A 230,686-nucleotide genomic window follows, 5' to 3' on the forward strand; every position below is an offset into this window, starting at 1 on the left:
TTACGTGTATCGTTAATCTTAACTGTTCCACCAAATTCAGCAATTATTGCCAATCCTTTTGGCTTTCTAGCTTCAAAAAGTTCCTCTACACGAGGAAGACCTTGTGTAATATCGTCTCCAGCAATACCACCTGTATGGAAAGTACGCATTGTAAGCTGTGTACCTGGCTCACCGATTGATTGTGCAGCTATGATACCAACGGACTCCCCTACTTGAACAGGTAATCCAGTTGCCATATTGGCTCCATAACATTTAGCACATACTCCAATTTCTGATCTACAAGTAAGAACTGTTCTTATATGAACTTTATCTATACCTGCATCCACAACCGCTTTTGCTTTTATTGGTGTAATAAGTGTATCCGCTTCAACTATTACTTCACCTGTCTCTGGATTTTTTATTTCCTCAACAGACCATCTTCCAGTAATTCTTTCTTGTAGACTTTCAATTACTTCGTTACCATCTTTGAAAGCTTTTATCCACATTCCAGGAGCGTGATCTTTATCACAACAATCATGTTCTCTAATAATCAAATCTTGAGATACATCAACAAGTCTTCTTGTTAAATATCCTGAATCGGCTGTACGTAAAGCTGTATCAGCAAGACCTTTTCTAGCTCCATGGGCTGAGATAAAATACTCAAGAACGTCTAGACCTTCACGGAAGTTAGATTTGATAGGCAATTCAATTGTTTTACCTGATGTATCCGCCATAAGTCCACGCATACCACCTAACTGCTTAATCTGCTTATCGGAACCTCTGGCTCCAGAGTCAGCCATCATGAAGATATTATTATATTTTCCAAGTCCACCTAATAAGGCATCTGTAATATTATCATCTGCTTTTTTCCATGTTTCAATAACTTTTAGACGTCTTTCTTCGTTAGTCATGAATCCACGTTTGAATTGTTTAGTTATTTTTTCTACAGTCTGCTCTGCTTCCTTTAATATATCCTTTTTAACAGCAGGTACTTCCATATCTGATACAGATACAGTTAATGCACCTCTTGTTGAATATTTGTAACCGAGTTTCTTAATTCCATCAAGTACTTCTGATGTTTTAGTAGAACCATGAGTATTGATACATCTGTATAATATATCTTTTAACTGCTTTTTACCAACTAAGAAATCAATTTCATATTTGAAAATGTCCTCTGGTTTAACTCTAGTAGCAAAACCAAGATCTTGAGGTATAGCTTCGTTAAAAATAATTCTACCAACTGATGTTTTGACAAATTGCTTTTTCAATTCATCATTGACCATCATAACTCTTTGAACATATATCTTAGCATGTAAAGTTATCTGTTTATTCTCATAAGCCAACATTGCTTCATTTTCATCTTTAAAGTAACAACCTTCACCTTTTTCATTCTCTTTTTCAAGAGTTAGATAGTAAGTACCAAGTACCATATCCTGAGAAGGAACTGATACAGGAGCACCATCTGAAGGTTTTAATAAGTTATTTGGTGATAGAAGTAAAAATCTACATTCAGCTTGTGCTTCTACTGATAAAGGTACATGGACAGCCATTTGGTCACCATCAAAGTCAGCATTATATGCTGTACATACTAATGGGTGAAGTTTAATGGCTTTACCTTCTACTAGTACTGGTTCAAAAGCCTGAATACCTAGACGGTGAAGTGTAGGGGCACGGTTAAGCATAACAGGATGCTCTTTAATAACTTCTTCTAATACGTCCCATACATCTGATTCTAATCTCTCTACCATCTTTTTAGCTGATTTTATATTATGAGCTAAACCATCACTAACTAACTTTTTCATTACGAATGGTTTAAATAATTCTATTGCCATCTCTTTTGGTAAACCACATTGGAATATTTTAAGTTCTGGGCCTACTACGATAACCGAACGTCCTGAGTAGTCAACACGTTTACCCAATAAGTTCTGTCTAAAACGGCCTTGTTTACCTTTTAACATATCAGATAATGACTTCAATGGTCTATTACCTGGTCCTGTTACTGGTCTTCCTCTTCTACCGTTATCTATAAGTGCATCAACAGCTTCTTGCAACATTCTCTTTTCATTTCTTACGATAATGTCTGGTGCACCGAGGTCAAGTAATCTCTTAAGTCTGTTATTTCTATTGATAACTCTTCTGTACAGATCATTTAAGTCAGATGTAGCAAATCTTCCACCATCTAATTGAACCATTGGTCTAAGATCAGGTGGTATAACTGGAACAACCTCCAGTATCATCCATTCTGGCTTATTTTGTGATTTGAAGAAGGCATCTACTACTTCTAATCTTTTTATTATTCTAGCTCGTTTCTGTCCTGAAGATTCTTTTAAAGCTTTTCTAAGTTCTATTGATTCTTTTTCCAACTGAATATTAGCTAATACTTCTTTTATTGATTCAGCACCCATACCAGCTCTAAATTTATTGCCGTATTTTTCATAAGCATCCCTGTATTCTTTTTCTGTTAGAATCTGTTTATATTGTAGACCTGTTTCACCAGGATCAATAACAATATAAGATGCAAAATATAATACTTTTTCAAGGGTTCTTGGAGATAAATCAAGAATTAAACCCATTCTACTTGGTATTCCTTTAAAATACCATATATGAGAAACAGGGGCTGCTAATTCAATGTGTCCCATTCTCTCTCTACGAACTTTTGACTTAGTTACCTCAACACCGCAGCGATCACATACTACACCTTTATATCTTATTTTCTTGTATTTACCGCAATGACATTCCCAGTCTTTACTAGGTCCAAATATCTTTTCACAGAATAGACCGTCTCTTTCAGGTTTTAAAGTTCTGTAGTTGATTGTTTCAGGTTTCTTTACTTCTCCCCTTGACCATTCTCTAATTCTTTCAGGAGATGCTAAGCCAATCTTAATAGCATCAAAGCTCACTGATTGCTCTATATTTTCGTTTGGCACTCTTGGACACTCCCTTCTTACTTCTTATCATCAAATAATGTTTTTTCATCTGATATTATAAATTTATCTGCATCAAATTCTTCATAACTATCATCTTCTATATCATCAAAAAGCTCATTTGCTTCTGTAGTTTCTTTCTTACCAGGTGCATTATTAGCCATCTCAGGATTATATTCATCCTCTTTTCCTTCTAAGTTAATTGATAAGTCATCTACATCGTCCATATTTTCTTTGATTTCGATTTCTGTATCATCACTTCTAAGGATTTTTACATCAAGTGCTAATGATTGTAATTCTTTTAATAATACCTTAAATGATTCAGGTATTCCTGGTTCTGGTATGTTTTCTCCTTTGATTATTGCTTCGTAAGTTTTTACACGTCCAACTACATCATCAGATTTTACTGTTAATATTTCTTGAAGTGTATAAGCAGCACCATATGCTTCTAATGCCCATACCTCCATCTCACCAAATCTTTGTCCACCAAACTGTGCTTTACCACCTAATGGCTGTTGTGTTACTAATGAATAAGGTCCAGTTGATCTAGCATGAATTTTATCATCAACCAAATGGTGAAGTTTAAGGTAATGCATATAACCTACAGTAACAGGGTTATCAAAGAATTCACCTGTTCTACCATCTTTCAATAAAATCTTACCATCTCTAGAAATTGGTACACCAGCCCATTCTTCACGATGAGCTTTATGTTCATCCAAATACTGTAATACTTCTGGTTTTAATGATGCTGCATGCATTTCACAGAATGTATCCCAATCATTGTTAACGTAATCATTTGCAAGATCAAGTGTATCCATGATATCTTCTTCGTTTGCACCATCAAAAACAGGTGTTGCAATCTTAAATCCAAGTGCTTTGGCAGCTAGGCCAAGATGGACTTCAAGTACCTGTCCTATGTTCATACGGGATGGTACCCCTAATGGATTAAGAACGATATCTAATGGTCTACCATTTGGTAAAAATGGCATATCTTCTACTGGTAAAATTCTGGAGATAACACCTTTGTTTCCATGTCTACCAGCCATTTTATCTCCAACTGAAATCTTTCTTTTCTGAGCTATATAAGCTCTTACTGATTGATTAACTCCAGGTGGCAATTCGTCACCGTTTTCTCTTGTAAATACTTTTACATCTACGATTATACCAGTTTCTCCGTGAGGCACTCTAAGGGAAGTATCCCTAACTTCTCTAGCTTTTTCTCCAAAGATTGCTCTAAGAAGCCTTTCTTCTGCTGTAAGTTCAGTTTCACCTTTTGGTGTAACTTTTCCTACTAGAATATCATTAGCTCGCACTTCTGCACCTATTCTAATAATACCTCTTTCATCTAAGTCTTTTAGTGCATCTTCACCAACACCTGGTACATCTCTTGTAATTTCTTCTGGTCCAAGCTTAGTATCTCTTGCTTCTGCTTCGTATTCTTCTATATGAACAGATGTATATACATCTTCTTTTACTAGATTTTCACTTAACAAAATCGCATCCTCGAAGTTATAACCTTCCCAAGTCATAAAACCGATTAGTGGATTTTTACCTAATGCGATTTCACCATGATCTGTTGATGGTCCATCAGCAATAACTTCACCAACTTCAACTCTCTGACCTTTAGTGACAATAGGTCTTTGGTTTATACACGTACCTTGGTTACTTCGTGAAAACTTCTGTAATTTATAGATATCACGTTGGCCATCATCTGTTTTAATAACTACTTTTTTGGATGCAACTCTTTCTACAATACCTTTTCTTTTAGCTATTATTACTACACCTGAGTCAATAGCTGCTTTGTATTCCATACCAGTACCTACAATTGAAGAATCTGTCATAAGTAATGGTACAGCTTGTCGTTGCATGTTAGATCCCATTAATGCACGGTTAGCATCATCATTCTCTAAGAATGGAATCATTGATGTTGCCACTGAGAACAATTGTTTTGGTGATACGTCCATTAAATCAATTGCATTGGCATCCATCTCCAATATATCTTCTCTATGTCTTCCTGTAACGTACTTGTGCAAGAAATGTCCTTCTTCATCAAGTGGTTCGTTAGCTTGAGCTACTCTATAGTTTTCTTCTTCATCAGCAGTTACATATATAACTTCATCTGTAACTATAGGCTCTCCAGAAGATTTATCTAATTTTCTATAAGGTGCTTCAATAAATCCATATTCGTTAATTCTAGCATAGCATGCTAATGAGTTAATAAGTCCGATGTTAGGTCCCTCAGGTGTTTCGATAGGACACATTCTACCATAATGGGAATGATGGACGTCACGAACTTCAAAACCTGCACGCTCTCTTGATAGACCACCTGGTCCAAGAGCTGACAAACGTCTTTTATGAGTCAATTCTGCTAGAGGATTATTTTGGTCCATAAATTGTGACAGCTGTGAACTACCAAAGAATTCTTTAATAGCTGCTGTAACAGGTCTTATATTTATTAATGTTTGTGGTGATATACCATCACTATCTTGTATTGTCATTCTTTCTCTAACAACACGTTCTAGTCTTGATAAACCTATTCTAAATTGGTTTTGTAGTAATTCACCTACTGCACGAATTCTTCTATTTCCTAAATGGTCGATATCATCTTTGTTACCAATACCGTATTCCAATGCTATATTATAGTTGATTGAAGCTAGAATATCTTCTTTAGTGATGTGTTTTGGAACTAATTCATGTATGTTTCTTTTTATTGCTTGTTTTATGTCTTCTATGTCATCGTACTCTTCTAATATTTCTTGTAAAGCTTTATAATAAACTTTTTCATATATATCAAATTCTTTTGGATTAATATCTACATATTTAGTAATATCTACTGCTAAGTTAGATAATACTTTTACTTTTCGGTCTTCCACTGTAACCCAAACATATGGTATAGCTGCATCCTGAATTTCATCTGCCATTTCTTCAGTAATTACAGTTCCAGCTTCAGCTATGACTTCACCGGTTGAAGTATCAACAACTGATTCTGATAAAGGAAATCCTTTTACTCTATTTTTTAGAGCCAATTTCTTATTAAATTTATATCGTCCTACTTTAGCCAAGTCATATCTTCTAGGATCAAAAAACATTGTATTAATTAATGACTCAGCACTTTCAACTGTTGGTGGTTCTCCCGGTCTGATACGTTTATATATCTCAATTAAGCCTTCTTCATATGATGTTGTTCCATCTTTTTCAATACTTGCAAGTATTTTAGGCTCTTCCCCGAATAAATCCACAATAGCTGCATCTGTGCCGATACCTAATGTACGTATTAGTACTGTTATTGGTACTTTTCTTGTTCTATCAACACGCACGTAAAAAATATCGTTAGAATCAGTTTCATATTCTAACCAAGCCCCTCTATTAGGGATAACAGTTGCTGAAAATAATTTTTTACCAATCTTGTCAAAATTGATATTATAATATATACCAGGCGAACGAACTAATTGACTAACAATAACTCTCTCAGCACCATTAATAATAAAAGTACCTGTTTCAGTCATTACAGGTAAATCACCCATAAAGATTTCATGTTCATTGATTTCATCTTTTTCTTTATTGATAAGTCTAACTTTTACCTTTAACGGAGCCGCATAAGTGGCATCTCTTTCTTTGCATTCTTCAATTGTGTACTTTAATTCTTTATTAAGTGAGAAGTCTATAAGTTCTAGTACCAAATTCCCACTATAATCAGTAATAGGGGATATATCACGAAATACTTCCTTAAGTCCTTCTTTCAAAAACCATTGATAAGAGTTTTTTTGAACTTCTATTAGATTAGGCATGTCTAGGACTTCTTTTTTACGGGAGTAACTCATTCTAACGCCTCTCCCGATTTTCATAGGTCGAATTCTGTTTTTTTCCATGTACGTTTCACCCCTTGGCTAAATTTAAATTTATCTAAAAATACTATGATTTTTGGCAAAAAATAATATATTGCCAGTATCATCATGTATCATTAATCATCTTTTATATCATTGACATCTATTAAATTATTATTCATTTAGAATACTAAATGGTCTTATATCAGTAAAAATCAACTCTTTGGAGTTATTTTTCTTTATCTATTATTACCTAAGTTTTTTGTATACACGACTAATGAGCATACAACTCCACAATAATGCATTATCAAATGTTACCACACATTACAACTCGTGTCAATAATTTTTTGGAATTTTTTTAAGAATATTATTTTGTTTGATTTAAAATATATTTTTTGAACGATTTACCAAGTATTATTAGAAATTAATAAAAGCGACCATGAGCCGCATTCAATGAGATTAAGTTGTAGGATAATCTTTTTTATATGATATCCTATACTCTATCGAAATATTTACTTTTTATAAATTCAGCCTCTAGCACCTGCTAGAGGCTTATTGATAATATTATTTTAATGTTACAGATGCGCCAACTTCTTCTAATTTAGCTTTCATTTCTTCAGCTTGATCTTTAGCTACGCCTTCTTTAACATTTGTTGGAGCACCTTCAACTAATGATTTTGCTTCTTTTAATCCTAAACCAGTAATCTCTCTTACTGCTTTGATTACTTTGATTTTTTGTGATCCTGCTGCTGTTAATTCAACATCAAAATCAGTTTTTTCTTCTGCTGCTGCGCCTGCTGCTCCAGGAGCTGCCATTACGACACCTGCTGCTGCAGATACACCAAATTCTTCTTCACACGCTGTTACTAAATCGTTTAATTCTAAAACTGATAATTCTTTAATAGCATCAATTATTTCTGCTGTAGTTAATTTTGCCATTATTATACACCTCCGAAATTTTTATATTATTCTTCTGTTTTTTCTTGTACTTCTTCTTCTACTTTTGCACCTACTAATGAAGCAGCTGTTTCAGCTCCAGTTTCTTCTACCTTATCAGCGATAGCTTTAACTGTACGAGCAAATGTTGAAATAGGAGATTGGAAGCTTCCAAGTAATTTAGCAAGTAATTCATCTCTTGCAGGTATAGAAGCTACTTTCTTAATACCATCAACATCATAATAAACTCCTTCAACAACACCAGCTTTAAAAGCAAGCTTATCAAAGTCTTTTGCTACATTTTTAAGTATTCTTGGTCCAGCAGTAGGATCATCATAACTAATTGCAATAGCACTAGGACCTGCTAAGTGGTTTTTCAATTCTTCAAACTCAGTACCTTTGAAAGCAAAATTCATCATTGTGTTTTTATAAACTTTATAGATAACATTTCCTTCTCTAAGGTCTTTACGAAGTTTTGTATCTTGTTCAACAGATAAACCACGATAATCAACAAGCACTACAGATGATGCGCCATCAAGTCTTGATTTGATTTCATCTACTACTGTTTGCTTTAATTCTACATTTGGCATCCTGCACACCTCCTTAGATTCAAGTTGCCGACAGAAAACATACTCTGTATATTTTCTTAGTACGATTAAACATCGTATTATATAAGTAAAAACATAAAGTTTATTACTTAAGAACAAAGAGGCTACGCCTCATAAAAGATTTCAATGTAAATAGAAAGTAAACTTTCATATTTAATAAAATAAAACCTCTTTGCCAATAGACAAAGAGGTATATAAATCAATATAATCATAAATCAGATTGAATCTGTAATTAATATTGTTATTCCTCGGTAGGTGGTTTCCCTTTATACTAAATCAGTACCTACTGTCTACGGCATTATGGTAATTGAATCAATTACCTTTTATTTAATTTTCCAACGTATTATATCATCTATATAATAACTTGTCAACTACTTTTCAATAGCAGTTAATTTGTCTCCGTTGATTTTGATTCCAGGTCCCATTGTTGAAGTGATTGCAACACTTCTTAAATATTGACCTTTGGCAGCCGATGGCCTAGCCTTTATAATTGCGCTCATTAAAGTGTGGAAGTTGTCCGTAATCTTTTCTGTTCCAAATGATACTTTTCCGATTGGAACATGAATAATATTAGTTTTATCTAATCTATACTCAATTTTACCTGCTTTTATTTCCTTAATAGCTTTTGCAACATCCATTGTTACTGTTCCAGCTTTTGGATTTGGCATTAATCCTTTTGGACCAAGTATACGTCCAAGTCTACCTACAACTGCCATCATATCAGGTGTTGCTACTACAACATCAAAGTCTAACCAACCTTCGTTTTGAATCTTTGGAAGTAATTCATTTCCTCCAACGAAATCTGCTCCTGCTTCTTCTGCTTCTTTTACTTTATCGCCTTTTGCAAATACTAATACTCTAACTGTTTTACCTGTTCCGTGTGGAAGCACTACAGCTCCACGCACTTGTTGGTCAGCATGACGACTGTCTACACCTAATTTAATATGACATTCTATAGTTTCGTCAAATTTAGCACTAGCTGTTTTTACAACAATATCTGCTGCTTCTTTTGGATCATAAAGTGTTGTTCTATCGACTAATTTAGCCGCCTCTTTATATCTTTTTCCTCTTTTCATTTCATTAACCTCCTTGTGGTAATATCGGGAGCAACCCTCCCACAGTGTGAATTTTGTAGTCAATCTCTATTCTTCTACAACAATTCCCATGCTTCTTGCAGTTCCTGCAATCATACTCATTGCAGATTCAATAGAACTTGCATTCAAGTCTTTCATTTTAAGTTCTGCAATTTTCTTAACTTCATCTTTAGAAATTGTAGCTACTTTTGTTTTATTTGGAACTCCTGAACCAGAGTCAATTTTACAAGCTTTTTTAAGTAATATAGCTGCTGGTGGAGTCTTAGTGATAAAACTAAAACTTCTATCTTGATATACAGTAATTACTACTGGAATAATCATTCCTGCTTGATCAGCTGTTTTAGCATTGAATTCTTTTGTAAATTGCATTATGTTGACACCATGTTGTCCTAGTGCTGGACCTACTGGTGGTGCTGGTGTAGCTTTACCAGCTGGAATTTGTAATTTTATCATTCCTGTAACTTTCTTAGCCATTAAGGGCACCTCCTGAATTTTGTGGTATTTAACGGGATTTCCCTCCCACTAGCATGAACAATTAATATTCATACTATAAAACCAATAATAAATTAAATTTTTTCCATTTTCGTAAAGTCTAATTCTACTGGTGTTTCTCTACCAAATATTGAAAGATTAACTATTACGGTACGTTTATGCTCATGAATTTCCTTAACAACTCCGACAGACCCTTCAAATGGTCCTTCAGTAACTTTAACGGAATCGCCTACAGCTACCTCAATGTTAACGACCTCAATATCAATACCCATATTCTTAATTTCTTCTTCAGATAAAGGTACAGGTTTTGACCCAGGTCCTACGAATCCAGTAACACCTCTTGTATTTCTTACAACGTACCAAGTATCGTCATTCATAACCATTTTAATGATAACGTATCCTGGAAATGTTTTTTTCTCAACTTCTTTTTTATTTCCATTTTTCTCTTCTACAACTTTGTATAGTGGTACTATTACCTCTAATATTTGGTCATGTAATTTTCTGTTATCTACTAATTTTTCAATATTAGCCTTAACTTTGTTCTCATACCCTGAATAAGTATGAACAACAAACCATTTAGCTTCTTCTGCCATAGAACCATCCTTCTTTACTTATTTCACTTAGATTAAAAACCATAATGGTTGCATAATCTTACCTACTTGAAGAGTATACCTGTTTTTCTAATAAATATACCCTACTCCTGCTTGAAACAATAGGTCTATTACAGTAATCATAGCTCCAACCAATAAGGAAACAAATATTACAGTAACTGTTTGTTTTGCTAATGTTGTTCTGTCAGGCCAAACTATTTTTCTGAATTCACCTTTTAACCCTTTGAAAAAACTCTTCTTTTTAACAACTTTTGCGTCACCCATGTTTTCACTTCCTTTGTGCAGACTATAGAAATTTATTTAGTCTCTTTATGAAGAGTATGCTTTCTACAGAATCTACAGTATTTTTTTGTTTCTTGTCTTTCTGGATGTAATCTTTTCTCTTTTGTTGTGTTGTAATTTCTTTGCTTGCATTCAGTACATTCTAAAGTTATTTTGACACGCACAACTTCCACCTCCACTTGTCTATAAGTTTAGAGAAATACATATTATTTTACGGCATAAAAAAAAGAGCCCTACAAATATGCTTATATAATATATCATATTGTAGGTTCTGCTGTCAAGGTTTTTGACATATTTTTATTAATTAATGCTATTTATTGACTTCTTATAAAAAATAGCTATTTTTTCTTATCTAAAAAATATGATTGTTCCTTAAAAGAGTTATTCATATTCTTATAATAATTAGTTGCCGTCTTTTTGCTTTTCTTGAAAGTCTTTATTTTTCTTTTCTTATTATTAAAATGATCTTCTATCATGATTTTATTTTTTTCTTCGAGAACTTGTATTTCAATACCTATTTCTGAAACACTGGTTATTTTATCCTTTAGTAATTTTATTTTATCTTTATATAGATTAGTATTTTGCTTAAGTTCTTCTGATATTCTTTCAAATGTTGATTGAAATCCAGAATCAAGTATTTCTAGAGCATCAATATATTGTTGTTTCTCTGTTATAAATACGTTAAAATCTTCTAATTCAATTTTTTCTTGGTTAACATATTCATTTTGTTTCTTAGTCACTTCATAAATCTTTTTAAGAACGTCAGACTTTTCATCCAACGAATCTATAAGGATATTAAGATAGGTGTTAATACTAGACATACAAATACCTCTTTTCTATTAATATAGGCAAATATTATGTTATAGTTTAATATCTATATTAGCTCCTATATTTGGATTAACTGACGATTCCATTAGTTTAGTTAAAGCTTGTCCCTGTTCTTTTGCTAGATCCATTCCCATTTTTGATAATGATATGTTAACCTGAGACATTATTTTACCTTGTGACAAAGATGTTGATAGTGCTGCTATATCCATAGTATCACTTCACTCCTTTATTCTGTTATGTTATTTGTGCTCTTATTCTTAGGAATCTTTGCAAGTTTCATAGCTTCTTTCCATGTATCACGTAATTCTCTTAGGAGTCCTAGCACTTCTTCGAGTACTTCCTTATCTTTGTTTACATTTGCTTCTATGAGTCTTTCGTTGATATAATTATACATTGTTTTAAAGTTTTTGGAAACTGGATATTTGTCATCTAGTGTGATTATGAATTCTTGTATGATATCTTCTACTCTAGTTATATAATTATGAGTTTTTTCCATTTCTTTATCATCTATAGCCTCTATAGCTTGGTTACAAAATTTAATCGCTCCATTATAAAGCATCAGTGTAAGTTCTTGTGGAGAAGCTGTTAGTATAGCATTGTTTTGGTATTTGTTATATCCATTATTAGCTATCATTGTGACCCTCCTCCTAACATTGATACTAATGATGCACTTTGGCTATTCATAGCTTGAATTGCTTTTTCCATTGCCGTAAACTGTTGGTAATATCTTTGCTCTATTACAGTTAATTTATCTTCTAGTTCTTCAATACGATCAGCATACTCATCAATTCTATTATCCATTTCTTTGTCATTATAAAATGTTAGTGCACTACTTACCCCAGAACCCTTCATTTTATCTTGCATTACAGAATGAAGCTCTCTTCCAACTGCATTTAATAGTTCTGCAACTTTTTCTGGGTCTTCTTCTATAGCTTCTTTTAATGTATTAGTTTTAGCAGCGTATAATGGGTCATCTTCATCTCCATTGATATGTAAAAGTCCTCTTTCACTATAATCACCCGTTACAATACCTAAATCAGATAAAAAGTCATATTTAAAATCACTGGTATCTACTCCAGAACTAGTACCTAAAATATTTCTCATAGAATCTTTTAATCCAGATAGAATATCGTCTCGTCTTAATAATGAATTCTTAATTTTATCTTCCCAAAGCTTAATATCATCATCTGACATAGCTTTTTTTTCTTCTTGTGTTAAAGGTTCATATCCTTTTGCTCTATCTGCATTAACTTTGATATTCATTTCTAAAAGTATTTCATTATACTCATTCACAAAATCTTTAACTTTATTGTATATAGCGTCTGTATCCTGGTTAACTGTTATATTGGCAGATACCCCTTCATCTTTTAACGCTAATGTGAGACCATTTATATTAACCTCATTGCTATTTGAAGTTAAAGTTGTACCATTATATACAAATTCTGCATCCTGCCCATTAGTCCCTATTCTTGTCGAAGGTTTTCCACCTTCTGCATCCTGTAATCCTAGTGCAGACAATAATTCATCATCACCACTTACTATAATTTGTTGCTCTTGTCCCTGATCTTTTGTTGACATCATTAACCTATTAAAATTATTGTCAAATGATATATTAATATTATCTTGTTCCTTCTTTATCTTGTCTGTTATTTCAGAAATTGTATTATTAGCTGATATTTCTATATCCTTCGTTGTCTTACCATTATCAAGACTAATTGTTATTACTTTTGTGGTATCAGTTCCGAAATCAATTAGATCTCCGGCTTTCGTTGAAGATGTAATATCCTCACTATTTTTATCTGTTGTTATCTCATTACCTGTTAGAAAAGACCCTCTAGCTAGACGATTAATCTTTATTGTATGGGTTCCTTCTACTGCTGAAATACCAGCTTTTGCTGATATAATACCTTCATTAGATGATAACGCATTCTTTTTACAAAAAGTTCCTTTAGATTTTAAGTCAAAAACAGATTTAGTATAGAAAGAATACACCTTAGCATTCATATCTTTCCATATATCTTTTTTCCATTCAAGTTTTGTTTTATCTTTTTTAACCCTATCGACTTTTAATCTTTCAGCTTTCATAAGCTCTTTTATAATATTATCTGTATCTAGCCCAGAAGCTAATCCTGAAAATTGTATTCCCATGAAATCACCCCTTATCTTTTTTCATCAACGAATATGCCTGACATTTCCCATAATTTCGCAACCATATCTAATATTTTCTCAGATGGAATTTCTCTTATTACACTATCGTCTTCTGTATCAATCACTTTAACCAAAATTTGTTTAGTCTTTTCATGAATAGAGAATTCTAATCTCCTATTATAAGTCTTAAATTTTTTATTTGCTTTTTCAATAGCTTCTATTACTTCATGATCTTTATTTTGATTATTAATTTCTACATCAATGTTTTTTTCTACTATTGTTTTATTAGAATTTGTAGTCTTGTTTAAGTTTTGGACTACTTCTTTTTTGTTTACCTCAACTTGAGGATTTGAACTATATAATTCCATACCGTTTGATTTAATCATCATTGCTAACACCTCCAAACAATAATTTTATCATTTGTATATTATATCGTAACTATTAGAGATTATATTAACAAGTAAAAGTAAAATTTTTATTTATTCTATTAAAAAAAAGCCAGAGGAATAATCCTCTGACCCTCTGTAATATTTAAATTATCTTAATAATTGCAATACTCCTTGAGGAGCTTGATTTGCTTGTGCAAGCATTGATTGCGCAGCTTGTTGAAGAATATTGTTCTTAGTGAATGTCATCATTTCTTTAGCCATATCTACGTCTCTAACTCTTGCTTCAGATGCTTGAAGATTTTCTGCAGATGTATCTAAGTTTTTGATTGTATGTTCTAATCTATTCTGCATAGCACCAAGTTTTGATCTTTCACCAGAAACTTTTTCTATAGCTGACTGAAGAGTAGTAATTGAACTTGAAGCTGCTGGTTGACTTGAAACATTAATTCCTTTATCCTTACTTCCTTCTACATCTTCATTTAAAGCTAATACTGTATTTCCAGGAGCAGTAGTTATATTAGAGGTACCTAAAGCAGCACTGTCTTTAACTGCAACAGTAATTCCAGCTTCATCTGCAACAGCATCTAAAGCTGCTTTAATTTTTGCTTCAGTAGTACCTGTTACACTTCCTGCAGTAGTTCCATCACCTGCTTCTTGCTCCATTGTAATAGTAATTGTACTACCATCATCACTTAATTTTGCTTCTGTACTTGTTACAGCAGCATTATTAACATCACTTGATGAAACAAATTCAATAGTTAAAGCATTTCCTGTATTACTTGTAACTTCTATATTTGTAGCACCTACTACTTCCTGTGCCTCATAAGCTTTTCCTTGTACTCCTAATGCTTCTGCACCCATTTCATTAATAGATAAACTAACATTTTGTCCTTCGTTAGCTCCGATATGGAACTTACCTTGGAAATCTCCATCTAAAAGTTTTTGAGTGTTAAATTCTGTAGTATCTGAAATTCTTGTAAGTTCTTGAGATAATTGGTCTACCTCTTTTTGAATTTCTGAACGGTCTACAGATACATTAGTATCATTTGAAGATTGTACTGCTAATTCTCTCATTCTTTGAAGAATAGATTGAGATTCTTGAAGTGCACCTTCTGCTGTTTGAATAAGTGAAATACCATCTTGTGCATTTCTAGAAGCTTGATTCAATCCTCTAACTTGTGCTCTCATTTTTTCAGAAATAGCAAGTCCTGCTGCATCATCACCAGCTCTGTTAATTCTCATACCTGATGATAACTTTTCTATAGATTTTTGTCCATTTGCACTGTTAATTCCTAATTGACGATGTGTATTCATTGCCATCATATTGTGATTTATAATCATAATTTATTCCTCCTTGAATTTTCCTAATGACCATCCATTGTCATTATTATCATATTTACAAAGAACCAATTGGGCCCATATAATTGGCTCTTTATATCTTCATAATATATATCGGAATCTTTTTATATAACTTTACACTTTTATGAAATATTTTGTTAAATTAACCCATATTTTTTCTTTACTTTTTACCGAACATATTTTTCAACATCTCAGCTGTCTCTTCATTAGTATCCACAGCCATCTTATTCTCTTCCTGAATCTGCAAATATATCTCTTTTCTATGTATAGGAACATTTTTAGGAGCATTTATCCCCAATTTGACACCATCTTTTGATATGTCAATAACAATTAACTCAATATCATCTCCAATAATAATACCTTCGCCCTTTTTCCTAGATAATGCTAGCATATTATTCACCCACCTTTTGTTTTGATTCTTTTAGGTGTTCATAGAGATTATGCTTGATATTATATTCATCGCTATCTAGTATTACTTGAATTCCTTTATTACTTTTGCTATTGATGATAATAGGTGCTTTCAGATTGGTAGTCATCTTTTCAACATCCTCTGGTACTACGATTATATTGTATAAAACCAAATCCTCCTGATTAAGCTTACCAATACGTAAAATCAATTCATCATCTACATCAGGACTATAATCTGGAAAAACCAATGGTGTGACTATCATTGGCAACACAATATCCTTATCCTCCACAGATTGTAGCCAGCATAAAATATCATTAGCAAATAAAATAGTATACTCATGATATTGATTAAATCCAAAGATTCCATCTTCAAAAGTAATAATTTGTTCCTTATCTATCTCAATCTTTCCAAAATACTTAGTTTCAACTAACACTCAATCACCCCTTTTTTAATTATAGTATAGTTACATATAGTTAAATAAATCTTTGCACATACAAAATATCAGATAAACCTATTATATCATCCATTATTTAACATATAAAGCTATACTACATAAATATTTGTATTTATTTACTAACGTATAATATTATAGACGCATTTTTTATCAATGCGTCTATATTCACATATTTTATAGTTATATATTATCTAATGAAATCGAGTAAAGTACTTTGTATAATTTTAGTTGATGACATAAGTGCTGCATTATAAACCATCTCTTGTGATTTATAATTAACTATAACCTCTGCTATATTGATATCTTCATTTTTTGACATTAAATCAGTAAAATTCATGTTATCATTATCAAGTCTATTAATAGTCAAATCAAGTCTGTTTATTCTAGTACCTAGATCAGCTTCTTGTTTCAACAATCCATCTTTATGTCCATCAATTTTCCCAATCAACTCATTGAACCTGTCTCCCAGACTATCTTTCAGCAAATCATAATATTTAGAATCGCTGTCTGGGATTTTACCTACTTCGTTTATCATCTCTTCTAAATCTCTGAATAGATCCTTAGTTATCAAATCCGAACCTAAGGAATTAATGGCAACACTTTGATTATAACTGACTTGATAATGGATGTTATCTCTATCATTGTCATAAACTACATTCGTATCATTATCTGTACAATTAAAGTAATGTATTGGGTTAAGATCATTTTTGTTGAACTCATCTTTTATATATTTAAATTCTAATGGGTCTGGTATCTTACCTGCCGCTTTATCTTCGGAATTGAAAATCAACTCTCCTGTGTCCTGTAGAAAATTAACAGTACCAGATTGTGGTTCATATGCACTTTTATCATTGGAGTTTATTGTATTAACATTCAAAGTCCCTATTTTATCTATTTTCGGATTACTATTTTCTATATTAGAATACCCGAGCCTTATTCTATCAACATTCACAATTCTAGGACTTGCAGGCGGGTCTTCGTCAATAATTTTCTCTATGGACTCAATATCGTCCTTAGTGAATTCTTCGGTTATTGTGTAGCTTTTATCCGTTACAGCTTTTGTGAATGTTAATGGCTGATCTGTTTTGTAACCAGTAAAAACATAACGTCCAGCATAATCTACGTTTCCTTCATTAGCTAGTTGGTCTTTTAATTGTTTTAATGAAGTGATTATACTCTCTCTTTCACCAACACCTAGAGTATCATTTGTAGCTTGTACACATAGAGTTCTAGCTTTTTTGACTATTTCTATTATATTGGAAACGGAGTTCTCAGTAACAGTCATCCATGATATTGCGTCTTCGGCATTTGATTTATATTGTTGTACTTCTCTTATGTTAGTTCTGAATTTCAATGCTCTTACCGCAACAATAGGATCATCAGAGGGCTTCTGAATCTTTTTGCCTGTAGCTAATTGTCCTTCATAGATGCTAAGAGCATATTTACTTCTGCTTAAACTTAGAAGTATATTATTAGATATCATATTATTCGTTATCCGCATGTGATTACACCTTCCTTATATCATATTTACACGTATATATCAACCGCTTACTAATTGGCTCCCATTCTATTAATCGTTACATCATATATCTCATCAAAAACCCTTATCATCTGAGCAGAAACCATATATGCTTGTTGAAACTTAATGATATTCATTGTTTCTTCATTGATATCTACACCAGAATAAGATATTCTCTGATTATCAATCATCACGTTCAGATTAATCTGTCCTGTCTCAAAACTATCGGCTTGACTTTTATCTATTCCAAGTTCACCTACTAATGCCTGAATGTAGTTACCTGGTTCACCTGTCTCGAACATACTATTATCATGTTTAAGACTAAGAATTTCTTTTATGAGGTCACCATCACTCTCACCTGTATTTTTGTCAAAACGTGTCAGTAACTTATCTATATCATCTTGGATTTCTTGTGAGAATTGAAAATTATCAATGGTCATCTTGTTATAATCTACATCATCTCCAGGCTTATAACCTTCATAAGTGAACAGCGGAACACCACTTCCATTATTACCTTTTGCATGTATTTCATTGAAATGTTGTGCAACGGTTCTAACGAATCTATTTAATTTTTCAACATAATAAGTGATTCCTTTATACTTTAAGTCTTGTCCCATACTTACATTATTTGCTCCTGTTGGAGCTTCTTCTTCCAAAGTAAAAGTACACGTATCAGGATCATAATCAGTATATTTATAAGCTTTATCATCTATAATGATTTCCCCTTGTTTCGGGATATCACTTCTATTAGCACCTTTTACTACGATGGTTTTAGTTGGTAGAGTAGTATTAGTATGATCTATGACCGCTCGAAAATTATCACCGTTATTTCCGTCTCTCATATCAATATAACCTTTTAGCTCACCTTTTAGACTACTATCTGTCATATTGAATTTGATTCCAGTTTGCCAGTATATATCAAATAATCCTGGTTCGTCCTCAGGATTGTATACATTTTCCCTTGACCTTGTTTCTAATAAATTAGCATTAGATCCTTCTACTAATTTCTTACCGTTAGCAAATACTGAAAATGTTTTTTTACCATTGATACCTGTTCTTTCATCCACTTTTATATTGATTATCTGAGATAATTCATCAACAATCAATGCTCTCTTATCTCTAAGGTCATTAGCCTCAACTCCAGAAAATTCAACATTCTCTATTTGTTTATTTACTGTAGCCAATTGATTGGAGAGATTATTAATCTGGTCTACTTTAGTTTTTATAGAAAAATTAGCATCTCTTTGAAAAGATCTCATTTTATCTCCGATATCATTAAAAAATTGAGAGAAACTATTAGCCATATCAATAAAATTGATTTTATAGGAACTATTTGATGGATCAGTAGATAATTTTGATAATGCCTCAAACATATCTTCAAATTCCGTAGTAATTCCTGTATTGTTTACTTCATTTAATATCGTCTCTATATTACTGGTCTGTGAATTTTTTACTGAATATTCTCCTAGATGACCTGAATTATTCCAGAACTTCATATCCAAATATTCATTTCTAAATTGACTTATTTTAGTTATTTCTGAACCAGTACCCACCATTCCAATACCATTATTAGGTAGAGGTCTACTTGCTGACTGAACTCCATATTGTCGGCTGTAACCTGGGGTTTGTGCATTAGTGACGTTATGATTGGTGATATCCAACCACGTTCTAGCTGTAAATAAACCTTGTGTTGCTACATTTAATCCAAAAAAAGATGAATTCAATTGTACTTCCCCCCTATCTTCCTACAATACCTAATCTATTAATTACTTGATCTAACATCTGATCTACTACTGTTACCACTCTTGCAGATGCATTATAAGCATGTTGATATTTCATCATATTACCTAATTCTTCATCAGATGATACACCCATGAAGGTACTTCTCTGATTATCTATCTGTGCAACCAGTATCTGTTGATTATCCATTTGAGTTCTAGCAGATTTTCCTAGATTTCCTATCTCTCCAACAAAACTGATATAATATTTATTTATATTGAGTTTTGCTTCACATCCAGGATATTCAGTTATATTTGGCTCTTGCCATTTCTTAATGATATCTTCAACGATATTATTATCTTGTACTTTAGTTAGATCTTCTGTTATACATATCTTGTCATAATCATTTAATATTTCAGGATTAATCTCAAGATTACCTGCTGAATATAATGAACTATAATTTGTTTTATCTTCACCATTATATGTAGAACCATTATATCTATCCATATTTATTCTCTTGAAAACTTCTATATTCTGCGAACCATCCAAACCATAAGGTGAATCAGTACCTTTACCTCTTGGCGCTACAATATCATTGATTGTTGTTACTACAGAATGAACAAATAAATCAAATTTCGCCTGAGCTGTCATAAGAATAGATGGTTTGACATTTTTATTATATTCATCAGCCTTTTTCGTATCCATCCAATTGGCTTGTCTAGTACCCCTTGCCATTAATAATCCTTTTAATGAACCTTTGTCATTTTCTCTTTCTGCTGAAATTTCTGTATCAAGATTAAATACTCTTTTACCTGTATCTTCCCATATAGGTGATACTAGTGGACTATTAGGTACAGATTGTTCAAGCTCTATTTTATAGACATGGTCTACAGATACTAAGTTATGTCCTTCTGCCTTAACATTAACATTACCAGTCTTGTCCTCACTATAAGTTATATCGACAATATGAGATAATTTGTCTAGAGCCAGATTTCTGGCATCTCTATAATCATTTGCATTATCACCATTCAGTTCGTATTTGACTATTTCTTTATTAAGCCTATCAATCTCTTCACCTAATCTATTGATTTCATCTACATTATCAATAACTTGTTTATTAAGATTTAATTGATATTCATTCAACTGCTCCATTACTAGATTAGCTTTATTCACAAAAAGGACTGCACTCTGAACAAAAGTACCTCTTGCTTCTCTACCATCTGGGTGTTTTGATAATTCATTCAGGGATTTATAGAATTTGTTAAGTACGGTTTCCATACTTTCTCCTTCTATCTCACCTAGAACTGTTTCTATTTCTTGTACTGTTTCTGCGCCAGACCTGTAATAACCATATCTGCTAGCTTCATTCCTGAATGCTCCATCTAGAAACATATCTCTAACTTGACGTAAACATTCAACATCTGTACCCATACCAACCATCAGATTACTATTGCCGCTAGTCCCTATTTTTAGATAATTGGATTCTTTCATTAAAATCTGCTGTCTAACATATCCAGGTGTGTTTACGTTAGCCAGATTATGAGCTGTAGACTGTAATGCTTGTTGGTTTGCTCTCAGCCCTGAGACTGCTCTAGATAAACTACTTATTGAAGACACATTATCACCTCTGTTATTATGTATATTTATTAAATTTATCGTATCAATCATTTCTATATTCCGTACAATCATGTCTAGTCAAAAATTGTGGAATCCGCAACTGCTCAACTTATTTAAATTTGCATTTTTCTGAAATTGGACTACCTATATTTATTTTTAAAAGTTAAGTATTAAGAGTTATAAGCTATCTTCATATAATCTATACTTATACCTCTTAATACTCAACCAAAAAACATTCCATCAATTATTGTTTTGCATCAAAGAATCTCTTGCCATCATGGTCATTGCATATATAACCCTGCGATTCATAGTTGCTATTAGTGATAGAACTATTACTTTGTATAGCATTCATAGTAAAATCTATATAATCTAATGATTCTTTCAATAATATCTTATTCCTATCATTGATTCTCTGTAATTTCTCTACTATTTCCTTAATCTCATCTTTTAGATTATTTAGTTTGATATGTTCTTGTTCTTGCTTGACTAATAAATCTGCTAAATTACTTATAGTTAGTTCCTCAGCGTTTTTATTGGTTACTATAGCTATATCATCAATTATTTCTTCTCTTTTTCTATCTGTTTTAATAACAGAACCTGCAATTTCTTGTTCTCTGTTGGTAAGTTCATTAAGAGTAGTTATATCACCCTGTATTATTGTTTCTGTTTTTTCTTCACCTATAGAGAGTAAATCTTCATAACAATTTTTTTCTTTTTCTAAAGTTGTTATTAAATCTTCTATTAAGCTAGCCAATGTGCTCAATCCTTTCAAAAAAATTATCTTATGTCACTTATAGTTAGATTAATAATAATAACAAACCTATCTTCTTTTATCAAAATATCTGTCTATTATCTTATCTGCAACTTCTTTAGCAGTAACATCATATGATCCGGACTGCATACGTTTTTTGATGTCATTCACTTTATCATATCTTATGTCAGGAGTATTCTTAACTGCTTTTTTTGCGATTTGGAGTTCTTTAGCTACATCTGATATTGCTAATGAATCTTTTTCCTTTTTAATTTTTGATACTTTGGATATTCTATCTGTGGCATTAACTTTATAAGCATTGTTAATATTTTTTATACCATTGATTCTCATGATAGAACACGTCCTTCCATTTTTTTCTCTAACATATTTTAATTATATGTTGTTTTCAATTATTTTATCGGCAATCCTAGCAATATTATTTAGGATTATATTTAAAAAAGTGATTACTACCATTCTTAATACTTGAAAGTAGTATTTTTCTATATTTATAGATAAATTTTGATTACTATTATATGCGTTAATTATAACTGATTGCAATAAAACAGACTGACTATAAGCCAGCCTACTTATTGTTCAATAAATAATCTTAAATCCATATATCTTTTGATGAATTTAACGCAAACTATCTTTATTCAGATAACGCATCTTGTTTTTAACTTTATCTGCCTTTAGTTTTTCGATTTTTTCCTTATCATATGCTCCATTCAAATTATGTTGAATATCATGTTTACATTGATCACAGTATCTACCAGTCCTAATGGTTTTCCCACATAATTCACACTCGATACCTATTGCAGATCCTTCTGCAAAAATCAATCGTTCTTCACGAACCCATTGATGAATCAATTTCATTGAGACATCACAATCATCTGCTACCTGTGATATATTAGCACTTGGGTTATCTCTTATGTATTTCTTGGTCACTTGGAACTGGTCCTCTAGGTTACTTTTACATGCAGGACATATTGGTACTCCTGTTATATAATTAAATATTTTCCCACATTTTACACAATTCCTTACGTTCATATGCAAAACACCTCCGTATTAAAATCCTTTGCCTATTGCTAAAGTAATAAAAAATACTTCTTTTGCTCCATTTCTCAATAATTCCTTTGATAAACTATCAATAGTATTCCCTGTAGTATATATATCGTCACAAATCAAAACTCTCTTATCTTTTATTTGATTTGGTTTTACTACCTTGAACACTTTTTTCATGTTATTGGATCTTTCTTTATCAGAGAGATTTTTCTGAGCTTTCGTATTTATCGTTCTTATGACACAATTAGAACTATAGGGTATATTTAGAAATTTCCCTATATTCTTACCGATAATATCAGCTTGGTTATAACCTCTTTTTCTCTCTTTATTAATATGTAGCGGTACAGGAATTATTAAGTCAATAAAAGCTTCTGATATTTCTCTTTTATATAATGTTACTACTTCCTTAGAGAATATTTTACCATAATTCTTGTTATTATTGTATTTAAATCTTCGTAAAGCTTTTTTTATTTCACCAGAATATAACCATAAAGCCCACCCTCTAGTATAGCTGTGTTCATTTTTGGTGCAATCATAACAGTAATCCTCCATTTCATTATCTAAAGGTTTACTACATTTTTTACAACGAGGTTCTGTTACATATGGGAGTTCTTCAACGCATGAATCACAAATCCTTTCTTCTTCATTTATAGGTATTATGTTCATGCATATGGGACAACGTTTCGGATAAATTATATTTAACAATTCATTACCTAATTTATCTATTTTCATATTGTTCACTACCTATACTTTATATAGTAGAAATATCTAACATCCTAAGTTAGTCTTTTGGAACGTAATAATGACGAACTAAAACCCTGAGTAAATTATCAAATAATAGCTTCACTCATTGTATCATATACCTCTTTTAATCTTAATTGTAGTGTAGAATAACGTTCTATCTCTTTGTCGTTATCTATCATTTGATAGATAGTAGTATCCAACCCAACTATTACCACATATTTCTTAGCACGAGTAACAGCAGTATATAACAAATTCCTTATAAGAAGCATAGATGGTCCTGTAAGTAAAGGAATTACCACAACTGGATATTCACTTCCCTGTGATTTATGAATGGTTACAGCATAAGCCAACTCTAACTCCTCAAGATTAGCGTATTCATATTCAGCTACCTTATCATCTTCAAATTTCACTTTTAACTTGTTAGTATATTGATTTATTTCACTAATGATTCCTATATCGCCATTAAATACTCCTATACCTTCATCAATAGTGAAATTATAATCATTTTTGACTTGCCATGCCAGATTATAATTATTCTTAATCTGCATGACTTTATCTCCTTCTCTAAAAAGAATATCACGAAATATTTTTTCATTCTTATCTTTATTTGGTGGATTCAATGTTTCTTGTAATACCTTATTGAGATTAATTGTTCCAAGGAGTCCTTTTCTCATAGGTGAAAGGATCTGTATTCCATCAAAAGTTGAACATTTAGCAAACTTTGGTAATCTGGTTTTAGTCAAAGTTTTGATTTGTTCTAGTATCGCTGCTGCGGTCGACCTTTTGATATAGAAGAAATCACTTTTTTTATTGGAAAGATCAATGTGTTCTCCAGAATTTATCTTATGCGCATTCATTATAATTGCACTTTCCCTTGCTTGTCTGAATATTTTTTCTAACTTGACAACTTTCACTCTCTTACTTTCTATAATATCTTTTAATACATTTCCTGGTCCAACAGATGGTAATTGGTCTTTATCTCCAACAATTATAAGTCTTGTCCCTGGAATCAATGCTTTCAATAAACTATTCATAAGAACGATATCAACCATAGATGCTTCATCAACTATTAATGCATCACATTCCAAAGGATTATCTTCATGTTTTTCAAATCTATTATTATTATCATCACTATTCATGAAAGATATTTCTAGTAATCTGTGTATAGTCTGTGCTTGTCTTCCCGTAGCTTCTGTCATTCTTTTGGCTGCTCTGCCTGTAGGTGCTGCTAACAATACATCCAACCCTTGTCTTTCCAGTAGTTCAATAATTGAATTAATCGTTGTGGTTTTACCAGTACCTGGGCCACCAGTTATTACTATAACACCATTGCTGATACCCTCTTTTATAGCTTCTTTTTGATAATCATCAAAACTTATGTTAGAAGTTTCCTCTATATCGTCAATCTCCTTATCTACACCACTAGGTAATTCATAATCAAATTGTGCAAGATCATATATTTTTCTAGCCACATTTAATTCAAGATGATAGAACATCATATTATAGGTTATGCTATTATCATCAACCTCTTTTGTTATTACTTGTTTATTGATCTGCAATTCTATCAAAGCATTTTCAATCAATTCATAAGGAACCAATAACATCTCTTCAGCTTTATCAATGAGATCATTTCTAGGCAAATAGGTATGACCATTAATGGAAGCTCTATTCAATAGGTACATAACACCAGCCTTGACTCTATTAATAGAATCACGATGTATTCCCATTTTCATAGCTATTTCATCAGCTGTCTTGAATCCTATTCCTATAATGTCTTCAGCAAGTTTGTAAGGATTGTTGCCGACTATATCCATAGTCCGTTCTTTATATTTATTATATATTTTTATAGAATATGTTAAGGAGATTCCGTATTCTTGTAAAAATATAACCGTTTTTCTCATTTCTCGTTGTTCATAGAAAACTTCTGCTACGTCTCTAGCTTTATTTTCACTTATCCCTTTAACAGTAGCTAAGGTATGTGGCTCTTCTTCAATTATTCTGAATGAATCATCACCGAATTTCTTAACTATTCTCTTAGCTAAAGCAGGTCCTATTCCTTTAATAGCTCCTGATGATAGGTATCTCAATACTGAATGCCTGTCTTTTGGTATGAAACTCTGATAAGTCTCTATTTGAAATTGTCTTCCATAAGTATGATGCGAAACGTATTCTCCTACTGCTCTTATCTGTTCCCCTTCAGAAACTGAAAGCATAGTACCTACACAAGTTATATCCTCTTCTTCGGTACTTACTTCACATACACAATATCCGTTGTTTTCATTCTTATAGATTATCTCTTCAATTATTCCTTCAATAACCTGCTGATTTTCCATTAAATCACCTTTAATATTATTTATATCATTATTAAATTATTTTATCATATATGAATATTAAAGACAATTATTGTATTTATCGAATATGTAGTAGGACTTTCGTATAAGACCAAAAAGGCATAGGTATCTCTTCCACTTTTCATTGTGCAAAACAAACCTATTACCCTTTATTTCCTGATTAGCAGCATTCAAAACCTGTAGCTATCAAATATCTTGTCCTTAAAAATATATTTTTTCCATGGAATTATATTATCATCTGATATTATGACTATACTATTTAATAGTATTAACTATTAACTGTATATCCTCTAAATAAGAAAAGGACTAGTATCTCTACCAGTCCTTTTCAAGAGGGTCTTGAATTAGATGCATCAATTTTTGCATAGCTTTATTTTCATCAATTCCATCAATGATGATTTTTATTCTATCATCCTTAACTAATTCCGATGTCAGTACACTAATAATACTTTTTGCATTAACAGACTTGTCTTCAGCAATTATTGTTATACTGGATTGAAATTTTGATGCTTGATTTACGAAATATGCACATGGTCTTGCATGAAAATCATATTTCAATACAACCTCTTTAATAAGCATATTAATCACTACTTTAATTTTATTTTCATTATAACCTCATCTTCAACTAATTTATTCATATTACTTGGAGAAATGCTTTTGACTCTTTCCATATTGGTAATTATTATAGGTGTAATTATATCTTTACCTTTTTCTTTAATCAATTCCAGGTCCATTCTCATTAACGAGTCACCTTTTTTTACTTCCTGTTGTTCCTTGATTAACCTTTCAAAACCTTCACCTTTTAGTTCTACGGTATCTACTCCCATATGTATCATAATCTCTAATCCTTCTCTTGTAACTAAACCTAAAGCATGATTAGTGGGAAATATCTGAACTATCTTACCGTCACATGGTGCTTTAATAATACCATTATGTGGTAGAAATGCAATACCATCTCCAATCATCCTAGAAGCAAAAACTTCATCTGGTACTTTATCAAGTTCTAAAACTTTGCCTCTAGCTGGAATATATATTAGGATATCTTTTTGTTTTTTCAATATATTAAACATTTTTTCCTCCTAGGATTATTGCTATTATTGATAGTTAAACGATTTTTTTCATTTCATCAACTACAAGCTCTGCTTTTGGTCCTACAACAACTTGCATATTCTTCTTATTAGGTCTTAAGACTCCGGAAGCTCCTAATTTCTTCAATTCATCATCGTCAACTATTGATGAATCATTCAATGTTAGACGTAATCTAGTAATACATGCATCTATTGACTTAATATTCCTGCTGCCACCCAATGCAGCAACAAATTCTGCAGCTATACCTGCAAGACCTAATTCTGATATCAAAGCATCAATATTAGCACCGGCTTCATCTAATCTACCTGGTGTAGGTAAATTAAGCTTTTTGATGACAAATACGAAAACAAAGTAGTATATCGCACCAAAACCCAAGCCTATAAGTATTAATATTAATGGATTAGTAGCTAGTTTGAAATAGAGAACATAATCTATGAAACCTGCCGAGAAAGTGAATCCATGCAGGATACCTATTATATTACAGAGAATCAATGATATACCTGTAAACAAAGCGTGTAAAACGTATAATACTGGTGCTAAGAATATAAAACTATATTCTAATGGTTCTGTAACACCTGTTAAAAATGATGTTAATGCAAGAGAAATTATCATCGATCCCACTAGCGCTTTATTTGATTTCTTAGCGCAATTATACATAGCAAGACCTGCCGCTGGAAGGGCAAACATCATTATTGGATAGAATCCTGCCATATATATACCAGCAGATGGGTCACCTGCTAGATACCTAGCATAATCTCCTCTTACTATTTCTCCTGCTGCGTTAGTGAATTCCCCGAAGTTCATCCAGAATATGTTGTTAAGGATATGATGCAATCCTGTAGGTATCAACAGTCTATTGAAAAATCCGTAAATTCCTGCTCCTACTGCTCCTGAATTGATAACAAACTTACCGAACATATCTAACCCTTTTGCAATAAAAGGCCATACTAAAGAAAAAATTAATGATAAAGGTACCGCAGCTACAGATGTTGCTAATGGTACAATAGGTTTTCCTAACTTATTATTTCTTAATTTATTATATATATAGGCTGTAACAGCACCTGTTATTATTCCTCCTAGAACTCCAATATCTGTTCCTGGAGCCATAGCATTAATTCCTCCCACAACCATAAAATATGCTAATGCACCAGAAAAAGCAGCAGTACTGCTCTTGTTTACTGATAAACCTAGAGCTACACCAATAGCAAACAATAATGCTAGATTCGCAAAAACTACATCCCCTGCATTACTTATAAATGGAACATTAAGCACGTCTGGCTGACCTAAACGTAATAATATACCAGCTGCAGGTAAAACTGCTATTGGAAGCATCAAAGCTGTACCTAATCTTTGTAATTTACTAAATACTTGCATTCTAAATCCTCCTCAATCTTTTTTATAGTAATTTAGATTTCTAGAATAATCTTTCTAGTGGTATCCATGCATAACCAAAAATGAGTGCTAATATTATACATGTAAAAGCTGTAACTATTGGTACAAATCTTTTTCCCCCGAAAAATGCTAGCCACGTAGGTAATTGCACATTTTTGTATTTGTTATACAAAAAGCCTGCTGCAAGACCTGCAAGAATACCAGCAACTATTCCCATGTTATTGGCTTCATTGATAGTAGTAACACCCTTATCCAGAACAAAATAACCTAACGCAGCAGATAATACAACCGCACCATGATCTTCTGTAGATATTGCTATGGCTACTATTATAGCTACAATAATAGGAAGATTAGCAAATACTTCTTTTCCCAATCCTTCAAAGAAAGGAATGTTCAGAACAAATGGCTGTCCTAACAGCAATAAAATCCCCGCTACCAGTAAAGCACCTACCGGTAGCAGTAAAGCACTTTTACGTTTCTTTGTAACTTCAACATTGTTACTCATAAAAACTCCTCCTTGTATCTTTATAATTTAATATAAAAAAGACATAAACTCATAACAAAAAGAATGACATGGTCATCTTTCATATATAAGCTTATGCCTGCATTACCAGTAACACGCTTCTATAATACCCTAATCTAATTTCTTAATCTTTCAATATGTAATGCCAAAAAACCCTTCTCATCTTTAGATACTACTATACCTTTTTCGGCTTCAATTATTTTCGCTACCTTTTCAGCTATATGGTAAGCTTTATCAAGCTTAGCAATTATATCATCCAGTAGAGGATTAACTATTTCTTTGTTATTTTCAGATCTTGTTATACTTTGTTTTAAATGTATTATGAGTCTCTTGTACATTGTAAGATTTTTGTCTATATTATAGCCTATTTCTTTTTCTATTAGCTGTAATACAGTATTTAATAACCTGGTATCTTTAATTGTATGCTTTATATCTTTACGTTGTCTGCTTGAGTATAGATGCAAAGCTATATACCCTACTTCATCGTCAGGTATGGTAACACCCAAACGTTTAAATAATAAAGATTTTCCCTTTAATGCAATATCATATTCATCTTTGTACATGGTTTTAATTTCATATAAGAACGGATTAGAGAACACCATTCCTTGTTTTAATCGCTCTAGAGCAAAACCTACATGATCGACCAATGCAATATGTATATGCTCATCTAAATGTCCTAATTCCTTTTCCGCCAATAATATTATTTCTTCTACTACCCCTATAACTTTCCTATCAATTGCATTTACTAATTGTATGTATTCTTCTTTTAGTACACCTTGTGAGTTACTATAAACTTTTTGAATCCTGCTGTCGTTTATATAAGCAATTTTATCCGTTTTCTTACCAAAACCAATTCCTTTACCAATAAGAATCATTTCCTGATTATTGGTATTTCTAGCAAGAATCACATTATTATTTAGTGCTTTAATGATATGATAAGCATTTTCTTGACTCACAACTGCATCCTCCAATCAGATTCTACTTAAATTATAGACGCTATGCCTCACAAAAGATTAAGTTAACCCTAAAATACAGCTTTTCTATTTTATAGACAAAAGAATCTTTTACCTTTAACTAAGAAACTTTATTATTTCATCTTTATTTTTTAATTCTATAGCTTTATTGATTAGGGTTTTATCTCTGCTTATTTGTCTTATGTATTTCCTTATACTCAAGACATCTTTGGAAACGACACTTAACTCATCTATTCCTAAACTAATCCACAAAGGTAATAATGTTTCATCAGATGCAGCTTCACCGCAGATGGAAACTTCTATACCTTCTCTATGAGCATTATCTACTACCATCTTTATACTTTTTATAATGGCAGGATTATATGGTGTATATAGATAGCTTATTTTTGTATTCATTCTATCTACTGCACAGGTATATTGAATTAAGTCATTACTTCCAATACTAAAGAAATCAACTTCTTTCGCTAAATGATTAGAATTAAATACAGCTGCTGGTGTTTCTATCATGATACCTATTTTAATTCCTTTATTATATCTTATGTTTCTGGTTTCTAATTCTTTCTTAGCTTTTTCCAAAAAACTCATAGCCTGTATGAGTTCGTTATAAGAAGTAATCATAGGAAACATAACTTTTATATTAGTATCTGCTGATGCCCTAAGTATGGCCTTTAATTGAGTCAACAGAAGTTTTTGTTCTTGTAAACAATATCTGATTGCCCTATTACCTAGAAAAGGATTCAATTCTTTTTCGATGTTAATATAACTGATTTCCTTGTCTCCACCAACATCTAGAGTACGAATAATCACTTCTTTACCTTCTAGCATATTCCCGATTTTATTATAAACTTTGTATTGCTCATCTTCTGAAGGCGGCTTAATTCTATTCATATATAGAAACTCAGTCCTGAATAGACCTATACCTTCACCATCATTTGTCAGAACTTCTTGAATATCATCAACAGAAGCAATGTTACAATATAATTTTATTTTATAGCCATCTTCTGTTTGGGTACTACATCCAATTAGAGATTTTTCTTGTACAAGTTCTGCTTTACGTTCATCTATTAATTTATTATACTCTTCTATTTGTTGTTTCTTAGGCTCTAGGATTATTTTCCCTATAGTTCCATCAATTATTATCTCTTGATTATCATCAATAATATCAGTAATTTTTTCTATACCTGTAACTGCTGGTATCCCAAGAGTTCTTGCAATTATTGCTGTATGAGACGTTTTACCTCCTGTTTCTGTAACAATTCCCATGACTTTATTTTTATCCATTGTCAAAGTATCCGATGGTGTAAGTTCTCTGGCAACAAGAATTATATTATCATTAATTTCTGTCAATGAATTTTCAGTATTGCCCATTAGATTATCAAGAATTCTTTTTCCTATATCCTGTAAATCCAAAGCTCTTTCTTTAAAATATTCATTATCCATGTTTTTAAATATATCTATGTACTCTTTTACAGTCTCATCTACTGCCCACTCAGCATTATTTCCTAATTCTATTTTATTGATTATACTTTCTTTCAAATCTGGATCTTCTATCATTGATATATGTGCTGTTATTATATCAGCTTTATCTTCGATGTTATCTATATGCTTTAATTTCAAATTTTGCAATTGCTCAATACTATTCTTTATTGCTTTTTCTATCTTTAATTTTTCATAACTAGTATCAACATTATTTCTCTGATCTATATTGTATTCATTAGGCTTATAACAATAAACAGGTCCTATACCATAGCCAGATGACGCATTTATTCCAAATAACTCTTTCATTTTCTACTCCTATTCTTTGAAATCATTAACTATTAATTTTTCTAGAGCGTACATGGCTTCTTTTTCATCATTACCATCTATTTCAATAAATATTGAATCATTTTCCAATACTCCCAATGATAACACTTGTAAAAATTTCTTACCATCAGCTATTTTCGTATCTTTTATTACTTTGATATCTGAATCAAAGCTTTTAGATTTATTTATGAATATTGTAACAGGTCTTGCGTGTAAACCTGTTTCTGACTTAATAATAAAACTCCTTTTAATCATTTAATCACCTCATGACTATTAATTTAGTAATTTTAGCAACAAAAAAGGCATAAACCAATAGAACAAAGGTTCATGCCTGCTATACAGTAACACACCAATAACTTCAAAGTTATTATTTGTTATATTTTATCACCTATATGAGCCATTGTCAATAGCCATATTTATATATTTTAATTATTAGATTAATACTAATTCAATTGCTGATTACATTACCTAATTAATGGAGATTATATTTACAAAAATTTACTTAATATAACATTTCGCATAATAGAAAGACCTAAATCCATTTTAATCGAGATTTAAGTCTAATAATAATTCTTATATAATTATTACTGTGTAAACAAGCCAACGATACTTTTAAAGAAATTATTGACAAAAGGTATATTATAGATTATTGGTATAAAAAGAGCGGGTATAAGATTAATAGTCTTTATTTTCTTTATTTCTAGAATATTAATGCCTGTACTAAAAATCAGTATTCCACCAATAATAGATATTTGACCAAGTATTTCTGGTGTAGCATATGCTCCTATGAACTGAGCCAATAGAAATATTGAACCTTGCCATATGAATAGAATGATTCCTGATATCATGATACCAATGCCAAAAGTTGTAGCTAGTATCATGGATGTTATTCCATCTAACATTGCATTGGTAAAGAGCAGTGTATTATCACCTTTTAATGCGCTTTCTATAGGACCTAATATTGATAGTGTTCCTACACAAAAAAGAAGTACCGCAGTTGTTAATCCTTCGATCAACTTCTTATCATTGTTATCATTTACTTTGTTTCCAGTAAATTTCTTCTCTAATCTGTTAACCTTCTCTTCAATATCTATACTTTCTCCTATCAATCCACCTATTACCATACTTGCAATAAATAAAAGTGGCTCACTGCTATTAGAAAGATTTTTGACTATCCACGTAATTCCAAGGGAAATAGCTACAAGCCCTATGGCCTGCAATAGTATTACTTTCTTTTTCTCTTTAATACCTTTTTTGAAAATAGTACCAATTAAACTTCCTATAATTATTGCACTCGCGTTGACAATTGTACCTAACATAATTACCTCCTGATGAAGAATTTCTACCAACCACTTAGAAAAAGTATCAAAAAAAGTGACTGAGTTTTATATTCATATTACAAACACCTCATTTTTAGAAACATGAGGTGTCGATTTTATATGTTTATTATCTTATTAATGATTCAACTTTCCCATTTTAATATTATTATTCAGGTAAGCTAATTCAAAGCTTTCTTCAACTCTTCTACCTTATCAGTTTTTTCCCATGGAAGATCTAAATCTGGTCTGCCAAAATGTCCATATGCAGCTGTTTGCCTGTAGATTGGTCTTCTAAGATTAAGATCTCTTATGATTGCTGCTGGTCTAAGGTCAAAATGTTCGTTGATTATATCTGTTATCTCATCATCAGATATTTTACCTGTTCCATATGTATTAACTAAAACAGATACTGGTTTTGCAACACCTATTGCATATGCTAGAACAACTTCACATTTATCAGCAAAACCTGCTGCAACTATATTTTTAGCAACATATCTTGCTGCATAAGCCGCTGAACGGTCAACTTTTGTTGGATCTTTTCCTGAGAAAGCTCCTCCGCCATGACTTGCATATCCACCATAAGTATCAACAATAATCTTTCTTCCTGTAAGTCCTGAATCTCCTTGAGGACCTCCAATAACAAATCTTCCTGTTGGGTTAATGAAGAATTTAGTATTTTCATCCAATAAGTCTTCTGATATAACTGGTTTAATAACATGTTCCATTATATCTTTTTTTATTGTTTCTAATTCCACATCACAATCATGTTGAGTTGATATGACTACTGCATCTACTCTAACAGGTTTATCATCTACATATTCTACTGTAACCTGAGATTTACCATCTGGTCTTAGATATTTTAATGTACCGTTTTTCCTAACTTCAGTCAATCTTTTTGATAATTGATGAGCTAGTGAAATAGGCATAGGCATTAACTCTTCTGTTTCATTGCAGGCATAACCAAACATCATTCCTTGGTCACCTGCACCAGTAGCATCTAACTCTTCTTCTGTCATGCTACCTTCTTTTGATTCAAGAGCTTCATCAACACCCATTGCTATATCTGTTGATTGTTCATCTAATGATGTAAGGACTGAACAAGTATCACAGTCAAAACCATACTTAGCTCTATCATATCCTATATCTCTTATTGTTTCTCTGACCAATTTAGGAATATCCACGTAACAATTAGTTGTTATCTCTCCCATAACTAATACTAGACCTGTAGTAACTGCTGTCTCACATGCAACTCTTGCATTAGGGTCTTTTGCTAATATTGAATCCAAAACAGTATCAGATATCTGGTCGCACATCTTATCTGGATGCCCTTCTGTTACTGATTCCGAAGTAAATAATTTTCTTGCCATAATTTTTCTCCTTTCGTTCTTTCAAATACAACTAAACATAAAGTATTTCTGTAATATTGATCAGTCTAAAAACAGTCTAGTTTATGATACTAGAATTTTTATACCATATGAAATGATAATCATAAATATCCCAGCTACTGCTGCACCTAATATAACTGATATTAACGACTTTTTAAAATCTAGTCCCAGCAATGATGCAATTGTTGATCCTGTCCAAACACCTGTACCAGGTAAAGGTATTGCGACAAATAGAAAAATACTCACATATTTAAGATTATCTTTTACTTTCTTACTTTTCTCTAGTGCTCTATTTTCATACCAATAAGCTAACTTACTCAGGAATTTCACTTTTTTCAATAGCTCCAATACATGAGGTATTAAAAGTAGTATGAATGGAGCTGGGATAATTGCTCCTAATAAAGTCCAAAAATATGCTTCACCTACACCATATCCACTTGCTGCTGCAAAAGGGACTGCCCCTCTTTGTTCTATAAGGGGAGTTGCTGAAATAATCATCAATTCTAGAATTGACATAGGTATTTTAAATGGTACCATATATAACCTCCTATTATTGTCTATTCTTAACACAAAATCTTAAAAACCACATTAATCAAGCATAATTAACTCTAAAGCCAAAAAAGGCCAAATATGATACTTAGATACTTATTAAGTGTATTAAAACTTATATAATTATATTATTACCAATTTTTGTTATTAATACCTTTATCACTAAATATGCATCTATTTAACTGATTAAATGATTAATAGCATTTATCTTGTAAAAGATCATGATATATCTCTTATAACAAAATAAAACCTTCTTAACATCAAGAAGGTTTATAACTATATTAAGCCTCATCGACGTTAGCAGAACCACCTTACTGATAAGCAGGCTGGCGTAGGGTCACCGAGCTAACTCTCTACCCTAACTCTTGATAAGTATCAATTATTTTATTAAGTTTTAGTATAAAAATTCTACATCTATCTTAGCATATAAAATATTTAATTGCAATATCATTTTACGAAATTGATTCCTGGAAATTAAATAAATCATTTAATAGATTATCTATGAATTCTCCTATTTTATCTATCATAAACATAAAGTCGTTCTTTTCATAATCAATTAAAATACTATGAGCCACTTTTCGTTCAGTATTCATGGAAGGACTATTAACTACCTCTTTGTTATACACCATAGTACTTGATGCTCCGCCATCTAAATATACAGCATTAATGCAACCTTCTTCTAACATAATGTCTGCACAAGTCTTACCAGTAATACCATAGCTATAATTGGGCTGTCTTCCATCAATGACTTTAATAATTATTTTATTATCTTCCGTAACTCCTAATGCTGTTCTAGGATTAAGAATATTAGTATTTCCCATCAACGGCTCATAATCTTTAGCAACATTAATAGAATCTTTTACTAACCAACCACCAGATTGGAAGCCTTCTTTAATCTTACCCATATCAGGATTATAGATGATCTCAATTTCAACCTCTTCATTAACTGTCAGTAAATCATATTTCTCAGGGTCTTCTGTAACTCTACTAAGTATATAACTACCTCTTGTAATATCTATAGGGTTATCTGTAATTATTTTATCGATTACTCTATTATTTTCAATAACGTAATTAATGCTATTTCTTGTAATACGTGTTGTTCTACCATATATATCAGAGTATAGAACCCATGATTCTTCAAAAGCTGCGTCATTCATGGTATCTACAGTTATAGTATTTGTTTTACCTTCGACCTTTACTTCAGTTTTAATATCTCCTATATATACTTTTCCTGATTCTAAAAATGCAACTATCGGTGAATAATCCTTAGCCATGGTTTCTAATTTTCCATCTTTTATCAATAAACCTAGATGATGTCCATACATGGTATAAAATGTACCATTAACACCTGCTATAGCTTCGTTATCATTAACCATTACACTAGTCTCTTCAAATCCATATGCTTTCCCGAAAGATAATGCATTTTTTATTGTAACGTAAGGATCATTTATGTCAACTTCTAAAGTATGAATTTGCTGAACCATTCTATCTAGAGTTACATTCTCATTAGTATAGATTACTGGTTCATTATAACTGAATAAACTTAAACATAGATTTATTAGAGCAATGAGTTTTATAAACATTTTATCACCTTTTAGTATAATTATTTTCAAATAGCATTAACTAGTGTGTATATTAATACCATTATAATAATTAGCAGGACATATGTAAATAATTATATTTCAAATGCATAAGATAAGATTTTCTTATGACAATACAAAAAGTCCTGTACAACAGGACTTAGTTTTTCCAATTATTTACTTTATTACTCATGCTATCATATGTTTTTTGATAATTGTTTATATAACATCTGAGATATTCCTATACCCTCACCTTTAGAAATTTCAGTGGAGTATTCCTCATATAACATATCTTCAAAAATCTTTTCCCCTTGTGATTTAGGTATAAGTCCATCACTATGAACTGTATTTCTCATTTCTTTGAATAATTGATTAACGAAATATTGTTCAAATTCCCTACAGGATTCTTGTAGCTGTTTATCGTCTTGTTTTTCTTGGGCTTGATTTAATGCAGCCTCAAAAGATTCTGTTTCGATTTTTTCTTTTTGATTCATAGTTATATTGTTATACATATTAGGATTAATACTTGATATATTCATGTATCTTCTATCCTTTCATTCTATCTCTTAAGATTATTGGCTTGAGATAACATTTCATCAGATGCTTGTATAGCCTTTGAGCTTACTTCATATGCTCTCTGAGCTACTATCAGATTGACCATTTCTTCGACAACTTGTACATTAGATCCTTCTAATGAACCTTGTACTATCTGACTCTTTACTACATCTTCGTCGTCTTCTTCTAAGATAGCTTCTCCAGATGAAGAGGTAGCTCTTAATAGGTTATTTCCAAGAGCTTCTAATCCGTTAACATTTCTGAATTGGACCATTTTCATTTTAGAATCCATAGGAACTACTTCATTATCATTAGTTACATAACTAAAATTACCTTCAGAACTGATGCTTATCTTTTTGATGTCAATATTAGAATCAAAATAAATAGGCTCGTCATTAATATCAAGTACCTGATAACCATCTGATGTAATTAACATCTGTCTATCATCTACTAATGCAATCTTGAAACTACCGTCTTTCGTATATACTTGTGAACCGGATTGATCTTTTACTGTAAAAAAACCATCTCCTGTAATAGCTAAATCCAATGGATTATCTGTTTTCTGGATTGTACCGATAGTATAACTTCTAACTGTACCTACAGGTTTTACACCATGTCCAACTTGTAGATTAACTGGTTTACCATTACCTTGTTGGTCTGTACCAGCTTTTGCCAAAGTTTCATATAATAACGATTTGAATTCCAATCTTTCTTTTTTAAATCCTGTGGTATTAACGTTAGCAAGATTATTAGAGATAGTATCAACATTCATCTGTTGAGTCTTCATACCTGATGCCGCTGTGTATAATGATCGCATCATAATACATTCATTCCTTTCATACTGCTAAGATATCTGAAATTTCAGTTCTATAATCTACCTACATCATTTACTGCTTTTTTTAGAGTTTCATCTTGAGTTTGAATAACTTTTTGATTAGCTTCATATGTTCTCATTACACTAATCATATCGACCATTTCTCTTACAGTATTAACATTAGAACTTTCTAAATATCCTTGCATCAATTTACCACCAAAAGGATTAGTCTTAGTATCTTCTGTTTGACTATATAGGTTATCCCCTATTTTTCTAAGGGATTCAGGGTTTTCAAAATCCGTTAATAATAATTTATCTATCTGGGTATCATTGTCAAATATAGTACCATTTTCTGAGATTCTGATATTATTACTACCGCTAGGTATGACTATCTTACCATTTTGTCCAAGAATATAATTTCCTTCTTTTGTCATAAGCGTTCCATCTGTTGATAAAGTGAAAGACCCATCTCTAGTATATCTGATTTGTTGATTTCCTTCTTTATCTTCTATACCAATATTAAACATACCATTACCAAGTATGGCAACATTATAAGGATCATCTGTCATTGTTGCTCCGCCTTGTGTATTATCGGTATAAACTTGTCCAACTCTGCATCCAAGAGTCATTTTACCGATAGTCTGATTCATAGGCATACTTCTATCGTTGATTTTCGTTGTCAATACACTATTGAAGGATTCAATGATTACACCATCTTTCTTGAATCCTGTAGTATTAACATTCGCTAGGTTATTGGAGATAATATCTAATTTTTCTTGTTGCGCTACCATTCCATTTGAAGCAGTATATAAACCTCTTACCATGTTTTCACCTGACCTTTAACTTCTTTGACCTGCCTGAAATTCTACATATTTACCTGTTCCTATAGCAACACAAGTAATCGCATCATCTGCTGTAATTACATTAATACCTGTTTTGTTTTCTATTAATTGGTCAAGCCCTTGTAATAAGCTACCACCACCAGTTAGAACTATACCTCTGTCAGCAATATCTGCTGATAATTCAGGTGGTGTCCTTTCAAGTACACTATGAACCGCTTCCACTATGTTAGAAGTAGATTCTCTAAGTGCTTCTTCTGTTTCTACAGATGAAACAGTTATGGTTTTTGGAAGTCCTGTAATTAAATTTCTTCCTCTAACATCCATAGTCAATACTTCTGGTCTTTTGTAAGCTGTTCCAATCTTAACTTTGATTTCTTCAGCTGTTCTTTCACCAATCAATAAGTTATGTTTTTTCCTCATATATCTTACTAATGCTTCATCAAAATTATCACCAGCGACTTTAATAGAAGTACTAACAACAGTACCACCTAAGGAAATTACTGCTATATCTGATGTTCCTCCTCCTATATCAACAACCATACTACCGCAAGCTTTACTAATATCTATTCCTGCTCCTATAGCTGCTGCTATTGGTTCTTCTATTATTTCTACTTTTCTTGCTCCAGCTTGATAAGTAGCATCTTCAACAGCTCTTTTTTCAACTTCAGTTACACCACTAGGTACACAAACTGTTATTCTTGGTTTTCTTATTCTCTTACCTAAAGATTTGGATATAAAATATTTTATCATTTTCTCAGTTACTGTATAGTCTGAAATAACACCCTGTCTAAGTGGTCTTATTGCAACAATATTACCTGGTGTTCTACCAAGCATTCTTCTTGCTTCACTACCTACTGCTAATATTCTTTTAGTATCTCTATCTCTTGCAACAACTGATGGTTCTCTTAATACGACACCTTTACCTTTAATATATACGAGTACATTTGCTGTCCCTAAATCGATTCCAATATCTGTTCCAAACATTTGTCAATCCCCTTCCGTAGTTTAATATTTATATTTTTTGAGATTTTTATACTTAAATTTATATTCAAGAATTATTTTACTATATTTATGTCATTTATTAAGTATTAATATTTTGCCATTATAAACTATTATTACCATATATAATATTATATACAAATACTACAAAATTTCAAAGGGGAAATTTATTAAATTTTTATTAATATCGTCATTATTTGTACTTCTGATTAGCTTTTGGTAACAAATATTAAAAAAAAAATGGTTTTTGTTAAAAATTATAATAAAAAATACCTTCAGTAACTAGAAAACAGCTACATAAAGGTACATTTTTCATATAAAAATAGAGACTTGATATAAAAATTATTCATACAGTTAATTTTTAACAAAAAAACCGAGCTATCTCGGTTTTAATAAATTGTTGGCCTTGTATTTGTATGAGACATATTGACATATTTGGCCCTGGTAGCTAATCCACCTCTAATATGTCTTTCCGATTTATTAATGTCAAGGACCTTTCTAGCTTCTAAAGCTAAACCTGGATTTATCTTACTTAGTCTTTCTGTAACATCCTTATGTACTGTTGATTTACTTATACCAAATTTCTTGGCAGTTTGTCTTACAGTAGCATTTGAAGTAATAATATAATTCGCAACTTCTATAGCCCTTTCCTCTATATATTGCTTCAAAACGAAATCCCCCTCGAATCATTGCTTAGTTAAATATATGGGATTTGAATTAAAAATATACATATTTTTTACTATTAACCTTATATCAAATTAAATTATTCCATAAAAAATAGAACTATTAGTTTTGAAGTACTAATCAGTCCTATAATTTGTTGTTTTCCCTTATAGTTAATTAGAAAACTTTTTAACTTTGAAATCATAATCTGTAAGATTAAATATCTTTTCTGTTCCATCAGTCAGATAAATATCTTTTTCATCAGTTACAAATATCGCATCTACATTTTCAAGATTCTCGACAAATTTATAACCTTCTTCCAGTCCCATGGAAAAAACCACTGTAGATAGGCCATCTCCATCTACAGAATAATCAGATATGATGGTGACACCAGCTAAATCATTTTCTATAGGATATCCTGTGAATGGATTCAATATATGATGATATCTCTTGCCATCTTCTTCAAAATACCTCTCGTATATACCGGAAGTAACTATTGATTTTTCACCTATGGTTGCAACACCTAATTCTTTTCCTCTTGCATTAAAAGGATTCTGAACACCTATCTTCCATGATTCTCCATTAGGTTTATGACCTACAGTCAATATATTTCCGCCTAGATTAATCAATGCATGGTCTATATGTTTTTGCTTTATGTATTCAGCTACTTTATCTGCAACATATCCTTTTGCTATACCACCTAAGTCTATCTGAACATCATTTTTGATATGCATATTCATCTTATCATCTTCTAAATATATGTTTTTATAGTCTATCTTATTAACAGCTTCTTTGATTTCTTGTTCTTCCGGTACTCTAGCATCTTCAGTTCCAATTCCCCACAAGCTCACTAATGGTGCTATAGTAATATCAAATCTTCCTTCGGATAGATTGGAATAATATAATCCTTTTTTGATTATATTGAATGTATCATCAGATAGTTTGATTTCTTGTATTTCATTACTGTTTATTTTGCTTATCTCACTTGTAGAAATGTTTCTACTTACTTTGTTTTCTATATCAGAAATTATATTGAATATATCCTTAAAATTATCTTCATCCGCGTTTTTCCCATATAAAGTAACTTTCACAATAGTACCTAACAGGAATGTTTCATCGGATATTTTTTCATTGTGTTGGTTAATATTATTACTGCACCCTGTAAAAATGATTGATAATGAAATTACTAGTAAAAAGATTCGTCTGTTCATAGAATTTCCTTTCTAATTGGTAAATACAATAAATTTAAGATATGACAATTATAACAATAGTCTTGGAAATTAACAATAAAATTTATGCTATTGTCATATTATATTATTACTATCCTTCTATTTAGATTCTTGTCATTGGTTAACCCAATATACTATTGGCACCAAAAACTTATACACTATAAATTGCTCCAATACTGGTAATAACGAAAAAATTCCCCACCACAATTATGGTCGGGAACAAATTAACATACATTCATTGTTAAGACTAATTTACTTTAGTTATGCAGTTGAGAACAATTTTAAAAATTAGCTTTTTCATTAATTATACCATCCTTAAATGATATATATATTGTATCTGGTTGATCTTCTCCGTCTTTTCTATTAAACACCCAATACAAACAATCCTTAATATCATTAGGTTCATCATATGGATATTTAAAAATAAGCAATATAGAATCTACATCTATATTAGCATCTTCTGCAATACGGATTGCTTGTAATTTATTTATTCCTTCATCTTCATATACAGTGTATTCTCCAAAATCAAATAAATGGATTACATGTATTTTTTTATTAGTATTATTTTCTATACCAGAAAAAATATAACTCTTACCATGCTTATATGACGTTTTCAATTCCATATTATAAGTTTTTTCCACATACTTTTTAGAAGTTTTATTATAAAACAAATTGTTAATTTGACTAACTATAATAAATACAAAAATTAATCCAACTACAACAATAACAACTCTAAATTTTCTCTCCATAAGCTCCCCTTAACTATCATTGTGGTTTTGGGACATGCTCCCCCACTAAACCTATAAAACGATTTTGAGGGGGCTTCTTGGGACGTAGTAACCTAATGGTTACTATTATTACCAAGCTCTACCCTGTAATATTTTAATATTGCACCAGCAATTTACCTTGATTTTTAATGTTTATACTTGCATTTAGGATTTTTCCTCTTCCTTATGTTATAATTATATCGCATTTCAATTTAGTTGTAAAGGAGTTTTTTAGATGAATAATATTGAATCCAAAAGCAATAGGCATTCAATATACAATCTAAAATATCATTTGGTTGTAATAACTAAATATAGACACAAATGTATTAACAAAGAACTTACTATTTGAAACACCTCCCCAAGTGGAATTAGCAAAATTAGTTAATACTTTAAAGACTGTTTCTTCAAGACTTATTAGGAAAAACATAGTGAATATTTAAAAGAATATTACTGGAAACCCATATTTTGGAGTATAAGTTATTGCATTTTAACAACTGGAGGAGCAACAATAGAAATGATTGAGAAATATATTAGCTCTCAAGCAGGAGTTAAAGATTAAAAACAGTTCCGATTCATCTTCCTCCTAGTTAGAGGAGGGGGTTCTCTCGAAACATCTAGATAAAAAAAGCATTCAAAAAATCAAGGAACTGTTAATTATAATATAACTTAATATTACAACACAGTTCCTTAATTTCCTTTTCAGGAGGCTAGATTAATTTATTTTATTAATTCGATAGGATTGATTGGTTTTTCATTTTTAGTCACTTTAAAATATAAATGTGAATCTAGTAATATATGATATTTCGAAGGTGTTTCGACTTGTCCCAGTATCTGACCTTTTTTGACCAAGTCCCCTTCTTTTACATTCAATTGCTTGTTAAGCTGTCCATATATTGTCTTATATCCATTTCCGTGGTAAACAGTTACAGTTACTCCGGATTCAGGTTCTACTCGTATAGTTTCAACTACTCCTTCAGCAGCTACTTCAACATCTTTTCCTACACTTGCGGCAATATATAATGCAGGATTGATTTTATACTGATCTAGAGTTTTAAAATAAACTGGTGTATCCATACTAAAAGGTATTAATACATTACCTTCTACTGGCCATATCATTTTTTCTTTCTCAGCATTATAACTTATATTAGGTTTAACAACTGGAGCTATTTCTACTACTACTGGGTCTTTTTTTTGTGGTGTTGTAAGTTCTGGTGCAAGTTGTTCTTCATATATTTCTGGTTCTCCATAATCACCTTCACCAACAACTTCTTCTGAGTTAATTGTAATAGGGCTTATAGCTTTTACAGTTTCTTCCTCTTCACATACATCTTCTACATGACTATCCTCTGCATCTACTATCTCGTCATCATAATTCTCAACAAGATTAGCAGTCAAATCACCACTTGATTCCTCATTTGAATCTTCATTGCTAACTACCTCACCATTAAGATTAGCAATTTCTTGTTCCTTCTCATCTGGTCTAATCCATAATAGAATTGCAATTAAAAAGACTGTTATACAACATGTAAACAACGCAAAATAAAATTGCTTTCTTTTTATGTATGCAATTATATTCTTTAGTTTCATCCAAAATCACCTCATATTCCTATTTAAAAATGTAATAATACTTAAAAAATTACTTATATTACATTTGTTACAACTATATTATTACCAATGATTGGATATTATATTCAGATTTTTAAATAAAATAGATATATAAGCATTTTACATATTTACTACAATTTATTACTAAAATGAAATTAATACCATATGAGATATAAAAAAACACATAACAAGAAAAGAGAATTGCCTCTATCTATAGTAATGACAATTCTCTAATCCTATTAAAACTATTCAATATATAATATGATCTATCTATTCACATAACCCGATTTCTGTATTCGAATAATAATGTTTGAGTATATCCTTATATGAATATCCATTCTTAGCCAGATCGTTAGCTCCATATTGGCTCATACCAACACCATGACCATACCCCTTACATGATACTTCAATATTTCCATCCACACTATCAACATTGAAATTACTGGATTCCAGTCCTAGGTAGCTTCTGACTTCTTCTCCTTCTAGAATTTTATTACCTATCTGTATTTGCGAAATATATCCTTCTGATGTTCTACTGATGATTTGAATCTCGTTGAATACATCATTAGTATACGTCTGAAAATCTTCTATATGTTCATTAAGCAAGGAAACAAACTCTTGCTGAGTAAAAGTTTGAGTATGTGAATATTCAGGTGAATTAACATCATCTGAACTGCTGACACTAATTAAATACGGTATCTCTTCTCCCCACACATCTTTTGCTGATTGAGTCATTCCTGCACTTGTGGAATGGAAAACCGCTTCAATCAAATCTTCTTGGTAAACTACAACTTCATTATTTGTGTCAACAACAGCACTTCTTATTTTATTATAATTTTTAGGGAAATTATCAGAACCCCAACTTTCTTCCATCTTTTCTTTGGTGATATAAGCCTGTTCATTATTGTTGAATATATGTTTTGAATCTTTTTCTAATTTTTTTAATGCAAATGTTCTAGCTGCTACTGCTTGAGCTTTTAGAGCTTCATCATAAAAACTAACTGGCATTTCTGCAGCGACTACACCGATCAGATAATCATTAAGATTCATGGAAATCTCTTTTCCATCCACCATAACTTTTATGTCTTTTTTATTTTCTATCTCTGTGTTTTGTTTCTCTTCTTTTGGAATTCCTTTAATTATTGTGGTTATGAATATTGGTATAAAACAAACTATAATCACTATTAATGATATTGAAATAATTTTTTCCTTCATCTTAATCAATTCCTTCCAAAATCTATTTTCTCTTGTCCAAAATTCTTATTATCACTATCATTTATATGCTAATGATTTTATTATTATGAGGATGATTAACAACTTGTTCCCTATTAATAATTTCATATAAAACATCAAAAAGAATTTTGTCCTATCTGGTAAGATAATTGGATAAGTTTAGTTTTAAAAAAAGAGAGGCTTAACCAGCCTCCCTGCATATAATTGCTATCTATTGAAATTTATTTTTCCATAATCACTTCAGTTTTTTTCAATTTCCATATTTCATTAGCATATTGTAAAATAGTCCTGTCTGAAGAGAATTTTCCGCTGTTTGCAGTATTAAGCATTGCCATCTTAGCCCATTTCCTTTGATTAGCATATGTTGCATCAATCTTTTTATGTGCTTCTTTATAGCTATCAAAATCTTTTAATATGAAGTATGGGTCTGGTCTTCCTCCATATCCATCCAGAAGGGAATCATATATCTCTCTAAATAAATCAGGGTCATCAGGTGCATAGAACCCATTAATCAACTGGGTCACTACTTTTCTTATGTCTTCATTATTATTATATATATCCCATGGATTATATGAATTCTCATGCTGTAGATTTATTACTTCTTCAGAAGTCATTCCAAATATGAAACAGTTTTCTTCCCCGACTTCTTCAACTATTTCAATGTTGGCACCATCCATTGTGCCTATTGTTATTGCTCCATTCAACATAAGTTTCATATTACCTGTTCCAGAAGCTTCCTTACTGGCTGTAGATATCTGTTCACTTACATCAGCAGCAGCTATGATAATCTCTGCATTGGAAACATTATAATTCTCTATAAAAACGACTTTTATCTTATTTTTGATATTGGTGTCGTTGTTGATTCTGTCTGCAACATTATTAATTAATTTTATGATAAGTTTTGCTCTTGTATATCCAGGTGCTGCTTTTGCACCAAATATAAAAGTTCTAGGAATCATATCCAGATCAGGATTTTCCAATAATTTATTGTATAGATACATTACATGCAATATATTCATCAACTGTCTTTTATATTCATGTAACCTTTTTATCTGCACATCAAATATGGATCTTGGATCAACTTCAATATTATTATGTTTTTTTATATACTTTCCTAACCTGACTTTATTATCATATTTAATTTTCATAAATTCCTTTTGTTCTTGTTCATCATCAACATATTGATCGAGTTTCTTAATATGAGTTAGAGATGTTATCCATTCATCACCTATAAGGTCAGTAATAAAATCTGCTAGTTTTGGATTTGCCTCCAATAGAAATCTTCTCTGTGTGATTCCATTAGTTTTGTTATTAAATTTACCAGGGTATATATTGTAGAACTCTTTCAATTCTTCTTTTTTAAGTATTTCTGTGTGGAGAACAGCAACTCCATTAACACAATGGCTACCAACAATACACATGAAAGCCATTTTTATTTGTCCATTCATGATTATTGACATTTTATCTATTTGCTCTTTATCCAAGTGAAATTCATTAACTAAGCTAAGGCAGAATCTCCTGTTGATTTCTTCAATAATCATATATATTCTAGGCAACAATCTACTCAACAATTCAATGGGCCATTTTTCAAGAGCTTCACTCATAATTGTATGATTGGTGTACGCACAAGTTTTTGTTGTAATATCCCAAGCTTCTTCCCATTCCAGTTCTTCTTCATCTAATAATATACGCATAAGTTCTGGTATCGTAAGAGAAGGATGGGTATCATTTATATGAAATGCTACTTTATCAGGTAATTCATGAATATCAGCATGTTTTTGTTTGAATTTATTGATTACTTGCTGTACCGTAGCAGAAACGAAGAAATACTGCTGCTTAAGCCTTAACTCTTTTCCTCTATAATGGTTATCATTAGGATACAAAACTTCTACAATAGATTTTGCTAGATTCTCCTGTTCTACTGCCTTATGATATTCTCCCCTATCAAAGGATTCAAGATCGAATTTCACTAATGCTTCTGCATCCCATAATCTCAATGTATTGACAGTGTTATTGTCATATCCTACGATAGGTATGTCATAAGGAACAGCTTTTACCGATTGGTAATTTTCTTGAATAAATTTATCTCTTCCATTTGGTGTTTTCAACACTCTTACATCACCAAAAAATCTCACTTCTACCCCATATTCATCTCTTCTGACTTCAAATGGATTACCGTTTTTTAACCATTCATCTGGTCTTTCCACTTGGTATCCATCAATAATTTTTTGCTCGAATATCCCATAACGATAACGTATACCACAACCATATGCAGGAAATTCAAGAGTAGATAATGAATCCAAGAAACAAGCTGCTAATCTGCCAAGTCCTCCATTACCAAGTCCAGGGTCTGGTTCCATATCCTCAATTGCATTAAGATCTATACTCAACTCTTCACATACTTCTTTAACAACTTTATCAACTTTCATGTTGATGATACTGTTTCCTAAAGCTCTTCCCATTAGAAACTCCATAGATAGATAATATACAGTCTTAGGGTCAACTTCATCATATGTTTTATGGGTTTCAATCCATTGATCTATAATAATATCTCTTACTGCAAAAGCAAGAGCCTGAAAAATCTGCTCTTTCGAAGCTTGATCAATAGTCTTCCTAAATTGGTTTTTTATATTTTCGAGTATTGCTTCTTTCAAATCTTCTACTGTAACATCTAGTCTATCCATCATTATCATCAATCCTTTCAGTAAACGGCATATCTCCTTCTACATATTATGCCTAAGATGATGTTTTTTTACTTATATTTTATTAAAAAATTAAATATCTTGGATTACTGACAATCTATTCAAATCATAGATTAATAACAACATTCCCATAGTATTGAATATCTATAAACAAAAGTTATAATGATAAAAAGGGTTAAATATAAGTATATTTGGATTATATATATACTTAAAATGAATATATATATTGATAATATCATAATTATAGTGGGTGAATTATAATAATGGAAAAAGCTTTAGCTTTTCTATACAAAATTACTTTAGATTTTTTACAACTGAATATTGGGATAGAACAATATGAAAAAAGTTGAGAATAGATTACAAATGTAAATAGTAAACTATTATTTAGTAGTTACTCAGGAAATATTTTATGCCATATTGTGAACCATGTTATAATCCTACTAAGATTGTAGACATCATGTGACTGATATTAAAATGGAGACCAAGAAAACATACTGACATTAACGAAACTGGCAAAATTTTTTAATAAAACTTAATAAAAAAGCGAAGAGCTGTTAACCAACAACTCTCCGCTTTATTATTAAATATTTTTTTATTTTATTTTCTCAACAGCTAAATATATTTTTTCGCCGTTTATTTTCCATTCTTTCTCGTAAACATCACTGTTCTTACCTACATTAAGAACATCAGCTAATGTTTCAGATAATAATTCTTCTTTGTTTCTATTAACGATATCCACTAGTTTTTCATTATCATCAACATATATCTTGATATGGTCTGTAACTTCAAAATCAGCTTCTTTTCTCATAGTCTGGATTTTGCTTATGATTTCTCTGACAAAACCTTCTTCTATAAGTTCTTCTGATAGATTAGTATCAATTACAACAGTTACATCCTTATCAGTATTAGTTTCAAATCCTGGTTTCTTAGTAGATTCAATTAACAAATCTTCTTCAGCAAGTTCTACAGGATTACCATCAATGTCAAACTTAAGAACTCCGTTTGCCTTTAATTCATCCATCATCTTATTACCATCACCATCTTGTAGTAATGTTCTAATCTGATTTAATAATCTACCATATTTTGGACCTACTGTCTTAAGTTGTGGCTTGAAATTGTAAGTTGTAAATTCTCTAACATCATCTGTAAATAAAACTTCTTTTATGTTAAGCTCTTCTGATACAATATCTTTGTATAGTTCAGGTAGATTGAAAGAAGATTTTATATACATCTTACCGATAGGTTGTCTGTTTTTGATATTAGCACTGTTTCTACAAGCTCTACCACAGATAACAATCTTAAGAACTAAATCCATGTTTTTCTCTAGTTCTTCATCAATATATTTATCATCAGCAACAGGGAAGTCACATAAATGTACACTTTCTGGTGCTTTCTTATTAAAGTTAAACTCAAGATTTCTATATATCTGCTCTGCCATAAATGGTATGAATGGAGCTGATATTTTAGCCATAGTTGTAAGAGCAGTATATAATGTCATATAAGCATTGATTTTATCCTGTGGCATATCTTTCTGCCAGAATCTCTCTCTACTTCTTCTTACATACCAATTACTAAGGTCATCAACGAATTCCATCATTGCTCTTGATGATTCAGTAATTAAATAATTATCAAGATTAGTGTCTACTATCTTAATCAATGTATTTAATTTTGATAATAGCCATTTATCCATTAATGATAATTTATCATACTCAAGTTGGTACTTAGTAGGATTAAATTCATCAATATTAGCATAGAGCACATAGAATGCATACGTATTCCAGAATGTTCCCATAAACTTACGTTGACCTTCGATTACTGCATTGTCATAAAACTTATTTGGAAGCCAAGGAGCACTATTGTTATAGAAATACCATCTTACTGCATCAGCACCATGTTTGTTTAATGCTTCAAATGGATCTACAGCATTTCCTTTGGATTTGGACATCTTTTGTCCATTTTCATCTTGAACAAGTCCAAGTACTATAACATTCTTGAATGCTGGCTTATCAAATAGTAATGTTGATATTGCAAGTAATGAATAGAACCATCCTCTTGTTTGGTCAACAGCTTCACTAATAAAGTTCGCTGGGAAGTTATCTTCAAATATCTCTTTATTTTCAAATGGGTAATGCCATTGAGCATAAGGCATTGAACCTGAGTCAAACCAACAGTCAATTACTGGTGTAACTCTCTTCATTTTTTTATTACATTTTGGACAATTTATAAGTACATCATCAATGTATGGTCTGTGAAGTTCAATATCATCAGGACAGTTATCACTCATGCTCTTAAGTTCTTCTATACTTCCTATAGCATGACGGTGTCCACATTCACATTCCCAGATATTAAGAGGTGTTCCCCAATATCTGTCACGGCTTAATCCCCAGTCCATAACATTTTCTAACCAGTTACCGAATCTCTTGGTTCCGATAGATTCTGGAAGCCAATTAATCTGATCATTATTTTTAATTAGATTATCTCTCACTTCTGTCATCTTAATAAACCATGTATCTCTAGCATAATATATAAGTGGAGTATCACATCTCCAACAGTAAGGATATGAGTGTTCAAAATCAAGGGCAGCAAATAATAATCCCTTTTCTTCTAAATAATCTATGATTAATGGGTCTGCTTTCTTCACAAACATACCTTTCCATGGTGTAACAGCTTCAACAAATTCACCACGATCATCAACTAACTGTACAAATGGTAAATCATAATTTCTTCCTACAACTGCATCATCTTCACCAAAAGCTGGAGCAGTATGAACAACTCCTGTACCATCAGTTAATGTAACATAATCTGCACAAGCTACATAGTATGCCTTTTTGCTAGGTGATGCAAAATTAAATAATGGTACATACTCTGTATATTCAAGATCTTTACCTTTGTAATTTTCGACTACTTCATAATCTTCGCCTAAAACTTTAGTAGCTAAAGCTTCTGCTAAAATATAAAACTCATCTTCTACTTTTACTTTTACATAATCTTCTACAGGGTTAACTGATAAAGCTACGTTAGAAGGTAATGTCCAAGGAGTAGTTGTCCAAGCTAATATATACACATTATCTTCGCCTTTAACTTTAAATTTAGCGATGACAGACTTTTCTTTTACATCTTTATAACCTTGAGCTACCTCATGGCTTGAAAGTGGAGTTCCACAACGTGGGCAATAAGGAACTATTTTATGTCCTTTGTATAATAAATCTTTTTCCCAGATTTGTTTTAGGATCCACCAAACTGATTCAATATAATTATTATGATAAGTTACATATGGGTCATCCATATCTGCCCAGAATCCAACAGTTCCACTGAAATCTTCCCACATTCCTTTATATTTCCATACACTTTCTTTACACTTTTCAATAAAAGGTTCTAGACCATATTCTTCAATCTGTTCTTTTCCATCAAGACCCAATAATTTCTCTACCTCTAATTCAACAGGTAATCCATGTGTATCCCATCCAGCTTTTCTAAGAACTTTATAACCTTTCATTGTTCTATATCTAGGTATTAAGTCTTTTATAACTCTAGTAAGGACATGTCCAATATGAGGTTTACCATTAGCTGTTGGTGGTCCATCATAAAAAGTATACGTAGGTCCGTCCTTTCTTAAATCTATACTCTTCTTAAATATATCATTTTCATTCCAAAAACTCAGAACTTCCTTTTCACGATCCCTAAAATTAAGATCAGTGGATACTTTCTTGTACACCTTTATACCTCCTAAGTAATCATATGTTTTTTCACTTTCATCTTATATAAAATATAAACATAAACGGTATATTATATACAAGCCCTTACATCAGTTTCGATGAAGGGCTTTTTTACGTCTACCACTACATATTACATTATTATAACCCTAAAATTAAACTTTGTAAAGAAATAATATTATCCTATTCCCCCATAAAAAATCCCCAAAATATAAACGATTATAGTAAGACCGCAGAACAAATATTTTGCCATTGGTTCAAACCATGGTCCTATAGGTTTAACTCTTCCCATCTGAGCCTGCTGTCTTGCGAATTTCGTACCGCATACCCAGAAGAACATTATTCCAGCTAACAATGCACCAAGTGGAATAATATAGATAGATACTATATCCATCCAAATACCCAGATTGTCTCCATTTTCGACTAGAAGACCAACTGAACCACTTATTATTGCTATTATTAAAATGGAAACACCTCTTGAAAGTTTGAATCTATTTTGCAATGTCTCAACTGGAGCTTCAAAGAGATTCATCAATGATGAAATTCCAGCAAATAAAACTGCTATGAAGAAAATTATAGCAAACAGTTGACCTGCTGGCATTAACTTGAAAACCTTTGGCATAGTTATAAACATAAGTGGAGGTCCTGAAGCTTTATCTAAACCAAATGCAAAAACTGAAGGTATAATAACCATTGCCGCAAGCATTGCAGCTATTGTATCAAAGAGTGCTACAAATTTGGCTGAAGCCACAACATCTTCATTTTTTTTAAGATAACTTCCGTAAACCAATGTCCCTGATCCTGCTAATGACAAAGAGAAAAAGGCTTGCCCCAAAGCATAGACCCATGTCTTCGGCTCTGCTAAAAGATTCCAATCTGGCAAGAAAAGATATTTATAACCATCTAGTGCACCATCTATGGTAATGACTTTTATGGCAAGAATTATAAATAGGACAAAAAATGCTGGCATCATTACCTTATTAACTTTTTCTATCCCTTTTGAAATACCAAAATACATTATGAGAAATGTTATCAGTAATCCTGCAAAGTGCCATCCCACACTACCTAGAGGACCTGCTATTTCACCAAAATAAGCCCCACTTTCTTCTGCATTTGTTAGAGCTCCTGTTATGGCTCCAACTGTAAATCTTAGTATCCAACCGATTACGACTGCATATCCTATTGCAATTCCTAAAGAGCCTATTATTGGAATTAGTCCAATTATATCACCATGCTTTTTGCCCCTTCTTTCAAGAGCTTTTTTAAATGCTCCTAATGGTCCGGTTCTCATTGCACGACCAAAAGACATCTCCCCTATTACTCCTGTAATCCCTATTATTATTACAAATAAGAAATATGGAATTAAAAAGGCTGCTCCACCGAACTGACCCACTCTATAAGGGAACATCCATAAATTTCCCATTCCTACTGCTGAGCCAATACATGCTAAGATAAAACCTGTTTTAGAATTAAATATATCTCGTTTCTCTGGCATATCTCCTTTCATTTTTATATTATTCAACCTTCTTTTACCCATATTTTCACCTCGATTTAATATTTTACTGAACAAAAGAGGCTATGCCTCGTTCCACAGAGCGGATTTGTCGTTAGGAAAGTTTCCTTAGCGCATATGAAAACTTTTCCTATTAAGGCAAAAAAGTTTAGCACATTAATATAATAATATAACATAGTTAAACTTTTTTAAATACCTTTTTTAATTTTTGCTTTACTTTATTTTACCTTCCCTCTAATTAATACTTCTTTAATTGATTATTTTCTTGTTAATAATCTATACAATTAATTTTCAATTTTATTTTGAACTTTCTCATCAATATCAACTATAACATTGGATAATAACATATCTATTTTCTTTAATTTACCATATATTCTTGCCCCTGTATATATTTGATTTGTTGCTACATTGTTCACTCTAGAATGTGACCAGTATTGTTTATATATGTTAATATATATGAGAAAGGACAGTGATTCAAAAAAATAATATATAATATACCTTTTTAATAGAATATTTAATAGTAACCAGAGTAAAGGAGAAAATTACATGAAAAAGAAATTGATACCTATTATTTTAATTGTAGTAGCTATTGTCATTATATCAATTGTAGTATTTAGTTCTAAAAGAACTGATACTACAACAGCAGACAATACTAACAAGACAGCTTTAGAAAACACTAAAACCAATGAACAAAAAAACGACTTAGAAAACACCAAAATCAATAATCAAAATTCTGACTCAGAAAGCACTAAAATTGATAACCAAGATACAAACTCACAAGATAATCCAGTTGATGTCATTGAAAATAAAGAAGATGATACAACTAACGAGCAACCAGAAACAAACATTAAAGAAGAAGTTATAGATTATATCCTTAATGGTCAAGAAAATAAATCCGACGCAGATAAACTTAATTGGAGTAAATCATTTCTTGAACAAGTTGATATAGCCAAATTATATGATGAATATCTAACTGATGGAGGTAAAGCTGACGATATAGAGGAAGTGGCTAAATACATAACCTTGAATGCCCCAATCTCTGATAATTGGAAAGAGCTTTTCGAGAATGATTTAAGTGAAACCTATGGAGAAAAAGTTTCTAAATTAGAACCTTTAGAAGATGATTTATATCAAGCATATATAACTAGTGATGGAAAAGATGTACCCTTTGTTGTCGTATCATCAAGAACTGGTTATTATCATGGATAGATTATATATACTTAAAAAGTATTTCTAAGACTGATTAACAATTCATGTCTATCTATGTTACTAAAATTATAATTACGAACTCTAAAATACAGCCTGAATAATTCAGACTGTATTTTCTTATGCTAAACTTCTTTAAACACCTTTTAACTCTTTATGAAAATAACTTTCAAATCATTTATTTGAGAGGTTCAAGACTTGCTTGGAAATGTCTAAGGATAGGTGGTTCCCAAGTGATTCTATATCCTTTGACATCATTTGCTCTTTCTTTGATAGCTATTAATGCATCTGCCATAATATCAATATGTGATTGAGTATAAACACGACGAGGAATAGCGAATCTAGTGAATTCAAATGAAGCTTCCAATTGTTTTCCTGTATCAGGATTATTACCTAACATGTATGAACCTATATCACATGTACGGATTCCAGCTTCTTTATATAGCTCTATGGCTAATGCTTGACCTGGGAACTCATAATATGGAATATGAGGGAACATCTGTTTAGCATCAACAAATACTCCATGACCTCCTACTGGAGATTGATAAGCTATACCAGCATCATCTAATCTAGATGCAAGATATTCCATTTGTCCATTACGGTATTCTAAGTAGTTTTCATCTATACCTTCGTATAAACCAAGTGCTAGACATTCTAGGTCACGACCTGATAATCCACCATATGTAATAAATCCTTCAAATGAAATTGTACGTCCTTTAATATCTTGGAATAATTCTTCATCGTCTTTAACTCCGATTAATCCACCCATGTTTACAATAGTATCTTTTTTAGCACTCATTGTAAACATATCTGCATATGAGAACATTTCTCTAACTATTTCTTTGATGGATTTGTCTGCATATCCTTCTTCTCTTTTCTTAATGAAATATGCATTTTCTGCATAACGAGCAGCATCAATATTCATTCTTATACCGTATTTCTTACATACAGCTGCTGTTTCTTTAATATTTTGTATTGATACAGGCTGACCTCCTGCTGAATTGTTAGTAACTGTCATAACAACTAATGCAATCTTTTCTGGACCATATTCATTAATTAGTTTTTCTAATTTCTCTACATCCATATTACCTTTGAATGGTGCTCTAACCTCTGGTTTTTTAGCTTCTGGTACAACACAGTCGATTGCTCTTGCTCCTGTTAATTCAACATGAGCTCTAGTTGTATCAAAGAACATATTGGATATAGCATATTTTCCTTCTCCCATTAATAAGCCAAATAAAACTTTCTCACCAGCACGACCTTGGTGAACTGGTTGGAAATATTTATAATCAAATATATCTTTTGCATTGTTTAAAAGTTTGTAATAACTTTTTCCTCCAGCATAAGCTTCATCACCAACCATAACACCTGCCCATTGTTCTTGACTCATCGCATTAGTTCCGCTATCAGTCAATAAGTCAATGTAAACGTCTTCTCCTTTTAGATTAAATAAATTATACTTAGCTTCTTTGATTTTTTCTTCTCTTTCTTCACGTGTAAGCATTTTGATAGTTTCTACCATCTTAATTCTAAATGGTTCTGCTACATATTTCTTAGCCATATTAAAAAACCTCCATAATCATTATATATTCTTATTCAACTTTCATATCTAACTTATAGCTATAAACAAAAGTTGAATCATCCCTTAACCCTTGATATATTATTTATCTAAAGCAATCGCTTGTATTTCAACTAAAGCATCTTTTGGTAATCTAGCAACTTGAATTGCTGCTCTTGCAGGATAGTTACTGTCACCAAAAAAATCTTTATATACTTCATTCATATCTGCAAAATCATTCATGTCTTTTAGAAAGACTGTTGTTTTCATTACATTCTGTAATGTAACCCCACGTTCCATCAATATTTGTTTTAGATTCTCTATAGATTGTTTTGTCTGTTCTTTTATTCCACCTTCTGGGAATTCACCAGTAGCCACATCTATTGGAAGTTGACCTGAAACAAAGATTAGTCCTCCTCCTGCTGTAGCTTGTGAATATGGACCTATTGCTGCTGGAGCATTTTTTGTCGCAATGATTTCTTTCATTTTTTTACCCCCTAAAATAAATTTTATACCATAATTTACTATTACGATAATATTATTTTATCACCGTTATAAATAATAGTCAACACTTTCAATAATTTTTTATTACTTTATTATTTTATTTTGGTAATTTAGTCATAAAAACTTGTTTTTACGCAGATTACGTCATGCAAATACAAATAATTATTTATCACCTTAATAATGATTAGCTCAACAAAGATATTTTTTTATATCATTGCATTTTTTTTATTATTATGATAACCTATTTTATGTATTTAACAATACTCTAAGCTCTTCAAATATTTAAAGTAGGTGAAATTATGGATAAGAATACATTAAAACAATACACTAGTCTCGTAAAATTTTTAGGTCAAACTCTAGGTCCAGATTATGAAGTTGCATTACACGATATACAACCGAATTCAAAGTCTATAGTTGCCATAGCAAATGGACATATTAGCGGAAGAGATGTAGGCGCACCAATGACTAATTTAGGGTTAGAAATAATTGCTAACAAAGAGTATAAGTACAAAGATCATAAGTTAAATTATAATGGTGTTTCTAAAGATCAACGTGTACTCCGTTCATCCACATTTTTCATTAAAGATGACGAAGAAGAACTTATTGGTATGTTATGTATTAATTTTGATGATAAAAGATATACTGAGCTTAGCGAGAAATTATTGCAACTATGTCATCCAGATAAATTAATCGAACAAAATCATAAGTACGATTCTGTTGATTCCATGGTACAAAACAGTACTGAAACATTTTCAGAATCCATTGAAGAAGTAACTGATACCGTATTGAATAAAGTTCTACAAGACAGTAATATTCCTGTTGATCGATTAACACAAGAGGAAAGACTTAACATTGTAGATATTTTAGATAAGAAAGGTGTTTTCATGCTAAAAGGAGCAGTTAGCACTGTAGCTAATAAATTGTCTTGTTCGGAACCTAGTATATATAGATATTTAGCTAAGATTAATAAAAAAAATAATTAGCCATAATTAATAAGAACTAGACATAAAAAAGTAAAGTATCATAAGGACAAATTTAAAAACACAAACTAAATATGAGAAAACAACCTTGAAGTCTACATATTGACTTCAAGGTTGTTTAGTTTTAGTGCACTATTGCGAACATTACACTAGGTTCCCAATGCATGGATTTAAGTTTAAAGTTCTCAGCATCTTTTAAATATACTACTATAGCTTAGTTTTTTATAGCTAAATATTTTAAGTTTACAATACTCAAGTGGTGATATGTTGACTTTTTTACATCAACTTAGATAGAAATCTAAGGGCTAAAGATGTATAATTATATTTCAGAAGATTTTCAAATGTTAGGAGGAGGCAGTTATGGACGGTAATGATATCAATAAAAAGGACATAAAAAGTTTATTTGAATCAGCAATGAAATTGTACCAGTTACCAGAAAAAGACGGAGCAAATAAACTATTACGACAAATAGCAGAAATGTCGATTAATACTGATAGTGTTGATGAATTATATTATAAAGGAATGAGTCATACCTATTTGGGGTGGGAAACAACTAAATCGATTCAGTGCTTTAAAAAAATATTGCAAATAGGAACTACTAATTGCAATATTATTTATAATATCGGTGATATATTGTACAAAAAGAATGATACATACAATGCAAATAAATTTTTTGAGAATATATTAGAAACTGAAACTAGAGATATTACTATTTTATTTGAAACAGGCAAGTATCTATTAAAAATACAAAACTCTTTAAGAGCATTGGATTGCTTCGACAAAGTATTATACCTAACAGAAAATATAATTAAATTACATACTATGGCATCGCAATTAGAAAAGATAAATGAAAATAATATTCGATATGAATATTATAATAAAATTTTAGACTTACAAGACAACAATGTTGAAGATAAATATTGCAAAGGTAATGCGGCTTATTGTTTGTATAGAGACTCATTAGCCGTAAAGTATTTTAAAGAAGTAGCAGAAATAGAAAATCAAAATATACTAATTTTATTGGATACAGCAAATAAGCTTTGTATTCTAAAAAAATTCGATGTAGCCTATAAATGCCTACAAAAAATACCGAACTTAAGTAATCTCAATATGAAAAATTTATGTAGCGTTACAAAATTATTTTATATTTTAAACAAACCTAATCAAACTGTAAAATGCATTGAAAAAATACTTGTATTACAGACAAATGATTTAATAAGCCTATATGATTTAGCTGAGTTTTTAAGCAGAAATAGGATTTTATATGCAACAAAATTGTGTACTAAAATATTATCTATAAAAAAATCTAAATATAGTACTACAGAAAAATATATGAAAGTTCTATGCGCCATAAACTTAAATGATCCCAAAACTGAAAATTACTTTAATGATGTTATTAATGATGATATAAAAGATATCTATAACTTTTTTTTACTAAATAATATCGCTCATTCATTTTTATCACTTAATAAACATGATTATGCTTTAATTTGTTTTGAGAAAATAACAAGTTTTAACGATACTAACAATAATCAAAATGCAGAATTTCTAATAAAAAAAGCTATCTCATTAAAAGTTTTGGGAGAAAAACAGAACGCAATTGATTACTTTAATAAAATTTTAAAACTAAATTTAAATGTAGGTGAAATTAATCTTTTATATGATGCTGGGTTACAATTAAGTGGCTTAGATAATAAGACTGCTGAGAAATTTTTTAAAAAAATATCCCAACTTTATATTAATAACCTCAATATAGATCAATTATATTTTAAAGGTATGAGCGAATATTTTTTGCATAAGAAAGATGAAGCAAAAAAATATATACAAAAAATAGATGTGCAAAGTTTGAAAGATATAAAAACATTATTAGATATAGGAATTGTTATGTTCAATTTAGGTAGTTCTAATTTTGCAAAAAACTGTTTTAATAAATTAATTCAAAGTAAACCCTCATCCAAATTAGATTACATCAATATAGGTACAGCGTATAAGTATTTGATGGACTTTAAAAATTTTGAAAAAAAGGAGTTAGAAAATAATTTTTCAAAAAATTATTGGGAAGCTGTAGTAGATAATAAAGAGTTTACCTTTCAATTCAATATCATTTCACCTTTTTTATATGATTTTTTTAATAAAAATAATAACGATAATAAGAAAAAAACTAATGAAAATACGAATAAAATATATCATTATACTGGGATAACAGCCTTAAAAGGAATTTTAGACAATGAAGAGTTCTGGGTCACGAAAAGTGATTTTTTAAATGATCCTAGTGAAACATCGTATATTTCTAAGGTATTGGAAAATCTCGATATAAAAAGATATATAAAAAATAAAAAAGATTTCATAAATGATTTTGAAAAAGAAGTTAAGGAAGAAAAAAAAGACGTTTACATTCTTTCTATGTCTACTGATAAAGATTCTCTTCCCATGTGGAAAAATTATTCTAATGATGATGGTTATAATATTAAAGTAGATAAAAATAAGTTTAAAAATAGTTTTGTTAATCCGAACACATACATATTAGGTAAAGTAATTTATATCGACAATGAAGAAAATAATAAAAATAATAAACAATATAAATTAATAAAGCACTTGATTACTTCAATTTATAAAAGTGGTAAAACTTATCAAAAAGAAAATGATAACCTAACAAATCCACTTATTAAAAAAGCTGTGTTTTCTCATATTAGGCTAATTTCGTTATTTGTAAAACATTCTGGATATGAATATGAGCATGAATACAGATATGTGTTTATTCCTCAATTTTGGTTAAATAATAAACTCTGTGAAAACAATGATAGAAATAACGTTCAAAGAACTTATAATTATAATGCCCTCGTAAATTATTATTGCAATTTTAAAACGAATGGCAAAGGATTGATTCCATACATTACAGTTCCAATCTTTAATTTGGCTAATTCCGATGAACCAGTTATAGAGGAAATACGTTTTAGTCCTACTTTAGATAAAGATGTTGCTATACCGGGGCTTGAAAACTATTTTAAATTAAAAGGTCTTACAAATATAAATGTAGAACCATCTAGTATCCCATTTAGGAATATATAGTTTTGACAAAATACAAGATAAAGTAGTAAAAGAAAACCATAAATAACTAAAGGGTGTTCACCCGAACACCCTTATATATATGAAGATATAAAATAATAATTCTATTCAACTAAACTTCCATAACCTCTATCCTCTTATTTATTTTATCAATAAGCTCATGAGGATAATTAATGAAATCCAATATCTTAATGGCATTACGTGTAGATGTAATACCTTCATGTACTTTATAATCAAAGTCCAATGAATCCTTAGTTACGTTTTCTGTAAAGAAATAATAATCATAATCATGTAATTCAGGCAAAATCTGCAAGTCATGTGTTGCAACAAATGTCTTGGTATTAGAAGCAGCCAACAAATTAAGTATTTCCATTGATGCAGCAAGACGTTCTATCGGATTGGTTCCTTTGAATATCTCATCTATCAATATCAACAACGGACTTTCATCATTACAAGCATTGACCATTCTCTTAATGGCTTCAGCCTCCATTAAGAAATAACTTTTACCCTGTAAGATATCATCATTAAGACTTATAGAAGTAATCAAACGATAAAACTTAGATTCATGTTCCTTGGTCAAACTTGTACAAATACCTTGCCCCAGTAATGCATTAAGTCCTACAGTCCTTAAGAAAGTGGATTTACCACTCATATTAGAACCTGTTATTGCAATTGAAGAATTAATATCAATTGTATTGGATATAGGTTTTTCTAATAACGGATGATACATATCAACCATTCTAATATCCTCAAACTCATCACTTAGATTCGGTTCACAATAATATTTCAGCTCCCTGCGATATGTGTCAATACTAAGTGCCGCATCTAAATCACCTATGTTATTATATAATTTCACCAATGCTTTTTTGTGCTTATTTATCAAATTTGATACAGTCAAAAAATTGATTTCTTTAATCAAAAACAAAATATTAATATAATCACCAATTACATCCAAACCTTCTACTTTAAAGATAGCAGCACCTTTTTTAGTAATTTTATTCAATTTGGAATTCAATTCCTTTAATCTACCCGCTAAATCAGGAGAAAGTTTTTCTATTGTTTTGTAGTGTTTCTTACTGAACGATAATATCTTAATGATATAACCAATAACCTGCAATTGAGCATTATATTTCATAGAAAATTTGAAATGCAGTACAATACTAGTTCCCATAGTTAATATGAACAAAGGAAAAAGCATAAAATTCATTGTTATTATTGAAAAAACAAGAATACCCACATTTAAAATAACTAATAAAATCATAGAAACCAATAATAGATTATTCGTCATGAAACCTTTGTTGACAGTATCTCTAAAATCAAAATCACAATACTTGATTCTCGATAGAGCAAGTCTTAGGTTATGACCTACCATTCTATCTTTTTTAAAATCATTAATATAGTTCTTTCTGTTATTATAGTCATCTTTATTATCTGCTGGATTTCTTAACCATGTATATAGTTTTTCCTCTCCAGGAGTAGTTACAGTATGATTAATCTTAGCAAATACATTATCCATATCAAGATCTTGCCAAGTAACTTCATCGATATGCATTTTACTTTTTTTATAATAATCATTAACTGATGACAATAATTTAAAATCAATATCTTTAAATTTCTTTTTCCTTATAAAATCTTTATTACCAAATAACATTTTTTATCATCCCTACTTTTTAGCATCATATCAGCATATAGTCAAAATTAATACTAACAGATTATAAAATAGATTTCAACATAATAGTAGTAAAAAATTGTCTTAATACCACGAATATTTATAGAAATCATATTTTATCAATCCAAATAATAAATTTTCCCTTAGCAAACAAAAGGCTATTCTACCATTTATTAGTCTCGGTAAAATAACTGGAAAATATAACATATAACAGTAAATGTCAAATCCAATATTTTTATCAGTTAACCTCATAATATCTTGATTGTTATGTTATAATAGTATAAACTATAAAAAAATGCAATTCAAATAATTGTTTATTTTATATTCTAATAATTACGAAAGAAGGAATTAGAAATGCATGGTGCTGATTTAACATTGCTGACAGATTTCTATCAATTGACAATGATGCAGGGTTATTACCACCTTAACTCAAGAGACCAAATTGTAGTATTTGACTTATTCTATAGAGTTAACCCTCATGGAAGCAGTTTTTCAATTGCTGCAGGTCTTGAACAGGCAATAAGTTATATTGAAAACATTAACTTCAAAGAGGATGATATTGAATATTTAAAACAACAAAAAATATTTAGCGATAATTTTTTAGATTATCTAAGAACTTTTAAATTTACTGGTAACATATATTCTGTACCAGAAGGTACCGTTGTCTTCCCTAACGAACCTATCCTCAAAGTTGTAGCGCCTTTATGTGAAGCACAGCTTATTGAAACTGCACTTCTTAATATAATTAACCACCAGAGTCTTATAGCAACAAAAGCCGCTCGTGTGAAATGGGCTGCTGGAAATGACACTGTACTTGAATTCGGTTTAAGAAGAGCTCAAGGACCAGATGCAGGTAATTTAGGTGCTAGAGCTGCTGTAATAGGTGGTTGTAGTGCAACATCTAATGTATTAGCCGCTAAATGGTTTGATATACCAGCAAAAGGTACACATGCTCACAGTTGGGTTATGAGTTTCTCTGATGAATTAACTTCATTCAGGAAATATGCTGAATTATATCCAATGAATTGTTTATTGCTTGTCGATACATACGATACATTAAAATCAGGTGTTCCAAATGCTATAAAAGTTTTTCAAGAATTAAAAGACAAAGGAATAAAACCTGCTTTTTATGGAATAAGATTGGATAGTGGCGACTTATCATACTTATCTAAAAAAGCAAGGATAATGCTAGACGAAGCTGGTTTTGAAGATGCTGTAATAAGTGCCTCAAGTGATCTAGATGAATACCTAATCCGTGACCTGAAACTACAAGGAGCTAAAATTACTCTCTGGGGTGTAGGAACCAACCTTATAACATCAAAAGGTAATCCATCATTTGGTGGTGTATATAAATTATCAGCTAAATATGACGGAGAAAAATTCATACCTAAAATGAAAATATCTGAAAACCCTGAGAAAATAACTAATCCTGGTAATAAAAAAATTATTAGAGTATATAATAAACGTTCAGGTAAAATAAAAGCCGATCTAATAGCTCTTAACCATGAAGAAATTGATGAATCTAAACCATTAGTATTATTTGATCCAAAAGCTACATGGAAACATATGAAACTACAACCTGGAACATATTATACCAGAGAATTATTAGTTCCAATATTTATTGATGGAAAATGTGTATATGATACTCCAAGCACATTTAGTATAAAAGAATATTGTGAGAAAGAACTATCTACTTTGTGGTCTGAATCAAGAAGACTCATGAATCCACAAAATGTATATGTTGATTTGTCTCATGAATTATTCACTTTGAAAGAATCTATGATAAAACAATATAGAAACGAACAATAACAATATATATCCTAGAACTTATTTATAAGATAAGAGGAACTCATTTAATTATGAGTTCCTTATTTATATTCTTGTAAGGTCAAATCCTTTTATAATATCTATCTGATATACTATAAATCTTTCCAATAATTTATAATGATTAAAGAAGTTACAGTTAGTAAATACTATCTGTATACTATTTTTATATAATAACTTAATATCATTACATTTAATCTTAATTCATGAAATTATAATTATAAGAATCATCACTTACATACCATATATTTTATTGATTGAATAGAATTATCAAAAACAAACATTTTATTGTAATAAATAACATAATATATTTATCTAGGAGGGATTTTATTTGATTAATATCAAAAGCGAAGTAAAAAACAATAGACTATCCGGTATATTATTGCACCCTACTTCTCTCCCAAGCAAATATGGTATTGGTGATTTAGGGAAAAGTGCATATAATTTTATTGATTTTCTAGCAAAGACCAAACAAAAGATATGGCAGGTACTGCCTTTGGGTCATACTGGTTTTGGAGATTCACCATATCAATCTTTCTCATCATTTGCAGGTCAGCCACTAATCATAAGTCCTGATAAACTGATTGAAATGCGATTACTTAGAAAAGAAGAATGTTATACCGATCATAAATTCAGTCAACATAAGATTGATTATTCCTTTGTAATCAAATATAAATTTTCTATTTTGAAAAAGGCATATAATAATTTTCTAAAAACCAATGATAACAAATTATATAATAAATGGCTTTCATTTTGCGGAAAAGAAAAATCGTGGCTTGAGGATTATGCTCTATTCATGGCATGCAAAGATTACTTCAATGGAAGCATATGGAATGAATGGGATGATGATATATCCACCCCAACTAAAGAGACTAAACTGAAATGGATAAATAAGTTATCATATGATATAGACTTTTATAAATTCATACAATTCATTTTTTATGAACAATGGTTTAATCTTAAAGCTTATGCCAATGAACACGAAATTTATATAATAGGAGATTTACCTATATTTACTTCATATGACAGTAGTGACGTTTGGGCTAATAAAGAATTATTCTCATTGGATTCTCATGGGTGTCCTACTGAAATTGCTGGTGTCCCTCCTGATTATTTTAGCGCTACAGGTCAATTATGGGGTAATCCTCTATACAACTGGAACAATCATAAAAAAACATCTTATAAATGGTGGGTCAGCAGATTAGCTCATATATTAAAATTAGTTGATTTCGTTAGAATAGATCATTTTAGAGGCTTTGAAAGCTATTGGGCTATTCCATACGGTAGCAAAACAGCTATATCCGGTAAATGGAAAAAAGGTCCAAACAAAGAATTATTAAATGCATTTATTAATGAATTAGGAACCAAGTTACCAATTATAGCAGAAGATCTTGGCATCATTACAAATAAAGTAAAAAAATTAAGGGATGAATACAATCTACCTGGCATAAAAGTATTACAATTCGCTTTTGAAGATCTTAAGGACAATGATTTTTTACCTCATAATTATAATACCAACAGTGTATGCTATAGCGGTACTCATGATAATGATACAACTCTCTCATGGTATAAGAAAACCGATGAAATAAATAGAGATAAAGTAAGACGATATATGAATACAGATGCTAAAGATATCACTTGGGATTTTATTAGAACCTGTTTTGGTTCAGTTTCAAAAATAGCCGTTATTCCTCTTCAAGACATATTATCTCTTGATAACGATGCCAGAATGAATACGCCAGGAACATCCATGGGTAATTGGCAATGGCGATATACTGATGACATGTTAACTAATAATATATCTAAAAAACTATTAGCAATAACCGAACTCTATGGCAGAGGCTAAAAACTATAGCGATTTTAGGCTATTAATGATATAATAAGTATTACACATATAAGATATAATCTTTTATATATAAGCAAATAGGTCAAATGCTATGTAATTCATTTTATCTTACATTTACACCTAAACAATGACAATAATAGAATAAATCACATAACATTTTTGGCTATGACATAAGCTTAATATCGAAAACATATGCTTATAGTGTATATAAAATTATCAGGATAAGGTGATTATATGCGTACAGTAATTATAATAATATTTTTAGCTATCTATTTGATTCTTGCTTTACCTGTACTTATAATAGGATTTATTGTAGGTCTATTTTCCAAAAAAGATCAATACAAAATTGGAAAATTCATTGTAACTCATCTATGTAGAGGTATCATGTTTTTAACAGGAAGCAGAGTTACAGTTACTGGTATAGATAACATTCCAGATGAAACTGTATTATTTGTAGGAAACCACCGTAGTATATTTGACGTTGTTTTACTAATTAAAGTCATTAATCGTCCTTTTGGTTTTATCGGTAAAAAAGAATTAACAAAAATACCTTATTTGAATTTAATACTAAAATTAATGGGTGGATTATTCTTAGACAGAAGCAATTTACGAGCAGGACTGAAAGTTATTCTAGCTGGTATCGATATGTTGAAAAAAGGTTTTTCAATGCTGATTTTTCCAGAGGGTACCAGAAATAAGAACGGCGAAGAACCTTTACCCTTTAAGCAAGGTAGTTTGAAGTTAGCTGAAAAAGCCAATGTACCGATTGTTCCTTTCAGTATTAAGGGAACAGACAATATATTCGAAAACACTAACGGGCTCAAGGTTAAGGCGAGCAAAGTCAAACTTAATTTTGGGAAACCTATTCTTCTAAGTGAACTACCTGAAGAAGATTCCAAAAAGAGCGCTGTTTATGTCCGATCAATAGTTGTGGATCTGCTAAGTGACATGCTCCCCCACTAAACCTATAATACGGTTTTGAGGGGGCTTCTTGGGATGTAGTAACCTAATGGTTACTATTATTACCAAACTCTACGGGTAAGCCCTACCCTGTAATATTTTAATATTGCAACAACAATTTACCTTGATTTTTAATGTTTATACTTGCATTTAGGTCTCTATCTATTGAATTACCACACTTACAAGTATATACTCTTTCTGATAGTTTCAAGTCTTTTTTTACTGCACCACAAATTGAACAGGTTTTACTTGATGGATAGAATCTGTCTATCTTCACAAGTTGTTTCCCTCTTAATTCAGCTTTATATTTAAGCATTGAAATGAACATTCCCCAACCATTATCAGATACGCTTTTACCAAATTTCAATACTTGGCTCATACCTTTCATATTTAGGTCTTCTATCGCTATAGCATTGTATTTATTTATTAATTGAGTAGATAGTTTATGTAAAAAATCCGATCTTGAATTTTTGATTTTATAGTGTATTTTTGCTACTTTAATCTTTTGTTTATACCAATTATTCGAAAACCTTACCATACGTGATAATTTCCTTTGTGCCTTGATAAGTTTAGCTTCTAACATACGAAAAAATCTAGGATACTTGCCTCTTTGGTTTTCAGAGCTAACAAACAGTTCTTTCATTGAAAAATCTAAACCTACTATGTTGCCGTTACTTGGAACTTGAATTATTTCTTTTTCAAATTCAGTAGTAATACTTACAAAATAAGCACCTGTAGGTACTTGACTTATAGTAGCAGATAATATTTTATGATTTCTAGGTATTTCTCTATGAAATTTAGTTTTTAGTAATCCTAATTTTGGGAACTTCAACATACTGCCTTCTATTCTTATTGAATTGTTAGTGTTTTTGGTTGTATAAGATTTGATATTGTTTCTTTTAGATTTGAATCTAGGATATTTAGCTCTCTTTTGAAAGAAATTCTTAAAAGCAGTATCTAAATTCCTAAGTGCAGATTGAAGAGAAACACTATCCACTTCTTTAAGCCAAGTTAAATCTTTTTTTAAAGCTGTTAACTCTTTAGCTTGATTAACATAAGTAGTTGATTTTTCTTCATTCTTGTATAATTCAATTCTTTGATTAAGAAAACGATTGAATACAAATCTAGTACAGCCGAAGGTTTTATGAATCAAAATCAGTTGTTCCTTATTAGGATATATTCTATATTTGAAAGCTTTATTGATTTTCATAGATTTTCCCTCTTCCTTATGTTATAATTATATCGCAATTCAATTTAGTTGTAAAGGAGTTTTTAAGATGAATGATAGTGAATTCAAAAGTAATAGACATTCAATATACAATCTAAAATATCATTTGGTTGTAATAACTAAATATAGACACAAATGTATTAACAAAGAACTATTAGACGACCTAAATGAAATATTCAAAAACATAATTGAAGGAAAAAACGGAACTATAATCGAATTTAATGGAGAACCTGACCATATCCATTTACTATTTGAAACACCTCCCCAAGTGGAATTAGCAAAATTAGTTAATACTCTAAAGACTGTTTCTTCAAGACTTATTAGGAAAAAACATAGTGAATATTTAAAAGAATATTACTGTAAACCCGTATTTTGGAGTAGAAGTTATTGCATTTTAACAACTGGAGGAGCAACAATAGAAATGATTGAGAAATATATTCGCTCTCAAGCAGGAGTTAAAGATTAAAAACCGTTCCGATTCATCTCCCTCCTAGTTAGAGGAGGGGGTTTTCTCGAAACATCTAAATAAATAAAATGACTTATATAGAATATCATTAGTTTTTTATATAGAGAAACGTGTTGAGGAAATTTGATATTATTGAATTTCCTCTTTGATTTTTGTCTTGATTAATGATAAAATATATAGAACGCACTAATATGTGTTTTTCAAAGGAGGTGCACCTATGGCATGGTGGGAAATTCTATTACTTGTACTAGGAATTATTGCTGTCATACTTGTCATTCTATATTTTGTTGGAAGAAAATTACAAGGTAAAGCTGATAATCAGCAAACAATGATAGATCAGAACAAGGTGACAACTTCTATACTTGTTATAGATAAAAAGAAACAGAAAGTTAAAGATTCTAATTTACCAAAAGTGGTACAAGATCAGATTCCTAAATACATTCGTTTTAGAAAATTACCTATGGTAAAAGCAAAAATCGGTCCTAAGATTACTACTTTATTGTGTGATGACAAAGTTTTCAAAGCACTACCTGTTAAGAGAATGGTAAAAGTAGATCTAGCTGGTATGTATATAGTTGGAATGAAAGGTTTTAAAAAATAAAAAGAAGCCAAGACATTAATTTGTCTTGGCTTTTATACTAGCTCCAACAAAGTCTCTAAATAATGGATGTACTTTGTTAGGTCTTGATTTGAATTCTGGGTGAAATTGAACACCAACGAACCATGGATGATCATCTATTTCTACCATTTCAACTAATCTATCATCAGGTGAAACTCCAACTATATTAAGTCCAGCATCTACAAGTGTATCTTTATATTCGTTATTGAATTCATATCTGTGTCTATGTCTTTCATAAATCAATTCAGATTCATAAGCATCATATGCTTTAGAGCCTTTTTTAACCTTACATGGATATGCTCCCAATCTCATAGTGCCACCTAATTCATCAATATCTTTCTGTTCTGGCATTAAGTCAATAACAGGATACTCAGTTTTAGGGTCAAGTTCAGAACTATGAGCACTATCATATCCTAATACACTTCTTGAATACTCAATAACAGCACACTGCATACCTAGACATATACCGAAAAATGGAACTTTGTTTTCTCTTGCATACTTGACAGCTAAGATTTTACCATCAATACCTCTATCTCCAAAACCTCCAGGAACCAATACGCCATCAGCATCCTTTAGATAGCTGTCGATATTATCGCTATTGACATCTTCTGAGTTAACCCAGATAACTTCAAGCTTAGTCTTATGATAAATTCCAGCATGTTTCAAAGATTCTACAATAGAGATATATGCATCATGTAATTCAACGTATTTACCTACTAGTGCAATCTTAACAAGATTAGTCATAGATTTTTCTCTAGCTATCATTTCCTGCCATTCAGTTAAATCAGGCTCATTACAGCTGAGATTCATTTTTTCACATACAATATTAGCTAATCCTTCTTTTTCTAACATAAGTGGTACTTCATATAAAGTATCAGCATCTAAATTCTGTATAACACATTCTTTTTTTACATTACAGAAAAGAGCTATTTTTTCTTTTGTCTCATTTGATAATTCATGCTCTGTTCTACATACTAAAACATCTGGTAAAATACCGATTGAACGTAACTCTTTCACTGAGTGTTGAGTTGGTTTAGTTTTTATTTCACCAGCTTTTGTGAGATAAGGAATAAGTGTAACATGTATATACAATACATTTTCTGGTCCTACTTCAGCAGACACTTGTCTAATTGCTTCCATGAAAGGTAAACTTTCAATATCTCCTACTGTTCCTCCTATTTCTGTGATGACAATATCAGAATGGGCACTTTTACCTACTCTGTATACTCTCTCTTTGATAGCATTAGTTATATGTGGAATAACTTGTACTGTCGCACCTAGATATTCGCCTTTTCTTTCTTTGTTAAGTACAGACCAGTAGATTTTACCAGTGGTAATATTACTATACTTGCTAAGATTTTCGTTGATAAATCTTTCGTAATGTCCAAGGTCTAAGTCTGTTTCAGCTCCATCTTCAGTAACAAATACCTCTCCATGTTGATACGGACTCATTGTGCCAGGGTCAATGTTAATGTAGGGGTCAAATTTTTGTATAGTAACTTTTTTGCCTCTAGCTTTTAAAAGTCTTCCTAACGAAGCAGCTGTTATGCCCTTTCCTAGTCCGGAAACAACACCTCCCGTAACAAAAATGTATTTCGTTTGCATCCTCATTTCACCTCATAGTTTTTTTATTTAAATGATTACTCTATAAAAAGTAGTTTAAACAATTTTGTTCTTACTACTTTTTATAATGAATCTTATATACATTTAATTTTCGTTTTATATTTAATACAACCTCTTTATTTTATTATTAGTTGGAGAAATAGTCAATAACAAATTTAATTTTCGTTTATTTTACTTAAAATAACTTCCATAGCTTTCTCTAATTGTATATCTTTTTGGCTAATACTATCATGTAGACATTTATTAAGAGCATTGAGTGTAGGATAATCTGCAACACCATAAGCTCTTAAACCCATTTTTTTCTGAAACTCTGTAATAGCCTTTTCAGTCTTTTCATCGTACATGTTATCTGGTTCATCTATTTCGTAACCAAGATATTCTAATATCAGTTCGACAACCTTTACTTCAACCATTTCATCGTTCAGAAATAATCTCTCTGAGCTAATGATATAATTCGGAACTGGAACTTCATAATCTGGTTTAACTCCTATACCATTTATTTTGTGTCCATCTCTCGAAAAAAATTCTTCCATTGTTAATTTTATTGAATATTTATCTGTCATATCATAAATATATTGAGCTACACCTTTACCAAAAGTCGTTTCTCCTACTGTAACACCTATGCCTGAATCTTTGATTGCAGCAGCAATGAATTCACTAGCAGAAGCAGTATTTTCGTTAGTAAGAACAACCAGTTCAAAAGGGGCCTTCTTCAAATCACTAGTATATATTGTTTCATATCCTTCTTTGTTTACAAACTTGACAATAGGACCTTCTGGAACTAATAATTTGCACAAATCAACTCCAGTTCCTACATAACCACCTGAATTATCTCTTAAGTCAAATATTAGATACTTAACGCCTTTCTTCTTGGCTTTGTTAAGGTATGGTTCTATATCTTCAGCTACATTAGCATTTATACCATTAATTTTAATATAATTGATTTTATCTAAAACTTCATCATCAACTTTGGGAAATAACTTTTTCATATCCTCAGTCTCTATAGCTGATGTTTTAACAAGTTTTCTTTTTACATCTAGTGTAATTTCCTCTTTCCCTCTTTTTAGAGTTATAGAGACTCTAGTTCCTTCTTCACCACTTAATTTATTAATTACATCTTGGAAGGCTAACCCTTTAATACTATACCCATCAATAGCAATTATGATATCCTCCGCTTTCATTCCTGCTTTTATAGCTGGTGAGTCAGGTAGTGGGCTAACTATTTTTACGTATTCACCGTCTTGAACTACCTCTATCCCTACTCCAACGAATTCACCTGAAATAGTCTTAACTAATTTATCTGCTTCTTTAGTTTTTAGAAATTTCGAATAAGGATCCAGATTATAGAACATGCCATAAGCTGCTGCTTCAAACAATTGTTCCTCAGTTACTTCCGATCCAGCATAATATTCCATTATATTCTCATATATAATTTCTAAATAATTTTCATACTTGTCTATATCGTCATCATTCGCATTAACATTTACAGGTACTATCAGCATACACAATACCATAGTTACTATAACTACTTTCTTAAAAAATCTTCTCATGAAAACCCTTCCTTAACGATTAATTTATAATCCATCTTTACTCATCTATCTTTTCCCTTTAAGTTGTTACATTTTAAATAAATGAGTATGATATCTATCTATTGAATCTTTCTATAATAACTTGATATATCTTCTCTTAAATAATCTATAAGATTATCAATTATTGCACTTGCTTCTATTTTAGCTAACCATTTTGTCGGATACAAATATCCCTCTTTTTCTTCAATTATACCTAATTTATAACCAGCTAAGATTGCTTTTCTAGCCCATGGTGATATATTGTAATCATCTTTGAAAGGTGTTACGGTATTATCAATTTTACCAATCTTTTCAAGTCCTATAACTCTTATTAGAATACAAAATGCTTCTTGTCTAGAAATTGGTTTCGATACATTAAATACATCTCCAACACCTTTAATCAATTTAGCATCATAAGCAGCCATGATATAAGGATATAAAGGATGATCCGGCTTAACATCACCGAAAATGATTTCCATTGGATTTTTGTTTCTACTTCTAGTTGTAACTATATATTTACTTGTATCTATATTCATAGCTAGACATACGGTTTTTATGAATTCACCTCTGGATATTGCTTCTAATTGCATGGATTTGTGTGGAATCTCTTTCATTATCTCCATACTATATAATTTCTTCATATGTTCGCTGGCTGGATTGCTTTCCAAAAAGTCTAGACCAGCTGGAATAGGAAGTTTTTCTATCTGATTTGGTGTACTTATAGTAACACCGTTTTCCTTTTGAGCTTTAGTCAAATTAGGATGATTAGTTGTTATATTATATTTTAATGATGCTTCTCTTTCAAGTCTTTGATTGTACGTTCCATCAAAACTTATAGGAAAAGGAGACGTTTTATCGTAGTACATAGTCTTCTTCGCTTCAAGAGAAGGATTGAGTGTTATCTGCATTCTATCATTAGGACCGATTATGTCCATATTATATTTTCCGGATTCAACTTTGGACCAAGGTTGATCATAACCATATACCGAACCTTCTGTCCTAATGTTATATGTTTCATTATCACTTGAAATGAATCTAGCATCATAGGATACAGAAGTATCATAATAGCTGACCCCTGGTGTAATATCTTCTACACCTGTTAATGAATATGTAGAAAATGTATTATCCAGATTATATGTAACACTATCTACAACTATTTTTTCTTTCCAACTAGTAACGTTAGAATCTCTTACAATCTGTTTCTTGAACTCTCCATCAACATAATAAAATGAAGTTGTAAACTTGATATCTCTAGTAAGAGTACATTTTTTTTCTGCATTGGTAGCTGATATGTAATAATTTTCAGTATAGCTTCCCATATCTTTTGTATCAATTACACTATCATTTTTAGTTACTTTTATAGTCCCTTCAACTTCTATAGGTTCACCAGATATATACACCACTTCTTTATATCTCATGGTTCTTGATTTTTGAGGTTTCACAGGAACATATTTCTCTATAGTCTTAGGTAAATTAGTTCCTTCTGATATTCCACCAAAATATCCCATATCTCCCATATCTGCATAAACATATAGACTTGTTAAACTAAAAGCAAATATAAGAAATATTATTTTCACACCTATCTTTTTCATATAAATGTCCACCTCTTTCTAGGATTTTACATATACTATTTTTCTACGAGAATAATATAACCGTTAACATCTCTAGCTCCAGTTGATGCTAATTTGTTTATGAGATATTCGTCTGTAATAACTCTTATTACATCACCTTTTTCTAACATATCAGGTGAAATTACTTCATTATTTTTAATGATTATAGAATTAGCCAATATATTGATTTTTCCATAGCTATTTTTATAACTTAGATCCTTCCACTTATCTTTTGTTTTATTATATACGATAGTATCTTTTATACTAATAGCCCCATTCGCTATTTCATATATCTCACCTTTGACTCCATCTTTACAATAAGGATTTTCTATTATATATTTTGCTTTTGTACCATCGGATATGATAGTATACACATCATCCACCTTAGTCTTCTCAGAATAATCCAAGAAATCTGTTTGAGGAACTATACCTTTTGCATCCATAATCACTGTTTCATAATCTGTAGTAAACATACGTGGTATTGGGGAATATATCCACTCCATACCTTTTAGCAATGCGAATGATTGAACTTGCATGTTTTCATTTTCATTGATGCTCTTGATTCTTCCCCTGAATATTGATGTAGAATCATTACCAGGTTCTTTTGTTATATTGACTATAACTGCTTTATTATTCCCATTCAAAACAACTTGAGCATAATCTGGAGAAACGATATTGTTGTCTTCTAGTAATTTACCATTCTTTACTACAATAGTACCATCATTGGTATTAATGTAATTAGAATTCTTTAATATCTTGAATTTGTTATTACCATTGGAATAAGTTACATTATCTTTAGCCAATACACTTTCTCTTCCAGTTGCAAAAGTTACTTTTAGTATTTTTTCATCATCATAGTATTTTTCACTGGCTACATAAACACTGGTATCAGGTGATTTTAAATAGTTCATTGCATAATCTAAGGAAATCTGTTTAGAATCCAAAAAATATTCTATGTTTTTGGACGAAATATCCAATATCTTTGATTGAGTGTATTCTCTCCATCCAGCATTAGTTAATTCATAACTATTAAGTAAAGTAAGTGTTCTTTGTGAATTGTTCAAGTTTCCCAGAGTTCCTTTATAAAGGTTGGCCACTGTATTACCGTATTCGTCAACTTGAATTTCTTTAACAGATTCTGAAATTGTTCCTGGTTCAAATACTGCTTGATTAATAAGTAATTTGACTACTTGTCCTTCTTGTAAATCAAACTGAGATATATTTTGATCTGCTCTTTTTACAGGAATATTAGTAGATATATCATATACTGTTGATGTCAGATCATCAAATTGTATTCCTAATTTTAATCCATTAACACCATTATTGACTATACGGTTGATAGTCCCGTATTTTACAATATAATTAGTCTTTGCACTTATAGCTATTACATTCTTACCATCCAAAGACAACTTCATATCAATTAAATCCCCTGCTTCTACATCATCAATAGTAGTATCTCTAGGATCGAATCTAAAATCAGGGAACATTTCATCTATATATCCTATTTCATCTTCTGTATCATAATATTGTTGTTTTTCTACTGCAAGACCCTTTTTCTGATAATTCTTAGTTACTTCTTTTCCGTCCCAAGTTATGATTGTTATATAATTGAAAGTTGGATTGTTTTCCTTAACAATACCACTTAATTGGTCAAATATCATTTGGTCACCCGCAAGTTGTATTTTGTCGACTATATTATTGTCTATAAACAATTTCACCTTACTACCTACAGGTGCATTGGTCATATCTACTTTCAGGTCATTAATTCTGATTGTACCGTCAGTATTATTATATAGTCCATCTTTCATTTGGAAAGAATAGTTGATACCTTTATCACTAGTTATAGTGATCTTACCAGAACTTATGTCGTTAAGAGGTTGTAATACCCCTTCTAATTCATAAGGACTGTCAATTCCTTTACTATATGCATATAACATTTCTTCAGTATCATTATTAACAAGATATTCTATGTATTCCCCTTCTCTTAAGCTAAGTAATCCATCAATTACTCCATTAGTTAGTACAGGAACATTCTTAGTGAATACTTGTCCATTGGATTTTTTCGTATATTCATAATTAACTTCATTTACTTTCCCATTTTCATCTTTAATCAATATCCTTCTTGTTGCCAAATTATCTGATGCACCCATAGAATTACTATCTTCTATATATGCTACTGTACCATTTAATTTGGATACATTCATGGTATTGTATACTATATCGTCCAGATTCTTTAATATCTGAGCCATCTGCTCTCTTGTGACTTTCCCTTTCGGATTAAATGCTCCATTGTTACCGACCATTATTTTCTTTTGTGTAACAGCTTCTACATAAGGGATAAATTCTCTATCGATTTTTTCCCAATCATTATAATTAAATACTTGTGTCTGCTTGTAAAGAGGGCTAATCAAATCAGGCTGTTGTGTATTGATCGCTTTCACTAACCATACAGCTAATTGTTCTCTTGTAACAGGTCCTCTTCTCATAAAATTCTCAGATGGGTTTAACTCTGATTGTTCTTCTACAAAAGCACTATCTAGATCATCAACAGTAATTAATCCCATATTGTTCGCTAATTGAAGATATCCTTTAGTCCATAATGTCAATACATGGTCCGGTAGATCAGGATTATTCTGAAGTAATTGATTTCCTGCCTGTTGGGCAGCTTCTTCCATACCTAGAACTCTAAGTATTACAGCTAACGATTCTTCATTAGATATAGATGATTTGGGTCTATATTTCTTAGCGTTATTCTCGTTATAACCTTTTATTACTTCCAATGCTCCAAATCTAATAATAGGCTCAATTGCCCAGCTACTAGAACTAACATCTTTGAATTTTAGATTTTCAATGATCGAATCACCATTAGATCTTGCTAAATATACGTTTTGTACTTGTTCTTTCAACACACCGGGATCTGTGACTGCATTAACAGGTACAACAGTAATCATTAGTGCGACTATCAATAAACATGATATAATTTTCTTCATTTACCCCATCCTCCATTTAATTATATAAATGTATTCAGTCCATATAACCATTTAATAACTAAGGTTACAGGAAATGAAATACAATTTGTACAAATCTATCCAATATATTATATCATAATATTTCGTCAAAATGGGACTAAAATTGCACTGTTATTAGATTGTAACAATTAATGAGACAAATAACCTAAGACCATTTTGCTAGATGCTAAAGAGGCTACGCCTCATAAAAGATTTCAAGAAAAATAGAAAGTAGAACTTTCGTATTTAATAAAAAAAATGGAAAATAGATTAAGATTCTATCTTCCGATTTCAAAAGGAGATATACAATTAAAGTAAATTACTAAATAAGAAGTTTACAATAATAATAAAACAAATTACTAAACTAAACACCATGTTAAATCTACTTACGTATCCATTATATCTTTTTTTAATTAAGAATATACTGCTGTTAATGATTTGACTAAAAACCAGTATATATAGTAGTAGTCCTGCAACATTATAATTCACAGCATCTATAATCTTTCCATTACTTATTGACACGAAACTTCTAGTCAAACCGCAAGAGGGACAGTCATGTCCTGTCATTTCTTTTATAGCACATTTGCCTATAAGAATATTATCAGTTAAATGTACTTCATCATCTTCAATATAAGCAAAAGCAGATATGAGTATAATTAGAGCCAATGCAGCAATCACAATAATATTAAAGACAAATAGCCATTTATTATTACATATAACTTTCAAGTGACGACATAAAAGTAAGAGCTCCAGCAATACATAATATCGCTAAACCAACAGTTATTATACCAAGTACAAGTCCAGCAATAGCCATACCTTTTCCTGTATTAGTTTGTTTTTTCTTGTTGTCATTAATTACTATAGCACCAAAAATAATAGCTAATATCGCTAAAATAATAGATATGTACCATACACAGAAAAATACAATACCGACAATTCCACAAACCATAGAAGCTACAGCAAAACCTTTATATTTTGCTTCTTGATTCTGGTCTGAATTATTAAAATCTGACATTATTTATCCTCCTTCTAATGTTCTAGAAAAATTATAACACATACATTAATTTTTTTCTATAAAGTAATACCCAATTATATACAAATGTCAATAAATTCTAATTGTATGAAACAGGGTTTTGATGTAACAAAAATACTACATGCACCTTTTGATGTATATAGAAGTATCATTAGCACCTAATTTATAGTTAATTGATTTGTTCCATGTTAAAGTATATGCATATCAATACAAAGGGTGAATGTAATGTTAATTGATAGGCCAGTTAATGTACTAACTTACAATCTGTATAAAAATACTGACATACCTCATAAAAACATAAGAATTATGAGATATGGTATATATGCTTTGTACAGTGAATTAGCAAAAATAGTAATTCTAATGTTATTCTTTGGCTTTATAGGAAAGCTTAACGAATTCCTATTTGCTTTGGTTGTTCTTATGTTGATCAGGCCATATAGTGGAGGACTCCACTTCAACAGCTTTATGGGATGTTTTTTATTTACATTTGGATTTTTCGTCCTAAATGTTGCTATTTTACCAAGTTTACCAAGTTTGAGCTATATATACAATCCCTCAATTTATATAGCTTTCCTTCCCATTAGCTCGTTGATAATGTTATTATGTTCACCCATGCCCTCAAAATACAGACCAATATCTGATAAACAGATAAAGAAAAAATATAAATACTTGGCTACATTATTTACTGTAGCTATATATATAATTTTATTATTAATAAATATAAGTCCTTTGTTAAAGGCAATCGGGTTATGGACAATCATACTTCAAGCAACACAATTATTGATAGGAGCATGTATCGCAAGTGAAAAATTCAAAAAAGCCAAATCACTTATTGTACATACTAGTTAGTTCCATAATGTTACTATCTTGGTGTCCTATAAACAAAGTTAATTTCTAATTATTCCGAGGAGTTCCTTGTCCAAAATGTTTACTAAAGTAATTAATCATAATCAGAAAATTATATTAAGGCAATGAGGTTATGTAATAATACTTATCATAATTAACAAGGAGGTGTAACAAATGAAAAAATTCAAAAAATCTAATTGTGCTTTATATTCAATAGCTAGCTTTTTTATGTTCTTATCTTTATTTCCTATAAATCGAGCAAGTTTTTTCTTATTCGGAGAAGTTCCTTGTCCAAAATGTTTACAAAGATAATTCAATTACCAAATAATATTTTAAAGCATATTTGTTCTTCTTCATAGGAAATCTGAATATTTCCATTGTAAGATTTAACTATCTTACTTACATTGTATAATCCAAAACCTCTGTTTTTGCCTTTGGTAGAATATCCTTTTTCAAAAATCTTATTCAGCGTTTCAAATTTAACTGGTGGACTAGTATTTTTCACTTCTATTACTGTATTATTGTCTTCATTAAACAAGTTTACCTGTACTTCTTTCTTTGGAGCGCTTTTATACTTTATTGCCGATTCAATAGCATTATCCAGAAGGTTACCAATGATATCTACAAACTCATAATCTTCTACTGGATATTGTGGAAAAGATGTATAACAATTATAATCTAACTTCACATTATTTTTTTTTGCCTTAATTTTTTTACTGTATAGTATAGCACTAATTGCATTATTTCCAGTATTTAATAAAATATCGTCTGAATGGAATTGATATCCTTCTATAATAGAATCTAAATAATTAAGTAATTCTTGATCTTGACTCTTTTCTGCTATCCCATATATTGCATTAAGCTGATTCTTTATATCATGTTGCTTTGCTCTAACATCACTAAGTAAATTTTCCAATATAGGATTATATTCTTTATAAATTTCATTAGCTTTTTGTCTTTGTTTCAACTGTAACAATTGTTTAAATACAATAGCGACTATTAATGTCCAAGTTATTATTCCAATAACAATAAGCGAAACATAATTTAAACTATATAAGAAGTCTATCCTCCATGATATGAAATATATACCTATGGGTAATGTTATCAAAAGTACTAACCACTGAATTATTGACTTAAATCTATTATATAAAGGTATTATTTCATTTATAGGAATATACTTATAAACAACTATTGAAACAAATAGCAAAAAAATGTTACAAGATATTGCTAGTAAATCACTATTATTAATTATACCTAGTAATTGAAATAAAAAAACAGTACTAAGTTGTATAATTAATATACATATAGCTGATATTGTACATTCAAATATTAATAATTTAAATGATATATTGGTAATGAATTTAAACAATCCTATAATTAAAATACCAACTACTAACTCTTTAAACGGGATATTCAAAAATAAACAAATAGAAACAATTGTAACATGTAATATTACTACAATTAATTTATATATCCATCCTTTTAAAAAAATCCTCTTATCCACTTTACTAAGTATCAATATAAAACTATAAATTTCCAATAGATTCATGATTATAAAACAAGCAAATTCCATCCTCACTTCACCCCCTCAATCCTCTTAATTACACTTTCACTATATTTCTCTCCAATAAGAGCTACTTCATCATAATCACAAAAATAAATATCCCAAGCCTTTTTATTATGTTTTTTAATACTTCTTATATGATTAATATTCACTACATAGCTTCTATGTGTTCTAACAAAATAGTCAACCCCTGTTTTGTCTATCATTTCTAACATTTGTTTAAATGTCATATTAGGTATTACTATTTTGCCTAGCTTAGTATGTAAATATAGCTTTCTCCTATAAGACTCTACATAAAATATATCGTTTACTAAAACTTTATGTATAACATATTTTAGCTTGATTGTTATGTACTTCTTGTCAGATTCCTTTTCGTTAGTCTTGTTGATTCCTTTTAATAATCTATTAGTCACATCGATTATCTTACTTTTAGTAAAAGGTTTCTCAATAAAATCATAACAGTGGTATTCTTGTACTGCTTTTGGTAAGTACATTAGATGTGTAGTTATGAATATAATATAGGATAATTCGTATTGTTCCATTGAGCGGATGATCTCAGCTATTTTCAAACCATTAATGTCTGGTAATTGAATATCCAAGAAAAAAAGATCCATTTTAATTTGTTTTAATAATTTTATTGCTATTTTACCAGTACTTGCTTTGTATATCCTCAAATCTTTGAAATTCGTCTTTAGCACGTATTCTAGATTTTCTCTTGTAGTGTCACTATCTTCAACAATAAGTATGTTATTCACGAAATCAACCCCTATTAAATGAATAAAACTTTTTTAATACCTAGAATACTATTATTATACCTAAATATTCCACTAAATGATATATGTTTTAACAAAAAGACAAAAAAAAATATGGACGTATAATCCATATATTAATTTTAAAAGGCAGTAGACTTCCATGCTTGTCCAAATAAGTAAGTATTAATATATAATACCTGCTAAGGGATAGATATCACTTTATTAATCTTCACAATTGTAAAACATGAAAGCCCTTGTTTAAAAAATTAATCATTTTTTCTTAGTTTTTCAGGAACTTTTGGTTGATTAAAGAACCATATGCATGCTGTTTGAACAGAAAGTGAAGCTACTGCAATACCTATTAAACCTACTAAACCTAATAAACTTGTACTGACTTTCTTGTTGATCGCTGTTAACATATCTTGACCTCGCTTTCCCTTTTATTTATTATTGGTAAAACTGTTATCGATTCCATAAAGACTGCAATAGCAGCTACCATATAATACGATTGCAAAGAGTTGAAAAATATACTTAAAGTAAAAATAATCAGTGATTGAATAATAACTGTAATCATACTTTTTTTCTTGTAAGTAATTTTCTCAGAGTCACATAACGGTTTATTAATAGTATCAACAGGAGCATAAGTAAGAATTATAATACAGGATTCTATAAGTACTAAAATAATTATTAATAAATTTCTTTCATAATCTAACAATAGATATGAAATTAGTATAGCAAAAAAACAAGATAATAAAAAATAAATAAAACATTTTAGATGTGATTTAGCATGATATCCTCCAGCCTGTATTCTTAAAGAGCAGAAAAATAATATAAAAACAATTACTTTCAATAACTGGTGAAGTAAAATTCCTAAACCAACCATCCCTATTAGGATTAAAAGTGATGATATTACAATTTCAAATCCATATGTATATATTTCTTTATCTTCTTCCTTAATTACTTTTTTATCAATTAATTTGCTAGATATTTTATTTGAAAATTCATATATCACAAATATCCCCCTCTCACATTTTTAATTTTACACTAATTCAAATACAAATCAATGCTTAAATGACTTTTGGTAGTTATCTAATGATAATCGGTCACTATTTTATATATTAATAAGAATATTATAATAATATTTCATGTTTTGTAATATTTTATTACTTAATCAATACTTTAATCTAGCTTAATTTTCCATTATACAACATTATATTGATACTAAAATAATCTTTGATCCTCATTATCTGTATATCACCATAATGTTTTTCTACAATATTTCTTACATTTTTCAAACCTATTCCATGTATATTCTTATCTGCTTTTGTTGTATTCAAGTCAATGATTTTATTGTTAATGATACTATTTACGCAATCAATAACTATATAATTATTGGCATTACTTATATCAATCTTAATATATCTATTCTTTTCTTCCACTTTCAAATTGGCTTCAATAGCATTATCTATAAGATTCCCTAGAATGATACAAATATCAACCACATCAATTGTAATATCTTTTATACTACTCACATTCATCGTAAAATTAATATTATTTTTTTCAGCTTGTACATATTTTCTATTGAGTAATGCTGATATTGCAGGATAATTGGTTATTATTATTTTATCCACTTCGTCTATCTCCGATAATAATTTATTGAGATATTCTTCCAACTTAGCATATTCTTTGTAGACCACTAGCCCTTTTATATTCCCGAGATGGTTAGACATATCATGTCTCAAACTCTTTAATTTCATTGTTGCATCATTGATTTCATCATAATATTTAGATTGTATTTCATATTGTTGAAGTTTCAATTGTAGTTCAAGATCTTTTTTTGATTGTATTATTAATTTATCATATATCAATAATGAAACAATATTTATAATACCTAGCCCTAGAATAACGATTCCAGCAATAATGCCATCCTTACTATTTTTATATATTAGATTTCGATATATAGGTACTATACAAGCCATTATTCCGATATTTAGAATAAACAACAGTATTATTTCCATCAATAAACTTTTCTTAATGATCCTCAGCCCAAATTTATTTTCATTACAGGCAAAAAGGACAACTATAAAAAAAGTTATCAATTTAGATGATACCATTCCTAATACCCTTAATATATTGCTTTTTGCAAAGACTGCTGGAGATTCACCAAATATGAAACTTAGAAGTGATAGTATAACCCCTTCTATAGCTACAATCAATATTAACAGTCCTATGTAGCCTAATAATAATTTAGTTATTTTATCGTCATATAAGATCATAACTACTATAAACATAATTATAATCATAGTAGCAAATGAACCTCTGAATGTAGAGTTTTCAGTACCTTGAGAGAAATAATTAAAGATAAAAATAACTATTGCAATACTGATTCCTCCGATATAATAACATATATTATTGTCATACCTTTTCTTATATACAGAGCTACAATACTTGATGATAATCAAAGCTTCCACTATATCGACAAAAAAATCAATTACATGCCATATCATGATTTCACCCTCTTATAACTTAGAAAAACCTCTTTTACTTCTTTTGCATTTCTTCTGCTTACAGGAAGTTTTTGTCCATTTTTCATGTAGACTTCCTTAGATGTAATTACTTCAATCTTGTCAATATTAGCGATATAACCTTGATGTACTCTTATGAATTTATTAATATCAAGGAGTGTATTAAGTTCATTAAATGTCCCATAGAATTCTATATTTTGCTTATCACAATTAACCATAACCTTGTTCTTGTATTTCTCAAAATAATTTATACTGTTATAAGCTATAATTATTTTTTCTTTGTTTTTGTTTATGACTAGAACTTCATTTTGTTTTTTTGGAGCTTTACGATGTTTAATGGATTTTATAGCAGCTATTAATGCTTTTTGGAATTGGTCTTTTTTAACGGGTTTAAGTAGATATCTAAAAGTATTTATTTCAAAAACATCAAATACATACTCTTTATATCCTGTTACGAATATTATTATTACGTTTTCATTCTTCTCTCTAATTTTTTTGGCACATTCTATACCATCAATACCGTCCATTTCCATATCAAGAAATATAATATGTAGTTTATCATCTGTTTTACAATATTTGACTAAATCCTCACCTGAGAAAAATTTGAGTATATTAACTGTTTTATTTATTTGTTGTACTGTCTCTAAAATTAATTTTTCTACTATATCTACTTGTAATACCTCGTCGTCACATATAGCTATATTAAATTTCATCCCTCAATCCTCCAAATATTAGTTAACTTTAGTTATCTGTATATATAAAATTTACGATTTATAAAACCCAAATATATCAATACGTTTAAACTAATAAAGCTAAAACATTAAAATAATTAGCTTTATTAGCATCAAATATTTAGTATAGCTTATATATTTTAAATTTACAGATAATATTATATAGATAAATTATACCCAATCTTACAAAATCTTGTCAATACATACATAACATTTTACAAATTTCTTAATTATGAGTTTTTATTACATAACTAAAGTAACTTCGTCAGGTTTTTACATTAATTTAAATTAGTGTTGAAGGGGATTTACAAATATTATTTTATGAGGATAGCAAAAAAATGGATAGAAAAGATTGTTTTTTTTATAATAACTCACATGAGTGTGCGTAGTGATAAATAGTTAGTTTTACTTCGCCTTACTCCGACGACCGGTCTTCGTAAAACTAACTATTTATCACTTGCTATCTATTGTGTCATTGTAAGAGAACAAAAGGAATTAAAACAGAAATGTTTATTGATACAACTCTACAACCTAAAATAAAAAACTAGCCAGATTTATCTAGCTAGTCTCCATTATTAATCAACTTTTATGATATCTTCAACATTATTAACTGTTTCTTTTAGATATGCCAAAAAGTCATCTCTTAATTCATCTCTTCGTAAAGCTGATTCTACTGTAGCTTGTAAGAATCCCATTATATTACCTACATCATATCTTTTTCCAATAAAATTATATGCATAGATAGCTTCATCTTTTGCTAACCTCTTGAGAGAATCTGTTAATTGAATTTCTCCTCCAGCTCCTGCTTCTTGCGTTTCTAGATATTTGAATATACTTGGAGTTATTATGTATCTACCAAGAATAGCTATATTTGATGGTGCTTTTTCGGTTTTTGGCTTTTCTACGAGATCCTTTATTTTGTAGATTCTATCTTCGATGTGTTTTGCATCGATGATACCATATTTGGATACATCATCTTCAGGAACTTTTTGTACTCCTAAGATAGATGTCCTATATTCATTGTAAACATCCATCATCTGCTGTAGACATGGTTTCTTGGATACTATTACATCATCACCTAATAAAACAGCAAATGGTTCATTTCCAATAAAATGTTTGGCAGTTAATATTGCATGACCAAGACCTCTTGGTTCTTTTTGTCTAATATAATGAATATTAGCTATCTCAGAAACACTTCTTGCTATTTGTAAAAGCTCATCTTTCCCCTTCTTTTCCAGTTCCAATTCAAGTTCTATTGATTTGTCGAAATGATCTTCTATGGATCTTTTATTTCGTCCAGTTACAATAATAATATCTTCTACACCTGATTGGACCGCTTCTTCAACAATATATTGAATAGTTGGTTTGTCTACAATAGGTAACATTTCTTTTGGCTGAGCCTTTGTAGCTGGTAGAAATCTAGTCCCAAGCCCAGCTGCTGGAATAATCGCCTTTCTTATTTTCATTAATGCTGTTCCTCCTTAACTAAGTTCTTCATTCTGTACTTCTACACTTTTATCATCCATCAATATCACTCTATCTGATTTAGCACTATTAATAGATATAGTAAAAGTATTTACACCCATAGACATATGATTGATACTTAAATCGTATGCTACATTGATTTCCATATAATCATTACCAGTCTCCACATTAATTTTCTTCGTATAAGTATTTATTTCGAATACACCATAAGGTGTTTCATAATGTGTAATATGTGTCTTATCTTTTTCAAATACCATATGAGAATTGACTGCTCCAAATCTTAATATGGATATTTGATTTTCTTCTAGCTTTACTGTAGTTTTTGTTTCTTTGTCACCATCAATTGTAGAATCTACATATGTTATATAGACCTTATTGTTTTTATCTACATATTTACCTGTAGTTACTAATTCTATTTCATCTGTTTCAAACATATCCGTTTGAACACCTTTTACTTTAACAATTACATCTTTTGTCACCTTGATTCACCTCAATGAGAATTTTATTTGTTATACGCAAATTCTATAAGTCTATTAACCAATTCTTTGTTTGACATTCCTTTATCTTCCCAGAGCATTGGATACATACTAATGCTTGTAAAACCTGGTAAAGTATTGATTTCATTAAATACTACTTCTCCCGATTTCTCTTCAATAAAGAAATCTGCTCTTGCCAAACCTCTCCCATCCACTGCACTGAATATATCTGATGCATATTCTCTGATTTTTTTAACTATAGGCCTTGGTAAATCTGGATTTATAATAGTTTTAGAACCTTTATCATTATATTTTGAATCATAATCATAGAATTCAGCTGCTGATATTATTTCACCAACATTAGATGTTCTTGGATGATGATTACCAAGTATCGCACATTCTATTTCTCTACCTATAATAGTTTCTTCTATTAATAATTTTGAATCATGCTTAATTGCAAGTTCAAGACCATCAAACAATTCTCCTCTATTATGAGCCTTGGTAATACCTTTAGATGAACCTGCATTAGAAGGTTTTACAAAAACAGGATAATCCAATTGACTTTCTATCTTAGCCACAACTTCTTTAATTTCATCCATTTCTTTTTTATATACCGAAACATATTTTGCTTGTCTGATGCCCAGTCTATCAACAATTACTTTTGTGAAAAGCTTATCCATTGATACGCTAGAAGCAAGGATACCACAACCTACATACGGAATACCTGCTAATTCAAGGAGACCTTGAACACTCCCGTCTTCACCATATAATCCATGAAGTGCGGGGAAAACAATATGTACATCTAATTTTTCTATACCTTTATCTTTAAAAATTATCAATGCCTTGTCCGTGGCATCCGGGCTAATAATTGCTTTAACCGAATCCTTTACCCATTTATCTTTTGATAAGTCTTCTGTTTTACCATTGTATAATCTCCAATTACCTTCTTTGGTTATCCCTACAGGATATATATTATATTTATCTTCATCAATATTCTTCATTATGGTAGCTGCAGATATACACGATATTTCATGTTCTGACGATTGTCCACCGAATAAAACGACTATATTTTTCTTATTCATTTTATAATCCTCCCAATTTTTCAATTTTCTTGAAATAAGTTATTCAAGATTTCAAGATTTATCCTTAATGGATAAATGTACAAACTCATGTATTATTAAATATATTAATTATTCTCTTATAATATGATAAAAGTACTTATCTGTTATATTTTATATCTTATTGTATTTTTATTCAATAGGTATTTTAAGATTACTTGCAAATAACAAAATAATGCCAACCGCTTATTCACGATTGGCACATATCTACTTATCAACAAATACTTTATTACTATTGTTATTTTGCTTTTTATCTTTCTTATTAAAATTAAACCATTCTAGAAATTTGAATTTAATCTTTATAGGCATGCTTTCTTGTGAGTCAGTCATTACTATTGAATCATATTCTTCATCTGTTAAAATATTTTTTAATGTTTCTTTTGTTTCTTCAGGAACTACTCCATGAGTAACATCTACAAAACACAATGGAGGAAACATCACACACCACCAATTCTTTCCTTTTGCTTCTCCGATTTCTACGATCAATGCTTCGTACTCTCCTGGTGGTAATATTATATCTCCATAAGTTTTTAACGGAAATTGTTCCATCTTAAGTTTAACATCTATTTTATAATCATAATTATATTTCTCAATAACCTTCTCTGATATTGTTTTGATGTCATCCATGTTTTCATATATCAGTTTTCTGGTTTCTTCAATATCTTTAGAGTCTTTTAAAATTGTATTCATACTTTCAAGAATCTCATCTCTAACTTTCAGTTTCAATTGTTGATCCTGTTCGCTATCACTATTAGCAATGACATGAAAACGTATCAAACTATCTGAAATCCCCTCTATTACAGCAGCATTTGTAGCATTTTTACTATAATCATATCCTATAGCTACTACCATTAATATCACTAATAGAATAGATAAAATATAAGTTTTTAATATTTGCCTTTTCTGTAATATTTTCATCAATTTCACCTTCATCATTATTTCCCCACCTTTTCATAATTTACAACTTTATATTACTAGTATTACCAGCATAAATTTTTCTATACATTTTCATCCTGGCCTAAGACAATTATAAAAATTCAGAAAAATTAATAAAAATTCTATTTTGAAAGTCCTACTCTTCTTATACTCACTTTACTCTCCACTTCAATAGATGCCGCTCTAAAATAATCTTCCCAATTGGAATGAGTTAATTCCCAGACTTTTCTATTGCTGGTCTTAACTTTATTGTATGCATTTATAATATCAACGCCAAATTCATCTTGAATGATATCTATAAGTTCATCAATATCCTCTTCCATACTTAGAGCGATTTCTTTTTCTATATTTTTTATATAATCAGTATTGAATAATCTATCTTTATCTTCAAAAATATATTCAGCTATATCTCCTTCACAGATGATTTCTATTTTTATCTTTAACAATCCATCCTGCATATCAAATTTCATCTTAGATGTAAGATCGCTTATTTCATATGGAACCAATACACCTTGCATGTCTACCAGTGCAATAGTCTCTTTTCCCTTACCTAGAACCCAACTGTATGGTGTCATGTACTGGTCTTCTAGCCAGCCTTTCAACTGATACTCTCTAAGAACTGCTAGTCCATCAACAACGACTTCATTATCTTCAAAAATTATATTAGGCATAACACCGTTGCCTTCTGTGCTGTACATTCTGGAAATGAAGTCACCAAGTTCTATTGTCTTGGCACTAACGGTTTCTAAACTGTTATTAATAAAAACTTGTGATAGATATATGCCTGTTGTTTCTTCTCCATTAGGAACCGCTTGAAGTAATTTCTTGCCTGTTTCTTTCGTAGCTAGTAATAGCAAAGACTTAGAATACTCTGGATTTCTATCAAAATGGTCTAATACTTTTTTCAGGTTATCAGTATTCTGTAAGAAATCTGCTCCGAAGATTATTACTTTCGTATGGTCAAAATTAATTCTAAGATTTGATTTCTTACCGAAATCTCTATTGGCTTGAGCTAATGTCTCAGCTTTAGTGACTTTAATGAATTTGGTAGCTTCTCCTCCACTTTGCGCTGTAATAACAGGTAAATTAGGTATTGTATATGTTACTTCTAATAAGTCTCCTATATCATCTAGTGCAAGGCTTATAACATATGCTCTATCATTGAGTTCAACCTTATCCCAGCATCCAGTGAGGAACATGGAACATATAATAAATATTACTATTACTTTAATTTTCATTCAGTCATCAGCCCTTTCACTATTTATTACTTTTCACAGTAGTACTTTTATTATTTTTAATTCCAAGTCCCCTTATTTTGGCTACGATTAATAGAATCAAGGGTATAGGCAATAGAAATAATATACTGACATAACGTGTCATTATACTTAACCAGTCATAGGTCTCAACTATATTATCGGGCATCAATGATATAAGATAGACGATAGGTATCAATGGTAGAATCAAAAAATTCTGCTCTTTTAGTTTAGTCACTTTTTTAAGAAGTAAAGTCGAAAAGAATAGATAAGCGTTAATTAGTAAAAAAACCGTCATGATCCAAAAACTAACCATAAGGGCATCCTGTCTTTGAATTAGAGCACCTGGTAAATGTATAGTCTGCATTATAGACATAACAGGCCATATTTGTCTGGAAGTCTCAACAGGTCCAAATGAACCAATAGTCAAAACGCATATAAGTGCATTTAGTATACCAACAAAAATAACGCTTTTTAGAGCTATCTTCGGTAATTTATTAGGTTTTAATACAAAAGGTGTGGATAATAGTAAAAGTTCTAAACCAGAATAAGCAAATGACATTATTATACTACCATACATAAATTTTTTACCTGAAATTGAAAAAATAGGTGAAATATTGTATAACTCTATATCAGGAATCGCAAAGAAAAATATTAGTATCAATGGAATCAATATGACAAATATCAAAAGTTCTGCCATTCTAGCTCTTGCCTCATAACCTTTTCTGGTTAGATAAACTACAACTAGAAGCATGGCAATGACAATAATCTCTATAGGAGTATTTCTAAGTAATGCCTGTTTAACTAATTCACCAAAAACTCTTATCTCCAAGCCTGCCAGAATAATAAATTTCAACATAAAAACTATACCTATTATAATGGCAATCGGTTTATTGAATATCAGTTCAGTGTATTCTACTATATTTTGATTAGGAAACCTTTTTACTAGCGAAGTTATAACAAAAACATATATTAATGAAATTATAGCTCCTCCTAAAACAATAAAATGTCCATCACCTCCTGCTATTTCTGATGCAATTCTAGGAAGAATCAAACTCGTATTACTGAACATGTTGAGAATTATTAGTATCTCAACCTGTCTCATTGAAATTTTATTGTTTTGTGAAAACATTTTTTTCTCCTTTTTCATCTATATCTAATCTAACTTTGCTACCTCTTCTAGCAAATACCGGTCTTAATTTGTTAACGAATATCGGCATCCTTATAAGTGAATCCTGTAAATCTTCATTATTGACTTCTCTTGCTGTAAAAGGTGATAAATAAGGAATATCAATGCTCTTAAGTGAAACAAGATGAGTCAATATGATTAAAATACCTAACCAAAACCCCAAGAAACCTAAAAAAGCTGATAAAAATATTATTAAATATTTAATTATTCTAAACGCTGAGGTAAGAGAATAACTTGGAATAGCAAAAGATGATATAGCCGTTAATGCTACAATAATGACTATAATAGGGCTTACTAAATTGGCTTCTACTACCGCCTGTCCTATAATGAGTCCTCCTACAATCCCAATAGTGTTTCCTATAGGCGTAGGAAGCCTTACACCTGCTTCTCTTAACAACTCAAAAGCGAGTTCCATAATGAGCACCTCTATAAGAGCTGGAAACGGCACCCCTTCCCTTGCTGCTGCAATGGAAAATGTTAACGATGTAGGTATCATGGCAGGATGAAAAGTCGTTAATGCCAAATAGAATCCAGGTATGGCAAAAGACAAAAAAGCTGCACAGTATCTTAATACTCTGACAAAACTCATTACATACCATCGTTGGTAATAATCCTCTGATGACTGAAAAAAGCAATTCATGGTTGTTGGTAGAAGTAATACAAAAGGAGTATTATCAACTACTATTGCAACCCTTCCTTCCAATATAGCAGAAGCAACTTTATCTGGTCTTTGAGTAACTTGGGTTTGAGGAAATGGAGAATACCAATTAGTCTCAATTAATTGTTCTAAAGTACCACTTTCCAAAACACTATCGATCTTAAAATAACTAAGTCTTTCTTCTATTTCTTTTAACACTTGAGGTCTTACAAGATCATCAAGATACATAAGAGCTACGTCAGTTCTTGTTCTTGTCCCTAACTGAATCTGCTTTACTTTTAACTTGCTGTCTCTTATCCTTCTTCTTATAAGCACAGTATTTATTCTGAATGCTTCAGTAAAACCTTCCTTTGACCCTCTTATTACGTTTTCTGTATCAGGTTGTTGTACACCCCTGTTAGGAAAACCTTTCGTTGAAACTACTATACACTTTTCATAACCATCAATAAAAATTACAGTATCTCCCGAAAGCACGGCTAATACTGCATCATCCATCGTATTAACATCTTTTAGATCAGCTGTTGCAAATCCACCATCCTTAATGAAAGAAAACTTATCTTCATCTGTATCTGGAAGAGATTTTCCAACACCTCTAACTTGTACTAACAACTGTTCAAGAACAGATTCCTCTATAACTCTTCTATCAGTCATAACATCGATATAGGCAATATATGCCCATACATCCTTATTCTTCCCAATAGGGAATTTTCTCTTTACCAAATCACCACAATCAGTAAATAATTCCTCAAAATTTCTAATATTAGTATCCAATGAATCCGAAAACGGTACTAATACTTTATTACTTCTCTCATCATATTTAGCTGCTACTTTTTTTAATCTCATTTCAATTCACCTAACTTCAATTAATAAATCTACCTACTACAAATAATACAACCGATGCAGAAACATAAACTATACCTAGTACAATACTAACTGTATGCTCCTTTTTTCTCTTCTTCCTATATAAAACTTTTCTGTCCCATAAAAGCAGGACTAACCCAACAAACAATAATAGAACTATAAATTTGGCGGAAAATATACTCCCAAATTTATCTAATATATTCATCATAAAGATTACCTTCCTTTTTTTACATTTTTTGTATTTACCTATATTTTTATTCAACTTATATCAAAACTTTTCAACTATTTGTCTCAAAACCAAAATAAATAATCTTATCCCCACAATTTCATAGAAAACCTACATTTATTAACAAAGCACCTCATTAAAGATTTCAAAGAAAAAAGAAAGTAGCACTTTTTTTAACAAAAAAAAGATATTGGCATCTCCAATATCTTTCATCTTTTATTAATTATATAATTATTTGTTCTTCTTATCAAATATCTCAATAACAGCTATCTCCTGATTGACAATATGCTGCAAAGCAATACTTCTTGCTTCTTCAACATTTCTAGCTTCTATTGATTTAACTATCATATCATGTTCTTTGACCAATATATTGAAATCAGTAACTTTTTTGATATATTCAACTCTATAACGATATATCTGCTCTCTCAGATTATTTATTATTAATATCAATTTATCATTTTCAGTTGAATTGAATATTATATCATGGAATTCAACATCTTTCTTTATGATCTGTTCTATATCATGGTCTTGACACGCATTTTGGAATTTTTGACTTGTTTTCTTAAGATTGACAAGAGATTCTTCGGACATTTTGTCACAAGCTATCTTAACTGCAAGTTCTTCAAGTGCTGCTCTTACCTCTAATACATCCTTAATATCTTTATGTGTAATTCTAGCAACTTCTGCACCTTTTCTAGGTATCATCACTACTAGACCTTCAAGTTCAAGTTTTCTTATTGCCTCTCTTATTGGTGTTCTACTAACGCCCATTCTTTCAGCAAGTTGTTTTTCCATCAATCTTTCACCAGCTACAAGTTCTCCCTTAAGAATGGCTTCTCTTAATGTATTAAAGACTACGTCTCTAAGTGGCAGATATTCATTTAAATTGACTTTCAATTTATCACCCATTGCCTGTACATCCTTTCTTTTAATATATTTAACTATTGAATATTGTAGTGGTATAAACGAATTTAGCAATATTGTTTACTTTTAACTTATGGGCAAGGTTATATGCCTTGCGCTTATCATCAAATATACCAAAAACTGATGGTCCACTCCCAGTCATCAACGAACCTATCGCTCCATTTTCCATCATACACCTTTTTATTTCATTAATTATAGGATATTTTTTAGTAGTGACCGTTTCTAGGATATTACCCATGTTTAGACAAATATGATGTAAATCACCTTTATTGATTCCATTAATTATTTCATCTGTATCAGGTCTAGCATCTATATCATTTAAATCAAGATTACTATAAACATATCCCGTTGATACATTAATATTAGGCTTTGCTATAACAACATATGCATTAGGAAAACGCTTCAGAGGTGTCAATTTTTCTCCAATTCCTTCACTAAGTGCTGTTCCCCTAAGCAAACAGTAAGGAATATCTGCACCAAACATAGTACCAATTTCCATCATTTCATTCATAGTCATACGAAGATTAAAAAGTCTGTTCATTCCAACTAATGTAGCAGCTGCATCACTACTTCCTCCAGCCAAACCAGCGGCTACTGGAATAACTTTATATAAATCAATAAAAACTCCAGTTTTTATGCTATATTTTTCTTTTAGATGTTTAACAACTTTATATACTAGATTTCTATCATCAACAGGTAAAAAAGCTAAGTTAGTTTGAATCTTTATCTCATCTTTTCTAATTTTTTTCATATTTATTTTGTCATATAGATTGATAGTCTGCATAATCATCTTTACTTCATGATAACCATCTTGTCTCTTACCTATAACATCAAGTGATATATTGATTTTCGCTCTAGCTCTTATATTAATTCTATACATAATAACCCTTTCAGCTTTTTAATCTATAAGCTTAATTATCTATATTGTACCTTGTATACTTAATATTATATACAATGTATATTTATAAATCAAGAAAAAATAAAAAGTGACTACTAACCTACTATTACATCTGATTAAGTAAAAGGCTACTCTTCATAAAAGATTTCTAAAAAAATAGAAAGAGAACTTTATTGTTTAACAAAAAAAAAGAACGCTCATGCGTTCTAAATTTCGAGACTTTCAATATTTTTGACTATAATTAATTTATCCCCTCTTTTTACATCTGTAACATCTAAATTATTTACAGCTCTAATATCCTCTACTTTAGTAGAATATGTTTTTGCTATATCCCATAATGTTTCATTATCTTTTACTATATATCCCACAACACTAGGTGTATTCTGAATCCTCTTGATGTCTAGTTCATTTTCAGTGATGTTATTGATCACATTCAGTTCATTCTTATGGAATACTAATGTGTCAAGTGAAACTGCACATTTTACTTCTAGTTCTTTTTCACCTAACATGCTACAGTTAATATAGTTCACAGACGGCCTAATTGACATCCTGCTGTCTTTTTTAATGCCTTCTGTATCAATTACCTGATTAAATGGTAAAACCGCGTTATAGACGTTAATAGGGTTATTATCATCAGCTGCAACATACATTATTTTGCTGAACACTACACCTTCTACTTCTACTTTATCTTCAAATGTATCAATATTATCGATATTGACATCTCCAGTTGCATAATATATCTGCATTATATCTGGTTCGTTGCTATCTATTTCTATGGTTTCTTTTATTTTGCACTGACTTTGGTTCTTGCATAATAGTGTCTCATATTCAACTGATTCTTTCTCTAGATCGATATCTTTTGATAATGAGTATACATCAGCAAGAATACTGTCTTTCTCCTCTGAATAAACTTTGATATCCAGTTGTGTCATGATATCTACTGAGAATACTCTTTCTTCTCCGTCTAGATCAGGCCTTATCTGAATCTTGTCGTCTACGATTTTAATGTCAACATCATAATACATATCTTCGTTGACACCATTACACTCTATAACACCGTTATATGGTATTTCATGCTCAACAAATTCTAGATTGTTTTCTCCCGACTCTCCTAGATATAGAGTATCTAATGCTATAACCCCTTTAATATTGATTTTATCATCCATTATTCTGAATTCTTTATTCTTGATACTTCTGTCATACCACAGGATTTCCATAATATTTGGCTTGCTGCTTGGAATTGCTAATTCATCTTTTATTTTATATGTTTCTTTTTTGGATGTATGAAGTTTACATATTGTTATGTCATCATATTTGCTTTGTATGTCACAAGCTCCAGATATATCCATTGGAACATACATTTCTTTTTTCTCATCCACCATAAGTTTTACTTGTACAATTGATTTTACATTGATTTTTCTTGTGTTGATTGGGGTAATCTTCATCTCTTCTATGACATACTCTGTCTTAATACTATCATTTTTGGATACATCATCAATATTAATGCTTTCCTCTATTGGTATAAGACTCATCATATTATGTACAGGCTTTGAATCATTAAGAGGTACATACAATACTTTACAATTAAATTCACCTTTTACTAAAACTTTTGAATCATAAACATCTGTACCTGTAATGTTTACTACCGAATTGCTCTGCAAAATTTTATCAATATCTGGCTTGATATCTGGCACATTAATATCTTCATCTATTGTCATTTGAAGAACTCGGCTTCCTTTTTGTTTTATTAATGCTATGTTTCTTTGTTCCAGTTCTAAACTCAAAAAAATCCCTCCTAAACCTTTGTCTATATTATTATATTAAGGTTAGGAAGGATTTTATGACTATTTTTTAATTGTTAGATATAATAGCTAAAGATCATTAACAAATTTATTCCTGACATAACGATAATTCAACATTATTAGTTAATATATCAGTGTAACTATATGAAACAGTTCTATAGGTATTCTGTAATTCATTTTGTACTTTAACTACAAAAATACTTGGATAAGTGCTCTGTAATACACCCTGTTTAATGACTATTCTTTTCCGTCCCTTATTAGCTTTAACCATCACTTTACTACCGACATAACCATCTACACGCTTTCTTACCTCGGTAATATCTTCTTTTGCAATCATTTTTAACCACCTCATCTTTAACAACTACTACTAGTATATCATAATACTATAAGCAGGTCAATAAATTTTTAAATTATATCAAATTACACTATAAATGTCAATAGAATTAAGAGACTTTTTTACTAATTTATGTTATTTTGTTTGGAGAACTATAATTTTCTTATCACTTTTCCCTTAATTTTGCTTTTGTCATAACAGCCTAATATACGGCTGTCTTTACTTATACTTCTATTGTCTCCTAAAAAAAATACACTCCCTTCAGGTACGAATATATCAATATCCCCTGTGGTAGTTCCTTTTATATAATTTTCTTCAAGTATTTTACCATTACGTATAACTTTATTATCCGTTATCCGTATGTGGTCTCCTTCTAATCCAATAATTCTCTTAACTATCTTATTGGTTATGCTATCATCATTATAATTCAATATTATCAGATCATTATATTTATACTTCGTTATGAGTGTTATAGCTTTTGATACTAATATATAATCATTGTCTTGAAGAGTGTTCTCCATAGATCTGCCTTTTACTTTCATGGGCCAAATAAATATAGAAATAAAGAATACAATTACTAGTGCATATATAAATGCGATAATCCAGTCTCTATATATTAGTTTTTCCATTTTTTTCATTTTTATGCGGCTTTTAGAATTTTTATTCATGTATGCAATCCTTTAGTTTTGTTATTACTTTCATTTTATGATATTGACAACCGATATTACTTGCTAATGACAAAATAAATGGGGAAAATTTTCTTTTCCCCACATTTTTTATTATTCTTAATTCTATTTCAAATATCCCATATACTCAAATCAAATTGACTATATGGGTATTTCAGTAGAAAATATCTCTTCAGTTAATTGTGCATACGAAATGAAGTTCGTTATATATGCATAAGTATTTTTGTATAACAGATGTTACTTGTAATAAACAGGTAATGATAGATCTTCTGTTTTCACAACAATAAATGGATAAGATAGACTCATAGTTACTGTATCATCCTTTGATGGCCCTAACAGTTCAGTTAAAATCACTACATAATCTTCTGATTCATATACTTCTTTTACTTGAATACTGTATCCACCTGTCGGTTGCTCACCATATCCAACAACTATGTATAAATACTGCCCATCACTAAAACTGAATTTAAATGGTTCCATCTTAGATTCTTCTATCTTCTGTTTTATAACATCAGGTATATCTTGTTCATCTACTACAGTAAACTCTAAATCTCTTATTTTATCTTCATTTTCTTCTTCAACGTCACTGCTACACGCAGTAAATATAAATACCATAAGTAAACATAACACAAAAATAATTTTTTTCATGATTTCACCATAAAATTTCTATTTGTATTATTTTATTGTTATAGCATCAAAATTATAACTTAATTAATCAATTATATCATTAATAATTTTCATTACACCTTCTGAAAATTCTTGTAAGTGCTTATCCGCCTCATCATTAGATGAGTCTTTTACACCAAAGTAAAATTTGATTTTGGGTTCAGTTCCGGATGGTCTTACACAAAACCATGATTCATCACTTAATTTAAAATATAATACATTTGATTTAGGTAAATCTGTGTCTTGTAGATAATCTATAGCTTCTATTATTTCTACGTTGTTTATGCTTTTTGGAGGATTAGTTCTTAATTCCTTTAATATATGTTTAATCTTATTAACTCCTTCAATACCTTTTAATGTAACTGCTTCAAGTGTTTCTTTGTAGTAACCATATTTTTCATAAATTTTCATTAATGCATCATAGAGAGTTAATCCTTTCAACTTATAATATGCCCCTAGTTCACATACCATCATCGTTGCAACTACTGCATCCTTATCTCTGGCATGTGTACCAATTAAGCATCCGTAACTTTCTTCAAATCCAAATAAATATTCATATGAATCATCTTGTTTGAACTCTTTTATCTTTTCACCAATGTATTTGAATCCAGTGAGAACTTCTATAAGTTTGATATTATAACTATCAGCTATGGTTTTTGCCATATCAGTAGTAACGATTGTCTCTATTACAGCACCATTTTTCGGAAGAACATCATTAGCATTTTTCTGAGATAAAATATAATCCAATAATAGTACTCCTATCATATTGCCAGTTAATGCAACATATTCATCGTCTTTTCTGACAAGAACACCTAATCTGTCAGCATCAGGATCAGTTGCTAATATGACATCAGCATTTTTTTCTTTCCCCAGCTTAATTGCAAGCTTAAAAGCCTTTATATCTTCTGGATTAGGGTAGCTGACTGTAGAGAATTTGCTATCTGGTAATTCCTGTTCTTTGACTACAAAAACTTTTTTGAATCCTATTTCATCCAATATCCTTCTAACAGGCTTATTTCCTGTTCCATGAAGAGGGGTATATACTATATTAAAATCATCGGCTGCTTTCTTGATTACGTCAGGATTGATGATTTGTTTTTTCAATTCTTCTATAAATTTATCATCAATTTCTTTTCCTATGACATTATATAATCCGCTTTTGCTAGCCTCATTTTTATCCATAGATAAAACATCTTTATAATCTGTTACTTTTTTGACTTCACCTATAATTTCTACGTCTCTTGGAGATGTAATCTGTGCTCCATCTTCCCAATATACTTTGTATCCATTATATTCCGCTGGATTATGACTTGCAGTTACAACTATTCCTGCTATAGCTTTTAATTCTCTTACTGCAAAAGATAGCTCAGGTGTTGGTCGAAGGCTTTCAAATACATAAGCTTTTATACCATTGGCATTTAATACAAGAGCTGCTTCATCTGCAAACTCAGGAGACATATACCTAGAATCGTAAGCAATCACAACACCTTTATCAATTGCTTCTTGTCCCCCTATTTTTATATAATTAGCTAAACCTTGAGTAGCTTTCCTAACAGTATAGATATTCATTCTGTTACTTCCAGCTCCTATAATACCTCGAAGCCCTCCAGTTCCGAATTCAAGTTCTTTATAGAATCTTTCTTGTATTTCAACATCGTCATCTTTGATATCTAATAATTCCTTTTTAGTGTCTTGATCAAAGTAGTCATTTTCTAGCCATTGATTATAATTTTTTAAATAATCCACATATATACCTCCATTATAGTTAATATATTATTATCTAATCATCTTCTTCATTATCATCGAAAGAAGGTAATTCTTCAATTCTTACATCATCTGTTTCATCATTATCAAAATCATCATTAGGTACTACTATAGGATTGTCAGATTCTGTATTAAGCTTTTCTAACTCTGGAAAAGTTTGATAAGAATCTTCGCCATTATCTTTAACAACAATTTCATACATCTTAGAGAAATAACCGTCTCTTCTAAGAGTTATAGTATGTTCACCTGGTTCTATAGGTGTTGTTATCGGTAATACACCAATGAAATTTCCATCTATATATATATCTGCTCCTTCTGGACTATCTACATGAATATAAGTTGGTTTCTTCTCTAAATCTATTTCAAAAGTTGCAAATGGTTTATTGACAACTAATTCGTTCTCCCAGTCTACAAACCCATCTTTAACAATCTTAATTGTATATTTTCCATAATCCAAAGAAATAGGTTTAGAAAAATCGCTGTAAGTTTCTCCATTAATGGTAAATGAAATATCTTTTTGGGCAACACTAAATTGAACCATACCTTTTCTTGGCGTAGCATCTTTTACATCAATTGTAACCCTCTGATCTTTTTCTACCATAACTTCAGTTTCATAAGTTAATTGGTCATTAGTAACCAGAATATCATGAACACCTACAGGCACTGCTACTAATGTATTTTCTTCTATATTTACTGTTTTGTTAGTACCGATCTCTAATATTCCACCTATGAAATTACTATGGTTATTAAGTGAGATGTAACCATGCCCTTTTTCCATTATAATGGTCCATACATTGTCTTTATATCCCATTAGGGTAACTTCATCTTCAGGAGCTAAATCATCCATGCCAAAAGAATTACCATTAAAAATAGTTACTAGGTCATCTGTATAATTATATATATCATTACCTACAGTAATAGTCTTTTTTTCTTTATCCACAACAACTTCATTGATTTTACTTCTTTTCCAAGTCTTAGCTGTTTTATGAATAAAATCTGGTCTCTTTTCTTTTTTGTCATATTTGGTTTCTATCATATCTCCTACATTAAATTGTACAAGTGTCATTAATGAACCATATTCATCTTTTATATCAACAGCACTATCAATTTTCAATGTAACGGATTCATTGTTTTCAATATTCAATATTGTCAATTGATCATTTTCCGAATCAACTTCTTTAATAACCCCTAATGCTCTAACATATTCTACATCTCTATTACCATCATTATCAACATTATTATCAACAGTTATATCTTGGTTGCCTTTATTTTTATTGTCTGGTTTCTTTTTCATACTACTGAATGCAATAGTTAGTATTACTACAAGTATAACTAAAAGTCCCAATACTCCAATTATAGTCATTTTAGTCACAATATCTGTTTTCTTCTTTTTCTTATTATTATCCATAATTCCACCTCGCGTTAAATTATATTATTAACATAGATATAATCTTATGATAGATTAGTTTATGTTAAATTTATAATCTTGTCATAAAGTTTTTTTGCACTATCATAAATTTCTGTTAGCTTTTTTGACATATATAATCTAGGTATATGTTTAACATTATAATCAGTAAGCCTTTCTTTTGCAAGTTTATTAAGTCTATATGGTATCTCAAATATTTGTTCCAATTGTTCCAAAGCCTCATCATTACTGTTATTACTAAGATTTTCATTTGCTAAATCTAATAATATAGTACTATATTTTTCCAGATGTGTAATGCTCAATGGATTTAGGTTTATTAATTTTTCTGCAGATATATATGCTTTTTCCAATTCCCAATTTTTATAATCAATATCTCTCTTAATGATGTAAGCATCTATCGCATATTGATTATTTTCGATAACCCAATCAGCTAACTCATATGCTTTTTCTGGTTTCATCTGCTTATAATACTTCGCAAGATCAATTTTAGCCTCTGTATTATAAGGATACATGTATAGAGATTTTTCATTCTCTCCTGCATAAGCATAATATGAACTTAAAGCCATATATATATAACTGGTCAAAAAAATACTGATAATCAAGATTGAGCATTCTCGATTAATATTTATTGTTTTCATTTTATCTTTATCAATAAAGACTATTATCACAATGCAGAAACCAATAACTAGAAATTGAAAATCAAAATCCACTGCCCCATGTCCGAATATAATAAATAGAATCAGTTTATTATAGAAGGATAATTTTCTATTAAATATATTTCGCATGAAATATAAACCAACAAGTACAAATCCAACGATACCTATATCCATAACAATCTGTAAAACATTACTATGTATATATTTCACATAATAACTAGCTCCAGTCTGATATATTCTCTGTATATAATAGTATCCAAGATGTCCCGTTCCAAATGGATGATCTTTCATGATTGATATACTGTCTTTGTAATATAACAGTCTAGTAAGCCATTCACTAGTCTTAATAGATGTTTCTTCAATTCTGTTAAACACGTATGATATATCTACACTAATTATGATGATATACCACAAAAGTGTTCCTAATAATATAAACGGTACTAGATGTTTTATTTTTTTTCTGTCATAGATGATAACAATCAATAATGCACCAATCCCAATAATATACATGCTTCTACTAAAAGTTAATAGAAAACAAGTCCACATTATCATAATTGCGAGATAGTCATATGTCTGTATTTTTTCTTTTGAGATCATTATTATTATAGATATCAAAATGAAAACAGCGAATGTATTGGGATATTGAAAAAAGGAACCAAGCCTTCCTTTCTGTACAAACATTTCTTGAAGATAAGGTATAAAAAAAGCAGATAAGGCGATTACTGATATTATTGTACCAGAATAGGAAATTGCATTCATATAATCTCTTTTATCAATATTAGTCTGCATCATGACCAGATAAAATATATAGACAACCAATACCTTCAAGAAACCCATTACAGCCATACCTTTATCAACAGCATAAAATGTCGAGGCAAAATATAATATTATTCCTATGAGAATACAAACATTATTTATACTCTTTTCAAATTTAATACTCTTATTAATTATTATATAATATGTTAATACCACTAATAAAAAAGCTCCTGCTAAATATACTTGATGATAAAAATACATTCCCTGAAAAAAAGGACATATAATAATAAAACTCAATATAATTGCTTTTTCTATACTATTTCTTTTCACTATGCTTTTCTTCCTTAATCGAGTAATAGATTTTATTATCTATATTATTAACTTTTCGATTATATTTTATAGTTTATTTTACCATTTAACAAGTATTTTTCCATATTTTATAATTGTTCTTTTAATTTTGTTGGAGTTATCCCTACATATTTCTTGAATATTGAACTAAAATATCTACTATCATTAAATCCTACTAACTCTGCCACTTGGTATATCCTTATATGTTCATCTTGAAGCAGTGAAATAGCCATTTTGCATCTATATCTAGTTAAATAATCAACAAATGTATACCCTGTTTCTTTTTTAAATAATCTGCTTAAGTAACTCTCAGTAATATATAGTTTGTCAGCGACTTCTTTAATATTGATATCATTGAAATAATCATTTCTTATACATTTAATAGCTTTTGAAACATATCTTTTCTTACCCTCCGTAATATTGTTTTGGTATTCTTGAAAATCAAAAAACTCATCTATAGCATTATATTCTTTTTCATATTCTTCTTTTTTACTTTCAACTGAATTGACTATTTTTTCAAGTGCATCATATAATTCATTATCCTCTACAGGTTTTAAGAGATATTCTTTAACTCCTAATGAAATAGCCTGCTGAGCATATTTAAATTCATCATATCCTGATATGATTATGTATTCTGCTTTTATCTTATTTTTTAGATCTTTTATCATATTGATTCCATCCATTTTAGGCATACGAACGTCAGTGATGACTATATGAGGTTTTACCCTTAAAATCATTTCTATACCTTCTGAACCATTAGATGCTTCTCCTACAACTTTACATCCGAGTTCTTCCCATGGTGTCGTAATCACAAGTCCCTTTCTAGTAAGTATTTCATCTTCAACAACTACAACTTTTACCATTAAACACAATCCTTTCAATATTACCTAAATAATATTTATTTATAATCACATTTTACTGGTATTTGTATAATTACTTTTGTACCCTCTCTGAATTTACTTAATATATTAATACCATAATCTTCTCCATAGTATAATTTGATTCTCTGATCTACATTGTATAAGCCAACATGTTCATCACTTTTTTTAATGATTGCTCTATCCAGTTCTTCTTCATTCATCCCGATACCATTATCGATAATAATAAAATATATGATATCTTTTCTCTTATATCCTTTAATAATAAGAGTACCCTTATCATCTATATTATCAAAACCATGAACTATAGAATTTTCAACAATAGGCTGTAAGATTAACTTAGGTATGTGATATTGAAGAATCTCTTCATCAATATTAATTTTGGTACTGAATTTATTGTTGTACCTAATCTTTTGTATTTCAAGATAATTATTTATGAGATTAAGATTTTCTTTTACTGTTAAGAACTCTCTATTGCAATTTATGCTATTTCTAAGTAAACTCCCTAGTTGAGTTGCTATAATACTTATTTCTTTTACATTATTTAATTTTGCAATCCACTTAATGGCATCTAGGGTATTATACAAGAAATGTGGTTTTATCTGTGCTTGAAGTATTTTTATTTCTGCTATTCTAAGCCGTTTCTGTTTATCAATTGTATTATCCATAGATTCCTTTAATCTATTTACCATGTGATTAAAACTATTTTCAAGCATTCCCAGCTCATCATTACGATTAAGATTAACTTGAATTGTTAGATTTCCTTCTTCTACCTTTTTCATACTTGCAACTAATTTCTTAATAGGTCTTACCATATATTTAGCTACAATAAATGAAATCAGAATTGCAAAAATCAAACAAATCAAACAACTAAGTAGTATTTTTCTCTTAATATTACTATTGTTTTTTTGTACTATGTTAAGTGGTACAGTGGCAACCGTAGTTAATCGTAAAGGTTCATATGTATAATTTACTATTAAATTAGGCGTTCTGTTTCCTTCTTCAACATATATTTTTTTTCTATTCTCCAACACTGCATTCCTATATTCCCCATTTAAAAAAAGTCCTTCATTTTCAGGATAATTAGCATCTGTGATAATGTAATGAAATTCATTAAGTATCATAACATTAAGAAGTTTACTAGTCCCTATAGAGTTGATAATATCTACAATAGCATTTCTTTTTATATCTATTATTATATAACCTATATGATTTCCATTTACATCCAATATCTTTTTGCCCATAGAAAAAACTACTGCTTCCCCCATTTGATTAGTGAATCTCTCTGGATATAGAACTATATTATCATTATCTTCCATCTCTCTGAAGATACCCCATGAATGTTTTATATTGTTATTATAAATATCAGGCATAGGAGAAGTTTCAAATAAAGCATTACCCTCTCTATCTAGTATATAAACAGGAAATTTATATTCTTTGCTAGCTAATAAAAAATATACCTTCTCATTAATTTCATAGTAATAATCCTCTAATAAAACCTTACCATCTAAGATTTTATGAAGTTCATAATCCTTACTCATGATATTAATGATAGTTTTATATTCATTTAAGAAGGTCTCTATATTTTTATTGATTTTGATTAAGCTGTCATGGGCTTCATCATATATTGCATCTTGAAGAATTTTTGAAGAAAGAGTATAACCTAGTAAGGTTAATACTAGAAGTGGTATAATACCTATTAGAATAAAAGAGAGTAATAATTTATTGAATAAGTGTTTATGAGGTTTCATAATAAACCTTCTTTCTGTTAGAACTACAGATAGTTTCTTTAATTATGGTACTCAAATAGCAGGATAAAAATATATATAATAATGACGTATATATTTTTATTCTGCTAAAACCTGTTACGTACTTTATTCATATTACTGTTTTAGGAAAATGGATAATAATAAAATTATTATATAGTGAAAATTTTATCTTCACTGATATTTAGTTTCTTAATAATCTGTAAGGGATATTTCAAATTGCATATCTCACTTTTTCTATGACAGTCGCTGCCAAAAGAAAAGAGAATATCTTTATCTAAAGCATGTTTAATGAAATTTTGATTTGGTTCTTTCCATAAACCACTTATTTCTATGGCTACTTTGTATTTTTCACATAATGTAAGAAGTTCTTCTTCCCATGATTCAATATAGTTGTCCTCTAGAAGTTGTTCATAGAAGGGTAATACTGTACAATGGCCTAAGATATCTACTCTAGTCTTTTGAAAAGTTTTTTTTACAGTGTCTAGTATACCTTCTAATATATATTTATTATCAGAGGAATCATATTGCTGTACATAATCTTTTCTATGACCAGCCCTATATCCAAAATATGCTGACAACCAAGTACGCTCATCAATATTATCATTATATGTATGTATACTTGAAATAACATAATCAAGCTTACCCAATACTCTGTCCGACCATTTCGTATAATCTCCTATATTAGCCTCTATGCCCTTGTAGACATTATATTCTGTTAATCTGTCAAGGTATTCTTCTATGGCCTTCATCGTTGTCATTTTAGAACAAAAAACATGGTCAGAAATACCAATCTTGTAACCTAATCCCTTAGCAACCTCCAATATTTCATCAACACTCGTATCTCCATCCGAAAAAATTGTATGTGTATGTAAATCTACAATGTCCATATTTAACAAAGTCCTTTCAAATATAATTATAAAATCATAAGCTTATCCCTTTACCTCCAGAAATCTTATTGAATACCAGTATAGATATAACCGTAGTAACTGTCAATATTGAAGCCAATGCTGCTGCAGTACCAAAGCTAGCCCTTACAACCTCTGTATAGATAGCAACGGAAATAGTAGCCGTCTTACCAGTATATAATATAATACTAGAACTTAACTCATTAATAGTAGTTATCCAACTGAGTATAGCTCCCGATATGACTCCTGGCGCCATGAGTCTGGCAGTTGTCTTAAAAAAAGTTTTCATTGGAGAAACCCCTAAATTAATAGAAGCCTCCTCAATACTAGGATCTATCTGATATAAAATAGCAGTACTAGACCTAATAGTATAAGGTAATTTCCTAATGACATAAGAAATAATCATTATCCATGCTGTTCCAGCTAACAGAATAGGTCCTTTGTTAAAAGCTACAAGTAAACTGATACCAAGTACAGCCCCTGGAATAACATATGGGAACATAATCAGAATATCCAATAAACTATTAACCCTAGATTTCTTTCTGACAATTAAATATGATAATAACAATCCTGCAACGACCATAATTATGATAGCAACTGTTGAGTATAAAAAAGTATTCTTAATATTTGTTGATAACTTGTTAATAATCATTCTGTAACTATCAAGGCTAAAACCCTTTACGAAGATAGGTCCCTTAGTCTTAATAAATGATGTTATAACAACTACTACCTGCTGTATCATAGCGAAACCTGCAACAACTACACAAAGAATGGTTAACCCTATTCGCTTACCTTTTGTTAATTTAGTCACTTTTGGCGGTCTAAGAGAACTCATCATATAACTTTTCTTAGAAATAATTAGTTTCTGAACAAGTAATATTGCTACAGCACATATTATTATGATTACACTAAGCATACTTGCTATACTTGCATTACCACCTATCTCACTCATATATTCTTCATATATTAAAACCGGCAGTACTTTATAACCTTCTCCTATCAACATTGGAGTTCCAAAATCTGCAAGGGAAGTCATAAATACCATAAGGGCTCCTGCTGTTATAGTAGGAAGTATTAATGGGAATGTAATAGTTAATAGCTTCTTAATTCCCGATACCCCTAAATTTTCTGCTGCCTCTTCAATTGAAGAATCCATACTTTTAAGTGCCCCTGAAACGAAAAGATAGACATAAGGGAAAAACTTCAATGTAAAAACTAATACTATTCCTGACCATCCATAAATAGTAGGTAGCTCAATCCCTATATTCCTAAACAAATTAGTAATGAATCCGTTTCTTCCAAGTAATAAAATCCATGAATACGCTCCAATAAATGGTGGTGATAACAATGATAGTATAATCATAATATTAATTAATGGTTTCCCCCATATATTATATCGTGTAGTAATATATGCCATGGGAAGACCAATCAATGTTGAAAAAATAGTGGCAGCAATTACTACAGATAGACTATTAAAAAGTGTTTTGTAATAATAAGGATACCTAAAAAATTCTAAATAATTAGTTAACGATATATTCCCTGTTTCTTGCGAAATGAAACTTTCCCGAAGCATTGAAAAGAAAGGGAATACTAACACTACAGCTAAGATTATGAATGCAATAATTCTAACTATATTCCAAAAGTTAAAGAACTTTTTGAGATATTTCATAGAAGTACCTCCTCGCCAGTGCCATCATATACGTGAATTTTATTAGAAGATAATATCAAACTTACTTTATCACCAGAATTCCTTATATGTGATATATCTTTTGTATACTCATTCACTTCTATAATTTTCCCATTGCTAAGCTTAATTTCATAATTTATGAAATCTCCTAAGAAAGTACCTATTATTATTTCTCCACTAATCTCATCATCTTTCCTATCAACAATTGTTATTTCCTCTGGTCTAGCACCAACGATAACTTCCCCTTGGTAATCTTTGCTTAATTTAATATTGATGATCTTTTCATTAACACTTATTTTTGTCCCATTTTTATCTTTTCCCATTACTTTGCCCTTCAAGTAATTGGAAGTACCTATAAAATCACCTATAAAAGTATTTTGGGGTGATTTATATATATTAACTGGTGTTCCTACTTGCTGTATAACCCCTAATTTCATAACAGCTATTCTATCTGATATCGCTAAGGCTTCTTCTTGGTCATGTGTAACATAAATAGTTGTTATCTTAAGATCTTTTTGAAGTTTTCTTATGATTGTTCTCATTGTTACACGTAATTTCGCATCAAGATTACTAAGTGGTTCATCCATCAATAATACATCTGGATGAATAACAATTGCTCTCGCAAGTGCAATTCTCTGCTGTTGACCTCCACTTAATTGTGTAGGCTGCCTATCCTTGAATTGTGTCATCTGTACCATTTCAAGAGCTTTTGATACTCTTTTGTTAATTTCGGCTTTATTTATTTTTCGTGCTTTCAAACCATATGCCACATTATTAAAAACTGACATATGAGGAAAAATTGCGTAATTTTGAAAAACCATTCCTATATTTCTTTTATGAGCAGGAATATCATTAATAACTTTACTTCCGAAAGATATTTGACCTTCATCTATCTTGTTAAAACCTGCAATCATACGTAATAAAGTTGTTTTCCCACACCCTGATGGACCTAATAATGTAAATAATTCACCTTCTTTAATTGTTAAATTAGCGTTATTCACTGCTTTATAGTCACCATATACTTTAACTGCATTTTTTATTACGACTTGATGACTCATATGTATTCCTCCCAATATTATTATTTATCTTATTGTAGTTACTAACTTTTTGACTCTTAATATCTTCCTATAACAATATCCTTCCATTTCTTGACTAAATCTTCTTTATTATCTGACACCCATTGCAAATCATAATCGACTAACTTGATTTCAGACATTTTAGGTAAGTTATCACCTATTTCCACATCATCACGTACTGGCCTTGAAGCAAAATTATCTAATACAAATTGTTGAATTTTAGTTGTAAGAACAAAATCCATGAATTTTTTTGCATTTGATTCATTCTTAGCCCCTTTTATTAATGCAACACCATCTGGTACAGATGAAGTTCCTTCACTAGGATATACTATACCTACTTCAGCGCCAGCATTTACATATTCCATTGCTGTCTTCTCGAGAGTCAGACCTACCGCATATTCACCATCAGCTACACCCTTATACACTCCCGACGAACCTGAAATTATCTTACCATCTAGATTACTGTAGAAATCTTTAATGAATTTCCAGCCTTGGTCTTCTTCATTCTTATAAGCAGCTAACATTGTCGCAAGTATTGTAAAAGATGAACCTGACCTAGTTGGGTCTGCATAAGCGATTTTACCTTTCCATTTATCATCCAATAGATCTTTCCATGATGTTGGCACATCTTCTGGTTTAACTAATTTCTTATTGTACATAATAATCATTGGTAATGGGCTTGTCCCAGTCCATGCATTTTCTCTATCTATAAAAATAGTATCTATCATTTTAGATTCTTCGCTCTCATATGGTTCAAAATACTGTTTGAAAGCATTTAGTGATTCTGCTCCTCCTCCCCACATAACATCTCCTAGAGCATTATCTTTTTCCGATTCTATTCTTTTTAATAACTCGCCTGTTCCTGCTGCGACAACTTCTACTTTAATCCCTGTAGTTTCTTGAAATTCTTTTACAATTGGATTAATCATATCTGCTTTATGTGGACTGTACACTACCAAACTGTCTGTTTCATTTTCTTGTACCCCATCAGCTTTACTACCATTATCTACATCTTTAACTACATCTTTACTATCCTTTTTCTCTTTATTTCCACAAGCTGTTAAAGTTGTAGCCCCTAAAACAAGTACTAAAAAAAGAACCAATAATTTTTTCATAATAAAACATCCTCCTTAGTATTAAGCTTAATATGTTTGTATATATAATACAAATATAGCTATACTATGACAATCCATTATTATGAACTTTTGTTGAATATCATGAACAACTAATTCTCACTATTCCTACCTACAGATTCGATTTTGAAATTAACTTTTACATTTATTATGGAATTCTCAAAATATTCATCACTACTATATACACTTTGCCTTCCATATTTAGCCACTGCATATTGTGTAATATCCAAAAAATCTTCTTTGTAGACTTTTTGCACCTTACTTACCTCCTCAGACAATTGTTTTTCCATTTTCTTAGTAAACGCTTTTTCTATTAACCCCACTGTATTTTTATCAAGTTTCTGTTCCACTAATGTATTAATCAACATAACACCTGATATATCAACGATAATATCATATTTTAATCGACCTTCCTCCATAGATACTTTAACTTTTCTACTACTGTTACCATTAAAGTCTATATATTTTAGTGGATTGTTAGAAATGATATTCTTATAATTTTCAAATTCCTCAATATCAAAGAATTCTTGATCTTCATCTGCTGATAAATAGAGATATCCTTTACCATCATAATTTCTTAATAGATTCAGTAATTTTGCTTCTTTTATAGGAACTTTATGTGCCATTTTATTATGGCTGAATAATGCTAAACCTGTTATTTGTGGTTTTTCACTGATTAGTTCTATATATGGCAGACATATTTTCCTACCTTCTTGATAATATATTCGTATGATATTATCAACCGAAACATCTTTAGTAAAAAAATTAGAAAGGTGTGCTAATCTTATTACATTATATAATATGTCTGAATTAGTCTCTTCACTTTTATTATGGACGGTATAGTAATCTACACATCTTCCTTTATTTACTGCAATAAGAGATTTCAAACCTGCATTGGGATCTCTAAGTATAGAATCAATGAGATCTTCTATCCCGAATCTAGCTCTTTCTTCACTAATTATAGACACTAACTCTGTACCTAAAGAGAATCTTGAAGGCATCTTCGTCATACGATTTTCAACTAATTCAAATACAGTATGCCCTTTTCCGATATAAGTGTTAGAAGCTATAATCCCCTCTCCTATTATGGGAATTTCTGCTGGATCTACATAGATAACCTTATCACCAAATTCAATATCATATCCAACTCCCAACAGAACCCCTAACTCCTCTATAGGATAAGTATCGTAACAGCCGCTTATTAAACAAGTTGTAATTAACAATTCAAGTATGATGATTATCTTTTTATGCTTTTTCATTTTTATTACTCCTATATCTTATCTGTACTAAGATTGCTGTTATAATTCCAAACAATATGCTAAAGACTACGAAATATTTTAAATAAGTTCCAACTATATTCAACCTATTATGTTCTGATATCATGAAATATGAATAGATCGCTGCAAAAATCGCAGCTACAAAAACTGCAATTTTTTCACTTATTCCAGCAAAACTCGATATACAATAAGAAACAAGATAATTGCTGCATATGATGGTTTTCAAAACAATAAGTCCCCAGAAAAAAGTAAACACCGCAGTTAGATTAGAAAATATCGGAAATGAAATGGTTCCTATTATATAGAACAATGGATAATCAATGCGTGAAGAAAGTTCCCAACCCAAATAATAAATTACTGCGAAACTAACAAATGTATATATGAAAATAGTGATTAGACAAGCAAATAATCCAGCTCTTAACACTTTCTTTCGATTTGATATCTTACTAATTATAATGAAGCTTACTTCAACTAAAGAATATTGTGTAAGGTTCTCAATCATACCTTTTGGTATTTCTGAAGGATTATGAAGTATAGGCTGAATATTGACAAAAGAACCTTTTGGCAATATAAAAATCAATGACAGAATAAAGATTACTGTCAAATAAAAATAAAATTGTGAAATTCTACCCACAACATTTAACCCTGACATGGTCACAAAAGCCGAAACTATCAAACAAGGAATTATTATATAATACGGTGCCAAATATGAATTTATAGTTTGTATTAAATTATTTGTGAATGCAGAAACTATACTTGTCATTATTGTTAAAAAATATATGAAAAATATAAATATGATAATTAGAGCTATAAATTTTCCATATACTTTTTTTATCAGTACAAAGAAATCTTCATGATTAGATTTCTTATCAATGATATATGAAGTTATCACAATAATTATTGGGTACATACCACAAAGCAAGGTTGTAATCCAAGCATCTTGATGGGCTACAGCTGCACCAGATGAACCTAGAAATCCAATACCTATACCAATCATGGTTCCAACGGTTATGAATATATATTGATATCTAGTTATAGTATTCTTATTCAATTATTATTTTCCCCCCTTCGAGAAGCTTTTAGGAACTTTACTGATATTTTTTAATGGAGCTCTTATTAGACTATCTTGCAAATCTTTTTGTCTCATAGGCGCTATAGGGGAAAAATATGGTACTGAAAAACTATCTATACTTATCAAATATGCTATTAATGCGAATAGACCTAACATTATTCCAAAAAGTCCTAAAATCTGGGCAAGTATCAATATTACGAATCTGCATATTCTAATGGTAAGACTCATCTCATAATTAGGAATCAGAAAAGTACATATTACAGTTATAGAAATGACCATTAAGGTTGTAGGACTAACAAATCCTGAATTGATTGCTGCTTGTCCTAGGATAATACCACCTACAATGCTTAAAGTCTGACCTACCATTGAAGGCAATCTCAGACCACCCTCTCTTAAAAACTCAATAACAACTTCCATCAGCAATATTTCTATGAAAGGAGGCAGCGGAATATTCTGCCTAGATTCAGATATGATATAGATTAAATCTTGTGGAATCAGATCTATATTGTAACTAATTAAAACCAGGTATAATGGTGAAGCCAACAAAATTATGATTAATGCCAATAATCTTATAACTCTATCAAAATTAGCTAGAACAATTTTATTAGAATAGTCTTCAAAAGCTTGAAAAAATTCTATAAAAACAACCGGTACAGTAACAGCATAAGAACATCCATCAACAAATATTATCGCTTTTCCTTGTATAATATCAGAAACAGCTTTATCTGGTTTTTCAACTGTTTTGTACTGCGGGAAAACACTAAAGGGACGCTTTTCCATATACTGCATAAGCATCCCTGTATCAGGAATATAATTGGCTTTCACATTGTCTAACTTTTCTTTTATTTTATTTAGTATGTTTTTATCTATAGTACCTTCCAGATATAGTAGAGCACCTTCACTATTGTTTTCTTTTCCGAAAACATATTTTTCTATTCTGAGATTATTATTAATCAATTTTTCTTGAATCATGGAAATATTTATTTTAACACTTTCAACAAAAGCGCTCTTGGCACCTCTTATGTTTTCTTCAATCTTGGCATCAGATACTTTTCTGAAATTATTTTGAAAAGTATCACAAATAATAGCATTCTCTTCATTATCCAATAGTATTATAGTTTGCCCACGCTTAAGGCTCTCACATACTTTCTTCACTTCACTTGATATTTCAGTGGAATTAATAGAAATATATCTTTTTGAAATATAAAGCGCCAGTGATGAAGTATGTGGAAGTTTAGTCTCTATTTGAAATAATAAAGGTGCTATTATATGTTTTTCAATACTATTTTTATCACTTATGCCATCTATATAGATTATTAAACAATTTATATTACCCTTCAATACTATATCTCTATATTTGAGATTATAATTTGACGCTAGAGAAGAATAAATCAGATGTTTATTCCTTTTAATATCATCAGTTAAATTTTTAGTTATCATTAGTCACTCACCCAATTATAGTTTTACATATTTATTTACTTATTTTACCTTTCTATTATATTTTTTATGCATAATTATTTGCTTGATAGAGTTTTCTTGAGCTCTCTGATGAATCTTTCTTTTTTTTCTTTTTGATTAATAAGTTTATTTAGCTTAATTAAACTTTGTTTTGGCTTCCAAGCCCTATTTAAATTAAAATAGTAGTTACTTATTTTCCAGAATTTTTCAGGATACATGATAAGATATAATAATATATCAAGTTCCTCTTTACTTAATGGATTTATGCTGATATATTTTTCTATTGCTTCTATTCCCAGTCCTATGTTCCAATCATTCTTTTCTAATACTTTTCTCATTAAACGATATAGGTCTATTACAGGGATATCAATGTTGCAGTATTCGAAATTCATAGTATGCAATTTTTTATTACTGACTAATATGTTATGGTGAATATATTGTCCATGTGTGATGACATTACTCTTATGATATCCATTAACCAAATTATTATATTCTGATAATTCTATTAGAGAAAGTGCTTCAACTGCTTTTTTATAATAATAATTAAAACTACTCAAAAAACAAATATCGAATTCTGACCATTTTCCCATTTTCCTTATTTTGTTTCTGATTCTTACTAACTCAATATTATGTCTATTCAACTTATTCGGTAATGAGCCTAATTTCACATAGTTCTTATACTTACTGCCTATGGGGAAATTAGAACCACATTTATGTAATACAGCTAAATTCTTAACAGAATCATAGATTTCCTCTTCATCATTAAAAAAGATCTCTCTTCCGTTAACCCAATTTTTCATAATATAGATTGTACCATCATCCTCACAGAAGGGATTCTTATCTCTTGACATTGTCAATCTATCGATATTGGTGAATCCTTTCTTATAAAGATATTCTTCTATTTCATACATGAATTTTATTTTTTCTCGATGCATTCGGATTTCTTTAAATAGCTTCAAACCCTTATTAGTATCTAATATATATGCCCCTCGTCCTTTATAACCATTTTTGACCTTTATTTCAAATTGTTCAAAAATGTTATTGTATTCCTCAAGCATCTAATCACCTCAACTTAGCCATAATTATATTTTTTTATCAGCATTCTAGACATAATGGTCACAAAAATCATAATGCCTTACTTTAAAATATATGAAGAAGTTGGCGTATTTATGAGGACAGGAAATTATTATTTTATTCTATAAAGAACCGGAACATCAAAAACCCCAATATATTGTATTGTTTTTTGAAAAAACATCAATATATTGGGGTAGTTATTTTGTTTAATGTATATTTTAATTTTTAATTTCTTGTACTATTTCTATCAACTGTTCTTTATTATTTTTATTTGGATCTTCTATTACCATATCCAATAGCTTATTAAGGATTATTCCTATTTCAGGTCCTTTTGCAAGACCAAGATTAATCAGGTCTTGTCCGTTTACCTTTAACTGTTTAAGACTTATGCATTGATCATTTGCTTTAATTTCTTCATATATCTTCTTAGTATTACTAATCATTATTAATCCATCGTCTAGTTTATCAGGATTTTGAGACATGACATCTGCTTTTTTGACTAGTAAGAAATCACTGAATAGCTCATGACCTATTTTTTTCAATATCCTTCTTATACATTTATAGCTATTTTTTATTGTAATATCATGGTATTTAATTAATTTTACGACTTTATTGATAGTATTATTATCAAATTTCAACCTTTTCAGAATAGACATTGCCATTTCTGAGCTGACTTTTTCATGCCCATAAAAATGGTCTATTCCTGATTCATCCGTTGTTTTTACTCTTGGTTTTCCTATATCATGTAACAACATGGTCCATCTTAGAGTTTTATCTGCCTTTATAGCACTAACTGACCTTAATATATGTTCTCCTATATCATAACTGTGATATGGATGATTCTGAGGATTACCAATGCATGGTACGAATTCAGGAAGTATATATTTCATTAATTCGAGTTTATATGTTTCCATAAATAGCTTTGGATTGTCTGATGTTAAAGTTTTATTAAGTTCTACTTGTATTCTCTCCATACTAACATTTTTTATTAGAGATGAACATTTAATGATATCTTTTCTGGTCTTTTGATCTATTATATATCCTAATTGAGCAGAGAAACGTATTGCCCTCAGCATCCTTAGTGCATCTTCATTAAACCGCTCATATGGGTTGCCAACACAACGAATGATTCCTTTTTCTAAGTCATCTATTCCATTAAATACATCTACTAATCCGGTTTTATGATTATATGCCATTGCATTAATTGTGAAATCTCGTCTTTTCAAATCCTCTACTAGATTATTAGTAAATTCTACTGTACTGGGTCTTCTGTTATCTTCATATTCTCCATCAATCCTATATGTTGTAACCTCAATAGGGTGTTTATCCATAAGTATAGTTACAGTACCATGTTTCAATCCTGTATCTATAGTTTTATCAAATAATTTTTTAACTACATTAGGTAGTGCAGAAGTGGTTATATCCCAGTCATTCGGTACTTTACCTATTAGACTGTCTCTGACACATCCCCCAACTAAATATGCCTCATATCCATTTTCCATGAGTTCATCAATTATTTTTTTTGCATAGTAAGGCATATCTATCTTTACTTTATTCATACAAATCAATCCTCTATGTTTCTATTGGCTTATCCTTACACGACTCATTATATCTTCCTTAGTATAACCAGCACTTTCTAATTCGTTGATAATGTCTTTTTGTATATCTGGAATATATGTTTTAATCAATGAAGCATCTCCCTCTAAAATAAATTCTCCAAGTGATGCTGGTATCATAAAAGAATCTCCCAAGTTGAAAGAATATCTAGTATTATTATGGATGACTTCACCACAACCTGATGTACACATATATATTATAAATTTGTTATGTGTATCTTCTTTCTTAGTTCCCTTCAAACCTAGTTTTTCAATAGAAAAATATTTATTTGCTACATAATAGATTATGTCATTATCACCGTCTTTTATACTGAGCCCTGGAACTATGTCCTTGCTGTGCTTTCCTTCAAAATCAATGACATCAAGTGATTTATCAACATGAAGTTCTCTCATATTACCATCAAGTCCTACTCTGTTCCAGTCATAAACTCTGTATGTGGTATCTGAATTTTGTTGTATTTCAGCTAATAATATACCATCTTCTATGGCATGTACAAATCCTGCTGGTATGTTGATAACATCTCCTGCTTCAACTTCCACTTCATTCAATACCTGTTCAAGATGACCATCTTCAAGAGCTTTTACAAAATCATCTTTAGTCACATTATCTTTCAGACCTGCTATCAGTTTTGCACCGGGTTCAGCATCTAATATATACCAAGCCTCACTTTTACCCAGTTCACCATTTTCATTTAACTTAGCATATTCATCTTCTGGATGGACTTGTACAGATAATTTGTCTTTTGCATCAATAAACTTTATTAATAGAGGGAATTTATCATTGTCATCTATTTCATAACCAAGTAATTCTTTTGAGCTGGTTCCTACAACTTCTTTTAGTGTTTTTCCTTGTAAGCTACCATTTCTGATAGTAGAATTACCATTATCATGACAAGCAACTTCCCAGCTTTCACCTGTATTCTTAAAAGGGATAGATTTATTCAATTTATCTTGTAACATTGTACCTCCCCAGACTCTTTCTTTGTAATCTGGTTCAAAAAATAATGGATATAACATTTTTTATCTCCTCTCTAGTATTTAAATTATTATGCTATGTCTAAATTATAACATTCTTAGTTCATTGTCTTCAACTACATTATTTTTCATTAATATAGTTACTGTTAAAATTGTCCCATTTAGTATTATCTATGTTTCCATATTTGATTTCATATTCAGCATGGTCACCTAACACATGAAGGACATCTACACTAATGCCTAATGAATTTTCACTAATATAAAAATTATCAGTAGATAATTTCTCAATTATCTCATCATCAGATAAATCTTTCAAAAGTAACCTCTGTTGGTCTTTTAATGCTCGAAAATTATCATTTCTAAAATTCTCTATAAAAGTTTCATCCGCATCTACAACATCTGCCAACTTCAATATAGTCTTATTGTCCATATCTATATTTGTAGTATAGAAAAAATCATTTGGATAAACAGCTTTTTTCATATTACCTATACCAGTGTATTTGATACTTATGATTTTCTTATTGATATATGATATCTCATAATCAATATTAAGGCTTGATATATTATTCTCACCATAGTTATCCAGTACTTTTAAGGCTTCCTTTTTTATCAGTTCATTAATTTCCGTATAGTCTTTATTTTCTATCATAGGATAATTAATATTGACATCTCCATTTGAATAAGAATCATTTACAATATTTTTTTTTGAAGTACATGAAGTAAGTAAACAAACCACTAGTAAAATTAATAATATCTTCTTTAACAATAACATTCCTTCTTTCTATTCATCTATCATTTAAGTAAATCAGTTCAATTTTATATTCTTATTCTTCTAGATATTTTATATTATATTTATATAAAAAGCAATTATAGGTTAATTTCCTATATATGCCAACAGTAATTTAATCCTATAACCCTTATATTTGCCTTATTGAATTTAAGGCAGGAAAGTTGAGTTAATGATATGATAATAAATAAAAAAGCACCTAACCTATATTATTGTATATAAACTTAAAGACCTATAAATTATTATCTCAAGTTATATATGTAATAATATATTTAGATGCTTACTAATAATTCTTGAATATCTATTTACGCATTGAGCATTACTTTTTCATCATTAAAAGTATGAGTAATCAGTTTTACCAATATCAAACTAACGATAAATGCTGAAATAGCTGTTACAAGAAATTGGTTCATTGTCAATTCAAATGATAACGCTGCTTTTAATGCAGAAACGCTTCCGTACACTGGAATTGCATAATGATATAATTCTGTAGCCCCTCCTTTGAACATAGTAGAGAATGATGCAATCATAACTATCATGAATACAGGTGTGACATATGTTCCTGCTTCTTTTACTGTTCTAGCTCTAACTGATAATAGGCAAATTAATCCTACGAAAATACCAACAAGAGTAATCATGATGATTAATAATTGTAACAACTGAACCCCTGAGAACTTAAGAGCACCTAAGTCCATATCTGCTCCTCCAGTCAACATTTTTGATGCGAATGGCATTGAAGCGATAATTGCCGCAAAAGAAACCAGGGCACTAATGATTGCTATAATACCAAGTCCTATCACTTTACCAAGAGCGATGGTTTCTCTCTTGACGGGAGTTAATAATAATGTAGCCATTGTTCCTCTCTCTTTTTCACCTGCGATTGTATCAATACCTATACCCATCGCTCCAGAAAATAAGATAATGGATATTAACATAGGTAATAACATGGACATTCCTTGCCCTGATGCTTTTTTCTCATCAACAATGATAGATTCTTCATAATTTCTATCAACATCAAAAGCTTTTATATTTTTGATATCTCCAAATCTATTAGTTAGAATCTGATTTTTATATTTCTCTAGAGGATTTTCAATAAATCTATTTCTAGAGTCTGATGAATACTCTTCTGAGGGATTATAGAATGTTTTAACTTGTGGTGGCAACTTCTCACTCTCATAGTTATTAACTCTATCAAGGAATCCTTCTTCGAATTGCACTATCAAATCGACTTCACCATTCTTTATTTGATCTTTGATTGATGATGTATCCATGGTGTTATCTATATAACTTATTTTCATATTCAATTTTTCTTCATCTATATTTTTTTCAAATCCTTCTGGTGCATTCTGAACATATACTATTGATGTATGTTCTTCTATATCATCCAGCATATTATCCATCATACTTCCCATAATGGTATACACAACAAAAATACTGATAGCTGGCAATATGATTGCTGAAAATACTAATCTACGATCAGTAAATACTCTTTTCAACTCTTTAATCAATATATCTCTTAACATAATATCAACGTCCTTTCCCTACTAATTCAACTGTTATATTTAATATTTTACAGATTTTTTATAAAGCTCGAAGAAGGCATCTTCTAAGTTATTCGTATTAGTATCATTTTGGACTTGTTCTATAGGACCTTCTATAACTTTTTTACCGTTTATGATGATAGCTACTCTATCGCATAATTTACTAGCGACTGTCATTATATGAGTAGATATTATCACTAATTTTCCTTTTTCTTTTAAACTTACCAAGTATTCTTCTACGGCTCTTGCAGTAATTATATCTAATCCATTTGTAGGTTCGTCAAATATTACGATATCAGGATCATGAACTACACTTACTGCTATGGAAAGCTTCTGTTTCATTCCAGTTGACAGATCACTGATTTTCTTATCAGCAAATCTATTTATTCCAAAGTAATCAAAGAGTTCTTTTTTTCTAGAGTCTATCTTATCGTTAGTCATGCCATGTAACTTTCCGAAAAATTCCATGGTATAATTAGGAGTAAAATGTACATCTAACTTTAATTCGTTAGTTAGAAATCCTATTCTTTTTCTTACTTCGGTACTATCTTTTACTACATCATATCCACTAACAGTTATTGAACCTTTTGTTGGTTTCAATAGAGTTACTATACTCCTTAACGTTGTAGTTTTCCCAGCACCATTAGGTCCCAAGAGCCCAAATATTTCTCCTTGCTTAGCAGTAAATGAAACATCATTAACAGCTATTTTGGTATTATTATTAGTCCTTAATTCTTTTTTCTGTTTACTGTTCAGTTTATATATTTTAGTTAAGTTTTTTACTTCTATCATATAGTTAACCTCCTATCAAAAAACTCCAACTGTATATTTTGTATATACACAGTATATATACAAGATTTTATTTTGTCAAGTTAATTTTACCATTTTCACAAGAATAATAACAGTAACACTATTATCATCATTATCGCATACGAAATACTACTATATCATATAATTAGTAAGTAGAATTTCCAATAGCACACATCCAAAAAAATAAATGTTTTTATATTATTCATTATTATGATATAATATTTCATGTATGATTGTATTTATACTACAAATTCTTTCTTTTTATTATTTTATATTATAAGTACATATTTAATTGTTTAAACATAAAAAATTAAGACTCATTTAAATGATAGGGGGATTTTTTGTGCTTGAAATCGTTGAAGTTAATTCAAAAAAGGCTCTAAAGGCATTTGTTAAATTTCCATCTAAGCTCTATAAAGACTGTAATAATTATATTCCTTCACTTTTTATTGATGAACTTAATACTCTGAGAAAAGATAAAAACCCGGCAATGGATTTTTGTGAAGCCAAGTATTGGTTGGCATATGAAGATGGTGAAATCGTAGGTAGAATTGCAGGTATTATCAATTATACTGCTATTGATCTATGGAAAGAAAAATCTGGTCGCTTCGGCTATATTGATTTTGTCGAAAACATAGAAGTTGCAAAATCATTACTAGAAACAGTAGAGAAATGGCTTATTTCTAAAGGAATGACAAAAATACAAGGACCACTTGGATTTAGTGATTTCGACTTAGAAGGAATGTTGATAAAAGGCTTTGAATACTTAGGAACAATGACCACCATCTACAACCATCAATATTATGTTGATTATCTGAATCAATTAGGCTATAACAAAGATGTGGATTGGTTGGAATATGAGATCATCATTCCCCAGAATGTTCCTGAACCTGTCAAAATAGTAGCAGAACGATCTATAGAAACCAACAATCTAAAAGTGCTATATGCTAAAAACAAAAAAGATATTATCCCTTATGTACCAAAACTATTCCAACTCATCAATTCCGCATTCAAAGACCTCTATGAATACACACCATTAACTGATAAGCAAATAGAATTATATACTAAACAGTACATAAGTTTCATTGACCCTAATTTCGTAAAATTCGTACTGAACGAAAAAGATGAATTGATAGCTTATGTTCTTGGTTTTCCATCACTTGCAAGAGCAATAAAAAAAAGCAAAGGACGTATATTCCCATTTGGATTCATATATTTATTGAAAGCTCTCAAGAAAAATAAAAGATTGGAAATCGTTCAAATAGCTGTTTCTCCTGAATATCAAAATCTAGGTGTGAATGCAATATTATTTAGAGAATTAATCATTTCCTGTAACAAAAAAGGAATTCACTCTGCTGACCTTAATCCCCAACTTGAAAGCAATAAAAAAGTTCGTTCACAATGGCAACGATTCAAACATAGACAACATAAAGTCAGAACTTCATTTTTCAAAGAATTAGCTTAAAAACAGCTATATATATTTAAAGACTAAGCTGAGGTGATAAAAGCTTAGTCTTTTCAACTTTATTTTTTATTCTTGGATATCATGATATCCAATATCATCTTATCTGTTTCTTCCATTCCTTTTGAACCGATATATGTTAGATTTTTAATACAGTTTTCTATATTCTCATCAACGATTCCTTCTGTCTTGGTAACTTCTATATTTTGTAGGGATAGCAACATAGCATTGAAAGAAGCCTCAACGACTGTAGCCACTTTTAATGCGCAGCCTGTTTTTGCACCATCACATATCATACCGCTGACATCGCCGATCATATTCTTTATAGTTGATTTTATATTATGAATGTCACCGCCTAATAGATATGTCATCCCACAACCTGCACCTATTCCAGCTACTATTACTCCACATAGGGCTGATAGCTTTCCTAGATTTTTCTTTATATGTATAGCTACTAGATTACTAAGTATCAATGCTCTAGCAAGTTCTTCATCTTCCTTATGTAACCACTCTGAAATAGCTACTACTGGTAATGAAGCTGTTATCCCTTGATTACCACTACCAGAATTAGTCATAACCGGAAGCTGGCATCCTGCCATTCTAGCATCAGAAGCTGCAGCTGCTAATCTGATTGCATAATTTTTCATATCGTCAGCAATTATCTTGTTCTGGATATTTTTTTCTATTGTTTTTCCCACTTTCAGACCATATTCTTTATTAAGACCTTCCTGTGCGATCTTTTTATTCATCTCGGAACCATCTAGAATGAATTTTATTTGTTCATAAGGAACATTAGTTACGAATTCATAAATACTATCAATACATATTGCCTGATTGTAAGCCTCTACTTCTATATTGTCCGTTAGTTTGTCTATAAATACCTCATCATTACGTGATACATATACTATATCCGTATGACCGCCTTGTATTATAACACGTGCGATATTGTTTTTATTAGATACCTTAGCTTCAATGTATAATTTACAATTTTTATTAGCGACTTGTATATCTATTCTATTCTCGTTTATCATTTTGCTAGCTTTTTCTACTGATTCATCTGTCACTGTAGATAATACTTCAAGTCCTAACTGGGACTTACCAGTAACTACCCCAAGAGCTGCTGCTATATGAATACCTATCTGATCAGTACCAGGTATACCTACACCCATTGCATTTTTGATTATATTGGGACTTAATGAAAGCTGAATCTTTTCAACTGGTTCATTCAAAACTTCCTTTGCCTTAGCAACACAGAGTGCTATAGCTATAGGTTCAGTACATCCAGTAGCAGGTTTCACTTCTTCATTAATTAAATCTATAAATGCTTGATTACAATACATAAATTAGACCTCCCCTGCAAATAATTTGATGGCAAGAAAGGTCTTTTTGCTGTTTCTATTATCAACATAATAATCAACTCCATTACACATAGTTTTATTTTTATTACTTTCATTGTACAATAGAAACTATAAAAATTACAGTTTTTTTAGCAAATGAAAATTAATAATCTAATTATATAAACTAAAATATAATGAAGTCCTTATATTATTAAGCTATTATTCTGCATCTGCTCCCATTACTTCTTTATAATCGTCTTTTGTCACCATAATTGCTCCTAATGGATAAACTGGATATTTTTCCCCATCTTTCTTATATTCTGCGAATATGTCTTCACCATTTTGGATATGGTTCATCATTGCTTCTGCAACTGTTTCACCATCTTCTTTTGAACAGAAATAACCCGAACTTTTGAACGCTGAGTAGTCTTTTTTCCATTCATCTTTCGCTAAGTATCCACCTAATCCTGAAACTACAGCATTTTCATCAAGACCAGCTTGTTCCAATGCTCTTGTGACACCAGCTGCACCTTCATCATTTGGAGCTGTTGCAAACCATGTTTCTATTTGAGGATTTGCTGTGATGATAGCTGATGCTATCGTAAAAGCCTCTTCTGTAGAACCTAGATAATCACCATGTATGACATTTTTCTCAGGAAGCCCCATTTCTGATTCGTCCCATACATCAGCAGCACCTTTTGATCTTGGTAAAGTACTAGATACTGTTGTCATCTCCATTACTAGATATCCTGTCTTATCCGCATCTTTTATTAAATCATTATCTTTAACATGATTAACCATCCATTCTCCTTGCTGTCTACCTACTTTATAAGCATCTAATTCAAGTGCTGGTGCGATGTGAACACCTTCTTCATCTATTAATCCATCATCATCAGCTATAACCGGAATGCCAGCTGCTTCACATTTCTCTACAGTGATAGAACTTAATTTCTGGTCTGGCACGCAAACGATAAGTCCATCAACTTCCTGTGCAATAATATTGTCAAGAGCATTAAGGTATGTATCTGCATCCATTTTGGCATCAATCAATAACATATCTTTTGCACCCATTTCAACAGCTTTTGCTTTAGCATTGGAAGATGTCCCTTGGAACCAAACTTGACTTAAGTCTTTGTAAATTCCTGCTATTACAATATCTCTTCCACCTTGATTGTCACTCTTATCATTTTCTTGTACTTGTGATTTTGCATCCCCTTTAGTTTCTGTAGATTCATCAGCTGGTTTACTACACCCTACAGTCAATAACATCAATACCCCTAATATAGCTATTAATTTCGTGAATTTTGACATTTCATTTCCTCCTTAGAATTTATATTAATGATTTGTTTATCATTTTGGTTTAAGCTCTTTTCTTGGATCTTATGTAATCAAATGATAAAGCTGCAACTAATAAAAGTCCACTAGCTACATATTGCCAGAATTGTGGGACATTCATAATAAGAAGTCCATTATTAAAACCTTGTAATATAAGTACCCCGATAACTGTTCCTCCAAGAGTTCCTATACCACCTGTAAAAGCAATACCACCTAGTACAACTGCTGTTACTGCACTCATCTCTAGTCCTTCACAAGAAGAAGGCTGCCCTGAATTCATCCTTGATGCTAATATCGCACCACCAAGTGCAGATAATCCTGATGTTATCATAAATGCTTTTGCAATTACACGATTGGAATTAATTCCTGCCAATCTAGCTGCAACTGGATTACCTCCAACGATATATAGATTTCTTCCGAATCTGGTTTTAGATAGTATTATTATAAATACTGCAAATGCTAGAATTAATATTATAACAGGAATTGGAATTCCTAAAATTCTATCCTTACCAATACCCAGATATGATTTGTTCTGTATGTATATTGGCTTACCATCACATATAATGTATGCTAATCCTCTAATAGCCTGCATTGTAGCTAATGTAGCAATGAATGGAGCTATTTTTAATTTATTGACTATCAAAGAGTTAATAAACCCGATAAATATTCCCACAAAAACAACTATAATCAATGTAAGTACGGTTCCTATACCCCTTTGTAACAACATAGCAGCTAGTACTCCCGAAAAACCCGCAACAGCTCCTGGAGACAAATCAATCTGACCGCAGATGACAAGGTATGATTGACCTATGGCAGCAAGGCCAATTAACGATGAAGCAACTAGCACATTCATAAAATTCTTAGAAGTAAAATAATATGGAGAAAGAATAGTAAATATGATTACCATAACTATCAAAGCAAAAATAAGTCCCATCTTATCTGAACCAACATACTTTTTAATTAGTACCTTCTTATCTATTTTCTGTTCATCAGTTTTCATGTTTATCAGTCCTTCCTTCCATATCCTTATCTAACATTGCTAACCCTAATATTTTCTCTTCAGTTGCTTCTCCTTTAGTTAATTCACCTTTCTTTTGTCCACCTGCCATAACCATTATTCTGTCTGATAGACCAATTACTTCAGGCAATTCGGAAGAAATAATTATTACTCCGATATCTTGTCGTGCCAATCCACATATTATCCTATATATCTCAGATTTGGCACCAACATCTATTCCTTTAGTCGGTTCATCAAGAATCAGTAACTTGGGATAATGTGCCAACCATCTTGCAAGTATGACTTTCTGTTGATTACCTCCACTAAGATAGACAATTTGTTTATCCATTGAAGGTGTTTTCACATTTAGATCTTTGATACCTTTTCTAACGATTTCTTTTTCTTTTTTCTTTTTTATAAAACCAAATTTAGTTAAATTCTTCAACACGACCATACTGGTATTTTCTTTAACAGACCTTATTGGTGCAATTCCCTGTCCTTTTCTATCCTCTGGACATAATGCTATTCCTAATTTTATTGCATCTTCTGGGGATTTTATATTAACTTTTTTTCCGTCAAATATTATTTCTCCCGAATCTAGTTCATCAGCACCGAATATTGTTCTTATTGTTTCTGTACGTCCCGCTCCCACAAGACCTGAGATACCAAGTATTTCACCTTTTCGTACATTAAAAGAAATGTTATCGACATATTTATTACATAGATTTTTCACTTCCAGTATGTTACTACCGAATTTTGTATTTCTATCTAGCTCATTAAATATATTCCCTAGATCTCTTCCAACCATTAACTTGACAAGTTCTTTTTCATTAGTTTCTTTTGTGTTTTTAATATCAACTAATTTACCATCTTTAAAAATAACTACTTTGTCCGATATTTCAAATATCTCTTTTAATCTATGAGATACATATAATATAATTACGCCTTTTTCTTTCAGATTTTTTATGATTAGAAACAATTTCTCGATTTCCGCATTAGATAAACTAGCAGTAGGTTCATCAAAAGCTATAACTTTCAGTTTTCTATTATAGGCTTTCATTATTTCTACCATTTGTTGATATGCAACACTTAGATCTTTAACTCTATCTGTCGCTTTCATATCAAGATCAAATTCATCAATTATTTTTTGAGTTTCTTCATTTAGATACTTGAAATCAACAAGTCCGTTTTTCACTTTCATATTACCCATGAATATATTTTCAGCCACAGTTAAATATTCTACAACTTGCCTTTCTTGATAGATAATACTTATTCCCTCACCAATCGCTTCATGAGGATTTCTAAATTGGATTTCTTCGTTATCAATTAAATATTTTCCACTACTTTGCTGTAAATCTCCATTGAGGATTTTTAACAACGTAGATTTTCCAGCGCCATTTTCACCTAAGAAAGCAACAACTTCACCTGATTTTACTTTAAAGCTCATTTTATCTAAGGCTTTAACTCCAGGAAAAGTTTTACTTATTTCTCTAAATTCTAAAGTACTATTCATATGCAAGTTCACCTACCAGTTAGTTATTTTCAACAATAAATTGTTCATCAAAAAAAAATATTTGTTCTACATTTATGTTAGCACAAATATTTTTTATAAGATTAATCAATATTAACTAAAACTAATGAATATTAACTTCATTTTTTAATATTCCTTTTGTATTTCAATGGCGTCATGCCTGTAATCTTTTTGAAACATGAATTGAAATGCTGAATATTCATATATCCAACTTTCTCAGCAATCTCATACATTTTCAGATGACTATTTCCTATTAACTTTTTTGACTCAGCTATTCTTATTGAATGAATGTATTCTGTAACAGTCATGTTGGTCTCTTCCTTAAAAATCCTAGATAAATAGATTTTATTAATATGTAATTCTTCTGAGATATCATTCAGACTTATTTCTTCTTCAAAATTATTATTTATATAATTCACCGCTTGTATAACCCTTAAGCTATAACCAGAACTTTTCTCATTAATTATTTTTATGATTCTGCTGAATATATCCTGAAACCAAGATTTAATATCTTGCACTGTTTCCATTTTATATATAGTTTTTATAGGCAGATATTCTGTTCCAAATAATTCTATATACTCTATATTATTTTCATTACATACCTTTATAATCATTTCCATGAATTTAGTTGAAATATATCCGACATAATTATATTGAAGAAATCCTTTTGATACATCTTGATACAACATTTCAATTTGCTCTAATAGCTCCTTTATTTTCCTATCATCAATATATCTACCTATTGTATCAAATATCTTATCTATCTTCTCAGGTTTGACTGGAGCGACTTTTTTAATTACAGTATTATGGAATAGTATTTTACCCTTTCCATAATAAAAACGGTATTTTAACATTTCTTTTGTCTGTTCATATATTTTGCAAGTATCAGTTAGATCGTTAAATGTCTTACTGACTATTATCGTCAATGATTTCCCCACTAATTTGGTTACTTCATGTTTGATCTTGCTTGAAACAGAATAACTATCTGATAGGTAATGTTTTTCACTGGTAAAATCATGCATTTTCAATAGAACTACATATTCTCCTTCATGTATATAAGCACATACTCCTCCATCGATTCTACCATAAGAATCTTCTCCTATTATTTCATTGATTGTATCTATAACACATCTGTGATATATATTTTTTTCATAATATTGTAGCTTAGAATCTTCTTCTATTTCATCTTCATTTATATTGAGTAGTATATAATTTTCACTATCAAGCTTTATATCAAATTCCTTAAGTTTTCTTAGAATCTGATTCTCTCCTATATTATCTGCAATAATGGATTTCAACATTTCATTCCTTATATTAAATAGATAATCTTCCTTTATGACGTAGTTGCTTAGATAATCTTTTCTTAGTTTACCTTGAGAAATTAACGTTTCTTTTACTTTACCTAGAACAGAATATAGGTCCTGTTCAGTTAATAGATCTTTAATCAGATAATCCGTAACACCTAATTGCACTGCTGCTTTCGCATAACTGAATTCTTCGTAACAGCTTAGAATAATTATCTGTTGGTCTTTTTTCCTTTTCTTCAATTCTTTTATCAAATCTATACCATCCATAACTGGCATTTGGATATCAGTTATTACAAGATCATAATGTTTTTTATCATATTTCTCCAAGGCTTCTCTTCCATTGAAAGCAGTATCTTCTATGATAAAGCCTAATTTTTCCCAATCTATTATTATTTTCAACATCTGCAAAGCAGGATTTTCATCGTCTACAATTAACACATTATACATATTAAAGCCCCCTGAATATTTATATGAATTTTATTCAATTACCTATATTTTTAATCTGCAAAGCCTTTTGATTAGCTTACCCACATAGAATATTAAATGGGAAATTTGGTTAATCACTTAATGGTATCTCAAATATTACACAAGTACCAACTCCAAGATCACTTGATATGTTAAGTGTACAATCATTTCCATAATAAAGTTTTAATCTCTCATTCACATTATTGAGTCCTATATGATTATAACCTCCTTTTTTAGTCTTATTAACGTTATATATGTTTTTTAATTCATCATCGTCCATTCCAACACCATTATCAATAATTTTGAATACAACAGATTCATCCACAGTAATATAAACAGTAATCGAGCCTTTTTCTTCTTTTGGTAGAATTCCATGGTAAAGAGCATTTTCTACTAAAGGTTGTAGAATCAGTTTAGGTACTTTAACATTTTCTATATCTCCATCTATGTCTTCCCTGAAATCAAATCTATCTTCGAATCTATTTTTCTGTATATTTATATATCCACCTAGATACTTCAATTCTTGTTGTAATGGTACTATTTCTATACCTACAGACATACTTGCTCTAAGAAGCAGATTAAGTGATTGAATCATTTCTCTTACATCATGAGCTCCATCCTTTAGAGCCAAATACTGCATGGAATTCAACGTATTATGTATAAAATGAGGATTAATCTGTGATTGCAGCAACTCCAGCTGGAATTTAAGGGAATCCAGCTCTACTTTTCTTCTCTCCTCTGTCTCTTTCTCTATCTCATATGTAAGATTCTTAGTATTGACTACCATTTTGTTGAAACCGCTTACCAATGTCCTCAACTCATCATGTGATTTAGGTTCTATAACTACTGGCCACTGAAGATTTTCAAATTTTTTCATAGCTCTGCTTACATTCAATATTGGTATAGTAATTCTTTTAGCAATAAAAAAGCTTACAAAAATTATTATAATTATTGATATAAGTCCAATACTTATTACTACTTTATATAAATTAGTCAAATTAGACATTACAGTGGAATATTTATTGATCCCAACTAATCTCCAAAGAGGATATTCATCAATTTGTCTTTCATAAGCGAAGTATTTTTTTTGATTATTGTAGAAATATTTTTTATTATTAACAGGTTTGTTTATATCTTTTATACTATCTTGCATTTCATTATTTCCCGTACTATATATTATCTCGTCGTTTTCATTGATGATATATGTTTCATCAAACGCTTCTTCACAAAAATCCTTTATCTCACTAAATAAGAATTCTATTTTTAGATTAATAATAAGATAACCTATCAACCTGTAATTATCTTCTTCATAGACTTGTCCATAATATATTATATTATCTTTAGTTGTATTATTTTTAATAGGGTAGAACGTGGGATTAGAAAATTTGGCTCTGTATTTATCTTTCTTGTATTGTTCAAATTCTTTATTATTTATTATGATTTTATTGTAATAATCTAGATTATACAGAGGATCTATAATATCATTTTGACTGTTAACATAGAACATGTTGACTATATACGGTGTTTTCTGTTTATAATTGATAAGTTCTCTAGAAAGACTATTCATTAACTCTTTACTATGATATTTTCTGTCTGACGCTTGATATAACAAAGGTCTTATTTTAAGATCATGGGTTATGTCATTATGCAGGTTCTTGACATTCTTGACTTCAGTTCCTATGTTATAAGTTATTATATCTATCTTGTTATTAGCTATCTTATTATTCTGCACGATTATTTCATCTCTAAATATATAACTTAATGAAAAGCTGATTATTAATATTACTATTAATATTACCAAAGAATAATATGCAGTTATTCTTACACCTATATGTTTGATTTTCATATGTATTCTCCATGTCTATAATGATTTTGGTAGAGTTTTATTATATCCCTTTCTATACTCTCGCGGGGACATAGATGATATTTTTTTGAAATCTTTTGAGAAATAATTATAATCTTCATAACCTACCATATCTGCTATTTCTTTTATCATAAGGTCAGTGTTTTCTAATAGCTTTTTAGCCTTCTGTATTCTCTCATATCTTATATATTGCATTAAAGATAACCCGAAATTTTTTTTGACACACTGGTAAATACTAGTTTTACCAACACCTAGATAAGAACATAGCTTATTGGTTGTGATATCTTTTGATATATTCTGTTCAATGAATAATCGTATTTTTTCTGAAAGAGGGGCTCGTTCTACTTTAATTAAATATTTCAGCCATATATATGATGCACAAGCTTGCATAATTTTTGTAATAGCTGTTATTTCATCATCTGATAGTTGTTTCAACTTAAGAAATTGAGGTTTCAAGGATTTTATATTTACACCCATAAACCTACTTTTAGTATGGACATAATTCCATTGTTGTTCTATGTTCGACTTATTCAACATCTGCCCCACCATAATATATCCAACTATTGTTGCTTCGTCTATTATGGGAGCAACTGCTTCTATTAAACCCATATGGCACTGATATATATATATTGATTTCGATTTTTTCACTCTTCCAAATGCTTTTTTATCACATTCTTTACAACCACCATCTATTATTCCATTGACTCTCATTCTTTGGCAAAAAGTACTGTGTTCTTTGGGACTATTGTATACTTCATTATAATCCAAATCAAATATAGCAATTCTTACACCTGCTATCCTTTGATAGTCGTCCAGTAAATCCTGCACACCTTGGTCATCAAAAATTACTTTCATTAAAATTCTCCATTCTTGATTATCAAATACATTGTAACATTTTTCCTTAAAATGAACAATATTACTATTTGAAAATATTTATTCTATTATTATCTAATCCAACGTTATATATTTTAATTAATATGATAATTATATTGGGAGGTATACTTTATGACACGAAGAGAAAGAGTTATAAAAGCACTTAAACATGAAAGCACAGATATAGTTCCATTCCATGCGGATTTTACTCAACAAGCATATGATAATATGGCAGCTTACACAGGAAACAAGAATTTTGATAAAGAATTAGGGCTACACCTTAATTATATTCAATACTGGGGCTGGCCTACAGAATTACAAGATAAAAAAGAACATTTCAAAGATGAATTCGGAGTTATATGGAATCGTTCTGGTGCTGATAAGGATATCGGAGTTGTAGATAATTATGTAATAAAAGACATCAGTAACTATAATTACGTTTTCCCTGAAATAAATGAAAAAAGGTTACGAGAAGAATATGAGGAATTGATTGCTAACAAAGGGGATAGATTTACTTTTGGAGGCATAGGATTCTCTATGTTCGAACGTTCTTGGAGTCTAATGGGTATGCAGGAAGTTCTTATGGCTATGGTCCTTGAACCTGAGAAACTACATAAGTTATATGATGATATATGTGAATATAATATGAAAGTACTTGACATAGCTCTGGAATATGACCTTGACGGGTTCTATTTTGGTGACGACTGGGGACAACAGAAAGGTCTGATCATGGGTCCTAAGCTCTGGCGTGAATTCATAAAACCTAGAATGAAAAGAATGTATGATAAAGTTAAATCAAAAGGTATATTCGTATTGCAACACTCTTGTGGAGATGTAGAAAGTATCATGCCCGATCTAATTGAAATAGGATTAGATTGTTACCAGACATTTCAACCAGAAATCTATGATATTAAGAAAGTCAAAGACTTATATGGTAACAAATTAGCATTTTGGGGTGGTATATCAACTCAACAACTTCTATCTCAAGCGACCCCTGATGAAGTACGTAAAGAAACAATACGAACTATGGAAATCTTGTCAAAAAACGGAGGGTATATTTGCGCACCTACCCATGCATTGGAATTTGATGTTACTCCTGAGAATATTATGGCTATGATTGAAGTATTTAATAATCAATAAATCCACTTTCCTATTCAAAGAAAAAAGCTTTGCAGAATAGATATGTTTTCTTCAACTTTTTATTCTGCAAAACCTTTGATTATTCTTTTGTTATTCAACTCTCTATTACTTTGTCAATGCTTTTTCTGAATTTATCCACATCTCCATTGAATATGATTAGATTTATCCCCATTCTCTCTGCTCTTTCATCCACATATTGACCTTTAGAAGGTTTTGTTGCCACTAATATTTTTTTGACACCTTTACCTCCTAACTGCTCTGCATATATATCGAGTTCATTAAGAGAACCACTGTTATATCTTTTAGTATCTTTACATGAAATACATATCAAGGATGTTCCAGCAACTGCTATTACATCTAATTCATTTTCAACCTCAATTTTATCTTCATCCCATAAGAACCTGACACCTGTTCTTACATCACTAACTTTTTTATTTTCATAAACTATATTATAAGTAAAGTGTTCTAGCCATATTCCTGATAATATATAGCTTCTTATATCTTCATTTTTAAATTCTATCTTAAGACTATTATCATCTTCTTTTATGGATTTGACACAACCTATGTCAATGAAACAATCGAATAGTTTTCTTACTTGTCCATTATTATCAGTTGATTTCACGATTATATTTTGATCGGATTGACTTATCAAATTGTTTCTAATAAAATCTCTCGTAGTAATCCACATATCATAATTATTCAATATAACTTTTAGCATTTTATTATAATCTTCTACAATATAATCAAATGTTTCATCAGTGACTATTTTTCCACCTGTTATAGAGACATAATCCCTAACACGAAAATTAACATTGTGATAATTAATTACTTTCGTCCCATTTTTATTTATCTTATATATTCTTTCTTCCAATATATCCATATATATCAAAGTACTATTATGATCAATCATGGCTTCATGTGCAATTACTGCTGATAGATTATCACCAGAGGAAATATTGATGATCGTATCTTTTTCCATATAATCATTGAGTAATTTTCTAAAATCAAATGGGTTTCTATAATTTTTCTCAATTATTTTAGTACCCATTAACTCCTTACTGAGAAATTTTCTCATATCTGCTAGCACATCATTATTGACGTTGTTTTCATTAGTAATGTTAATTACCCTTTTGGGTTTTATGAATTTAGAAATATAAGCTACATCATCATTATAATCGTCTAATATATTAATCAGCGTATTGCATCTCATGATTTCACAACCTTTAAATACATTTTACTTAACTATAATACTTTTCAACTAACACATTAATTTTTTTCTATCTTTAATCCTATTACATATAGTAAATGCACCATTACCTGCTAAGATGAATAATATAGGCATTGCAGCATACTTATATCTGAAGCTAATTTCAATTAACAGATGTGCACCAGTATAAGCAGTAAATATATAGTATAATAAATATACATTTTTATTCTTATCATCTCTAAAGTACCTAATAAGGCCAAATAATAGGAACCCTATTATAAAAGTATAGAAGATTTTCTCTAATTCCTGGGATTGCCTATATATATAATCAAAACTTACTCCGTACCTTTCTATTCCTTTTCCTATAAGATGCGGAAATGTAAATACTCCCAACTCATAGTCTCCCCACATATATCTAATCTTATTGACCATCAAGCTCAACATTCTGTCAGGTGGTATTGTTAAACGCTCCATGATGATTTTTTTCTCATTTTCGAATAACTCTTCTGGCTTGATTTCTTCATATAATTGAAGGGTCTTGGCATCTTCTGAAGAAAATCGTCCAGAAGTCTGTTCATTAAGACCCGTTACGAATTTCCAATAAGGATTATTGTTTTTGAGTCCATTATACGTAACACCTGTAGCTATTGATATACCTGAAATACCATAGAATACTATCAGGTATGATAATAGGAATATAACGAATTGTTTCATATGTTTAGCGAATACAGCTTTATTGCTGCTCAATAAATTCCTTATGAAAATGGCTGCAATAAAAACAATACCTATAGGACGCATAGTATTTCCCACAGCAATGAATATTCCACCAATAATCCATTTACTATAACTGCCCTTCTCTTTAACAATAAAATATAGCCCTATATAAAAGAATAGTGTTGCGATATGTTGATTAGTCAATACAGGGGCCATAAAAAACAAAGGTATGTACAATGCATGAAAAGCACTTGCAATCCTACCTACATATTCATTGAACACACTCTTCCCTATTCTATATACAAGATAATTGGTTGCCGCAATAAATAAGCAATTTATGGCTTTCAACACAAATACATTAGCCCCGAATATCTTAATGATCAAACCTTGATATACCGCAAATATGGTTTGATAAGGGAAGGATGAAAAATATTGAAAATCTTTGAATGAATAATCATTCACCGCAAACATTTTACCCGCATCGAACATAACTGAAAAATCAGATATGGGAGGGGTATCTACTATTATTATCATTGCAATCTTGGTTACCAAAGAGAACAGAAAGATTATCAAGCCATAATGTGGAATTTTTAGCTTGATAACCAAATATATGATAACCAATAAAATACATACTGGAATAATATATAGAACATTAATTTTTTCTGTAACTATAAAATATATATTAATAATAAACACTAGTGCAAAAAATATAATCATGTATATGTCAAATAACTTCTTTAGAATTTTCATGTAAAGCACCTCATCATAGTATTCTATTCTTTATCCCCTTCATATTTATTAATAAAATACAATGGTCTATTCTTAGTTTCATTGAATATTCTTCCAACATATTCTCCCAAAATACCAATACCAACCAATTGGATACTTCCAATAAACAACATAATACTAACCAATGAAGCATAACCAGGCAATTCAACACCAACAATCAATGTTCTAAGCACAATATAGATCATATATATAAAAGCAAATAAACCAGTAAAACCTCCAATGAATGTTGCAATCCTAAGTGGCATAATGGTAAACGTAGTAATTCCTTCTATAGCTAAACCTATTAATTTCCAATAATTCCATTTGGTCTTGCCTGCTGCTCTTTCATCTCTATCAAATAATATCTCTTTTTTCTTGAATCCAATTAAGCTGAATAATCCTTTCGTATACCTTCCAGATTCTCTAAATTGCTTTAAAGCATCAATAGCTTTGCGGTTAAGCAAACGGAAATCTCCAGTATCCTTTTGAATTTCTACTTTTGACAATTTGCTCAACAACCTATAAAAGCAATGGGATGTAAACTTCTTCATGAAGCTTTCACCTTTTCTACTGGATCTCTTAGCATATACATCATCATATCCTTTTTCCCATTCCTCTATCATGGTTGGAATAAGGCTAGGAGGATCTTGTAAATCCGCATCCATTATTATAACTGCATCACCAGTAACATGATCAAGTCCTGCCGCCATAGCTATTTCCTTTCCATAATTTCTGGAAAGGTCTACATAAGAGACTCTACTGTCATTTATTCTCATAGCTATTATTTTATTGAGAGTCATATCTTTACTACCATCATTAACAAATAGTATTTCAAAATTATAATCTATCTTATCAATTATTTTAACTACTTCTTCATAAAAGATATTAATTACCTCTTCTTCATTATAACAAGGTACTAATATAGTTATCGTTTTCAATACTCTTCCTCCTGTTGTAATCAAATATTTAGAATCATAAAAATATTTCATCAATTATTCATTGATTCTATTATAGTATCTTTTTCAAGCCTATAATATTATACCATATAAGTAAATCATTACAAGCTTAGCATATTACCATTTTTTATTATATAAAAATATTTTTTCTGATAGATAATATGGGTATATCCCACCTGTAAATTATTATCTAATGCATGCTAGTTTGTCCAATTAATTTCCACATCACGATTAACTCCTATATATGTCTTATAATAGTCTTTGTAATAATCATTATGATATGGCATCACCCATCCGTGAAAATCATTAGGTAATCTCTTCTGGTCTAGTTTGCCAGTCTGATTTTCATCTACATACTGTTCAGCAATTCTCACATTACTATCATAAACTTTAGCATTGGCAATATAGCCTTTCATTAATGGTACCATAATAGTAAATGATACTATTGCTAGAGTCAAATAACCTACAGCGATACCTACTCTTCTACAATCCTTTATTCCTCTTATTTGAACATTTCTATTAATCACCAATATATAAGCAACAAAAGGTATAGGTAGAAGCCATGGTAGATTAAACAACAGACATGCAAAACCTCCACAAATCGCTGATATCCCTTGATTGTTTAACTTAGGTATTATACAACCACTATATAAAACAAACATAAATATAGGAAATATTAAATTACGTGGTCCAAAAACAGGTGAAACGATCATCATGAATTGTGCACCAAAAGCAAGTATGACAGCTATTATAGGAAGAGTATTATTCTCTATAATCTTATTCTTGTATATAAGTATTGCTGCATATACCAAAGTATATAAATATCCAATACCAATAAATGCTGCGACAATCATTTTCCCTGCAAGAGGATAATAATTAATAACTTTTCCAGTTACTGCTTGCCACAATAGACCAATACAAGAACTTCCTCCAACTATTATTGCAATATTTCTTGTCCATCTTAATTTAACAGATACGTATTTACTATATTTGAATATAACTCCAATTGATGCTATTATTGCAAGCATATGATAAGGAAGCATTATATTAGAAAACGCAAAATAATTCTCCTGATATTGAAGGTTATATAATATTAACTGAAATAAACCATCAGCCGGCTGTTCTTCTATAGATGCACGAAGAAAAACAGATGGTGCACATACTACAGTGAGCATTCCTATGAATACTATAATCAAAGTGATGATTTCCATAATTTTCAGTTTTTTCTTGCGAAAAAATTTCTTCTCTAGTAAAATCAATAATGTCAGTCCAAATGTCATTACACTTGCCTGCTCTACAGTCGCAGCAGCTAAAAAACCCAACACTGGCACATACCAACTAATTTTTTCTCTAACCATAGAACGATGAAGAACATACCAAAAAATTAGAAGCATGAAAACAGGATAAACATAATTAAATGATCCTGTTAACCAGTAAACACTTTGTCTAACAAAATGCAAGTTAAAAAAAGCAATAGCAACAGCTATAATAACAGCTGAATAACCAACCATACTTTTGTCATTGTTCTCTTCAGATCCCATACAGATCTTTGCTCCAAAAAATACAATTAAAGCCAAAATTAAAGAATTGAAAATCGCCCAGAAATGTTCACTTATACCTAGAAATATTGTAGCAAGAATGTGTACAATAGATCTACCGTTAGCTCTCATATAATGATCTACATGCCTTGCCACAAAATAATCAAAATCTCCGTCAGTAAAACAAGAGTAGAATAGATCATCTCCGTATATTCTAACATTTAAGTTAATTATAAATGTTAATACAAAAGTCAACAACATTATAAAAATCAGTCCATATTTTTCCCACGTATTTTTTCCCTTATTAATAAATTTTTTTCCCTCATCACTCAAATTTTTTCCCTCTTTCTAAACACTAGAAGCTGCGCAAATAAGTAATTCAATACAAGTACAATAATACTGATTATTACTTTTGATATCATAGCTTCTATTTGCAACCATGATGTAAGAACGTATACACCACCTACTTCAATTAACATAGTGACACCTCTAGATGAAAAGAAACTAAATGCTTCTAGTAAAAATTCCTTAGTGGAATCACATTTACTTCTGAATACAAATATCTTATTAGTCACATATGCAAAAATAACTGCACATATTATAGATATTACATTAGCAATATTAAGATTAATATTAAGGAGATATGTAAACAACCAAAAGACAGTGAAATTCACTAAAGTTGTTAATCCCCCTATGAATACATATCTAAATATCTTTTGAAATCTTTCATCCTGCATAATTTCTTTTATATAATTGATTAGTCTCTTTATCATATAATTTTCCTATCTTTCTTAATACTACTTCTGATATTTTGTGAAATAACATATTTCGTCCAATACACTTAATATGTTACAATATTTTACCAATACAAGTATACTATTAATAGTTTCAGTTATCAAATTACAATATTATTACATTTTCATTCTAATATGCTTTAGTTGCCATCTTTTCTGATATACATGCATGGTACAATCCCTATACTAGAAGTATTAGCTTCTTTGTGATAAGCAAATCCATCAAGACCTACAACTCTAACAAACCTTGAATTAGTATATGGAGTCCTTAACCAATAACTTCTTGATTTCTTTTTATTCACTACATGTTTATCGTAATCATTTACATCTAGCATGAAAACTCTTTCTTCATTGACACTACCATATGCTTCATTAACATTCTGAGTTATATATCCAGGTATACAATACCAATAATGAGGCTTATTGCCTTGTTCTATCAATGTATTTTTATCAGGTGATAAAATAGTCTTTATTGGAGTATTAATAATTTTTTCTTTTTCTTCTGCATTGAATCCGTACAAAAATCCTTCCTCTGTTTCGTTGTTAAGCCATTTTCTTACATCAGAATCTATCCATAAATTGGAATCATCTTCATCGAATTTCATAACATCAATCACATCATTAGTTGCAATAAAATAATAATCATCGGTCTCATCAAGGATTTCCCAGACTATATCTTCATTATTGTATTTTCCAAAAACCATAGTTTTGTTGTTATTACTATAATTCATGACTATAGAGGATACAACACAAATTATTATAAAACCAGTGATTCCAGCTATAATCTTGTATCGTCTTTTCTCCAATAGTTTTAATATATCTGCCACTATAAATATTATCGTCAAATCCAATAGAACATTAAACAAAAACATATGTTTTATAAGATCAGCCTCTCCATTACCAATAACAGGCAATATGAATTGACTTCCTGCAAATAATATAATCATTACCCTAAAAACTAGCGGTAGAATATTTCGTTTCTTATCTCCTCTTGATTTATTTCTTCTTGTCAGAAGAATAGTTGTTATGATAAATAAGATGAAAATGACCACTATTATAAATAGTGCAGATTCATATGCTGTTTTTCTTAATTTCTCCCACAAACTAAAGCTTTCATCAAATTTAACTCCTTCATCATAATCCTTCCTATTATAGTTACCTAGATAAGGAGGTCTTATGATCGTACTGGATACAGCTGATAATTTAATCTTATCCATCAATCTATCTGGATGTGTAAGATAAAACAAACTTATTTTCATTGGAGTAGCTTTCTTATATACTTCTTCTCTGAATTCATCACTATATATATCAAAACCACTATGGTCCATATACCCATGAGTTCCTTGTAGATTCAAATATTTTTCATCAATATCAAGATATGAAAGGTCCTCCTTAGGATTATCTGAATCCTTAAGGACTCCATAGAATAGAGAATGATATTTATTCACATCTCCCATCCATTTTGGTACTGATACATAATAATAAACAGAAGTCACAAGCATACATAGGCTTCCCATGACTATTAATGCTCTTATCTTATTATCCCTTTTATAATAGAATAATAATCCAGAGAATATTATCATAAGAATTCCTAGAGGTATATTAGCGACTTTTGCACCGATAAATATACACCCTGCTATAAAGTTCACTATGTATAATATGTACTTGTCCCTTTTTCCATTAATTATACACAACATACTGCCTATATATATCAATAATGATACTAAAATCAGAGGTTCACCGAAAAAGGAATTAAAATATACTAAATATCCTTTATCAAAATAGATAAATATAATTATAGCTGATAGTAAAATCTTAAATAATATATTCTTATAACGAAATCCCTTTATCAATAACACTATTCCTAAACTAACAAGCATCAGATACAATATGGATATTGCCCTAATATCAAAATCATAAATCTTATTATACCTAGAATACTTAACCACACCATTTATCACCTGCGCTAAATTCACGATGACAGAATGTGTAGACTTATAGCCACTGATATTATGTATTCCTGGATTAATTATAAACTTAATATATTCGGAAAGAGAATTGAATTCCCTATCATATGCAAAATCTTGTTGAGCATAAAAATATTTATCATTTTCATCACTAGCAAGTCCTACAGGTTGAATCACTCTTCCGAAGTCACAATTATCCGCCAAGCCCACAGTCGTAGGATAATTAATCAGGAGATAACCTGTTACTACTAGAATCATAAACAATATAAAATACCATACATTTCTTTTCATAATAGCCTCCATAATCTATCTTAAATCAAGTACAATATCAAACGAATTTTTTTCACTAGATTTATTTTCGTAAGAATCTGTTTACTTCAAGTCAACTCTTATATACCTATTGGTTAATATTTTGAAGCTTACTCCAAATCTCAGGTTTCATCTTCTTAATATTGACTATCTTGAAATCGTCATTTACAAAAGTATGTTTCGTACTGCCTTTCGCAATAATTTTATCGTCCTTTTCTCTTACCACATTATAGTTGAAAATTACTTTAACTGGATTCATCTCACTTATCCAAGCTTGAATAATAAGATTATCCTCATATTTCGCCCCTTGAATATATTTACAACTTGATTCTAGTACTGGCATCATTATACCCGCTTCTTCCATGTCTCTATATGACATTCCTGTTTCAGTAATGAATTCTCCCCTAGCTATTTCAAACCATGGGTAATATTTTGAATGATGGACTATTCCCATTTGGTCTGTTTCCACATATCTTACCTTTAATTTGGTTTCATGAATATACATATTAATTATTCCTCCCATCAGAATTATTGTATTGTGGTAATTCAACCATTGCTTTTAAACCTTTTTTATTATCGCTTGTTAATATTAACTGTCCTTTGTGTGCCTTAGCAATTCTAGCTACCATTGGAAGACCTAATCCATGACCATTAACGTTTGAATTTTTATCATTGGATGTATAAGGTAATCTTGTTAAGTTTTCAATCTTATCTTCTGATATTCCCTTACCATTGTCAGAAACACTAAAACAACATAACTCATTGTTAATAACAGATGTACTGATTAGTATTTCACACCCATCAGGATTATGGACTATACTATTTAATACAAGATTATACACAGCTCTGATCAATAACTTTTCATCTGCTATAACCAATATATTTTCATCAGATACATCTAAAGTAATTACGAATTTTTCATCAAGTCCATTATTAAGAAAATCAACAACTACTTGCCTTGCAACCTTAGATAATCTTACATGGGTGAGATTTAGAGGCTGCATATCATATTCTAACATAGATACAAGATTCAGATCATTAACTAATGATCGTAGTTTCTCACCTTGTTGTCTTATAATTCCTGCTTGCTGCTTACATTCCATAGGTATACTAGTACTATGTTCTAATTCACTTGCGTAACCAAGCACCATTGATAATGGTGTACGTATATCATGGGAAATTCCTGCAATCCAGTTGGAACGTGCCATATCTCTTTCTTTTAGCTTAGTATTTTTCTCTTGTAATATATTAGAAGTTTGATTGATGCTATTGGCAATATCCATCAAAACACCTTTAGTTTTTATAAATATAGGCTTCTCATTAGCCAAATTATGTATACCTTTTATCAGAGGTTTAACAGATTTTATTAATCTTGTTCCAACAAAAACTGATAACATCAAAGCTATAACTATATTAATAATAAACATTATACCTACCTTCATTGGTAATGAACTAATCCAACTGACAGGCATTTGGAATTGGTATTTCGCAAAACTTTTTTTTGGATACCCAAGCACAATCAAACCATATTCGTGTTCCCAAACAAAAACAGGATAGTCTTCTAAGAAATTTCTTGAAAGTTTAGCGATATCAGTCAATGTGAATGAATTAGGAATATCGCTGGGCAATCTATAATTCCATATGACATCGCCACTATCATCTATAAGTATAGCCCATAATCTTTTCTCTGTTAATACTTTTTTAGTATCCTCACTTAACTCATAACTTGAATTATTATTAAAATCTCTAGCTATGTTTTTTAGCTCTTTTTTAGGTGAATGTCCACCATTCATTCCTTTGAACACAAAAGAAGCTAGAATCGTATAATCAAGAACTAGTAGGAAAATGCAGATAATTATTGTAGCACCTACAAAACGACGTAAAATCCGAGATATACCATCCATATTATTCCCCCTCAACCAACAGCTTGTAACCTAATCCTCGAACTGTAATAAGACTTTTTGGTTTTGAAGGATTTAATTCAATTTTTTCTCTTATTCTCCTGATATGTACCATTAGAGTATTTTCATAGCTATAGTAATCATCCCCCCATACCGCTTGACATAAAGCATCTGTAGTAACAATACATCCTTTATTCTCATATAACTTCAACAAGAGTCCATGTTCTTTGGCTGTCAAAGTTACTTCTTTTTCATCTCTTACTACTATTGCACTTTCCAAGTCTATAACACATCCTCGTATCTGAAAATTAGGTAAGCGTTTAGGCGTTATAGTTGTATACACTCTTTTAAGTATAGCAGTAAGTCGTAAAATAAGTTCTTTAGGCAAAAAAGGTTTTACTATATAATCATCTGCACCTAATAATAGACCTAATAAACGATCCTCATCTTCACCTTTGGCAGATAGAAAAAGTACAGGTATATCAGAAAACTTTCTTATTGAAGAAAGCAATTGAAATCCATCACCATCCGGTAGCATTACATCCAATATTGCAATATCAGGATTCTTATTTCTGCAAAAAGTGATAGCTTCTACACAATTGGAAGCCTTATATATTCTATAGAATCCTTCTTTAAATAAAAATTCTTCAATCATATTTCTTATCTGAATATCATCATCGACTATGAGTATTTTTTTGTTTTTTATACTTTCCATTTGTTATCACCCACATCTATTATACCTAACATGACTAACAATTTCATTATTCTTGGAATTTATATATTTTATTTAAGGTAATCGTAAGGTAGATTTTAGATTGTAGAAAGGTATGGAAGTTATAATTACGTTGTATTGAAATTAATATTAATGAAATGGAGTTGAATTCGTATGACTACAATCGTATCAACACATCAACTATCAAAATACTATAGTGGTGTTTGTAGAGTCGATAAAGTAAATATGACAGTATATGAAGGGGACATATATGGTTTTCTTGGACCTAACGGTGCAGGTAAATCAACTACACTGAAAATGCTTCTGGGACTTTCCAAACCTACTAACGGTGATGTAAAGATATTTGGTAAAAATTTTAACAAGAATCGTCAATCAATTCTTAGTAAGACTGGGTCTCTTATTGAATCACCTTCGTATTATGGACATCTTACTGGATTAGAGAATATGCGTATAATGCAACGTCTTCGTAATGTACCACAAAAAAACATTGATGAAGTTTTACATATAATACGTCTGGAAAATCAAAAAGATAAACAAGTAAAACATTATTCTCTCGGTATGAAACAGAGACTTGGGATTGCCATGGCATTAATTAATTTCCCAAAATTATTGATTTTAGATGAACCAACTAATGGTCTTGACCCTAATGGTATAAGAGAAATCAGGGAACTCATTAAATCTTTACCTCACCGTTATGGCATTACAGTCTTGATATCTACTCATCTATTATCTGAAGTAGAACAAATGGCTACTTCTGTAGGTATCATTGATAATGGTAATCTATTATTTCAAGGTAGTATGGATTTGTTACAAAAAAAAAGTGAAACTTGCATTTGTATAAAATCATTAAACAACACTCTAGCAAGAAAAATATTAACTGCCAATAATTATACATTTTTACCACAAGTGAAAGATGATTTCATCGCATTTAGAAGTATCAACGATAATCAAATAGCTAATATTAATAAACTGCTTGTTGACTCAAATATTAAAGTTACACGTATTGAAGAACACAGAAAAAGCTTGGAAGACATTTTCCTAGAACTTACAGGAAGGGAGCGAAGTCTTTAGATGAAAATTCTAATATTAGAATACATGAAACTGCGCAGAAAAAAAATATTTCTAATGATTACTTTATTCATAAGTGTAGAAATTGCATGGGCTCTTATGTCAGTAAGTATAGCTTTATCTCGTAACCCTAGCAACAGTAGTTGGATGTCAACTATGGTAACTCTATCATCTATGAATGGTTTGTTTTTACCAATAATATCAGCAGTAGTAATGTCAAGAATCTGTGATATGGAACACAAAGGTAATACTTGGAAATTATTGATGTCAGTAGATATAAACCCTAGAAAAGTTTATGGTGCTAAATATTTATGTGGAAATTTTCTGCTTCTATATGCTGTTGTTTTACAAGCTATAGCTATTATAATCTTTAATATACTGAAAGGATTAAGTGAACCAATACTTTTTACTATGGTACTGAGATTTATACTTGGAACGTCACTAGCTAATATGGCAGTTCTTGCATTGCAACAATGGATTTCTTTATCAATCAAAAATCAATCATTTGCTTTATGTATAGGTATGATTGGAGGATTTTTAGGTATGACAGGAGATTTTTTCCCTATTTTTGTGCGCCGTATTTTCATATGGTCTTATTATAGTGGTTTATGTCCTGTGGCCTACTACTTTGACGATGAATCAGCTAACTATATTATTCAAAATCATAGTTTTGGTATCTTCTCTATTGTCATAATTATAGCATTAATATTCTATATTGTTGGTAATATTCATATTTCAAGGCAAGAAGTATAAGGAGGTAAAATATGTTAAGAAAAGTAATTTCCACAGAAATATTAAAACTTCGTCGTTCTCATATAATTATAGTACTTATGATACTCCCAATCATAAGTATAATAATTGGAAGTGCTAATTATTATTTTAATCAAAGTATATTACAGAAACAGTGGTTTAGTCTTTGGTCACAAGTAAGCTTATTCTATAGTGAATTTTTTTTGCCTGTACTTATTGCTATATGTTGTTCTTATATATGTAGATTAGAACATTTAAATAAGAATTGGAATAAAGTGATGACTGCTCCAATATCAGCATCAAATGTTTTTATTGCAAAACTCATTGTAACTGGTTTAATTATTCTTGTATTGCAAATATTTTTTCTTGCTCTTTATTTCTGTGCCGGTAAACTCTTGGGGCTATCATCACCATTTCCAAGTGTAATTTTTACTTGGTTTTTAAAAGGTTGTCTGTCTTGTATAACCATAACTTCTTTACAGCTATTATTATCTATGCGCATTAAGAGCTTTGCTGCTCCTATCGGTATTAGCCTATGTGGTGTCTTCATAGGTCTAGGAATGTATGTAACAAAAATTGGTATGTTATTTCCCTATTCATTATTAACTATTGGGATGAGTGCATTAAGTGGAGAAAATTTATCCCTTCATGACAATATATTATTTTTCACTAACAACATTATCTTTATTATTTTGTTTTCATTAATTGGAATATACAGGCTAAAAAAAGTTGACATAAATACTTAATATTTTTTGTTTCTTATGAAGGGAGTTAGATTCTATGAAAAAATCAATTGTTTTTTTATGTATATCAGCAATAGTAATATTAATTATTATTAAATTATTAACTACTTCGATTTTTGACCCAAAACGACTGACACCTGATGATCCAACTGGAAAAAAAATATATTATACTATGGTTGATAATAGTGATGTGGAAAAAGATGAAAGCAATGATTGTTATGACTATAGACTTTCCTGTTATAGTGACATGCTCCCCCACTAAACCTATAAAACGGTTTTGAGGGGGTTTCTTGGGACGTAGTAACCTAATGGTTACTATTATTACCAAGCTCTACGGGTAAGCCCTACCCTGTAATATTTTAATATTGCAACAACAATTCACCTTGATTTTTAATGTTTATACTTGCATTTAGGTCTCTATCTATTGAATTGCCACACTCACAAGTATATACTCTTTCTGATAGTTTCAAATCTTTTTTTACTGCACCACAAATTGAACAGGTTTTACTTGATGGATAGAATCTGTCTATCTTCACAAGTTGTTTTCCTCTTAATTCAGCTTTATATTTAAGCATTGCAATGAACATTCCCCAACCATTATCAGATACGCTTTTACCAAATTTCAATGCTTGGCTCATACCTTTCATATTTAGGTCTTCTATCGCTATAGCATTGTATTTATTTATTAATTGAGTAGATAGTTTATGTAAAAAATCCGATCTTGCATTTTTGATTTTATAGTGTATTCTTGCTACTTTAATCTTTTGTTTATCCCAATTATTCGAAAACCTTACCATACGTGATAATTTCCTTTGTGCCTTGATAAGTTTAGCTTCTAACATACGAAAAAATCTAGGATACTTGGCTCTTTGGTTTTCAGAGCTAACAAACAGTTCTTTCATTGAAAAATCTAAACCTACTATGTTGCCGTTACTTGGAACTTGAATTATTTCTTTTTCAAATTCAGTAGTAATACTTACAAAATAAGCACCTGTAGGTACTTGACTTATAGTAGCAGATAATATTTTATGATTCCTAGGTATTTCTCTATGAAATTTAGTTTTTAGTAATCCTAATTTTGGGAACTTCAACATACTGCCTTCTATTCTTATTGAATTGTTAGTGTTTTTGGTTGTATAAGATTTGATATTGTTTCTTTTAGATTTGAATCTAGGATATTTAGCTCTCTTTTGAAAGAAATTCTTAAAAGCAGTATCTAAATTCCTAAGTGCAGATTGAAGAGAAACACTATCCACTTCTTTAAGCCAAGTTAAATCTTTTTTCAAAGCTGTTAACTCTTTAGCTTGATTAACATAAGTAGTTGATTTTTCTTCATTCTTGTATAATTCAATTCTTTGATTAAGAAAACGATTGAATACAAATCTAGTACAGCCGAAGGTTTTATGAATCAAAGTCAGTTGTTCCTTATTAGGATATATTCTATATTTGAAAGCTTTATTGATTTTCATAGATTTTCCCACTTCCTTATGTTATAATTATATCGTAATTCAATTTAGTTGTAAAGGAGTTTTTTAGATGAATAATAGTTAATCCAAAAGCAATAGGCATTCAATATACAATCTAAAATATCATTTGGTTGTAATAACTAAATATAGACACAAATGTATTAACAAAGAACTTACTATTTGAAACACCTCCCCAAGTGGAATTAGCAAAATTAGTTAATACTTTGAAGACTGTTTCTTCAAGACTGATTAGGAAAAAACATAGTGAATATTTAAAAGAATATTACTGGAAACCCGTATTTTGGAGTAGAAGTTATTGCATTTTAACAACTGGAGGAGCAACAATAGAAATGATTGAGAAATATATTCGCTCTCAAGCAGGAGTTAAAGATTAAAAACCGTTCCGATTCATCTCCCTCCTAGTTAGAGGAGGGAGTTTTCTCGAAATATCTAGATAAAAAAGGTTCAGAAAAAAAGCTTACTTTTTCTGCTGGTAAATTGTTACGTGAAGGAGCTTACATAGAGTTATATGCAACTACTTTAAGAGGTGTAACTTACTGGCAGGAGGTTAAATTTCAAGAGTTACCAGAAGATGTTCAAGAAATTTATGAAAATACCCTAACATCAACTAATCACAAAAATTCAAGAATACCTACATAGATTATTTATTGTAGATCACTCATGCAGAGAATTATTTTATTATTACTCAACTTTCTCACCTTTAATTTAATGTAGACAAATAAAGGCTTAATAGGTTACTTATATTCACAAAGCCTATTAATTAGTCTTCCATAATAGAATATTGAAGTAAGAAAGTTGAGTCAGTAAAATTATACTACTTCAACAAATTTATTATGCAACTTACATTTTAGAGTAACATTTCGTTTCCTTAGAACTGAGTCTATTGCTTTTAACGTAATATACAATTTTTCTTCGTAACAGTTTTCACCCATATGTCCTATTCGTATTACCTTATCTTTCAGATAATCAAAAGCTCCTGAAATTATGATATTATAATCATTTGCCATATCATCAAGTATAGTCTTACAATCTACTGAAGATGGAACCATTATTGTGGTTACTGTATTGGAAAAACCTGAATCAGGATATAGTTCTAGACCTGCTTCCAGTAAAGCTGTTCTTACGCCTCTGGCTAATCTTCTATGTCTATCAACAATACTATCATCTCTAAGCATTCTATCCACAGCTTCATTCAAACCGTATATATCACTAATGGATTGGGTATAAGGGAACCATTTGTCTTCATACCAATTTTTCCACAATGATAGGTTGCAATAAAAACTTGGTACAGGTTTATTTCTGTTCATTATCTTATTCCAAGCTCTATCACTGATACCAAGTAATGTTAATCCTGGTGGTGCTGAAATACATTTCTGTGAACCGCCCAATACTATATCAATCTTCCATTTATCAACTTCTAGCGGTTCTCCTCCCATTGACGAAACTGCATCTACTATGGAGATGATACCGTATTTGTCTAATATGGGACATATTTTATCAATAGGATTAGTAATTCCCGAAGGTGTTTCGCAATGAACTAAAGTCGCTACTTTATAGTCATGATTTTCTTGTAAAAATGATTCTAATTTCTCTACATCAATCTCCCTAGTATAGTCCGAAGAGAAGAATGTTACATCTCCACCATATAACTTGGCAAAATCTCCAAATCCTTTACCGAATATACCATTATCAATACATAGAACTTTATCATCCTGCTCTATTAATGATGCACAAGCTGCTTCCAATCCTAGAATACCTTCTCCCGCTAATATGAGTACATCATTTTCTGTATGGAGCATCTTCTTAATCTTATTACAAGTTTCTCTATAATAATCATAGAAATCAATATCAAAATCTGGGTTGGTTATTGGTTTTGACATTGCCATCCTTACTTCTTCACTTACATATGTTGGTCCGGGTGTCATCAACAATTTATTTTTCATAGCTACCTCCATATTGAATTTATTATTATATCATTTACAAAATTTATTACTATTATATATAAAAACTGTATATATAAAAAGATACAGTTTCTATAATTTAAAAAAGTACAGTTAAATTATATCTTTTTTCAATAAGTGATAAAATTATAAGTATAAAATTAGCTTCTTTTACTTTATACACATATAATTAGATAGATGTATAATATAGAATAATAGGTAATAATCATTATTATTGTCTCCATATATTGACTTCACTTCTATGATAAAGTAAAATTGTTGTTATAAGCATTTAACTGATGAGAGGTGGAAAGTATGAATAATAAAAAAACCGATAGCATATTAATTGATGGTATAGTATCTTCATTGATAGCTTTCTTAATAGCGATAGGTATATGTTTTGTATTATCACTAGTATTCAATTTAACCGGATATAAAGAATTCAATCAAATAATGTCAGGTAATTTGGGTGGAGATAAAGGAGCTAGTGTAAATAGCATCTTAAGAATAACCGTAATACTATTTAACTTTTCATTATTTAACACTGTAGGTACTGTTAGATTTGGTATATTGATTTTTGCATTTATACCTATTATCGCATTTTGGTTAGCCAATAGGCAATTAAATAAAAAAGGTAATTTAGGCCCTACTAATATTAGTATTTACTTGATAAGTTCATTAATATTTGCTTCATTACAATTTATAATATCTTTGATTACCAAAGGTGAACTTGTAGAAGGATTACCTATTAACTTTGCAACATTGAGTAATTTTATAGCTACTTTTATTCTGACTTTCATAATTCAGTTATTCATTAAACTTAATTATAGAAACACTGGAAAAAATGCTGGCATCAAAGCATTTAAAAGCACCTATAGAATTATGGGAATCGTTGCTGGGTTTATCGGTATAGTAGCTATCGTTGCTGGTGTTTCAAGCCAAAGCAATAATATTATTATGATGATAATTGCAGTAATAGCTATGTTGCCTAATGTAATTTCATATATTTTCTTTTATATGATAGGACTTACAATGAAATTCAATGATGTATTTCAGGAACAGTTAAATATATATATTAATTTAGACTTGACTTTCCAGAATAGAATGTATATAAGATATATAGCAATACTTTTATTTGTTCTTATTATCGCATATGTAATATATAAAATGGATAAAAAGAAATTTATAAGAAATGCTATTATTTATTCACTTACACTAGGGATATTCATGGGAACTCTAGGCTATTGTTCAAGTATCAATTTTATTGAAATCAAATATATAGGAAGTATTCAATTTGGCGTTAGTAGCATTCTACTTTCTGTTTTTATTCCTATATTGGTCATATGGATTGTTATTTTACTTTATTATCTAATTAAAAGAATAAAAGATATCATAAGAGAGTAATATAGTAATAATCTGATACTTAGATAATAATGCCTTGACAAAAATAACATTCTACATTAGAATCATATATTAAATGAAAGATCTTTTTCGCTTTTATTATTGAATAGAAATATATCGTATGATTAAGTATAAAATCAAAATATTGAAATATGATGTTGATGAGAAATAGTAGATATCATTGTATCATTTTAGAGAGGAAGTCAAAGCTGAAAGACTTCTATGAGACGGATATCGAACCTATCTTGGAGTTCTGTATGAAAATACAGCGGTTGCCTTCCGTTAATTAGGTCACGAGATAATAATTGATTATTTCTTTATTAATTAATTATTAACTAGGGTGGTACCACGAAAATATAACTTCGTCCCTTCTGGGATGGAGTTTTTTTATTATAAAATATTTTATAAGATAAAAAGGAGAGTGAAAACTATGGCTAAAAAAGATAAGTTTGTAGAAGCTATTACGCCAATGAATGAAGATTTCGCAAAATGGTACACTGATGTAGTCAAGAAAGCTGAACTAGTAGATTATTCAAGTGTCAGAGGATGTATGGTCATCAAACCTTATGGTTACGCCATATGGGAATTACTTCAAAGACAATTAGATGACAGATTCAAAGCAACTGGACATCAAAATGTATATATGCCAATGTTTATACCAGAGAGTTTACTTGAAAAAGAAAAAGATCACGTTGAAGGTTTCGCTCCTGAAGTAGCTTGGGTTACACACGGAGGAACTGAAAAATTAACTGAAAGATTATGTGTAAGACCTACTTCAGAAACTTTATTCTGTGAACATTATGCTAATGAAATCCAATCTTACAGAGATCTACCTAAGTTATATAATCAATGGTGTTCTGTAGTTAGATGGGAAAAAACTACAAGACCATTCCTTCGCTCATTAGAATTCTTATGGCAGGAAGGTCATACTGCTCATGCTACCGCTGATGAAGCAATGGAAGAAACAATCAACATCCTTAACTTATATGCTAAGTTCTGTGAAGATGTACTTGCTATACCAATGATAAAAGGTCAAAAAACTGATAAAGAGAAATTTGCAGGAGCTCAAGCAACTTACACAATCGAGAGTTTAATGCACGACGGAAAAGCTCTTCAATCAGGAACATCACATAACTTTGGTGATGGATTCGCTAAAGCTTTTGATATTACCTATACTGATAAAGAAAATAAGTTATCTTATGTACATCAGACATCTTGGGGTGTATCAACAAGATTACTAGGTGGTATAATAATGGTTCATGGTGATGATAATGGTCTAGTTCTTCCACCAGCTATCGCACCAATTCAAGTAATTATCGTTCCTATCATGCAGAAAAAAGAAGGTGTTCTTGATAAGGCTAATGAAATCAAAGACGCTCTAAGCAAATTCACAAGAGTGGATATTGATGATTCCGATAAGAGTCCAGGATGGAAATTCAGTGAACATGAAATGAAAGGTGTTCCACTTAGAGTTGAATTAGGACCAAAGGATATCGCTAAAAATCAAGCCGTTATCGTTAGAAGAGATACTAGAGAAAAATATTTTGTTTCTCTTGATGAACTTGAAGCTAAAGTATCTGAGTTATTACAAGAAGTTCAAAAGAGTATGCTTGAAAAAGCTAGAGTCCATAGAGATAAACATACTTATACTGCTACTACTATGGATGAATTAACTAATATCATGAATGATAATCCAGGTTTCGTAAAAGCAATGTGGTGTGGTGATACTGCTTGTGAAGAAAAAATAAAAGAAGAAACAGGGGCTACATCAAGATGTATTCCATTTGAGCAAGAAGAAATTTCAGATGTATGTATTTGTTGTGGTAAACCAGCTAAAAAAATGGTTTATTGGGGTAAAGCATACTAGAAAATTCATTATATACTTCAATCTAGCTATTAAGCTAGGTTGGAGTATAATTTAATTTTATATATTAATATATTTGCGTAGGTTAAAAATTACTATTTCCTCGTGTAATACAATCAAATCTATTACTTATTAAAATATAGTGTAACAATTATTGTATTAAACCAATACCATTATTAAGAATAATTTCTAAGAAATATACCATCTTAAAATAAGTTATTATCTATAAAACCAATTATACAAATTCCACAATTTCAGTCCTTGATTTTTGTCTAATATTACTTTGGAATGCATTCTATCCCATGAAACATGTCGTTTATCAGGATTTGTTGAAAATCAATGTTGAACTGTTATATCATACTCATGTATCAATTATTTATGGATTTATTTCTCATATATTTGGAAATCCATAAATAATTATATAAACCACAGTTACTAATGAAAATTGGTTAACGATGAATGAGGATGAGAAATTTGTATATTAATACTGACAGTTTAGAAGATGAAACTCATACTTTATCAAGTATCTGCAGTAATATAGATGATATATACTATGATTTGAAGAACACTAAATCTGGTATTGAATATGAAGTTAGGTCCAAAGACTGTATTGAGGAACTATTCAATACTTGTATAAGAAATCTTAATGATATAGTTTATAGAATGGATTCATATATTAAGTTTATCGGTGATTCTGTTGATTCGTACCATGATGCTGAAGCCCAACTTTCTTCATTGGCTGATATATTGAAAGAAGGATATGAAAATCCTACGCCACAAACTGGATTTACAGAAAGAACGCTAGAAGAAATGGCATATTTTTATTCAGGTGGAAAATCTTCTAGCACAACTTTCAAATACGAAGAAGACATTGCGGATTTAAAGAAGACCATGCAAGACATGTTTAAAGATAATTCTCTTGCATATGAGGTTGACTTTAAGAACTCCTATGGGGAATACGATAGTGATATAGACTATGATTTTGATAAAGAAGTAATGTATTTCTTGAATAATTGTGAGAGCTTTAAAAATAAAAATACCAACCTGCAATCAACCTATGAATCACTACCTAAGATATATAGACTTATGGTATTAAAGCATTGGGTAAAGCTAATGCAGAATGATACTGATATAGATATATCTAATGTATTACCAGATGAATATTTAGAAAATATACCTGCATTACCACTCACAGACAGTAAACTTGGTACTATAACCTCAGAAAACAAATATTCCAGTGAAGATGCTTATGACTACTTTGTTAAATACTATTATCCTAGACAAGCAATTTATCAGATGCAAAAAGGTGATTTAGAACAATTAAAAAGAACTGCTTTCCTAGAATGGGTAGAATTTGTTTATAATTCAAATGAAAAAGAATCTATAGAAGAACCAATAGAGGAATATGACTACATAAAAGATACCGTAGACCTAAAAAAGACCATGGAAGAAATGTTTAAAGGTAATACTCTTGCATATGAGGTTGATTTTAAGAGCTCCCAGGGGAAATATGATAGTGATATAGACTATGGTTTTGATAAAGAAGTAATGTATTTCTTAAATAATTGTGAGAGCTTCAAAAGTAAAAATACCAACCTACAAACAACTTATGAATCACTACCTAAGGAATATAGGCTTATGGTATTAAAGCATTGGGTAGAGTTGATGCAAAATGATATCAATATCGATATGTCTAATGTATTACCAGACGAATATTTTGATAACATACCTACATTACCACTCACAGACAGTAAACTTGGTAATATAACTTCAGAAAACAAATATTCCAGTGAAGAAGCCTATGACTACTTTGTCAAATACTATTATCCTACACAAGCAATATATCAGATGCAAAAAGGTGATTTCGAACAATTAAAGAGAACTGCTTTCCTAGAATGGGCAAGATTAGTTTATGGTTCAAGTAAAAAAGAACAGGACCAAGAATTTAGTGGGTCACTAATTTTGGGGATAGCTAGTTGGCCAATGAAAACAGTATATGATACAATAGAAGGGATTTATTCAGTAATTACAAACCCAAAGCAGCTAGGATCTTTTTTGATATTAGTAGCAAGTCTTCCATTTTCATCAGAAAGCAGGAAAGTGTTTGCAAGCATGATAGAGCAGACTATAGAAGAATGGAAAGCTGCATATAATGATGCTGAACCCGCAGACAAAGGTTATATGATTGGTCAGTTGATAGGTGAAGTAATATCTATTGCAGTAGGAGCAGGTTTCGCTACAAATAAATTTACTAAATTCGTCAAAAGTGGTAATTTCAAAAAAGCTGTTCGAAGAGTTATTAAGAAAGCTAAATATAATCTTAGCAAATTAAAGAACATGAACCCATCTAAGATTATTGACTCAATTAAAAAAATAACTAAAAAGAAAAATCATTATGAAGTTGTAATGAATAATGATGACTTAGTAACAATATCTTTTGATGAGTTAACGAATGTACAGAAAAGTAAATTTGATGGTTTAGCCGATTCATATAAGGAAAAGGATATTTTACGTGATAGGGTTAATGGTGAAGATGGTCTTGGGATTGTAAAGAGTATTAATGAGGAGATAGTTAATCTTAATCCTAATAAAATCAGATTTAGCCAGAGTTCAGTAAATGGTTCTGAAGAAATAATTGTGAGTATGGCTAAAAATGGTTGGGTAGGTGACCCAATAGATGTTATTAGGATGTCAGATGGTGGTCTTACGACTATAGACAATACTCGTGTTGTTGCAGCTAGAGCTACTGGCATTGATGTTCAAGCAGTTGTTCATAATACTGATGACCTATTACCTGAACATTTAATTGAAAGATTCACAACAAAGAAAGGTGTGCCAACGACATGGGGTGAAGCAATAGAATTGAGGATAGGTAAACAGAAATCATCCTTTAGAACGAACAACCCATATGGCTCATTTGGAATGGAGAAGATTAAATAAAATGGCAACTAAAATACCAAACGAATTTATTGAAAAAGGATTTGAATATCCAGAAGCATATACCAAAATCATTGAGTTAAATCTAACTGATTTTGATTTTTGGTATATTATGAGTGAAGAACAAGCCTTAAAAAGACTAACTGGTTTACGACAAAGATATCCTGAAAGATATTTAGTGCCGTTTGCTAGAAGAGATGACAATGATGATATTGCCTGTTTTGACTTAAGTGAGCCTGATAAGGTTCAAATAATTCATGATTTTGCATCAAGTGGCTTTGAACAAAGAAGAACTTATAAAGATTTATGGGAATGGCTAAAAGATGCAGTTAATGAACTTATTGAGAATAACAGATAATAATACTGAGGTGATAACTATTAACTATCAAGAGTTAAGTAAAGAAGTGTCTTATGCGCTAAGACATGCTCCTTCTGAGTATGGCTTGATATTAGATGAAAATGGATGGGTGGATGTTCAAGGATTTCTTGAAGCATTAAGGAAGAAAAATAAATGGACATTGGTTAAACTAGATGACTTAATTTGTATGATAGAAGCATCTGATAAGAAGCGTCATGAAATTGTTAACAACAAGATTAGAGCTTTATATGGTCATTCAATAGTTTCACAGATTAAAAAAGAGATAGCTGAACCGCCAGAATATTTGTATCATGGAACAGCTAGGAGGTTTATTAAGTCTATTAAAGAAAAGGGGTTGCTGTCTCAAGAAAGGCAATATGTCCATTTATCAGTAGATGAAGAAACTGCTTACGAAGTTGGCAAGAGAAGAGATCAAAAACCTGTCATTTTGCGAATTAGAGCTAAACTTGCTTTTGTGAATGGTGTTTCCTTTTATAAGGGGAATGACAAGATCTGGCTATCTGATTCAATAAAGAGTGACTTCATCGAATTTTAAGTAAGAAGTTGAAACGGTTAAAATTAAAGAGAACAGCTTTCAATAGAAGGCATAACCTATATTAACAAATATAATTTAACATTTGAAGATATTAAGTTTAAGAAAGGTAATATTGTTACTGGTTTTGGATTTACAGGCGTTACTAATGCCTGAATATTTTTGTATTATAAAGAGATTCTCAAAAGCTGATTTAGGAGTGCTTGTGTGAATAAAACTAAAACAGAACTTATTATCAAAAAAGGAAGAATTAAAGTACTACAACCTATATAATACTAGGGAGTATACCCTAATGAAGTTAGCATATCTAAGAAAAATAACTATTGGGTTATATTCATATTAGATAAAAGAATATAAAGAAAATATGATAATGAAAGCGATGTTCTGCATCACTTTATTAAACACTTAAGAGCAGATAAGCTTTTAAGTAGTTTGTAATATTATTAACTTTCTGAGATGATGGATTAATTTCCATCATTTTTTTCTTGTAATTAGTATAAGAAATGTAAAGAAGAATGAGGCAATTGACCATATTCATATATCAAAAAAAGATATTATACGTGATAGGACTTATGGATTCTAGGTAGTTATACTAAAGACCATGCAAGACATGTTTAAAGATAATTCTCTTGCATATGAAGTTGACTTTAAGAACTCCCATGGGGAATATGATAGTGATATAGACTATGATTTTGATAAAGAAGTAATGTATTTCTTAAATAATTGTGAGAACTTTAAAAATAAGAATACCAACCTGCAATCAACCTACGAATCACTACCTAAGATATATAGACTTATGGTATTGAAGCATTGGGTAAAGCTAATGCAGAATGATACTGATATAGATATATCTAATGTATTACCAGATGAATATTTAGAAAATATACCTGCATTACCACTCACAGACAGTAAACTTGGCACTATAACCTCAGAAAACAAATATTCCAGTGAAGATGCTTATGACTACTTTGTCAAATACTATTATCCTAGACAAGCAATTTATCAGATGAAAAAAGGTGATTTAGAACAATTAAAAAGAACTGCTTTCCTAGAATGGGTAGAATTTGTTTATAATTCAAATGAAAAAGAATCTATAGAAGAACCAATAGAGGAATATGAATACATAGAAGATACCGTAGACCTAAAAAAGACCATGGAAGAAATGTTTAAAGGTAATACTCTTGCATATGAGGTTGATTTTAAGAACTCCCAGGGGAAATATGATAGTGATATAGACTATGGTTTTGTTAAAAAAGTAATGTATTTCTTAAATAATTGTGAGAGCTTCAAAAGTAAAAATACCAACCTACAAACAACTTATGAATCACTACCGAAGGAATATAGGCTTATGGTATTGAAGCATTGGGTAGAATTGATGCAAAATGATATCAATATCGATATGTCTAATGTATTACCAGACGAATATTTTGATAACATACCTACATTACCACTCACAGACAGTAAACTTGGTAATATAACTTCAGAAAACAAATATGCCAGTGAAGAACACTATGACTACTTTGTTAAATACTATTACCCTACACAAGCAATATATCAAAAGCAAAAAGGTGACTTTGAACAATTAAAGAGAACAGCTTTCCTAGAATAGGCAAGATTTGTTTATGGTTCAAGCAAAAAAGAACAGGACCAAGAATTTAGAGGGGGAGTAATTTGGGGTTTAGTAAGTTGGCCACTGAAAACAGTATATGATACAATAGAAGGGGTTTATTCAATAATTACAAATCCAAAGCAACTAGGATCTTTTTTGACATTAGTAGGAAGTCTTCCTTTTTCATCAAAGAACAGGGAAGTATTTGCAAGCATGATAGAGCAAACTATAGAAGAATGGAAAGCTGCATATAATGATGCTGAACCTGAAGACAAAGGGTTCATGATTGGACAATTGATTGGTGAAGCAATTTCTGTTGCAGTAGGAGCAGGTTGCGCTACAAATAAATTTGCTAAATTTGTCAAAAGTGGTAATTTCAAAAAAGCTGTTGGAAGAGTTATTAAGAAAGCTAAATATAATCTTAGCAAATTAAAGAACATGAACCCATCTAAGATTATTGACTCAATTAAAAAAATAACTAGAAAGAAAAATCATTATGAAGTTGTAATGAATAATGATGACTTAGTAACAATATCTTTTGATGAATTAACGAATGTACAGAAGAGCAAATTTGATGGTTTAGCCGATTCATATAAGGGTAAGGATATTATACATGATAGGGTTAATGGTGAAGAGGGGCTTGGGGTTGTAGATGATATTGAGAATACTGGTAATTTTATTTATAAGAATAATCCACTAGATAACCCTAAAGCAACGAAGGATATTTTGAAAAATGATAAAGCTGTGTATGGTTTCACTCCCGACCCTAATTCAGATAGTATTGGTGGCTTTTCAGATTTGATTGACTGGACTGACCCAGAACAAGTTGCTGGGAAAAGAGCTGAAAGGATAAAATATCATCAAAAGAATGATAATATTTTTAACAGAATCAAGGAAATGAAAAACCAAGGTGCAACAACCGAAGAGATAGCAACGGAAGCTGTAAATATGAGAAATCAGAATCGTTTAGATTCGTATGTAGATAACCCACAAGGTTTAAGTGCAGCAATGGAACATAACATCAATGTATATGGTAATACTAATGGAGCTACACCAGAGTTCCTATTTAAAAAATATGGTTCATGGGATACAGTGTTGCAAAAGACAATTAGTGCTAACCCAGGAATGGATGCTTGTTTAGGTTTATATGATGACTACTATTATCTTTATAGTATTAACTAAAAAAGAAAGAAGGATTATAAAATGTCAAACAGAATAGTTAATATTGAATATTCAAAAATTGAAAATGATAAAGTTTTGGTTCTAATTTATGTTGATGGAAAAAATGTAAGTTCAACTTTTGCATTATATGAATTTGTTAACGAGATGGAGTTTTTGGGAATTAAATCAAAGTTTCAAAAAGTGAATTCAAGAGTAGGATTTATTTTTGAGGATGATATTGATAAAACTGTATTAGAAAATGAGATTAAGCGTTTTGCTAAACAATTTGATATTACATAGAATATCTACGCTAATCTGTTACCTAGTACCAATGAATTAAAACTATGATTACACATAGGGATAACCCTTGTAATATATGTGAGAAATCATTAACTAAACTCTTTACATGATGGGCAATTAATATATTTTATTTCATTTTTGGGTCCCATCAGCACTTACTCAATGCATGTAAAATTTACGAAGTAAAGGTGGAGATTTATACTACCTTTACTTCGTAAAAGTGAACGGTAGTCAGCCAATATAAGGTGTTATACGTTCATTATATAAAATGGTTAATTGATTGAGTATTTTATCCCAACCTCGATACCTTTGTGTCCATTTTTTGGTAGCTTTATCTGTAGCTAAAAAAAGCATTTTTTGTAAGGATGTATCTGTTGGAAAAATACATTTGCTCTTTGTTACTTTACGATATTGCCTATTAAGATTTTCAATAACATTTGATGTATACATAATACGCCTGATGTCATCTGGGAATTTAAAAAATGTACACAATACATCCCAATTTTTTCGCCAACTCGTTAACGCATGAGGGTACTTAGATCCCCATTTATCTTCTAATTCATCAAGCTTTAATAAAGCTAAATCTTCTGATGAAGCACGATAAACCTCTTTGAAATCTCTTGTAAATTCTTTGTAATCTTTATAGGATACAAACTTAAATGAGTTTCTTAATTGATGTATGATGCAACGCTGTATTTCTGCTTGTGGATAAACTGTTTGGATAGCTTCTTTTATACCAGAAAGCCCATCTACAGAGAAGATAAGGACATCTTTAACTCCTCGTGAAGATAATTGATTAAGAATGTTTAACCAGAATTTAGAGCTCTCGTTTTCCCCTATCCAGATACCTAATACATCCTTCATACCATCTAGGTTAACACCAATGATCACATAAGCTGCTCGATTGATAACGCGTCCTTCAGTTCTTACTTTAAAGTGAATTGCATCCATAAAAACAAAAGGATATATAGGTTCTAAGGGTCTTCCTTGCCATTCTTTAATTGTTGGTATTAGTTTATCCGTTATTCTACTTACCATATCTGCCGAAACATTTATTCCATACAGTTCATTCATCTGTTCATGAATATCTCTTGTGGACATACCACGAGCATAAAGACTTATGATTTGTTTCTCAATATCTGAAATATCTTTTTTTCTTTTGGGAACAATCTTAGGTTCAAAATCAGCATTTCGGTCTCTAGGCACATCAATATCAATTTCACCTAGAGAAGAACGAACTTTCTTTTGAGAATAACCATTTCGATAGTTGGATTTAGGTTGGTCATGATCGTAACGTTCGTAGCCTAGAGTTTCGTCCATCTCATTTTCAAGCATTTCTTGAATAACATCCTTAAACATATTTTTTAGAGCACCCATAATATCTTGTGGAGTTTTGATGTCATTGTTTTCAATTATTGATTGTGCTTGTTCTTTAGTAATAAGATTATTTGCCATAATAAAATCTCCTTCCTGGCATTTTTATTTAGATTTTAGCCAGGTTGGAGATATTTTACACACTTTTTAGGACATTCTCAAATGAAGAATTAATTACATATTTTCTTTAACTCCATGATTTTTTTGTTATGACTGGGTGGGGATTAAAACCTACCCAGTGCATAATAAGATATTTTCTAATCATATTACTGACTCCCAATCAAGACCATATGCTTCTATCTTCTTAACTGGTATCTCACTTTGTTTATCATAAAGTATCAAGTACATATTTTGGGAATTTTGATTGTATTCTCGTATATCATCTATTCTCACATTATGCTCAAATTCTTTTCTATCTAAGTAATGGAAAAGGTCTTCATTAGTTTGATATATATTATAAATTCCATTATCATTTGTTAATATGAATATTATATCGCTATCAACTTCAACTTTTATTATTTCACCTTTTATTTTATTAATAATATCAGAATCATATATTTGTTTATTATTAGATAGACATATTTTTTTAAGAATGCTTTGTTTTTTATCAGTAACATAATAATAGAATTCTTCAGTGTTATCTTCGTAATCTCTCTCTACATATCCTGATATATATCTAAATCCTTCTAGATTTCCACTATCAATCACTTCAAAAGATTCTATGTCAATGCTATATATAGTATTATCTTTTTCAAATAAAATTATATATCTATCTTCTTCTTTATATCCTCCAATAAAATTCAAATCCCTAAGTTGATGATCTTTGCTTATTTCATAAGCGATTTCAATACTTTTATTACCATACTCATTATCCAATAAACATATTGTGTTCTTTTTATAATCCATTAGTATACTAGGACCTTCTATAGATATTGTACTATAAAGTATATCATTGCTAAAATATTCATTGAGATCTATATAATGTATTTCCTTATTTCCTGGCTCTTTTCCATAATAATCTATTGCTTCAAATTGGTACTCGTATAATTTATTATTCTTTGCTAGAAGTTCCCACTCACAATAATTGGTTGAATCAACAAACAACCTATTCAACTCATCTATTGATACAGTATCATTATTTGTATTCATTTGCTTACCAATTAAATCATCTAACTTTTTGAATGTAATGCCTGAGAACCAGTTATTCTCTATTTCATTAGTTGTATCATCTTTCTCTGATTCGTTGTTTGTATTTTTGATCTCTACTTCTTCTATTGCTTTTTCATGTGTATTATTTATTTCCTCTATATCATATTTCCTTGTTTCTAATACATCTGTATTAGACTTTTCTACCTCTGCATTTTTTTCATTTAATTTAGTAGTAGTAGTATTGTAACATCCTGTCGCTAATATAATTATACTTAATAATGTAATAAAAACTTTTTTCATTTTTTTATCCTCATATAATAAGTTTATAGCTAATAATTTAGTTATAGACTTATTTTTCTTTACTTAATTAATGGTTACTTTATTACTGAGCACCCTTTCGTATTTAAAATATCAACTATGCAACTATTTTACTCTGGTAATGAAGTATTATCAGGCATACCAGAATATATAGGTATTTTAAATACCAAATCCTCATCTAGAGCTTCAGTGTTTTTAAATACTTTGTACAACTCGCTTCCTTCTAATTTTGATACTTGTATGTTTTGCATATATTGATGAGTATAATAACTATCACCAACTATATCAAATTTTTGGGTATATACGGTATTTTGACCAATGCTAATAAATTTTTCACCTAACTCAATCGCTCCACCTATAATACCCTTTTGCATTGAGTCCCATCCTTTCTTTTTAGCATATAAAGCACCTTTACGTAATACTTCTTTATCTGTCTTACCACTTGCGTTCCAGTTATATGGATTATAATATTTTGTTCCTTCTATTTCCTTACCTCTAGTTAATGGATTTCCATTGGCCCCTGCTTCTCCGCGTAATTTAGCTGCCAAATAATATGCACTTACTTTTGACTTTTCTGCCGCTTCCATTATTGTATCCACATATTTTAAGTGAACAGTGTTTTCTAAAATACTTTTAACTCCTTCTGTAGTTTCATCGTTAGCGTTTTTTTCATATCCAAGGTATAAAAATTGGAAGAGATTTTCTTCATTACTAATGAAATTTCTAGGATCTGCGTAATATTCGATTACCTGTCTCTTAGGTGGAGACCAACCGTCTGCATTATTAGGATCATATTCTCTATACGATTCTGGTGTTGTTATCTCTATTAAATTCGTATCGACTTTATCTTGAGCATTTATTAGATTATCCCATGTTACAGGTGCTTCAATAAACTCAAATGTCCAGTTTGGATGTTCTTTCATAATCTTACCAATACTTTCTTCATATTGCTTAGGCATAGTTCCAATTATTTTCCCTGAACTATTATCAATCGGATCAATATTAATAGGTTTATCCTTATTAAACAAGCATTCCCAAGTTGTTTTCCCAACTTTTCCTGCATATTGTCCGAAATTCCATAATCCTTTTTCATCTTTATATTTATTAACTGCTTCTAACGTTTCTTTTCTAAAATAACCATTTTCTTCTAATGGTTCTCCCTGTAAATTAGTATATCCTAATTCATTTAACCTATTTTGCAGTATTTTGACATATTCGTTATATTCATTTTCATTATATGTTAGGTTATTTTGAAGCTCCTGTATTTTTTCAGGATTAATAGGTTTTGCTCTATTGAATAGATAGTCCCAAGTTGTTTCTCCAACTTTTCCTGCATATTGGTCATAATTCCATAATCCTTTTTCATCTTTGAATTTATTGACTACTTCTAAAGTTTTATAATCAAAGTATCCATCTTCTTCTAGAGGTTTTCCTTCTGAATCTGTATACCCTAATACATTTAATCTCTGTTGTAAAACCTTGGCATAATAATTATATTCATTTTTATTATTAATTGATAGTGTTCCTTCTAATTCTGGTATTGAAGTCTCTTTTTTATGTGTATATTTATTATTTATAACTTCTCCACTTTTATCAAAAAAAACAGCTATATGGTTTATACTGGATTTTAAAAAGGATCCTATTGATCTTAAAACTTCAGATATTGTATCAAAAATATTCCAACTATCACCTTCTATATCTTTATTTTCTTTAACAGATACTTCTGATTGCTGATTTATTTCACCAAAAGATTCAGCTAATCTTTGTTCAGCTTCTTCATATGATTCTATTGCATTGTTGACGAATGATGATGATCTAATTATAGATTCAGCTAGATTATTTAATTCTTTATATAAAGTATTAAAGTTTTCTCCTATGTCTTGTCTACATCTTATATCCATATCCAAGCTATGTCTTATATTAGATAATTTATCTCCAATACCACTTATATTTGTTGATATGTTTTCTATTTTAGGAACTATATCAACTAGCTCTTTTATATTAATACTTATATCACTCATTTATATTCCCCCTAATCTTTTATGTAAAGGGAGAAAAATCTCCCTTTACCATTCTTAATGAGTTCCAGAAGTATCTAAATCATCTGCTGATGACTTAGATGCTGAAAAAACTGCTACAACACTTTGAGGTATTTTAGTTAAAGAGTAATCTTTACCTACAATATTAACCGAACCATTTCCACCTTGATGTTTATAATTCAACACATAAGTATCGCCTACACATTTAATATCTAATGCACTTATAATGACGCTTGTATTATTCATAACGCTATCAATGTTAGCTTGAGTAGGCTTTTTACCTGTTTCAACAAAAATAGATGAAGAAGGTAACTTAAGACTGAAATGCCATCTTTGAGCTTGTTCCTCGTATTCAAATTCATCTAGTACATCTCCAGGATTTCTATCTATACCTTGTGTCATAGATGTTCCAATAAATGTTCTATTTCTACCATCTAATTTAAGTAATTGAGGGATACCGTAAATATAATCATTTCCTGTAGGTATTGCAATAGGTACTACGTCTCCTGATTCATTAATATTGTACATTAGCTCTTGTACCTCTAATGTGATATCTCTCTCATCAGATGTATAATTTCTTCTTGCCTTATTATCTTCCCAATCTAATTTTATTGGTTGATGATACACACTATCAGGATCCCAATCAGCCGTAGCGTTTCCGTATATATTGATAGGTACATATCCATCCCCATCTCTCATATATACATCTACTTTTGTTATATCACCTGTACCTAGATCTAATTTATAATAATAAGGTATAACTTGTAATGATGAATAATAATTACCTATTGTTTGAATATCCATAAATATCGGATAACCTATTCTTAACGGCTGCTTAACAAGAGCTGGTATATTATTCATTGATGGTGTTAACGGAAATTCAAGTGGCTTTGTTTCTAAGAAATTCAATGTACCAAAAGTATTAAGGTATTCAGTATACCGAGTTGCTAACTTACCCCTTATGTCATAAGTCGAACCAACATATTGATTTTGATTACTTGTATCTACATCTTTAACAACATTAGGTATTAACCATTCAGTAGGATATTTTGGAGTTTTAAATAAATTAGCGAATCTGAAATCACCAGTATCTTCTATAACCATATTACCTATTCTTCCTAATAAATCTATATTATAACCTTTAAAGGATGAATGCTTAGCCTTTTTATTAGAATCTCTTTTTTTATTAGTCTCATATGAGTTGTTAACGATGTTTCCGTTTATAGCTACAGAGTAAAACTCAACGCCAGCACTTATGGCTTCTTTATTAGCTAAAGGTAAATAAAATTCAAAAAACTCCTCATCCACATCTAAAGATATTTCAGTGCCTGATCTATAAAGAACACCTTCATATATAACATTAAATTCAAATTTAACAAATTTCTCTTTAGTCCATTTAGTTGTATCCATATTATCTACGAATCCCTTACCTCTATTATAAGTAGTCCTAGATATACCATAACAACCATCACCATAAAAATCTCCTTCATTTGGATAGTGTACCGTAAAAGGATAATCCAAAGTTAAAAAATCTCCCGCAGTTACATTACCCATACCCGGTATTGGAACTGTTGGATTCGCTGGGATTACAACTTCAACTGTTTCATACCAATCGTCTGGTGGCTGCGATTTAGTTTTATCTACTTCTGTATATGATTTAAGACTTGGAGCCAATCCTTGTATCCATGGTATTCCTTTAGCAGGTTTAACAACAACTTTTTCAGTTTGACCTGCATCACCTATTCTTTCTTCAACCACAGCTGGTACGTAATGAGCATTATTTATTGTAATAGTGGGTTCTCCTTTAGCAGGTATGGTAATATATTCGGGTTCTTCATTCTGTGATGGTGAAGTTATAGTTGCATAACCGTTACCTTCTCTAACGCCAACATCTGTATAGCCATTAGCTACACTACCAATATAACCAGAGCCGCCACCGCCTCCAGCTTCATCATCCTTACCACCATAACCGCCGTACCAGCCTCCACCTCCACCTCCATTATCTGGTGAAGATACAGAGCTCGATCCATTACCTCCTAAACCTTTTGTATAGCCGTATGTTTGTGTAGCGCCATAACCGCCTCGATTACCATCTTGCCCAGCATAACCTCCGCCAGCTCCTCCACTATAAGTAGAAGATGATATTCCTTGGCCACCACCTCCGCCAGCTACGATTACTCTATTTATTAAAGTAGTACCACCTATTCTTATATCAGTAGCACCACCTCCACCTGATGCTCTTTGATCTCCATAACCAGAACCTCCGCCATTATAACCACCAGGTACAGTCTGATAACCAGTCCCACTATACTTTCCTCCTTGACCACCAACATATACTCTAGCAGTGTCTCCTTTAGTTAGATAATAATTACCTTTTGAATATCCACCTTTACCACCATAATTACCTCCACCTTGAGCTCCCCATACTTCTAAAGTATAAGTACCTGTTACAGGCACAGTAAATTCTTGGTAATTACCTGAATACTCGTAAGTATAGCTTGGCTTTACATAATTGGGATTCTTGATTTTCTGTTCAGGTTGATACTCTGGATTATCTATAGTATACGGTTTTACATAATCAGAATTATTTACATCAAATTCCTGGTAGATAGTATATTTTAAAGGATACCATTCATCTTTTTCACCATCTTTTAGAGTTAAAGATAAGTCATCTGCAATAACATAACCTGACTTACCTGATTGTTTTTTTGCTATTATATTAACCTCTAATTCGACAGTATTCTTTGGTGTTGTAAAACTAGTACCTGAACTATTTGCTGTCCATATTTTTAAAGTTTTACCATCATCATTAAGAGCTTTTATCTCAAAATATCCAATACAATCTTTAACTATAATCTTACCTGAAAAATTATAATTTCTATTTTCCGAACCTATAGTAGTTGTTGAATATTTAGCTAATTTTGTAGTTTCATCAGGTGGTTTTATATAGAAAGAACCTTTACCTGCTATTTTAGATAAATTAGTTAACTGTTTCAAAACTGCTCCAGTACCTGTAGAAACTTTTTGCCAATTTATTATATCAACTAAATTAGAAACTTCTTCTGCATTTCCATTATATAAAAATTCTTGTTTAGGATGGATTTCTTTTAATTTCGTTACATACTCAATGTAATCTTCTTGTAAGTTTCCTCCTAATATAGAAGTAGAATCAGTTCTTTGATCCATTGCATCTTCCACAGGCATTACCATTGCATCTTGAGATGAAACTGGATTATGTATAACTATATCATTTATATCAGTATGATTATCAGAATAAGTGGTATCAACTACTAAACCACTGGTTCTATAATCTGAACAATATTCGTCTTTATACATCAAACTTTTCCCTTTTTCGTTTAGTATATGTTTATAATATAAAGTGGAATCACCAACTGTGTATTCACCATTTGGTTTTGTATCAGGTACATCTAAATTACCAGCATACAACATTAAACTAGAAGGTCTACTAGGTCTATATACTACTTTTGCAGGATCTGAATCAAAAATAGTTTTAGTCTTGTGCTTATCTCCAGAACCTTTGTACTTTTTATTAGGATTTGTAAAGTTCCCATTATAAGAACCTACATTTATAGAATCTTCTTCCATCTTAGCCGCTGACTCAGGATTATTTTCCCACATCTCTTGTGAAGGTATTACTACTTTATCAAAGTTTTCTTGTGCTTTCTTTTCAGTAGATTCTTTCTCATAATATAATATAGCTTGGTCACCTGAAGAAGTTTGCAATATCAAATAATCGCTAATGACAGTAGCTGTATTTTTCATAGCACGTCGTTCCTCAAACTTTTTGAATTCAACTGTATCTTGATCTGTTGAATCTGAATTGTTTAAGTGATAATCCAATGTATTTGAATAAGATGGATTATTATATAAAATACCTGTAGCCCAATCCGCATTATGTTGTGGTGCAGTTATATTAGCTGCATAATTAGTACCTTTTCCATTAGATTTATTTGTTCTAGGTCCTTCATTCCAAACAACAGTATCTAACATTTGGGGTTCTAACGAATATCTTAACCGTCCATCTTTAGATGTCTCTGTTGCTGCTATATTATAAAATATATTAGGGTCACCTTTCTTGATAGTTGCAGTAACATCGTCAGTTTCTAATAAATTTATTGTACCATCTAAATTAGATCTATCTATTTTCCACACTTGAGCTTTGTCTATTTGAAATGTATCATACGTTATTTTTTGAGTCCAGGTATCCTCTACAGGAGGCATTATATTTTCATGTTCTCCTCCACATACACAGTGAGGTGGAATACTAGCAGTAACCTTAATAGTATAATGACCTGGACCACTAGGTTCTGCTTTAGCTTCACAAGGTCCATAAACAGGCTCTGATTTAGTTTTCTTATTACCGTCTTCATCTATGTAAGGTACATCTTTATGAGTTATATTACTATCTGAATCATGAGTATCTGTAGGAGGACTCGTTGACGGATTCATTCTAGCATTCCATTTATTAAAAGTTCTGGTTTTACCATCGCTAGCCGCTGTATGCGATATAGTATAACTGTTTACAGCTTTAACCCATGCTTGTGCTAACTTTTCATCTGCTCTATATTTACGCCAATCAGGATCAGCAGAACATGTAACTGATACGCGCCCTGTTCCCTTCTCACTAACAGCTTTCGCATTGTTAGGTATATCACCTTTCCAAGTCGCTGACACTGTACAATCTCCACCATGAACATTAACTTTTAAATCACAAGTTTTTTCACCTGAAGGACTAGGAACAGTATATTCGCCCGCCTGATCGCCCTTCATAAATTCGGAAGGTACGTTTCCACTAAATACAGATTTATACGTTCTTTCAACTTCTAAATTCTTTTTATAAGTTGCAGAAAAATCAACTATAAACTCAGAACCACCACTTATAAAGTATAAAGGTTCTGTTGTAGGAGTTCCTGCCATTGCTTCAAATTTTTCATAACCAGGAGAACCTGATTTTAACTCAGACCATCCTCTAAATCCTGAAGTATATGATACTGATAAATCAGGTTCATCACCATTTACATATACTTTATTATCACTAGCAGGTTCTCCAGTTAAAGTTATTACTTTTTCGTCAGGATCTAAAAGTACTTGTATATCAGCTGTGTATATAAACTCTTTTCTAGAACTATAAGGTATACTAAAATCCATTAAATTATGAGTAAAATCAATTTCTTCTTTACCTTTCATAAAATCTAGTAACCAATCTTTATCTACAGGTACCCATTTATTATTACCTGTGACTTTACTATTAGCATTTAATCGATCACCTGTATCAGCTAATTCAGAATCATCTCCAGAAACATTTAAATTTACTTTTATCATAGGATGTCCAGATTGAAAATCTTTAATACGATCATAAACATTGTTCCACTTATTCTCTTCATCCTTCTTGAGAATACCTTTAATACTTATAATAGGACAATCACCAATAACTTCTCTATCTTTAATAGGAGTTATTTCAGGATCTGATGCTTTAACAGAAAAAGAACCAGATAGGTCTATAGGCGGTGCCGTAGCTGCTCCTGAGTCTATAACTAAAAATCCAATGTGTGAGCCTTTAAACGTTAGAGCTTCCATTATTCCAGTATATTTTGATCTAGGAGACCAGACAGCTTTGTCAGTTTGCGTATAAAGTCTTGCCTTACCTAAAACTCCAGTTATGCCCCAAGCAAAGCAATTACTAGATATATCATTTATATCTGTAATACGAGGTTTATCTGGTTGAGCTTGAATAGACCTATTAATCAAATTATCCATAATTTGAAATGAATGACCTAATCCAGTAGCATCCATGTTATACGTAGGATTATTTCCAAGTGCTTTTGATGAGTTTTCAAAAAATCTATTTCCAGGAGTAATACCTGCTGAATACTCTAAATAATAAGTTGTAGGTAAAAATAAATACGAACTTCCAAATTCATCTGCTGTAACTTTTATACAAGTATCGATGGTAATTAAGGTTGGATTTGCTTTTTGATCATTTCCTCTAATATATCTATTTATTTCATCTCTATAATATCTCTTTTGATTATCATAAGACATACTATATAAAGTCATTAATAAATCTAAATAATTAACTTTATTATTTACTACCTCAGCTTCAGAAGCTGTTCTAAAATCTACAGGTTTTACATATTCTTTTAACTTAAATTCGATAGGTGCTTTAGTACTTGTGTAATTAGTAAAAAAGTAACTCCACAAATCTTCAGCTGCTAATGCGTCGGCAGACTTTGCTTCGTTAGAATCACCATCTAACAAGTATTTTTTCCAAGCATCATTCTCTGCAAGTTTTGAATAATCTGCTAAAGTTTTAACCTTATCTTTTATTTTATCTGCATAAACATGTTCTGTTACTTCATCAGTAACATTTGATTGTGGACGTACTTTATACGTTACATGAGCATCCGTAGCATAGTCTAAAGAACCTGCACCAGGGACATACCACCCTAGCATTGTATCTCTAGGTAAAACATAATCAGCTCTAGGAACAAATATAAAACTAAAATTTACATCAGGGAATCTATCAACGTATTCATCTTCTATTTGATCTTGCATGCTCTTTTTACAATCTTTATTATAATCAATAGGCGTCTTAACAGATTGCTGTTCTATTCCTACTCTAAAACAAGTAGTTTCTATAATTCCCCCACCTTTAAGATTAGCTGTACCTCCAGCAGGTAGAGAACCTGCATTTCCTGTAATACCTGCATTAATATCAATCGTGTTAAAACTTGCAAAAATAAGTACAATTACAAGCATACACGATATAACTTTTTTCATATGTTATTCCTCCTCTATTAAATTTATTACTTTTAAATTATCTTCTATAAAATGTGCAAATTGAATATCAGCCCTAGTAATATATCCCGTATTTACATTCTTATATACTGTAACTAAAGTATTAGGGGTATCATTGTGAATTAATGTGAATTCTCCAAAATCATAAACCTGACGTTCTCCATTTAACAATCCTTCTGCATTTTTCCAATCCCAAGATGGATGAACTAATCCGTAAGGTCTACTAAAAATACCTTCAAAGGCGCCTGTAGGATAATCAGTTATGATATCTCTAAACCAAGAATACTCAAAAGCTATAGTAAGATTGGTAGATATATCATTTTCATAATTTCCATTTAATAAGCTAACACTATTATCTTTTATTTGTATACCATAGAATAATTCATCCATAGTTATATCGTAATAATTTTGAATACGTAACTTGTCTAAAAGATCTCTATCTGCCATACGTTTAGTAACCGCAATAGCTTGTTCACGCGTTATATTATCTAACGGACTAAATTTTCCTTGAGTTACAACAAAACCCCAGTTATCTTTAATAGGCTCTTTAGTTCCATTAAATAAATTACAATGATAAGCTAACTCAACGCCTAGTTTTGCCCAATCACTACATGTTTCAATATCTGATAAATTTTCTTCTGCTGCTATAGTGTCTGGAGACACTTCTGTTTGTGCATAATTGAAAAACATACATGCTGCCTGTTCTCTAGTTATTAAATCATCAGGTGCAAAATTATTATTTCCAACACCTTGAATAATTCCTAGAGTATTCGCCATCTTTACATACTTATTATCTGTATCATCAAATTTAACATCTGTAGTTACATAGTCAAAATAATTATCTACAGTCAACACTTGGAATTTCCAAGGTTTTCTAGCAAATTCAGACATGTAATCATCATTATATTTATTAACTTTAGCTATAATAGCAGTGACCATTAGTTCCGTAAACTCTTCTCTAGTAATATCATCTTGATAATTATTTTGTAAATGTTCAGGTACTAACCCTTCTTCAATACTTTCTTTAATAATATCTTTAGCCCAATCACTGGGCTCATCACTCGCGGCTAAAACATTAACATTAAAACTTACCATAAAAATAAATACCATACATAAATTAATTAATTTTTTCATAAAAATTCCTCCTTCGATATATAAACTACTTAATAAATATAAGTAATTAACTTTACTTTCATATATTGCTTAACTCCATAAATCCTGTGCTTTTAATGCATCTGCAGGATTATATTTTTTGCATTTTTGTAACAAATAATCTTTTCATTTACTGTTTACTGCTAAATCAATAGCACTGTTTAAATCTCCAGCAATCATTTTTAATCTATCAGCATATACATGTTTGCTTTTAACTGTTTTTTGTTTATAAAAATCTTATAATCTATGTAATCCTCTTTGTACATACTCTATACTACCATTCCCAATTTGATATTAACCAATTAACTTTTTATATCTACCCATATAGAACTTGGAACAAATATAAAACTAAAATTCACGTCAGGAAATGTATCAATATATTCAGCTTCTATTTGATCTTGCATACTCTTTGTACAATCTTTATCATAATCATTAGGTACCTTAACGGCTTGCTGCTCTAACCCAACTCTAAAACATGTAGTTTCTATAATTCCTCCACCTTTAAGGTTAGCCGTACCTCCAGCAGGTAACGAGCCTCCTTTACCTGTAATACCCGCATTAATAACAATCGTGTTAAAACTTGTAAAAATTAAAATTATTATAAGCATACACGATATAATAACTTTCTTCATAGATTATTCCTCCTCTATCAAATATATTCTATAAGTGTCATCTTCAGTGATATATCTAAAGTAAATATCAGCTCGGGTAGTATACCCTATATTTACATTCTTATACACTGTAACTAAAGTATCTGGTGTATCGTTATGAATTAGTGTAAATACTCCAAAATCATAAACTTGACGTTCTCCGTTCAATATTCCTTCTGCATTTTTCCAATCCCAAGAAGGGTGGACTAATCCGTAAGGTCTGCTAAAAATACTTTCAAAGGCACCTGTAGGATAATCAGTTATAATATCTCTAAACCAAGAATACTCAAAAGCTACAGTAAGATCAGGGGATATATCGTTTTCATAATCTCCGTTTAATAAGCTAACACTATTATCTTTTATTTGTATACCATAGAATAATTCATCCATAGTTATATCATAATAATTTTGAATACGCAATTTATCTAGAAGATCCCTATCTGCCATACGTTTAGTAACTACAATAGCTTGTTCACGCGTTATGTTTTCTAAAGGGCTAAAGGCACCTTTAGTTACAACAGAACCCCATTCACCTCTAACAGGTTCTTTTGTTCCATTAAATAAAGACACACTATAAGCTAATTTAACACCTAGCCTAGCCCAGTCGCTACACGTTTCAATATCTGATAAATCGTATTCTGCAGGTTTACGGCTTGCAGATACTTTTGTCTGTGCGTAATTAAAAAACATGCATGCTGCTTGCTCTCTTGTTATTAAATCATCAGGTGCAAATTTATTATCTCCAACACCTTGAATGATTCCTAAAGTATTAGCCATTTTAACATAATTATTATCTGTATCGGTAAACTGAACATCTGTAGTTACATAGTCAAAATAGTTATCTACAGTTAGTGTTTGAAATTTCCAAGCTTTTCTTGTATACTCATCCATATAATCATCATTATATTTATTGACTTTAGCTATAATAGCAGTTACCATTAGTTCCGTAAACTCTTCTCTAGTAATATCATCTTGATAATTATTTTGTAAATGTTCAGGTACTAAACCTTCTTCAATACTTTCTTTAATAATATCTTTAGCCCAATCACTAGGCTCAATAATTTCTGATGCCAATACGTTAGATGTCACACTTACCATAAAAATAAATACCATACATAAATTAATTAACTTTTTCATAAAATAACTCCTCCTTGGATGTATGGTAGTGTAAAATATTACACTACACTGTTTGTTTTAATTCTTTATTTATAAGGGTTTCACAGTTTTTTTGCAATAAAATAACAATGACCCCCTATTTTCAGTTATAATTGAAGTTCCAACACACCAAATATTTCTGAAAGGATGTCATTGCTATGCCTTCAATTATAACTTATTTACTTGATATAATTCAATACCAAAATCAACAAATTTCTTGGTTACTTCTTTTTATCTCCAAATTTATTCCTCTTAAGCAATGGGCTTTTGATGATGCTCATTCACCTAAGTATCAGAAATTCAAGACAGATAAACTACCTATTATTAAACGCTTTGTTAAACAAGATTGGCAGTTTTTGACTGAATATTATCTCCTTCGTTATGGTAAACCTTTAAAACCTGTTAGGACTCAAAAAGGTAAAATCCGTAATGTTCCTAACGATACTATTTGCCCTTTATGTGGTGCTCCACACCAATATATTTACGATAATAATGGTGGTAAAGGCCAATTTAAGTGTAAAGTTTGCCAAAAAACGTTTGTTTCGGGTGAACAAGTTTCTTCTCCTCTTGTTCTTAAATGTCCTTATTGCAATCATTCTCTTGTTGCAAAAAAGGATAGGAAACATTTTACTATACATAAGTGTATTAATAATAAGTGCTCTTACTATATATCCAATGTGCGTAAATTACCTAATGACGTAAAACATTCTGATCGCTATAAGTATAAACTGCGCTATATCTACCGTGAATTCTCTGTAGATTTTTTTGCTATGGATTTGGATTCTCTTCCTAAAAATGCTTCTTCTTTTAAATTCCGTAGTAAAAGTGCTCATATCATGGGACTTTGTTTGTCTTGCTACAATGCCATGATTACGACGGGATAGGTCTATCTGTTCTTGAGTTCTTCACCGTCGGCAACCTTTTTAAGCATTGTTTAATGGTGCTGTCAAGGGTGGCGTAAGTTACCAAGAGCCATTTTTGTTACCCCTTTTTTCTTTTAAGTCTTACTTGTTTTTTTGTTTTTGTTTTTCATAGGCTACTTTACACTACCTCGATATATAACCTACTTAATAAATATAAGTAATTAACTTTACTTTCATATATTGCTTAACTCCATAAATCCTGTGCTTTTAATGCATCTGTAGGATTAAGCACCCATTAAGTAGAATACTTTAACCGAGCTTTTAAATGTATGCCAAATTAATTAATAAAATCTTTTTTCAAATGGAATACCTGTCCAGATTCATATATAGTTATCTCATTTGGCTCAAATTCCGTTTTCTTAAATATATATAAATTCCATGATTTATTATCTAGGGTTAAATCTTTTTTCATCTTTCTATCATAATCTTTTAGATATCTATCAACTTCTTCTATATCTTCATCCATATATACTGTATTGCCATCATCAAAATCTAATCTTAAATTATCAATTTGTATAGTTTCTTGAGTATCTAATAAATCTTCTACATATAGGTCAATAGCAAAGTAACCTTCAGGTTCAATGTAAGAAATATCATCTAACATATCCATCTCATCATCATCATTAGCTACACTATTAACTGCCTCAGTAAAATCATAACTATTTGTCATTTGAGGTTGAATAAGAGCAGTAAATTGCTCATAATCAGGTGAAATACCAGTATAAATTAATGAAAAACTACCTAATCTATACTCTAAAAATTTTTTTTTCTCTTCTATCCATTTTCTATCAGTCTGCTCAATATATAGTTTTTCTAACACTTTACCAATAATAAAAGCTTTTACAAGATTTTCATTTGACATGTTCTGTTCTGCTTTTGACACCGCTTCTTTAAATTCTGCAATTTTATTCTTAGTCAATTCATCTATTTTATCTAAATCAACATTACTAATGCATACTATTTTCCAATAACTGTCATTATCTATTTTCATAGTCAATGGGAATCTATCTATATCTGTCGTTTCCAAATCACTAAGCGAATATCTTTTTTCTTCTGGCGTTTCTAGAATTATTTCTTTATATTCTCGTTCTCCTAGTTCATTATCTATTACGGTTTTAGCATCTATTGTCACAGTCAAGAAATCATTATTATCAATAACCCATTTTCCAGAGCAACTTATAAGCATCCTATCTATATCATATTCACTAGTACTATATGTGAAATTACCATCATCTCCAAAGGAGAACATTTCAACACTACCATCTCCTATACTATTACTAGCCTGCCACGTACCAAGCAATGTTTCTTTATCTATAATTAAGGAAGCAGAGCAATTAGGGTTGGTTTTATTTTCTTGATGTGTAGAATTAGCTTTTTGATCTTTGACATTATCTTCTTCTTTCGAATTATCCACTTCTTTTAAATCATCTTCTTGCGAATTATCATCTACTTGGTCTTCATTATTTTTCTCTACTTTATTAATTACATTTGAACTAGTATCTTCAACCTCTGTTTTCTTATCTTCTAATTTCGCAGTTGTACCATTACAGCATCCTGTTGATAATATGATGATGCCTATTAACATACATAAAATTTTTTTCATTTTATTTATCCTTTCTGTAAAATTTAATCATGAGTATAGAATTTATATTTTTTGTAATAACTTTTTTTATAAAATTCTAGAAAATATAATCCATTACTGATAGCTTTTACTCCACCTGCTTGGGCTAAATAAACTCCTTTCTCTGCATTATATTCACTACCATCAGGTGTAGGACGTATAACTTGAACATGTCCTGTATCAGGAGATTTATCTATACAAGAAATAGTCATATACCCTTGATTAGCTCTTTTTTGGGCTTCTTCTGGACTTATTTCTTTCCATCCATAATTTTCTCCTTGAGCATCTAACCATATAGCTAATCGGTTAGCATTTAATTCTGTTGCATCAGCATTATAATTAGATTTATTCTGATATAATATATGTTCACCTAAATTACGTCCAATAGCTTTCCCCGTAGCATCTTCTAGATTCCCTATCTCATTAACTTCAACAAATCTAGGTAATTCTACTCCCATTGCTATAGAAACATCCCATGCAAAGATATTACAATATGTATTATCTCTTGGTATATATCTTGGATTAGTCTTAACATTGAATTGATCTATGAGTTTATTATATACTTGTGCTGTTCTTTCACCAGTATCATAAGTATATAATGGCTTAACTGCATTCCATACTGTAGTATCAGTCATATAATAGTTTTGATCAGTTATTATATTAGTTTCTACGTCCACTGATTCTGTATTGATTTTATCTTCACAAGATTTAGTATCAATATTATTATCGTTTTGTTCAGTTACTTTATTATTCTCTTCATCCACAGGTTCTATATTGATTTTATCTTCCCAAGGTTTAGTTTGATATTTCTTAAAAAAACGTTCGTCCCTACTATCACTTTCTGTCCTATATCTATCAAGGTTACTTCCTGAATTATAACCTGCATAAGTTGCTCTTGCTAAATCCTTTTCACCAAGTTGAATCGCCTTATTATACCTGTCATAAGCATATCCTAAACCACAATCTATGTTGTATTTCCAATCATTTTGTATACGTTCTAGATTATCACCCCAATATCTATCATTAAGCTGCATTATTCCCCAATCTTGAGAAGAATTTTTATTTATATTTGCTTCAGGTATATTATCTCCTTTAAATTGAGTCATTCCACTTTCAGTCCATGCTATTGCTAATCCAATATCTTCTGGCAGACCTATCTCATTACACTTATTTTTTATATAGTCTACGATTTCCTTGTAACTAGGATTTCCATATTCTCTTGTACTTTGTTTAACATGTGTTTTTTCCCCTATGTTATTGATTTCAGAAGTCTTTTCTTCATTAAACAAATATCCCCACGTGGTTTCTCCAACTTTTCCTGCATATTGTCCAAAATTCCATAATCCTTTCTCATCTTTGAATTTATTGACTACTTCCAAAGTTTCATAATTAAAGTATCCATCTTCTTTTAAAGGCTTTCCTTCTGAATCTGTGTAACCTAATACATTTAATCTCTGTTGTAGAACCTTGACATAATAATTATATTCATTGTTATTATTAATTGATAATATTCCATCTAATTCTGGTATTGAAGTCTCTTGTTTATGTTCATATTTATTATTTATAACTTCTCCACTTTTATCAAAAAAATCAGATATATGCTTTATACTGGATTTCAAAAAGGATCTTATGGATCTTAGTACTTTAGATATTGTATCAATAATATTCCAACTATCACCTTCATCTTTTTTATCATTTACAGATATTTCTGCTTGATGATCTATTTCATTAAAAGACTGAACTAATCTTTGTTCAGCTTCTTCATATGATTCTACTGCATTGTTAACGAATGCTGATGATCTAGTTATAGATTCGGCTAGGTTATTTAATTCTTTATATATAGCATTAAAATTTTCTCCTATGTCTTGTCTACATCTTATATCCATATCTAAGCTATGCCTTATACTCGATAATTTATTTCCAATCCCACTTATTTTAATTGACATATCATCTATTTTAGGAACTATATCAACTAGCTCTTTCATACTAATACTTATATCGTTCATAAATATTCCCCCTAAATATTTTATCAAATATTGTTGTTTTTTTCTATGTTTAGTTATAATATTCGGTATATAACATCATATTATTGCTTTAATATATCATTATATACTTCCCATAATGTTACAAAACTTTTATCAAGTCTATTATATAACTTAATTAAACTACTTCTGTGATAGTTATTATTATTAACATCATTATCTTTTACATCTATAGGTTTGTTAACGTGTTCACAAGATTCTATAGCTTCCTTAACATAATTTTTAACACTATATACATATTTTTCTAATACTAGTATCTCTTTACTAATCTTATCTATTTCATTTTTATCAATATTATCTAACCATTTGTTATCCTCACTTAGTGAACATTTTTTGTAATAAATAATTTTAGATAACACTTCTAGCTTAATTAATTTTTGTTCAACCTCTTCAGTATGTATTGTTGTACTAGACATTAATTAATCCTCCTTATCTTCTATAAATAATTGTTGATATCGTTAATATAATTAATAAGTTGATTAATACCCTTAATCATAATATATTTTTATATCATATGATTTATGGAATGAAAAACATTTATTTTATATTTTTAATGATTGATATATTTATATAAAACTCCTATTACTAAATCTTATAGCAATAGGAGTTTCTAATATATATATTATAGTAAGTAATTGTTTAATTGATTAATAGTAAAATTATAGTTAATTTTAGTTTTTATTTGATTCAACTCATATATCTAACTGAATCAGAATCATAAGCATTAATAAGAATAATTGTCTTCATAAATCTATTCTTTCATTTGTTCTTAACTAATAAAAGTGATAATCTTTTATATACCAAATATATATATATCTTCCAGCTCTTTTTTCTCATAAGAAAAGTTAAAGTTTAAACTTAATAAATTATATATTGCTGTAATTTCCATTAAACTTCTGCTATAATTGTATAGCGCAACAAAACCTCTACTTAATTTAGCGTTCTCAACAAGATTTTTTCCATGAAATTTTACATTGCATTTGTTTTCATTAATAATTAAACATACCTTATCCTTCTCTTCGCTAGTTAATGAATAATTATCTTCTGTCAAATTTTCTTTTAATAATACTATACCCTCTTTAATTTTCTCTTCATTAACTAATTTACGTATAGTTCTAGCTATTTTAATATCTCCTCCATCAGATTCATATAATCTTTTACATAAAACAATGGTTAAAACAATTACATCATCTTTTTTATTAGTTCTTACTCCAGTTCTTGTTATATCCTTATGGATTTCACAAACTTCATAATCATTCTCATATATCTTAATTTCAATATAATCTTCTGGATAGAAGTTAGAATTTCCATAACAGATCATAATTCTATCATTTACCTTTCTTATGTCATATTCAGGTTTATTTAAAATTTCTCTTAATTCATTAATCAATTAAAATTTCACCTCTTTCTACCAGATCTGTAATATCTTCTAATATTCCAGCATCCTCTAGTTCTTTAATTGTATATTTTGTTCCATCTGGTTTATATTTAACAAATTGGTCTGCACCTCCATCACTTCCAAACCATGGCGCTGCCTTGCCCGATGTCATTTTATAATCTTCAGTTAGTTGATAGTAATGGATTGAAGCATTTTCGCTATGTGGTGCTAATGCTCTTGATTCAAAAGAATCCGTTGCACTTCCTAAAAATTCACCAGTATTTTCGCCATATCTTTTAAAAACTTTACCTTCTTTTATTATAGAATCACCTTTTGTACCTGCTTTAAATCCATCATCAACAGGCCAATGGATCTTACCTGTAGCTTGATCATAGAATAATGGATCATCATATACTTTTTTATATTTTAGATATAATTCATCAGTTGGAGTATAGTCCCACTTATCAATTCTTAATCGATCTACTTTTTTTATTGAATCTACTCCACCGTCAATCATCTCATCCAATAACTTGATCTTCTCATCTGGTAAGTCATCAATATCTATTTTATATATGATTCCTTCTGGTGTCACTACCTCGTAACAATTTTTTATACGAGTAATATCTCTAATTAGATCAGGCAGATCATCTAGTTTGGCAGATATGATTTTATTGATTTTCTTTGTTGTTTCAATTACACCTTTTATTGCTTTTTTGAATCCGCCGTTCTTGACGAATTTAACTATATCTACTGCCGACTTACCACCTTCAAGTGCAGATAGTAGAGCTTCACCAATTAGACTTCCTATTATAATTCCTTTTTCATAAGGTTCCGCCTCATCATATGATATCTTCCATTGTTCTATAGCTTGGGTAATCATTGTCCATAATGCTTCTCTATACTCACTATTAACCACAGCTTTCCCCATAAATTCTGCAAATACTTTAACCTGTGCTGGATCTTGTATAAAACTATATATACCTTCTACCGTATCATAGACTGTTTTTAGCGGTGCTATTGAAAGTCCAAATAATAGTCCAACACCAAATTCTTCCTTCTGTTCTGCTTTACTTGAACCATAAGTTAGTCTGGCCCAGCTGTTAAAACTAGTTCTCTTAACTTGTTCTAGATCATTTAAGTAATTAACTTCATTTAATGCATCTAGAGGAAAATAATATTTTATGTAATATTCGTATGCATCTGAACTTTCGTATTTATTTTCATTAGTTATCATGCCTATTTCATTATCTTGAAGTGGAAGAGGTGGTATATTTTCGAAATATTCTTTAGGTAATAGATTAACGACAAATTCAAGAGTGCTGTAATCATTCTCTGCCATATCTACCCAATGCAAGAGTGTTTTTAGCTTATATTCGCCTGGTAGTGCATCATAAGTGAATCTTAAATAATTTCCTGGATGGTATTCTCTATATCCATATAGGAATTTATATACTGCTTCATCTAAATTCCCATCAATATCGCAGTTATAATTACCATTTTCATCTTTCAGGTCAACTTTATAGCCTTCATAGTTCTTCAGAACATTTTCAAGTGATTTCTTAAGGTCAACTATATCTTTCCCCTTAATATCATCTTTAATTTTACCTTGATATATTCCTTCTTCTAATATTAATCCATTAAAGACTTTAAAATCTACATCTTCATCATATTTATATCTAGATTTATTATAACTTAAATCGGTATGTTTGACAGTATTATTAACAACCTTTTTATTTGAGAAAAATTTGCTTAGATTTTCAATAGTAGTAAAAAGCCCTCCAATAATTCCAAAGAGCCCTATTTTAGATAAAAATCTCACTCCTTTTAGAAAAGGATTATCATGTTGATTTGATTTTTCTGTAATCTTAGGCTGAGTTACATTATTAAGACTACATGCAAGACATTCTATTTCTTTCTCTGCGTATTCATAATCATCTTTTGTATTCTTAAGAAAATCACTCAATCTATATAAATCATTAGATATTTCACCTAATTTGTTTTCAATGTTTGTCATTTTGCTATCAATACCATTTCGATATTTTATATCCCTATCTAAAGAATATTTTATATTACGAAATGAATCTTCTATTTCTGTAATTCTATCTAAACATCTTTTAAGTTGGTATTGATCATTATGAAGTTCACCAGTTCTTATTGATATATTACCCAAAAGCAATCACCTCATCAACGCCTCTGGAATAAAACAGGATAATTCATGTTGCAGAATCAGAGATGTATTTATATCTTATTTTTTCCATGTTCTGATTATAATATTTTTCCCATCTTCTATAACTCCTTTAGTTACTTTTGACATTGTAATTTGTTCTTTTTTTGGTAATAGACATGGTTTAATGTTTTTGATCATATTAAAATCGATAATCTTTTGCACTTTTATTATTGAATATGAAGAACTTAACTTATTTAAGTAATCACCGCATTCTAAATGGTACAACCTTACAATTTCTTCTTCAGATTTACTATATTCCTCACATGCATATGAAAGCACATCACTATAATTACCAGTTCTTTCAGCTAGTATATTAAGGTTATTATCTACTTCCCTTATTAAACTACTGATATCATCTCTACCTAGAATCTCATTGTCAAGATTATTATGAATAGACTCATAGGTAAATATTATTAAGTTGATTTTTCTCTTAATATCATTGATTCTGTCTGCTAATATGCTCATATATTGTAATTGTGCACTTATCTGCAACCATGTCACCACCTTAAATTTGAACAAAATAGAGGACTGCCGAATAGTCCACTAATTTAGCTAGATAACGGGTGAGGGTGTAAAGATATATGAATAAATTCTTTACAGCTAAATTATTATTAGGCAGCCCTTGTAAACATTTTATTAAGAAATACCCTGTTGAATTTTTGTTTCTGCTGCAACATAATCTTCAGCAGCTTTTATTAAGAATTGTTTATAAGAATCTACTACTCGATAATAATTATTAAATTCTGTATAAAGACTATTGAATTTTTCAACAAACTCTCTTGCAGCATCACTTTTCCATTCCCGGTCTAAACCATTTATTAAATCTCTAATTTGTTTCATAGTTTCTTTAAAATCTTCATTTATATTATTTACAACAGTTGCTTTTTCAGTTAATAATCTAGTTGTAACTTGAAAATTACTATCCATATATATTCATCCTTTCTATTATTAAAATTTACACACCTAACCTATTTGCATTATCAAAAACATTGTTTTCTGTTTCTTGATAGATATTTGCAGCTTTATTTAAAAATAAACAATAACTATTAAGAACCTCAGCTAATTTATCAAATTTAGGTTTGAAATCATGTATTTGCTCAGCAAATTTCTTATTTCCTTTACCTTTCCATTGAGTTTCTAATTCATCTACTTCAGAAATCAATTTTGCATATAATTCTTCATAATAATCTACTTTTTTAGATATAGTTCCTGACTGTGTTCTTAATGTGGATGGTGTTACAGTAATTGACCTTGACATATAATATAACCTCCTATTGTTTTTGCATAATTTTTTAAGAAGAACGATGTTCATCTAACCATTCATGATATCTTTCTAACCGCCTATCATCCTCTGCTCTTATATCAACTGCAGCATTAAAAATTTTATCTGCTAATTGATCCATTTTTGTGGCTGTAGACTTGATGCTATCTTCTAGTATCTCACCTTGACTAATAAATTGTTTTGATGCTTCCCCCTTCCATATATACACAATATCATTAATAACATTGTTTAAATCTCTTGATTCACCAGTTAAATCACTAGACAATCGTCTTATTTTTCTTACTTTTCTCATTGCATCTGAATAATTAATTCTTTTAACAGGTCGGTTCATCTTTACCTCCCTTTTTTCATTACTAACTTATCAATATATTGATTTGCTTTATTGTGTTTCTTACAAATAATATGATATAGAATATTTTATCTTTTTTCAACAAATCCTGACGAACGACACGTTTCATTGGATGAAATGCATTAAAAAGTAATAATAGCTAAAAAATAAGGCTCTGTTTTGTGAGTATCGCACAATGGTTTTTTGTCGAATTTTGTCTCCTCTATCCCTAATAATTTTTATCATATACCCTATAAATTATAAAAATATCATCTGATAAAAAAATATATTAAACTACAATAATAAAAATCTTGAATTAGAATATATAATTAATTACATAATCCTAATTCAAGATTTAAAACTCTATCTACATTCTTTAATAATATTCATGGATAATAAAATGTGATAAATAGTTAGTTTTACGAAGTCCGATCCTTCAGGAGTAAGGCGAAGTAAAACTAACTATTTATCACTAAGGTAATTCCCGTGAGTCCACTCAATAAAGTATAATTTATTATTATTCTGTAATCTATGTTAATCCCCTATTATCTCATATTAACTCTAAATCTATACCAATAATAATTTACTACCATCTTTTATCCCTGCTTCTTCTATAGATACATTCAATTTAATTTCTTCACCTTTCTCTATATAACACAACATCAACTCATCACTATCAAAACTCAACCCTTGAGCATTAGCTATGATTCCTACCATTAACTGCTTGGCCACATTCACCTTCATGACAACTGGCAATAAAAACTCGAACTTATCATTAATAGCTGGAACTATAACCTCTACATTAATCTTATCCATTACATAACCCCCTTCTATTTATAGATAGATTTTTTTGATTTCATCAATATATCCATATATCTGATTATCTATATCCTTAATGTCACTTACACTTACAGTTATATTATCGTTTTCAGAAGTAATATCACTAGTCTTCCATAAGTATTTTTGTCCTCCCAAAATATAGAATGTGGATACATCTTTTATATCTTGGTTACTGACATTTGCAATAAAAGATATAATATACTTTTTCTTATTTCTATATGCTCCATAGAAATCTATCGCTGCTTCTTTGGTACATCCTAATGATACAATTTTATTAATAGCTTCCTCTTTTGACATATCAATCTGCTCAGTTATCTGTTGGAATTCATCAAAAGCAACTTCAAAGGAGATCTCTGTGGATTCATAATCCCCCTTGATAAGATAACATTCCTTTAGATTGTCTATCATCTTATCCATATCTTTCATTGGTGTAAGAGCATATGTATTTTTCATCAATCTATCTTGGTCAAGTTCCACTGAATGGTCGATAGAAATGTAATAACATCTGTTAAATGTTTTTTCCCCTAATCCTTTTCCGTTACATTTCATGAATAACCGTGGATTACAACAATGATGAATCATTTCAAAAAGATCATCATCAATTGTTATGCTTCCATCTATATCTATTTCTAGGTAGTTCTTGTTTTCTAGCTGACCTTTTATTTTGTTCCATTCTTCTTGTAGCTCTTCTTGACTTAACTTATATGTATCATCTTCAACTCCATATATATTCTCTGCACCAGTCAGTGCTGCCAAAAAAACAAATTCCCGCAATGTAAGTACAAAACCTGCCTCACCTAATTTGGGCATTGATCTTCCTCCTAACTATTCTATATTCAATTTCTCTTTTAACATACTCTTATATGTACGTGATATATCTATTTTCCCACCATTCTTCATTTCAAGGACCATATCATTGAAAGATACCCTTTTAATATTATCCACATTCACCAGATAACTTCTATGGCAACGTACAAATTGATCATCAAGTCTCTTGACCAATTCTGATAAACTATCATAATAACCTATTCTCTGATTAAGAGTATGTATATATACTTTTTTTTGAAAAGCTTCAAAGTACAATATACGTTTATATTCTATATGATATATAATCGATCCTATATTTACATGAAATATATCCTCGCTCTCCCCCTGTAGATTCAGATAATCTCTGTAAATATCCCCCATTAGAATCTGTAGATCATCTATTTTAATAGGTTTCTTAAAAAATCCTGATGGTCTTATAAGCCCTGTCATTACATTATATACAGAGTCTGTACGCATAGTATTAAATACAATATATGCATTTCTATCCTTCTGTCTTATCTTCTTAGCCAATTTTATACCTATTAGATGATTATCTTCATAATCAACATCAATAATATAGATTGAAATGCCTTCGTCTACTTCCAAGTAATCCATTACTTGTTTCAATTTGGTGGTTAGTAATGTTATTTTCATGTTATACCCAGTATTATCTATTATCTTTTGTATTTGTTTCTTCACTTTCTCCATATATGAAGTTGAGCTATCACACAAAACAACTTTCACCACTTAATTCACCTCCATCATAACTGAGGTGTCTTTATGGTTACATAATTACTTCTGTTTATTAAATATCCAAGTCCAGGGTTCAGTGATACACTTCTTTTTCTATAATCCATCTGTACATCATATACGTTTTGAGAATCAAATTTACCTCCAAGAAGAATACCATTCATACCCTTGAAAACATTACCATATAATGGAGTTGATCTATGCATTAATAAAGTACTGGTATCTGCTGTAAATACAAAACATACTTCGAGTCCCACACCATTTTTTGTGATATTCTCTAGTAAACTTTTTGCATTTTTTGATATCATTTCTAAAAAATTGTCATAATCCTCGATTAGTACGAAAATCCTTTGATATTTCTTCATATACTCATATTCTTTTATTTCTTCATTATCTTCTTCTCTGAACTGTTTCAGGTCTTTTAACCTTATCTTCATTTCTTCAACTAAACCTTCTATGAAACTGTCGAATGCTTCAACACTATTGACATATCCATCAACTTGATATTTAGATGACATCTTTTGAAGACTTTTACCATTTTCCACTACATATACTTTCCAATCCATGTTACTAGCAATGATTCTCAACATGACTTTCAGTAAATTAGTTTTACCTGTCATCTCATAACCCAATATAGTATATGAACATATACCAGTGAAATCTATGGCCACAATTTCAGCTTCATCAACATCATAACCTATAGGTAGCATATTGTTTTCTATTAATTCTTTTGAATCCATTTGGTCTAGTAGAAGGTCTACATCCAATTTTTCAGGAACAAAAGGTATAGGTTTAGCCTTATTACCTTTCCATTTTTCATTCATTACCTTGAATAGGTCTCTTAGTTTCTGCACCCTTTCAGCTTCGTTGACGGATTTACATGCTAATGCAGTCTGGAATTCAAGAGGTATCTCCATTTTACAAAGTCCACGGCCTTTTACCTGTTCAGGTACAAGTCCTCCAGTCTGCCCTACTAAGTTGACATAATCATATTTATCATTAAGTTGCAATGCAACCATTAATTTAATGCTTTGAGCTATCTTGAATTTTACAGAGTTAGTATTGCTAGCTGTTATAACCATATCAATACCATAATTTCCACCTTCACGTGAAAATGTTGTTATAATATACTCATAATCTGGATATAGTTCATTAAAAGCTTCATAGTTATCTATTATTACAATCATTGCTGGTATTTTCTTTTTAGAAGCTTCCATATATGCTTTTAAGGTTCCTACCCCGTACTCAGAGAACTTTTTCTTCCTGCTATCTAATTCTTTTTTAAGTAATTTGAAGAGTTTATCCAGCTTATCTGATTCCTCAGAGAAGATAACCCCTCCTGTATGTGGTAGGTATTGATAATATCCCATTGTCCTTCCACCAAAATCCAATAGATATAGATTAACTAAATCTGGTGAATAAGATGTTACAAGAGAATATATCATTGTCTGTAAGAATGTAGTTTTTCCAGTTCCAGGTGCTCCTACTAATAGAATATGTCCCATATTACCTATATCAAGTTTCAATGGTAATTGTCTTTGATTAGCTGGATCATCTATCAATCCTATTGAAGGATACAACCAATGGTCTACTTCTTGCCATTCTTCTCCAGTCCATCCAATATCTCTATCTTCTACATCTTGAATGAAAACTTCTTCCTCTAAAGGATCAAGCCATAATTTTAACGGTTCGATTCCTTCCTCATCTGCTAGTTCAGATATATAATCAACCACAGCCGTTAGCTGAGTCGTAGAGCTCTTGACCGCTTTTGGCTTACATGACACTGTTTGTATCGCTCTTCCACAACCGTCAATAAGAGATATTTGATTATCTGCATCATTCTCTATTTTATCTGTTGGAATATATGCTCCACCACTCCATCCAGACTGAACCAACTCGAATATTTCATTATTGCCAACTTGTACATAACATCGACCTGGTTCTCTGATGTTAGCCGCTTCAGGTCTCTTTAACATTTCATTACTGTCAGATTTGTCAAGTACTTTCAGACATATTCTGAACCTAGTATTACTCCATATTTGATCATCAACTACACCTGATGGTTTCTGTGTTGCAAGAATCAAATGTACCCCAAGGCTTCGTCCTATTCTGGCTGCACTAACCAATTCCTGCATGAATTCTGGCTGCCCTGCTTTCAACTCAGCAAACTCATCAGATATGATTACTAAATGTGGTAATGGTTCATTGGCTTTTCCTTCTTTATACATCTGTTGATATTTATCAATATGGTTGACTCCATGCTCTGCAAAGATTCTTTGTCTTCTCTTTAATTCACTCTGTAATGATACCAATGAACGTCGTATCTGGTTTCCACCAAGGTTAGTTATTGTTCCCGAAATATGTGGAAGACCTATGAAGCAGTTAGCCATGCCTCCACCTTTATAATCAATAAGTATGAATGCAACATCATGTGGATGATAATTGACTGCCATTGATAATATATATGATTGAATGAATTCACTTTTACCTGATCCTGTCATACCAGCTATCAGACCATGTGGACCATGATGCTTTTCATGAATGTTCAATAGAAATTGTGATCCTCCTGCTTTGACACCTAATGGTGCTTCTAGAGTTCTATAAGAAAGATTGTTTTTCCATCTACTCTTTATGGAAAGTTTCTCAATCCTTCCGATCTTGTACATCTCTAAGAAAGTAAGCATAGAAGTCAATGAAGCAGAAGATGCTATTTCTTTTATCTTAATTCCAGCAAGAGCTCTCGAATATGAATCCAAATCTTTTCCTATAACAGAATCCGGTGTGAATCTAATCAATCCACTTTCAGGTTTATCTCTGTTATATAGACTACTCTCAGTTTCATCACATTGTACAAAAGCTTTACATTCTTTTGGAAGAAGATTCAATTTCTCATATATGAATATTGTTGAAACACCTAACTGTTTATTAGGATTAGTGAGATATTTCATGACTAGCTCGTCTTCAACTAATTCAGGATCAGCAATATACACTAAGAAATGTGGCAAATGCATTACTTTATCTTTATCTTGACTTTCATCCCTATCACTTAACAACTCTTTTAAGCATAAGAACACATCTCTTACTTCATCCCTTGATGAGGCTACGAATCGCAATGCTTTTTCAGGTGCCCATACATGAGGAAGCTGTTTAACCCATTCCCATTTCTCAGATTCTTTTTGATTATATACACATACTATCTTGACTTCATCATAACTATGTAATGAACTGATATGTACAATAGATGCCATAGCTGTATCAACAGTAATTTCTCTTCTTCCAATAATCCCGAGCATGTTGCTCTTCATCATGGAAAAGGTTATAGGCATATTGGATACCCCATCAAAATTTTTTCCTATATCTTTTAACTCTCCCATAAGATTATCATCATTCATGGTAAAACCTTCTTTAGGCTTTTGAATGTTTATAAGAGATGGCATCGTTCCTATACCTAATCTAATATCTAGAAAATCCCTATTGGAAGGCATTCGTTCCCAGAGTCTTCTATCTCTGTTCATTGCTCTGTTTATTAAAATTGTTGGTTCTGGATATGTCACAAGTAACACTTTTTTGTTATAGGCTATCTTTTCTTCCAACCTAGAGTACTCATTCTGCATATATTGCCTATAACGCTTGATCCGCTTTTTTTCTTCTTTTTTCTTCATCCTTTTTCTATATCTTTTATTAAGTACAGGCCATAAAACAGCGCCTAAAAGCATTGAACCTGTCATAGCTATACCTGGTATAACCATAAATGGATTGTTTCTGCTTGAATATATAGTAAATAATAGGCTAACCATCATAGCCATACCCATTGTCAAAGCAGGTCCTATAGATAAAATAAGCGGCTGTTCTTTTTCATCGGGAGGTGCTGGTGGAGAATCTATATTTATTACACCTTCCTCTAGTTTTTTAATGATTCTGGGTGAACGTTGAAAATACATATCCTCTTTTTTTGTTCTTTTCTTGTTTTTTACCGGTTCATTTTCCCTTGGTTTGATTGGAATATAAGGTGATAAATCGCAGTTTTTTAGATATATAGAGCTATTAATGGCAAGAGATCTGCCAAGGTAAAACATCTTAAGCCCCATGATGTGTATAAAATCACCATAATTCAAGACTGTAGATGAAACCATTTTACCATTAACACATAAGCATTTATCTTTTTTAACACTTATTGTAGCTCTACCTTTTTCGAGACTAATAACAGCATGATTTTCCTTCATGTCAAATCCATCATAGTAGATAGAATTATTATCTGAATTGCCGATTTGAATTTGCTTTTCTTCCTCAATACTATATTTTTTGAAACTTAATTCGCAATTAGTTTCCATATCAACATATATTGTTGCTATTTCTTCGCTGTCAGTGAAGGAAACATTAATTTTATCTCCTACATCTATCTTTTTTTTGGACACAACAGTATATTCGTTAGGAGCCAAAAACCATTCTCCATTAAATAAAACTACAGGAAGTACCTCAGACAACATCATGTTGCATAACTGAATTTCATTAGAAAGTACATACTCTCTTACTGTTTCATTATAATAAACATATAATACCATTTCTTTCATAGAAGTAATTTCCCTCCAAAATATAGAATATACTCATATATTCTTTAAATTGTGGCACATGAAAATAATATAACGCATAATCAAAATAGTTATATTAACTAATGTCACTCATATTCATACACTCTTAAGTGTCACTTCTATGATTCTACTAAAATAAGAAATTGATAGATTGATATCCTTTTGGAATTTACTTACTTATGTAAAAAATGTCTCTAAAAAAATAGTGGTCGTAATAATCATTCATCTTACCAGATTATTAAAAAAGCCCTTCACATTAGCCAAAACAGGGCTATTTGTTACAATTAAGATGATTATTATTAGAAGAATTGCAATAAATAGAATAAACATCATATACTTGAGAAATTCTTCCTTTTCATTGATTTTAATTTCTACTCTTTTCAAAAGAATAGGTTTATGTTGTAGTTTTTCTTTTTTTTTTAATAATGACAGTATTCCTTCATCTTGGTCTTTGGTTCTAGGAATTACGTAACTAAGTATCTGTTCATATACATCATCAGTCTTGTCATCATCATCAAAAGGCTGTGGATTATATGCGGCTTGATAACAACTCAAAGGTTCTATATTGGATTTTATAAATTCAATCATACTGTCATTACAAAAACTAAACAGATATTTATTGGAATTAATCTTTTTTTCACTCTTAAGGAACTTATCGAGTTCATCTAATTCCCAATCTTTACCTCCACATACTATAATTCTCTCTTGAGCTCTCTTGAATTCAGTAACATCACATATATCATAAGAACCCATGTCAAGAACTACATAATCATAATCTCCTAAGATCAGATCTGATACTTGAAGTGCTGGATCATAAGGATAAAAATCAATACCTACAAGAGAAAATAGTCCTTGTTTCACTTCAACATTAGAATAAGAATTCTTGATTGATTCAAAAGTATCGCTTTGCTGCATCTCAACAACTGCTACTCCGTTTTTATTTCTAAGAAGAAAATTAGCAATAGATATTGCTGTATGAGTAGTACCAATTCTGGGTAAAATACCAGCTACAGCAATTACTACCGTTCCAACTATCTTATCCCTCTCAACAGTAATGATATCTTCTTTTTTCTTACCAAATCTGCCTGCACCAGTATTGACAAATTCTTTTTCCTGTTTGCTCCTGCTAACTGCTTCTCTATCCCATTTTGTCGCTTTCGCATAAGTCAAAGGATTCTCGTATACCTCTAGCAAAGGAGTCAATACATGACTATTGTCGTTATCTTGTTGTCCAATAATATCATAAACACCCATTGATATAAGGTCATTAATAATTGCGTTACCAGAAAATCTATATGGTGCGATAATTATTATTCTCACATTCTCCTGATTGTCTTGAATGTTTCTCACGAACTGAGGTATTTTCCTGTAGTCTTCTACACAAGATATGTCTAATATCAACAAGTCGATTTCAATATTATTAATTATCTCTCTTTCTTCCATGATATCAATATCTCTATCAATCTTTTTAAGAATAATTTCTTTATTCATCTGACTAACTGCGTTATCAATATCTTCTAAATATTTCGGGCTTGAAATAACTGCAACCAAACTTTTTACACCCCCTTTATTAATCTAATATTTGATAAAATCCCTTATCAAATGTCATAACATATCTAATATCAGAAAAATTTCTGTTATCATATAATTTTTTCTCATTTAATGAAATTATCTTATCATAATTTAGTATTTTTGTAAACCAAATTAATTAATACTAAATCAAATTATGTAATTATATATATATTCAAGTAAATTACATATATTAATTATATAAATAATAAAATAATAATTCAACATAAATTGACATTTATATATACTATAAGAGAAATGGTTGAATGTCTATATAAATATTCAACCTAATGACAATACAAAGGAGTGTAAAGACATGTTACAGAATGAATTTAATGAAAACAGGAAGAAAAATCTTAAGAAATTGGAGGACATTCTCAGAGAAGAAGAAAAAAATGAAAAGAATCAGAAAAGAAGATATTACAGACATAATATCTCCTATGAACATCTTGAAGAAAAACACTTTTACTACAAAAGCAATACAACCAATGCAAATGATATTATTGATTCTTTGTTAGAATTTCAGGAAACCCTAGAAAACAAGGACTTATATCAATCATTCAGAAAATTAAAGCCTAAAGACATAGAAATCATAAAAATGAGATATGTTGACCAATTGAGTTTTAAAGAAATTGCTGAACAATTAGACATGAAAGAGGATACTGTAGGAAAAAGGCACAGAAGAGCAATAGATAAGTTAAGAAAAGGTATATTAAAGCCAAAAAAATAGAAATATAAAAATAATTTATTATTTTTGTCCGATTTTGTCTATTTTTACGGCTATATTATAAGGGATATTTTACCCTTTATAAGCTATGGTCAATTTTATGTACATTGAAAACTGCATATTTACGGTACTTTTAGGTACTTTACTCTTTTGATTGAGCAACTAAAGTAAAACGCCAGGACGAAATTTCAATATTTCCGAGCGATAATTTTGACTTTAAATTTCTTTTTGGTCAAAGAAATTGCCATGACTCCAAAAGAGGTATAATGATACTTCTGCCCAGTCTTAACTCATCGTATAGAGGGTAGCCCGCTCTGTAGAGGGGGAGGCATAGACCTATGATGTCTCTTAACCAGAGGCAGCCTAGAAATCCGAAATATCGTAATATTTTTATTTAATCCTTGAGGGGGATATAAATATGATTTATAAAAACGTAGATATACAAGAAACAATTGACCTGATTAATAATCATGGTAAAAGAGTAGGTATCTTAGCATTTGATTTATCAAAACAATTAGATTTACCTGATAAATATTGGTTTCTAAACTATATAGCAGGAAGATGGCATGATTTTGGAAAAATTGCAATCCCCTTTTATATTCTTAATAAGCCTACAAGATTAAGTATTCATGAGTGTGAAATAATGAAAAAACATCCAACATACTCCTATGCTTTACTTAATCTGTGTGGATTTGGAATGTATGTAAAAAAAGCTATATTGTATCACCATGAAGACTACTGCGGCACAGGCTATCCTTATGGTCTAGCAAAAGAAAATATACCCTTATCTTCTAGAATCCTTAGAATATGTGACATATATGATGCCTTAACGGAAGATAGGGTATATAGAGATAAATTAAGCTATCATATGGCTTTATCCATAATGGATAAGGATTGTAACAACGGCAAACTCGATTATCATATCTATTCCGTATTTAAGACTATGATGAGATCACGAACTGTTAATACATATAGCCAAATATACAGAACAGGGAGTTGGTAATTATTGAAAGCTAAGCGATTACTCATACTATTTTGTTTCATACTGATATTGTCCAGTTGTAAATACTCAAAAGAAGAAGATACCTTACCTGTAATTATCATGAAAGAAGCCAAAAATGATGAAGAACATTATATACTCTACACTGATGGGGAAAATATAATACTGAAAAATATTAACGAAGATTCAGAAACAGTAGTAAAGAAATGCTTAGAATCAATAAAACAAGTTCTTGTATTACCTGAAATCGATATTAACAGTGACCTACCTGATCCTGAAGATATGACTGTGTATAAAGAAATAACACCCTACACTTATGAAATGTCATTAGAATCTTCAGCAAAACATATACTTGCCCTAAAAAAAGATGGCTGGTCGATTATTGCTGAATATGCAAATTATCTATATAGAGATATCTATATGCAAAAGGATAAAAGGTATATGAGAATCATAGTTCTAGAAAATAAAATCAAAATATTTGATAATATCGGAGGTGGAGTACCAAGCCCATGGTTATATATAAACGAAAAATAATAAGTCTAATTAATATTAGAAATATAAACAAAGGAGAGCTTAATAATGAGAAATTGGATTAAGTATCTCATAGTTACTATTATTGTAGCATTGTTAACTAACGGTGGACAGTTGTACTTCTGGAATCACTATATTGACAAAATAAAAACTGACTATGAGAGTGAAATCGAAATTCTATCCTCTACCCTAGAAGATATAGGTGATCTTGTGGATGTATACTCTGTCAGAACAACAGTGACACCTGGCAAAGAAGTTAAACTAGAAGACCTAGAAAAAGTTCAAATACCTGTATCTCTTATTACTGACTCCTATGCACAAGAATCAACAGATGTTGAAAAGAAGTTCTACAAAATAAGTATGAAACCAGGGACACTATTAACTGATGATATGTTAATGAAAGAAGAAATGGATGATACCGTTAGAGAAATGGACCTTATAGCTGATACTTGGTCAGTAGGTTTAGAAGAAGGCAACTATATTGATTATGAAATCACATATCCTTATGGAGAAAAATATATTGTTCTTTCTCATATACGAGTAGAAGCTATTAATGATAGCACTATAAAAACATATCTTAACAGTGTACAGCGACACATATACAACGGTGCCTTAGTTGATTACTTCCTCCAAAGAGATAAAGGAGCTACAGTCAATCTGGTCAAATACTTAGAACCTGGTGTACAAAAACCTGCTGAAATAACATATTCAGTACCTGATAATATTCTATCAATAATAACCGAAGACCCAAATGTAGTAGAAAAAATCAATACTCAATTAAATATGGAAAAAAGAAATATTATCGATAAGGTAATAGATAATGTTTCAGAATTTGATATTTCTACATTATCCGGTGGAAGGAAACGAATTGAAAGTGATATCAATGGTGCATCAAGAGATTTCTCTGATGAATTAGAGAAAAAATTAGAGGAAGAGGCAAAAGCAGCAAGAAAGCAAAAATATGAAAATAATGATAGCAGTACAGACAATACACAATCTGGACTAAATATTGGGGAAGGAGTTGTTGAATAGTGACTATAGGTGTTCTAGGTTTTACAGATAAAAGACCTATCCTCTATCCACTCGTAAAACTTCTAGAAGCTACCGGAGATGTGATAGTAATTACAGATGACCGTCACTTCAAACGGTTGATAGAAGATTACTCCTCATTGGGTCACCTAGGTAACATAATGATATGTGTCACTGATGCAACTCCTGATGAGGTGTGGGAAGAAATAGAATTAGAAGCAGATGACTTCGACCATGTAATATTTGATCTTAGGGATACGATACATGAAGATATTCAACTCTATATTCATGTAAAAGGATCAGATTTTGAGGATGGCGAAGAAGATCTTCTAGAATGTATTGATGAATACACAGAATTCAAACTTATGTATGATGGTAAAACTGATAAAGCAAAAGATACTATCAACATTCCTATAAATCTAAAAATAATATCATCAATAGAGGTATTAGAAAACAAAAAAATTTTACTGCCCTCACCTAGTAATAAAGTCAACATGGAATTAGCTAAATTATTAGCACCACATCTTGATATTAAAACAAAAGATGCTTTAAAGATACTTAAGAGGGGGTGGCAAGCATGAAAGTAGCTGTTTATTCACCAGTAAGAAGACAAGGCTGCACTACTCTAAGTGTCCTTTTAGGTTCTGCTATAGCTCAGATCTCCAATATGAAGGTATGCCTTACTTATACAGGAACAGAGTCAGACTCTTATAACATCGCTCTGGGACTTAATCAGATTGAAGACAGAACCAAATCTCTTACACAGGTAATTAGAATGCTGGAAGCTAACAGTATAACTGGTAAAGAAGTTAATGACTATCTTACCCCCCTTACTGATAACCTTGACATCATGCAAACATCAAGTGACTACATAACCACAGAAGAAAGCGGCAAGTTATTAACTTTTGTATTAAACAATCTTACTCATGAATTAATACTAACCGAAATCAATTCTGAACCTTATGAAGATAGTACCAAAGCAATTCTATCAAATGCTGATATAGTTGTTGTCCTTCTATCTCAAGGAATGGATGTAATAAATAAATATAAGGCTTGGAAAAAGAGTGAATTATTTCCAGACCCTACCAAGGTTGTTTATGCGATGAACTATTATGACCCTAATATCAGCGCACTAAGAGATGTTGCCAAGATTATGGGAATAAAACCTAATAAAATAGTTAAAATAACCAATAATCCATTTATTAAGAAAATGACTAATTTAGGTAGCTTGCATAAACTTATGCCTTACATATATAACAAGGATATAAGGGTCATTAGTCTTAACTCAGATGTTAGAGATCTGTGTTATCTGGTCATGAGTAATCTAGGTATAAAAATAGATTGGGGGAAAAAATAAATGACCAATCTATCCCTAACCCTAGTCTTACTATTAGGGGGCTTCATAGTAGTTGCTGTTTGGTATTACAAAAGTAAAAATGAAAAATCTGATATTGAAAATTATGACGTTATAACTTTTGAGAAACTCTTAGATATTGTGAAATACACTCTGGCAGATTTAATTAAAGAAGAAAATTATACTGGTTTTTCTGATGAAGATTTCAAAGCTTTCTATAAAAGAAAAGCTCGTATTCAACAAGCTATGAATAACTGTGTATATGGTATTGACTCCGCCAAAGTTATAGTACAAGATCTGATACGTTCAGTTATAATGGATGAATTACCTACTATTTCAGATATAAATAATGTATATGACTTCTATTCCAGAACACTAGATCCTAGAGTTAAATTTGAAATATTATTGTATTTTTATAAAAAAAAATATGGAAAAGAAGCTCTTGGCAAATTAATCGATGAATACAAACTAGATAGAGAAAGATTCATCATTGAAGGGAAAAAATCGCCTTCATATGCTATAACTCCTGAAGATATAGATATGATATATGCTACTAAACATTACAAACTAACCTACCCTGTACTAGTCGATTTACTTACTATACTTGTTTATCAGAAATATAAAGGTTTCGGTATTGTGGATACTTTACGTGAAATGGATATAAATGGTTTCAACTGTGGTACATCCGGTTCTATACTTTCCAATCTCAATAAGGATGATAAGGTATTAAAAGCTCCAAGATCCGTTTGGTTATATTTTAAGGGTAAATATATCCATCTAAGATTCTTGACTTTTAACACAGAACAAGAATTGAGACGTGTCATACAGTTGATTTGTAGATATAACAATCCAGGACCTCTTACAGAAAAAAGAGGTTATCTGGTAAATACAATGTATGATAAGTCAAGGGTACTTGCCCTTCGACCTCCAGCAGCAGAATACTGGGCAGTTTTTGTTCGTAAATTCTCACTTAATGATGTATCTCTTAGAACCCTTATTGAAAAATCATATGTACATAATTCTACAATAGTGATTGAACTTCTAGAATACCTGATGATGGGACAAGTAACTTGTGGTATTACAGGACGTCAAGGTTCAGGTAAAACTACTCTGATGACTGCTTTGATAGAATTTATAGACCCAAAATATACAATACGTGTTCTGGAAATGGCACCTGAGATGTATCTTCGTGAATTATATCCAGAAAGAAATATACTCTCTGTACAAGAAACAGAATTTGTTAGCGCCTCTGAACTTCAAGACGCACTGAAAAAATCAGATGCCGCTGTATCAATAGTAGGTGAGGTTGCAACAGACCCGATAGCTGCTCGTATGATTCAAATGGGACAAGTTGCTTCTCTATTCACTATTTTTTCTCACCATGCCAATAGAGCTCCCGACCTTGTTAGGGCTCTTCGTAATTCCCTCGTAAATGCTGGTGGTTTTACCTCTATGGTTACAGCTGAGCAACAGGTCATAGATATAGTACGTATTGATGTTCACTTAAACTATACAACAGATGGTAAACGTTACATTGAACGTATATCAGAGATTATTAAATTAGACGAAGGTATCCCCTACCCTAATTACAATAAAGATAATCCTTTACATTCAATGAATGCGATTACCAAAGAATATTATACACGTATCACCGACAGGCAGACATTTACTACACGAGACATACTGAAATATGATATAGCAACAGATACATATGTTGCATTGGAATGGTTTACTCCTGAACTTACTAACTACATTATGAATTGTATACCAAAAGATAAACGTATTGGTTTTGCTAGATTTGTCCAGGAAAACTGGGAGGTGTAATTAATCATGAATACGATGTTATTAACTCCTATTCTTGTATGTATTCTAGGTATAGTAGCAATTGTACTAATAGTAATTAAGGACAAAAAATCTAGAGGTAAGAAAACCAAGAACTACAAATTCTATAATAAAATGTTCATAAGATACGATAACTTCTTCATAACCAGAAATGGTATCAGAAGACTATATTATAGAATAGCAGGTCTATCTGTTTACACGAAAAGAGAAATAATAGTAACTTCTGTAAGACTTTATTCCATGTCCATTGGTGTTTTCTGGGGTATCAACTTACTTGGAATCATAGTTTTCAAAGATGTCTTTACTTCTCTTCTACTATTGATGTTTTCTTTTATCGTCAAAACAATCTTGGTAGATAAACAAATAAACCACATACACTTTAAGCTATTGCAACAATTATTAGATGCCCTATCTTCAATAAGGCAATGTTACCTTAGATTAGGAGTCATTCCTGATTCTATAGCAGAAGCTAATGTAGGTCCACTATTGAAACATGCATTTGAAGACATATACCTTATACTAACAGCTGCAGATGGTGAAAGAAGACTTGAAGAATTCTATGCATCAACCCCATTCAAACTACTTCAGACTTTTTCAGGAGTATGTTATATACTAAACAATTCAGGTGATAGTAAACTATCAAATGGTTCATCAAACTTCATTCAAGCAATGGGCATGATGCACTCTGAAGTACAGATGGAAATACAGAGACTAACATTACAAAGAGCCAAATTTGGTGTCCTTGAATATCTTCCTGTAATTCCCCTTGTAACACTTAAATTCATAGAATCCTTTTTCATAAGTCAGATACCTGGAACTGCTACTATATATCATGGTCCTCTAGGTTATATATCAAAAGTGTTGATATTTCTATCTTCGATTATTGGTTATATAACCATTACTAAAATCAACAGTCCTATGGTTATCAAAAAAGATGATAGAAATATAATCATTGATAAGATTATCAAGAATAAAACCTTTGAATCTATTGTGAAAGACTTTATACCAAAAAAATCAAGACCACTCAAGAAGAAAAAATATTTGCTAGAAAAATCTATGTCAAGTAAAGACATAGTATATCTATATGCAAGCAAGTTGATATGCTCTCTTTTGGCTTTTACATTAAGCCTATTCTTCATATATTTCTCAATAGAACTGGGAAAGGATTTTATTCTCACCAACGTCAGAGAAGTTTCTCTGGTAGCAGGTGAAAATCTAGATGAACATGATATTGAAATAAGGCAGGAAATGGATGATGTGTACTTAAACAACCATCCTATGTTGAATACCAACAAAACTAGAGATTTTGTTAATACATATCTTCCAGAATTACAAGAATATGATAAACAAGCTCAAATAGAAAGGCTTCAATCAAAATACAAGTCATATAATAACACCTTTTTCAAATGGTGGATGATATTGATATGTTATGCATTAGCAGTATTAGCCTGGAGAATACCTGAGCTGCTACTAAGGGCACGAATATGGTTATTAAAAACAGAAGCCGAAGAAGATGTATTACAATTGCAGACTATAATCACTATACTCATGAATACATCTACTGACACTATGCAGACATTGTACTGGCTACAACGTCAGTCACGTGTTCATAGAAATATACTTATAGATGCATATCATGAATACCCTTCGGACCCTGAAATGGCACTACACAAACTAAAAAGTAAAGTTACTGTACCTGAATTCAAGAGAATAGTTGATAAATTAATACTTACAATACATCAAATATCTCTCGCTGATGCTTTCAGTGACTTGATATCTGAAAGAGAGCATCTCGTTAGAATCAGAGAAATAACACAACAAGCTACTTTAAAGAAAAAACGTTCATTTGTTAGTCCCCTATCCATGGCACCACTATTATTAACTACAGCCCTATATATATTGATGCCTTTAGGGATACTAGGCATAAAAGAGTTCATGTATGCTCTTGAAGAATTCGGAAAACTTAAAATGTAAGGAGGCACAAAAAGATGAAATGCAGTACAAGTATTGTGACACTATCTCCTAATCGAGAAATATATAGAGAAATAAAAAATGAGACTTTTTATCTTTCAAAAGTTATAATGCAGGGCATTGAAATACCTGCTGTAGGTTCTGAACATATTCTTGGTAATCTCCAAGGACGTGTGGAAGTAAAATATTATCTTCGTTCAGAGACAATTAAAGATAACAAACTTTTTACTTTTATGAATATAATCACTGCAAAACAGGTCATGGATGATAGTCCTGAAACCAATTGTATTCAAGTTGGAGGTTATGTTGTTAAAACAAAAGGCCTATTAATAAAAAGTAACACTTGTCTAGAAGTCTTACCTTTTATAGTGAAATATAAATCTTATGACGGTAATTACAATGTAGCACACTGTGTTGCTAAAGGAGCTAAAGCTAGAGAACTAGCTAAGATTAAAAAAGGTGATATCGTCGAGGTCACAGGAAAATTCAAAAAAGAACACAACACACTAGAAATACTAGTTGAAGAAGTAGATTTTTACAGATCTTATAATAAATTAAAAATCAGCTAATATAAGCTCACATGCAATATCAAATAAAAAAAATGACAAGTGGACCAAGGGTCCAATGAAAAGGGAGGAATATTACTCATGGAAGGTGAAATGGGTACTGGCGCAAGAATTGCCATCGCACTTATCGTTCTAGGAGTACTAATATCAGTAGTATTCACAATTTTAAGTTTTACACGTAACACAACTAATCAAGGTATCACAACAGTTCAAAACTCACTTGAATCAATGCAACTAGCTTCATTTGACGACTATGACCAACAGATGTTATCAGGAACACAAGTATTATCAGCACTTAAATTGTTTGAAGGAAGACCTGTTGGTATGATAGTTAGAACTGCCAAGCTAAGAGGTGATTCTATAAATTATACATCTGATGATGGTTACAATTATGGTGCAATGTTTTCTATTTGTAAAGGCGAGAGTGAAGACTATAAAATAACTGAGGATATATCTAAAGATGATGATAGCTCTTGGTATAAGTTAGACCTAGAGACTGGCTCTTCTGGATCAATGACCTACAATATGAATTACATAGATGCCAAAAAAACTGGAACAGATGCATACATTAGACCTACCGCCAAATTCCTTGCTGAACTCATAAAAGATTCAACAGGAACTATAGTAGGAATTTGTTTCACACAACAATAATAAACTAAAGTCCTTAGATATCTGATATCTAAGGACTTTTTTTAATATTTATAGGAGGTGAACATGCATAAATGGATGAATGGAGTAAGGCCATATGGATATTTGTTGAACTCATGATATCATCACTTATACTCATATCTATGGTAGTACTTGCAAGAATGTCAGGTGATGTAGGTAGAATTCAACAAAGTGAAATAGACGCGGTAGAATCCACTAAAGAATTTCGAACTTACTTCAAATATGAAGATAATGAAGAAATGTATTCTCAAGATATAATTTCATTAATATTTGAAACAAGAGGATATCCTGAAGTATGGGTTGAAAAAGAAAAAGGTGCTAGTGATGACTTTACGTTCAAATGGAATCCCTCTATTCCAACTAACGATAAGAGATGGGATTTAACACATATATCTGAAAAAATGCTTGAATATGACAATAAATATAAATCTTCTATAGTCAAAAATGCAAATGGAGAAATCAGTAGAATAGAGTTTAGGAGGATTGAGTAATGGAAAATGAAGTTAATTCTATCATGAAACAAGCTGTTATATTAATTGTAATAGGTTTTGTTGTGAGTATCTGTTGGGTAACTGTATCCTTTGGTCAACATCTATACCGAAATTTCAACAACCAAATAACTAATTCTTTATCCTATGCCTACTCATCTGAATTAGATTCTATAATGAATTATACTGGTGACTTGCCTGCAGCCTGTGTTTACTATGCCGCTGAAAAAAACAAAGCATCTGTTGAAAGTATTAGCGGTTACTATAGTTGGCGCGATGAATCAGGCAAGTACAAATCTCAACGTGTACGTTCAATTAAAGATCTAAAAAAATTATTTCAGCATCAAATTAACTGTACCATAACAAAAAGTACCGGAAAATACAGAATTGTTATATATTAATAGGAGGTAAAATATGCATACTGACGATATGATTGATATTGTTACCACAATAGTAATATTAGCTATTTTCATACCTATAACTTTCAAACTTGCACAACCTTTCTATAAAGGAGAATTAGGCGGTTTTGGAATACAAATCGAAAAAACCGCATTGCAAACTCAGGGAGAACTACTACCTAATAAAATAACATTTACTCCTGATGATGTATTACTCATGTTAGCCGTACAAGATGAATATTTCCCTAAGCCAAAAGTTATTGAAATTAATGACAGTGACAGGACTGTCGGCACTGTCATTAACATAGATGATGCATTTTTTATTAATAAAGGAACTGCTTTGAAATCTGCTTTTCTTGCTCTCCCCTCTAATAAAAAAACGAATATGAAGATAAAACTTCATGTAAGAGAGTACAAAGAGGGTTATAAGGACTATAATCTAAGAAAGTGGGTGATTAATCGTGAGTGATTTCGTAAACAGAATCATAGGACTATTCCTAGTTTTCATACTTTTAGTTTTAGCACCACTTTTAATACAGTCATTAAGCAGAGATTTAACCATAAAAAGATCAATATTAAGTGAAATGACTAATTTTATTGACAAAGTTACAGATACTGGTCAAATAAGCGAATTGGAAATAACTGATTTCTATACTGGTTGTTCTTCATATGGAGCTATAGTAGATGTACAGATAAAACACTATATGAGAATAATAAACCCAGATGGTAAAGGAAGTACGTATTGCACATACGTTCTTAGTGATAAGTTAACCAATTGGGATCAAGGTGATATTATAGAAGTTGATGTAAATGCTATTGATTATACTGGAGCTCAAAAAATATCTGCCTACTTTAATAAAATCTCTACACCAAAACTGAACTTTCAGCTAGCAGGGATGATAAGATAATACACATGTTAGGAGGTTATATATTTTGAAAAGAACAGGCATAGCTATATTAATATGCTTATATTTCGTAGGCGGATTAATTATATTTTTCTTTAGATACATAGAACGAGATCTACAAGAATTTGAACAATTAAGATTATCATACGCTGTTGATTATGCTTCTGATGCAGCCATATGGGAACTTCTTAACTCAAGAGACCTCTCCATGGACTACTCAGATTTTAATTATTTGAGTGCAGACCCAAATCTTGCATTAGATACTTTCATAGATGTTTTTTCCGCCAATTATGGCATGAACTTTGATAAAAACAATTTAGATCATATTAAAATGAATTTTATACCTGTATTTGTAGTCGCTATGTATGATGGTTACTATATGGCGACACTAAAGGTAGTAAGCAATAATCTTAATTATCCAGAAAATGGAATATCAAATGCTGATTGGGACCTGAAATTCGGTCCTAAAATGCCTTACATATATAAAAACAATGCCACTTACGCCCTTAATATGAGCGGTGAAAGTGCTCTTAAGATAGAAGAAGATGAAAAAACTAAAGAACCTTGGCTAACTAAAATTGAAGGTCTACCTGTTGGTATCAAATCAAAAAAGGCAAACTTAAGTGAAATAAATAAAATTATCTCTGCCAACATTTCATATACAATCAATCAAATAAATGAAACCAATACTAAATGGGCTAATACATTCTATATACCTAGTAGTCTAACTACTTATTCTGGTGTTAACCCTATAGAAGGTCCTTCAGTAATAGCTCTAGTACAGAATGTTGACCTAGCGACTACTAAGCCAATCTCCTCTTTCAGTGTTGCTGGTTCTAAATTAGAGAAATCACGAATGGTAGCAGGTTATACTAGAGAAGGAATTAAATATTACTGCTATGTAGATAATCTCCCCTCTTCCATTAAAGCTGAGAACCTTTTTCCTAATGTAAAGGAAGCCGCTAAAGAGGGGTATTATTACGATGTAAGATATATGGATTGACGTTATGTATTTAAAATATTCAATTTTCTTATTGTATACTTTCAATAACTAAATAACTAATTACATACAATTAAAGATAAAATACCATTATATATTTTTAATGGTATATATTTGAAACAATGTATTTAATATGATATATTATAATAAGTCCAAAAATTTAAACAATACTATACACTACCATAATTTAATTAGTACTAGGAGTTAATATTATGAGTTAATTATTATCTACTATGTATTAGTGTTTTATAAGTGTATAAACATGATGTAAATCACCTGAATTTAATTTCAGGATAAGAATATTTTAAATCATACATTTCAGAGGAGAGGTTTTTTATGAAGAAAATAGTAACTTTATTAATGATGGTAACTTTATTAATATCAGGATTTAATATTAATGTAAATGCAGGACAATATCAACAGCAACCATCTGACTGGGCAGCTGAAGGTGTTAATCAAGCTATTGCAGATGGTTTAGTTCCAGAGGAAATTCAGTGTGATTATAATAAACCTATAACTAGAAGAGAATTTGCTACTCTAATGGTAACTGCTATATTTACTGGTTTTAATAAATATAATGAAGGTTATCAAGAGGTTACTAAACTAGGTTGGGAATTTCGAACACTTACATTAGATAATTTCTTAGAAAAAGTTGAATCAGATATTAAATTCACTGATATAGATGATAAGTATATTGATGTCGCCAGTAGACTTGGTATTGTCAATGGTCTGGGTGATGGAACTTTCAAACCAGATGATTATATAACCAGAGCTGAAGCAGCTGTTATGTTTACTAATTATACCCAGGATATAAGAAACGGTAACCCTGTTAGAGGAACTAAAGAATTAGAAGATTTTTATTTAGTACCAGATTGGGCAAAAGATGCTGTATCTATGGCTTATTCTGCTGATTATATAAAGGGTACCAGAAAAGTAATCTACGGTATGGATGTTTTTGATATAAAGCAAAAGGCTTTGTTTAGTCCATTAGATAATATAACTAGAGAACAATCTATCTTAGTAGTATCTAGATTACAAGAATATGGAGTATTCAGATGTATAGTTTTAGAAGGGTTTGTTATAATCTATATGGATGATTTATTTGGTGGATTTTTCGTAACAGATAATGAAGTTAGAGCAAAAGCTAATACTTATGACAATAAATACGATGCTATGATTATGTACATTATGCCTGGATCATCCATGGAACTATTTAAAACCAAATATCCATCAGGAAAATTAGGAGATTCAGTATTAGGTCCATCTACAGTAAATCAGACTCTAGATAACGAAGAGTACATTCAAAATTTTCTAGATGGGAAACATACCATTTATGATTTTGGAATAGTAACTGTTGAACATAATCCATCAAAAGAATATTTCTCTATTATAAAACATAATGTTGAATATGGTTATATAGTAGGTGGCTGTGATACTACCTATTATTATGATAAAGCTAATAGATTACCAGTAGAATTAATAGAAATAAGATAAGGAAAACATATTAATTATTAACTTTCAATATTAACTGGCATTTTAACGATATCTAATATTGAAATTCTAATTCCATTAACTACAGAAAAAAGTTGTTCATGAAAGAGGAGAGGTTTTTTATGAAGAAAATAGTAACTTTATTAATGATGGTAACTTTATTAATATCAGGATTTAATATTAATGTAAATGCAGGACAGTATCAACAGCAACCATCTGATTGGGCGGCTGAAGGTGTTAACCAAGCTATTGCAGATGGTTTAGTTCCAGAGGAAATTCAAGGTGATTATAATAAACCTATAACTAGAAGAGAATTTGCTACTCTAATGGTAACTGCTATATTTACTGGTTTTAATAAATATAATGAAGGTTATGAAGAACTTACTAAACTAGGCTGGGAATTTCGAACACTTACATTAGATAATTTCTTAGAAAAAGTTGAATCAGATATTAAATTCACTGATATAGATGATAAGTATATTGATGTCGCCAGTAGACTTGGTATTGTCAATGGTTTGGGTGATGGAACTTTCAAACCAGATAATTATATAACTAGAGCTGAAGCAGCTGTTATGTTTACTAATTATACCCAAGTTATACGATCTGGAGACCCTGTAAGTGGACCAATAGAGATAGAAGACTTTTATTTGGTACCTGATTGGGCGAAAGATGGTGTATCTATGGCTTATACAGTTGATTTTATTAAGGGTACCAGACAAGTAATATATGGTATGAGTACACTGGATATTAAGCAAAAGGCATTATTTAGTCCATTAGATAATATAACCAGAGAGCAAGCTATATTAGTAGTCTCTAGACTTCAAGAATATGGAGTATTTAGATGTATAGTTCTAGAAGGGTTTGTTACAATCTATATGGACAATTTATTTGGTGGATTTTTTGTAACAGATAATGAAGTTAGAGTAAAAGCTAATGCATATGATAATAAGTATGCAGGAATGAATATGTACATTATGCATGGTTCACCCATGGAACAATTCAAACATAAATATCCATCAGGAAAATTAGGAGACTTAGTATTAGGTCCATCTACAGTAAATCAGACTCTAGATAACGCAGAATATATACAAAACTTTCTAGATGGAAAACATACTATTTATGATTTTGGTATAGTAACTGTAGAACATAATCCATCAAAAGAATATTTTTCAATTATAAAACATAATATGAATTATGGCTACATTATAGGCGGAAGTGATACTACCTATTATTTTGATAAAGATAATACTAGATTACCAGTAGAATTACTAGAGATAAGATAAGAAAGGATGATATTAATTGAAAAAAGTAATTTCCATATTACTTTGCATTTTAATGATATTCAGTATATATATTCCAATACCAGTAAATGCTGAAAGAGTTGTTGGTGAAATTGGAAGACTTAGTTGTGGTGGAGAAATTGGGCTGGAAGGAGGTGCAAGTTCTACACCTAATTTTCGTATAGGTATAATATCAGAAGATTTTGACCCTCCTTTAGAATATGGTACCGAAAAAAATGTTGATAAACAAATAGCAGCACATTATAAAAACCATTTTTTGAACTTACAAAATTCTATAATAATAGTCCCTAAAAAAAATCAAGTAAATAAAAGCCATATAAAAGTAGGCTGGTGTGAAGCATCATCTGGCGATCTATTATATGTTAATCCTACAGATATAGATAAAAAAGTAAGGTTCATTGATACTTCTAATATAAAAACAGGTTATGATATATTCTTTTATCAACTAATGGGATTAGTAAAAGATAATGATATCTCTACAATAGGTACCCATTGGAAAGATATTTATAGTAATACTGATGATGTTGAAAAACAATGTTTAGGTATTATGAATTATATATTTTATCAATGGGATAATCTTTCAAAAGATTCTATTATACAAAAAATAAACGATATATGTCATTATCATGGTAGAGTTATAGATATAGAAGAAAAAATTAAAAATAATGCTGGATATATTCAAATGCTTATGATATTATACGCCTTAGTTCCAGATGGATCCAAAGCCATATATGAAGATGCAATAAATAGATACATAAACTTTGTAAATTTGGACAATAAACCCGTACTTATAGGTATAGACACTGTTGCAACGTTTACATCAAAAGCATGGGGAAGTGATAACTTACTTTTACCAGCAACTGAATATATTGAATACTCAGCAGGGATAACAGAAGCAAATAGTCTAACAAAAACAACAAACAATTTTTTTGCTAATACTGATCCTATAATGTATAGGCACCAAGAAGAAATAATATTAAAAGCGGCTAAAAATTCTATGGTACAACAGCCAGATAGATATAGATGTTCTAGTTTAGTAGGTACACCACATGATACTACAGCTCTAGCCTGGGGAGCTGCATTAGTATATGGACATTCACATTATCTAAAAACTCATAAAAAAGATCCGTACTTTAAAGATTTGAGTAAAGGGAAAAAAACAGTAGGTATTATGGAGTACTTACAATTAGTAAAAGATAAATATGAGGGATTCGTTGTAGCAACAATAATCAATTTATCTCCCCCTCCTCTTCGCCCTTCTGGGAAATTTGGTGTTAGTGTTGATAACCCTTATGTTTTATTAGATGCTCACTCTACTACTATCAATCAAAAAGATCCTGTCAATTTAACAGGAATGATAACTAAAGAAGAAGAAGAGATATGGAATAAAGTAACTTATGAAAAAGGATATCCCAAAATAAAAGTAGGACTAACTTCAAACATGACAAGTACCATTGTCACAAGAAATACTACTGAAAATGCTGGTAAAGGGAAAAAACTACAGTCTAGTCAAGTTACAGGTGACGATAAAACCTGGGATAACATATCCAAAGACAATCTAATGAATTTTTTGAAAGGTGAAAAACCTATAACATTTACCCATGATTTAATTAATCAAAAAATAGATGAAGGTGAAATTCAAACTTATGAATATACTGGGAATATACAGGTTAAGACAGGACCTGAAGATGAAGATATAGTAACACTAACAGGAGATCCTGCTATCGCTACTAAAAAATATGAAAATGCTCTAATACCACTCCCAGTAATTAGATCTTATTCTTCATTACCATCTTACTGGTCAGAAATAAAACAAGGTAGTCCATATCATGAAAGTTTTGAAGCGATGGCTGGAGTTCCTACTACAGAAAAATTATATTTTGCTTCAGGTGGATCAGAGTTTATTGTAGATGTAACTTTAGAGTATTGCGAAAATCAAGAAGCAACTAGAAAATATAAATCATACTTTACTGGGGTACCTAGTGAGTTCAAAGAAGGAGATCAAGCTGGAAATTACGAAGTAGGCGGTTTTACATTTAATGCACATGAAGGAGGATCTTATACTAAGACATGGTCGGACTCTATCCCTTGGACCGGAACTCATTCAGCTAGTGGATGGCATGGTGGTGGTGTAAAGGATAAGTGGAATTATAACAAGCAAAAAGCAGCACATGCAGAAGCTAAAGCATACGCAGCTAAAGTTAATGGAACTGTAATTTCTCATACAGCAGCTAGTGATGGTAAAACTAGAAAATTTAGTGATTGGAATGCATCGGTCTCTGGGGGTATCACAGAAGGTTCCGGAGGTTCTTGGACTGATGGTTCTGACCCAGAACCTAGAGTACCGCCATCAGGTAAAAAAGGTGAAGAGGGTTATAATCCAGGTAAACCTGCTAAAAAAGGAGTACCAGCCAAGAGTTCGGCAGGTACAGCAGGACACTATAGCTACTCAGTTACAGTAACTTTACCCGCACATGTAATTTGCGGGCCAGAACATTTAAATGATATGCCTGATATTGTAGATACTTGGACACAAAATATAACATATGATACTTTGAAAATAACTAATGTACAAGTATGGAAAATAGATAAAAGTTGTCTCAATGGTATGAAAAAGATAACAGGGTCTGATGAAATAAAAGCATCTGTAGTTCAAGGAAATCCTAACATTTTTTATAACATAGCCGAGAAAGAAGATTCTAAGAGTGGTAGATTACGTTATAGTATAGAGCCACAACAGCATGATAATGTTATATGGAATGAAGGTCCTAGATCAGATAAATCAAATGGATTAGGAAGAAATACTGTTACTGGTGAGGGAGGTCAAGGACACTCCGCAAGTTATGCAGATGGTATATTATATACTAATAATGCCTATCCTAATGATGGTAATTATTTAGATAATACAGCAGACAGCAAAGATAAAAAAACAATAGAATATGATAAATTCAAAGAAAGACGTGAAACTGAGAATACAGCTACTGTTATCTCAGATTTTTTAATTTTACAGACTTCTTCTGGAGATCAATCTATAATGTATTTTGAGAAAGATTCTGAACCAACCAAAACTCAAGATAACTTTAAAAAAGTTACTATACCATTAAGTAATTTATGGGAAAATAATAATAAATCTGCAAGTGATATGGAACCTGAAGACATTAACATAGGTTCATATAACGGTAAATTCTATAATACTAATTCTAAATATAATGGTAATGGTGGCAATGTAAAAATCAAAACCATATTTGATTCTGACCCGGCACATACTATAGTAAGACCATTAAGACCATATAAAGATCTAAGACTTATGAAAACAGGAATAGATATTATAGATAAAAATAAAAATGACGAATACATTACAGGAAAATCTTCACTATTTTACAAACATATATTATCTATCGGGGATAATAATACTATATACCAAGATAAATATACTAAATTTGGGAAAGGTATTGAGTTCCCAACAAAGTATTCAGATTCACATAATAAAATTAATGATATTGTAATTCACAATCCAGTTTCAACTCAATATGCTATGATTATACCTGAAGACGATAAATATGATCAAAGAACATCTAAATCTAAAATAATAGGTGGTAATCTTGTTCCTGATACAGTAGAGACGGAAACTAAACTTAAGAAAACTCATGAATTACAGAATTTCATCTATAATGGAGATGCAGAAATATCTGATTCTCAAGGTAATATTCTTAATTGGGTAGGTCATCCACTTAATAAAGATGTTACTTATGAAAGTAAAAGCAATGAAATCATCTCCGGAAAAAATTCATTAACTGTAGTGGCAAAATCCAATCTCAATAAAACAGAAAAATATCAATCAACAACTATTGGTATGCCAAACACCGATTATCAAATAACTGCTAAAATAAAAGCTCAAGGGTGTGAAGGTTATCTTTTAGTAGAAGCTTATAATGGCGAAAAGAAATTAAAAGATTGGATTTTCGGTAAAAACCATAGTGGTGGTATCGTTAACATATCAGAAACATTTAAAACACCTTATAATACAGATAAAATAAAAGTTTCTGTAGTTAATGGTGCATCTCGTCCGAATACAGGTTCTAAGGAAATCGTAAGTGCTGATGATATTAGATTAGTCAAAGTAGGCAGTCAATCAGATAGCTGGAAGACTATACCTTATACAGAATATATTAATACGGAAGTAAGTAATTCTAATTATGTAAAACCTTACACTATAGATAATCCAGAATATGTACCTGAAAAGAAAATACCTAATCCAGATTATAAACCTTCTCATAAAGGTGAAACCAAAGTTTTTAATTATACTGGTAGATATAAAACCTATACAGCTCCTGTAACAGGAACCTATACTTTAGAAGTATGGGGAGCTCAAGGTAGTAATGGCTCTGGTGGATTAGGTGGTTACGCAACTGGAAAAGTAGATTTGACTAAAGGCGAAAGACTATATATATACACTGGTGGTTCTAATGGATTCAATGGAGGTGGCTCTGGCCATGGACGTTCAAGTCAATGTGGTGGCGGTGGTACTGACATCAGAAGAAAAGGTAATTCATTAACTAATCGTATAATCGTTGCTGGTGGTGGCGGTGGACGAGGAGATAGAGGTAGTGGATCCTCTGGTAGAGGAGGTTCTGGTGGTGGTACAACTGGAGGTACCGGAGGTGATAGATATGGCTCTCCAGGTCAAGGTGGTTCTCAATCATATGGTGGTTCCGGTGGTGATGAAGGTGGTTCCAGTGGACGTTTAGGTATTGGTGGCTCTAACTATACCGGTGATAATTCCGGCGGTGGCGGCGGTGGTGGCGGCTACTATGGCGGTGGAGCTGGTGGTAACGATCAGCCTGGATGCGATGATAATGATGACTCTGGTGGTGGCGGTGGTTCTGGATACGTAGGTGGTGTATCTAACGGAACAATGAAAACTGGTGTACGAGAAGGTGATGGCGTAGTAAAAATTACTGAACCTAATATTCAAGGTAATTCAGAACCAGAATTCATAATAATACCTGCAAAAGGAGAAAGAACTATTAGAGTTAATAACGCTAATTATATTCCAGCTAGCGATAGTTATGCAGGAGACTGGAGTAAAGGAAAAGTCTCTTTAGGAAATATAGGTATATCCAGCGTTTTATCGACTCACAATAATATCTTGAAAAACACATCATTTGATCATATAACAGATCCATCAGATGTAATGGTATCTAAGAAATATATCTATGTAGTCCATGGAAATTTAGATTGTGTATCTAAATACAATAAAACACCTAATGGAGATATTGGAAACTATATTTCTTCTGGTAACTGGATTAAATATGATTGTATAGATGAACTAAGTACCAAAAATTCATCTGTCCCTGCAGCATATACAGTCTATACTGATTATGAAGATAAAGACCATTTAATTGGTTGGAGTAAATCAAACTCTAACATAATAGATTATGAAATATCTAGTAATAATACATTAACGAATAAAAAAGTTATTAAGCATAATGCAGGAAGTATATCTTGGTATTCAAGAAGTGGATGGGATGGAGATAATTATATTTATTTCTATAATAAAAATAACAATAAACTGTACAAATTTGATTTATTTAGTAAAGAACTAAGTTATTTAACTACTCTAGCGAATGGAAATTCTATAATGTCTTCATCTTACACAGGTAGTGGTTTAATTGTAGACAAAAAGAATAATGAAATATATGGATGTTCTGGTATGAATTCAAGTAATGGTTTATTAGGTATATGGAACTTATCTACGGGTAGATTCAAAGGGAAAATAACTGGAGATATGTTGAAATCAGCAGGGCTTCCAACAATAAGCAATAATACCGGCTCTATCCAATTAAACCCATTAAATAGAAATATAGCCTATTATTTTGGGAACTACCATAATGATATTATTTCACTAGAAATAGTTTTAAGAAATAAAGCAAATTCATATACATCAGCCAAAGGTATACCTTGGATACCAGGACTTTCCCCCACCTCTACATCAAGTAGTGTTATAGAAAACAACCTCTCTACTCCGCCAAAAAATTGGTATGAGATTGTAGAAACAAAGATACCTGCTAATCCTACTATTGAAATACCTGGATTAGGAGATAAGACTGCTGGTAAAATGGTTGTATTAGGCAGAGATTTTGATGTCTATTTCCCTAATGAAGGAGATTTTTATGATGATGGTAGTTATGGTATTGCTCATACGACTACACACCGAGGTAAAGGTTTTGTAGATCATATGGATACCACTAAATGGACGAAAGAAAAGCAAGTTTCTTTTAATTTTGATGTAATATATGAAAATAAAATGTATAGAGTTGGAGAATATATAGATTTAGATGTTGATGAAGATATGTATAACTTTAAAGTTCCTATCTCTAATTCAGAAGCTGTTAGTGCTGAGGTAAACTTTAGAGTACTTGCTAATAATGGTACCTTTATTGATAATAATAAAGATACCAACAAAAAACGTGAGAAAGACTGTTCGGCTTACCATTCGGCTATTAAAAAGTATAATATTGATGTTGTAGGAAGAATAGGAAACTTAGTCATGGAGGACACAACCGATTATCGATTCTCCAATTATTTCAAGAATCCTGTAACTCCTACAAAATGGTTCATTGACAATGTTGTTAAGAAAGTTGACATTGAATCACAAAACAATTATCTAGGAGCTAATGTTAATATCTTTGGAGATCCCATTGACTCAAGACATTATCTCAATACTTTTGGTTCTTTGGATTTCTTACAAGAGAGTCCGAAACAGTTCCCATTAAGTCCATCAGATAATAATATTCAAGCTCTTAAAAAACAACCAACAAGATTAGGATATTATATGTTAATGGACATTGAGACTGTTGGTAACTATTATAATAATATGCAGATTATTCCTTATTATTATAGTTTGAATCTAGATACAGGTGATACATCTCCTGTTGATGTTTATGCCAATGTACAAGGATCTTATCAACCAATAAATATATATGATAATGTAGTCCCTGATTGGAATACTGATTCAGTATATAAGAATTACATTGCACTAGATTGGTTAGATAATTCCGGAAGAAGAAATTATGGTGGAGAAGAAAAAACCATAACAGAATATGTTAAATCCAAAATGATAAGAGTAACAGAAACTGGTGATGCTGTTCCTATTGATATACCTAGAGACAATGGTTATAAATACGGAATTACTCAAATATTACAATTAAAAGAAAGGAATAGAACATTTATAGGTACTACTACTGAGGATGGAGAAGATTTTAACCCAGGAAACAAGATACCTGAGTATGATTATAACAGGCAAGCACAAAGATGGCATTTTAGTGTAGGAGTCCCTTCATCATCTGTATTCGTAGAAGCTGGAAAAGAATTAACAAAAACTAATATGGATAAAGTCATGAACAACAAAACAGTCATATTAGCTACTCTAGATATAAAAGCCTCCGGAAACACTTATGTTTTAGAATATAAACATCCAGAAGGTAATAATACTATTGACATCGTAGGAAAGAAATATAACATATCTTCTATCAAACATAATGTCGTAGGTATATATTCTTCTGAAAAATCTTCTGCTGAAGATTTAGATACATCCGGTACTCATTAATAGATTATACCTATAACAAAAACATTTATTACTCCCCTACCCTTTTGGTAAGGGAGTATAATTAAAAAAAGTATTAAGGAAAATACCTTAATGCCTTTTTTAATTTAGAACTAGAGTAATAAATAATAAAACAATTACTTGATTTTATATGAATTAATTTACCTTATTATTATTATTAAATATTAGACTAATCATTCAATATCTTATATCTATACTAGTGAAATTTAACGGGAAAAAGGTGCTTGTCCTAACCCTTACTTTAACCCAAACAATTAATACAAATTACCATTACTCCTATTCTGTATCATCAGAATATTTTATAGAATTAAAATTTAATACATCTCCCCTATTCCATTACCACTTAATAAATCTATTGTAGTGAATTATTATTATGAATATAAGGAATAGAAATAATTAACCCTACTAGACAGACTAATATATTTTATTATATTGGTCATTTTTTATTATATTAAAATCAATATTAAATATACTTCAAAAGCTATTCTTATATAGTTAATAAATTCAAATTAACATTTTGTATTTTAATGTTATAAATTTGAAACAACATCTTTATTATGGTATATTAATTATAAATTAAAAATTTAATTAATACTATGCAAATGTTAATTATAATAGTTAATAATATATAATATTATGAATAAATAACATTATTTTTATATCAACATAGCTATAATAATAATGTTATCCTGACCATATAAATGTTGAAATTAGGAAAGTAAAAGTTACCTGAATCTAATTTTCAGGATAAGATATTTTAATATAATAAATTTAAGGGGATGTTTTAAATGAAAAAAGTGATAACAATGTTACTGTTGGTAAGTATTTTAATATCTGGGTTTAATGTTAATGTAAATGCAAAATCATATCAGCAACAACCATCTGATTGGGCGGCTGAAGGTGTTAATCAAGCTATTGCAGATAGTTTAGTTCCAGAAGAGATTCAATGTGATTATAATAAACCTATAACTAGAAGAGAATTCGCTACCCTAATGGTAACTGCAATATTTACTAGCTTTAATGAGTATAATGAAGGTTATGAAGAGATTACTAAATTAGGCTGGGAATTTCCAACACTTACATTAGATAATTTCTTAGAAAAAGTTGAGTCAGATATTAAATTCACTGACATAGATGATAAGTACATTGATATTGCCAGTAGACTTGGTATTGTTAATGGTTTGGGTGATGGTACTTTTAAACCAGATAATTATATTACTAGGGCTGAAGCAGCCGTTATGTTTACAAATTATACTCAGGCTATACGTACTGGAGATCCAGCAAGTGGGGATATAGAAATAGAAGATTTTTATCTTGTACCTGATTGGGCTAAAGATGCAGTATCTATGGCTTACACAGCTGATTACTTAAAAGGTACTAGAGAAGTTATTTATGGTATTGATACTCTTCATGTTAAACAAAAGACAATATTCAATCCATTAGATAATATAACTAGAGAACAAGCTATACTTGTAGTTTCTAGATTACAAGAGTATAAAGTACTCCAATGTTTAGTTTTAGAAGGACTCGTTAGAGTATGTATGGATGATTTATTTAGTGGTTTTTTTGTTACAGATAATGAAGTACGTATAAAAGCTAACACTTACAACAATGAATATGATGCTATATACATGTATATAAGGCCTGGCTCACCTTTTGAAGAGTTTAAATATAAGTATCCTTCTGGACAATTAGGAGATTGCTTGTTAAGTCCTGCATCAGTAAATATGGCTTTAAATAAAACTGAATATATTCAAAATTTTGTTGATGGGAAAAATACTATCTATGATTTTGGTATTATAACTGTTGAACACAATCCTAGTTCTAAGTATTTTTCTATCTTAAAACATAATATGGAATATGGTTATATTATAGGTGCTTCAAATTATACCGATTATTTTGATCAAGACATGAATAGAAAATCTGTTAAATTATTAGAAATTAGAGAGGGTAATAATAATTTAAAAAAATAATTTATTCTTTTTGTATTATTTATACTCTATTATCAATTAACACAAAATACCATTACTTTTATCTTGTCTATTTATAGACTTATAATTTAATTTATCTCTCCTATTCCATCACCACTTTAATAGACCTGTCGTAGTAAATTATTATTATAAGTATAAGGAATAGAAATTAATTAACCCTACTAGACTAATATATTCTATTATATTAGTCATTTTATTATATTAAAATCAATATTAAATATACTTCAAAAGCTATTCTTATATAGTTAATAAATTCAAATTAACATTTAGTATTTTAATGTTATAAATTTGAAACAACATCTTTATTATGGTATATTACTTATAAATTAAAAATTTAATTAATACTATGCGAATGTTAATTATACTAGTATATAATATTATGAATAAATAACATTATTATTATATCAACATAGCTATAATAATGTTATCCTGACCATATAAATGTTGAAATTAGGAAAGTAAAAGTTACCTGAATCTAATTTTCAGGATAAGATATTTTAATATAATAAATTTAAGCGGATGTTTTAAATGAAAAAAATGATAACAATGTTACTGTTGGTAAGTATTTTAATATCTGGGTTTAATGTTAATGTATATGCAAAATCATATCAGCAACAACCATCTGATTGGGCGGCTGAAGGTGTTAATCAAGCTATTACAGATGGTTTAGTTCCAGAAGAAATTCAATGTGATTATGATAAACCTATAACAAGAAGAGAATTTGCTACCCTAATGGTAACTGCCATTTTTACTAGTTTTAATAAGTATAATGAAAGTTATGAAGAAATTACTAAATTAGGCTGGGAATTTCGAACACTTACATTAGATAATTTCTTAGAAAAAGTTGAGTCAGATATTAAATTCACTGATATAGATGATAAATATATTGATGTTGCCAGTAGACTTGGTATTGTTAATGGTCTAGGTGATGGTACTTTCAAACCAGATAATTATATAACTAGAGCTGAAGCAGCTGTTATGTTTACAAATTATACTCAGGCTATACGTACTGGAGATCCAGCAAGTGGGGATATAGAAATAGAAGATTTTTATCTTGTACCTAATTGGGCTAAAGATGCAGTATCTATGGCTTACACAGCTGAATACTTAAAAGGTACTAGGGAAGTTATTTATGGTATTAATACTCTTGACATCAGACAAAAAGCACTATTTAGTCCACTAGAAAATATAACTAGAGAACAAGCAATAATTGTAGTAACTAGATTACAAGATTTTGGAGTATTTAGGTCTTTAGTTTTAGAGGGACTAGTACAAATATATATGGATAATTTATTTGGTGGTTTTTTCGTAACCACTGATGAAGTAAGAGTAAAAGCTAATTCTTACGATAATGAATATGCTGGAATGAATATGTATATAGCTCATGGTTCGGCAATGGAACAATTTAAGCATAAATATCCATCAGGACAATTAGGAGATTGTACTCTTGGTCCTGCGGTTATAAATATGACTTTAAATAATACAGAGTATATACAAAACTTCATAGATGGGAAAAATACTTTATATGATTTTGGAATAGTAACTGTAGAGCATAATCCAAGTGATGAGTATTTTTCTATTATAAACCACAATATGGAATATGGGTATATTGTCGGTGGAGGAAATACTACAGAATACTTTGACAAAGATATGAATAGACTAGATGTTAAATTAATAGAAGTAAGAGAAGGGAAAAATAATTAATTAAATTATTTTATTTAGTTATTTAGCTTTTATACCTAATTCTCTATTATTGAATAAATAAATATTTATATATTAATACTAAAACTATTATACCATCAGTTAAACAATATTACTTTGAATTCCATGATTAGTATTTATATTAGATTACCCATAAAATGCTACTGGTATAATAGGTAAAGTAAGCTTCCTAGTATTAGTAAAATTTACATAAAAGTGGTGCTTGTCCTAACCCTTACTTTAACCCAAACAATTAACACAAATTACCATTACTCCTATTCTGTATCATCATAATTTTTATAGAATTAAATTTTAATACATCTCCCCTATTCCATTACCACTTAATAAATCTATCGTAGTGAATTATTATTATGCGTATAAGGAATAGAAATTAATTAACCCTACTAGACAGACTAATATATTTTATTATATTGGTCATTTTTTATTATATTAAAATCAATATTAAATATACTTCAAAAGCTATTCTTATATAGTTAATAAATTCAAATTAACATTTTGTATTTTAATGTTATAAATTTGAAACAACATCATTATTATGGTATATTATTTATATATTAAAAATTTAATTAATACTATGCAAATGTTAATTATAATAGTTAATAATATATAATATTATGAATAAATAACATTATTTTTATATCAACATAGCTATAATAATAATGTTATCCTGACCATATAAATGTTGAAATTAGGAAAGTAAAAGTTACCTGAATCTAATTTTCAGGATAAGATATTTTAATATAATAAATTTAAGGGGATGTTTTAAATGAAAAAAGTGATAACAATGTTACTGTTGGTAAGTATTTTAATATCTGGGTTTAATGTTAATGTAAATGCAAAATCATATCAGCAACAACCATCTGATTGGGCGGCTGAAGGTGTTAATCAAGCTATTGCAGATAGTTTAGTTCCAGAAAAGATTCAATGTGATTATAATAAACCTATAACTAGAAGAGAATTCGCTACCCTAATGGTAACTGCAATATTTACTAGCTTTAATGAGTATAATGAAGGTTATGAAGAGATTACTAAATTAGGCTGGGAATTTCGAACACTTACATTAGATAATTTTTTAGAAAAAGTTGAGTCAGATATTAAATTCACTGACATAGATGATAAGTACATTGATATTGCCAGTAGACTTGGTATTGTTAATGGTTTGGGTGATGGTACTTTCAAACCAGATAATTATATAACTAGAGCTGAAGCAGCTGTTATGTTTACAAATTATACTCAGGCTATAGATGGAGGAAATCCAGTTAGAGGTGCTAGAGAAATAGAAGATTTTTACCTTGTACCTGATTGGGCAAAAGATGCTGTTTCCATGGCATACTCTAATGAATATCTAAAAGGTACTAGAGATGTCATTTATGGTATGAATACTTTAGATATAAAACAAAAAACAATATTTAATCCTTTAGATAATATAACTAGAGAACAAGCAATTCTTGTAGTATCTAGATTACAAAGTTATCACATGCTTGAAATTTTAGTCTTAGAAGGTTTAATAGAAATATGTATTGATGATTTATTCGGTGGTTTTTTCGTAACAGATAATGAAGTAAGAATCAAATCTAATAATTATAACAATAAATATGCAGGTATGAATATGGTTGTTAGACCAGGATCACCTGTTGAAAATTTTGTACATAAATATCCATCAGGACAACTAGGTGATTGCTTTTTAAGTCCAGCAGCTGTAAATATGACTTTAAATAATAATGAATATATACAAAATTTTCTAGATGGTAAACACACTATTTATGATTTTGGTATAATAACTGTAGAACACAACCCAAGCAAAGAATATTTCTCTATAGTAAAACATGATATTAGTTATGGTTATATTATAGGTGGTAGTAACACTACTGAATATTTTGATGATGAGATGAACAGAAAACCAGTTAAATTAATAGAAGTGATAGAATGTGAAAATAATTAAAAAATATTTATTATCATTAAAGTTAGTGTTAATAATCTACTTTTAAATAAAACTAATTTCTTACATTATTATAAATAAACTTATTTTGTATTAAATAAATTAATAGATTATTGAAGGTATGGAAAGAAAAATATATCAAATATTATTTTAAGGAGATACTTCATATGAAAAAAATAATAGCAATAATAATGGTTGTAAGTATTTTTATATCTGGAATTAATGTAAATGCAAAATCATATCAGCAACAACCATCTGATTGGGCAGCTGAAGGTGTTAATCAAGCTATTGCAGATGGTTTAGTTCCAGAAGAGATTCAATGTGATTATGATAAACCTATAACTAGAAGAGAATTTGCTACCCTAATGGTAACTGCAATATTTACTAGCTTTAATGAATATAATGAAGGCTATGAAGAGATTACTAAATTAGGCTGGGAATTTCGAACACTTACATTAGATAATTTCTTAGAAAAAGTTGAGTCAGATATTAAATTCACTGACACAGATGATAAGTACATTGATATTGCCAGTAGACTTGGTATTGTTAATGGTTTGGGTGATGGTACTTTTAAACCAGATAATTATATAACTAGAGCTGAAGCAGCTGTTATGTTTACAAATTATACTCAAGTTATAGATGGAGGAAATCCAGTTAGAGGTGCTAGAGAAATAGAAGATTTTTACCTTGTACCTGATTGGGCAAAAGATGCTGTTTCCATGGCATACTCTAATGAATATCTAAAAGGTACTAGAGATGTCATTTATGGTATGAATACTTTAGATATAAAACAAAAAACAATATTTAATCCTTTAGATAATATAACTAGAGAACAAGCAATTCTTGTAGTATCTAGACTACAAAGTTATCATATACTTGAGGCTTTGATTTTAGAAGGGCTAGTAAGAATTTGTATGGATAATCTTTTTGGTGGATTTTTTGTTACTGATAATACAGTATGTATTAAATCAAATTCTTATAATAATAAATACTCTGGTATGAATATGGTTATTCGTCCTGGAACTGCCATGGAAAAGTTTAAATATAAATACCCATCCAGTCAATTAAGTGATTGTTTACTAGGACCAGCAGCTACAAATATGGCTTTAAACAAAATAGAATATATTCAAAACTTTGTTGATGGTAAGCATACTATTTATGATTTTGAAATAATAACTGTAGAACATAACCCTTCTAAAGAGTATTTCTCTATTGTAAGACATAATATGAGTTTTGGTTATATTATAGGTGGTACAAGTACTACTGAATATTTTGATGATAAAATGAACAGAAAACCAGTTAAATTATTAGAAATTAGAGAGGGTAATAATAATTTAAAAAAATAATTTAAATATTTATTTGTATTATTTATACTCTATTATCAATTAACACAAAATACCATTACTTCTATTTTGCATATTTATAGACTTATAATTTAATTTATCTCCTCTATTCCATTACCACTTTAATAGACCTATCGTAGTAAATTATTATTATAAGTATAAGGAATAGAAATTAATTAACCCTACTAGACAGACTAATATATTTTGTTATATTAGTCATTTTTATTATATTAAAATCAATATTAAATATACTTCAAAAGCTATTCTTATATAGTTAATATTCAAATTAACATTTTGTATTTTAATGTTATAAGTTTGAAACAACATCTTTATTATGGTATATTAATTATAAATTAAAAATTTAATTAATACTATGTAAATGTTGATTATAATAGTTAATAATATATAATATTATGAATAAACAATAGTATTATATATCAACATAGCTACAATAATAATGTTACTATGACCATATGAATGTTGAAATTAGGAAAGTAAAAGTTACCTGAATCTAATTTTCAGGATAAAATATTTTAATATAATAAATTTAAGGAGATGTTTTGTATGAAAAGAATGATAACAATGTTAATGGTATTAAGTATCTTATTATCTGGGTTTAGTGTTAAAGTAAATGCTAAGTCATATCAACAACAACCTTCAGATTGGGCTGCTGAAGAAGTTAATCAAGCTATTGCAGATGGTTTAGTTCCAGAGGAAATTCAATGTGATTATGATAAACCTATAACTAGAAGAGAATTCGCTACCCTAATGGTAACTGCAATATTTACTAGTTTTAATGAGTATAATGAAGGTTATGAAGAGATTACTAAATTAGGCTGGGAATTTCGAACACTTACATTAGATAATTTCTTAGAAAAAGTTGAGTCAGATATTAAATTCACTGATATAGATGATAAATATATTGATGTTGCCAGTAGACTTGGTATAGTTAATGGTTTGGGTGATGGTACTTTCAAACCAGATAATTATATAACTAGAGCTGAAGCAGCTGTTATGTTTACAAATTATACTCAGGCTATAAGAACTGGTAATCCTGTTAGAGGTATAAGAGAAATAGAAGATTTTAATATTGTACCTAATTGGGCTAAAGATGCAGTATCTATGGCTTATTCAGCTGAATACTTAAAAGGTACTAGAGAAGTTATTTATGGTATTGATACTCTTGATATCAGACAAAAAGCTCTATTTAGTCCACTAAAAAATATTACTAGAGAACAAGCAATAATTGTAGTAACTAGATTACAAGATTTTGGAGTATTTAGATGTTTAGTTTTAGAGGGATTAGTACAAATATATATGGACAATTTATTTAGTGGTTTTTTTGTAACTACTGATGAAGTAAGAGTAAAAGCTAATACTTACAATAATAAATATGCCGGAATGAATATGTATATAATGCATGGTTCAGATATGGAATATTTCAAAAATAAATATTCTTCAGGGGCATTGGGAGATTGTACATTAGGTCCAGCTTCAGTTAATAAAACTTTAAATAAAAAAGAATATATTCAAAATTTTTTAGATGGTAAAAATACTATTTATGACTTTGGAATAGTAACTGTAGAACATAACCCAAATAAAAAGTATTTCTCTATTATAAAACACAATATGAATTATGGATATCTTATTGGCAGTTCTAACTATACAGAATATTTTGATAAAGATATGAATAGACTAGATGTTAAACTATTAGAAATTCGAGATGGTAAAAATAACTAAAACCTTCTTATAAATTATAGGATTCAAGGATATTATCTTTGAATCCTTTTTGTATAATAATAAATAAACTCCAATATAGGTTTTGATTGTATTTTTTTATATATTTATATTATTATTAAGAAAGGGTGATTAACAATTGAAAAGAGTAATTTCAATATTACTTTGTATTTTAATGGTATTTGGTATTTACATTCCATTACCAATAACTGCTGATGGCATGAATGGAGAGGCCGGTAAACTACCAGGTGGTGGTGAAATTGGACAGGAAGGAGGTGCTCGTCCTAATCCTTGTTTCCGTATAGGCTTAATAAATGAAAACTTTCCAAATTCTATAGATTATACTAAATCTGTTATTCCACAAATAAAAGCCCATTATAAAAATCATTTTCCCAATATGGAAAATTCTAAGATTTGGGTTCCTGTAGTTAATCAAACTACTATAAAGAATGATCGTGTTTATGATATAAAAGTTAATGAAGATATAAAATTAGTTTGGTGCGAAACATCATCAGGAAATTTACTAACCTCTCCAAAAGAAAATAATAACAAGAAAATACAATATATGAATAATAAAAAAGTATATTCAGGATACGATATATTTTACTATTCACTTCTAGAAAATGTAAAGAATAATGACTTATCAACTATTGGCGATACATGGTTAGATACTTATAATAAGGTTGAAGATGTTGAATTAAAATGCGAAAGTATATTAAATTATATTTTTTATCAGTGGAATAATAAAGGAGAAAAAACTATAATACAAAAAATTAATAATATTTGCCATTATGAGGGAACAACTACTGATCCAACTGAAAAAATAAAAAATAAAGTAGGATACCTTCAAATGCTTATGATACTATATGGAGTAGCTGCAGATGAATATAAATCAATATATAAAAATGCTATAAAAAGATATATCAACTTTACAGATATGGATACTAATCCAGTACTTATCGCAGTAGACACCATAACAATTTTCACTTCAAAAGGATGGGGTACCGAACAACTTTACATACCCTCAACAGAATATATAGAATATGCTGCTGGTATAACAGAAGCAAATAAATTAACTAATCCTAACAATAACTTTTTTGCTAATAATCATGATAATAACTTTATAGCTCCCAGACATCAAGAAGAAATAATACTTGAAGCTACCAAAAAATCAATAACCCAAAGAAAACAAACTAGAATTACAGATTTATATGGTAAAGCTTTTTCAACTACAGCAACAGCATGGGGATCATCATTAGTATATGGACATTCGCATTATTTAAGAACTGTTAATGATTATGTTAGATTTCAAGATTTATCAGAAAGCGAAACGGTAGGTATGATTGAAGCATTACAATTTATAGACGGTGTATATGAAGGTTTTGCCGTATCTAGCCTAGATAATTTAGATCCTCCACCTATTGATTTATCTGGTGAATTCGGTGTAGACGCCGGAGAATCCCCGATAGAACTAGATGAAGGATCTACTACTATAGGTCAAAACACTATTGTAAAAATAACAGGTAATCTAACCAATGAAGAAAAAGAAAACTGGAATAGGTTTGAATATGAAGAAGGATATCCTAAAATAAAAGTAACATTAATATCCAATATGATTAGTAATAAAAGAGATTCCTCTAAAGTATATGGTTATAAAGGCAATAAACTACAATCCACACAAGTTACCGGAGCTCAAGGTGATGGAGATAACGAAAAATTCTGGGATGCAAAATCCAAAGATGAATTAATAAACTTCTTAAGCGGAAATGAACCTATAATATTTACTCATGACCTAACTCAACAACCCATAGAAGAAGAAGAGATTCAAACATATAACTATCAAGCAACTATTCAAATTAAAACATCTAAAGATGGTAAGATAATTACATTGAAAGGTAACCCTGATATTGCTACTAAAATATTTAAAAATCCAAAACACATACCAGAAATTAGGACTTACAGTTCTACACCTTCTTATTGGTCAGAAATAAAACAAGGCAGTCCATATCACGAAAGTTTTGAAGCAATGGCTGGCGTACCTACTACAAGAAGTTTATACTTTGCTACTGGTGGTTCAGAATTTATTGTGGATATAACTTTAGAGTATTGTGAAAATGAAGAAGCTATTAGAAAGTACAAATCATATTTTACAGGTGTACCTAGTAAATTCAAAGAAGGAGATCAAGCTGGTAGTTATACAGTACCTAGTCCATCAGGAGCATCTAGTTCTGATTTAACAGTTAATGTACATGGAGGAGACACTAATATATCAGCCACTTGGACTGGAAGTATACCTAACAATGCTAAAGCTGTTACTGTAAAGGGATCAGGTTCAGTAAAAGCTACATGTCCTGCAGATCCTGATATGACAGCATACGAAAATGCAATGAAACAAGCTGATGCGTGGGCATCGACTATTAATGGTTATACAATATCACACAAAGCGGCAAGTGATGGAATTACTAGAAATTTTAATAGTTGGGGAGCATCTCCATCGGGTTCACCACACCCACCAGAAGAAACAATAGCTTCTGACTCCAAGTCCCATACAGAAGAAGAAGAATACACTAAGGCAGATGGTACTACAGGTACCAAGACTATAACTGTAGATGACCCTTGTAGTGTAACTGCTACACCTTCTGGTCCAGGCTCTTTTACTATAACTGTTAAAGGAAGTATTCCAGCTCATGAGTTATGTGGACCAGAACATATAAATGATATGCCATCGGTTGTAGATACTTGGAAACAAAAAATAACATACGATATTTTAAAAATAAAAGATGTTGATGTTTGGAAGATAGATAAAAGCAGTCTAAACGGTATGAGAAAAATCAATGGATCTGATGAAATAAAAGCATCTGTAGTCCAAGGAGATCCTAACATTTTTTATAATATAGCTGAAGAAGAAGATTCTAAGAGTGGTAGATTACGTTATAGTATAGAACCGCAACAGCATGATAACGTTGTATGGAATGAAGGTCCTAGATCTGATGATTCTGATGGATTAGGAAGAAATACTGTTACTGGTGAAGGAGGTCAAGGACACTCCGCAAATTATGCAAATAGGAAAGAAGGCAAATATAAAGGCGGTATTATTTATAATAATCTTGATTATGATAATTCATATTTAGAGAGTAATACTGATGCAATAGATAAAGCTACAATAGAATATAAGAAATTTAAAGAAAGACGCGAAACTGAGAATACAGCTACTGTTATCTCAGATTTTTTAATTTTACAAACTTCTTCTGGAGATCAATCTATAATGTATTTCGAAAAAGAATCTAAGTCAACTAATACTGAAGATGATTTTGAAAAAGTTACTATACCTCTAAGTAGTTTATGGGAAAATAACAATAAATCCGCAAGCGATATGGAACCAGAAGACATTAATATAGGTTCTTATAACGGTAAGTTCTATAATACCCATTCTAAATACAATGGCAATGGTGGTAATGTAAAAATCAAAACCATATTTGACTCTGACCCAGCACATACTATAGTAAGACCTTCTAGACCTTCTAAAGATCTAAGACTTATGAAGACTGGAATAGATATTATAGATAATAATAAAAACGGTGAATACATTACAGGAAAATCTTCAGTGTATTATAAGCATATTTTGGATATAGGTGAAGATAGTGATATTTATATAGATACTAATACTGAATTTGGAAAAGGTTTAGAATACTCTACAAAATATTCAGCTGCACATAATAAAATAAATGATATCGTTATTCACAACCCAGTTTCAACTGAATATGCTATGATAATACCTGAAGACGAGGAATATGATCAAAGAACATCTAAATCTAAAATAATAGGTGGTAATCTTGTTCCAGACACAGTAGAGACTGAAAGCAAACTTAAAAAACCTCATGATTTGCAGAATTTTATTTATAATGGAGATGCTGAAATCTCTGATTCTCAAGGTAATATTCTTAATTGGGTAGGAAGTCCACTTAATAAAGATGTTACTTATGAAAGTAAAAGCAGTGAAATCATTTCTGGCAAGAATTCATTAACTATAGTGGCCAACTCTAATCTGAATAGAACGGAAAAATATCAATCAACAACTATTGGTATTCCAAACACCGATTATGAAATAACTGCTAAAATAAAAGCTCGAGGGTGTGAAGGTTATCTTTTAGTAGAAGCTTATAATGGTGAAAAAAAATTAAAAGATTGGATTTTCGGTAAAAACCATAGTGGTAGTATTGTTAACGTATCAGAAACATTTCAAACACCTAATACTACTGATAAAATAAGAGTTTCTGTTGTTAATGGTGCCTCTCATCCAAATACCGGTTCCAAAGAAATTGTTAGTGCAGATGACATTAGATTAGTGAAAATAGGCAGTCAATCAGATAGCTGGGAAACTATACCTTATACGGAGTATATTAATACAGAAGTAGATAATCCTAATTATGTGAAACCTTATACTATAGATAATCCAGAATATATACCTGAAAAGAAAATACCTAATCCAGATTATAAACCTCCTCATAAAGGTGAAACTAAAGTTTTTAACAGTAAAGGTACCGTTCAGACATATACAGCACCTATTTCAGGTAACTATACTTTAGAAGTATGGGGTGCTCAAGGTGGCGGAACATATGGAGGTAAAGGTGGTTATGCAAAAGGTGAAGTTACATTAACCAAAGGAGAAGTAGTTAATATTTATGTGGGTAGTCAAGGAAGTACTTATACTGGACGTGATTATGGATATGGATATGGTGGTTATAATGGAGGAGGTAAGGGCTATGGAGATCAAACACCATCTGGAGGTGGTGGTGCTACTGATATTAGAATAAGTGGCACAGCTTTGAGCAATAGAGTAATAGTAGCTGGTGGTGGAGGTGGTCAAGGAGTATCTCATTCAGCAAGTTACTATGGTGGAGCTGGTGGTGGTTCTACTGGTGGTTCTGGTGGTAGAGGTGGTTCCGGTGGCACACAAACCAGTGGTTATAGTTTAGGCCAAGGTGGTAAAGGATCAAGTTCTGTATCTTCACCCGATAATGGTGGTGGAGGTGGAGGCTGGTACGGCGGTATAGGTGGCGCTAGAGATGAAGCCGGTGGCGGTGGCGGTTCTGGATACATCGGTGGTGTATCTAATGGATCAATGAAAACCGGCGTACAAAAAGGTAATGGATTAGCACAGATTACCGAACCTGATGTTAAAAGTAATGGAGAACCAGAATTTTTAACATTGCCTGCTATAGGAGATAAGACTATAAGAGTAAATAACGCTAATTATATTCCCGCCAGTGATAGTTATGCAGGCGATTGGAGCAAATCTAAAATCTCTTTAGGTAATATCGGTATATCTAAAGTACTGAATACTTATGATAACTTCCTTAAAAGTTTGCCTAATTTTAGTTATGTATATCCAGCTGATATAATGGTATCAAAGAATTATATATATGTCGCACAAGGGAATCTAGGTCATGTATCAAAATATAATAAAACATCTAATGGAGATATTGGCAGTTATATATCTTCAAGTAACTGGAACAACTATGCTGGTGTAAAAGAACTAAGTAGTACAAGTTCAAGTCCAGCAGCTTATGCAATATATACTGATAGAGAAGGTACAGATCATCTAATTGGATGGAGTAA

At 30.5% G+C, this 230,686-nt stretch carries 184 protein-coding genes, 4 pseudogenes and 2 other annotated features (2 of these 190 only partly in view); of the genes and pseudogenes, 52 read left to right on the plus strand and 136 right to left on the minus strand.

Features of this window, described 5'->3' with window-relative positions:
• From rpoC to QMG30_RS04990, 43 genes are all read right to left on the minus strand, one after another.
• Positions 1-2,906 carry the 5' portion of a DNA-directed RNA polymerase subunit beta' gene (gene rpoC, locus QMG30_RS04780; protein WP_281812748.1) on the minus strand. Its footprint begins 655 nt before the window's first position, so 2,906 of the gene's 3,561 nt are visible here — the first part of the coding sequence; the start codon lies at positions 2,904-2,906; its stop codon lies beyond the left edge, outside the window.
• A 17-nt stretch (positions 2,907-2,923) separates the two neighbouring features.
• Positions 2,924-6,772: a DNA-directed RNA polymerase subunit beta gene (gene rpoB, locus QMG30_RS04785; RefSeq protein ID WP_281812750.1), complete on the minus strand. Its 3,849-nt coding sequence runs from the start codon at positions 6,770-6,772 to the stop codon at positions 2,924-2,926.
• A 519-nt stretch (positions 6,773-7,291) separates the two neighbouring features.
• Positions 7,292-7,666, minus strand: a complete 375-nt coding sequence (rplL, locus tag QMG30_RS04790) for a 50S ribosomal protein L7/L12 (RefSeq protein WP_281812752.1) — start codon at positions 7,664-7,666, stop codon at positions 7,292-7,294.
• A 26-nt stretch (positions 7,667-7,692) separates the two neighbouring features.
• The gene (rplJ, locus tag QMG30_RS04795) at positions 7,693-8,253 is read right to left on the minus strand and encodes a 50S ribosomal protein L10 (protein WP_281812754.1); all 561 of its coding nucleotides are present in this window, start codon (positions 8,251-8,253) and stop codon (positions 7,693-7,695) included.
• Between the two features lie 170 nt (positions 8,254-8,423).
• Positions 8,424-8,585: a sequence feature (ribosomal protein L10 leader region), on the minus strand.
• 57 nt (positions 8,586-8,642) lie between these two features.
• Complete coding sequence (gene rplA, locus QMG30_RS04800; RefSeq protein WP_281812756.1) at positions 8,643-9,347, minus strand: 50S ribosomal protein L1; 705 nt, start codon at positions 9,345-9,347, stop codon at positions 8,643-8,645.
• Positions 9,348-9,413: 66 nt separating this feature from the next.
• Entirely contained in the window at positions 9,414-9,839 is a 426-nt protein-coding gene (gene rplK, locus QMG30_RS04805) for a 50S ribosomal protein L11 (RefSeq protein WP_281812758.1), read from the minus strand.
• 92 nt (positions 9,840-9,931) lie between these two features.
• On the minus strand, positions 9,932-10,450 hold the full coding sequence (gene nusG / locus QMG30_RS04810; protein WP_281812760.1) for a transcription termination/antitermination protein NusG: 519 nt from the start codon (positions 10,448-10,450) through the stop codon (positions 9,932-9,934).
• Between the two features lie 87 nt (positions 10,451-10,537).
• Positions 10,538-10,732 carry a preprotein translocase subunit SecE gene (secE, locus tag QMG30_RS04815; RefSeq protein WP_281812762.1) on the minus strand — a complete coding sequence of 65 codons (195 nt, stop codon included), beginning with the start codon at positions 10,730-10,732 and terminating at the stop codon, positions 10,538-10,540.
• Between the two features lie 32 nt (positions 10,733-10,764).
• The gene (rpmG, locus tag QMG30_RS04820; protein WP_113672555.1) at positions 10,765-10,914 is read right to left on the minus strand and encodes a 50S ribosomal protein L33; all 150 of its coding nucleotides are present in this window, start codon (positions 10,912-10,914) and stop codon (positions 10,765-10,767) included.
• Positions 10,915-11,088: 174 nt separating this feature from the next.
• Positions 11,089-11,571, minus strand: a complete 483-nt coding sequence (gene flgN / locus QMG30_RS04825; RefSeq protein ID WP_281812765.1) for a flagellar export chaperone FlgN — start codon at positions 11,569-11,571, stop codon at positions 11,089-11,091.
• Positions 11,572-11,610: 39 nt separating this feature from the next.
• Positions 11,611-11,787 carry a YjfB family protein gene (locus tag QMG30_RS04830; RefSeq protein ID WP_281812767.1) on the minus strand — a complete coding sequence of 59 codons (177 nt, stop codon included), beginning with the start codon at positions 11,785-11,787 and terminating at the stop codon, positions 11,611-11,613.
• Between the two features lie 17 nt (positions 11,788-11,804).
• Positions 11,805-12,212 carry a flagellar export chaperone FliS gene (fliS, locus tag QMG30_RS04835; RefSeq protein ID WP_281812769.1) on the minus strand — a complete coding sequence of 136 codons (408 nt, stop codon included), beginning with the start codon at positions 12,210-12,212 and terminating at the stop codon, positions 11,805-11,807.
• Positions 12,209-13,726 carry a flagellar filament capping protein FliD gene (fliD, locus tag QMG30_RS04840; RefSeq protein ID WP_281812771.1) on the minus strand — a complete coding sequence of 506 codons (1,518 nt, stop codon included), beginning with the start codon at positions 13,724-13,726 and terminating at the stop codon, positions 12,209-12,211. The genes fliS and fliD overlap by 4 nt, the downstream gene beginning before the upstream one ends.
• A gap of 11 nt (positions 13,727-13,737) precedes the next feature.
• Positions 13,738-14,115 carry a flagellar protein FlaG gene (locus tag QMG30_RS04845; protein ID WP_281812773.1) on the minus strand — a complete coding sequence of 126 codons (378 nt, stop codon included), beginning with the start codon at positions 14,113-14,115 and terminating at the stop codon, positions 13,738-13,740.
• A gap of 147 nt (positions 14,116-14,262) precedes the next feature.
• Positions 14,263-15,456 carry a flagellin N-terminal helical domain-containing protein gene (locus tag QMG30_RS04850; protein WP_281812775.1) on the minus strand — a complete coding sequence of 398 codons (1,194 nt, stop codon included), beginning with the start codon at positions 15,454-15,456 and terminating at the stop codon, positions 14,263-14,265.
• A 178-nt stretch (positions 15,457-15,634) separates the two neighbouring features.
• The gene (gene csrA, locus QMG30_RS04855; protein ID WP_281812777.1) at positions 15,635-15,865 is read right to left on the minus strand and encodes a carbon storage regulator CsrA; all 231 of its coding nucleotides are present in this window, start codon (positions 15,863-15,865) and stop codon (positions 15,635-15,637) included.
• A 1-nt stretch (position 15,866) separates the two neighbouring features.
• Positions 15,867-16,316 (minus strand): flagellar assembly protein FliW, encoded by a 450-nt coding sequence (gene fliW / locus QMG30_RS04860; protein WP_281812779.1) that lies wholly within the window; start codon positions 16,314-16,316, stop codon positions 15,867-15,869.
• 208 nt (positions 16,317-16,524) lie between these two features.
• The gene (gene flgL, locus QMG30_RS04865; protein ID WP_281812781.1) at positions 16,525-17,838 is read right to left on the minus strand and encodes a flagellar hook-associated protein FlgL; all 1,314 of its coding nucleotides are present in this window, start codon (positions 17,836-17,838) and stop codon (positions 16,525-16,527) included.
• A gap of 50 nt (positions 17,839-17,888) precedes the next feature.
• Complete coding sequence (gene flgK, locus QMG30_RS04870) at positions 17,889-19,580, minus strand: flagellar hook-associated protein FlgK (RefSeq protein ID WP_281812783.1); 1,692 nt, start codon at positions 19,578-19,580, stop codon at positions 17,889-17,891.
• A gap of 13 nt (positions 19,581-19,593) precedes the next feature.
• The gene (flgK, locus tag QMG30_RS04875) at positions 19,594-21,192 is read right to left on the minus strand and encodes a flagellar hook-associated protein FlgK (RefSeq protein WP_281812785.1); all 1,599 of its coding nucleotides are present in this window, start codon (positions 21,190-21,192) and stop codon (positions 19,594-19,596) included.
• Between the two features lie 244 nt (positions 21,193-21,436).
• Entirely contained in the window at positions 21,437-21,946 is a 510-nt protein-coding gene (locus QMG30_RS04880; protein WP_281812787.1) for a flagellar protein FlgN, read from the minus strand.
• A gap of 66 nt (positions 21,947-22,012) precedes the next feature.
• Positions 22,013-22,294, minus strand: a complete 282-nt coding sequence (gene flgM, locus QMG30_RS04885; protein ID WP_281812789.1) for a flagellar biosynthesis anti-sigma factor FlgM — start codon at positions 22,292-22,294, stop codon at positions 22,013-22,015.
• 282 nt (positions 22,295-22,576) lie between these two features.
• Positions 22,577-22,990 (minus strand): flagellar protein, encoded by a 414-nt coding sequence (locus QMG30_RS04890; RefSeq protein ID WP_281812791.1) that lies wholly within the window; start codon positions 22,988-22,990, stop codon positions 22,577-22,579.
• A gap of 18 nt (positions 22,991-23,008) precedes the next feature.
• Positions 23,009-23,737, minus strand: a complete 729-nt coding sequence (locus QMG30_RS04895) for a ComF family protein (protein WP_281812793.1) — start codon at positions 23,735-23,737, stop codon at positions 23,009-23,011.
• 98 nt (positions 23,738-23,835) lie between these two features.
• A complete protein-coding gene (gene recD2 / locus QMG30_RS04900) occupies positions 23,836-26,082 on the minus strand; it encodes an SF1B family DNA helicase RecD2 (protein ID WP_281812795.1) in 2,247 nt (748 codons plus the stop codon).
• Between the two features lie 333 nt (positions 26,083-26,415).
• Positions 26,416-26,658 (minus strand): HPr family phosphocarrier protein, encoded by a 243-nt coding sequence (locus tag QMG30_RS04905; RefSeq protein WP_281812797.1) that lies wholly within the window; start codon positions 26,656-26,658, stop codon positions 26,416-26,418.
• Positions 26,659-26,687: 29 nt separating this feature from the next.
• Positions 26,688-27,170 (minus strand): PTS sugar transporter subunit IIA, encoded by a 483-nt coding sequence (locus tag QMG30_RS04910; protein ID WP_281812799.1) that lies wholly within the window; start codon positions 27,168-27,170, stop codon positions 26,688-26,690.
• 34 nt (positions 27,171-27,204) lie between these two features.
• Complete coding sequence (locus QMG30_RS04915; protein ID WP_281812801.1) at positions 27,205-28,563, minus strand: PTS transporter subunit EIIC; 1,359 nt, start codon at positions 28,561-28,563, stop codon at positions 27,205-27,207.
• 40 nt (positions 28,564-28,603) lie between these two features.
• Positions 28,604-29,086 carry a PTS transporter subunit EIIC gene (locus QMG30_RS04920; protein WP_281812803.1) on the minus strand — a complete coding sequence of 161 codons (483 nt, stop codon included), beginning with the start codon at positions 29,084-29,086 and terminating at the stop codon, positions 28,604-28,606.
• A gap of 134 nt (positions 29,087-29,220) precedes the next feature.
• Positions 29,221-30,060 (minus strand): PRD domain-containing protein, encoded by an 840-nt coding sequence (locus tag QMG30_RS04925; protein WP_281812805.1) that lies wholly within the window; start codon positions 30,058-30,060, stop codon positions 29,221-29,223.
• A 114-nt stretch (positions 30,061-30,174) separates the two neighbouring features.
• Positions 30,175-31,863, minus strand: a complete 1,689-nt coding sequence (ptsP, locus tag QMG30_RS04930) for a phosphoenolpyruvate--protein phosphotransferase (RefSeq protein ID WP_281812807.1) — start codon at positions 31,861-31,863, stop codon at positions 30,175-30,177.
• Between the two features lie 9 nt (positions 31,864-31,872).
• The gene (locus tag QMG30_RS04935; protein WP_281812808.1) at positions 31,873-32,136 is read right to left on the minus strand and encodes an HPr family phosphocarrier protein; all 264 of its coding nucleotides are present in this window, start codon (positions 32,134-32,136) and stop codon (positions 31,873-31,875) included.
• Positions 32,137-32,465: 329 nt separating this feature from the next.
• Positions 32,466-33,200, minus strand: a complete 735-nt coding sequence (locus tag QMG30_RS04940) for a DUF554 domain-containing protein (protein ID WP_281812810.1) — start codon at positions 33,198-33,200, stop codon at positions 32,466-32,468.
• Positions 33,201-33,379: 179 nt separating this feature from the next.
• Complete coding sequence (gene metK, locus QMG30_RS04945; RefSeq protein WP_281812812.1) at positions 33,380-34,567, minus strand: methionine adenosyltransferase; 1,188 nt, start codon at positions 34,565-34,567, stop codon at positions 33,380-33,382.
• Between the two features lie 81 nt (positions 34,568-34,648).
• Entirely contained in the window at positions 34,649-35,122 is a 474-nt protein-coding gene (locus QMG30_RS04950) for a COG2426 family protein (protein ID WP_281812814.1), read from the minus strand.
• 464 nt (positions 35,123-35,586) lie between these two features.
• Entirely contained in the window at positions 35,587-36,717 is a 1,131-nt protein-coding gene (locus tag QMG30_RS04955; RefSeq protein ID WP_281812816.1) for a phosphodiester glycosidase family protein, read from the minus strand.
• A gap of 194 nt (positions 36,718-36,911) precedes the next feature.
• On the minus strand, positions 36,912-37,253 hold the full coding sequence (locus QMG30_RS04960; RefSeq protein WP_281812818.1) for a rod-binding protein: 342 nt from the start codon (positions 37,251-37,253) through the stop codon (positions 36,912-36,914).
• 20 nt (positions 37,254-37,273) lie between these two features.
• Positions 37,274-38,089 carry a flagellar basal-body rod protein FlgG gene (gene flgG / locus QMG30_RS04965; protein ID WP_281812820.1) on the minus strand — a complete coding sequence of 272 codons (816 nt, stop codon included), beginning with the start codon at positions 38,087-38,089 and terminating at the stop codon, positions 37,274-37,276.
• Positions 38,090-38,136: 47 nt separating this feature from the next.
• Positions 38,137-38,907 (minus strand): flagellar hook-basal body protein, encoded by a 771-nt coding sequence (locus QMG30_RS04970; RefSeq protein WP_281812822.1) that lies wholly within the window; start codon positions 38,905-38,907, stop codon positions 38,137-38,139.
• Between the two features lie 15 nt (positions 38,908-38,922).
• Positions 38,923-39,909 carry a rod shape-determining protein gene (locus QMG30_RS04975; protein ID WP_281812824.1) on the minus strand — a complete coding sequence of 329 codons (987 nt, stop codon included), beginning with the start codon at positions 39,907-39,909 and terminating at the stop codon, positions 38,923-38,925.
• A gap of 404 nt (positions 39,910-40,313) precedes the next feature.
• Positions 40,314-40,592: a sporulation transcriptional regulator SpoIIID gene (gene spoIIID, locus QMG30_RS04980; RefSeq protein ID WP_281812826.1), complete on the minus strand. Its 279-nt coding sequence runs from the start codon at positions 40,590-40,592 to the stop codon at positions 40,314-40,316.
• A 168-nt stretch (positions 40,593-40,760) separates the two neighbouring features.
• A complete protein-coding gene (locus QMG30_RS04985) occupies positions 40,761-41,798 on the minus strand; it encodes an FAD:protein FMN transferase (RefSeq protein WP_281812828.1) in 1,038 nt (345 codons plus the stop codon).
• 299 nt (positions 41,799-42,097) lie between these two features.
• On the minus strand, positions 42,098-42,565 hold the full coding sequence (locus tag QMG30_RS04990) for a hypothetical protein (RefSeq protein WP_281812831.1): 468 nt from the start codon (positions 42,563-42,565) through the stop codon (positions 42,098-42,100).
• 253 nt (positions 42,566-42,818) lie between these two features.
• Between QMG30_RS04990 and tnpA (QMG30_RS25230) the strand changes: the two are divergent.
• Positions 42,819-43,142: pseudogene (gene tnpA / locus QMG30_RS25230) on the plus strand (IS200/IS605 family transposase).
• A gap of 158 nt (positions 43,143-43,300) precedes the next feature.
• Here the strand turns inward: tnpA (QMG30_RS25230) and QMG30_RS05000 are convergent.
• The 6 genes from QMG30_RS05000 to QMG30_RS25350 all read right to left on the minus strand — a co-directional run bounded on the left by QMG30_RS05000 (position 43,301) and on the right by QMG30_RS25350 (position 53,765).
• Positions 43,301-44,170 (minus strand): M23 family metallopeptidase, encoded by an 870-nt coding sequence (locus QMG30_RS05000; RefSeq protein ID WP_281812833.1) that lies wholly within the window; start codon positions 44,168-44,170, stop codon positions 43,301-43,303.
• Between the two features lie 288 nt (positions 44,171-44,458).
• Positions 44,459-45,403, minus strand: coding sequence for a stage II sporulation protein D (spoIID, locus tag QMG30_RS05005; protein ID WP_281812836.1), 945 nt, complete (start codon positions 45,401-45,403; stop codon positions 44,459-44,461).
• Between the two features lie 239 nt (positions 45,404-45,642).
• Positions 45,643-48,114, minus strand: a complete 2,472-nt coding sequence (locus QMG30_RS05010) for a glycogen/starch/alpha-glucan phosphorylase (protein ID WP_434784546.1) — start codon at positions 48,112-48,114, stop codon at positions 45,643-45,645.
• A 601-nt stretch (positions 48,115-48,715) separates the two neighbouring features.
• Positions 48,716-51,838, minus strand: a complete 3,123-nt coding sequence (gene ileS, locus QMG30_RS05015) for an isoleucine--tRNA ligase (RefSeq protein WP_281812841.1) — start codon at positions 51,836-51,838, stop codon at positions 48,716-48,718.
• A 176-nt stretch (positions 51,839-52,014) separates the two neighbouring features.
• Positions 52,015-53,343 (minus strand): sodium-dependent transporter, encoded by a 1,329-nt coding sequence (locus QMG30_RS05020; RefSeq protein ID WP_334305030.1) that lies wholly within the window; start codon positions 53,341-53,343, stop codon positions 52,015-52,017.
• Between the two features lie 290 nt (positions 53,344-53,633).
• Positions 53,634-53,765 carry a hypothetical protein gene (locus QMG30_RS25350; protein WP_281812845.1) on the minus strand — a complete coding sequence of 44 codons (132 nt, stop codon included), beginning with the start codon at positions 53,763-53,765 and terminating at the stop codon, positions 53,634-53,636.
• Positions 53,766-53,895: 130 nt separating this feature from the next.
• On the opposite strand from QMG30_RS25350, the gene QMG30_RS05030 reads away from it, so the two are divergent.
• Positions 53,896-54,558 carry a hypothetical protein gene (locus QMG30_RS05030; protein WP_281812848.1) on the plus strand — a complete coding sequence of 221 codons (663 nt, stop codon included), beginning with the start codon at positions 53,896-53,898 and terminating at the stop codon, positions 54,556-54,558.
• A 175-nt stretch (positions 54,559-54,733) separates the two neighbouring features.
• Here QMG30_RS05030 and QMG30_RS05035 read toward each other — a convergent pair whose 3' ends face one another.
• Together QMG30_RS05035 and QMG30_RS05040 are read right to left on the minus strand one after the other, a co-directional pair.
• On the minus strand, positions 54,734-56,116 hold the full coding sequence (locus tag QMG30_RS05035) for a tryptophanase (protein ID WP_281812851.1): 1,383 nt from the start codon (positions 56,114-56,116) through the stop codon (positions 54,734-54,736).
• 99 nt (positions 56,117-56,215) lie between these two features.
• The gene (locus QMG30_RS05040) at positions 56,216-56,599 is read right to left on the minus strand and encodes a RidA family protein (protein WP_281812854.1); all 384 of its coding nucleotides are present in this window, start codon (positions 56,597-56,599) and stop codon (positions 56,216-56,218) included.
• Between the two features lie 317 nt (positions 56,600-56,916).
• On the opposite strand from QMG30_RS05040, the gene QMG30_RS05045 reads away from it, so the two are divergent.
• Positions 56,917-57,600, plus strand: a complete 684-nt coding sequence (locus QMG30_RS05045; RefSeq protein ID WP_281812857.1) for a helix-turn-helix transcriptional regulator — start codon at positions 56,917-56,919, stop codon at positions 57,598-57,600.
• Between the two features lie 357 nt (positions 57,601-57,957).
• Positions 57,958-60,666, plus strand: a complete 2,709-nt coding sequence (locus tag QMG30_RS05050; RefSeq protein WP_281812859.1) for a DUF2971 domain-containing protein — start codon at positions 57,958-57,960, stop codon at positions 60,664-60,666.
• 109 nt (positions 60,667-60,775) lie between these two features.
• Here the strand turns inward: QMG30_RS05050 and QMG30_RS05055 are convergent, their stop codons facing one another.
• The gene (locus QMG30_RS05055) at positions 60,776-62,314 is read right to left on the minus strand and encodes a MutS-related protein (RefSeq protein ID WP_281812861.1); all 1,539 of its coding nucleotides are present in this window, start codon (positions 62,312-62,314) and stop codon (positions 60,776-60,778) included.
• Positions 62,315-62,686: 372 nt separating this feature from the next.
• On the opposite strand from QMG30_RS05055, the gene QMG30_RS05060 reads away from it, so the two are divergent.
• The 3 genes from QMG30_RS05060 (at position 62,687) to QMG30_RS05070 (ending at position 66,965) form a co-directional block, all read left to right on the plus strand.
• Entirely contained in the window at positions 62,687-64,141 is a 1,455-nt protein-coding gene (locus QMG30_RS05060) for a nicotinate phosphoribosyltransferase (RefSeq protein ID WP_281812863.1), read from the plus strand.
• A gap of 346 nt (positions 64,142-64,487) precedes the next feature.
• Positions 64,488-66,002 (plus strand): 4-alpha-glucanotransferase, encoded by a 1,515-nt coding sequence (malQ, locus tag QMG30_RS05065; RefSeq protein ID WP_309298630.1) that lies wholly within the window; start codon positions 64,488-64,490, stop codon positions 66,000-66,002.
• A gap of 234 nt (positions 66,003-66,236) precedes the next feature.
• Positions 66,237-66,965 carry a lysophospholipid acyltransferase family protein gene (locus QMG30_RS05070; protein ID WP_281812865.1) on the plus strand — a complete coding sequence of 243 codons (729 nt, stop codon included), beginning with the start codon at positions 66,237-66,239 and terminating at the stop codon, positions 66,963-66,965.
• 97 nt (positions 66,966-67,062) lie between these two features.
• Here the strand turns inward: QMG30_RS05070 and tnpB (QMG30_RS05075) are convergent, their stop codons facing one another.
• Positions 67,063-68,172, minus strand: coding sequence for an IS200/IS605 family element RNA-guided endonuclease TnpB (tnpB, locus tag QMG30_RS05075; RefSeq protein ID WP_281812867.1), 1,110 nt, complete (start codon positions 68,170-68,172; stop codon positions 67,063-67,065).
• A 67-nt stretch (positions 68,173-68,239) separates the two neighbouring features.
• On the opposite strand from tnpB (QMG30_RS05075), the gene tnpA (QMG30_RS05080) reads away from it, so the two are divergent.
• Both tnpA (QMG30_RS05080) and QMG30_RS05085 read left to right on the plus strand, forming a co-directional pair.
• Entirely contained in the window at positions 68,240-68,656 is a 417-nt protein-coding gene (gene tnpA, locus QMG30_RS05080; protein ID WP_281812869.1) for an IS200/IS605 family transposase, read from the plus strand.
• A 217-nt stretch (positions 68,657-68,873) separates the two neighbouring features.
• Positions 68,874-69,257: a hypothetical protein gene (locus QMG30_RS05085; RefSeq protein WP_281812871.1), complete on the plus strand. Its 384-nt coding sequence runs from the start codon at positions 68,874-68,876 to the stop codon at positions 69,255-69,257.
• A gap of 15 nt (positions 69,258-69,272) precedes the next feature.
• Here the strand turns inward: QMG30_RS05085 and pyrG are convergent, their stop codons facing one another.
• From pyrG to QMG30_RS05115, 6 genes are all read right to left on the minus strand, one after another.
• A complete protein-coding gene (gene pyrG / locus QMG30_RS05090; protein WP_281812874.1) occupies positions 69,273-70,880 on the minus strand; it encodes a CTP synthase in 1,608 nt (535 codons plus the stop codon).
• A gap of 173 nt (positions 70,881-71,053) precedes the next feature.
• On the minus strand, positions 71,054-72,448 hold the full coding sequence (locus tag QMG30_RS05095) for a S41 family peptidase (RefSeq protein ID WP_281812876.1): 1,395 nt from the start codon (positions 72,446-72,448) through the stop codon (positions 71,054-71,056).
• A 98-nt stretch (positions 72,449-72,546) separates the two neighbouring features.
• Complete coding sequence (locus tag QMG30_RS05100; protein WP_281812878.1) at positions 72,547-74,058, minus strand: S-layer homology domain-containing protein; 1,512 nt, start codon at positions 74,056-74,058, stop codon at positions 72,547-72,549.
• A 35-nt stretch (positions 74,059-74,093) separates the two neighbouring features.
• The gene (locus tag QMG30_RS05105; protein WP_281812880.1) at positions 74,094-77,066 is read right to left on the minus strand and encodes an S-layer homology domain-containing protein; all 2,973 of its coding nucleotides are present in this window, start codon (positions 77,064-77,066) and stop codon (positions 74,094-74,096) included.
• A 327-nt stretch (positions 77,067-77,393) separates the two neighbouring features.
• Entirely contained in the window at positions 77,394-77,750 is a 357-nt protein-coding gene (locus QMG30_RS05110; protein ID WP_281812882.1) for a DUF2752 domain-containing protein, read from the minus strand.
• 43 nt (positions 77,751-77,793) lie between these two features.
• Entirely contained in the window at positions 77,794-78,099 is a 306-nt protein-coding gene (locus QMG30_RS05115) for a DUF4190 domain-containing protein (RefSeq protein WP_281812885.1), read from the minus strand.
• 243 nt (positions 78,100-78,342) lie between these two features.
• On the opposite strand from QMG30_RS05115, the gene QMG30_RS05120 reads away from it, so the two are divergent.
• Entirely contained in the window at positions 78,343-78,966 is a 624-nt protein-coding gene (locus QMG30_RS05120) for an accessory gene regulator ArgB-like protein (RefSeq protein WP_281812887.1), read from the plus strand.
• A 171-nt stretch (positions 78,967-79,137) separates the two neighbouring features.
• A complete protein-coding gene (locus QMG30_RS05125; RefSeq protein WP_281812890.1) occupies positions 79,138-79,275 on the plus strand; it encodes a hypothetical protein in 138 nt (45 codons plus the stop codon).
• A 1-nt stretch (position 79,276) separates the two neighbouring features.
• Here the strand turns inward: QMG30_RS05125 and QMG30_RS05130 are convergent, their stop codons facing one another.
• The 38 genes from QMG30_RS05130 to QMG30_RS05310 form a co-directional block, all read right to left on the minus strand.
• Complete coding sequence (locus QMG30_RS05130; RefSeq protein ID WP_281812893.1) at positions 79,277-80,536, minus strand: sensor histidine kinase; 1,260 nt, start codon at positions 80,534-80,536, stop codon at positions 79,277-79,279.
• Between the two features lie 2 nt (positions 80,537-80,538).
• Positions 80,539-81,282, minus strand: a complete 744-nt coding sequence (locus QMG30_RS05135; RefSeq protein WP_281812895.1) for a LytR/AlgR family response regulator transcription factor — start codon at positions 81,280-81,282, stop codon at positions 80,539-80,541.
• Between the two features lie 263 nt (positions 81,283-81,545).
• On the minus strand, positions 81,546-81,698 hold the full coding sequence (locus QMG30_RS05140; protein WP_281812897.1) for a cyclic lactone autoinducer peptide: 153 nt from the start codon (positions 81,696-81,698) through the stop codon (positions 81,546-81,548).
• On the minus strand, positions 81,692-82,291 hold the full coding sequence (locus QMG30_RS05145) for an accessory gene regulator ArgB-like protein (protein ID WP_281812899.1): 600 nt from the start codon (positions 82,289-82,291) through the stop codon (positions 81,692-81,694). Before QMG30_RS05145 ends, QMG30_RS05140 begins: the two co-directional genes overlap by 7 nt.
• A 172-nt stretch (positions 82,292-82,463) precedes the next feature.
• On the minus strand, positions 82,464-83,786 hold the full coding sequence (locus QMG30_RS05150) for a sensor histidine kinase (protein ID WP_281812901.1): 1,323 nt from the start codon (positions 83,784-83,786) through the stop codon (positions 82,464-82,466).
• On the minus strand, positions 83,783-84,517 hold the full coding sequence (locus tag QMG30_RS05155; protein ID WP_281812903.1) for a LytR/AlgR family response regulator transcription factor: 735 nt from the start codon (positions 84,515-84,517) through the stop codon (positions 83,783-83,785). The genes QMG30_RS05150 and QMG30_RS05155 overlap by 4 nt, the downstream gene beginning before the upstream one ends.
• A gap of 593 nt (positions 84,518-85,110) precedes the next feature.
• Positions 85,111-86,001, minus strand: coding sequence for a UTP--glucose-1-phosphate uridylyltransferase GalU (gene galU / locus QMG30_RS05160; RefSeq protein ID WP_281812905.1), 891 nt, complete (start codon positions 85,999-86,001; stop codon positions 85,111-85,113).
• 15 nt (positions 86,002-86,016) lie between these two features.
• Positions 86,017-86,499: a YwiB family protein gene (locus tag QMG30_RS05165; RefSeq protein ID WP_281812908.1), complete on the minus strand. Its 483-nt coding sequence runs from the start codon at positions 86,497-86,499 to the stop codon at positions 86,017-86,019.
• 23 nt (positions 86,500-86,522) lie between these two features.
• Positions 86,523-87,578 carry a D-alanine--D-alanine ligase family protein gene (locus QMG30_RS05170; protein WP_281812911.1) on the minus strand — a complete coding sequence of 352 codons (1,056 nt, stop codon included), beginning with the start codon at positions 87,576-87,578 and terminating at the stop codon, positions 86,523-86,525.
• Between the two features lie 243 nt (positions 87,579-87,821).
• Positions 87,822-88,550 (minus strand): stage II sporulation protein R, encoded by a 729-nt coding sequence (gene spoIIR, locus QMG30_RS05175; RefSeq protein WP_281812913.1) that lies wholly within the window; start codon positions 88,548-88,550, stop codon positions 87,822-87,824.
• 122 nt (positions 88,551-88,672) lie between these two features.
• Positions 88,673-89,788: a Ger(x)C family spore germination protein gene (locus QMG30_RS05180; RefSeq protein WP_281812916.1), complete on the minus strand. Its 1,116-nt coding sequence runs from the start codon at positions 89,786-89,788 to the stop codon at positions 88,673-88,675.
• 19 nt (positions 89,789-89,807) lie between these two features.
• Positions 89,808-90,935 (minus strand): GerAB/ArcD/ProY family transporter, encoded by a 1,128-nt coding sequence (locus QMG30_RS05185; RefSeq protein ID WP_281812917.1) that lies wholly within the window; start codon positions 90,933-90,935, stop codon positions 89,808-89,810.
• The gene (locus tag QMG30_RS05190) at positions 90,916-92,493 is read right to left on the minus strand and encodes a spore germination protein (RefSeq protein ID WP_281812920.1); all 1,578 of its coding nucleotides are present in this window, start codon (positions 92,491-92,493) and stop codon (positions 90,916-90,918) included. The genes QMG30_RS05185 and QMG30_RS05190 overlap by 20 nt, the downstream gene beginning before the upstream one ends.
• Positions 92,494-92,509: 16 nt before the next feature.
• Positions 92,510-92,719 (minus strand): CLC_0170 family protein, encoded by a 210-nt coding sequence (locus tag QMG30_RS25235; protein WP_353511673.1) that lies wholly within the window; start codon positions 92,717-92,719, stop codon positions 92,510-92,512.
• 249 nt (positions 92,720-92,968) lie between these two features.
• A complete protein-coding gene (locus tag QMG30_RS05195) occupies positions 92,969-93,646 on the minus strand; it encodes a GntR family transcriptional regulator (protein WP_281812923.1) in 678 nt (225 codons plus the stop codon).
• A 28-nt stretch (positions 93,647-93,674) separates the two neighbouring features.
• Entirely contained in the window at positions 93,675-94,541 is an 867-nt protein-coding gene (gene ispE / locus QMG30_RS05200; protein WP_281812925.1) for a 4-(cytidine 5'-diphospho)-2-C-methyl-D-erythritol kinase, read from the minus strand.
• A 224-nt stretch (positions 94,542-94,765) separates the two neighbouring features.
• A complete protein-coding gene (locus QMG30_RS05205; protein WP_281812927.1) occupies positions 94,766-96,343 on the minus strand; it encodes a DUF3794 and LysM peptidoglycan-binding domain-containing protein in 1,578 nt (525 codons plus the stop codon).
• Positions 96,344-96,449: 106 nt separating this feature from the next.
• Positions 96,450-96,698 carry a Veg family protein gene (locus tag QMG30_RS05210; RefSeq protein ID WP_281812929.1) on the minus strand — a complete coding sequence of 83 codons (249 nt, stop codon included), beginning with the start codon at positions 96,696-96,698 and terminating at the stop codon, positions 96,450-96,452.
• Positions 96,699-96,847: 149 nt separating this feature from the next.
• The gene (gene lepB, locus QMG30_RS05215; protein ID WP_281812931.1) at positions 96,848-97,363 is read right to left on the minus strand and encodes a signal peptidase I; all 516 of its coding nucleotides are present in this window, start codon (positions 97,361-97,363) and stop codon (positions 96,848-96,850) included.
• 255 nt (positions 97,364-97,618) lie between these two features.
• A complete protein-coding gene (locus tag QMG30_RS05220; RefSeq protein ID WP_281812933.1) occupies positions 97,619-98,029 on the minus strand; it encodes a protease complex subunit PrcB family protein in 411 nt (136 codons plus the stop codon).
• Positions 98,030-98,092: 63 nt separating this feature from the next.
• Positions 98,093-99,793 carry a phospho-sugar mutase gene (locus QMG30_RS05225; protein ID WP_281812936.1) on the minus strand — a complete coding sequence of 567 codons (1,701 nt, stop codon included), beginning with the start codon at positions 99,791-99,793 and terminating at the stop codon, positions 98,093-98,095.
• Positions 99,794-99,827: 34 nt separating this feature from the next.
• Positions 99,828-101,219 (minus strand): PEGA domain-containing protein, encoded by a 1,392-nt coding sequence (locus tag QMG30_RS05230; RefSeq protein WP_281812939.1) that lies wholly within the window; start codon positions 101,217-101,219, stop codon positions 99,828-99,830.
• A gap of 59 nt (positions 101,220-101,278) precedes the next feature.
• Complete coding sequence (locus QMG30_RS05235; RefSeq protein WP_281812942.1) at positions 101,279-102,979, minus strand: O-antigen ligase family protein; 1,701 nt, start codon at positions 102,977-102,979, stop codon at positions 101,279-101,281.
• A 107-nt stretch (positions 102,980-103,086) separates the two neighbouring features.
• The gene (locus QMG30_RS05240; RefSeq protein WP_281812945.1) at positions 103,087-103,860 is read right to left on the minus strand and encodes a response regulator transcription factor; all 774 of its coding nucleotides are present in this window, start codon (positions 103,858-103,860) and stop codon (positions 103,087-103,089) included.
• Between the two features lie 35 nt (positions 103,861-103,895).
• Positions 103,896-105,626: a cache domain-containing sensor histidine kinase gene (locus QMG30_RS05245; RefSeq protein WP_281812947.1), complete on the minus strand. Its 1,731-nt coding sequence runs from the start codon at positions 105,624-105,626 to the stop codon at positions 103,896-103,898.
• Between the two features lie 167 nt (positions 105,627-105,793).
• On the minus strand, positions 105,794-106,531 hold the full coding sequence (locus QMG30_RS05250; RefSeq protein ID WP_281812949.1) for a PHP domain-containing protein: 738 nt from the start codon (positions 106,529-106,531) through the stop codon (positions 105,794-105,796).
• A 34-nt stretch (positions 106,532-106,565) separates the two neighbouring features.
• Positions 106,566-108,218 (minus strand): ABC transporter permease, encoded by a 1,653-nt coding sequence (locus QMG30_RS05255; RefSeq protein ID WP_281812951.1) that lies wholly within the window; start codon positions 108,216-108,218, stop codon positions 106,566-106,568.
• Positions 108,215-109,294, minus strand: a complete 1,080-nt coding sequence (locus QMG30_RS05260) for an ABC transporter ATP-binding protein (protein WP_281812953.1) — start codon at positions 109,292-109,294, stop codon at positions 108,215-108,217. The genes QMG30_RS05255 and QMG30_RS05260 overlap by 4 nt, the downstream gene beginning before the upstream one ends.
• A 56-nt stretch (positions 109,295-109,350) precedes the next feature.
• Positions 109,351-110,427 carry an ABC transporter substrate-binding protein gene (locus QMG30_RS05265; RefSeq protein ID WP_281812955.1) on the minus strand — a complete coding sequence of 359 codons (1,077 nt, stop codon included), beginning with the start codon at positions 110,425-110,427 and terminating at the stop codon, positions 109,351-109,353.
• Positions 110,428-110,537: 110 nt separating this feature from the next.
• Entirely contained in the window at positions 110,538-111,704 is a 1,167-nt protein-coding gene (locus tag QMG30_RS05270; RefSeq protein ID WP_281812957.1) for a Ger(x)C family spore germination protein, read from the minus strand.
• On the minus strand, positions 111,691-112,773 hold the full coding sequence (locus QMG30_RS05275; protein ID WP_281812959.1) for an endospore germination permease: 1,083 nt from the start codon (positions 112,771-112,773) through the stop codon (positions 111,691-111,693). Before QMG30_RS05275 ends, QMG30_RS05270 begins: the two co-directional genes overlap by 14 nt.
• 3 nt (positions 112,774-112,776) lie before the next feature.
• Positions 112,777-114,234 (minus strand): spore germination protein, encoded by a 1,458-nt coding sequence (locus QMG30_RS05280; RefSeq protein ID WP_281812961.1) that lies wholly within the window; start codon positions 114,232-114,234, stop codon positions 112,777-112,779.
• Between the two features lie 74 nt (positions 114,235-114,308).
• Positions 114,309-115,310: a CotS family spore coat protein gene (locus QMG30_RS05285; protein ID WP_281812963.1), complete on the minus strand. Its 1,002-nt coding sequence runs from the start codon at positions 115,308-115,310 to the stop codon at positions 114,309-114,311.
• Between the two features lie 234 nt (positions 115,311-115,544).
• Positions 115,545-116,885, minus strand: coding sequence for a CCA tRNA nucleotidyltransferase (locus tag QMG30_RS05290; RefSeq protein WP_281812966.1), 1,341 nt, complete (start codon positions 116,883-116,885; stop codon positions 115,545-115,547).
• A 21-nt stretch (positions 116,886-116,906) separates the two neighbouring features.
• Positions 116,907-117,959 (minus strand): mannose-6-phosphate isomerase, class I, encoded by a 1,053-nt coding sequence (gene manA / locus QMG30_RS05295; protein WP_281812968.1) that lies wholly within the window; start codon positions 117,957-117,959, stop codon positions 116,907-116,909.
• A 79-nt stretch (positions 117,960-118,038) separates the two neighbouring features.
• Positions 118,039-118,683 carry a hypothetical protein gene (locus QMG30_RS05300; RefSeq protein WP_281812970.1) on the minus strand — a complete coding sequence of 215 codons (645 nt, stop codon included), beginning with the start codon at positions 118,681-118,683 and terminating at the stop codon, positions 118,039-118,041.
• Between the two features lie 326 nt (positions 118,684-119,009).
• Positions 119,010-120,227, minus strand: coding sequence for an ABC transporter permease subunit (locus QMG30_RS05305; protein WP_281812972.1), 1,218 nt, complete (start codon positions 120,225-120,227; stop codon positions 119,010-119,012).
• Between the two features lie 39 nt (positions 120,228-120,266).
• Positions 120,267-121,037, minus strand: coding sequence for an ABC transporter ATP-binding protein (locus tag QMG30_RS05310; RefSeq protein ID WP_281812974.1), 771 nt, complete (start codon positions 121,035-121,037; stop codon positions 120,267-120,269).
• Between the two features lie 361 nt (positions 121,038-121,398).
• Between QMG30_RS05310 and QMG30_RS05315 the strand changes: the two genes are divergently transcribed.
• Positions 121,399-122,520: a GNAT family N-acetyltransferase gene (locus tag QMG30_RS05315; RefSeq protein WP_281812977.1), complete on the plus strand. Its 1,122-nt coding sequence runs from the start codon at positions 121,399-121,401 to the stop codon at positions 122,518-122,520.
• A gap of 59 nt (positions 122,521-122,579) precedes the next feature.
• Here QMG30_RS05315 and QMG30_RS05320 read toward each other — a convergent pair whose 3' ends face one another.
• The 7 genes from QMG30_RS05320 to QMG30_RS05350 all read right to left on the minus strand — a co-directional run bounded on the left by QMG30_RS05320 (position 122,580) and on the right by QMG30_RS05350 (position 132,208).
• The gene (locus QMG30_RS05320) at positions 122,580-123,857 is read right to left on the minus strand and encodes an L-cysteine desulfidase family protein (RefSeq protein ID WP_281812979.1); all 1,278 of its coding nucleotides are present in this window, start codon (positions 123,855-123,857) and stop codon (positions 122,580-122,582) included.
• Between the two features lie 216 nt (positions 123,858-124,073).
• On the minus strand, positions 124,074-125,165 hold the full coding sequence (locus QMG30_RS05325; RefSeq protein WP_281812981.1) for a substrate-binding domain-containing protein: 1,092 nt from the start codon (positions 125,163-125,165) through the stop codon (positions 124,074-124,076).
• A 49-nt stretch (positions 125,166-125,214) separates the two neighbouring features.
• Positions 125,215-126,189 carry an ABC transporter permease gene (locus QMG30_RS05330; RefSeq protein ID WP_281812984.1) on the minus strand — a complete coding sequence of 325 codons (975 nt, stop codon included), beginning with the start codon at positions 126,187-126,189 and terminating at the stop codon, positions 125,215-125,217.
• A complete protein-coding gene (locus tag QMG30_RS05335; RefSeq protein ID WP_281812987.1) occupies positions 126,179-127,699 on the minus strand; it encodes a sugar ABC transporter ATP-binding protein in 1,521 nt (506 codons plus the stop codon). The genes QMG30_RS05330 and QMG30_RS05335 overlap by 11 nt, the downstream gene beginning before the upstream one ends.
• 137 nt (positions 127,700-127,836) lie before the next feature.
• Positions 127,837-129,471: a response regulator transcription factor gene (locus QMG30_RS05340; RefSeq protein WP_281812990.1), complete on the minus strand. Its 1,635-nt coding sequence runs from the start codon at positions 129,469-129,471 to the stop codon at positions 127,837-127,839.
• A gap of 109 nt (positions 129,472-129,580) precedes the next feature.
• Positions 129,581-131,335 (minus strand): sensor histidine kinase, encoded by a 1,755-nt coding sequence (locus tag QMG30_RS05345; protein WP_281812992.1) that lies wholly within the window; start codon positions 131,333-131,335, stop codon positions 129,581-129,583.
• A 15-nt stretch (positions 131,336-131,350) separates the two neighbouring features.
• Positions 131,351-132,208, minus strand: coding sequence for a PocR ligand-binding domain-containing protein (locus tag QMG30_RS05350; protein WP_281812994.1), 858 nt, complete (start codon positions 132,206-132,208; stop codon positions 131,351-131,353).
• A 150-nt stretch (positions 132,209-132,358) separates the two neighbouring features.
• On the opposite strand from QMG30_RS05350, the gene QMG30_RS05355 reads away from it, so the two are divergent.
• On the plus strand, positions 132,359-133,366 hold the full coding sequence (locus QMG30_RS05355) for a uroporphyrinogen decarboxylase family protein (protein WP_281812997.1): 1,008 nt from the start codon (positions 132,359-132,361) through the stop codon (positions 133,364-133,366).
• A gap of 94 nt (positions 133,367-133,460) precedes the next feature.
• On the opposite strand, the gene QMG30_RS05360 is transcribed toward QMG30_RS05355, so the two are convergent.
• From QMG30_RS05360 to QMG30_RS05400, 9 genes are all read right to left on the minus strand, one after another.
• Positions 133,461-134,576, minus strand: coding sequence for a Card1-like endonuclease domain-containing protein (locus tag QMG30_RS05360; protein ID WP_281813001.1), 1,116 nt, complete (start codon positions 134,574-134,576; stop codon positions 133,461-133,463).
• A 48-nt stretch (positions 134,577-134,624) separates the two neighbouring features.
• Complete coding sequence (locus tag QMG30_RS05365) at positions 134,625-136,037, minus strand: glycosyltransferase family 39 protein (protein ID WP_281813003.1); 1,413 nt, start codon at positions 136,035-136,037, stop codon at positions 134,625-134,627.
• A gap of 23 nt (positions 136,038-136,060) precedes the next feature.
• Complete coding sequence (locus tag QMG30_RS05370) at positions 136,061-136,993, minus strand: glycosyltransferase family 2 protein (protein WP_281813005.1); 933 nt, start codon at positions 136,991-136,993, stop codon at positions 136,061-136,063.
• A 218-nt stretch (positions 136,994-137,211) separates the two neighbouring features.
• Entirely contained in the window at positions 137,212-138,882 is a 1,671-nt protein-coding gene (locus QMG30_RS05375; protein ID WP_281813007.1) for a DUF6056 family protein, read from the minus strand.
• The gene (locus tag QMG30_RS05380; protein ID WP_281813009.1) at positions 138,879-139,322 is read right to left on the minus strand and encodes a GtrA family protein; all 444 of its coding nucleotides are present in this window, start codon (positions 139,320-139,322) and stop codon (positions 138,879-138,881) included. Before QMG30_RS05380 ends, QMG30_RS05375 begins: the two co-directional genes overlap by 4 nt.
• A gap of 161 nt (positions 139,323-139,483) precedes the next feature.
• Positions 139,484-141,601 (minus strand): glycan biosynthesis hexose transferase WsfD, encoded by a 2,118-nt coding sequence (gene wsfD, locus QMG30_RS05385; RefSeq protein WP_281813011.1) that lies wholly within the window; start codon positions 141,599-141,601, stop codon positions 139,484-139,486.
• 106 nt (positions 141,602-141,707) lie between these two features.
• Positions 141,708-142,124 carry an acyl-CoA thioesterase gene (locus tag QMG30_RS05390; protein WP_281813014.1) on the minus strand — a complete coding sequence of 139 codons (417 nt, stop codon included), beginning with the start codon at positions 142,122-142,124 and terminating at the stop codon, positions 141,708-141,710.
• A 1-nt stretch (position 142,125) separates the two neighbouring features.
• Positions 142,126-143,523: a sensor histidine kinase gene (locus QMG30_RS05395; RefSeq protein ID WP_281813018.1), complete on the minus strand. Its 1,398-nt coding sequence runs from the start codon at positions 143,521-143,523 to the stop codon at positions 142,126-142,128.
• 1 nt (position 143,524) lies between these two features.
• Positions 143,525-144,235, minus strand: a complete 711-nt coding sequence (locus QMG30_RS05400; RefSeq protein WP_281813020.1) for a response regulator transcription factor — start codon at positions 144,233-144,235, stop codon at positions 143,525-143,527.
• Between the two features lie 171 nt (positions 144,236-144,406).
• Here QMG30_RS05400 and QMG30_RS05405 point away from each other — a divergent pair, with 171 nt between their 5' ends.
• Genes QMG30_RS05405 through QMG30_RS05420 form a run of 4 tightly spaced genes read left to right on the plus strand, consistent with a single transcriptional unit; the run spans position 144,407 to position 147,076 of the window.
• Positions 144,407-145,324 (plus strand): ABC transporter ATP-binding protein, encoded by a 918-nt coding sequence (locus QMG30_RS05405; RefSeq protein WP_281813022.1) that lies wholly within the window; start codon positions 144,407-144,409, stop codon positions 145,322-145,324.
• On the plus strand, positions 145,325-146,074 hold the full coding sequence (locus QMG30_RS05410; RefSeq protein WP_281813024.1) for an ABC transporter permease: 750 nt from the start codon (positions 145,325-145,327) through the stop codon (positions 146,072-146,074).
• An 11-nt stretch (positions 146,075-146,085) separates the two neighbouring features.
• Positions 146,086-146,817, plus strand: a complete 732-nt coding sequence (locus tag QMG30_RS05415) for an ABC transporter permease (RefSeq protein ID WP_281813026.1) — start codon at positions 146,086-146,088, stop codon at positions 146,815-146,817.
• Positions 146,818-146,851: 34 nt separating this feature from the next.
• Complete coding sequence (locus tag QMG30_RS05420) at positions 146,852-147,076, plus strand: hypothetical protein (RefSeq protein ID WP_281813029.1); 225 nt, start codon at positions 146,852-146,854, stop codon at positions 147,074-147,076.
• Positions 147,077-147,173: 97 nt separating this feature from the next.
• On the opposite strand, the gene tnpB (QMG30_RS05425) is transcribed toward QMG30_RS05420, so the two are convergent.
• On the minus strand, positions 147,174-148,283 hold the full coding sequence (gene tnpB / locus QMG30_RS05425) for an IS200/IS605 family element RNA-guided endonuclease TnpB (RefSeq protein ID WP_281813032.1): 1,110 nt from the start codon (positions 148,281-148,283) through the stop codon (positions 147,174-147,176).
• 124 nt (positions 148,284-148,407) lie between these two features.
• On the opposite strand from tnpB (QMG30_RS05425), the pseudogene tnpA (QMG30_RS05430) reads away from it, so the two are divergent.
• Together tnpA (QMG30_RS05430) and QMG30_RS05435 are read left to right on the plus strand one after the other, a co-directional pair.
• Positions 148,408-148,675: pseudogene (gene tnpA, locus QMG30_RS05430) on the plus strand (IS200/IS605 family transposase).
• Between the two features lie 67 nt (positions 148,676-148,742).
• Positions 148,743-148,940, plus strand: a pseudogene (locus QMG30_RS05435) (DUF1093 domain-containing protein); the annotation flags it as partial.
• Between the two features lie 170 nt (positions 148,941-149,110).
• On the opposite strand, the gene QMG30_RS05440 reads toward QMG30_RS05435, so the two are convergent.
• On the minus strand, positions 149,111-150,244 hold the full coding sequence (locus tag QMG30_RS05440) for a pyridoxal-phosphate-dependent aminotransferase family protein (RefSeq protein WP_281813035.1): 1,134 nt from the start codon (positions 150,242-150,244) through the stop codon (positions 149,111-149,113).
• 312 nt (positions 150,245-150,556) lie between these two features.
• Between QMG30_RS05440 and QMG30_RS05445 the strand changes: the two genes are divergently transcribed.
• The 8 genes from QMG30_RS05445 (at position 150,557) to QMG30_RS05480 (ending at position 160,424) form a co-directional block, all read left to right on the plus strand.
• Positions 150,557-151,645, plus strand: a complete 1,089-nt coding sequence (locus tag QMG30_RS05445) for a hypothetical protein (protein ID WP_281813038.1) — start codon at positions 150,557-150,559, stop codon at positions 151,643-151,645.
• A gap of 146 nt (positions 151,646-151,791) precedes the next feature.
• Positions 151,792-152,015, plus strand: a binding site (T-box leader).
• A gap of 57 nt (positions 152,016-152,072) precedes the next feature.
• Positions 152,073-153,509 (plus strand): proline--tRNA ligase, encoded by a 1,437-nt coding sequence (proS, locus tag QMG30_RS05450; RefSeq protein WP_281813041.1) that lies wholly within the window; start codon positions 152,073-152,075, stop codon positions 153,507-153,509.
• 471 nt (positions 153,510-153,980) lie between these two features.
• Positions 153,981-156,446: a hypothetical protein gene (locus QMG30_RS05455; protein WP_281813044.1), complete on the plus strand. Its 2,466-nt coding sequence runs from the start codon at positions 153,981-153,983 to the stop codon at positions 156,444-156,446.
• Between the two features lies 1 nt (position 156,447).
• Positions 156,448-156,801 carry a hypothetical protein gene (locus QMG30_RS05460; RefSeq protein ID WP_281813047.1) on the plus strand — a complete coding sequence of 118 codons (354 nt, stop codon included), beginning with the start codon at positions 156,448-156,450 and terminating at the stop codon, positions 156,799-156,801.
• A complete protein-coding gene (locus QMG30_RS05465; protein WP_281813050.1) occupies positions 156,776-157,357 on the plus strand; it encodes an RNA 2'-phosphotransferase in 582 nt (193 codons plus the stop codon). Before QMG30_RS05460 ends, QMG30_RS05465 begins: the two co-directional genes overlap by 26 nt.
• Before the next feature lie 598 nt (positions 157,358-157,955).
• Positions 157,956-158,963 (plus strand): hypothetical protein, encoded by a 1,008-nt coding sequence (locus QMG30_RS05470; RefSeq protein ID WP_281813053.1) that lies wholly within the window; start codon positions 157,956-157,958, stop codon positions 158,961-158,963.
• A 156-nt stretch (positions 158,964-159,119) separates the two neighbouring features.
• The gene (locus QMG30_RS05475) at positions 159,120-160,145 is read left to right on the plus strand and encodes a hypothetical protein (RefSeq protein WP_281813056.1); all 1,026 of its coding nucleotides are present in this window, start codon (positions 159,120-159,122) and stop codon (positions 160,143-160,145) included.
• Positions 160,146-160,166: 21 nt separating this feature from the next.
• Entirely contained in the window at positions 160,167-160,424 is a 258-nt protein-coding gene (locus tag QMG30_RS05480; RefSeq protein WP_281813059.1) for a hypothetical protein, read from the plus strand.
• 231 nt (positions 160,425-160,655) lie between these two features.
• Here the strand turns inward: QMG30_RS05480 and QMG30_RS05485 are convergent, their stop codons facing one another.
• From QMG30_RS05485 to QMG30_RS05515, 7 genes are all read right to left on the minus strand, one after another.
• Positions 160,656-161,879: an IS256 family transposase gene (locus tag QMG30_RS05485; protein ID WP_281813061.1), complete on the minus strand. Its 1,224-nt coding sequence runs from the start codon at positions 161,877-161,879 to the stop codon at positions 160,656-160,658.
• Between the two features lie 180 nt (positions 161,880-162,059).
• Positions 162,060-163,247, minus strand: coding sequence for a hypothetical protein (locus tag QMG30_RS05490; RefSeq protein ID WP_281813065.1), 1,188 nt, complete (start codon positions 163,245-163,247; stop codon positions 162,060-162,062).
• A gap of 128 nt (positions 163,248-163,375) precedes the next feature.
• Positions 163,376-165,286 (minus strand): hypothetical protein, encoded by a 1,911-nt coding sequence (locus QMG30_RS05495; protein WP_281813068.1) that lies wholly within the window; start codon positions 165,284-165,286, stop codon positions 163,376-163,378.
• A gap of 54 nt (positions 165,287-165,340) precedes the next feature.
• Positions 165,341-172,105 carry a glycine rich domain-containing protein gene (locus QMG30_RS05500; RefSeq protein ID WP_281813070.1) on the minus strand — a complete coding sequence of 2,255 codons (6,765 nt, stop codon included), beginning with the start codon at positions 172,103-172,105 and terminating at the stop codon, positions 165,341-165,343.
• A 3-nt stretch (positions 172,106-172,108) separates the two neighbouring features.
• Complete coding sequence (locus tag QMG30_RS05505) at positions 172,109-173,257, minus strand: S-layer homology domain-containing protein (RefSeq protein ID WP_281813072.1); 1,149 nt, start codon at positions 173,255-173,257, stop codon at positions 172,109-172,111.
• A gap of 320 nt (positions 173,258-173,577) precedes the next feature.
• Positions 173,578-173,907 carry a hypothetical protein gene (locus QMG30_RS05510; RefSeq protein ID WP_281813073.1) on the minus strand — a complete coding sequence of 110 codons (330 nt, stop codon included), beginning with the start codon at positions 173,905-173,907 and terminating at the stop codon, positions 173,578-173,580.
• 3 nt (positions 173,908-173,910) lie between these two features.
• A complete protein-coding gene (locus QMG30_RS05515) occupies positions 173,911-175,062 on the minus strand; it encodes an S-layer homology domain-containing protein (protein WP_281813075.1) in 1,152 nt (383 codons plus the stop codon).
• Positions 175,063-175,238: 176 nt separating this feature from the next.
• Between QMG30_RS05515 and QMG30_RS05520 the strand changes: the two are divergent.
• A pseudogene (locus QMG30_RS05520) lies at positions 175,239-175,940 on the plus strand (transposase); the annotation flags it as partial.
• A gap of 340 nt (positions 175,941-176,280) precedes the next feature.
• On the opposite strand, the gene QMG30_RS05525 reads toward QMG30_RS05520, so the two are convergent.
• From QMG30_RS05525 to QMG30_RS05590, 14 genes are all read right to left on the minus strand, one after another.
• Positions 176,281-177,606 (minus strand): hypothetical protein, encoded by a 1,326-nt coding sequence (locus QMG30_RS05525; protein ID WP_281813078.1) that lies wholly within the window; start codon positions 177,604-177,606, stop codon positions 176,281-176,283.
• A 23-nt stretch (positions 177,607-177,629) separates the two neighbouring features.
• Positions 177,630-179,630 carry a hypothetical protein gene (locus tag QMG30_RS05530; protein ID WP_281813081.1) on the minus strand — a complete coding sequence of 667 codons (2,001 nt, stop codon included), beginning with the start codon at positions 179,628-179,630 and terminating at the stop codon, positions 177,630-177,632.
• Between the two features lie 80 nt (positions 179,631-179,710).
• On the minus strand, positions 179,711-180,082 hold the full coding sequence (locus tag QMG30_RS05535) for a hypothetical protein (RefSeq protein WP_281813084.1): 372 nt from the start codon (positions 180,080-180,082) through the stop codon (positions 179,711-179,713).
• A gap of 377 nt (positions 180,083-180,459) precedes the next feature.
• Positions 180,460-181,056: a hypothetical protein gene (locus QMG30_RS05540; protein WP_281813086.1), complete on the minus strand. Its 597-nt coding sequence runs from the start codon at positions 181,054-181,056 to the stop codon at positions 180,460-180,462.
• Complete coding sequence (locus tag QMG30_RS05545) at positions 181,049-183,214, minus strand: TNT domain-containing protein (RefSeq protein WP_281813089.1); 2,166 nt, start codon at positions 183,212-183,214, stop codon at positions 181,049-181,051. The genes QMG30_RS05540 and QMG30_RS05545 overlap by 8 nt, the downstream gene beginning before the upstream one ends.
• Positions 183,215-183,289: 75 nt before the next feature.
• A complete protein-coding gene (locus QMG30_RS05550; RefSeq protein ID WP_281813092.1) occupies positions 183,290-183,763 on the minus strand; it encodes a hypothetical protein in 474 nt (157 codons plus the stop codon).
• Between the two features lie 144 nt (positions 183,764-183,907).
• Positions 183,908-184,198 carry a WXG100 family type VII secretion target gene (locus QMG30_RS05555; protein WP_281813094.1) on the minus strand — a complete coding sequence of 97 codons (291 nt, stop codon included), beginning with the start codon at positions 184,196-184,198 and terminating at the stop codon, positions 183,908-183,910.
• 28 nt (positions 184,199-184,226) lie between these two features.
• Positions 184,227-184,529, minus strand: coding sequence for a WXG100 family type VII secretion target (locus QMG30_RS05560; RefSeq protein ID WP_281813096.1), 303 nt, complete (start codon positions 184,527-184,529; stop codon positions 184,227-184,229).
• Between the two features lie 34 nt (positions 184,530-184,563).
• The gene (locus QMG30_RS05565) at positions 184,564-184,884 is read right to left on the minus strand and encodes a WXG100 family type VII secretion target (protein ID WP_281813098.1); all 321 of its coding nucleotides are present in this window, start codon (positions 184,882-184,884) and stop codon (positions 184,564-184,566) included.
• 564 nt (positions 184,885-185,448) lie between these two features.
• A complete protein-coding gene (locus QMG30_RS05570) occupies positions 185,449-185,697 on the minus strand; it encodes a hypothetical protein (protein ID WP_281813100.1) in 249 nt (82 codons plus the stop codon).
• An 18-nt stretch (positions 185,698-185,715) separates the two neighbouring features.
• Positions 185,716-186,531: a hypothetical protein gene (locus QMG30_RS05575; protein ID WP_281813102.1), complete on the minus strand. Its 816-nt coding sequence runs from the start codon at positions 186,529-186,531 to the stop codon at positions 185,716-185,718.
• 15 nt (positions 186,532-186,546) lie between these two features.
• Positions 186,547-187,275 (minus strand): LytR/AlgR family response regulator transcription factor, encoded by a 729-nt coding sequence (locus QMG30_RS05580; RefSeq protein ID WP_281813103.1) that lies wholly within the window; start codon positions 187,273-187,275, stop codon positions 186,547-186,549.
• A 14-nt stretch (positions 187,276-187,289) separates the two neighbouring features.
• Positions 187,290-191,849, minus strand: a complete 4,560-nt coding sequence (gene essC / locus QMG30_RS05585) for a type VII secretion protein EssC (protein WP_281813105.1) — start codon at positions 191,847-191,849, stop codon at positions 187,290-187,292.
• A 240-nt stretch (positions 191,850-192,089) separates the two neighbouring features.
• Entirely contained in the window at positions 192,090-193,418 is a 1,329-nt protein-coding gene (locus QMG30_RS05590; protein ID WP_281813107.1) for a hypothetical protein, read from the minus strand.
• Between the two features lie 334 nt (positions 193,419-193,752).
• Here QMG30_RS05590 and QMG30_RS05595 point away from each other — a divergent pair, with 334 nt between their 5' ends.
• The 24 genes from QMG30_RS05595 to QMG30_RS05710 form a co-directional block, all read left to right on the plus strand.
• Positions 193,753-194,166, plus strand: coding sequence for a sigma-70 family RNA polymerase sigma factor (locus QMG30_RS05595; RefSeq protein ID WP_281813109.1), 414 nt, complete (start codon positions 193,753-193,755; stop codon positions 194,164-194,166).
• 415 nt (positions 194,167-194,581) lie between these two features.
• Entirely contained in the window at positions 194,582-195,166 is a 585-nt protein-coding gene (locus QMG30_RS05600; protein WP_281813111.1) for an HD-GYP domain-containing protein, read from the plus strand.
• A 3-nt stretch (positions 195,167-195,169) separates the two neighbouring features.
• A complete protein-coding gene (locus tag QMG30_RS05605) occupies positions 195,170-195,697 on the plus strand; it encodes a hypothetical protein (protein ID WP_281813113.1) in 528 nt (175 codons plus the stop codon).
• Between the two features lie 45 nt (positions 195,698-195,742).
• On the plus strand, positions 195,743-196,726 hold the full coding sequence (locus QMG30_RS05610; protein ID WP_281813116.1) for an SAF domain-containing protein: 984 nt from the start codon (positions 195,743-195,745) through the stop codon (positions 196,724-196,726).
• The gene (locus QMG30_RS05615; RefSeq protein ID WP_281813118.1) at positions 196,726-197,304 is read left to right on the plus strand and encodes a hypothetical protein; all 579 of its coding nucleotides are present in this window, start codon (positions 196,726-196,728) and stop codon (positions 197,302-197,304) included. Before QMG30_RS05610 ends, QMG30_RS05615 begins: the two co-directional genes overlap by 1 nt.
• A complete protein-coding gene (locus tag QMG30_RS05620) occupies positions 197,301-198,080 on the plus strand; it encodes a CpaE/TadZ family protein (RefSeq protein WP_281813121.1) in 780 nt (259 codons plus the stop codon). Before QMG30_RS05615 ends, QMG30_RS05620 begins: the two co-directional genes overlap by 4 nt.
• Positions 198,081-199,901: an ATPase, T2SS/T4P/T4SS family gene (locus QMG30_RS05625; RefSeq protein ID WP_281813123.1), complete on the plus strand. Its 1,821-nt coding sequence runs from the start codon at positions 198,081-198,083 to the stop codon at positions 199,899-199,901.
• Between the two features lie 6 nt (positions 199,902-199,907).
• Complete coding sequence (locus QMG30_RS05630) at positions 199,908-201,893, plus strand: hypothetical protein (protein ID WP_281813126.1); 1,986 nt, start codon at positions 199,908-199,910, stop codon at positions 201,891-201,893.
• 14 nt (positions 201,894-201,907) lie between these two features.
• The gene (locus QMG30_RS05635) at positions 201,908-202,459 is read left to right on the plus strand and encodes a hypothetical protein (RefSeq protein ID WP_281813128.1); all 552 of its coding nucleotides are present in this window, start codon (positions 201,908-201,910) and stop codon (positions 202,457-202,459) included.
• Positions 202,460-202,537: 78 nt separating this feature from the next.
• Positions 202,538-203,107 (plus strand): hypothetical protein, encoded by a 570-nt coding sequence (locus tag QMG30_RS05640; protein WP_281813131.1) that lies wholly within the window; start codon positions 202,538-202,540, stop codon positions 203,105-203,107.
• Between the two features lie 71 nt (positions 203,108-203,178).
• Positions 203,179-203,616, plus strand: a complete 438-nt coding sequence (locus QMG30_RS05645) for a hypothetical protein (RefSeq protein WP_281813133.1) — start codon at positions 203,179-203,181, stop codon at positions 203,614-203,616.
• On the plus strand, positions 203,616-204,014 hold the full coding sequence (locus QMG30_RS05650) for a hypothetical protein (protein WP_281813135.1): 399 nt from the start codon (positions 203,616-203,618) through the stop codon (positions 204,012-204,014). Before QMG30_RS05645 ends, QMG30_RS05650 begins: the two co-directional genes overlap by 1 nt.
• A gap of 13 nt (positions 204,015-204,027) precedes the next feature.
• Positions 204,028-204,480 (plus strand): hypothetical protein, encoded by a 453-nt coding sequence (locus QMG30_RS05655; RefSeq protein WP_281813137.1) that lies wholly within the window; start codon positions 204,028-204,030, stop codon positions 204,478-204,480.
• On the plus strand, positions 204,473-204,919 hold the full coding sequence (locus tag QMG30_RS05660; protein ID WP_281813139.1) for a hypothetical protein: 447 nt from the start codon (positions 204,473-204,475) through the stop codon (positions 204,917-204,919). Before QMG30_RS05655 ends, QMG30_RS05660 begins: the two co-directional genes overlap by 8 nt.
• Positions 204,920-204,944: 25 nt before the next feature.
• Positions 204,945-205,919, plus strand: a complete 975-nt coding sequence (locus QMG30_RS05665; RefSeq protein ID WP_281813141.1) for a hypothetical protein — start codon at positions 204,945-204,947, stop codon at positions 205,917-205,919.
• Positions 205,920-206,252: 333 nt separating this feature from the next.
• Complete coding sequence (locus QMG30_RS05670; RefSeq protein WP_281813143.1) at positions 206,253-207,410, plus strand: S-layer homology domain-containing protein; 1,158 nt, start codon at positions 206,253-206,255, stop codon at positions 207,408-207,410.
• Between the two features lie 119 nt (positions 207,411-207,529).
• The gene (locus tag QMG30_RS05675) at positions 207,530-208,690 is read left to right on the plus strand and encodes an S-layer homology domain-containing protein (protein WP_281813146.1); all 1,161 of its coding nucleotides are present in this window, start codon (positions 207,530-207,532) and stop codon (positions 208,688-208,690) included.
• A gap of 16 nt (positions 208,691-208,706) precedes the next feature.
• Positions 208,707-216,317 carry a glycine rich domain-containing protein gene (locus QMG30_RS05680; RefSeq protein ID WP_281813148.1) on the plus strand — a complete coding sequence of 2,537 codons (7,611 nt, stop codon included), beginning with the start codon at positions 208,707-208,709 and terminating at the stop codon, positions 216,315-216,317.
• An 806-nt stretch (positions 216,318-217,123) separates the two neighbouring features.
• The gene (locus tag QMG30_RS05685; RefSeq protein ID WP_281813151.1) at positions 217,124-218,308 is read left to right on the plus strand and encodes an S-layer homology domain-containing protein; all 1,185 of its coding nucleotides are present in this window, start codon (positions 217,124-217,126) and stop codon (positions 218,306-218,308) included.
• 546 nt (positions 218,309-218,854) lie between these two features.
• Entirely contained in the window at positions 218,855-220,030 is a 1,176-nt protein-coding gene (locus QMG30_RS05690; RefSeq protein WP_281813153.1) for an S-layer homology domain-containing protein, read from the plus strand.
• Positions 220,031-220,814: 784 nt separating this feature from the next.
• Positions 220,815-221,990, plus strand: a complete 1,176-nt coding sequence (locus QMG30_RS05695) for an S-layer homology domain-containing protein (protein WP_281813155.1) — start codon at positions 220,815-220,817, stop codon at positions 221,988-221,990.
• Between the two features lie 164 nt (positions 221,991-222,154).
• On the plus strand, positions 222,155-223,333 hold the full coding sequence (locus QMG30_RS05700; RefSeq protein ID WP_281813157.1) for an S-layer homology domain-containing protein: 1,179 nt from the start codon (positions 222,155-222,157) through the stop codon (positions 223,331-223,333).
• A gap of 561 nt (positions 223,334-223,894) precedes the next feature.
• Positions 223,895-225,070 (plus strand): S-layer homology domain-containing protein, encoded by a 1,176-nt coding sequence (locus QMG30_RS05705; protein ID WP_281813159.1) that lies wholly within the window; start codon positions 223,895-223,897, stop codon positions 225,068-225,070.
• A 136-nt stretch (positions 225,071-225,206) separates the two neighbouring features.
• Positions 225,207-230,686: the 5' portion of a glycine rich domain-containing protein gene (locus tag QMG30_RS05710; RefSeq protein WP_281813161.1), read on the plus strand. Its footprint extends 2,197 nt past the window's final position; only the first 5,480 of its 7,677 coding nucleotides appear in the window; its start codon is at positions 225,207-225,209; its stop codon lies beyond the right edge, outside the window.

This window comes from Vallitalea longa (genome assembly GCF_027923465.1).
GTDB lineage: Bacteria > Bacillota > Clostridia > Lachnospirales > Vallitaleaceae > Vallitalea > Vallitalea longa.

Coding starts and splice junctions, on each gene's coding strand:
- QMG30_RS05600 (WP_281813111.1), top strand. CDS start 194,582: ATGATTTATAAAAACGTAGATATACAAGAAACAATTGACCTGATTAAT.
- flgN (WP_281812765.1), bottom strand. CDS start 11,571: ATGTCTAGTATTAACACCTATCTTAATATCCTTATAGATTCGTTGGAT.
- QMG30_RS05640 (WP_281813131.1), top strand. CDS start 202,538: ATGGAAGGTGAAATGGGTACTGGCGCAAGAATTGCCATCGCACTTATC.
- QMG30_RS05345 (WP_281812992.1), bottom strand. CDS start 131,335: ATGAAAATCAAACATATAGGTGTAAGAATAACTGCATATTATTCTTTG.
- QMG30_RS05335 (WP_281812987.1), bottom strand. CDS start 127,699: ATGAATAGTACTTTAGAATTTAGAGAAATAAGTAAAACTTTTCCTGGA.
- QMG30_RS05460 (WP_281813047.1), top strand. CDS start 156,448: ATGGCAACTAAAATACCAAACGAATTTATTGAAAAAGGATTTGAATAT.
- fliS (WP_281812769.1), bottom strand. CDS start 12,212: ATGATAGCTAATAATGGATATAACAAATACCAAAACAATGCTATACTA.
- QMG30_RS05635 (WP_281813128.1), top strand. CDS start 201,908: ATGAAATGCAGTACAAGTATTGTGACACTATCTCCTAATCGAGAAATA.
- QMG30_RS05270 (WP_281812957.1), bottom strand. CDS start 111,704: ATGAAAAAGCATAAAAAGATAATCATCATACTTGAATTGTTAATTACA.
- QMG30_RS05230 (WP_281812939.1), bottom strand. CDS start 101,219: ATGGATAATAATAAGAAAAAGAAGAAAACAGATATTGTGACTAAAATG.
- QMG30_RS05120 (WP_281812887.1), top strand. CDS start 78,343: ATGTTAATTGATAGGCCAGTTAATGTACTAACTTACAATCTGTATAAA.
- QMG30_RS05260 (WP_281812953.1), bottom strand. CDS start 109,294: ATGAGTCATCAAGTCGTAATAAAAAATGCAGTTAAAGTATATGGTGAC.
- QMG30_RS05115 (WP_281812885.1), bottom strand. CDS start 78,099: ATGTCAGATTTTAATAATTCAGACCAGAATCAAGAAGCAAAATATAAA.
- QMG30_RS04895 (WP_281812793.1), bottom strand. CDS start 23,737: ATGAAAATAGATAAATTAGGTAATGAATTGTTAAATATAATTTATCCG.
- ispE (WP_281812925.1), bottom strand. CDS start 94,541: ATGTATAGAATTAATATAAGAGCTAGAGCGAAAATCAATATATCACTT.
- QMG30_RS04940 (WP_281812810.1), bottom strand. CDS start 33,200: ATGTTAGGTACAATTGTCAACGCGAGTGCAATAATTATAGGAAGTTTA.
- QMG30_RS05445 (WP_281813038.1), top strand. CDS start 150,557: ATGAATAATAAAAAAACCGATAGCATATTAATTGATGGTATAGTATCT.
- QMG30_RS05390 (WP_281813014.1), bottom strand. CDS start 142,124: ATGTATATTCATGAAACCAAATTAAAGGTAAGATATGTGGAAACAGAC.
- QMG30_RS05280 (WP_281812961.1), bottom strand. CDS start 114,234: ATGATAACTAAAAATTTAACTGATGATATTAAAAGGAATAAACATCTG.
- QMG30_RS05380 (WP_281813009.1), bottom strand. CDS start 139,322: ATGATAAAGAGACTAATCAATTATATAAAAGAAATTATGCAGGATGAA.
- QMG30_RS05565 (WP_281813098.1), bottom strand. CDS start 184,884: ATGAACCGACCTGTTAAAAGAATTAATTATTCAGATGCAATGAGAAAA.
- QMG30_RS04985 (WP_281812828.1), bottom strand. CDS start 41,798: ATGAACAGACGAATCTTTTTACTAGTAATTTCATTATCAATCATTTTT.
- QMG30_RS05000 (WP_281812833.1), bottom strand. CDS start 44,170: ATGAAACTAAAGAATATAATTGCATACATAAAAAGAAAGCAATTTTAT.
- QMG30_RS04935 (WP_281812808.1), bottom strand. CDS start 32,136: ATGATTAAAAGGAGTTTTATTATTAAGTCAGAAACAGGTTTACACGCA.
- rplK (WP_281812758.1), bottom strand. CDS start 9,839: ATGGCTAAGAAAGTTACAGGAATGATAAAATTACAAATTCCAGCTGGT.
- QMG30_RS04975 (WP_281812824.1), bottom strand. CDS start 39,909: ATGTTTGGAACAGATATTGGAATCGATTTAGGGACAGCAAATGTACTC.
- QMG30_RS05095 (WP_281812876.1), bottom strand. CDS start 72,448: ATGAGAAGATTTTTTAAGAAAGTAGTTATAGTAACTATGGTATTGTGT.
- QMG30_RS04920 (WP_281812803.1), bottom strand. CDS start 29,086: ATGAGTAACAATGTTGAAGTTACAAAGAAACGTAAAAGTGCTTTACTG.
- QMG30_RS04960 (WP_281812818.1), bottom strand. CDS start 37,253: ATGAATATATCAAGTATTAATCCTAATATGTATAACAATATAACTATG.
- QMG30_RS05035 (WP_281812851.1), bottom strand. CDS start 56,116: ATGGCTAAGAAATATGTAGCAGAACCATTTAGAATTAAGATGGTAGAA.
- QMG30_RS05140 (WP_281812897.1), bottom strand. CDS start 81,698: ATGTTAACAGCGATCAACAAGAAAGTCAGTACAAGTTTATTAGGTTTA.
- QMG30_RS05070 (WP_281812865.1), top strand. CDS start 66,237: ATGCGTACAGTAATTATAATAATATTTTTAGCTATCTATTTGATTCTT.
- QMG30_RS05250 (WP_281812949.1), bottom strand. CDS start 106,531: ATGGACATTGTAGATTTACATACACATACAATTTTTTCGGATGGAGAT.
- QMG30_RS05360 (WP_281813001.1), bottom strand. CDS start 134,576: ATGAGATGCAATACGCTGATTAATATATTAGACGATTATAATGATGAT.
- secE (WP_281812762.1), bottom strand. CDS start 10,732: ATGGGTGACGCAAAAGTTGTTAAAAAGAAGAGTTTTTTCAAAGGGTTA.
- QMG30_RS05610 (WP_281813116.1), top strand. CDS start 195,743: ATGAGAAATTGGATTAAGTATCTCATAGTTACTATTATTGTAGCATTG.
- QMG30_RS05670 (WP_281813143.1), top strand. CDS start 206,253: ATGAAGAAAATAGTAACTTTATTAATGATGGTAACTTTATTAATATCA.
- QMG30_RS05395 (WP_281813018.1), bottom strand. CDS start 143,523: ATGGATGGTATATCTCGGATTTTACGTCGTTTTGTAGGTGCTACAATA.
- QMG30_RS05575 (WP_281813102.1), bottom strand. CDS start 186,531: ATGCCCAAATTAGGTGAGGCAGGTTTTGTACTTACATTGCGGGAATTT.
- nusG (WP_281812760.1), bottom strand. CDS start 10,450: ATGGCAGAAGAAGCTAAATGGTTTGTTGTTCATACTTATTCAGGGTAT.
- metK (WP_281812812.1), bottom strand. CDS start 34,567: ATGGCAAGAAAATTATTTACTTCGGAATCAGTAACAGAAGGGCATCCA.
- rplA (WP_281812756.1), bottom strand. CDS start 9,347: ATGAAAAGAGGAAAAAGATATAAAGAGGCGGCTAAATTAGTCGATAGA.
- QMG30_RS05170 (WP_281812911.1), bottom strand. CDS start 87,578: ATGAATAAGAAAAATATAGTCGTTTTATTCGGTGGACAATCGTCAGAA.
- QMG30_RS05355 (WP_281812997.1), top strand. CDS start 132,359: ATGACACGAAGAGAAAGAGTTATAAAAGCACTTAAACATGAAAGCACA.
- QMG30_RS05485 (WP_281813061.1), bottom strand. CDS start 161,879: ATGGCAAATAATCTTATTACTAAAGAACAAGCACAATCAATAATTGAA.
- manA (WP_281812968.1), bottom strand. CDS start 117,959: ATGTTATATCCATTATTTTTTGAACCAGATTACAAAGAAAGAGTCTGG.
- proS (WP_281813041.1), top strand. CDS start 152,073: ATGGCTAAAAAAGATAAGTTTGTAGAAGCTATTACGCCAATGAATGAA.
- QMG30_RS05050 (WP_281812859.1), top strand. CDS start 57,958: ATGGACGGTAATGATATCAATAAAAAGGACATAAAAAGTTTATTTGAA.
- flgM (WP_281812789.1), bottom strand. CDS start 22,294: ATGAGAATCAATGGTATAAAAAATATTAACAATGCTTATAAAGTTAAT.
- rpoB (WP_281812750.1), bottom strand. CDS start 6,772: ATGGAAAAAAACAGAATTCGACCTATGAAAATCGGGAGAGGCGTTAGA.
- QMG30_RS05650 (WP_281813135.1), top strand. CDS start 203,616: ATGGAAAATGAAGTTAATTCTATCATGAAACAAGCTGTTATATTAATT.
- recD2 (WP_281812795.1), bottom strand. CDS start 26,082: ATGGAAAATCAGCAGGTTATTGAAGGAATAATTGAAGAGATAATCTAT.
- QMG30_RS04950 (WP_281812814.1), bottom strand. CDS start 35,122: ATGGTACCATTTAAAATACCTATGTCAATTCTAGAATTGATGATTATT.
- QMG30_RS05100 (WP_281812878.1), bottom strand. CDS start 74,058: ATGAAAAAGATAGGTGTGAAAATAATATTTCTTATATTTGCTTTTAGT.
- QMG30_RS05570 (WP_281813100.1), bottom strand. CDS start 185,697: ATGGATAAGATTAATGTAGAGGTTATAGTTCCAGCTATTAATGATAAG.
- QMG30_RS05525 (WP_281813078.1), bottom strand. CDS start 177,606: ATGAAAAAAATTTTATGTATGTTAATAGGCATCATCATATTATCAACA.
- QMG30_RS05105 (WP_281812880.1), bottom strand. CDS start 77,066: ATGAAGAAAATTATATCATGTTTATTGATAGTCGCACTAATGATTACT.
- QMG30_RS05685 (WP_281813151.1), top strand. CDS start 217,124: ATGAAAAAAGTGATAACAATGTTACTGTTGGTAAGTATTTTAATATCT.
- QMG30_RS05155 (WP_281812903.1), bottom strand. CDS start 84,517: ATGAAATTTAATATAGCTATATGTGACGACGAGGTATTACAAGTAGAT.
- tnpA (WP_281812869.1), top strand. CDS start 68,240: ATGAATGATAGTGAATTCAAAAGTAATAGACATTCAATATACAATCTA.
- QMG30_RS05055 (WP_281812861.1), bottom strand. CDS start 62,314: ATGTTATTTGGTAATAAAGATTTTATAAGGAAAAAGAAATTTAAAGAT.
- QMG30_RS05185 (WP_281812917.1), bottom strand. CDS start 90,935: ATGTTTTCACAAAACAATAAAATTTCAATGAGACAGGTTGAGATACTA.
- QMG30_RS05410 (WP_281813024.1), top strand. CDS start 145,325: ATGAAAATTCTAATATTAGAATACATGAAACTGCGCAGAAAAAAAATA.
- csrA (WP_281812777.1), bottom strand. CDS start 15,865: ATGCTAGCATTATCTAGGAAAAAGGGCGAAGGTATTATTATTGGAGAT.
- QMG30_RS04990 (WP_281812831.1), bottom strand. CDS start 42,565: ATGGAGAGAAAATTTAGAGTTGTTATTGTTGTAGTTGGATTAATTTTT.
- QMG30_RS04915 (WP_281812801.1), bottom strand. CDS start 28,563: ATGCAAGTATTTAGTAAATTACAAAGATTAGGTACAGCTTTGATGCTT.
- QMG30_RS05130 (WP_281812893.1), bottom strand. CDS start 80,536: ATGGAATTTGCTTGTTTTATAATCATGAATCTATTGGAAATTTATAGT.
- essC (WP_281813105.1), bottom strand. CDS start 191,849: ATGAAAGAAATGGTATTATATGTTTATTATAATGAAACAGTAAGAGAG.
- QMG30_RS04910 (WP_281812799.1), bottom strand. CDS start 27,170: ATGTTTAATATATTGAAAAAACAAAAAGATATCCTAATATATATTCCA.
- QMG30_RS05325 (WP_281812981.1), bottom strand. CDS start 125,165: ATGTCAAAATTCACGAAATTAATAGCTATATTAGGGGTATTGATGTTA.
- QMG30_RS05320 (WP_281812979.1), bottom strand. CDS start 123,857: ATGTATTGTAATCAAGCATTTATAGATTTAATTAATGAAGAAGTGAAA.
- QMG30_RS05285 (WP_281812963.1), bottom strand. CDS start 115,310: ATGCTTGAGGAATACAATAACATTTTTGAACAATTTGAAATAAAGGTC.
- rplJ (WP_281812754.1), bottom strand. CDS start 8,253: ATGCCAAATGTAGAATTAAAGCAAACAGTAGTAGATGAAATCAAATCA.
- QMG30_RS04850 (WP_281812775.1), bottom strand. CDS start 15,456: ATGATTATAAATCACAATATGATGGCAATGAATACACATCGTCAATTA.
- fliD (WP_281812771.1), bottom strand. CDS start 13,726: ATGGGAATACAATTTTCAGGATTAGCTTCTGGGCTAGATACAGATAAT.
- QMG30_RS05465 (WP_281813050.1), top strand. CDS start 156,776: ATGAACTTATTGAGAATAACAGATAATAATACTGAGGTGATAACTATT.
- QMG30_RS05645 (WP_281813133.1), top strand. CDS start 203,179: ATGGATGAATGGAGTAAGGCCATATGGATATTTGTTGAACTCATGATA.
- QMG30_RS05510 (WP_281813073.1), bottom strand. CDS start 173,907: ATGAAGAAAGTTATTATATCGTGTATGCTTATAATAATTTTAATTTTT.
- QMG30_RS04955 (WP_281812816.1), bottom strand. CDS start 36,717: ATGTTTATAAAACTCATTGCTCTAATAAATCTATGTTTAAGTTTATTC.
- spoIID (WP_281812836.1), bottom strand. CDS start 45,403: ATGAAGGAAAAAATTATTTCAATATCATTAATAGTGATTATAGTTTGT.
- QMG30_RS05265 (WP_281812955.1), bottom strand. CDS start 110,427: ATGAAAAAATTATTGGTTCTTTTTTTAGTACTTGTTTTAGGGGCTACA.
- QMG30_RS04970 (WP_281812822.1), bottom strand. CDS start 38,907: ATGGTAAGAGGTTTATATACTGCTTCAAATGGAATGGTAGCGCAACAA.
- QMG30_RS05030 (WP_281812848.1), top strand. CDS start 53,896: ATGAAAAAGAAATTGATACCTATTATTTTAATTGTAGTAGCTATTGTC.
- QMG30_RS04890 (WP_281812791.1), bottom strand. CDS start 22,990: ATGAACGTAAGGAATTGTGTAAAATGTGGGAAAATATTTAATTATATA.
- tnpB (WP_281812867.1), bottom strand. CDS start 68,172: ATGAAAATCAATAAAGCTTTCAAATATAGAATATATCCTAATAAGGAA.
- QMG30_RS05415 (WP_281813026.1), top strand. CDS start 146,086: ATGTTAAGAAAAGTAATTTCCACAGAAATATTAAAACTTCGTCGTTCT.
- QMG30_RS25235 (WP_353511673.1), bottom strand. CDS start 92,719: ATGATGAATATATTAGATAAATTTGGGAGTATATTTTCCGCCAAATTT.
- QMG30_RS05505 (WP_281813072.1), bottom strand. CDS start 173,257: ATGAAAAAATTAATTAATTTATGTATGGTATTTATTTTTATGGTAAGT.
- QMG30_RS05255 (WP_281812951.1), bottom strand. CDS start 108,218: ATGAAATATCTCAAAAAGTTCTTTAACTTTTGGAATATAGTTAGAATT.
- QMG30_RS05180 (WP_281812916.1), bottom strand. CDS start 89,788: ATGAAAATTAAAGTAATAGTAATATTTATTATATGTTCCATGTTCCTC.
- QMG30_RS05210 (WP_281812929.1), bottom strand. CDS start 96,698: ATGATTGCAAAAGAAGATATTACCGAGGTAAGAAAGCGTGTAGATGGT.
- QMG30_RS05515 (WP_281813075.1), bottom strand. CDS start 175,062: ATGAAAAAGTTAATTAATTTATGTATGGTATTTATTTTTATGGTAAGT.
- QMG30_RS05655 (WP_281813137.1), top strand. CDS start 204,028: ATGCATACTGACGATATGATTGATATTGTTACCACAATAGTAATATTA.
- QMG30_RS04845 (WP_281812773.1), bottom strand. CDS start 14,115: ATGATGATTAAATCAAACGGTATGGAATTATATAGTTCAAATCCTCAA.
- spoIIR (WP_281812913.1), bottom strand. CDS start 88,550: ATGATGAAGGTGAAATTGATGAAAATATTACAGAAAAGGCAAATATTA.
- QMG30_RS05675 (WP_281813146.1), top strand. CDS start 207,530: ATGAAGAAAATAGTAACTTTATTAATGATGGTAACTTTATTAATATCA.
- pyrG (WP_281812874.1), bottom strand. CDS start 70,880: ATGCAAACGAAATACATTTTTGTTACGGGAGGTGTTGTTTCCGGACTA.
- QMG30_RS05190 (WP_281812920.1), bottom strand. CDS start 92,493: ATGAGATTAAAAAAAGTAGCAGCTAAATATGATGAGAGAAGTAATAAA.
- QMG30_RS05340 (WP_281812990.1), bottom strand. CDS start 129,471: ATGTATAATGTGTTAATTGTAGACGATGAAAATCCTGCTTTGCAGATG.
- QMG30_RS05365 (WP_281813003.1), bottom strand. CDS start 136,037: ATGAAAATTCTAAAGAAGTTATTTGACATATACATGATTATATTTTTT.
- QMG30_RS05060 (WP_281812863.1), top strand. CDS start 62,687: ATGCATGGTGCTGATTTAACATTGCTGACAGATTTCTATCAATTGACA.
- QMG30_RS05625 (WP_281813123.1), top strand. CDS start 198,081: ATGACCAATCTATCCCTAACCCTAGTCTTACTATTAGGGGGCTTCATA.
- QMG30_RS05085 (WP_281812871.1), top strand. CDS start 68,874: ATGGCATGGTGGGAAATTCTATTACTTGTACTAGGAATTATTGCTGTC.
- QMG30_RS05150 (WP_281812901.1), bottom strand. CDS start 83,786: ATGATATGGCATGTAATTGATTTTTTTGTCGATATAGTGGAAGCTTTG.
- QMG30_RS05595 (WP_281813109.1), top strand. CDS start 193,753: ATGTTACAGAATGAATTTAATGAAAACAGGAAGAAAAATCTTAAGAAA.
- rplL (WP_281812752.1), bottom strand. CDS start 7,666: ATGGCAAAATTAACTACAGCAGAAATAATTGATGCTATTAAAGAATTA.
- ptsP (WP_281812807.1), bottom strand. CDS start 31,863: ATGAAAGAGTTATTTGGAATAAATGCGTCATCTGGCTATGGTATAGGA.
- QMG30_RS05220 (WP_281812933.1), bottom strand. CDS start 98,029: ATGAAAAAAATTATTTTTGTGTTATGTTTACTTATGGTATTTATATTT.
- QMG30_RS05440 (WP_281813035.1), bottom strand. CDS start 150,244: ATGAAAAATAAATTGTTGATGACACCCGGACCAACATATGTAAGTGAA.
- QMG30_RS05700 (WP_281813157.1), top strand. CDS start 222,155: ATGAAAAAAATAATAGCAATAATAATGGTTGTAAGTATTTTTATATCT.
- QMG30_RS05290 (WP_281812966.1), bottom strand. CDS start 116,885: ATGAATAAAGTAAAGATAGATATGCCTTACTATGCAAAAAAAATAATT.
- QMG30_RS05490 (WP_281813065.1), bottom strand. CDS start 163,247: ATGAAAAAAGTTTTTATTACATTATTAAGTATAATTATATTAGCGACA.
- QMG30_RS05420 (WP_281813029.1), top strand. CDS start 146,852: ATGAAAAAATCAATTGTTTTTTTATGTATATCAGCAATAGTAATATTA.
- flgL (WP_281812781.1), bottom strand. CDS start 17,838: ATGCGGATAACGAATAATATGATATCTAATAATATACTTCTAAGTTTA.
- QMG30_RS05500 (WP_281813070.1), bottom strand. CDS start 172,105: ATGAAAAAAGTTATATCGTGTATGCTTGTAATTGTACTTATTTTTGCA.
- QMG30_RS05020 (WP_334305030.1), bottom strand. CDS start 53,343: ATGAAAGGAGATATGCCAGAGAAACGAGATATATTTAATTCTAAAACA.
- QMG30_RS05045 (WP_281812857.1), top strand. CDS start 56,917: ATGGATAAGAATACATTAAAACAATACACTAGTCTCGTAAAATTTTTA.
- QMG30_RS05480 (WP_281813059.1), top strand. CDS start 160,167: ATGTCAAACAGAATAGTTAATATTGAATATTCAAAAATTGAAAATGAT.
- QMG30_RS05705 (WP_281813159.1), top strand. CDS start 223,895: ATGAAAAGAATGATAACAATGTTAATGGTATTAAGTATCTTATTATCT.
- QMG30_RS05330 (WP_281812984.1), bottom strand. CDS start 126,189: ATGAAAACTGATGAACAGAAAATAGATAAGAAGGTACTAATTAAAAAG.
- QMG30_RS05630 (WP_281813126.1), top strand. CDS start 199,908: ATGAATACGATGTTATTAACTCCTATTCTTGTATGTATTCTAGGTATA.
- QMG30_RS05495 (WP_281813068.1), bottom strand. CDS start 165,286: ATGAGTGATATAAGTATTAATATAAAAGAGCTAGTTGATATAGTTCCT.
- QMG30_RS05560 (WP_281813096.1), bottom strand. CDS start 184,529: ATGTCAAGGTCAATTACTGTAACACCATCCACATTAAGAACACAGTCA.
- QMG30_RS05620 (WP_281813121.1), top strand. CDS start 197,301: ATGAAAGTAGCTGTTTATTCACCAGTAAGAAGACAAGGCTGCACTACT.
- QMG30_RS05240 (WP_281812945.1), bottom strand. CDS start 103,860: ATGGTAAAAGTTGTAGTTGTTGAAGATGAAATACTTACTAGAAAGGGA.
- QMG30_RS05530 (WP_281813081.1), bottom strand. CDS start 179,630: ATGAACGATATAAGTATTAGTATGAAAGAGCTAGTTGATATAGTTCCT.
- wsfD (WP_281813011.1), bottom strand. CDS start 141,601: ATGAAAAGAAATGTATGGTATTTTATATTGTTTATGATTCTAGTAGTA.
- QMG30_RS05555 (WP_281813094.1), bottom strand. CDS start 184,198: ATGGATAGTAATTTTCAAGTTACAACTAGATTATTAACTGAAAAAGCA.
- QMG30_RS05405 (WP_281813022.1), top strand. CDS start 144,407: ATGACTACAATCGTATCAACACATCAACTATCAAAATACTATAGTGGT.
- QMG30_RS05040 (WP_281812854.1), bottom strand. CDS start 56,599: ATGAAAGAAATCATTGCGACAAAAAATGCTCCAGCAGCAATAGGTCCA.
- lepB (WP_281812931.1), bottom strand. CDS start 97,363: ATGAATAAAAATTCTAAAAGCCGCATAAAAATGAAAAAAATGGAAAAA.
- QMG30_RS05305 (WP_281812972.1), bottom strand. CDS start 120,227: ATGTTAAGAGATATATTGATTAAAGAGTTGAAAAGAGTATTTACTGAT.
- QMG30_RS05535 (WP_281813084.1), bottom strand. CDS start 180,082: ATGTCTAGTACAACAATACATACTGAAGAGGTTGAACAAAAATTAATT.
- QMG30_RS05690 (WP_281813153.1), top strand. CDS start 218,855: ATGAAAAAAATGATAACAATGTTACTGTTGGTAAGTATTTTAATATCT.
- QMG30_RS05350 (WP_281812994.1), bottom strand. CDS start 132,208: ATGAAAGTAATTTTTGATGACCAAGGTGTGCAGGATTTACTGGACGAC.
- QMG30_RS05010 (WP_434784546.1), bottom strand. CDS start 48,114: ATGATAATGATGGATAGACTAGATGTTACAGTAGAAGATTTGAAAGAA.
- QMG30_RS05310 (WP_281812974.1), bottom strand. CDS start 121,037: ATGATAGAAGTAAAAAACTTAACTAAAATATATAAACTGAACAGTAAA.
- QMG30_RS05245 (WP_281812947.1), bottom strand. CDS start 105,626: ATGAAACCTCATAAACACTTATTCAATAAATTATTACTCTCTTTTATT.
- flgG (WP_281812820.1), bottom strand. CDS start 38,089: ATGATGCGATCATTATACACAGCGGCATCAGGTATGAAGACTCAACAG.
- QMG30_RS05695 (WP_281813155.1), top strand. CDS start 220,815: ATGAAAAAAGTGATAACAATGTTACTGTTGGTAAGTATTTTAATATCT.
- galU (WP_281812905.1), bottom strand. CDS start 86,001: ATGAAAATAAGAAAGGCGATTATTCCAGCAGCTGGGCTTGGGACTAGA.
- tnpB (WP_281813032.1), bottom strand. CDS start 148,283: ATGAAAATCAATAAAGCTTTCAAATATAGAATATATCCTAATAAGGAA.
- QMG30_RS05195 (WP_281812923.1), bottom strand. CDS start 93,646: ATGGGTGATAAATTGAAAGTCAATTTAAATGAATATCTGCCACTTAGA.
- QMG30_RS05400 (WP_281813020.1), bottom strand. CDS start 144,235: ATGGAAAGTATAAAAAACAAAAAAATACTCATAGTCGATGATGATATT.
- QMG30_RS05470 (WP_281813053.1), top strand. CDS start 157,956: ATGCAAGACATGTTTAAAGATAATTCTCTTGCATATGAAGTTGACTTT.
- QMG30_RS05125 (WP_281812890.1), top strand. CDS start 79,138: ATGAAAAAATTCAAAAAATCTAATTGTGCTTTATATTCAATAGCTAGC.
- QMG30_RS04830 (WP_281812767.1), bottom strand. CDS start 11,787: ATGGATATAGCAGCACTATCAACATCTTTGTCACAAGGTAAAATAATG.